Source organism: Bradyrhizobium sp. ORS 111 (assembly GCF_045571485.1).
In the GTDB taxonomy this organism is placed as follows: Bacteria; Pseudomonadota; Alphaproteobacteria; order Rhizobiales; family Xanthobacteraceae; genus Bradyrhizobium.
Genome location: NZ_CP120701.1, coordinates 2,693,619 through 2,921,184 on the forward strand (window position 1 = coordinate 2,693,619; position 227,566 = coordinate 2,921,184).

The window sequence follows — 227,566 nt, forward strand, 5'->3', positions numbered from 1 at the left end:
CGTAACGTCTCGTGAATATTGGTCAACCGCGTAACGACCGCAAGCAGACGTTCGGGATCCTCGAAGAACTCAATCGGCCCGTGGGCGTGGACCGCGACGTAATTCCAGGTCGGCACCACACATTCAGCTTCTTGTTTGGTGACATACCAGGAGGGCGTCACATAGGCCTCCGCCCCCATGAAGATCGCCAGAGCTTCACCGATCGAGGCCGCACGCCACTGCGGATTGGCCTTCGCCAGGTGCCCGTACAGTGCTCCGTGTTCGCCTTCGGTCTCGTCTAGGAAGAGCGGGAGGGGTGTCGCAAGTGGTCCGTCTGACGTAGCCGTGATCAAATTGGCGAGACGGCCGGAGCGGATCGTCTCTCGAATGTTATCGAGATCGTCATCTCTAAAGGCCGGTGGTATGTACATGAAAGCTCTCCGGTTTGTGGTTCTGAGATAAACCCAGGTCGGCACGCTGGAAACTGCCAGTTCCGGTCGGCCCGGCAGAGGCTCGCCGGTGGATCCAGCGGCCTTGCTCATGACCTGGCCAGCCGATGATCAGGCAGAGAACGTCGCGCCCGTTGGAAAGGGATGTGGCTAAGTAAGGCGGTTGTAATGGCCCAGAGGCCGCCGGTCCGCGAACTTAAGATGGTAAAAAGTCCACGGCTGCGCGTCGGATCTTGAAGGGATCGGCTGTGGGCTCAATCACTTTGGTCGTGCCGTGGGCCGAGTGTTCGTTCCGACCGCGAGTTCGATTCTAGATCAAGCCCGAATGTGGCAGGGACGCATGGGCCGGCGATCCGAACGGCGGCATTCGCACACGGCAGCCGTGACGGCGTGCGAGTTCGCTAACGGCGCAATCATCCGAGATGATCGCCGAAGATTGCAGCGCGGGTAGTAGCTCGTCTGACGGAGCGCTTCGCTGGCCGGAATACAACGCCTTGCGACACGGCCGTGGCCTCTGCATCATGCGGCAATTCACGCAACCGTGTTGAGCCAGCTTAGACGATGTCTTGGGTGCGTTAACGTAGGGAATCGAACAATGACGCCGGTCGATAAGCTCGATAAGCCGCCTCACAGAGCAGCAGGCGCGCGGCAAATCGACGATATATGAGTTCAGCCTCTTCGGGTATGCGCGGAGGTAGCTCGGTCTTGTTCGTTGCTCGGAACGTCTGGCTTCGTTTGAACTCTGCTGGCTGCACGGCAGCTTGCCCATCGGCCGAGCCAAGCTCCCAAATCGGAATCTTTCGTGAGCGACTTACCAAGAGCGGAGAATACAGCAGTGCTGATAGCTTGCTGCTGGCCGCGCAGGTGATCCTCGAGGAGTTTCTGTCGGGTAACGTAGCCGGCGTTCACGCCTGGAATCGAATGGTTCATAAGAAGCTTCGCATCGAATTCGGACACTCCAGCAGCCGATGCAACAGTGCGGAACGTTTGGCGAAGATCATTGCCCCATTTCGAGAGTGTACCCCGATCCTCCTTTGTTTCAGCTAGATGCCCTGACGCGCTGTCGCCGGGAAATACCCATTTCTGCGACTGCAACGGATAAATTTGTCTGCCGAATCGGATTGTCCGAATGAGACACAGGATCATTTCGCGGGAGAGCGGGATGTCAAAAGCTCGCTTCCTGCCACCCTTCGGTTTTTCGATATGCAAAGTCCGGCGGTGAAAATCGATGTGGCTTGGCTTTACTTGCTGCAACGCGGTGGTCCGGGAACCAGACAGCAGCGTGAGCAGATGAAATTCACGACGGACTGGATTCTCAAGAGCGGCCAACTCCCTGAACCATTCGGTCAGGTCGCTGATGCCCATGCCAGTATCGCGACGTTTTTCCTCATTCCAGTCGATAGCGTCTGCTGGATTGTCGCGCGGCAGTGATCTGTTGGTCTTACGAGCGTGATTGTAAATTGCGCGCAGCGTTCGCATGCTGCCATTCGCAATATAGGGACCGTTCTGCTTCGTGAGGTCGTCGTGCTTGTTCGCAACACGAGCAGGATCCATCGCAAGTTCGCTCAATGGAGTATCAAGCCACTCCGCAAAGAGACGTTCTACATGGTCGCGATAACCACTTATGGTCTTCTCACTACGCCCCTTTCGGATCAGATGGGCCACCAGATATCGCTGCCATGCTTGCCTGAGTGTAACAGTCGCGCCGACCGTATTTCCGACCGGGACGGAGCCACTGTGCCCCACTTCCTTTGTCGCCTTCGGGTGCTGTCCCTTGCTGATCTGGGCCAGATATTCCTTCGCCATCGCGCGCGCGGTTCGGGTCGTCAACTCGCGCGTATCACCGATAGAGACTCTGATGGAAGATGACCGCTTTCCTCCTTGCCGGAGGTCGCCTTGGACAGTGAAGGTCCTTTTCCTCCGCCCCACGACGACGAAGAAGCCCTTCAACTCGGTGTCGCGGGCTAGGTACCATCCGTCCTTCGGGGTAGGTAACTGAGCGATGGTCTTGTCGCTCAGGAGAATGCGAGTGTTGTTCATTGGAGGGAGCGGTCAACTAAAACGGTTTTTCAAACGGTTTTGGCAAACCGGGGTGTTTGGGGGTTCGGGTTCGACGAACTGCGAAGCTATGCGAGAAATGCCCATAAACAAAGGACTTCTCGAGCATCGTCGTAGCGCGTCGTGGATTCAGAAATTGCAGCGAAGCGCTGATTTTGAACTCTTAATCAGCGGGTCCCAGGTTCGAGCCCTGGTGCGCCCACCACTCTCAAGTGATGGCCCGTCAAGGGCCTGTTTTATTTTCCGCTAGAATCGGAAGATAACGTGCTCGGTTCGCCGCGCGAGCGGCGGCGTCGGGTCGCGCCGTCAGGTGCGCGCTTGTCTCAACAGCGGCTCGCGGGCGTATTCCTTCGAGCGTAGCAGCGCGTCGACGAAGATCGGCTCCCAGGAGCGGATGTGGCTCCTTAGCAGCGTCGTCAATGCCGCAGCCTCGCCCGCAAGCGCCAGATCGATCAGCCGATAGTGCTCGGGGACCGATGCCTGCTGCCGCTCGAGGCCGGCGCGCGAGCTGATGCCGTAGAGCCGCATCTTGTCGCGCAGGCCCATCACCATCTCGGTCAGCAGGTCGTTGCCGGCGGCCGCGATGAATTCGCGATGATAGTTGCGGTCGGCTTCCAGATAGAGCTGGATGTCGTCGGTTTCGACGGCCTTGGCGATCTGATCGGCCCATTCGCGCACCGCTGGAAGATCCTGCGGCGGATGGGCGGCGAGCAGCGCGGCTGCGTGCAGCTCGAGCACCTCGCGCATGTCGAACAGGTTGCGCAACTCGGTCAGTGTCGGCTCCACCACCTTGAAGCCGCGGTTGCGCATCGGTTCGACCAGCCCGCCGCGGCTGAGCTCCAGCAGCGCTTCCCGCACCGGCGTCGAGGAGACGCCGAGGCTCGCTGCCAGGCTGGGCACCGAATACATCGTGCCGGGCGCGCTTTGCCCGGAAATGATCTCGGCGCGCACGCGCTGCAGCACCTGCTCTCGCAAATTCTGGTCCATGGATGGTTGCGGCCGCCTCGCGTTCGGGAGCTTCGATTCGCCCTTGATTATTACTTAGTCTTGACCGGGCGAGTAGTGTGTGACGTAAATGTGTAACGCATTACAAAGATGCGTTACATCTACCTGGATAGCGAGACCAACGTGAAACAACGGCTACCCGGCTATTGCACGCTTTGTCGCTCGCGCTGTGGCGCAGTCAGCGTCGTCGAAGGCGGGCGCCTCGTCGGCGTGGAGGTATTAAATAACCATCCAACGGGCGGGGCCCTTTGCGCCAAGGGGCGCGCGGCGCCGGAAATCGTGGCGAGCCCGCGCCGCCTGACCGTGCCGCTCAAACGGACGAACCCGCGTGATGCCGCCGACCCGGGATGGGTCGAGGTGTCCTGGGACGAGGCGCTCACCGAGATCGCCGGGCGGCTCGGTGCGATCCGCACCGAGAGCGGCGCCGAAGCGGTTGCCTTTGGCGTCACCACGCCGAGCGGCACGCCGATGGTGGACAGCTTCGAATGGGTCGAGCGCTTCATCCGCGGCTTCGGCAGCCCAAATCTCATCTACGCGGTCGAGATCTGCGGGTGGCACAAGGATTATGCCCACGCCCTGACCTTCGGTCGAGGCATCGGCTTCCCCGACTACGACAATGCGGATGCGATCGTGTTGTGGGGCCACAATCCGGCCCGCACCTGGCTTGCCCAGGCGACGCGGGTCGCCGACGCGCGGCGGCGCGGCGCGAAGGTGGTGGTCGTCGATCCCAAACCGAACGGGTCGGGCCAGCAGGCGGACCTCTGGCTGCGCATCCGTCCTGGTGCCGATGCTGTATTGGCGCTGGGCGCGATTCATCACCTCATCGCGACCAGCGCGTACGACGTAGATTTCGTCAATGCATGGACCAACGGGCCGCTACTGGTCGATTGTGCGACGGGGCGCTTTCTTCGCGCCGACACGCTGCGGCTGGAGGGCGCGCCGGATAGCTTCGTTCGCCTCGACGCAACAGGCTCACCTGTGCCTTGCGATACGCGCTATGCACCGGAGACCGGCGGCCAACTGCGCGGAGCATTGTCTATCCGCGCGCGCGACGGCCGCCTGATCGCAGCGAAGACTGCGTTCGAGTTGCTGGCGGAGAGAGTCGCCGACTACACGCCTGAGCGTGTCGCCGCGCTAACCTGGCTTCCTATCGGTGACGTCGAAGCCTTCAACGCTCTGTTCGCTGGTCGGCGACAACTGGCCTACCACTCCTGGACTGGCGTCGGCCAGCACACCAACGCGACCGCGATCGAGCGCGCGATCGCGACGCTCTATGCGCTGACGGGCGCCTGTGATCGGCCCGGCGGCAATCGCTGGCCGGTCCCGCTGCCGACCCGCGCCCTCAACGATTACAACATCCTGCCGCCGGAGCAGCAGGCCAAGGCGCTCGGCCTTGCCGAACTGCCGCTCGGCCCGCCCGCGAAGGGATGGATCACGGCGCGCGACTTCAGCAGGGCCGTGCTCGATGGCGAGCCTTACCGGGTGCGCGCGCTGGTCGCTTTCGGCACCAACTTCGTGGTCTCGCAGGGGCATTCGGAGCGAAACCGCGCGGCGCTCCAGGCGCTCGAATTCCAGGTTCATATCGACATGTTCATGAACCCGACCGCGGAAAGCGCCGACTTCGTTCTGCCGGCAAGTACGCCGTGGGAGCGCGACGCGCTCAAGATCGGATTTGAGATCACGCAAGAGGCGGTCGAAACCGTGCAGTTTCGTTCACGCGTAGTCGAGCCGGTCGGCGACGTGAAGGCGGACTACGAGATAGCCGCGGCGCTGGCGGTGAAGCTCGGAATGGGTGAGCTATTCTTCGGCGGTGATATCAAGGCCGGCTGGAACTACCAGTTGGCGCCGCTCGACATCGGCGTCGACGACTTGCGCCGCCATCCGGAGGGACGGCGCTTCCCGCAGAGCTTCCGCGACGAGAAATACGCCGTGACACGGGACGATGGGACCGTGACAGGCTTTGCGACGCCGACGCGCCGCGTCGAGCTCTATTCGGAGCTAATGCTTCGGCACGGCTATGGTCCCTTGCCGGATCATGTCGAACCCGCCGAAAGCCCATTCGCGGCAGCGACGGACGAGCGCTTTCCGCTTGTGCTCACGACGGCCAAGAGCGGATGGTTCGTGCACACGTCATATCGCCACGTCGCTTCGCTGCGGCGAAAGTCGCCCGATCCCGCCGTCGAGATCAGTCCGCGGCTCGCTGCAGCGCGCGGGCTTGTGGAGGGCGACTGGGCGGTGGTGGCGACGCGCGGCGGCGACGTGCTTTTGAAGGTGTGCCTCAATGCCGCGCTCGACGAGCGCGTCGTCGTGGCGGAATTCGGCTGGTGGGAGGACTGTCCGCCGCTCGGCCGCGATCGCTCCGTGGCCGTCGGCAGCCGCACGCCCAACATCAATGCCGTGCTGCACGACGATGTGCGCGATCCCGTCAGCGGCTCCGTTCCGCTGCGCGCGACGGTCTGCGACATCAGGCGCGACGCCGTGGCAAGCCGCGGCGTGTGGAGCGGCCAGCGACGGTTTGTGGTCGCCGGGCGCCGCATTGAAGCCGACAATGTCGTGGCGTTTGACCTGTTGCCGCAGGACGGCGATCCGTTGCCGGACTTCCTGCCAGGCCAGCATGTCATAACTTCGCTGCCCGGCTTTCCGGAGAAGCGCGCCTATTCCTTGACCGGACCGGGTGGCACGCTGGGCGTCCTCTCGATCGCAGTGAAAGGGCGCTTCCTTGACGAAGCACGCAGCCGCGACGCGCCGCTCTTCATGCCGGATCGCCTGCATGGTCTTGCCGTCGGAGACGAGGTCGTGCTGGAGCCGCCGGGTGGCATCTTCACGCCGCCACTGAGGGGGCCACGGCCGTTGATCTTCCTCGCCGCCGGCATCGGCATCACGCCGTTCATGAGCCATCTCGAGACGTTGCAACGCGTTGCGCCGCCCGACCGCGTTCCCGAGATCCTGCTGCTCCACGGCTGCCGCAGCAGCCGCGAGCATCCCTTTGCACAGCGGCTCGCGGAGCTGGAAGCCGCCACGCCCGAGCTGAAGCGGGTGACGTTCTATTCCGCGCCGCTTGCACTTGATCGGGTTGGTCGCGATTCGTTGCACGAGGGGCGGCTTGATCTTGAGCTGGTCAAGCCATGGTCGGCGCGGCGTCCGCTTGTCTACATCTGCGGCTCGCCGCAGTTCGTTGCGGCTCAGGTCGAGGCAGTGGCGGCGCTCGGCGTGCCGCGCTTCGACATCTTTGCTGAAAGCTTTGTGTCGCCGCCAACGGTCTCGAGTGACCTCGTTCCGCGCACCATTCGGCTCGCTCAGAGCGAGCGGAGTTTTTCCTGGGGGCCGGAGCAGGGGACGCTGCTCGACGCGGCGAATGCGGCTGGCGTCTCGCTGCCGAGCGGCTGCCGTGTCGGTCAATGCGAGAGCTGTGCGGTGCAGGTCGTCGATGGGCAGTTCACGCATCTCACGCCCGTCGATGGAAGCGAGGGACAATGCCTCGCCTGCCAGGCCGTGCCCCTGACCGATCTCACGCTCGCACTTTGAATACCAACGCAGACCTGAAGGCTGTCGCCGCGTCACCAGAAGGGGGATTAGATTGATGACGAACGCAACGCATGACCAGACCATAGCCTTACCAAAACCTGTTGCTGATAACATCATGGCCCGCTTCTCGCAGGCTCTGGTGGCCTTCGCGGAGCGCTGGTTTCCGGATGCTTATGTTTTCGTATTGATCGCGGTGATTGCGGTTGCGGTCGGCGCGATCCTGCATAGCGGTTCGCCGCTCGCGGTCAGTCGTGCCTTCGGCGACGGGTTCTGGAATCTGATTCCGTTCACCATGCAGATGGCGCTGGTCGCGATCGGCGGCTATGTGGTGGCGATGTCGCCGCCGGTGGCCGCGCTCCTTGCGCGGCTCGCCAGTGTGCCGAAGACCGGCCGCGGCGCGGTGGTCTTCGTCGGCATGCTCAGTATCTTCCTGTCGCTGTTGAACTGGGGCCTGAGCCTGATCTTCTCCGGTCTGCTGGTGCGCCAGATCGCGCGGCGCTCGGACATCCGGCTCGACTATCGCGCGGCCGGAGCCGCCGGCTATCTCGGGCTTGGTTGCGGCTTCACGCTCGGCATCACGTCGTCGGCCGCGCAGCTTCAGGCCAACGCCGGCAGCATTCCTGCCTCGCTTCTGCCGATCACCGGCGTGATCGGTTTCTCGGAAACCATCCTGACTTGGCAGAATATGGTCACCGTCGCGGCGGTGACAGTGATATCGGCGGTGATCTGCTATTTCACGACGCCGGCATCTGAACAGGCCAAGACGGCGGAGGATCTCGGCGTTGCTCTCGGCGACGATCGCATCGAGGCGAAGAAGCCGGCCCGCCCCGGCGACTGGCTGGAGTTCAGCCCGATCCTGACCATCCTGATTGCCGTCCTCGCGTGCGGATGGCTCTGGCAGACGTTCGAATCCGGAAATCCGCTGATCACCCTGTCGGGGCTGAACACCTACAACTTCGTCTTCCTCATTCTCGGCATCGTGCTGCACTGGCGGCCGCGCAGCCTGATCGAATCTTTCTCCAAGGCGATGCCGAGCGTTTCGGGCGTGCTGCTGCAGTTTCCCTTCTATGCCGGCATCGCGCAGATCCTGACCAAGGTGCCGAACAGCCACGGCACGACCTTGTCCGACACGATCGCGCACTGGTTCGTCGGCGCCTCCAGCAATTCCACCGTGTTTTCGTTCCTGGTCGGAATCTACTCGGCGCTGCTCGGCTTCTTCGTGCCGTCGGCCGGTGGCAAATGGATCATCGAGGCGCCCTACATCATGAAGGCAGCCAACGACATCGGCGCGCATCTCGGCTGGACGGTGATGGTCTACAACATCGCCGAGACGTTGCCGAACTTCATCAACCCGTTCTGGATGCTGCCGCTGCTCGGCATTCTCGGGCTGAAGTCGAAGGATCTGATCGGCTATACGTCGGTGCAGTTCTTCATCCACTTCCCGATCGTGATGCTGCTGGCCGCCATTCTGATGGCGACCTTCAGCTATCACCCGCCGATTCTGCCCTGAGCCGGCCTGGCCGGACGCTGGGCGTCCCGACGGCGGGTCGGCGAAAGACCCGCAGATAATACCTCGCCATGAAAATACGACGCGGTGGCCGCTGCGGCCACTGCGCGCCATGGAATGGACGCATATCTCCAGCTCAGATGCATCGGCCTTGGCGCGCCAGGCTGCCGAGGCGTGAATGCCGAAAACCGGAGAATGAGCGTTATGATTGACACGACGGGCGCATCACAGGGCAATGGGAATCATCCCGAGCCCATCCGTCACGACTGGACCCGCGCCGAGGCCGAAGTCCTCTACGGCCTGCCGTTCTCCGACCTGATGTTTCGCGCGCAAACGGTCCATCGCGCCTATTTCGATCCGAACCATGTCGAGACCGCGAGCCTGCTCAGCATCAAGACCGGCGGCTGCCCGGAGGATTGCGGCTATTGCTCGCAGAGCGCTCACTACGACACCGGCCTGAAGGCGACACGCCTGATGGACAAGGCGGACGTGATCGCGACCGCGAAGCGTGCCAAGGATGCCGGTGCGGAGCGCTTCTGCATGGCTGCGGCGTGGCGCAATCCGAAGGATCGCGATCTCGATCAGGTCTGCGAGATGGTCAGCGCCGTCAAGGGCCTCGGCATGGAGACCTGCGTCACGCTGGGCATGCTGACGCCTGCCCAGGCGAGCCGGCTCCACGACGCCGGGCTCGATTTCTACAATCACAACGTCGATACATCCCCGGAGCACTACGACCGGATCATCACCACGCGGACGCTACAGGATCGGATCGATACGCTCAGCCATGTGCGCGAGGCCGGCATCAAGGTGTGCTGCGGCGGCATCATTGGCATGGGCGAACAGGTCGCCGACCGCCTCGGCATGCTCGTGCTGCTCGCCGATCTGCCCACCCATCCCGAGAGCGTTCCGATCAATCTCTGGAACGAGGTCAAGGGCGTGCCGGTCAATGCGACCGCGGAGCGGCCGGATCCAATCGCGGTCGCACGCCTCGTCGCGGTCGCCCGCATCTTGATGCCGCAGAGCGTGGTGCGGCTTTCCGCCGGACGACAATACATGACCGACGAATTGCAGGCGCTCTGTTTCCTTGCCGGTGCGAATTCGATCTTCATTGGTGACGTGCTGCTGACCACGCGCAATCCGCAGCGTGACCGCGATGCCGAGCTGCTCGATCGGCTCGGCATCAACTCTAAGCTCGAGCGGACGGGGCCGCGCGAACAAGCATGCGAAGCCGAGATTGTCGCTCGAGCTGGATGACTTCGTATCGGCGCGGGGACGGGCTCGCACTTCGCTTCGCCCAGCTTACGGGGAGAAGCCGGAGCGCATCGCGAGATGCGTTCCCTCGCGAATCTGATTGTGTCTGCGGTGGGCAACCCCTCAGCCCAACCTTCCCCCGCAAGGGATAGGGCAAATTGCATTTGGGAGAAAAGGGCCCTGCGGCCATCCTTCGAGACGCCCGCCTTTGGCGGGCTCCTTAAGGATGAGGTCTCGCTCTGCGGCACAATAGTAGACCCTCATGGTGAGGAGCGCCGCTTGCGGCGCGTCTCGAACCACGAGGCCGAGGACGTGCGCAGCCGCCCAAGGCGGCATATGCGATAGCCCTGCCGTAAGGACGGGGAGAGGAAGCGCGTCCCGTCGCGTGGTCAGGATGCAGCGGCGAGCGGCGGCGAAGCGATCTCCGCCGCCACTTGCGCCGGCGCGGTCGCGAGCTGGAAGCGGATCCCATGCAGACTGTAGGTCAGCGGGATGCCGCGGAAGTCGTCGTGGAACGCCCTGATGCGGCGAGCCAGCTCGGCGGCGTTGATAGTGGCGGGCAGGTCGCACATCTCCCGGTACATCCGCCGCGTGCTCTTGACCCCGCACCAGGTGACCGGCAACGCGTTCGGCGGCGAGGGATCGCAGGCGAAGTCGCGCGACATCCGCCAGAACAGATGGGCGAGCCGCACATAGGCCATCTGCTCCAGCCCGCGCACGCCGATCTTGTCGGGAATGATGAAGAACTCGACGCCAACGATCGGACCGCAATCCACGCGCTCGGCCATCACATGGGCCGTGACGCCGAACATGCGCGCTTGGTCGTAGAGGGCAAAATGCGCCGGTGCCCAGCCGGGATATTGCGGCGGGCCGGGATGGAAGTTGTAGGCGCCATGGCCGAGTGCCGCCAGGGTCGTGCGCGGCACGATCACGCCGGTGGTGAACGCCAGCAGACGGGCGTCCCGCAGCACCTCGGGCTCGATCGCGGCGAGATCGTCGGCGGTGACCGCGCATCGGAATGACAGGGCCGGATTGTGGGCCTTCAACAGTTCGCGGAGCGCGAATTGCTGGTTGGCGACGCCGGTCAGAAGGATGATGGTCTTCATGGTGCTGTGGCCTTTCCCGCTATCATTTGCTGCCGGCATCAGCCGCGATGTCCGGCCATGACCACGACGCTTCCGGCATTCCGGGATTGTCCCACCGTCCGGAACAGGTCGGTAGGGAGCGTCTGCCACGGCGCAATCTCGATGATCCGGTTGTTCGCGCTCCGGGCTGCCGACTTGGCCGTGCGGACATCGTCCTGCCAGGAGCACAGCGAGAGTTCGAGCCGGCCGAACCCGCCGCAATCGGCGGCAAACGCTTCAGTCACGGCCTCGATGCTGGCCGCCACCTCGCGCGCATCGCTGGTTGCGATATCGCGCATGATCACCGTGATCACGTCGCTCGCCATCGTCTCTGACTTCACCACGATCATCGAGTCGCGACCGCCGCTGCGGCTGGCGCGCCGTGCGGTTCGCATCGCCATGCCGAATTCGGCGTCAGGCCCGAGATCGGAGCTGTCGACAGGCAGATTGTGAACGACCGCGGTGTGCCGAGGCGTGCCAAGGTCTTCGGCCGGCGCATGATACGAGCGTGGCAGCCACACCGTATCGAGCGGCACCTGCGACGAGGTCAGGCTCCAGGCCTGATCGAGCAGGTAACCTTCCCAGACTTGCGGATAGGCGCTGGCGATGTGATGCCAGGTCTGCAGCAGCGCCTCGGCTGCGGGGGAGCGGCCGAGAAAGAGGGTGCGAGCCGACATTTCCCACCGGTTCCACCTGTGAAGCGCGATATCGCAATCGAGACACGAAGGTAGCCGCGGCGGCTCGCTGAGCGTTGCGTCGGCCTCGATGAAGAGCAGCGGCTCGCGGTGCTCGTGCCACATCCGCAGCATGAAGGCAGTCCTTTCGGATGCGCGTATGTGCTCGCCGTCGACCGTTTCGATCGGTGCGATGTCAGAGGCGATCTCGAACTCGGCCAGCTTGTCGCGGAGCCGACGTGCCTGGTCGTGTCCACATGCGCGGGGATAGCAGGACACCACGCGCAGCGGCGTACTGGTCCGGGAGCCGCCGTCGGGCACGATCGCGCGCCAGTTGAGACCGCCCCACCACATCTCGTGCGGGCCATCGAGGCTCGGCCCGATCGTCCCGAAGTCGGTCAGCTTGGACTTAAGGAAGTCGAACGCTGGATTTTCGCCGAAGGGGATTACAACCGCAGAATTGGCGCGAAGCGACCGATAGAGCATTTCGGCGGCGGGCCCGCTCGGCGGTTCGACGACGATGACGACGTGGCTATCCGGGGCCGGAACCGAGCCGCTTTGATGGATAGTGGTGCCGCCGAGGCGTTGCGCCAGCCATGCGAGCCGCCGGCGCTGGGCGGCACCGAGGCGGATGCCGTTCGACGACAACAACTGGTCGAGATTGTCCGGCAAGCTTTCCGCTTGCGTCATGTCAGCCGATGTCATGCTCACGCCCACCCCTCGTTAACTGTTACGTGCGGGGCGGCGAGATCAGGCGGACAAATCAATGACTGTTCGTCGCGGGCGCACGCCAGGAGAGCGTGGCCGCCGGGACTCCGTCGATGTTGCCGTCGTCGACTGCAAGAATGCGGTCGTGACTCAGCGATGTCAGGGCCACGGTGTAGATCGCGATATCGTCCTCGAAGGCATCGACCGGGATCAGCAGCATGCCTTCGTCGTTGATGGCGCGGAAGTTACGGCCGGTTCTCTCTATGCCTGCGTAGACGAGCCGCCCTTCGTGGATCGGCTTCACATCCGAAGCTTCGGCCGCCATTGCGATGGTCTCGCCGTGTTGGACGACGATGCCATGGAGCATGCCTTGGCGCGCGAGTGTCGCCAGCGGGAGGGCGATCGTCGCGACGGCCATGCGGCGCGACAGCGGGATACGCAGCCGAAGCTCGCCGAGCCCGCTGTGATAGACGTCGATGGCCTCCAGAGAGGCCTGACCGTCACCGCCAAACAGGCCGACCCGCAGCGTGCCGCATCGCGCCTCGCCGAATACGTTCGGCGGCAGGCGGTTGGCGCCGAACAGCGCGTAAAGGTAGCCGTACGATGGCGACAGCGCCGCGAAACTGCCGGCGAGCCACATCGGCGGAGCCGGCGCCGTGCAGGCCGTGCCGATACCGCGCGCGACGACGCAGTTGTTGACGAAGTTGGCGTCGAGCAACGGCGCCAATGCCTGGGTGCCGAGATTGACGTCGTGCATGACGCCGCCGAGCAGCAGGAGCTCGTCATCGTCCGGCAACAGCAGCAGTCGTCCGAGGATGGCGGCGGTCCAGCGTGCGGTCGTTGCCGCATCGTCATAGGGTCGCAATGCGTAACGCGGTGCGAGCTCGCGGGCACGCGAGGCGTAGCTCAGCGCTCCGGCCTGGATCTCGGCGCCGAGAGCCAGTTGCGTGGCCGGGCGCTGGTCGCCCTCGCGCAGGACCGCGCCATCCCGATAATCTCGCGCCGATCCTTCGGCAGAACAGCAAAGCTGTTCCAGCAATGCGACGTTGCGGATCAGCATGCGCTTGATATGCGGTGTGACGATGCGATCGGAGATCAATCCTTGCGCGGTGTCGTCGTCCGCGATGTCGTCAAAGGCATCGTCCAATGTCAGCAGATAGGCACCGTGCAGGCGGATGCGAATGCCTTCGCGGTCGAAGATGCGCCGCAGCGACTTCTGAACGCTCGCGGAATAGCCGAGGTCGGCGAGGATCAGGTCGGTGCAGCGATCGAAATCCGGGATCGTCGCGCGCAGATAGGCGAGCAGACGCGCGCGGACGCCGGCGGCGATGTCGGTGATTTCGCTCGTGTCCATCAGACCGGGCAGGGCGTCGGCGAGATCACGGCCGCTTGCGATGCCATCCGGATATTGCGCGAAGAATGCCGTCACCGCCGGCGGTTGCACCTTGACGATATCCGCGAATGTCGCTGTATCGATCTTGACCACCCGGCTCAGCAGCTCGATGAGAGGTTCGAGAGTATCGGCCGATCCGACCAGGCTGACGCGGCGATTGACCTCGAGATAAGCGCCGCTGCCGCCGTGGCCGCCTTGCCAGACGCGATGTGGCAGAAATCCGTCGCGGCCGAGAAAGCCGACTGCGACCCGCGCGCCTTGCTCGGCCAGAGCCGTGCGTCGCGCGTCGATGAACGCGTCGAATGCCGCCATCACCGGCCCCAGCACGGTCACGCCGAGATGAAAGCCGGGGGAGCGTTGTGCGCTTTGCGCTGTGACCGCGCGCCGCAGCGTGCGGGCGCCGTGATCGAGCCGCGATGGCTGCGCAGGGCACAGCAATTCGAACATCGATGTCTCGCGCTGCAGCTTCGAGGCCAACGCCGCGCTCGCCTGCGGATAGTAGCGCGGGCGGATGCCGTGACGGCGCGCGCCCTTGATGTCGGCCTTCTCGTTATCGCCGATGTGGAACGAATTCGCTGCGTCGACGCCCTGCTCGGCGAGATAGGTCGCAAACAGCGTCTCGCTCTTGCTGCTGTGATGATCGCAGGATGCGTAGAGGAAGTCCCAGGTCAACCCCGGGCTGCAGATGCGGAGTAGCTCCGCGAGTTGATCGGAATTCCAGTAGGTGTCGGAAATGAAGCCGACGCGAAAACCGCTGCGCCTCATGTCCAGATATTGCTGGATCATTTCCGGATTGGCGCGACAGAGTTCGAGCTCGGCCTGAAATTCGATCTCGGCGAGATCCTGCAATGCGTCGCGGTTGAGGCCGAACAGCTTGAACGGAAAGTACTTGTAGATATTTGCGATGTGGACTTCCGCAGAGCCGCGGCGCTCCGCCGCGAGCTTGCGCGCACGCGCTTCGGCCTGGATTCGATGCTGAACGAAACTGACGGACATATCCGGAAATTTTTCAGCAATGCACGAAAGCTGAAAAACCCTTTCAAATACGCCATCCGGTGTCGTGCACGCGCGTAAAAGAAATGTATCGAAAACATCGAACGAACATGCAGAAACATTTCGCGCGCGACGCGTCGCGTCGAGCGTCACGATCGTCATGCGCAAAACCCCCGCCAGTCCTCATGCGTTGAACGCATCGTTGCGACAAATCAGGCGCGTCGATTCAAAAAAAGTTGCCGCGAGATTCCAGAACGCGCGCTTCACGACTGACAGATTCAAAAAAATCGATAACGTCGAGTTGGTGATTCGGAAAAAATTGCCTAGTCGCTTTCATCGAATGCAAGCGAGCGACCACGCGATGATCGATGATCCGCATGCTGCGCGCATGCCTGTGTTCGAGTGGCGTTAGTTCGTGTGACCACAGCGTTTTCCGGCGCGATCATCTGTGCTGCGGAAATCGAGGCGATGCTGAACGACTGCTTCCAACCATGCCGAAGTCTTCCGCGCGCGCCGGCGAGGCGGCACCTTTTGCCGGGCGGTCGGCAAAAAGCGCCAGCTAAGCATTTGAAAAATAACGAAAAAAGTTCGCCTGAATTGCTCAGCCTCTGCGTTCAACGCTCAGAAGCCGCCTGGGATGTGTACCATCGGCGTGGGTTGGAGAGTGGGGGATGAGCTACGCGCTTGATATGAGGGCATCGACCGACGTCGAGACGGCGAGTGCTGCGGTCGCGCCGAACGAGGCGACGCCTCCATGGAGCGACGTTCCCGCGGTCGCCGATGCTGTCCCGCTCGATACCGTCGAGATCCACGACGAAGACAAGGAGTTGCTCGACCGTCTCGCCGCCGGCGACGAGGTTGCGTTTCGTCTGCTCGTCGAGCGTCACGTCGACCGCGCTTATGCCATTGCGCTGCGTATCGTCGGCAACGCCGCCGATGCCGAGGATGTTGTGCAGGACACCATGCTCAAGGTGTGGACGCATCGCGGCCGCTGGCAGCACGGCCGCGCCAAGTTCTCGACCTGGCTCTATCGCGTGGTCAGCAACCGCTGCATCGATCTGCGCCGCAAGCCGCGCACCGAGAATGTCGACGCGGTGCCCGAGGTCGCAGACACGCAGCTCGACGCCTCCAGCGTCATCGAGCGCAACGAGATCGGCAATCTCCTGGAGGTCGCGATGCAGCGGTTGCCCGAGCAGCAGCGTGTCGCGGTGATCCTTTCCTATCATGAGAACATGAGCAACGGCGAGATCGCCGAGGTCATGGACACCACCGTGGCCGCGGTGGAGTCGCTGTTGAAGCGCGGGCGGCAACAGTTGCGAGAGATGCTGCGACGACACGAGCGCGACCTGCGCAAGGCGTTTACCGACTGCTAACCATAAAGCCTGGCTTCTGAAGATTTCGCGCCTGACCACCCGCGGCCGCTCCGTTTGATCGGTCGGACGGGGGCTGGATCCGCGTCACCTCTCTTTCACGATGCGGCATCCATGCCCATCAGCACAGGAGCTCTATATGCCCGCAATTTCGACCAATACGGCGGCCAACGCCGCGGTGCGCTACCTGAACATCAACTCGCAGCAGGAAACCAGCGCGCTCTCGAAGCTGTCGAGCGGTTCGCGCATCACCTCGGCGTCCGACGACGCCGCCGGCCTCGCGATCTCGACCCGCATCTCGTCCGACATAACCACGCTGCAGCAGGCCGCGACCAACGCGTCGCAGGCCACCTCGATCCTGCAGACCGCCGATGGCGGCGCGTCCAACATCTCCGACATCCTCGCCCGCATGAAGTCGCTGGCCTCGGAGTCCGCCTCGGGCACCGTGACCGACTCCAGCCGCGCCTACATCAACTCGGAATTCTCGCAGCTCAAGGGCGAAATCGACTCGATTTCCTCGGGCACGCGTTACAGCAGCCAGAGCTTGCTGGACGGTTCGAGCGTGTTCTCCTCGGGCGTCTCGGTGCTGGTCGGGTCGACGTCCGCCGATACCATCACGATCACCCTGTCGACCCTGACCGCGTCCTCGCTGGGCCTGACTTCGCTCGACGTCAGCTCGCTGTCCGACGCCACCAGCGCGCTGTCGGCGCTCGATACCGCGATCGACACCGTGTCGTCCGCCCGCGCCGAGATCGGCGCCCAGGAATCACGCTTCAACTTCAGTGCCGACTCGATCTCGACTCAGACCCAGAATCTGCAGTCGGCCAATTCGGCGATCAGGGATGTCGACATCGCCGCCGAGCAGGCGACGCTGTCTTCGGCTGAGGTGAAGACCCAGGCCGCGGTGTCGGCGGAAACGGCGGCAAACCAGATGCCGCAGTACCTGCTGAAGCTGCTCGGCTAATAGCCAACCTGGGACGGGCCGGCCGAGCGCCGGCCCGTTTCCCATTGCGACAGACGTGTTGAGATGACGGTAAGCAGCGCGACGACGGGCACGTCTTCTGCCAGCACGAGTTCAGCGAACTCGGCGAGCAATGTCACGACCACGGGCACGACCAATTCGACCAGCATCGACTGGAGCGCCCTGATCCAGGCCGAGGTCGACGTCAAGCTGGCACAGGCGACCTCGATCACGACCAAAATCACGGCGAACCAGGCCAAGATTTCCGCTTACCAGACCCTGCAGACCGAGCTTTCGACGCTGGCGTCGGGGCTGACATCGCTCTCTACGTCGATCGTCAATTCGCTCGCAACCAATGCTTTCGCGACGCGCGCGGCCACCATCTCCTCGACCGGCGATGTCAGCGCCTCCTCGGCGCTGTCGATGAGCGTCAACAATGGCGCGGCGACCGGCGACCACACGCTCCAGATCACCCAGCTTGCAACCGCGCAGAAGGTGATCGGCGCCGCGCAGTCGAGCGCCACGACCGCGCTCGGCTATGCCGGAACGTTCTCGCTCGGGCTGGCCGGCGGCAGCAGCGCCGCCATCACGGTCGACAGCAGCATGTCCATGCAGGACGTTGTCGACGCCATCAACGCGCAAAGCTCGACCACCAATGTGCAGGCCTCGATCGTTCAGGTGTCGAGCGGCTCCTATGAGATGGTGCTGACCGGAACCCAAGATGCGGCCGACATCAGCTATTCATCGACATCGGGTGACGACGTTCTCAACAAGCTTGGCGTCACCGATTCGACCGGCGCATTCACCGATGTGCTGCAGAAGGCCCAATCGGCGGAGTTCGCTCTCGACGGCATTTCGCTGACGCGCAACAGCAACGATATTTCCGACGTCTTGTCCGGAGTCACCTTCGACCTGTTGCAGCCGACGCCGAGCGGCACGACGCTGAACATCAGCATCGGCGCCGACACCACCCAGATCACGTCTGCGCTGCAGACGTTCGTGACCGATTACAACGCGTTTCGCGATCAGGTCATCGCGCAGTCCGCCACCAACTCGGACGGCACCGCATCGTCGAGCGCGGTGCTGTTTGGCGACAGCACGATGCGCGATATCATGACGGAGCTCCAGCAGGTGCTGAGCGGTTCGGTCGGCGGCATGACCATGTCCGACCTCGGCCTGTCCTTCAACTCGAACAACGAGCTGCAGCTCGACGCCGGAACCCTGTCCACCGTGCTGTCGACGAATCTGAGCGGTGTGACGCAACTCCTGTCGGCGCAAACCACCACGTCGTCGAGCCAGCTCAACGTCGTCAACACCGGGACGTCGCCGCAGTCATTCACGCTCGACCTTGCGGTTGATTCCAGCGGCAATTTGACGTCGGCGTCGGTCAATGGTGACAGCTCGCAATTCTCGGTGATGGGCGACAGCATCATCGGCAATGCGGGAACGATCTATGCCGGCATGGCCTTCACCTACACCGGCTCGACGGCGCAATCGATCACCGTCACCTCGACGTCGGGCCTGGCGGCACAGATTTATCAGATTGCCAACACCAACGCGATCACCACCGGCTCGCTGCAGACGATGATCTCCAATCTGCAATCGCAGGACACCGACATGCAGCAGCAGGTCAGCACCATCCAGAGCAACGCCGCGACCTACCAGGCGCAGTTGCAAACCCAATATGCGAACTACCAGGCGGCGATCGAGAGTGCGAACAACACGCTCGGCTACCTGCAAGCACTCCTGAACGCGGGATCCAAGAACTGATGACCCAAAATGCCACGGCCCATCGCGCCAACAATGCCTATCGATCCGCCGCGGTGGCGGTGCCGCCGCTGAAGGCGGTGGTGATGCTGTGTGATGGCGCGATCACGCTGCTGCAGAAGGCGCAGGAGGCGCACGAGGCCAAGCGGTTCGAGGAAGGTCATGACTACCTGACCCGGGCCACCGCGATCCTGCGCGGGCTGAGCCACAATCTCGACTTCACCCGCGGCGGTGCCCTGGCTGACCGGCTGTACCGGACCTACAACACCCTGATCATGGCGTGCCTGCGCACTTACGGCCGGCCGCACGCCAAGGAAAGCTTCCGGCGCATCATCGCCAGCCTGACGGAACTCCGCGACGCCTGGAAATATGTCGACGCGACCGCCGGGGCCGCTAAGGCCAACATGACCGAATCAGCCCTCCGGGGCTGAACCGTCCGCCGGATTGCGAATCAGCCGGCGTGGCCCGGGCCCGAGGCTCGGAATGGCCGATAGCCGTTCCGGCAGGGAAGCGACAGTCCGGTGGACACCATGTTCGGCGTGGTGTCATGACGGCGGAAATTGATTTCCGGCGTCTCGCGAATGCTTTATGACGGCCTTGGCGACGAGGTTGGATCTGCGCGCGCGATGGATGTTGCGACATTCGAAGACCTGATCGACCGGCTGGGGGACGACCTGTCCCGTTGGCCCGACGATCAACGGCTGGCTGCCGTGCAGCTTCTGGCGTCTTCGGCGGAGGCGCGGGCGCTCTACGAGGAGGCGGGCACGGTCCGCCGGGCATTGCAGGCGCGCCCGGTCCGGGCGCCTGCCGGTCTTGTCGATCGCATCGTGCTTGCGGCAGAGAAATTGCCGAGAGAGCCGGACGCCCCCGTGGACGAGCCGAAGGACGCCGAAGCTTCCGGCGAATCCGCGCCGGCCGGAAAGGTCCTGCCTGTGCTGCTCCTGGCACTCTGCCTGTTGCCTGCACTGGCTGCGTTGCTGGATCAGCCGGACCTGCCGATCAGCCTGTCGCTCTGATCACCTCGGGCTTCGCCCCGTCTGATCCGCTTCACTCCGCGCGCGCATGACACGCTGCCACGAGAGTCCGTTGCGCGACGTACACGGCAAATTCTGCCGGTTAATCAAGTGATTCCATACGCATGAATCCGCGCCTGAATTCGGCGCGTCATCCGTTTCATCTGCGAACGACCTTCTCGACCACGATGTTCACACGCGTTCCGTCGCTTAACCCGCGGCGAAGAGAGCCTTGTCATGACCGTATCCTCGGCCACATCAGCCGCGACCTCGTCCGCCGCGTCGACGTCAGCGTCGAGCGCGTCGATGGGGATGAGCTCGACTGATTTCCTCAATCTGCTGGTCAGCGAGCTGCAGAACCAGGATCCGCTCAACGCGACGAGCACGACCGACTTCATCAATCAGCTCACGTCCTACGCCAACTTTACCGAGCAGCAGTCGATCAACAGCAGCATGACGTCGCTTGCGAGCTCGTTCTCGAGCCTCGTGACGCTCAACTCGGTCAACTATATCGGCCACACCGTTGAAGCGAAGACGAATACAGCGGAGCTGACCAACGGTTCGGCGACGTTCGGCTACTCGCTCTCGTCGGCGGCGTCCAACGTGTCGATCGCGATCCAGGACTCGTCGGGCAATACGGTGTGGACCGGCAGTCGCACCGGAAACGCCGGTTCGAACACCTTCACCTGGAATGGCCAGACCACGAACGGCACCCAACTCAGCAATGGCGGCCAGTACACGATCCAGGTGACTGCGACCGACTCCGCCGGCAATTCGCTGCTCAACTACACGACGATGACCGGAACGGTGACCGGGATCGATGCCTCCGGCTCGACGCCGTCGCTGCTCGTGAACGGCGTTCCCGTCAGCGCTGCCAACATCATCGGCGTCTCGTCCTGATCGTATCGGAGTTTTATCATGAGCCTCACTGGCGCGCTTTCCTCGGCAATCTCGGCGCTCAATTCGCAGAGCCAGTCGCTGGCGATGATCTCCGACAATATCTCCAATGCCGATACCACGGGTTACAAGACCACCTCGGCGATGTTCGAGGATCTGGTGACGGCGTCGAGCAGCGCCACCTCGTACACGTCGGGCGGCGTCACGGTGTCCGGCCGCGCTAACATCACCCAGCAGGGATTGCTGTCCGCAACCACCAACGCCACCGACGTCGCGATCCAGGGGGCCGGCTTCTTCGTGACGACCGATGCGATATCGGGCGGCACGACCCATTATACCCGCAACGGTGCGTTCACCACCGACAATGCGGGCTATCTCGTCAACAGCGGCAACTACCTCGAGGGTTGGCGCACCGACGCGGACGGTAATATCGTCGGCAACGCCTCGGCCGCCAGCCTGACGCCGATCAACACGCAGGTGGCTTCCACCAGCGGCAGCGCGACCACCAAGACGACGATTGCGGCCAACCTGCCGTCCGATGCGGCAGTGAATGCCACCTTCACCAGCTCGATGACTGTCTACGATTCGCTCGGGACCGCGAACTCTATCCAGATCACGTGGGAGAAGACGGCTGCCAACACCTGGACCGCAAGCTTCGGCAATCCGACGCTCGCTTCCGATTCGAGCACAACGACCGGCACCACGAGCGGTTCGGCGACGATCAAGTTCAACAGCGACGGCTCGCTCGCCTCGACGTCGCCGAGCCCACCGGCGATCTTCGTAACCGGCTGGACTGACGGGGCCACCAACAGCACGATCGCGCTCAATCTCGGCACCGTCGGCAAGACCGACGGATTGACCCAGTACGCGTCGGGCCAGACCACGCCGGCGGTCAACCTGACGGGCATCAACTCGGACGGCCTTGCCTACGGCAAGTTGAGCAGCATTTCGGTCGGCAAGAACGGTGTGGTCAACGCCACGTACTCCAATGGCCAGACCATCGCGATCTACAAGATCGCGGTGGCGACGTTCAGCGATCCGAACGGGCTGACCGCGGGCAGCAACGGAATGTACTCGTCGACGGTGGAGTCCGGCAACGCGACGCTGCAGACCTCGGGAACCAACGGTGCCGGAACGGTCTATGGCAGCGAGCTCGAGTCGAGCACCACCGACACCAGCGGCCAGTTCTCCAGCATGATCTCGGCGCAGCAGGCCTATTCGGCGGCGTCGCAGGTGATCACCACCGTCGACAAGATGTTCGACACGCTGATTTCGGCGGTGTCGCGATGATAGTCCCCACAACGAGTGAGAGCAGGCGCCTGCTGCTCAGGCTTCGGCGGCTTCAGGCGCGAGCTGGTTCGGTGCAGCCGAACGATCGGACACAGCTCTGCGCGCTGCTCGACGACATCGGTACAGTGCGGGACCAATTGATGCGCGAATGCGCGCGGCTCGACGACGAAATCATCCGGGCGATGTTCCGGGCAACGGCCATCACCGCATACGGACGCGGCGCGCACTCTATCCGCGCCCTGCGTCGCGGACATTAGCAGGAACGGGAGTGACATCATGACACCGGCAGGCAACATCAAGCTCGATCCCGCTGATGGCGACGGGCGCGCAAAGGCGTTGATCGCGCTGATCGACGGTCTGATCGCCATCGTGAACGAGGAGAACGTCGAGCTCGCCAAGGGCCTGCCGGCGTCGCGATTGAAGCAGGTTGGCGAGAAGAACCGGCTGGCCAACCTGTTCGAGCAAAGCGTGGCGGAAGCTGTCGGCAAGACGGCAAACCTCAATGTCCAGGACCGCGTGCTGCGCGAGCAGCTCATGGAGCGGATCTTGCGGCTGCGCGTAGCCATGGACGAGAACGTCTTGCGGCTGCGCGCGGCGATCGACGCCAGCAACCGCCGGATCGAGGCGATTATGCAGGCGATCCGCGAGCAGATCGCCAACGTGTCGCCGTATGGCGCCAGCGGCCGGCGCGTTACCTCGGCGATTTCGTACGGTACCAACGTCCGCGCCTGATCGGGCCTGCGCCAGGGGGAGTTCGCCGTGTCGTCGCTCAACATCGCGCAAAGCATTGCGTTCAGCGGGCTCTCGGCCACGCAGGTGCAGATCAGCGTGGCGTCGGCAAACATCTCCAATGCCGATACCAAGGGCTATACCGACAAGGCCGCCAACCAGGTCAGCACTGTCACCGCAGGCGTCGGCACCGGTGTCATCGTCACTGGAATCAGCAGCACCGTCGACAAGCTGCTCCTGAAATCGCTGGTCGGGGCGACGTCCGATCTCGGCGCCGCCAATGCCACCAACAATTATCTGACCGAGGTCGAGCAGCTCTATGGCAGCACCTCGAGCGCCAGCAGCTCTTCGACCGGCACATCGCTTGCCAATACGCTGGCGGCGTTCCAGACGGCTCTGTCGTCCCTGGCGAGCACGCCGAACAGTGCGTCGCTGCAATCAAATGCGATCGGTGCGCTCAATGCCCTTACAACGCAATTGCAGAATACCTCGAGCGGGATCCAGAAGCTGCGCGCCAACGCCGATCAGGATATCGCTTCGTCGGTCAGCGACATCAATTCCGACCTGCAGCAGATTTCCGACCTGAACGCGCAGATCAAGCAGGAGGCCGCCGCCGGACAGTCGACCGCGGACCTCGAGGACCAGCGCAACATCGCGCTGCAGGACCTCGCATCGATGACGAACGTAAGTTACTTCACGGCGTCGAACGGCGACCTGCAGGTCTACACCGGCTCGGGGCAGGCATTGGTGGACAGTACCGCACATCCGTTGAGCTATACGCCGGCGGCTAATGTCACGGCGACCACCACCTACAGTGCGGGCCCCTCCAGCGGCTTCAGCGGCATCACGGTGAACGGGGTCGACATCACCTCGCAGATCACCTCGGGTAAAATCAGCGCCCTGGTCACGCTGCGCGATCAGACCCTGCCGGACGCACAGTCGCAGCTCGACGAGCTCGCGCAGCAGCTCACCGCAAGCGTCAACGCGGTGTCGAACCAGGGGACGTCGGTGCCACCGCCGACCAACCTGACGAGCACGGCCACCGTCAGCAGCTCGACGCCGTTTGCGGCAACCGGCACGGTACGCATAGCGGTCGCGGACAAGAGTGGCAACTTGGTATCGTATCAGGACCTCGACCTGTCGTCCTATGCGACGGTGGGCGATCTCGTCACCGCGATCAACGGCATTTCGGGCCTGTCGGCGTCGATCAATGCCGATGGGAAACTGACAATCTCGGCGAGCGGGTCGGCGAACGGCGTCGCGATCAACGAGATGACGAGCTCAGTCGGCAGCTCCAGCGAAGGCTTCTCGGATTATTTTGGTCTCAATGATCTGCTGACCGGAACCGGCGCATCCGACATCGCGGTGCGCAGCGACATCCTCAGCGGCGCCGCTGGGCTGCCGACGGCGACGCTCGATTCATCCTCTACGCTGACCGCCGGCAACCAGGTGCTGTCGCCGGGTTCGGCGACCGTGATCAACGCGTTGCAGAGTACGTTGACGGGGGCGACCAGCTTCGCCATGGCCGGCGGGCTCGGGGCCACGACCGGCTCGTTCACCGACTACGCAGCCTCGATCGTGGCCAACGTCGCCAGCAAGGCAACCCAGGCGTCGGCGGCCTATACCGCGAAGCAGACCGCACAGTCGACCTATGCCAGCTCGCTGTCCTCGCAGTCCGGCGTCAATATCGACGAGGAGACCGCCAATTTGAGCACGCTGCAGAACAAGTACGCGGCTGCTTCCGAGTTGATCCAGGTGATCAACAGCATGTTCTCGTCACTGATGACTGCGTTGCAGACGGCAAGCTGAGAGTGAGGCTGCGCTCATGGTGATGCGTGTTGCTACTTTCGCACTGTCGGACCAGATGATCGCGAGCGCGCTGCGGATGCAGGCGGTGATGGCCAATGAGCAGATGCAGGAATCCTCGGGGCAGAAATCTCAGGATTTCGCCGGCTATGGGGCCGATGCGGAGCGCGTGATCAACCTGCAGGTCTCGGTGACGCGTTCGCAGTCCTACATCGACGCCGCCAACGTCGCCGATAGCAAGGTGCAGGTGATGTATTCGGCGGTCGGAACGATGACCAACATCATCACCCAGCTTCGCACGCAGCTCAGCGCCGCCACCACCGGCAGCAGCACGGCGACAACCTCGGCGATCAACTCGGCCCAGCAGGCGCTGTCGCAGATGGGCGGGCTGCTCAACACGCAGTATGACGGGCAGTACATCTTCAGCGGCGCCCGCACCGACACGGCGCCGGTTGATTTGACCGGTTTTTCGAGCGGGACAGGATCGCTGACGACGTCCGATACCAGCTACTACCATGGTGACAGCGAGATCGCGTCGGTCCGGGTCGCGGACAACCAGACCGTCTCCTACGGCGTCACCGCCGACAATCCGGCGTTCGAGCAGGTGATGCGGGTGCTGAAATTCGTCGGCAACAGCACATCGCTGTCATCGAGCGATATCTCGCAGGCACTGAACCTCGCGGGCAGCGCGCTCGATGCGGTGTCCACCGTGCAGGCGAAGCTCTCGACCGCGGCATCGCAAATCGAAACGGCGAGCGCGAGCCAGAGCGACTACCAGAATTTCGCCCAAACCCTGGGCGGCGACCTCACCAATGTCGACGTCGCGGCCGTCACTGCGCAACTGTCGACCTACCAGACGCAATTGACCGCGTCCTACTCGGCGATCGCCAAGATCCAGAGCCTCAGCCTGGCGAACTACTTGAAGTAGCCGGCCTCGACGCGTGGTCCGGTCCTACCGGTTCAGGATCTTCAGCCAGACGTCGCCGAGGATGATCGGCTCGCGCGGGGCGAGGTAGGTGAGGCCGGCCGCCTGACCCAGCTCGGCGATCTTGCCACCGGCCTGCAACTCCGAGAGTACCTTGTTCACCGTGTCCAGCAGCGTCCTGTCGCTGTCGAGCGCGACGTAACCGCGATTGGCGCCGATCGGATAGTAGTATCCGGACGCAGTGATCTTGGTGTCAGGATGGCTTGCGCGGTAGGCATCGAACCGACGCATGTCGAGCAGCGTCGCATCGAACTCGCCGCTTTCGATCGAGCCGAGCAGATCGCTGCGGCCCGGAACAAGGTGAGTGATATCGTCGATCAGCTTGCCCTTGTCGAAGGTCATGAGGACGGCATCGCCCAGCGTTCCGCTCTCGATTCCGATCCGGAGGCCGGCGAGATCACCGATGCCGGCGATCTTGCGGTCCCTGGCCTTGGGGCCGAGCACGACTGTCATCGGCGAATAGATGTAGGGCTGGCTCGGCACCAGCACGCCGATCGGAATCCGCCGGCGATGGTCGTCCCGGGTGGCGCCGTCGAAGTCCGGCAGCTTGGCGGTCTTGACGCCGGGCACCACGAGCGAGTCCTTGGTCAGGGCGTAGCCGCCGACCAGCGAGCACCGGCCGTCCGACAGCAGCGCGTTGGCCTCGAGCGAGGGGCTGGAATCCTCGTCGAGCTTGCTTTCGAACCACTGGATCTTGAGTGGCCGCTCAAGCCGTTCGGCGATCGCTCGCGCGAGCGCCACATCGAAGCCCTGGTCGGGCTTGCCGCGATGATGCGCGGAGAGAGGCGGAAGATCCTCGTCGAGGCACACCTTGAGCGGTTCGTCGGCGGCTCGCACCGCGGTCGTCATCGCCAATGCAAGGAGGAGGGCAGTCACTGAGCCGGCGAGGAAGGCCCTCATGGACTCCTCCGGCTCGACACGAAGGCCCAGACGTCGGCGATTTCCTGGTCGGTCAGAATGTCCGCCCAGGGCGGCATCCTGCCGTTCTTTCCCTGCTTCACGGTGGTCACGAAGCGCGTCTTGTCGTCAGGGAATGCGCGCAGGTCCGGCGTGATGGTTCCGGAGTTGACCATGTTGGGGCCATGGCAATGCGAGCAGTTCTTCGCGTAGGTCACCTTGCCCTGGTCGACCTGACCCTGAAGGTCAATTGCACTGGGTTGCTGGGCGGCAGCCGCAATCTGCACGATCGAGGCCGTCGCGACGGCGGCGAGGATCGCCGCCGTCAACAGAGTTGCTCTTTCAGTCACGTCCGCTCCGCGCTCAGTGCTTGACCGCGAAGACCCAGAGCGAGCCACCGGGCGGCACCTTGGCAAGCCGCTCGTCGCCAGAGAACAGCGAGTAGACACCGCCATAGCCTGACGTGACGGCGACGTATTGCACGCCGTCCTGCTGCCAGGTCACCGGTTGACCCTCGATGCCCGAGCCGGTCTGGAACTGCCACAGCTTCTTGCCGTTCTCGGCATCGAAGGCCTCGAACTCGCCGGTCAACGCGCCGGTGAAGACAACGCCGCCTGCGGTCGACAGTACGCCGGAGAAGCGCGGAATGTCGCTCGGTGCTTCCCACTTCGCCTTGCCGGTCAAGGGATCGATCGCCTTGAGATGGCCGCGCGGGCCGTCACCCCACTCCCAGGGATCAGTCAGGTCCATGCCGAGATACCACTCGCCCTGCTTGAAGGTGACGGGTTCGGCCTTGTACCTGCCGCCGAATGCGAGCGTGTTCGCATAGGCGAGGCCGGTCTGCGGGTTGTACGACATCGGCTCCCAGTTCTTGCCGCCGAGGATCGACGGATAGACGGTGACCTTCTTGCCGTCGCGCGCGTCCTTGGCGACGTCGGTCTCGATCGGGCGGCCGGTTTTCATGTCGATACCGGTGGCCCAGTTGACCTTCACATAAGGATTGGCCGCGAGCAGCTTTCCATTGGTGCGGTCGAGCACATAGAAGAAGCCGTTGCGGTTGGCGTCCATCAGCACCTTGGTCGGCTTGCCCTCGACATTCATGTCGGCAAGCACCATTTCGGCCACCGAGTCGTAGTCGAACGGGTTGTTCGGCGAGAACTGGTAGTGCCACTTGATCTTGCCGGTCTTCGGATCGAGCGCGAGCACCGAGCAGGTGTAGAGGTTGTCGCCGGGGCGCACGGCCGCATTGAACGGCCCGGGATTGCCGATGCCCCAATACACCGTGTTCAACTCCGGATCGTAGGAGCCGGTGATCCAGGTCGAGCCGCCGCCGAGCTTCCAGGTGTCGCCCTTCCAGGTATCGCCGCCGGGCTCGTCAGGGGTCGGGATCGAGTAGGTGCGCCAGAGTCGCTTGCCGGTCGCCGGATCCCAGCCGTCGATGAAGCCGCGGGTGCCGAATTCGGCGCCCGAGATGCCGGTGATGACCACGCCGTCGGCGACCAGCGGGGCCACCGTCATCGAGTAACCTTCCTTGATGTCGGCGGCCTTCTGACGCCACAGCTCCTTGCCGGTCTTGGCATCGAGCGCGATCACATTGGCGTCGAGCGTGGTGCGGAACACCTTGCCGTCGTACAGCGCGGCGCCGCGGTTGATGATGCCGCAACAAACGATGCGTGGCGTCTCTGCGGGATATTCGACCTTGCTCTTCCAGATCTGCTTGCCGGTCTTGGCCTCGACCGCGATCGTCGCGTTGTGCGTGGTGAGGTAGATGACGCCCTGATAGACCAGCGGTTGCGATTCCTCGCTGCGGTCGTCGTTGAGACTGTAATTCCAGACCGGGACCAGATTCTTGATGGTCTCCTTATTGATCTGATTCAGCGTCGAGAAGCGCTGAAGATTGTAGCCCATGCCGTAATTGAGAACATTTGAAGTATCAGTCGCACCCTTAACCAACTGCTCGGTGGTTTGGGCGCTTGCACCGTACGATGCAAAGACTACGAGGCTTGCGGCCAGCGCAATGCGTTTCATCCGTTCCTCCCAATGGACTTTATCTTGCACGCCTATTCCTGACGTTGCAGTTGCAACCATCCGCTGGAAAGCAAAACGCGTCAATACGGAAACGCGCGCCAAGCCGTGCTGTCGGAGCAGCGAAGCTTCGAGCGTTCGTTTTTTCCACAAATGCCTCGACGGCTTACCGCGCCGTGGAATACTCGGCACCAGCGGTGCGCGACCGCTCGCAGCCGTCCTGGAATGGATCAACTCGATGGTGTGTGCCGGCAGGCGGTCGGACGTGGCTTGGTGCCACACTTGTCGGGCGGCACGTTGCAATTGTCGATGCGCTGCTCGTCCGTCCATTTGCGGCCGAGCCGCTCCTTGCCGGTCAACGTACCCTGCAGGGTCGTCTGTCCCACTGGAGCAGGCTGCCCGTTCTGGGCGGACGCGGATGCGACCAGACAGAGTGCGAAGAAGCAGCCCAAGGCGTTCCGATCAATGCAGCACATGATTGGCCTCGTTCGCTTATATGGTGCGTTGCAATCGAGAAGCATCGCGAGATGATCACAGGGGCTGTTTCTTTCCACCCGAAACCCGACAGCGGCCCGCGGTCTGTACAAGCTGTGCGAAGCTTCGCTGAAATCCGCTATGGTCAGCCTCGACGAGTAGGCTATGTTCCGCGTCGCTGTCCGAGCGAAACGAGACGAATGATGATATCGCGTCGATCCGTTGCTCTGGCGTTGCTCGCAGCCGTTCTGTCCGGCCCCGCACTGGCGGCGTCCCGCCGTGCCAGCGCGCTCAAGATGCTCGACCCGGACAATGATGGCACCGTCGATCTTGCCGAGGCCAAGAGGGCTGCCGCCGGCCTGTTTGCAAGGCTCGATCATGATCACGACGGCACGCTCGACGCGCGCGAACTGAAGGGGCGGCTGACCGCGAAGGAACTGGCTGCGGTAGATCCCGATCACGACGCCGCGCTCGCGCTCGACGAATATCTCGCGGTCGTCGAACAGCGCTTCAACGCGGCCGACCCGGACAAGGACTGGATGTTGGACGCGAAGGAGTTGAATTCGCGCGCCGGGCGTGCGTTGCTGCGCCTGCTCAAATAACGGTGCGGGCGCCCGTTTCTGCTGACCATGCGGGGGCTCGTTGCAGGTGGTCCGGCTCCGGCTGCAGCCATGACAAAAAAAATTGCGATTTCGCTCCTGGACAAGACACGATCGAAATGGCCAGGGGACAGGGATCGCCTCCGCGCCTGGCCGAAGCCGGAAAAGGCCTGACGGAACAGTGTCGGCCGTTGCCCTGGACCGCTTGCGCCCGGGCGGATCCGGCTGCGCCATCGGTCAAGGCACATGTCCAGCAGCGAAGTCAGCCGTTATCGCGTCGGCTTGCGCCTGGCTGGAGGCGGCCCTAGCTTTCGCCCCCGGCGCGAGTCTCGCGCCAGCTTACTTGGGAGCACGCGAATGACCTGGAAAACTCCGAAGATCGTCGAAGTGCCGGTGGGCATGGAAATCAACATGTACGCCTGCGCAGCGCGCAAGTGAGTCGAGACGATCTGCCCGGCTCGTGCAGCTTGCTGCATCGAGCCGCGGCAGGCGTCCGCGCTTCGGCAGCGAATGCGCTGCCGTTCTAAACCATCGATCGGCACGGAGAGCGGCTTGCGAGCCGATGTGCGCCCGTAGCCAGATTTGCTTACCGCCATACGCCTGAGCTAGGGTGGAGCCTCCTTGCAGGGGCGCGGGTTTTTAAGTCGATCCGATGGCTTTCGGACTGAACCAGGTTTGGTGGACAGAGACCTTATGTGCTGCGACCGCGATCGTCGCCGCGCTGTTGCCGCTTGCCGTGCAAGCCGAAGGCATCGATACCGAGCACATCTTCGGCTTCATGATCGGATCGGATGTCGGCACCGTCGGCGAGCGCGAATTCCAAAGCGTGACTACGGGTCGCTTCGCCAAGGATAGTGGGACTTATCGCGCGATGAGCCAGCAGCTCGAAGCCGAGTTCGTTCCGATGCAGGATTTCCGCGTCGAGGTCGGAACGACGTTCATGGCCCATGACATCGCCGGCGTACCGGGTCTCGATGATCGCCGCCAACTATCCTGGCAGGGCCTGTCAGTCGATCTCCGTTACCGCTTTCTTGATCGCGAGACCGCGCCGTTCGGCATGACGCTGGCGATGGAGACACATGCCGATCGCGTTGACGAGACGACTGCGGCGGTGGTTCGCAGCTATGGCACGGAATTCACTGCGGCGTTCGACCGCGAGGTGATCCCGAATGTTGCCGTGGCTGCTCTCAATCTGAGCTATGAGCCGGAATGGACCCGCGTGCCCGCGACGGGCTCGGCCGAACAGGACTCTACCATCGGCGCGGCATTGGGGCTGATGGTGCAGGTGCGGCCCGGCATCCTGCTCGGGGGCGAGGCGCGCTACCTCAGGAAATATGACGGGATCGGCCTCGATGCGTTCGCGGGACAGGCGCTCTTCATCGGCCCCACCGCGTATTTTCAGCTCTCGGAGAGCTCCCGCCTGACCGCCGCCTGGGGCATCCAGGCCTGGGGGCAACGCCCAGGAAGCAACGCCACGCTGGACCTCGTCAACTTCGAGCGCCACCAGGCACGCCTGGTGTTCGGCGTCAATTTCTAGAGCATGATCCGGAAAAGTCTGAAGCGGTTCTCCGAAAGGATCGTGTCAAACAAATAACCCTCGCTTTAGGGGCCGGTTCCTGCGTTCTTTCACGGGGCTGTGAAACCGCGGATTGCGTGATTGCGGACTTCGCCGCATTATCTGGCGATGGGCACGTTTTGAGGAGTGCACATGAACCTGATCGACTTGATCGTCACGGTATGTGCCGTGATGTCGCCCACCACCTGCGAGGAGAAGCACCTGGTGTTTGACTGGCAGGGATCGCTGCAGCAATGCGCGATGGCTGCGCCGCCCTATATCGCGCAATGGATCGGCGAGCACCCGAAATGGACGGCGGTGAAATGGCGGTGCGAATACCCGCATGCCAACGACCACGCTGACGCGGGCAGCGATACGCCGGCGGGTTAGAGCATTTCTCGGGTCTGATTGAATCAGAACCGAAGCTCTAGATTCTTGTTTTGACGCGTTCACGCGAACCGGTATCCACTTCGCTCGAAAACGCTCTAGGCGCTTACTTGTTGCAGTCCTTCAGGTCCTTGTCGGAGACCGAGAACACCGCGTCGGCCTTGATCTCGATGTCGCGGACAAAGCACTGCCTGGAGCCGGCGTAGTTGACCTTGGCATCATAGCGGCCGGGCTCGACGCCGATGATGCGCAGGCGCTCGTCGTGGTCGACCTCCTTGTCCTTGTCGTTCAGTGTCTGGTTGGGACCCCACTCGTTCTTGCCGGCCGGCGACAGCTCAAAGCCCGAAATCGTCGCGCTGGTCAGATTCCACAGGCGGATGCCTTTGCCCTTGATTTGCGCGAGCGCCAGGCCCGGCCCGGCGAGCAGCGAGACAGCAACCACGATCAACGCACGCGACATCGAGAAGCCTCCCTGGAGTTTCCTGAAGGATGAACGCGCCTCACATATTTGCAAGGTCCAACTGCAAGAGCCGCGTCTTGATTTCGGTGATCTCCTGCTCGCTTCGCGTCGCCCGCGGTGTGGCAATCGTTTCGACGTGGAGGATCCGGGCCGGCCGTGCCGACAGGAAGAACAGCCGGTCGCCGAGGCGGACCGCATCATCGAGATCGTGGGTAACCAGCAGCGTCATCATCTTTCGGCTGGCGACCAGCGTTGCGATCTGGTCCCGCAGCCGTCCGGCAAGTGCGCTGTCGAGCGAAGCCAGCGGCTCGTCGAGGATGAGGAAATCCGGCTCTATGGCAATGGCTCGCGCCAGCGCGACGCGCCGGGCGAGGCCGAGCGACAATTCGCCCGGGAAATGGCCGCGGTGCGCGCTCAATTCCAGCAGTGCGAACAGCGTCGCCAGCCTGCTGCCGTCGACATGCGGCGCGGCGAGCCGCACGTTCTCCTCGACCGAACGCCACGGCAACAGCCGCGGCTCCTGAAACACCATGCCGAGCCGAACGCCCGCTGAGCGCGCGACCTTGCCCTGGTAGTTGCGGTCGAGGCCGGCGAGAATCCTGAGCAGGGTGCTCTTGCCGCAGCCCGAGGGACCGAACACCACGCCGACTTCGCCGGCGTTCAGCGTGAAGGTGATGTTGCCGAGCACGTCGTGGCGCTTGCCGGCCGCGTTCTCGAAGCTCTTGCCCGTGATATTGACGTCAAGCTGCACGGAGCCGCCACCGCGATAGCCTGGTTTCAAACGGCTGTACCAGCAGGGTTTCGATGACCAGCACGACCGCCGCAAAGCTCAGCGAATAGGCGAGCAGCAGCGGGATGTCGAAGAGCTGGAAGGCGACGCCGATCTCGAAGCCAACACCGTTCGGCCGTCCGAGCAGCTCGGCGACCAGTACGATCTTCCAGACCAGCGAGAGTCCGGATCGCGCAGCAGCCGCGACGTAGGGCGCAAGCTGCGGCAGGATCACGTGCCGGTACAGCCGACCGCGCGGAACCGCAAACGCCGTCGCCATCTCGTCCAGTGCCGGGTCGAGCGCGCGGGCGCCCTCGCGCAGGGTGACGACGGCGGTCGGGAGCTTGTTGATGGCGATCGCCGCGATCGCCGCAACCTCGGTGAGCCCGGCCCAGATATAGGCGAGCACGATGACGACGAGCGCCGGCAGGTTGAGCAGCAGGATCAGCCAGGGATCACCGAGCCGGTTGACCAGTTGGACCCGGCCCATCGCGTAGCCGATCGCCGAGCCGATCGCCATCGCCAGCGTGAAGGCTAGCGCGACGCGCGCCAGTGTCGCGCCGAGATTGAGGAACAGCGCCCCGGACCGCGCCTCGGCGGTCATCGCCGTCAGCACCACGGGCGGCGCCGGCAATTTCGCCTCGCCGATCAAGAGCGAGGCAATCCACCAGGTCGCAATGAACAACACGAATGACAGGAGACGCAGCACCTCAGTCTCCGGGATTGGCTTGATAGAAGGTGCCGGGGTCGAGCTCGGCTGCGGTCCCGACCAGCTCGCGACCGCCGATCTGCGCCAGCACGCGGTACAACACGCGCGCATCGGCCTCCTCCTCGGCGACCGTTCGGCGCGGAATGCCTTCGCGATAGCGGTCGCGGTAGGCATGCAGGGTGGCGGCATCGGGCGCGCCGGTCAGCGGCGCGATCACATCCCATTCGGCATCCGATGTGGCAAGCATTTCCTTTGCCGCGCTTGTCATGGCGATGAAGCGGGCGACCATGTCACGGTGGGCGCTGGCCCAGGCTTCGTCGAAGACGTAGCCGATCATCGCAATCCGTCCCTTGGTGCCGAGCTTCTTGAGCACGTCTTCCATGCCGGCAAGCCGGCGAAAGCCCTTGGCTTCAAGCGCAGCGCAGAAATTCCAGTAGTTGAGGACAGCATCCATCTCGCCGCCGAGCGCCTTGGCCGCGAGCAGCGGCGGGGCGCCGTAGACGATGGTCGATTGCGACTTCAGGTCGATGCCGTCCTGCTTCAACGACGCCTGCAGCAGCAGCCAGTTCTTGTCAATCGCGCCGCCGGCGACGGCGAGCTTGCGACCCCTGAGGTCGGCGAGCGTCTTGATCGGGGAGGGGGCCGGGACCATCACGGCGCCGAGCGCGCTCGAATAGGGGTAGAATTGCAGCTTGGCGCCGAGCGAGCGCTCGCGCGATACCCAGGGCCAGTCGGACACCATCACATCGGCCGTGCCAGCACGCAGTGCGATCTTGCCGGCTTCGGGACTTGCGAGCTCGACGATGTCGATCGACAGATTGGCCTTCTTGTCGAGACCGTGGGAGCGGATGACCGCCAGTTCCCAGGCCAGTGTCCCGGTCTTCTGCGCTGCAATGCGGATGGTCTCCGCGCCACAGGAGGTGCCGACCTGCATGACGGCCAGAACGGCCGCGGCCAGCAGCATGCGAACAGAACCCTTCATCGTCTCGTGAGCCACTTCCCCGAATGTTTTCTTTTCTGTCGTCGACTCATAGCATAGCCTGCGGCCGGAGAAGAGGAAGCAGGACCATGGCACGAGCTGGCATGCTAGGACCGATTGTCGCCGTCTCGGCCGTGCTCGCCGCGACCGGCATGGGCGCGCGGGCCGACGAGATCAACGACTATCCGACCTCGGCGCGTGCCGAATACGTGTTCGGCTGCATGAAGGCCAATGGCGAGACCCGGCAGACGCTTGACCAGTGCTCCTGCTCGGTCGACGTCGTTGCCTCGCTCATCCCCTATGAGCGCTACGTCACCGCCGAGACGGTATTGAGCATGTCGCAGGTGCGCGGCAATCTGGGAACGCAGTTCCGCTCGTCCGAACAGGCGACGAACGCGCTCAACGACCTCCGGCGTGCGCAGGCGGAAGCCGAAGTCAGGTGCTTCTAACAGCCCGTCATGGTGCGAAGAGCGCGCGAACCGCGAAGCCCGATGTGCGCCCTGCGTTCTTCGAGGCGGCCCCGTTGCGGCACCCCTCAGGAGGAGGGAAACCAGTAGAATCTCGCGGCTGTAACGTCAGGTCCCGGAAGCGTCGGCATTCCATTCATGCTGGAAAATATGCCCGTCGGTGTCCTTGGCCTCGGCGCGGAAGTGCTTTGCGCCGTTCGAGACATAGGTGAAGCGGATATTGGGATCCTCGGAAATCGAGATTCCCCCCTCCATCGCGAGCACCGGGCTGTCATCCTGCCAGAGGTGTAGCTCGTTGATGAAGAAGGCCGGGATGTAGAGGTGCGTGACCTGGTCCATCTGAAGGCCGGAATTGTTGGGATGGCCGATCATGATCTGGGCATCGCGGATGTTGCTCGCGGGCCCCTGTTCCGGCCATGCGAACTGCCGGTAGCGCATCTGGCCCAACCGGTTCTTCGCTTCTTCGGCGTCCTTGACCGCCGGCGCCGAGCAGCCGCCGGATGCCTTCACATAGGTCTTGGCCACATAAAGCTTGCCGTCGCTGAGTTCGGCGACAACGTGCACGTCGGTGTAATTGTTGACCCGGACCCGGGTCGAGATCTCGGTGACGTTAGCGTCCGCACCGAGGGTGAATTTGGCCGCCATCGGCGCGGGGTTCTGGTCGATCACGAGCGTGATCGTCTTGACGCGACGGCTGTCACCGGGCGACAGCTTGGTGCGCAGCGTCACCGGCACGATCGCGGCGTCCTCCGCCCGCGCCGGCATCTCGATGCCGATGACGTCGCTGCCGTCACTCATCGGACGGTTGTTGAAGATGTCCTGGACGAGCCCGGGCCAGGGATCATAGGCATCCGTGCTGGCCGCGGGCGCGGCAGGCGCAGCCAGCGCGATCGATACGATGCCGGCGAAGCGGAGCTGACGGATGCGATGTCGGAGCATGGTCGCTGATCCAATGTGGCAGCGTCACTATAGGGCACGGGTCAAGCTATTCCCATTCCATTTCTGAGAATGCTGCAGTTGCGTTGCGTGCGTTGTAGTCGTCGAAGAGCTCCCAGCGAGTCCGTTCGGACGCCGCGGCATGTTCGGCGGCCGCCGTGATCGGCTTGCCGCTCGCGATCAGCGCGCGAATGTCGGCGGCCAGCACGCCGAGATAACGCCGCTCATCCGCGAGCGCCGCAGGCCATTCGCTCACGGCCCCGTGACCGGGAACCACGCGCTGCGCAGGGATGGCCGTAAGCTCGTCGAGTTCACCCAGCCAGCCCTTCAGGCTGCCATCGACCACGGGAATATGAGTCAGGAACACCAGATCACCGGCGAACAGGGTTCTGGTCCGCTCATCGAGCACCGTCAGATCGTTGTCGCTGTGGGCGGTGGGCCATGCCTTGAGGGTGAGGGTCCGGCCGCCGAGGTCGAGCTTGAGCGTATCCTCGACCAGCACAGTCGGCGGAATGATGCGGACCTCGTCGATCAGTGCGTCGCCCATCGTTCGGCGAAAGCCGTCGAGATAGAATCGCCCGCGCACGGCCAGCGCGCGCGGCAGGTTCTTGTGGCCGACGAAGCTCGTCCCCTCGTTGACGAAGGCGGCGTTGCCGAAGCTGTGGTCAGGATGGGCATGGGTGTTGATCACATAGCGGATCGGCTTGTCGGTATGACTGCGGACCGCGGCCAGCAACCGGCGGCCCTCGCGGACGCTGCCGCCAGTGTCGATGACGGCGACGGCGCTGCCACCGACGATAAACCCGACATTGGCGATGGCGCCTTCGTTCTCACGCGTCATCAGTGCTATGACCCCGGTGTGCACGAATATTCCGGGGGCGACTTCGCTTACAGGCAATTCCGGCTCCTGCGCCCGCGCTATTGTCGAGGCAGCGAGCGTCAGGACCAGCGCCATCACTGAAATGCCATGAACCATGATTCCGCCTTGGTTTCACCGAGACGCAAGATCGAACGCTTGAGCGCCCGGTTTGCATTGCAGCAAGCAACGCCACGCGGTCGCGATGATTATTCCTGTTGCACGCCATGGTGCGGCGGGCAATCTATGGATGGCGGCGACCCATCCGATCGAGAGGAGACCACGTGATGAGAAATGTCGGATGTCGTCCCGCATTGTTCGCGCTTGCCGGCGTTATCGCCTGCTTCATCGGGCGCGGCATGGCGCTGGCCCAGGTCAACGATCAGGGCGAACTCTCCATCGAACTCGTCGATCCCAAGGTTCTGCGCATTTGTGCCGATCCGCGCAACCTGCCGTTCTCGAACGACAAGGGTGAGGGATTCGAGAACAAGATCGGCGAACTGTTTGCCGCGAAGCTGCAGAAGAAGCTCGACTACATGTACTTCCCGCAGGCGACGGGCTTCGTGCGGGTAACGCTCGGGTCGCATCGCTGTGACGTGATCATGGGATTCCCTCAGGGTGACGACCTCGCGCAGGGGACCAATCCCTATTACCGCACGGCTTACGCCCTGGTCACCAAGCCCGGCGGCGGACTCGAAGACGTCGCAACGCTGGAAGATGAGCGGCTGAAGAGCAAGCATATTGGCATCATTGCGGGTACGCCGCCGGCGACAAATATGGCAATCGCCGGGCTGATGGGGAATGCGAAACCCTATCCGCTGATGATCGACACGCGCTTCGATTCCTCGGCGGAGGCGATGATCACCGACCTGACCAAGGGCGAGATCGACGCCGGCATCCTATGGGGACCGATGGCGGGATTCTACGCCAAGAAGTCGAATCCGCCGCTGCATGTCACACCGCTGGTCAAGGAGACCACGGGACCGAAGCTTGTCTATCGCATTGGGATGGGTGTGCGGGCGGCCGATCAGAACTGGAAACGGCAGCTCAATCGTCTGATCCAGGAGAACCAGCCGGCGATCAACAAGATACTGCTCGATTATGGCGTTCCGCTGCTCGACGAGCACGATCAACCGATTGGTCCGGAGACCGCCAACAAGTCGCCATGATCAGGCTGTCCGCAGCCGCACTCGCCGCGCTTCTGGCAATTGCCATACCTGGCAATGCGCAGGATCGTCCCGCGGAACCTGCGGATTATCGCACCGAGGACTACCGCGCTCCGGTGCCCACGACGCTGGCAGGCGCGCGCGTGCTCAGCACGGAGGAAGCCGAGGCCATTTGGCGCGAGAAGTCGGGCAGCTTCATCGACGTGCTGCCGCGCGCGCCGAGGCCGGCAAATCTGCCTGCTGGCACTGTGTGGCGTGACAAGCCGCGCCACGATATTCCCGGCAGCATCTGGCTGCCCGATACCGGCTACGGCGGGCTCGCCCCATCGACGGAGGATTATCTGAAGCGCGGGCTGGTCCATGCCTCCGGCGGCAACACCGCGACGTTGCTCGTGATCTACTGCCAGGAGAATTGCTGGATGTCCTGGAATGCCGCCAAGCGCGCGCTGTCCTACGGCTATCGCAACGTCGCGTGGTATCCGGATGGAACCGACGGTTGGGGGCGTGCCCTGCTGCCGCTCGCACCCGCCGAGCCCGAACCGCGGGCCGGCGAGGAGAAATGACGGCCGCGGCCTTTGCGCGTCCGTGGGCCGCTACGGCTTCTTCTTCTCGAGCTTGTCGATCGTCTTGGTGCCGTTGCTCTCGGTGGTCGAGTAACTGACCTTGTCGCCGGCGTGGAAGGCTTCGAGCGACTGGCCCTTTGGTACCTTGTATTCCGGAGCGCCGCTGGCCGCCCCGACCGTGCCGGACTCCGTCTGCTGGATGGCAATCGTTCCAGCCAATCGGTCAATCTTGGTGATTATTCCCGACATGGATTGCTGGGCCAAAGCCGCTGACGTGACCAGACTTGCAGCCGCAAGGCTGGTCAGGGCGATCTTAGCTGCTCTCATCGGTGTCTCCCAAGCTCAGACATAGTTGGAGACAACGAGGAAGCGGACCGGTTGGTTCCGCACTTTATCCTGGGCCTTTGTGTGGCGTTTTTGTCTCGGACATTTGCCGGGGAGACCCGAGGTGCCTTGCCGCAAGCGTCAGTCCAGCTCCTGCTGGATCGCGCGGCTGAGCGCAAAAAGGCGCTGATCGATCGTGGTCGGCACCTCGCAGACATATTTCACCACGTGGCGGCGATCCTCGAAGATCCGCGTCTCCCAGGTCAGTTGGTTGCCGAGCTCATCGACCTTGGCCTGATCCGGCGGCGTCGCGTCCTGCAGCGCCTGCAGCGCAAGCGTATCGGTGCGGATCTTCTCCGCCGCCTGGCGCTGTTTGCGCATGACGCGCTCCAATCCGTTCATGATGGACGCGCGCTGCGCGTTGAGCGTATCGAACAGGCCGGCAAACAGCAGCTTTCCGGCGTTGGTCTTGTCGGCCGCAGCGGCCGATAGAAAACTGGCGATCTCCTTCTCCGCCTCGTCGAGCGGGACACGGCGCGCCGAAAGCTTTGCTACCAGCGCGCTGACCTTCGGATCGTCCTTCCACTTACTTTCCGCGTCATCGAGCGACGGCCCTGCCCAGACAGCGGCGACCGAGATTTCAGGCACCTTGGCCTGGGCGCATGGCCAGTCCGGATAGCGCGGGTCGGCGGCCAACGCCGCATGGTTCGACAGCGTGATGGCGAGCAGCGCGCCGCCCGCAATTGCCCACGTCTCGACTGGCCATCTCATGCCTCGCCTCCGCCAGGACCGCGGCGCACGAGGCCACGCGATGGATCGTAGGCGACGATCGCGCCGATCATGAAGACCACGGTGCAGCCTCCAACCACTGCAAGCGAGACCCAGTTCATCTTGCTGTACAATGCGAACCGTATCAGCTCCACCGCATGCGTGAAGGGATTGCATTGGCAGACATAGTACAGCAACGGGCTACCCTCCTGCACGCGCCAGAGCGGGTAGAGGGCCGATGAGGCAAAGAACATCGGGAAGATCACAAAGTTCATCACGCCGGCGAAATTCTCGAGCTGCTTGATGACGGACGAGATCAGCATGCCCAGCGCACCGAGCATCAGGCCGGACAGCACCAGTGCCGGTAGCACCGTGAGATAACCGATCGTCGGCGGCGCGATATCCCAGAACCAAGCGATCAGCAGGAATGCATAGACCTGCAGCAAGGAGACGGCGGTGCCGGCCAGCAGCTTGCAGAACAGCAAGTAGCCACGTGGCAACGGGCTCACGAGCAGCGTCCGCATGTTGCCCATCTCGCGGTCATAGACCATCGACAGCGAGGATTGCATGCCATTGAAGAGTTGGATCATCGCCATCAGGCCGGGCGCGATATAGACCTCGTAGAGGATGTAGGTCTCGTAGGGTGGGATGATCGAGATGCCGAGCACCTGGCGGAAGCCGGCGGCGAAGATGAACAGCCACACCAGCGGCCGGACCAGCGCCGAGACGAAGCGCTCGCGCTGATGCAGGAAGCGCAGCGCCTCGCGCCAGACGATGCCGTTGAGGCAGACGATGTATTCCGATAGCGCGAAGCCGCTTCGCGCCGATGTAACCGTCGTGCTGCTCATGCTGGCGGCCTCCCGGTGAGCGTCTGCGTACCGGTCAGGCGCATGAACGCGGTGTTGACGTCCTGAGCCCCGGCATCCGCGATGACACGCGATACCTGGCCGTGTGCCAGCATCTTGCCCTGATGCAGCACGACGAGATCGTCACTCGGCATGATTTCGTCGAACAGGTGCGTCGCCCACAGCACGCCAATGCCCTGCTCGGTGACGAGTTGACGGACGTGATCGAGAATATCGGCACGCGCTTTGACGTCGAGCCCGACGGTTGCTTCGTCAAGCAGCAGCAGGCGCGGTCGGTGCAGCAGTGCGCGGGCGATCTCGAGCCGCCGCATCTGGCCGCCGGAGAGGTTGCGCACCTTGCTGCCGGCTCGATCGGCAAGGCCAATGCGGTCCAGCACCTCCGCGCTGCGCAGGCGCGCCTCGCGCCGCGAGATGCCGTGGAGGGCTGCATGATAGAGCAGATTCTGCGTCAGCGAGAGATCGAGGTCGAGCGTGCGCGGCTGGAACACCACGCCCAAAAGCCGCAGCGCTTCCCCCGGCGTCCGGCTGATGTCATGGCCGAAGATGCTGATCCGGCCGGTCTGGATGCCGAACAGCCGGGTCACCAGCGAGAACAGCGTGCTTTTCCCCGCACCGTTGAGGCCGAGCAGTGCTGTGAAGCTGGCGGGCGCGACCGTGAAATTGACGTCGATCAGGGCGCGGCGCGGGCCATAGCTGTGGCTGATATTGTCGATCGACAGCGCAGGCTGAACGGCAGCGCCTGCCTCCGGTGCAGAGGCTGGCGAAGGCTGATTAGCGATGTGCGCGTCGGTTGCTGTCATGGCTTTCCGATCGTGACGCCCCAGGGCAATTCCCCGACCTGGATGGTCTTGATCACCTTTTGCGCGGCGACATCGATCACCGAGACGTCGTTGGAGACACCGTTGGTGACCATCAGGTACTTTTCGTCCGGGGTGAAGTCCATGTGCCAGACCCGCTGCCCGACCAGGAGATATTTGAGCACCTTGTGCGCGGTGGCGTCGACCACCGCGACGCGATTGGCCGGGCCGAGCGCAACAAACGCGGTCTTGCCGTCCTTGGTCATGCCGATGCCGACGGGCTGGATCGCCTCGCTGCGCAGGCCTGGAATGGCGAAGGTGATCTTGCCGGTCACCTCGTGCTTGGCGGGATCGATGATCGAGACCGTGCCGCCGATCTCGGAGGAGACCCACAGTTCCGAGCCGTCCTGCTTGAAGACGGCGAAGCGCGGTCGCGAGTCGACCAGCACATTGGCCACGACCTGGCGCGTCGTCGTATCGATGAAATGCGCCATGCTGGTGGTTTCGGAGGTGTTGATCAGGATCTTGCCGTCGGGGCTGACAGCCATGCCTTCCGGTTCGACGCCGACCTGGATGTCGCCAAGCCGGGTCCGTTTCTCGAGATCGATCACCGTGACCGTGTTATCGTTCTCGTTGGCGACGTACATGATCTTGCCGGCGGCGTCCTGGGTGAACAATTCAGGATCGGGACCGGAGGGCAGGGTGTCGACGATCTGCTGGGTCTTGGTATCGATCACCTGGATCGTGTCGTCGTCTCCCACCGCGACCCAGACGAACTTGCCGTCGTGCGAGAATTCGATGCCGCGCGGCCGCTGGCCGACCTTGATCGTGTTGGTGACGGTCCAGTTGTCGGTGTCGATCACCGTGACGGTGTTGCCCTTCTCGTTGGAGACGTAGGCGACGTATGCGGACGCCGGCGCGGTGGCGGCGAGCCAGGCGAACATCCCGGTGAACAGATAGCGGCGCCACATGCGTTCGATCTCCCTCACTGCAGCTTGCACTTCGTCTCGGGCCGGTCAACACCGAGCGTGTCGAGTTCGGAGACCTGATGCAGGAAACCCTCCTGGGGCGACACCGAGACGACCATGCGCCCATCGGCCAGCAGGATCGGCTGACGGAGCTGCAGATTCCAGTCGCGCAAGGTCAGTCGCGTGCCCTTGAAGGCGGCGACCGAGAAGTTCGGCCCCTTCAAGAAGGCGACGACCTTTGTGCGGTCGCCGGAATTGGTGCGGGCCGTTGCCTCCCCGATCATGCGGGCCGCGGTCCAGGCTTGCATGTCGAGCGCAGTCATGTGCCGCATGTTCAGCTTCATGAAGCGGTTTTGAATCTGGACGGCGCCCCATTGGTCATGTGCGGCGTCCCAACTGGTCGGCACCAGGCCAGCCGAGCCGGCTACAGGCCGCGGGTCCCAGGTCCTATACGGCAGATAGTTCGCGAACACCTGGCTCTCGTCTGCTGCGACGAGAACGTCATAGGCCGGTGCCTGCTGCGTGAACACCGGCATCTGACGCTGAATCAGCGTCACGCCGCTGTCGGTGCGGCGTGCCCCGCCGGTGTCCTCGAAAGTCCGCTCCTGAACGATCTTGGCGCCGAAGCGCGTCGCGGCGCGGCGCAGCGCGTCGGCGTAAAGCTTGTCCGGATCGTGCGAGCCGACCACCAGCAGCCAGCGCTTCCACTGCTTCCACACCAGATACTGACCAAGGGCATCGGCGAGCATCGAGCGGGTCGGCGCGACATGGACGATGTTGGTGCGGCAATCCTGCTCGCGCAGCCGATCGTCGATTGCGCCGGCGTTCAGGAGCAGGGTGCCCCGATCGTGTAATGCGTCAGCGGCCTTGAGCAGCGCGTCAGCAGGCAGATCGGTGATGATATAGTCGTTGCGGCCGGCGAGATCGGTCGCGACCTTGGCGACGTCGTCGCCGGGTTTGATCCTGACGTCCTCGAGCGTGAAGTGCTGGTTGAGGAATTTGCCCGTCGTGTTGTTATCCTCGATCGCAAGGTGTGCGCCGGCGATACCGTCATTCTCGGCGGGCTGTTCGGCAAGCGACAGCGTTGTCTTCACGCCGGCATGGCCGAGATAGCCGATATGGATCTCGACCGAATCCGCCGCCAGCGCCTGGCTCGTCGCCAGCCCGAGCGCGATCGCGGCGATCAGCCATCGGAACATGATTCCTCCCGTCACGTCTTCTCGTTGTCGGAGCATGAACACCGGATGCACTCTTCCGGATCATGCCTTGGCTTGCAAGATGACCGAATTGCCCGGGCTTGCAACCCCGCCTTTGGGTGCTTGGAGGTTACAAATTTCGCTGGTTCACAATCATGGGATCGACGTTCATTGGCATCGTTGCAGCGCTGGTGATGCCGGCGGCGGCGGGCGCCGAATCGCCGAATTGCGGTACGTCGCGGTTGCGATTGAGCATCCGGGAAAGCGCGGGCCCGCTTTCCCTCGCGACAAACGCACAGCGTTTGCGCGCTAATCGTGCTCAAATCACGGGACGAGGGATCACGCCTTCAGGCGCGCCGCATGCCAGCGCAGGTGATCGGCCATGAACGTTGAGATGAAGTAGTAGCTGTGGTCGTAACCCGGCTGGCGCCGCAGGGTGAGGGGAATGTTGGCCTTCTCGCACGCAGCCTTCAGCAGTTCGGGCCGAAGCTGCTCGGTGAGGAACTGGTCGGCATCGCCGTAATCGACGAGCAGGTCGGGGAAGCGGGCGCCGTCCTCGATCAGCGCGACGGCGTCGTTCTTCCGCCACGCCGCCTTGTTGCTGCCGAGATAGCCACCGAGCGCCTTGTTGCCCCATGGCACCTGTGATGGCGCCACGATCGGCGCGAAGGCGCTCGCCGCGCGGTAGCGCTCGGGATGGCGCAGCGCTACCGTCAATGCGCCGTGGCCACCCATCGAGTGGCCGAGGATCGATTGCCGTGTCGTATCGACAGGGAATTGCTCGGCGATCAGCTTCGGCAACTCCTCGGTGACATAGCTCCACATGCGATAATTGCGGGCAAACGGCGCCTCCGTCGCATCGACATAGAAGCCCGCTCCAAGGCCGAAATCGTATGAGTTGGCGGGATCGCCGGGCACGCCTTCGCCACGCGGGCTGGTATCCGGCGCGACGAAGATCAGGCCGAGCTCGGCGCAGGCCTGCCGGAATTCACCCTTTTCCGTGACATTGGCGTGGGTACAAGTCAGTCCCGATAGATAGGTGACCACGGGCAGTTTCGCGCCGGCCGGATGGGCCGGGACGAACACCGAGAACGTCATGTCGGTCTTGGTCTCGCGGCTCGGATGCCGGTACACGCCCTGGCTGCCGCCATGGGATTTGTTCTGGGAAACCATCTGCATTGTCGTGTTCCTTGACGGTGGAGCGTAACGTCAGGCGACGCCACTTTCGATCGCCAATCGCACCAGCTCCGCCGAGGTGCGCACGCCGAGCTTCTGGCGCATGATCGAAGACGTGTTGGCGACCGTCTTGTAAGAGGAATGAACCAGCCAGGCGATCTCCGACAGGCTCTTGCCCGAGGAGAGCAGGCGCAGGATCTCCATCTCGCGCGAGGTCAACCTGGACAGCGGATTTTGCGCGAAGGCCGGCCGCGCGAAGGCGACGCGGCGTGCGATCGCGGGTGGCAGGTAGACGCCGCCTTTGCCGACCTCGCGCACCGCCTCCAAAAGGTCGTTGGGATCGCCGGTTTTGGAGACGTAGCCCTTGGCGCCGATATCGATGGCGCGGGCGGCAAACACCGGATCATCGTTCATGCTGAACATGATGATGCGTGCTCCCGCCTCGCGCGCCAGGATGCGGCGCGCCAGTTCGAAACCAGAGACCGTCGGCAGATTGATGTCGATTACGCAGATGTCGGGCTTTTCGGCAACGAAGGCCCGCTCGCCGCTCTCGGCGTCCGGCGCTTCCAGCAGCACGACATCGGGATCGTCGGCGAATACGGTGCGGCAGCCTGACGCGACGATGGGATGGTCATCAACGATCAGAATGCGCATGGCGTTGTCCCGTCGACCCGCTTCGATCCGTTCATCATCGCATCAACCCGCACGACGTGCCGGCGAACGCCGGTTCCAATCCGGTTGTACACCTCGTGCGAGATTGCAGTAGGGTGGGATTAGATAGCCGGGCAAGTTTGGCTGTCAACGATCCTCTGGGAGGAGGACTTCGCGGTCAGGGGCAACGCAATGTGGCGAAAACTATCCTTGCGCGCACGGATCAACCTACTGCTGGCGCTGATCCTGTTGATCGGACTGGGCGTCAACATTGCGCGGCTTGTGCTGGAAGCAGGACCTCGGGTGCAGGCCGAGGACCAGAGCACGATCCGGCTGGCACGCGAGTTCGTCGGGACGATTGTCGCAGGTCTCAAGGAGGTGCCGGATCCCGACGCGCGGCTCGACCAGATCGTCCAGGATCTGAGCCGGCTGCGCCATGTCAGCATCACGCGGCAGGATGAGACGACGACCAAAGCATCCAAGCCAGCCGAGCAGGCCAGCGATCCGCGCGCGCCGCCCGCATGGTTCGTGGCGCTGGTGCACCCCGAGCAAACCTCGGTGCGGGTGCCTATTTCGATCCGCGGCGAGGCGCAATCGCTGCTGATCACCTCGCACCCCGACGACGAGATGGCCGAGATCTCGGACGGCATTGTCACCCAGGTCGAGGTCGGCTCTGCGATCGCGGTCGCGCTCTTTCTGGTGACCATGCTGGTGGTCGGCCGCGCGCTTGCGCCGCTCGAGGGGTTGTCGAAAGCCATGACGAGCATCGAGGCGGGATCTTACGATGTGCGGGTCGAGCCGGGCGGATCGCCTGAACTGGCCGCGATCTGCTCCAAACTGAACCATCTGGCGGCAACCTTGGGCGAGGCCATCGAGGGCAAGCGGCGGCTCGCCGAGCGCGCGGTGTCGTTGCAGGACTCCGAGCGCAAGGAGATCGCACGCGAGCTGCACGATGAGTTCGGGCCCTATCTGTTTGCGCTGCGCGCGCATGCCGGCGCCCTGATGCGCCTGTCCGAGGTCGACAAGCCTGACCCAGTGGCGCTGGGTAAGCATGGCAATGCCATTCTCGAACAGGTCAATGCGCTCCAGCAGTTCACGCGTCGCATCCTCGAACGGTTGCGGCCCGCCGGTCTCGCCGAACTCGGGCTTCGCGATGCGCTCGGAGCGTTGGTGCGGCTGTGGAGCGAGACGCATCCCGAGGTGGAGATCGAGAGCAGCGTTTCGAACGCGCTCGGCGATACCGGCGAGATGGCCAACCTAACGATCTATCGCATCGTGCAGGAAGCGCTCACCAATGTGTTCCGGCACGCCGGCGCGACTGCAATCAGCATCACCGTCGAACCGGCGGAGCGGCAGACCGGCGTGCGCGGCAGCAGGGTATGCGCGCTGGTGAGGGTGAGCGACAACGGCCGCGGTCTCCGACCGGACTACAGGCTGGGGCGAGGTCTGACCGGCATGCGCGAACGGATCCTCGCGCTAGGCGGGACGCTCAACGTCAACTCCGGCGATGACGGCGTGACGGTCGAGGCGCTCGTCCCCAAAGGTGTGGTGGCCTAATCGCTGTACCAGCTTGAGAAGCTATCGCTCGCCTTTATTCGGGAATTATTCCCGGATCTTTCGGGAACAGATTTCGGTGGCGTGGCGCGCAATCTGCTCACTAGTATCGTCATGCGAACCGGCGGGGATAAGCAAGGCCGGCCCTTGGTGGGTGGGAGTATGGGCGGCGTGCGAGTTGTGGTGGTCGCATCAATCGCGACAAGCGTGATCGTCGGCAAGGACGTTGCCTTTGCCCAAGGCGGATCCGAGCACGTTCAAACGCTGCCGCCGGTCGAGGTCACGGCGCCGAGCGATGGTGCAAAACGCGGACGCTCGCGGGAGGCGGCACGCATCGTTCGTCCCCGGCCAAGAGTTGTGATACCGACCGCGCCGGCCTCCACAGCGTCGTCCGCTTCCGAGATCGACGCCGATAAGGTTTCTGCCGGCATCAACGTCGTCGACAGCAAGCAGATCGAACGGACCGGCTCGCCCAATGTGACAGACGCGCTGTTGCACAATGTGCCGTCTGTCAACATCAACGAAGTCTCCGGCAATCCATTCCAGCCGAACCTGGAGTTTCGCGGCTTCGTCGCCTCACCGGTGTCGGGCACGCCGCAAGGACTCGCAGTCTACCAGAACGGGGTTCGCATCAACGAGGCCTTCGGCGACACCGTCAACTGGGATCTGATCCCTACAGCAGCGATCAGATCGGCTACCATCGTCACCAACAATCCGGCCTTCGGCCTGAATGCGCTCGGCGGCGCGGTCGATCTCCAGATGAAGGACGGCTTCAGCTATCACGGCACCGAGGTCAACGTGATGGGCGGCTCGTTCGGCCGCATCCAGGGCTCCGCGCAGTGGGGCAAGCAGATCGACAACCACTATGCCGTCTACGGTGCGCTCGAAGGCGCACATGACGATGGCTTCCGCAACTTCTCGCAATCCGACGTCCGGCGCTTCTACGGTGACATCGCCTACAGGAACGATGTCAACGAGTTCCATCTCAACATGGGCGTTGCCGACAACAAGTTCGGCGCCACCGCGACCGTCCCCAACGAATTGCTGCGGCAATATTGGGGTGCCACCTACACGACGCCACAAATCACGACGAATCGCGTCGGCTACCTGAACCTGACCGGCAAGGTCGAAGCTACCCCGACCTGGACAATCGAGGGCGCCGCGCATCTGCGCTTCTTCGGGCAGAAGACCGTGGACGGAAATCCGACCCGGGTGCAGCCCTGCGACGATCCGACGCTGCTGTGTTTCGGCGACGGTGCAACGCCGGCCAACGACGTGAACGGCCTCCAGCTCGGCAATCCGTTCCCGTCCAGCGCTTTCCTTGGCGAGATCGACCGAACCTCGACGCGGTCGACCACTGCCGGCTTGTCGTTGCAGGCGACCAACGACGACAAGCTGCTCGGGCACGATAACCGCTTCACCATCGGCGCCAGCTACGACACCAGCGTCACCTGGTTCAACGCCAGCGCAGAGCTGGCCACCATCGGCACGAACTATGTCCTGTCAGGCAGCGGCATCTATCTCGGACCATCCGGCGATCCCTCGGTGGGAGAGATCGGCCCGGTGTCGCTGCGAACCACGAACCAGTACACCGGCATCTACGCACTCGATACCTTCGACGTCACCAGCCGGTTTTCGATCACCGGAGGCGGCCGGTTCAACTCGGCCCACATCTCGCTCGAGGACCAGCTCGGCACGGCGCTGAACGGCACCCACGAATATGACCGCTTCAATCCGATCATCGGCGGCACCTTCAAGATCACGCCGGAACTGACGGCCTATGCCGGCTATTCCGAGGCCAATCGCGCCCCGACGCCGCTGGAGCTGGGCTGCGCCGACCCGGCCCATCCCTGCACCATCGCGGCCTTCTTGGTGTCGGACCCGGACCTCAAGCAAGTGGTGTCGCACACCGTCGAAGCGGGGTTGCGCGGGACCAAGGATCTCAACATCGGCACGCTGAGCTGGAAGTTCGGAGGCTTCCGCGCCAAGAACACCGACGACATCCTTGCCATTCCGAGCCCGCTGCTGCCGGGCCACGGTTATTACCAGAATGTCGGCTCGACGCGCCGGCAGGGCATCGAGGCCGAGGTCAAGCTGAATTCGTCGGCGTTCCAGGTCTATGCAAGCTATGCCTTCATCGATGCGCGTTTCCTGGACGCGCTGCAAGTCGGCTCCAACAGCCCGTTTGCGGATGCCGACGGCAACGTCCAGATCTTGCCGGGTAACCAGATTCCCGCCGTACCCCGCCATCGCGTCAAGGCCGGCTTCGATTACGCGGTGACCGACAAATTCAAGGTCGGTGGCGACGCGCTCTGGGTCAGCAGCCAGTACTTCGTCGGCGACGAATCCAACCAGGCACCGAAGCTGCCGTCCTATGCCGTCTTCAACGCGCACGCTTCGTATCAGATCAACAAGACGTTTCAGATCTACGGCCGCATCGACAACATTTTCGACAAGCGCTACGCGACCTACGGCACGTTCTTTGAAACGGATACGCTGCCGAACTTCGCCAATGGCGGCGCACCATTCACCGATCCGCGTTCGCTCAGCCCGGCCCGGCCACGCGCCTTCTATGCGGGACTGAAGGTGACGTTCTAGGATTGTCGCGGCCAGCAGGCGACGACCGCCCATCCCAGCGCAGGCGCGCTCGCGATCCAGAGCAGGATGATCGCGATCATTCCGGCCCGGCTCGTTGGGCGTTGCAGGGCGCTGCTTGCGCTGGCCCGGCACTCGGCCAAGACTTCAGGTGGAATGAGCGAGATCGCGAGCCAGATGCCGAGCGGCAGCAGGATCAGGTCATCGAGATAGCCAATGACCGGAATGAAGTCCGGAATCAGGTCGATGGGCGAGAGCGCATAGGCCGCGATCGCGACGGCGAGCGCCTTGGCGTACCAGGGCACGCGAGGGTCACGTGATGCAAGGTAGAGGGCGTAGCTGTCCCGCTTGAGGTTGCGCGCCCAGGCTTTGAGGCTGGAAAGCATGACAAAGGCCCGTCGGCGTGCCCGCACGCCGACGGGAGGACTTACTCCAGCACCACGTCCGCCGGCATGCCGCCGTGCTGACCCTTGTGGACGGACGAGGGCGCAATGCCGAAATACTTCCGGAACACGCGGCTGAAGTGTGAGGAGCTCGAGAAGCCCCATGAGAACGCGACGTCGGTGATAGTCTTGCCGTTCTGCGATTCCAGCTCCTGCCGGCAATGTTGCAACCGGGCCTTCCAGATGTAGTCGCTGACGGTCATGCCGCGGTCGCTGAACAGCATGTGCAGATAGCGCTTGGAGCAGCCGAGCGCCGCGGAAATGCGGTCGATGCACAGATCGGGATCGCGCAGATGCTCGCGGATGAAACCCTGCGCCCGGACATAGGTCGCCTCGGCGCTGCCGCGGTCGAACATCGCACCGGTCTCGCGCAGTGGCAGCAGCAACAGGTCGATCAGCGAATCGGCGACGCCGACCGCGTTGAGCGGAGACAGCTTCGACGCTTCGCCGAAAGCGGCGTGTACGAAGTCATAGGCGATTCGACCCGTGCCGTTGCGCGCCGACAGCTTGCAGGGCGCCATCTTGGAAAGCTGGAAGCCGCGCTCCTTCAGGAGGTCCTTCGGCACGATGACGACCTCATGCCGCGTCAGTGACGGGCTGATGATGGTGTGGGGGCAGGACACGTCGTAGGCGAAGCAATCGCCGGGCATGATGTCGAAGTGCCGGCCTTCCTGCTCGAAATGCGACACGCCATAGGTCTGGAAGAGGATCTTGATGTAGGGGTGCTCGCTCAACTTGATGCGCGAGACCGTGTGCGCGATCCGGTGCTGGCTTGCCTCGATTTGGCACAGCTTCAAGCGCGACACCGTCGTGTAGTTGATCCTTCCTTCGAGTGATGCCCCCTCCAGGGCATCGACCTCGAACTGACCGCACAGGTCAGTCAACGCGTCTGACCAACGCTCGATTTGCCGCTTGGGCGTCAAACCGGTCGTATTGAGCGAATGGATTGTGTCGGACATTTTTCCAGCCACCGATTTGATCCCCAAGCGTGACTGCTTATCGCGCAAAGCCTGGTCCGAGATACCGCGCCATTTTACCTCATGTCCCGAGAGTGCAGAGAATGGCGGCGGGATTCTTCCCGGTCAATGTCGGGCAATCCTCCGACTAAGTTCTTGCGTCGTCAAGCGCAACCTTGGAGGGCACCGAGGTCGGTCAAGGCCGCCGCTCGCCGTGATGCTCTGCAGCATAGATGCAGGCTCCCCAAGCGAATTCAGACCGGCGCGGCAAATTTTTTGCGAAGGTTCACTTTCGAGCAAACGGGTGTTCTCTCTTGGGCAAGTCGTGAAGAACCGATCGAGGTACGGCTAGGGAACCAAAATGGAAGAAGTGGGCCGTTTCAACGGAAACCCTGAACTCTTGAAACTGGGAGGAATCCACGATGCGCAAGGTGCTTTACGCGACCGGTGTTGGGGCCATGGCGATGATCGCTGCCGGCGCTGCCAACGCCAACGAAGAGCTCAGCAAGATGGCAAAGAACCCCAAAGACTGGGTAATGCCAGCCGGGGACTACGCCAACACACGCTATTCGAAGCTGAATCAAATCAACGCGCAAAACGTCGGAAAATTGCAGGTCGCCTGGACGTTTTCGACCGGCGTGCTGCGTGGCCACGAAGGCGGCCCGCTCATCATCGGCAACACGATGTATGTGCACACGCCATTCCCGAACAAGGTCTATGCTCTTGACCTATCTCAGGACAACAAGATCGTCTGGAGCTACGAGCCCAAGCAGGATCCCAATGTCATCCCGGTGATGTGCTGCGACACGGTGAACCGCGGCCTCGCCTATGCGGACGGCAAGATCTTCCTGCATCAGGCGGACGATACGCTGGTCGCGCTCGACTCCAAGACCGGCAAGGTGGCTTGGTCGGTGCATAACGGCGACCCCAAGAAGGGGCAGACCGGCACGTCGGCGCCTCTGGTCGTCAAGGACAAGGTGCTGGTCGGCACGTCCGGCGGCGAGTTCGGCGTTCAGTGCAGCATGACGGCCTACGATGTGAAGGACGGCAAGCAGGTCTGGAAAGCCTACTCGGAAGGGCCGGATGACCAGATCCTGTTCAACGACAAGACCACGTCGCTCGGCAAGCCGGTCGGCAAGGATTCCAGCCTCAAGACCTGGCAGGGCGATCAGTGGAAGATCGGAGGCGGCTGCACGTGGGGCTGGATCGCCTACGACCCCGAGCTCGACATGGTCTATTACGGCTCGGGCAATCCCTCGACCTGGAATCCGAAGCAGCGTCCGGGCGACAACAAGTGGTCGATGACCATCTTCGCGCGCAATCCGGATACCGGTATGGCCAAGTGGGTCTACCAGATGACGCCGCACGACGAGTGGGACTATGACGGCGTCAACGAGATGATCCTCACCGACGAGCAGATCGGCGGCAAGGATCGCAAGCTGCTGACCCATTTCGATCGTAACGGCCTTGCTTACACACTCGATCGCACCGACGGCGAACTGCTGGTCGCCGAGAAGTATGATCCGAAGGTGAACTGGACCTCCGGCGTCGACATGGACAAGAACTCGCCGACCTACGGCCGGCCGAAGGTTCTTGACTCCGCGTCGACCGAGAAAGGCGGCGAGGATCACAACACCAAGGGCATCTGCCCGGCCGCGCTCGGCACCAAGGACGAGCAGCCGGCGGCCTATTCGCCCGAGACGCAACTGTTCTACGTGCCGACCAACCACGTCTGCATGGACTATGAGCCGTTCAAGGTGAGCTACACCGCAGGTCAGCCCTATGTCGGCGCGACGCTGTCGATGTATCCGCCTCCCGGCGAGTCCAACATGGGCAACTTCATCGCTTGGGACGGCAAGACCGGCAAGATCGTCTGGTCGAACAAGGAGCAGTTCTCGGTCTGGTCGGGTGCACTCGCGACCGCCGGTGGCGTGGTGTTCTACGGCACGCTGGAAGGCTACCTGAAGGCGGTCGATGCCAAGACCGGCAAGGAGCTCTACAAGTTCAAGACTCCGTCCGGCATCATCGGCAACGTCACGACTTATGAGCATGGTGGCAAGCAGTACATTGCCGTGCTCTCGGGTGTCGGCGGTTGGGCAGGCATCGGTCTCGCGGCTGGTCTGACCGATCCGACAGCCGGCCTCGGTGCCGTCGGCGGTTACGCAGCGCTGAGCAACTACACCGCGCTCGGTGGAACGCTCACAGTGTTCTCGCTGCCGCAGCAGTGAGCTGACCCAGCCTCGTTCCGGCGCATGGGGTGGTCTCCATGCGCCGGTCCGTCTTCAAATCGCACGCGAGGACAGGCTTTTGCGCAAGATCTGGTTTGTGAGTGCTGCGATCTTTGTCGTGGCAATGGGAGGAGTTGCTTCCGCCGAAGACGCTGGTGATCCGACCGCCGTCAAGTCTGAGGATGGAAAGTATTTGGACAAGGATGGAAACCCGACCTTCAAAGTGGCGCCCGATGGCACCGTGGACTGGTACACCTACTCCGGATTCCGCCGCTATCATTCGGAGTGCCATGTGTGCCACGGTCCCGACGGCATGGGATCGACTTATGCGCCTGCGCTGGCGAATTCGCTGAAGACGATGAGTTACGCCGACTTCCTCGGCACGGTCGCGAGCGGACGCAAGAACGTCAACACGGCGCAGGAGAACGTGATGCCGGCGTTCGGCGATAACCCGAACGTTGCCTGCTACATGGACGACCTCTATGTGTACCTGCGCGCCCGCGCCAACAACGCGGTCCCGCGCGGCCGGCCAGCCAAGCATGAGGACAAGTCGGACGCCTATACAAAGGCGGAAGACGCCTGCATGGGCAACAGCGAGAAGAAGTGAGCGTGGCCGGCGCGAATGACAAACCCTAAGAGTGTTTTGGAGAGACCAAGATGAAAACGCGCGCCGCAGTCGCATTCCAGGCAAAGAAGCCGCTCGAGATTGTCGAGCTTGATCTGGAAGGACCCAAGGCCGGCGAGGTCCTCGTCGAGATCAAGGCGACGGGCATCTGTCACACCGACGCCTATACGCTGGATGGATTCGACAGCGAAGGCATCTTTCCCTCGATCCTCGGCCACGAGGGTGCCGGCATCGTTCGCGAGGTCGGCCCGGGGGTGACATCGGTCAAGGCAGGCGATCATGTGATCCCGCTCTACACGCCCGAATGCCGTCAGTGCAAAAGCTGCCTGAGCCAGAAGACCAACCTCTGCACGGCGATCCGCGCGACCCAGGGCAAGGGCGTGATGCCCGACGGGACCTCGCGCTTCAGCTACAAGGGGCAGACCATCTACCACTACATGGGCTGCTCGACCTTCTCGAACTTCACCGTGCTGCCTGAAATCGCGGTGGCGAAGATCCGCGAGGACGCACCGTTCGACAAGAGCTGCTACATCGGCTGCGGCGTCACCACCGGCGTCGGTGCGGTCGTCAACACTGCCAAGGTGACCCCCGGCTCCAACGTCGTGGTGTTCGGTCTCGGCGGCATCGGCCTCAACGTGATCCAGGGCGCCAAGATGGTCGGTGCCGACAAGATCATCGGCGTCGACATCAACGACTCAAAGGATGCCTGGGGCCGTCAGTTCGGCATGACGCATTTCGTCAATCCCACCAAGGTGAGCGGTGACATCGTGCAGCATCTGGTGACGCTGACCGATGGCGGCGCCGACTACACCTTCGACTGTACCGGCAACACCAATGTGATGCGCCAGGCGCTGGAAGCCTGTCATCGCGGGTGGGGCGTCTCGGTCGTGATCGGCGTGGCGGAAGCGGGCAAGGAGATCGCAACCCGGCCGTTCCAGCTCGTCACCGGCCGCGTCTGGAAGGGTACCGCCTTCGGCGGCGCCCGCGGACGCACCGACGTGCCGAAGGTCGTCGACTGGTACATGAACGGAAAGATTCAGATCGATCCGATGATCACCCACGTGCTGAAGCTCGAGGAGATCAACAAGGGGTTCGACCTGATGCACGAGGGAAAATCGATCCGCTCGGTCGTCGTGTTCTGAAATCAAAACACCAAGCACTAGGAGGATAGACCAATGACTGTTCATATCCACCCATCGGTCGACAACGGCGTCAAGCAAGGCTCGGGCAACTTCGCCGGCGGGACACTTGTCTGCAAATGCACGGACAAGCCGGTCAAAATCGGGATCAAGGGCGATGTCGCCCACAATCACGCGTGCGGCTGCACCAAGTGCTGGAAGCCCGACGGCGCGATCTTCTCGGTAGTCGCGGTGGTCCCGCGCGAGAACGTCACCGTGCTGGAGAACGGCGACAAGCTGAAGATCGTCGACACCGCGGCGGTGATCCAGCGCTACGCCTGCACGGGCTGCGGCACCCACATGTACGGCCGGATCGAGAACAAGGGCCATCCGTTCTACGGCCTCGATTTCATCCATCCCGAGCTATTCCAGGAATCCGGCTCGGCCGCGCCAGGATTTGCTGCGTTCGTGTCCTCGGTGATCGAGTCGGGCGTCAAGCCGACTGAGATGGCCGGCATCAGGTCGCGGCTCAAGGAACTCGGGCTCGAGCCCTATGACTGCTTGTCGCCGCCCTTGATGGACGCGATTGCCACCCACGTGGCGAAGGCCAAGGCGGCCTGAGCGGCCCATCTGACAACATCCCGTGCCGGCGGCTAGCGCTGTCGGCACCGGACGATCGGCGAACGCGCGCCAGGTGACGTGAACGCCGCTCCGCGCCCGGAAAAGCGCGCCAAGGCAAGAACTTGAGCTTCGGTCCTGGTTCAATTTCTGGCCCGAGGCTCCAGTACCCCCGTGACCTGTGAACCTTGCATGCCCTGCGGGCGACCACAGGGCATGCATTTGTTCATACGGCTGTCCCTTTGCCTCGCCCCGATCCTGGTCCTGGCGCACGCCAATGCCGCGTCGCCGGAAGACCGGTACATCGCTGCCCGTGATGCCGCGGTCGTCAAGTTCGCCAGACAGATGGACGCCGGCCAGACCGGCGACGCCATCGATAAGGCCGAAGCAGCGGCGCGGAACGACCTCAAGGCCCAGCTCACTGCGATCGTGTCCGAGCCCGCTCGCCCGGGCTTTGCGCCGGCGCAGCTCAATCTCGACACTCTGTACAAGGGTGACGAGGGCTTCGGGATGCTGGACGGGCTGCGCTTCGATGCCGAGACCGGTAAGGGCGGCGCGAAAGTCGGACAGGCCGCCGATGGAAGCTATGTCGAGCCGAAAGCCCACATCGTCATCACCACGGAATCCCTGTTCGTCCGCTGGCTGCACGCGCACAAGACCTGGTGGGACAAGGGCACCAAGAATGTGCCACAGCAGATTGATGCGGCGTTGAAATTTGAAGGCCTCTACACCCAGGCGATTTCAACGGATGCGGCGGTGATCGATTTCACCGAGCTGCCGATCAAAAATCCGCCGGCCGCGACGTCGACCTACGCGTTCCTGGCCGGCCGTACCCAGGACGAGACCCCCGATCTGGCCGACGAAGTCTTCGTCGCCGCGCAGGCCAATGGCAAGGTCTATATCGCCTACAGCGCCATCGAACCGTCCGTGCGAATTTCCGCCTGCACCGCGATACGCGCCGGCTACATCAAGAGGGCCGAGGAGGCGGAGGAGAAATTCCGCCAGAAGCGGATCGACAAGAAGACCTACGACAAGCTCGGCAAGCTACGCGAGCAGGGCGACGAGGCCTTCAGGCACTGCTTCACCGAGCGCGCGCCGCAGCAACCCGCCTTTGCCGAGGCGACCAGGCAGGCGCAGGTGCTGCTGGAAACGGCTCTCAGCCACTAGCGTCGTACAGTGGTTTGATCGGCTGGCGGCCTGACCCTATCTTCCCCAGACGTTCTGTTGCAGGGGAGACGTCATGACTAGCGCCATCAGCCCGTTCCGCATTGCCGTCAGTGACGATGCTCTGGAGGATCTCCGCACCCGGCTGCGCCGGACACGTTGGCCCGAGGCTGAGCTGGTCGACGACTGGAGCCAGGGTGCGCCGCTCAAATGGATCAAGGACGTCTGCCGCTATTGGGCCGACGACTATGATTGGCGCCTGCGCGAGGCGCGGCTCAATCGTTTCAGCCAGTTCACGACCGGGATCGATGGGCTCGACATCCACTTCATCCATGTCCGCTCGCCACATCCGGATGCCCGGCCGTTGCTCATCACTCATGGCTGGCCGGGATCGGTGGTCGAATTCCACAAGGTGATCGAGCCGCTGACTGATCCGATGGCGCATGGCGGCAACGCCGCCGACGCTTTCCATGTGGTGTGCCCGTCGCTGCCGGGCTTCGGCTTCTCCGCCAAGCCGACGACGACGGGGTGGGGCGTCGATCGGATCGCCAAAGCGTGGGCGGTCCTGATGGAGCGGCTCGGCTATGCCAGCTATTTCGCGCAGGGCGGCGATTGGGGCTCGGCGGTCACGACCGCGATCGGCGGGCAGGATGCGGCGCATTGCGCGGGCATTCACATCACCCTGGCGATGTCGACCCGCCCCAACGTCGAGGGACAACCGACGCCGGAAGAGACCCGCGCGCTCAACGGCATCAAATATTATGCCGACTGGGACTCCGGATATTCCAAGCAGCAATCCACCCGGCCGCAGACTCTTGGCTATGCGCTGACGGATTCACCCAGCGGGCAGGCGGCTTGGATACTGGAAAAAATCTGGGCCTGGACCGATTGCGACGGGCATCCCGAAAACATCCTCAGCCGCGACGAATTGCTCGACAATGTCATGCTGTACTGGGTCACCGCGACCGCGGCATCGTCGGCGCGACTTTACTGGGAGAGCTTTGGCGCGAACAAGCGAACCCTGCACAAGGTGACGGTGCCGACCGGCGTCGCCGTCTTCCCCAAAGAGATCGTCACTCCGGTGCGCAAATGGATGGAAGCGAGCTACATAAATATCCAGCACTGGAAGGAGATGCCGAAAGGCGGGCACTTCTCCGCGTTCGAGCAGCCTGAGCTGTTCGTCCGTGAAACCCGCGAGTTCTTCGGGATGTTGCGCTGATACCGAACGACGGATCGCCGGCTCGGCGATGATGCGCCGATATCGCGCCGGAGCACGAAGGACGCGCGCGGCACCAAATCGGGATGAGTTTGGGTTGAATCGACCCGCAGCGACTTCTGTACATCTCTCCCCGACGGGGAGAGGTGACCTCCGCCGCTATTTTCAGGTCACCCTAATGCCATCATGCGCTAGGTGGGAGTCATGCGGGCAAGGTCGTGGATTCCGAGCGCCTGCTCGAGCGCCGCCACCTGCGCGACGTAGCGCTCGAAGCCGTCCTCACCGAACTTGCGCCGCTCGTCGCGCTCGAAATCCTCCGCCATGGCGTCGAATTCATGGGGCGAAACGATGCTCCGCAGCCTGGGGAAGAGCTCGGTATCTTCACGCGCCTCATGCGGACGATACATCGCAATGAAGCTCTGCAGGCTCGTGATCAGTCGGCTGCGGTTTTCTTCTGGCGCCTGACTTGCCGGCGCCAGCGCGAGAATCGTGTCGGTGAGACGACGGCCGGCCTGATGCTGCTGATAAAGCACATTGACCAGCTCGACCATTTGCCCGGCTTTGCGAAACCGGGGAAAGAGCTGCTGCTCCTCGTTGCGCTCGTGATAGTCTTCGATGAATTCGTGCACGATTGTTGCCGCGCGAGACAGCATGCCAACGTCGAAATCCTCGCTCCGGGCAAGCTTCTGCAAACCTGCTTCATAGACGAGTAACACGCGGTTGAGCACGCCATGCTCTCGCATCAGATCTTCCGGTGGCGTCACGTCGGCGGGCTTATCGGCTTCCGCCGCATGCGCGCCGGCGGCGCCTGCGATCAACAATCCCGATGCCGCATGAACGAACGTTCGTCGGTCGAAGGCGGGCTTCATCGCTGAACTCCCTGCTGAAGGCGGAGGCCGTACCGCGCCTTCATCGGCGCGAGCCGTGGCGGGTTCAATCCAACCGGCCTGTCGCGGCGTAGTTCCTTGATCTGCGCTTCCGGCAAGGAACGGACCCTTTGGGAACGGGTTGTAGCCGCGATCAGCAACAGGGAGCCATGCCCGTGCGTCAGGCGTTGTTTGCGCTCACGCGTCTCCTCGCCCTGTCAGCGGTGACAACCTCATGCGGCGCCGGCTTCTGCTTTGCGGCGGGCGATCCCGCGAAGGGCGCCGCGATTTTCGAGCGTGAATGCGCGCTCTGTCACACGATCGGCAAGGGTGAACCCAATCGCTTTGGACCCAATCTGTTCGGAATCATCGAGCGCAAGGCCGCCGCGGCGCCGGGATACGACTATTCGCCGGAATTCATCACCATGGCGATCTGGACCTGGAGCCCGGACGCCATCGCATCATTCATCGCGGCGCCCGGCCTGACGATTCCCGGTAACAGGATGTCCGTGTTCCCGGGCGTTCCGGATGCGGAGATTGACGATCTCATCGCCTACTTGGCGGCCCAGAAATAGAGGCGCCCATGAGACCGCCGATCAGGTTGCTCGGAGCCCTCGCCATCATTCAATTGTTCGTGTGCCAGGCACCGGCGCAAGTGGCTGCTCCGGTCGACATCGGCGCCCACGATATTGGCGGCGTCGTCAACAGCGCGAATGGACCGGAAGGCGGCGTCTGGGTGATCGCCGAGACCAGCGATCTCGGCACTCGCTTCGCGAAGATCGTTGTTACCGATAACGCGGGGCGCTTCGTCATTCCCGATCTGCCGGAGGCGCATTATCAGGTCTGGGTCCGCGGCTATGGTCTGGTCGATTCGCCTAAAGTTGCCGGCGAGAGAGGGCGGCATCTCAACCTCGATGCCGTGATCGCACCGGATCGCGCCGCGGCGGCGCAGTACTATCCCGCGATCTACTGGTTCTCGTTGCTTCGGCCACCCGGCACCGACAAATTTCCCGGCACCGGTCCGAACGGCAACGGCATTCCAACCGAATTCAAGACCCGCGATCAATGGCTCGACGTGATCAAGACCAATGGCTGCGGCAATTGTCACCAGATCGGAAATTATGCCACGCGTACGATGCCGCCGGCGTTCGACCATTTCCAATCCGGCCTCGCGGCATGGGCGCGCCGCCTCCAGTCGGGACCCGGCGGCACCACCATGGTGCATACCATGGGCCGATTGCTGGCGCCTGATGGCGGGCACCTCGCTGCGCTTGCGGATTGGACCGACCGCATTAAGGCTGGCGAGCTTCCGAAAACCGCGCCACCGCGGCCCGCCGGCGTCGAACGCAATCTCGTCATCACTGTGCGCGACTGGCTCGACCCGAAACATTATCTCCATGACCTCCTGGCGACTGACAAGCGCCAGCCGACCGTGAACGCCAATGGACCGCTTTATGGCGCGACCGAGCTTTCCAGCAACACGATGCCGGTGCTCGATCCCTTGGCCAACCTCAAGCGTGTCATCCCCATGCCGATCCGCGAGCCGGAACGCACGCCGAGTTCGGCACTTGCGAATCCGGTGTTCGCGTCTTCGCCCTATTTCGGGCGCGAGCAGGTGTGGGACAGCCAGGTCAACGCCCATTCACCGGCGATGGATCGGGAAGGGCGCGTTTATTTCACCGCGCAGGTGCGGCCGCCGACCGAGGTCCCCAGCTATTGCGGCAAGGACTCGCCGCTCCGCTCCGCACAGCTCTATCCGTTGACGACAAGGCCCGAGGGGTTCAACCAGAACTCGCGGCAGGTGACGGTTTATGATCCCCGCAACGGGAAGTTCACGTTCATCGATACCTGCTTCGGCACCCAGCATCTGAACTTCGCCGAGGACGACGGCAACACGCTCTGGTTCAGCAACAACACGCAGGGCAAGAACGCCGTGGTCGGCTGGGTGAACACGAACAAATTCTGGGCGTCCGGCGATGCCGCCGCGTCACAAGGCTGGAGCGCGCTCGTGGTTGACACCAACGGCAACGGCCGGCGCGACGAGGGTTACAACGAGCCCGGTCAGCCCATTGATGCCACCAAGGATACCCGCATCCCGCTCGGGCTCTACGGCATTTCCGTGAGCCCGCTCGATGGCTCCGTCTGGGGCTCCAGCCTGCCGCATCCCGGCTATATCGTCCGCGTCGATCCCGGCGCGAATCCACCCGAGACGGCGCTCGCCGAGGTCTATAAGGTACCGCTGCCCGGCTACGGCATTCGCGGCATGGATGTCGATCGCAACGGCGTCGTGTGGGTGCCGCTCGACAGCGGTCATATCGGCAGCTTCGATCGGCGCAAATGCAAAGGGCCCCTCAATGGTCCCAGCGCTGCGAGCGGCGACAAATGTCCTGAGGGCTGGAGCTTCTATCCGTTGCCGGGCCCGCCGCTGCAGGGCGACACGGGCGCAGCGGAAAACCCGTACTACTTGTGGGTCGATCAGCACGACATCCTGGGACTCGGCGCCAACACGCCGATCGCCACCGGCAACCAGTCCGATTCCCTGCACGCGCTGGCAAACGGCCACATCGTCGAATTGCGCGTACCCTATCCGATGGGGTTCTTCGCCAAGCAGATCGACGGGCGGATCGACGATCCTGCCGCGGGCTGGAAAGGCCGCGCGCTCTGGGTGACCTCCGGCAACCGCGCGCCCTTTCATATCGAGGGGATCGATGCGCCTCATCCGGGAGCGCCGGGGGCGACCGAGGCGACACGGTCGAGCCCGCTTGTGGTGCAATTCCAGCTCCGTTCGGACCCGCTGGCTCGCTAGTGCCGGATGCCGGATTTGCCGACGTCCTCACGCTCGCAGGTTCACGAGCCGCAAGCCCATCGACGGGTCTTGAGCGACACGCTAACAATGCAGCGTAAGTCGTCCCCCGGCACCGGCCGCGAAACCAGCGAGAATACCGCCAGCATGACGTTCCCCTCCAACCGCCACAAGCGGCTGTTCAGAATCATCTCTGCGCGTTGGCAACGGCGGGCCATCTTCTTGCTGGGAGGCGTTGCGGTGGGGGCGGCGGCCGTCGTGCTCGCACAACTCGCCGATGCGGCGCAGCTTGCCTTCTCCACGCTGGTGTCGCGCTTTCGCTATGCCTCGCTCGTGCTGACGCCCGCCGGATTTGCGCTGTCGGTATTTCTCACCAACCGCCTGTTTCGAAACGCCCAGGGCAGCGGAATTCCGCAGGCCATCGCCGCGCGCCATCTCACGGATCAGTCCGCGCGCGAAAGTCTCGTCTCACTGCGGATTGCGGTCGGCAAGATCATCCTGACCCTGCTGGGCCTGCTGTGCGGCGCGTCGGTGGGGCGCGAGGGCCCTACGGTTCAGATCGGCGCCTCGATCATGTTCGCGATCGGCCGCTTCTCGCCGCGGCGGCAGCCTGGCTTGATTCTCGCGGGTGCCGCGGCCGGCGTGGCGGCCGCCTTCAATACTCCGCTGGCCGGCATCGTCTTCGGCATCGAGGAAATGAGCCGCGCCTTCGAGACCAGGACCAGCAGCCTGATTATCGCGGCGGTGATCGCCGCCGGTCTCACCTCGCTCGCGCTGATGGGCAACTACACCTATTTCGGCACCAGCGCGATGGGCCTGCGCAACGGCATAGACTGGCTGGCGATCCCCGTCTGCGGCGTGGTTGGAGGTCTCGCCGGTGGTCTGTTCAGCCGCATCCTGATCATGATGGCGCAAGGGTTCTCCAATCCGGTGGGGAGGGCGATCAAGCGCTACCCGGTCGGCTTTGCCGCGATCTGCGGACTGGCGGCTGCGATCTGCGGTCTCGCATCCGACGGCGCAGTCTACGGGACCGGATATCAGCAGGTCAAAGCCGCCCTTGAGAGCGGAGCGCAGTTGTCGTCGAGCTTCAGCGTATTGAAGTTCCTGGCGACCACGTTTTCGTCGATCAGCGGCATGCCGGGCGGCATCTTCTCTCCCTCGCTCGCGGTGGGCGCAGGGATCGGCTCCAATGTCGCGTCGCTGTTTCAGGGCGCGCCGCTGGCCGCCATCATGCTGCTCGGCATGGTTTCATATTTCGCGGGCGTGGTTCAGGCCCCGATCACGGCGTTCGTGATCGTGACTGAAATGACCGACAATCACGCCATGGTCGTGCCGTTGATGGCCGCTGCACTGATCGCTCACGCCAGTTCGCGCCTGGTCTGCAAGGAAGGCGTCTACCACGCGCTTGCCAAGGGTTTTATCGACCGGGCCTCGCCGGCGCCGAAGATGCCCCCGGCTTGAATGTCCGCTCCGCCGGGTCGATAAGCGTGCGTAAACTGTGTGGCGGTCTACGCGTGTGGACCGCAGCGGCCATGCGCATTGACACGTGCGACAAATCAACCCGACGGGCAAAATTTCGCTTCGCGTTTGACCCAACTCAGACGTCTGATGCCTCCGTCTCACCCGATCGAGGGGCGCTTCGCGATCGTCGCACCCGGCTTTCCCTGCGCCCTCTGCTTTCAGAGCGGCGAAACGAACAGCAAGGCTCGGACGGATCGTGATGCGAGAACGTCGCCTCACGTCCTCTCCGTCGTCATGCCCCGCGCATGCGGGGCATCCAGTACGCCGCGGCCTCTCGGCTCACGCTCAGGCGCCTCTGGAATACTGGATCGTCCGCATTCGCGGACGATGACACCGTGGGCAACTGATACGTGAAGACGAACCGCTCGAACTCAGTTCCGGAGCGACGACTCCGCGAGCTCGAGCTTGCACAGCAAAGCGGGGAAGGGCGGCAAATTCCGAATCCGGCATTGGCGCGCGGCGGGATCGATGCCAGTATGTGGGAAAAGAGCCGAGGCGCCTGAAAATGAGCGATCGCAAGATCCGTATCGCCGTTCTGCAATTCTCTCACGAAACCGTCTCCTTCCTGCCGAACGAGACCACGCGCGACGATTTCATCTATCCGGGCTCGCCTGCCAAGGGCGAGGCGCTGCTGCGCTCCGATCCGACGAACTACATGGGCGGCTTCGTGAAGGCGGCCGGTGAATTTTCCGAGGTCGAACTGGTCGGCATCGAGTCCCCGTTGTGGCCGAAGACAGGCACCGGATCGGGCTGGATCACCCAGGATGCCTATTCGACCTTTGTCGGCAGCATGATCGCCGGGTTGAAGGAAGAGGGACCGTTCGATGGCGTCTATCTGAGTTTGCATGGCGCGATGGCGGTGCGCGACGTTCCGCGGCCGGAGGCTGACCTGGCGCGGCAGGTGCGGGAGGTGGTCGGGCGCGGCGCCTGCATCGCGGCGACCTTCGACCTTCATGGCAACGAGGATGAGGCCTTCCTCGCGCAGGCGGACATGGCGTTCGCCGTCAAATACTTTCCGCACTACGACGGCTATCTGCAGGGCGAGCGCGCCGCACGCGCGCTGGTGCGGGCAATCCGTGGCGACTACAAACCGGCACACAAGACGATCAAGATTCCCGTGATCTCGCCGACCGTACTGCAGTGGACCGGAGCGCGGCCGTGGATGGACCTCGTGCAGCGGGCGCTGGTATGGGAAGCTCGCGAGGTCGATGTCTACGTCAACATCTTCTTCGGCTTTCCGTTCGCAGATGTGCCCGACGTCGGCATGACAGTCCAGGTATTGACCAACGACAAGCCCAAACTTGCCGAGCAGATTGCACGCGATCTCGCGGCCACGATCTGGCGGCTGCGCGAGGCCTTGCTGCAATCGACCAAGCTGCACAGCATCGCCGACGGTGTCGGGCTGGCGAAGCAGGCTATCGCCGATCGCAAGACGCCGGTGGTGCTGGCCGACCACAGCGACCGTTCGGGATCGGCGACCTGGTTGCTGCGCGAGATCATCGCGCAGGACCTCGGCAACACGCTGATCGCCACCATTGCGGATGCCAAGGCGACCGCGCGCCTGAAGACTGGTGGCGCCAAAGCCGGCGATGCCTTCGACATGGAGATCGGCGGACTCGCGGACGAGTCGGCGGGAGAGCCGGTCCGCATTCAGGGCACGGTCCTGATCGCGGTCGAAGGCCATGGCCAGTTCTGGGTCTGCGTGCGCTTTGGCCGCGACAACGTGCTAATCCTCTCCACCTATTTGGTGCAGATCATGGAGCCGTTCTCGCTGAAGGCGCTGGGCCTCGACATTGCCGCGTTCGACGTGTTCGCGATCAAGTCGCGGGTGCACTTCCGGCGTGGCTTCGACGACAACGGTTTTGCGAAGACGATACTGCTGGTCGAGCCCGAGCAGCCGTTCCTCGGCACGACGCGTCTCGACAAGTTGCCTTACCGTAACGTCGACCTCACGCAGTTCTATCCCTACGGCAACCCGAGCTTTTCCGTGTGACGGCGAGGAGCGATATCACGACTGATGTCCGCTATCGCCTGATCGGACCGACCGTGTCGGCTTATGCGATCAAGCTGCGCACGCTGATGCGCTGCGGGCGGATCCCGAGGTTCGCCGCGCTCGACGGCAGCGATCGCGCCGCCTTGAAGGGCGTGCTCGAACGCACCGGCTGCTGGGCGATCCTGAACGGAGGGTGATGGTCAAGCCTTGGGGACATCCTCGCGTGCTTTAGCCGAGCTATTTGCGGTGCCGGCTTCCGAGCGCGATCGCGATCGTCTCCGGATGTTTGATCCGTTCGATCAGCATGTCGATGCGGTCGCCGCCCCAGAACAGCTCGCCGTTGAATAACATGGTCGGAACGCCGAACACGCCAAGCGCTTCGGCCTCGTCGATGATGCGGTCGTGCTCGGCGCGGGCGGGCCCGTGGACATAAGCCTCGAAGTCGCCGGCCGAGCCGCCGATCGTGGAGATCACGCCGGCAATCTCGGCGAGGTCGTCGATCTCCAGCTCATGATTCCAGAACCGCTGGAATACTGTGTCATGGTAAGGGCGAAATAGTCCCAGGCGCTGCGCGAACAGCATTCCGGCGCTGGAATAGAATGCGTCGTAGATCCGGCGCGGACCCTTCATGACGAGACCTTGCGCGTTGGCGAAACGCCGCGCGTCCATGTAGGAGTAGCGCACCTTGCGCCAGAAATGCGGCGTGCGCTCTTCGACAGTGCCCATGAATTCAGGGATGCGCAGGGTGTAGGGCAGCCATTCCAGTTCGACGCCGTATTTCTCCTCCAGCTCGAACAGTCGCTTGTTGGCGACGTAGGCATACGGGCTCTTGTAGTCGGTGTAGATGCGCACCCGCGGCTTTTCCATCATCGATCCTCGCTTGCTCCGGACGATTGTTCCCGATCGCGAGCCGTGACGCAATGCGAGGCACAGGAGAGCGCAAACGAACGGGCCCCGGTGCATTCAAGCATCGCGGGGCCCTGCCACTTCGTTTTAGCGAAGGATATCTGGTACACACCAGTAGTGCTTCGGGACCGAAAGCGCTTGGCCTTTGCGCTCTTGTCCTGCGGATATGGTCAGATTGTCGGCGGCGCGACGTGGCTAGCAGCTGCTGATCGCTTCAACGTGCGCCGAGACCTTGCCGCTGAGCAAGGTCGCTGGCTTTCGCCGGTGGCGTCATGCTCCTCTCCAAGGGTGGTCCGACGGACATCTGTCCGCTTCTACTGCGTGCCGGCAGACCATATGATCCGCCGTCATTTCCTGCGATGGTGGGGAGCAATCGCTCCCGGCACCTCACCAGGTGCATCGCAAATGCTGCGGCAGTTATCGCAGCCTGTCAAGTTAAGGCGAGAGCGATTCAGGTCAGACGTCCTGTCAGGCTTTGGTCTGACGGTACCGGGTAAAATCCGGATCGTGGGTCATTTTCCAGTAGTCGACAAAACGCCACGGCATCGCCGAGAACACCCGTCCCTGGCTGTTGCGGTAGTAGGTCGTCATGCCCGGATGTGTCCAGATCAACTGCTCATGTTCGGCATCGACCTTGCGCACATATTGATCGTGTGCGTCAGGATGCACGTCGATCGCTGCGATGTCGTTCTCGATCATCTCGACCAGACAGGCGGAGATATAGCGGCTCTGGCATTCGGACTGGAAGATCACGCTGCCGCCATGCGCCGGTCCCGAATTGGGGCCGAGCATCAGGAAGAGATTGGGGAAACTAGGCACCGTGAGGCCGAGATAGGCAGTCGGATTGTCGTCGCGCCAGACCTGCTTGAGGTTCTTGCCGCCGCGTCCGGTGATGTTCAGGCGCGCCGCCATCTCGGAGACCTTGAAGCCGGTCGAGATCACGATGACATCGTGCCGCCGCAGCTTGCCATCGGCCGTGACGATGCCTTCAGGTACGAAGCGGTCGATCATGTCGGTAACGAGCTCGACATTCGGCTTGGTCAGCGTCTTGAACCAGTTGTTGTCGAGCAGGATGCGCTTGCCGTAGGGCGGATAGGTCGGCACGCATTTCTCGATCAGGTCGGGACGATCCTTCAACTCCGACAGAATAAATTCGGTCAGTTCCTGGCGATGCCGATCATTGCCCTTGTTGACGGCGCGGTCCGGATACAGCCAGGCCGGATCCTTGCGCAGGAACGGCAGCAGGCCGTCGCCATAGCGCCAGAACATGTTGAAGCGGTACCACTGCACATAGAACGGCAGATGCGCGAGCAGCCACTGCGCGCCGTCGGTGATCGGATCGGAATAGCCCTTCACCGGGCGGGCCCATTGCGCGGTGCGCTGATAGACGGTGACCGAGGCGACACGATCGGCAATCGATGGCACGAGCTGCATCGCCGTCGCGCCGGTGCCGATCACAGCGACATGCTTGCCGTCGAGCTCGATGTCGTCGGACCACAACGACGAATGGACCTTAAGGCCCCTAAAGTCCTCATCCCCGTTGAACCGCGCCGGCGAGGGATCGTTGAGCTGGCCGATCGCGCTGACCAGCGCGGTCGACTCGAAAGTCTCTTCGCCACTCTGGGTCTTCAGGGTCGAGATCCAGCGCCGCTTACCCTCATCCCAGCGCGAAGCCACCAGTTCGGTGTTGAGGCGGACGTTCCGGCGGATGTCGTATTCGCGCACGACCTTGAGCAGATAGTCCAGCAGCTCCTGGCGCTGCGCAAAATACCGCGTCCACGGATTGCGCGCGCCGAACGAAAAGGAATAGGAATGGTTCGGCGTATCGACGCCACAGCCGGGATAGCGGTTGACGTACCAGGTGCCGCCGATCTCGTCTTCCTTCTCGACGATCGTGTAGGGGATGCCGAGCCGTCCGAGTGCAACACCGAGCGCGATCGCGCAGACGCCGGCGCCGACGATCAGCGCATGCTGCCGCGCCAACGTCTCGCCGGTGGGGCGCTCGCGCCAGCGTGCGTCGCGGGGAATGAAGCCCATTTCTTCGCGCATCAGCGGCGCATATTCCGGCGCGACATTTTCGCCGAGCGTTGCCCGCATCATCTTCAGCATCAGTTCATCGCCGGGATCGGTGATGACGGGCTTGGGCGTCCCGTTCGTGAACAGATTCAAGACTGCCGCCCGGACCTCGTCCTGGATCTCCCTCGGCACGCCGGCATCGGGATCGGGGATCAGGCGGACGTCGCGCTTCGGCTTGTAGGGAGGCTCCAGCCATTTCTCGTCGCCGGTCATGTGCACCAGCACCATCAGCAGCACGCGGATGTCGCCTTCCGCGACGGCGGAGGACAGATTGAGGGTCTTGTACGGAAGCTCGACGTTCATGCGTTGCTGTCCCTAGCTGGTCGGCGCTTCCGGCAGGCCGCCATAGGCCGCCCATGTGGTGCCCGCGATGTAGCCGGCGTCGACCGGCAGGTTGATGCCGGTGACGCCGCTGCTCAGCGGCGACAGCAGCCAGGCGATTGCCTGTGCGACCTCCATCGGCTCGACCAGCCGGTCCATCGCAGTCGGACGCGCGAGCAGGTCTTTGTTCAGGGCGCCCGATGCGATGCCGGCCTCGAGCGCCGCCGTGCGGGTGAAGCCGGGCGACACCGCGTTGACGCGGACGCCGACGCGGCCCCATTCGGCGGCGAGCGTCTGCGTGATCTGAATGACGCCGGCCTTGGCCGCGGTATAGGCGTGGATCGGACCCGACGTCATGCCGGCCACCGAGGCGACATTGACGATCGCGCCGTGTCGCCGCTTCGCCATCCCGACGCCGACGCTGCGCGCGACCAGGAACGTGCCGCGCAGGTCGATATTCACCTCGCGGTCCCATTGCTCCATCCGCACCCGCTCGATCGAATGCATCTTGCCGAACACGCCGGCCGCGTTGACAAGGCCGGTGATCGGACCATGCGTCTTCTCGATATCGGCGACGCCGGCCACCACGGCGCTTTCACTCGCGACGTCGAATGGCGCCGGCCAAAGGATGGCCGCGGTTCCGGCCAGCGGCTCGGGTGCAATATCGACGACGACGACGTGGTGTCCTTGATCTGCAAGCAACGTCGCGGTGGCGGCACCGATGCCGCGGCTGCCGCCGGTGACGAGGATTGTGCCGTCAGCGCTCATGCTTTTTGTCCTTGACGCTGGAAGCGAACAGGCCGCGCGTCACCAGCTTCCGGTACGCCGAGATGACGTAGTCGGGCACCGCGGTGACGCCCTGTTCGGAATAGGAGTAACGACGGCTGAGATAGCCGCGCGCACCCATCAACACCTGAACGATGGCCTCGAATTCCTCGTCGCTGAACGTGTTGGTTGCTCCCGCGGCCCGTGCACGCTGGAGAATCCGCACATAGGCGCTCGAAATGTTATCGAAGTGCTTCTGGTAGCCGATGGGCGCAAAGAACTCGGCCTCGTTGAGGATGCGCAGGAACTCCGGCACCTCGCGGATGAAGTCGAAGAACGCGCTGAAGCGCTCGATCTCCTGACGCGCGGCGTCGGCTGTCCCGGTCCGGGCGCGGATGAAGCGCACCATGTCGAGGCCGATCTTCGGCAGCAACTGGTCGAGCAGCTCCTGGCGGTTCTCGAAGTGATTATAGAAGGTGCCCTGCGCAACACCCGCCGCTTCCGTGATGCGGGCGACGGAGGCTTCGGCATAGCCGTATTTGCCGACGATCTTGGTCGCGGCGTCGAAGATCTTCTGCTTGGTCCAGGCGTTGCGCTCGACCCGGTTGAGCTTGGTCACCTTGGCGGATGTAGCTTGCGTCATGCGATCGCCTCGAGTTCGGCACGAAGAACGCGCTTGAGCACCTTGCCGGATGGATTGCGCGGCAGGCTGTCGCGAATGATCAACTGTTTCGGCACCTTGAAGCCGGCGAGCCGGGCGCGGCAGTGGTCGGTAAGGGCGGGCAGATCGAGTCTCGCGTCATCGGCGAGCACCACGACGGCGACCGGCTTTTTGCCCCAGCGCTTGTCGGGGAGGCCGATCACGGCGACCTCTGGCATTTCGTAGATGACGCGCTCGACCTCGGAGGATGCGACGTTCTCACCGCCCGAGATGATCAAGTCCTTCTTGCGGTCGGTGAGAAAGAGGAAGCCGTCTTGGTCGAGATAGCCGATATCACCGGTTTTGAACCAATCGCCGAAGAACGCCGATGCCGTCTTCTCCGGATCCTTCCAGTAGCCTTGGGTGACCTTCGGACCGCGCAGGCAGATCTCGCCGTTCTGACCTGCGGGCAATCGCTTGCCGGCGTCGTCGCGGATCTCGATCTCGACGTGGGCGGTGGCGCGGCCGGTCGAGCCGATCTTCTCGATCTCGCGGCCGGGCTCCATGAACGTGTCGCCGCCGCAGCTCTCGGTGAGGCCGTAAGCGTCGATATAGCGCGCATTCCTGAAATATTCGGAGAAGGCGCGGATCCGCACTTCCGGCGTCTTCTCGCCGCCGCCGATCGCCCATCTCAGGCTGGATACATCATAGCGCTCACGGTTCGGGCAGGTGAGCAGGGCCGTGGTCATGACGGGCGCGAGCCAGGCGGCATTCAGCTTCTCTCGCTCGATCGCGGCGAGCGCGGGCTCCGGTTCGAAGGTGCGGTGAATGCACAGCATGCCGCCGTGCCAGAGCACGGCGATGCCGGGCAGGTCGAGCGCGCCGACGTGATAGAGCGGGCCGACGACGAGCAGTCGCGTATCCGCGTTGAGCCCGAGCACCAGCGTCTGGTCGGCCGATTTCCAGTAGATGTTCTCGTAAGTGAGCATCACCCCCTTGGGACGATCGGTCGTGCCCGAGGTGTACATCAGCCGCATCAGGTCGCGCGGCTGGCACGCATGCATCGGCGCCGCTGCGATGTCGGGCGCAAGGCTGCTGATGCTGGATTGCGTGACTTCATCGAGCAGCACCACGGGCGCGCCGCCCGCTGCGGCCTCCGCAAGCTCCTCGTCTGCGATCAAGAGACGTGCGCCGGAATTGCCGACGATGTAGCCGACCTCGTCGGCCGACAGGCGATAGTTGATCGGCAGGAACACCGCGCCGATGTGGCTCACCGCAAACACCAGTTCGAGAAAGGCGGCGCTGTTCTTCATCAGGACGGCGACGACGTCGCCGGGACCGATGCCGCGTGCGGCGAGCCAGCCGCCGGCCTGCCTGATCCGCTGGTCGAAGCTCGCATAGGCGATGTCTTCGCCGCGATATTTCAGCGCACAGCGATCCGGCGTCCGCTTGGCATGAAAGGCGATGAAGCTGGAAAGATTGATCATTCGCCGCTCGACAAGGCCGATTTCCGGCCGGTTTCTTCCCTAGATGAATTATGACTCGTAATTCATCTTTGGCTTGACGTCACCCCCCTTGCTCTGAAAACATCGTAGACACGGAGGCGAAACGATCTCCGGCAGGGATTTGGGAACGCACACCCGACAGGGAGGGGAAAATGAAGAGAACCCGTAAGCCGGGCGTCAGCCGGCGCGCGACTCTCGCGCTGATGGGTGCCGGTGCGGCGACCTTGGCTGCGCCATGGGTGGCGCGCGCACAGGCCAAGACGATCAAGATCGGCATGCCGACCATCCTGTCGGGCCGGGTTGCGCAGCTTGGGACCTCCTCCCGCAACGCCGTGCTGCTCGAGGTCGAGAAGGTCAATGCAGCGGGCGGTCTTGCTGGCCGGCCGATCGAGATGGTGATCCGCGATTCCAAGGGACAACCGCAGGAAGCGGCGCGCATCGCCCGCGAGCTCGTCAACACCGACGGCTGCGAGATGTTGCTCGACGGCGAGGCGTCATCGGGATCGTTCGCGGTTCACGAGGTGGCGCGCGATCTCGGCGTGCTCTGCATCCACACCTGCTCGGAAGCCTCGTCGCTGACGGCCGATCCCAAGCAGCACATCCCGAATGCATTCCGTTGTGTCCGCCAAGGCATTCACGACTCGATCGTCGGCGCCAGCTATGCGGCTGGCATCGCAAAGGCCAAGGGCCTGAAGAAGTGGGCAACCTGCTCGCCCGATTATGCCTATGGCCGCGACACCACCGGCGAGTTCGTGCTCTATCTGAAGAAGTTCGCTCCCGACGTCGAGATCATCAGCGAATCCTGGCCGAAGCTGTTCCAGCCCGACTACACCGATGTGATCACGAAGATCCTGCAAGCCAAGCCGCAGGCGCTCTATTCCTGCCTATGGGGCGGCGATCTCACCTCCTACATCGACCAGGCCAACATCTACGCCATGTTCACCCAGATGGAGGTGTTCGCGGTCAATATGGCCGACTACACCGCGCTCACCGTGGTGAAGAACCTGCCCAAGGGCATTCACTCCGGCGACCGCTACATCAAGACGTTCCCTGCGACGCCGGAGAATGCAGCCTGGGGCGATGCCTACAAGGCGAAGTACAAGGAGTATCCGACCAACTGGTCCTGGCAGAACGCCACGGCGGTCATGTTCCTCAACGAGGCCGTCAAGAAGGCGGGTTCGACCGACGGCAAGAAGGTCGCGGAAGCGCTGACCGGATTGACCATCAAGTGCCCGTTCGGCGCCGACGGCACCGTCACCATGCGCGCGGACGACCACACGCTGGTCGGCTACGCGATCGGGTGGGGCACCACGATCCCGCAGGAGCCCTACGTGCCCGATGTGAAAGCCGGCGACTGGAAGACGATCTTCGAACTCGAAGCCGAATGGAAGAAGAGCAAGGGTTACACCTGATCCGCATGCCAGGCGGGGGCAGCGATCTGCTGTCTCCGCGGGCCATCTGATGCTTGTCGCGCGCCGGCGTTGCGGCCCGCCGTAATGGATGACTTTCCGTGGACCTCGACGCGCTCGCCAGTTGTTTCGCCAGTCCCGCCTGCCTGGTGACCCAAACCACCAGTGGCCTGATCATCGGTATGCTGCTGTTTCTGGTTGCCGTCGGGCTGACCCTGATCTTCGGCGTGCTCAAGGTGGTCAATTTCAGCCACGGCGCATTCTATATGTTCGGCGCCTATTTCGCGATGACCGCCTATCAGCTCACCGGCAGCTTTGCGCTGGCGATGCTGTGCGGCGCCGGGGGCGCGGCGATCCTTGGCCTGATCTTCGAGCGCGCCTTCATGAGCCGGGTCTATGGCGCCGACGTCCTGATGCAGCTCCTGGTTTGCTACGCCTTCGTGCTGATCTTCGATGACGTCGTCCGCATGATCTGGGGGCCGGAATTCAAGTCGATGGGGATGCCGGCGGCATTCCAGGTCGCGCCACTGTTCATCGCAGGCGGCGTGGTGCCGCCCTATTATCTGCTGCTGATCGGCGTGGCGTTGGCCGCTGCCGTGATCCTCGGGCTCGGGCTGGCACGGACCAGGATCGGCAAGGTGATCCGCGCAGCCGCGCATAATCCGGGCATGGTGTCCGCGCTCGGCATCAACACCGGGCTGATCTACGGCGGCGTGTTCGCGCTTGGCGGCATGCTGGCGGGGCTGGCCGGCGCGCTTGCGGCGCCAGTGCGCTCGCTGACGCCGGGCATGGGTTTCTCGGTGCTGATCGAGTCGTTCATCGTCACCGTGATCGGCGGCATGGGCTCGATCCTCGGCGCGCTGATCGGCGCGCTCCTGATCGGCCTGATCCGCTCGTTCGGATCGCTCGGCTTTCCGCTGTTCACCGAGGGGCTGATGTATCTGTTCATGGTGATCGTGCTGGTGTCGCGCCCGACCGGCCTGTTCGGCAAGGAGGCGGCATGAGCGAATTGCAGGCCGGCGAGGGCGCACAGGTGCTCAAGGCGCCCCGTATCGATGCCAGGCCGCAGCGCTTTCGCGATCTCTTGATCGTGTTTGCGGCCTTCGTCGTGCTGACGCTGCTGCCGACGATCTTCGGCAGCAAGCAACTGCTCGACTTCGTGATCCGCTGCGCGGCCTATGGACTGTTTGCGACCTCGCTCAATCTTCTGGTCGGCTACACGGGGATGATCTCGTTCGGTCACGGCATGTTCTTCGGCCTCGGCGCTTATGGCTTCGGCCTGATGATGCAGAAGACGGGCGTATCGATTCCGGTGGCCTTTGTCGCAACCCTGGCGATCACCTTCATTGTGGCCGCGGTGATCGGCGCCATCTGTGTGCGGTTGAAGGAAATCTACTTCGCCTTCGTCACGCTGGCGTTCCAGATGCTGATCCACTCCACCATCCTGTCGTGGCAGTCCCTGACCGGTGGCGACCAGGGTCTGCGCGGCGGCATTCCGCGGCCGCCATTTTTAGGCATCGACCTGTCGCACCCACTGCATCTTTACATCGCGAGCTGCGCGCTGCTGGTGATCGGTCTGCTGCTGATGCGGCAGATCGCGCAGTCGCCGTTCGGCTACACGCTCCGCATGATCCGCGACAACCCGACGCGGGCGAGCTTCATCGGCATCAATGTCTGGCGGGCGAAGCTCACGATCTTCGTGCTTGCGGCGCTGTTCGCATCGGTCGGCGGCATGATCATGGCGCTGTTCGTCTCCGGCGCCTATCCCGAGTTCGCCTACTGGACGATCTCGGGCGAGGGCATCTTCATCAACATGCTCGGCGGCGTGACCACGTTCCTTGGACCGATGGTGGGGACGGTGCTGCTGCTGATCCTCAACGACACCGTGACCCGCCTGACCGAATATCACGGCATCGTACTCGGCATCGTGATCCTCTTCTTCGCCATCGGACTGCGGAAGGGGCTGATGGACTTCGTCGTGGAATGGTTCGCACAACGTCGCGAGGGAGCAAACGGCTAGCCATGCTGGAGATCCGGTCCCTCTCGAAATCCTTCGGCGGCGTCAAGGCAACAGACAACGTCTCGCTAGACTTTGCCGACGGGTCGCTCACTGCCGTGATCGGTCCCAACGGAGCCGGCAAAAGCACGTTCTTCAACCTGATTACCGGCGCCTTGCGGCCGGACGCTGGCCAGATCCTGCTCAACGGTGTCGATATGGCGGGCAAGACGCCGCCCGAGATCGTGCGTCACGGCGTCGGCCGCGCCTTCCAGGTTGCGAGCATCTTCCCGTCGCTGACAGTGGAGGAGACGATGCTATCAGCGGTCTGCGCCGACCAGCGCCGGGCCGGCGTGATGCATCGTCGTTTTCCGCTGGCCGAAACGCGGGACCGCGCCGAGCACGCCATGGAGCTGCTCGGCCTTGCCAACAAGCGCAACAGGACCGCGGCCACGTTGTCGCACGGCGACCAGAAGCTGCTCGATATCGCGCTCGCGTTGGTGCTCGAGCCGAAGGTGCTGCTGCTGGACGAGCCGACCGCGGGGATGGGCACCGAAGAGCGATGGCGCATGATCGACAAGGTGCGCGAGCTTTGGGAGACGCAGAAGATCACGGTCGTGTTCATCGAACACGACATGGATATCGTGTTCAAGATCGCGCCTGAAATCGTCGTGCTGTGCTATGGCCGGATCCTGGCGACCGGCACGCCTGACGCGATCCGCAGGAACGATGCAGTCATCGAAGCCTATCTCGGCAGTGAAGACCATGCAGGAGCTGTCGCATGAGTGCGCAGCCGGTGGTGCAAGTCGAGGACCTCGACGTCTACTACGGCACCAGCCAGATTCTGTTCGGCGTCGGCCTGTCGGTGCGGCGAGGCGAGACCATGGCGCTGCTGGGGCGCAACGGTGCCGGCAAGTCGACCACGATGAAGGCCATCATGGGCTTGGCACCTGCGCGCCGCGGCACGGTGACCCTGCGCGGCAACGTGGTGTCCGGGATGAGGCCGCATCGCATCGCGCGCGCCGGGCTCGGCTTCGTGCCGGAAGACCGGCAGATCTTCCCGGAGCACACGGTCGAGGACAACCTCGTCATCGGCGCGAAGAAGGGGCCGAACGGCGAGGACGAATGGTCGATCCGCCGGGTCTATGATGTGTTTCCGCTGCTGGAGCCGTTGCGCCACCGGATCGCCGGCCGGCTGTCCGGCGGCGAGCAGCAAATGCTGGCGATCGCCCGCACGCTGATGGGCAATCCGGCGCTCTTGTTGCTGGACGAGCCTAGCGAGGGGCTGGCGCCGATCATCGTGCAGCGAATCGGCGATCTGTTGCGGCAGCTCCGCGGCACTGGTGCCACGGTATTGATCGCCGAGCAGAACATGCATTTTTGCCTTGGCCTTGCGAGCCACGCGACGGTTATCGACAAGGGCCAGATCGTCTACACATCCTCCATCGAAGAGCTCAGGGCCAACGACAACATTCGGCAGCGCTATCTGGCGCTGTAAGGCCCTGCGCAAGCCGAGGGAGGACAGATGGCGGGCGAACGTAAGCTGACGCCGACGCACGAGGCGCCCTATCGGGGGGTGAAGGTGCTCGATTTCGGGCAGGGCATTGCGTCGCCCTACTGCGCGATGCTGCTCGGGGTGTATGGCGCCGATGTCATCAAGGTCGAGCCGCCCGAGGGCGACTGGTCGCGCTATCTTGGGACGACGTACGGCAATCATACCACGCTGTCGGCGGTCTATAACCGCGGCAAGCGCAGCCTGTGCCTCGACATGAAACACAAGGACGGAATTGCGATCGCGCGGCGCCTGGCGCGCGAGGCCGACGTTCTGATCGAGGGATTCCGGCCCGGCGTCGCCGAACGGCTCGGGCTTGGCTATGAGAACCTGTCGAAGGACAATGCCGGCCTGGTCTATCTGTCGGTGAGCGGCTTCGGGCAGAGCGGGCCCTACGCGAAGCGGCCCGGTTCGGATTCGGTCGCGCAGGCGTTCTCCGGGCTGGTCTCGGTCAACATCGGAACCGATGGCGTGCCGCATCGGGTCGGCACCACGATCTCCGACGTCGTCACCGGCGTCTATGCTTTCCAGGCCATCGCGACGACGCTGTTCGCGCGCGCGACCGTCGGCACCGGGCGCTGGATCGACGTCAATCTCTGCCAATCGACGGCGGCGCTGCTTGGACACAAGGTGGCGGAGTTCATCCTCGAGGGCGGCGCACCTCGCGCGCTCAATGTGCCGGCCGGCACCTACCAGACTCAGGACGGCTGGATGATGGTGACGCTGGTGAACGAGCCGCAATACAAGCGCCTGTGCGGTGCGATCGGCCGCGAGGATCTCGCGACCGATCCGCGTTTCGCCGATTTCGCCCGGCGGGCCGATTCCGCCGACGCGCTGATCCCTCAGTTGCGCGAGGTGTTCCTGGCCCAGCCGACGGACGCTTGGCTGACGCGGCTGCATACCGCCGATATCATCGCCGAGCGGATCCTCGATCCCGGCGAATGGCTGCGCAATGCCCATGTCGAGGCGACCAAGGCATCCGTCTGCCAGGATACGCCGGGCGTCGGCCCGGTCTACTCGCCGCGGACACCAGGGATCGCGAGCCTGTCCGAGGACCTGCTGTGTCCGGCGCCGGATGTCGGACAGGACAGCCGCGCTGTCCTCGCCGAGGCCGGCTTTGCGCCGGCCGAGATTGACGGGCTGGTCGAGTCCGGCGCGGTACGGCAGGCGAAGCGATAACGAAGGCAATCATTCATGAGCACAGATCTCGTAAGTTACTCGGTCAAGGACCACATCGCCGAAATCATGCTGGACCGCGGGCCGGTCAATGCACTCAGCCTGCCCTTGATCGATGCGCTGCTGGCCGCGCTGGCCAAGGCGCGCGACGATGAGGCGGTTCGCGCCGTCATCATCGGCAGCGCTCACAAGGTGTTCTGCGCAGGCCTCGATCTCGACATCGTCAGAGGCAAGCCCCCGGTCGAGACCAAGAAGTTTCTTGAGCGGCTCTATTTCGCGCTGAACGATACGCAGTACCGCATGGGCAAGCCGACGATTGCGGCGGTCGACGGCGCTGTGCGCGCCGGCGGCATGACGATCGCGATCTCCTGCGACATGATCATCGCCGGCGATGCCTCGACCTTCGGCTATCCCGAGATCGATGTCGGCCTGATCCCCGCGATCCACTTCGTGCAGTTGCCGCGCCTGGTGGGGAAGCACCAGGCCTTCGCGCCCTTGTTCCTTGGCGAGCCCTTTGATGCGGCCACTGCCTATCGCATGGGCCTGCTCAGCGAAGTCGTGCCGAAAGGTACCGCGCTCGATCGCGCCCGTGAGATTGCGCGCAAGCTCGCGACCAAATCGCCGATCGTGATGAAGATCGGGCGCGACACCTTCATGCGCGCAGTCGATGCTGATTTCCGCCGCTCGGTCGAGAACACGGCGGAAAGCTTCGTCGTGGTCGCGTCGACCGAGGATTGCCAGGAAGGACTGAATGCGTTCGTCGAAAAACGGACGCCCAACTACAAGGGACGCTAAATGGCCGGATTGTATTTTGAAGAGTTCGAGGTCGGGCAGGAGTTCCATCACGAGTTCAGCCGGACCGTGACCGAGATGGACAACACCATGTTCAGCTTGCTGACCATGAACCCGCAGCCGTTGCACCTCGATGCACATTTCGCCGAGAAGACCGAATTTGGGCAGCGGCTGTTCAACAGCCTCTACACGCTCGGCATCATGATCGGCATGAGCGTCTACGACACGACGCTGGGAACCACGGTCGGCAATCTCGGCATGACCGACGTCAAATTTCCCAAGCCCGTCTTCCACGGCGACACGCTGAAGTCGCACACCAAGATCATCGGCAAGCGCGCCAGCAAGTCGCGGCCGACCCAGGGCATCGTCGAATTCGAGCACACCATGACCAATCAGCGTGGCGAGGTGGTGGCAAGCTGCCGCCGCACCGGGCTGATGCATTGCAAACCGAAGGCCTGAGCGATGCGATCGTTCCTGTTCGTTCCCGGCGACAGCACCCGGAAATATGAGAGCGCCAAGAAGACAGCGGCCGACGCGCTGATTCTCGACCTCGAGGATTCCATCGCACCTGACCAGAAGGTCGCGGCGCGCGGCATCACCCGAAAGATGCTGGACGAGCGCAATCCGGGCCAGAAGCTCTACATCCGCGTCAACGCGCTCGACACCGACATGACGCTCGGCGATCTCGCTGCCGTGATGCCGGGCAGGCCTGACGGCATCGTGTTGCCGAAATGCGCCGGCGCCGCCGACGTCAACAAGCTCGCGCTCTATCTCGATGCGTTCGAGGCGGCCTCGGGCATCGAGCAAGGAACGACGCGGATCGTGACGGTCGCGACCGAGACGGCGCGGGCCGTGCTCAAGATCCTCGACTTCGAGAACATGAGCCCGCGGCTATGGGGCATGATGTGGGGTGCGGAAGACCTCGCGGCTTCACTCGGCGCGTCGCGCAACCGCACCGACGGCCGCTATCACTCGCCCTTCATCCTGGCGCGCGACCTCTGCCTGATCGGGGCAGCGGCAGCCGGGGTGGTCGCCATCGACACGATCGCGACCGACATCAACGATCTCGACGCGCTGAAGGCCGAGGCGATCGCCGCGCGGCAGGACGGCTTCCTGGCCAAGGCGGTGATCCATCCCAAGCATGTCGACATCGTCAACGCGGCCTTCATGCCGACGGACGAGGAGGTCGAATGGTCGAAACGGGTGATCGCCGCGTTTGCCGGCAATCCGTCCGGTGTCGTCAAGATGGACGGCAAGATGCTAGACAAGCCGCATCTTCGTGCCGCCGAGAAAATCCTGGCGTCGCGCGGACAATAGTCAGGAAGTTGGCTCGATCAACGCGCCGCTCTCGATGAGAGCGGCGATCTCCGGCTCCGCGAGCCCTGCCTCGCGCAGGATTTCCCGGCCGTGCTCGCCGAGCCCCGGCGGATGGCTCCGGATCGACGGCGGCGTCTTGCTCCAGCTCGCGGCGGGGCCGGCGACCCGCAGGGTCCCCTCCGTCGGGTGCTCGATGGTCTGGATCAGCCCGACTGCCGCCAGATGCGGATCGTCGATCAGGCTGTCGAGGTCGTGCAGCGGCGCATGCGGAATATCCGCCTCTTCGAAGAAGCGCAGCCATTCGGCCGTCGTGCGGGTCTTCATCATCTGCGAGAACCAGTCGTAGACAAAGTCGTAGTTGCGGGTTCGCGCCAAGATGCTGTTGAGCCTGGGATCGCGATCGGCCTCATCGGCAAGCCCGATCTTGGCGAAGAACGCGTTCCACCGCTTGTCGGAATAGACCAGCGCGCAGATATAGCCGTCGCTGGTCTGATAGGGGCGGCGGTCGGGGGACAGCAGCCGGGAATAGCCCGGAGGCCCGACCGGCGGCTCGAAGCTGCGGCCGGCCATGTGATCCCCGAGCACGAATTGCGCCATGCTCTCGAACATCGGGATTTCGATGGCCTGGCCTTCGCCGGTCCGCTCACGGTGAAACAGCGCCGCGAGGATCGCGTGCACGGCGTTCAGGCCGACGATGCGATCGGCCATGGTCGCCGGCGAGTAGCGCGGCTCGCCGGTGATCCTGCCGGTGAGTGCGGGCAGGGCCGTCAAGCCCTGGATCAGGTCGTCATAGGCAGGCCGTCCAGCATAGGGGCCGGTCTCGCCGAAGCCATGCAAACTGGCATAAACAAGCCGCGGATTGACCGCGAGCAGATCGTCGGCCGCGAGCTTCAGCCGTGCCATCGCCGCGGGGCGGACATTGTGCACAAACACGTCGGCCGCCGCGGCAAGACGCAGCAGGGTTGCACGACCGCCGGCGGTCTTGAGGTCGAGCACGATCGAGCGCTTGTTGCGGTTGCCCTGCAGGTACATCGCGCCCATCCGCGGATGGCGCATCGGGGCTGCATGGCGCATGACGTCGCCATCGGGGCTCTCGACCTTGATCACGTCGGCACCGTAGTCGCCGAGGATCATGGTCGCGTAGGGACCCATCATCACGCTGGTGAGGTCGATGATCCTGACGCCGGCGAGCGGGCCCGCCGGTGCCGATTGCATCTCTTTGGTCGGCGTCCCGCTCAATGGGTTGCGGCCAGGGCTTCGGTGAAGGCCTTGAAGACATCGGTGCCCGGCTTGCCGCGCTTGTCGACGTCCTTTACCCAATCCTGCGCGACCGACTTGAAGGCGGTATCGAACACCTTCTTGTCGTCGGCGCTGAAGTTGATGACCTTCATGCCTTGCGACTTGATCTTGTCGGCCGCGGCCTTCTCGCCATCCTCGAACCGCTTGCAGGCTTCGCGCGTGGTCTGCTCGCCGGCCTCGACCAACGCCTTGCGCACGTTCTCCGGCAGCGACTTGAACTTCGTCTCGCCCATCGAATAGGTGAAGATCGCGGTGCCGAAGTTCAGTCCCTCGGTGCCCGACTTGAGGATCTTGCCGAAATCGTAGGACGCGGAGCTCTGGTAGGAAAAAATCAGTCCGTCGAGCGTACCGCGCGTCAGCGATTCATAGATCTCGGGCGCCGCCATCCGCACCGGCACGCCGCCGATCGAGCGCATCATCAGATCCATCGCGCCGCCGGTGGTGCGGATCTTCAGACCTTCGAGGTCCTTTGCGGTCTTCACATCGCGGCCGGTCGCAAGCTGGACCTGGTAGGCCGGCAGCGCGAGCGTCACCAGCGGGCGGAGCTGGTTGGGGACAAATTCCTTGGTCTCCAGGATGCCGCCGTTGTGCGAGATCTTGTAGAAGGCAAGCGAGCCCTGGCATTCGTTGTCGAAGATGCCGGGAAGCTCAGCGACCGCGGTCAGCGGAAATTTGTCGGACGAATAGGACGGCACGATGTAGGAGACGTCGGCGACGCCGAGCGCGGTGAGCTGGGCCATGTCCTTGGCCTTGCCGAGCTGCTCCGCGGGGAAGTGCTGGAATGTGACCTGGCCGTTGGTGAGCTTGGTGACGAGCTCGGAAAACGGCTTGCCGACGAGCTCGTGGATGACATGGCCGGACGGCAGGCTGTCGGCGAGGCGCAGCGTGATCTTCTCCTGGGCTCGGCCGGATCCGGCTGTGACCGCGAGCAATGCCGCGGCGAGCGCGAGCGACATCCTTGGATGGGCGGACATTACGTTTCTCTCCCTCGTTGCTTTTGTCAGTAGCCCATTTTCATCGGAAGCCAGAGGATGATCATCGGCCAGATCACGAGGATCGCGATCGCAATCAGATGGGCTACGAAATGCGGAAATACGCCGTGGAAGACCTCGGCCACTGGGCGTCCGGAATAGCGGGCCACCACGAAGCAATTGAGGCCCACCGGAGGAGTGATCATGCCGACCTCGGCGGTCACGATCTTGATGACACCGAACCACAGGGGATCGTAGCCAAGCGACTTGATCAGCGGCAGCACAATCGGAACGGTCAGCACCAGGATCGCGATCTGGTCCATGAACGAGCCGAGCACGATGTAGCCGCACAGAATGATGGTCAGGATCAACCACGGGGGCACGGGCAGGCCGCCCACCCAACTGACCAGATTTTGCGTCACCTGCGTCAGCGTGAAGAAGTAACCGAAGATCGAGGCACCGAACAGGATCATGGCGATCATGCATGTGCCGTGAGCCGAACGGAGCAGTGCGCTGCGGAGTGTCTTGCGGTTGATCCTGCCTTTCCAGCAGGCGAGCGCGAATGCGCCGAGTGCGCCGAGCGCAGATGCTTCGGTCGGCGTGGCGACGCCGGTATAGATGACGCCGGTAACCATCCCGAACAACAGCAGCATGGGTCCCACGACGCGCAGCATCCGAAGCTTTTCCGAGAGTGACACGGAAGGAGCCGACGGAGCACGTGCAGGATCTTGCCAGGCCAGGAACCAGACGGTGGCCATGATCGTGAAGGTGACGAGAATCCCGGGGATGACGCCACCAATCAAGAGCGCACCGATATTCACCTCGGCGAGCAGGCCGTAGATCACCAGCGCCACCGATGGCGGGATCAGCATGGCGAGCGTGCCGGAAATCGCCACGACGCCCGCTGCCATCCTCGGCTCATAGCCCTGCTTCAACATAGCTGGCAAGCTGGTGGAGGAAAGCGTGGCGGCGGATGCGGTGCTTGTGCCGCAGATCGCGCCGAACCCGGCGCCGGCCAGTGCCGTCGCCATGCCGAGACCGCCCGGAATTCGTCCGACCCACGCCGCGGTCGCCTTGAACAGGTCGTCGGCGATGCCGCTGACGAGCACGAATTCCGCCATCAGCAGGAACATCGGGATAGTGATCAGCTCGTACGAGGTGACCGCCGAGAGCGGAGCGGTCTGCAGAATTCCCGTCAGGATCGGCATGCCGCCGATCATGTACAGGCCGAGCACGCCGGATCCTGCCATCGCGAAGCCGACCGGAGTGCCGATCGCAAGCAGAACGAACAGCACCAGCATCACCAGGATCGGCGTCATTCGAACGTCTCTCCGGCGGTATGCGAGGCGGGCAGTGCGATCACGCTGCGCCCGGTCGTGAGCGAGACAACGTGAGCGACGAGATGCAGTGCGAGGCGGATCGTAATCAGTCCTGCTCCGAATGGCACCAGTCCGATCGATGGCCACATCGGCCAGGGTATCGCGCCGGCCATCACGTCGGCGGACTTGAAGCTATCGACGGCGCGCAGGAAGCCGAGGTAGGCGATCAGCGAGAATATGGCGATGCCGACGATGCAAGTCACGATCTCGGAGACGCGGATCATCGCCGGCGAGAATTTCTGCTGCAGGATGTCCACACTGACATGCGCATGGTTGGCGTAGGCCTCCGACAGCACCAGGAAAAAGATCCCGGCCATCAGATAGAGCGAGATCAGGTCATAGGCCCATGAGAATGGCTTGTTGAAGACGTAACGCATGATGACATCGCCGAACACGATCATCATGATCGCGAACATGAATGTGGCAGCAATGGTCGAGGCGATCTTCTCGATGGCACCGAGCGCCCGTAACAATCCGTCAATCAAAATTTCGTCCCCGTGGCTCTGGGTTTCATTTTGCCGGAGTGGCCGCAACTGCGGCGTCGAATTCCTTTACTGCGTCGCTGCCGTGCTTGCCGCGTGCGTCGAGCCCATCGGCCCAAGCCTTGGCCACGCCCTTGGTCAGGTCCTTGAGCTTTGCGACGACGTCAGGCCGCAGGGTGTCGAACTGGACGCCCGCCACTGCCATCGACTTCATGGTCTCGCTGTCTTGCTTCTGCACTTCCCTGCAGGCCGAAGGCAGGATCTCCTCGGCGGCATCGATCATCGCCTTCTGAATCTCCGGCGACAGCTTCTTCCAGGCGTTCTCGCTGATCGAATAGGCCACCACGAAGCTCGCGAAGCCAAAGCCATCGGTGGAATGCTTCACGAGCTTGTCGGCGCCATAGGCGACGACGCTCTCAAGTGGAAACAAGAGACCATCCATCGTGCCGCGTGACAGCGACTCGTAGGCGTCGGGCGCTGCCATGCGCACCGGCACCGCGCCGATCGCGCGCAAGGTGAGGTCCTGCGCGCCACCGGTCGATCGCAGCTTCAATCCATTGATATCGGCGACGTCCTTCACCGGCTGCTTCACGGTCAGGATACGATAGGGTGGCAGACTGACCGCGAGCAGCAGGCGTATGCCATTTGCGGTATAATCCTGCTGTGCGATCACGCCGCTCCGCGCGGTCTTCCAATAGGCAAGCGTGCCCTGGCACGAATGCTCGAATGCACCGGGGAGCATCGCAACTTCCGAGACCGGCATCTTGTCGGAGACATAGGTGGGGGCGACATAGCCGATGTCGGCGACGCCGGTTTGCGTCAGCTTGAGCATGTCCGCGGCCTTGCCGAGCTGCTGGGCAGGATAGTGCTCAAACGTGACGGCGTTGTTCGTGCGCTTCTGGACCTCGGCCATCCAGGGCTCGAGCACAAGGCGGACGAGATAGTGCCCCTTCGGAAACGAGTCGGCCACGCGCAGCTTGATCGGCTCTGCCGCCGCCGCAAGATTGACCGATGCGATGAGGAAGCCGTAACCGGCCAGCGCCCGCCGAAGCCTGCCCATATTTCCTGCCCCTGAGGATCCTTGTTGTTTTGAGCAGGTGCGCACAAACGAAATTGCACGTCAAGCAGGGCTCGGCTGAGCACGTCTAGTCGGACAACCGGAAGGAGCGCGGGCGGCCATGCGTCGCGGGTCCCGTCGCCACGATTTGGCGTGGATCCGCGATCGGCTGCAAGTGCTTCAAGCCGTCGCAGGGCGGCGACCTCGGCCGGATGTCGGTACTCGATGCCGGCCACGATCCGCACGCCGGCGGGGCTGGACGAGCTCGAGCGTCGAGGTCTCGAGCGTGGTCCAGTCACGATGTGGGCTGCCGGCGGCGTGACGCGGCCATCATCAAGCACGTCTGAGCGCGAGATCAGCAATCAGGACGGTGCGCCGACCGCCGATTTGTAGTCCTGATGCTTCGACCAGGAGACGTAGTAGGCCACCCCCGTCATGGCCGCGATGCCGGCGACGCTGACGAGGACCTGCATTGCCAACGCGTTCGGGCCGGTAATCAAGATGAAGTGCGCGGCAAAAGAGAGGAACACACCCGAACAGAACACAGCCAGCCATTCCTCGCCGCACTTGATAATGGGCTGCAGGATGACCGACCGAAGGTGTATCCACCCGCGCGGCACCAACAGGGTGAACAGGAACGCAAGCGCCAGGAAGTGGAGGATACGGTACGGCTCAACGCTTTCCTTGTCGTCCGGCAGGAAGACATCGGCGAACGAGACGGGGATCAGCTCGGCGAGTATCGGGATATTGCCGCTGGCGACGATGGTCAGCGCGAACAGCAGATACAGCAGCGCAGCGGCACGCAACGCAGGCACGGCCTGCATTGCGCGGATGACGCGCGCGTAGCGCTTGCTTATGAGGCCGAACCAACCTCCCATCACGAACAAGAACTGCCAGCAGAATGGATTGAAGTACCAGCGACCGTCCGGGTACGCCGCCAAATTCCAGTCAAGCGTATGCGCCGCTACATAGAGTGCGGCAGACGCGGCGAGCGTCAAGTTTGGCAACCAAAGCAACCCGACGATGATGATGGGCAGGGACGCCATCAAGGCGATGACGAGCTGCAGGACATCGAGATTGAGCGGCTTGGCCTGCAAGAACAGACCGTAGATCAGAGTCCGGATCGGGTGATCGATGAATCCGGTGATGTTGAATTCACTGATGATCTCGGGCGCTGCCGTCCGGCTGGCGGCATAACTGATCAATTCGACGTAGAATACGAACAAAACGATGTAGGCAGCATAAAGCTGCCACACGCGCTTGAAGATGCGGGTTGCGGCCACCAGGAACCCGCGTTCCCGGGCCATCCCCGCATAGATCAGGGTCGCAGCGTAGCCGCCCACGAAGACGAACAGGTCGGTCGCGCCGCTAAAGCCAAAGTTGCGCAGGGTCAGCATGCCGACCGCGTTATGAGGGATGTGGTCCAGGAACAGAAACCAGTTGGCGATGCCGAGCAGCAGCGCGATCCTAAGATCGCCATTGCGTGCCGCGATCTCGGCGTTTGTTGTCGGATTCATTGAAAGCAGACGTCTACCGGCCCGAGAATCGAATCGCTACCCTAGCGGGAAGCTCCGCACAGTCCGAATAGACTTTGCGTGAACCATATCTAATCTGCATTCGGTTCCGGCCAAGTAGCCGAACCCGAAGAAAATCACATTCTCGAAATTGTCACTTGAATGATACGCCGTCAGACCGGCTCGTGCTTGTGCAGGTCGCGAGCATGATCGAAGGTATTGGCCTGCAAGTCTGCCTCGGTCAAGCCGACCTCGGGCAGGGCGGCCTCGGCGAGGATATCGTCCGTGACGTCTTCAACCGAGGATGCCGCGATTTCATGGATGAAGCTGATGTTCGCGTATTCACCCGAGGCGACCCGCGCGACGACCTCGCGACGTGTCATCTCGGGATCGACGATGGCCTCTCGTCCGCGGCGGCCATAGTCGATCATCACGACGAAATACTGCATGTTCGAAGTTCGATGCCTTGACTGTCATCGGACATTATTTCCGATGATCCGAACGAAGTCAAGAAAAATTACGATAATCGGAAATTGGTGCGGCGGCGAGGCCGCCTGATATCGGCCTCGCATGAATCAGGCTGGCGGGGTTGGCGAACTCAGTCCTATTTCTCGGAGGAGCGTCCGCCGGATGACCGGCCGGCTTTGCGGCCCTTGGATGCCGTCTTGCCCCGCATCCTCGCGATCTGGCCGCGCGGCAGCGTGACGCAGATCTCGCCGATCCATTCGAGCTTCACCCCGTTGATCGGCTTGGCATTGAAGCTGGTCAGATTGACAACGCCGGACGAGTTGCCGCGTTCGACCGTCTTGAGATAGCGCTCACCGGTCTTCAGCCGGACCGCGGCCTCTTCTCCGTAGAAGCTCGACAGCGGATAACGCTGCTCGCGATAGACCACGATGACGTCGCCGTTCTCGTATTTCGGCAGCATGGAATCGCCCGACACCTCAAAGGCGATGGTCTCCTCCGCGAGCGGGAACGGAAGTTCGACCTCGCCGAGACCTTCGGGCGGCACCTGCTCGTAGTCCGGCTCGATCGAGGCCCCGGCGCCGATCCGGCCCATGATCGGCACCGAGTTCAACTCGAGATACTCGACGATCAGAGGGATCTCCGCCGCCTTGATCAGCCGTATTCCCGAGAGAATTTCGGATACGGCGCCAGCCCGCACGCCCATCGCGCGGGCAAGGCCGCCCTTTGACTTCCCCGTCCTCTCCAGTCCCCGTTCGATCAGTTTCACGTCCAGCATGGCTCATCCTTTCCGAATCCCTGCATCCTCATACAGTTACGATAATCAGAATTCAAGCTTGACTTTTTCTTCCGAATATCGGAAATTAATGGCGGCGCCGCCGAATGACAGAAATGGGAATTTGGAATGGAAATCACGAACTGGCTGCCGGAGCATTCGGCGGCGCTGCGGGACCTTCGTGCCCGCGGCATGTCCTATTCGGAGATCGCAGACACAATCAATAAAAGGTTTCATACGGCCTATACGCGATATGCGGCCCTCAGCCGGGGCCAGCGCATGGGGTTGGGAGGCCTTGAGCGACCCGAACCGTCGCTCTCACATCGGCGTGACCGGCCCGAGTCGACCGTACCGGTGCGGCCGCGTATCGAAGTTGCGCACGAGATTCGCCGGGAGCCGAAGGCCGACGCGTTTCACTGGCCGAAATCCTTCTCGGGAGAAGTGCAGACGCCGCAACTTCGTTGCGTCGAGATCACGCCGCGCCATCTTTCGCTGGTCGAACTCGAGCGCGGGGACTGCCGATATCCCTATGGGGGAGACCGCGACGATGAGCCGATCACGTTTTGCGGCCATCCCCGTCGCCAGGGCTCAAGCTACTGCACGCCGCATTTCCACCTGAGCCGGGATCCCGAGGCGTCGGCCGCGCCGGTGTTAAGCACCGCCTGGCTCCGCGTCGTCGGGGTGACCTGAGGCAATTCACCTTCTGACCACGGGACGTCGATCCGCGATCACGATCGCGGGCAGTTCACCCCTGACCGCAGGATTCCGATCCGCGATCACGCTCGCGCGGAGGTGTCCGCGCGCCCTTCATCGGACGATATGGAGATCATCAATGCCCCGAGCCAGACGCCGGAAACCGTATGATCCGGCGAGCGCGCATGACCGCCATTCTCACGACCTGCCCTACAATGCCGAGGTGGCGACGGTTGAAGTCGACGATCCGTTCGCGCTCCAACACGGCGATAAGATTGTCGCGTTGCGCTCGGTCCGCAACGACCCGATCGGCCGGCTGCATGCGCACCGCCAGATCGACGATTCGCAGTATCGGGGAGGCCGCGCCTTCCAGGGCGATTGGGAGAAGGCTGAGCGCGGGCCGCATGCGGTCGATACAACACGCGAGTATGTCGACGGCGGTGAGCGGCGCGAGCCGATCACGGAGGGCCAACGTCAGGCGGTCCTGCGGCTGCAGCGTGCCGAGCATGAGCTCGGGGCCGACGGTTCGATGCTGGTCCACGAAGTCCTGATCCTCGGCATGACGATGGAGCAGGTGGGACAAAAGCGCGGGCTGCGCACTCAGCGTTGGCAGGACTATTTCGCGCGACGTCTCAAGGAATGCCTCGACCGCCTGGCATTGATCTATGGCTTTGCGACGCCGAGTCGGGAGCCCGCGAAGCATACTTGAAGACGTGGCGGCAAGCTCGGGCACTCTTTGCTGCTCCTTTCTTCGGCGCGGCAAAAAGTTCTCCAGCAAAGATCATAACCGGAGCGGCCACCCTGTGACGGAACCAGCGTAAGATTCATCACATTCGAGCGCGGCAACGTGCCGTACCTCACACTTCCCATGCGTTGATACATCCGGCTCCATTGTGTCGAAGGCGGTCGACAGCGGATCGGACTCTCATGTAACGTTCCCAATCACAGCAGGATAGGTCTGGCGGGAAGGTTGACGTGATCAAATCACCCAAGGAGAACTGACTGATGAAGCATACTGGAAATTGCTTTTGCGGCGCTGTCGAGCTGCAGGTCACCGGCGAGCCGGAAGCGATGGGCTACTGCCACTGTCGCTCGTGCCGTTCCTGGTCCGGCGGTCCGGTGAATGCGTTCAGCCTTTGGAAGCCTCAGGCGGTTGAGGTCACGAAAGGAGCTGATCAGATCGCGACGTTCGAGAAGACCCCGATGAGCCAGCGCAAGTATTGCAGCAAATGCGGTGGTCACTTGATGACCAACCATCCGACGCTTGGGCTTGTCGACGTTTTCAGCGCTACGATCCCGACACTCAAGTTCACCCCCGGCGTTCATGTCAATTATGCCGAGGCGGTGCTGCCGATGCGCGACGGTCTGCCGAAGTTGAAGGATTTTCCGGCCGAGTTCGGCGGCTCCGGCGAGATGGTTGCCGAGTAATTTGACGGCCATCTGATGAACAGAACGGCGTGGCGCCGACCGGCGCCACGCCGTGATGTATGGGTTTGCCGCTGTCCAGCACCTTTGAAGCCGACACCGGACCGGTTTCTCTTGAAATCCGGCGCGAGCATGCCGTCCTCGTCCGCGTGCGACCTTGTGGCCGGCGATAGCCATGTCGGGTGAATGTCCCGCCCTGCAAAATCCGGGTTTGGTCTTGCCGCCCCGCTTCCGCTAAAAGGCGGTCACGCCGCCGTCGGTGGCGGCTATCGAATTTCGTCTGACAAAATAACGAGGAAACCCCCGACCATGACCGCCAGACCAGAATTGCCAGAGCGCATGCCGCGCGGAGAAGGCGTCCCGACGGCGCTAGACGGTCTGCTGGTCGTCGACTTCACCCGCGTCGTGGCCGGGCCCGCCTGTACCCAGACGCTCGCCGACTTCGGAGCCGAAGTCATCAAGATCGAAAATCCGGACGGCGGCGACGACACGCGCGCCTACGAGCACGCTGAAATCGGCGGCGAGAGCGCTGCATTTCTCAGCCTCAATCGTAACAAGCGCGGCATCGCCCTCGATTTCAACAACCCGGCCGCGCTGGAGGTGGTGCGCGAGTTGATCGCCAAGGCCGACGTCGTGGTGGAGAATTTCTCCGGCGGCGTGATGAAGAAGTTCGGTCTCGACTATGCTTCGGTGGCGCCGACCAATCCGCGCCTGATCTACTGCTCTATCTCGGCGTATGGTCGCAAGGGCGATTTCGCACTGCGCCCCGGCTTCGACCCGATTACGCAGGCCGAAAGCGGGTTCATGTCGCTCAACGGCTTTCCGGATGGCGAACCGGTTCGCACCGGCCCGCCGATCGTCGACATGGCTACGGGCATGTCGGCCTGCAATGCTATTTTGCTCGCCCTGATCGCGCGCGATCGGCTGGGCCGTGGTCAGCAGGTCGAGGTCGCCCTGATCGACACCGCGGTGGCGATGACAGGCTTCTACGGCATGGCCTATCTGATCAATGGCAACAATCCCGGCCGTTTCGGAAACTCTCCGAACGGTTCGCCGACGGTCGGCGTCTACCAGGCGTCCGATGGCCCGCTCTACATGGCTTGCGCCAATGACCGGCTGTATCGCCGGCTCGTCACTGAGGTGCTTGAGCGCCCGGATCTCATCACCGATCCGGAATTTGCTCACCGCAAGGCCCGGACCGCCAACAGAGAGAAGCTGCGCGCCATCATAGCCAGCGTGTTCGCAAGTGACACGCTGGAGAACTGGATGGAGAAGATGAAGAAGGCCAATATTCCGGTCGGCTATCTGCGAACGGTCGAGGAGGGGTTCAATGCGCCCGAGGTGCGCGATCGCCATCGCCTCAGCAAGATTCCTCACCCGACTGCCGGCTCAGTTCCAAACATCGAATCTAACGTCGGCATGAGCCTGACGCCGGCGGTCGCCCCCGTTGCCGCCCCGTTGCTTGGTCAGCATACCAGAGACGTCCTGCGCAAAACGCTTGGCTACGACGACCGGCGCATCGCGGCGTTGACCGAGGCGGGGGCCTTCGGCAAGGCAGGCAACACCGGTTAGCGCCCGCCGTGCACGGAAAAGCAGGTGCATGGCCGCCATTCGTATGGCGACCTAGTCACGGACGAGCGGGGGGGGGGGGCGCTCGCCCCAAAGCTCAAGCCGATATCATTTCATGTCGCGAGCCGGCCGGCGCACGCCGATAGCAAGGCGCCGACATCGGGCCGGTTCGCTCCTCAGTTCGGCTTGCTGCGCAGGTTGTTCCTTGGCATACTTTCAACTTCTTCGAGCTCCGCCCGATCAATTTCAAGGCGAGCCATCCGGAGTATCAAAGTTGCCGTCGTCAGGCCGAGACGCTCGGCCTCCTGCGCTGCGGTTTCGACCTTCTGGGCCAAGCCTTCACGTTTACCTGGGTATGCCATTCGTGATCCTCACTTACGGTGCGAGATGAAAAATCCCACTTATGTTGCAGAGCTGCAGAAGAAGCTCGGAGCTCCATCGAGCGAAACAGTAGAAAGTCTGCGACTGTTGAAGGCCTTCCTTCGACTTGCGCCCGACCAGCGTTGCGAGATCATCGAGCTGGTCGAGCGGTTGGCGGATGAACCGCCGGGTGATCCCTCATTGTCTTGAGGGTCTCTTTTTCCCCTGCATGTCAGTTGCTGATCGGCTTGGCCGGCGGCTGCGTCGCGATCACGTAGACCGCACCACCTTCGAGCGCCTCGGATTGATGGCGGGTCCCGGCCGGCAAGAAGATCGTGTCCCCGGCGGTTACGACGCGCTCGCCGCCGTCCCAGGTGAAGTTCAGTCGCCCCCGAACGATCATCAGGATTTCATCGACCGGATGGGTATGGAAGTGGTGCACCTTGCCGGCCGCGTCGTGTTGCAGTTCCACCGAGCCCTGCGCAGGAAGCAGGTTCAATATCTCGGGATCGATGGAAAATTCGGTCTTCGCGCCTGCGATGATCTGGGTCATGCCGCCTGCTCCTTGTCCGCGATGGGTCGAGTCTTGTTCTGCGCGAGCTTGGCAAACGGGCAGCCAGAGCTCGCGTTGTTGTCGTCGTGCAGGAAATACTGCAGATATTCGCGTCCGTCGGTTGCGCCGTAGCGACCGAGCAGCGGCGAGGGGCTCGCGCTGTCGTATGGAATGAGACGTTTGCGCACCTCGCCGAATGCAGCGTTGGCTGCCTTTTCGGTCCCAAGGATCTTTTCGAACACCCAGCGCGGCTGGAAGGTGAGCATGAACGCGCTGGATCGGCGGCTCTGCCGCATCACATGCGCAGGCGTGGTGCACACCACGAAGATCGGCTCGCCGGCGAACGAGAACTCCCACATCGGGTGGTCGATCTGTTCCGGGATGTCGGTCGGCCACGGACTTTTGTCCAGGCGTGCGAGCTGGTCGAGCGTCATCCACATCTTGCGGTAATACGCGTCGAGCGTCTGCACCGGCCGAGGCCGCGTGAATACGATCAACGAGGTATTCGGGCCGAACGAGCGGGCCTCAGAAACATATTGCGCGAGTTGCTCGCCGAGGACGGCGACGTCGTATGGATCGAGGAAGAGGTAGCGCAATTGATCCTGGCGATGTCCTGCTACCCCGAAAACGCAAGGGAACGGCCTCGCCTCGCTGCTCATCTGCGCTTCGAATTCCGAGAACATCACGCTTTGCCAGCTACTCACTGGAAAGTTTGCGGATACTTCGCCTTTTCTTAAAAACAAGCGCTCCATAACACCCCCTTCACTCACAACGAGACTAACGAGTTATCAGCTTGCTCCTCATCAGTAGCGGCCCGGCAACGCCCGGCAGCGACATGAGAAGCAGAATGGCAATCAAGGCCCCGTAGCCGGCATCACCGATCGCCGTTGCCTTGTGCACAGCGTCGGTTCCGGACACGTGGCTCGCGGCGAGCATGGCGAAGCCGATCACCGGCTGCGACGTGCCGGCAAAGATCCCGGCAGCGGTGGTGTTCACGGAAGCGCCGACGCCGATGAGATCGGCGGTGTAAAGTTTCTTGACGCATTTCAGCACGAGCGGGACGGTACCGCCGGCGACGAGGCCCAGTGCCGTGAAGATGACGGTGACATAGACGAAGCCGACTGTGCGGGCGATCGGCGGCAAGAGCATCGCGATCAGCAGCATGCGCAACAGGCAAATGCGGATCAGCGCGCGGTCGAGCGTCGCCGCGGCGCGATCGGCGGCGTGGCCCAGGAAGATCGAACCAACGGCATTGCCGATCATGAAGGCGAGCAGCGGCGTTCCGGCGGTCGTCGGGGAGATGTTGAAGAAATGCGCCACCATCGGGATGCCCCAGACGCCGGAGAGCGTCGTCACCACCGCGAAGTGCGAAGCAAACGTCATTGCGCAACCCCAGTTGGCAATGTGTGACAACGATTGCCGCGCAGCCCTGACAACGCCCTTCAGCGTCTTGTTGCTGTGCGAGACCGGATCAGGCTTGAGCGCAAGCTTGGCAAAAGCAAGGTTGGCAAGGCCGATGCAGGCAATGAACAGGAAGCAGGCGCGCCAGCCGAAGCCCGAAACCGCCGCCGCGAGCGGCGTGGTCGCGATCACGCCCCCGACATAGCCGGAAACCTGCGAAATCCCGGACATCACGCCGAACCGCTCGTCGGAAAAGCTTTGCGCGACGAGCTTCAGGAGTGCAGTGAAGACCAGCGCATCGCCGCAGGCGACGATCAGGCGCGCGGCAAAGACGTCCAGCAGGTTCGGCGCCAGAGCGAACGCGGCACTGCCGAGCGACGACGCAACCATGCTGGTCAGCACGACGCGCTTGACGCCGTACCGGTCGACCAGAAGGCCTGCCGGAATTTGCATCAATGTGTAGCCCCAGAAGTAGCTGGAGGCCAGCATCGCAACACCGGCGGCGTCGGTGTTGAAATCGTGCATGAAACTCAGGCTGATCGATTGCGGCGAGACGCGCTGCAGGAAGGCGATGGCATAGGCGATCGCCACCGCCGCCCAGGCCAGGTAGGCGCGGTCAGTCAGGCGCGACGTCGGGGCGTATACGGCTTGCTGATCGAGTACCGACATCAGATCCTCGCGTAACCGACTGAAAAAACGGCATCCGCCGAATTCGGAATCTTCCGCGACATCGCCGCGTCGACGAGCGATGCAATGCCGCGATAGGCTTGGCGATGATGCTTGATATGGTCGTAGGCGCCGCGCATGATCATGTCGGGCAGCTCAAGAAGTTTGCCCGGATAGATTGACGCGCACATCTCGACACAGGCCGCCTGCAATGCAGGATCGTGCGCGTTGTCGAGCAGCGATGGCGTCACTTTCTCGCAAATCTTGGCGTTGGCCGCCCAAACGATGGGATTACGGGTGCGCCAGCCGTAGAGCACGTTGCCGTTGGCCCTTTCGGCGGCACCCGAACATTTCAGAACTTCAGCGGTGAAGAAGCCGTACAGACCGCGGCCCTGGTGAGCCGGAAGCACTTCGGTGCCGCTGCGGTAGATCCCGGGCCCGGCCGATAGTTGCAAAATGCGATAGACCGAAAAGGCAACGAGGCCAGAGCCGTCGTAGACCAGAATGAGACTGTACTTCCGGTCGAACGGAGAGGAGGTTGCGGTCCAGTGCGGCTCGCTGGCCTGCCAATTGACGGCGATGATGCCGTTCATCGCGTCCATGAGCGACTGACGGTCGCAGGCTTCGATCCGGGAGGCGTCGGGTAGGCTGTAGATCGCGTAATCCGGCCACGGCGATTTGATCGCCCGGTATCGGCTGCCCAGATTTCGCGACATGGCAGAACTCCCGTATTCCATCGCGAGCTATACAGGGACGCCTCAAATGGCTTAAAGGACAATATGCCCTCGAAAACTGCCAAACCGTCCCGGCCCGAACCCGCCGAGACGACACTTTCGCGACGGATCGCGATCGTCGCTTTTCCGGGTGTGACCTTGCTCGACATCTCGGGACCCGCGCAGGTGTTCGCGGAATTGGAGGCGATCGAACTGCCCGGGCCGGGCTATTCGCTGTCATATCTTTCGGCATCCGGTGGACTGGTGCCGACAGACGTTGGCATGATGATCGACACCGCGCCGGTCGACACACTCGGACCTGGCGAGGTCGATACGCTGGTGATCCCCGGTGGACCGGGCATTTGGCGGATCCGCAACGACGCCAAGCTAATGAACTGGATCGTGCAGGCGCTTCCGAAGGCGCGTCGCGTCGCATCCGTGTGTCTTGGAGCGTTCGCGTTGGCCTGGACCGGCATCCTGGACGGCAAGCGTGCTGCAACGCACTGGCGCTATTGTCCGCGGTTGCAGGACAGTTTTCCGAAAATCCGGGTCGAGCCAAATGCAATCTTCGTCAAGGATGGCCGGGTCTGGTCGTCGGCCGGTGTCAGCGCTGGCATCGACTTGGCGCTCGCCATGATCGAGGAGGATTTCGGCCACACCACCGCGCTGGACGTCGCACGCAGGCTGGTTGTTTTCCTGAAGCGGCCGGGTGGCCAGAGCCAGTTCTCGACTGTCCTTGCGGCGCAGGCATCGGATGTCGAGGGCCGCTTCAGCGCGCTGCATGCATGGATCATCGAGAACATCACCAGCGACCTTAGGGTTGAGACACTCGCTGAAAGGGCCGGGATGACGCCGCGTACCTTCGCCCGGACCTATGTCAGCCGGACCGGCATGACGCCTGCGAGCGGCGTCGAGGCGCTCCGCGTCGAGACAGCGCGCCTGCTGCTCGAGAGCCGCGAGATCGGCGGCGTGGTTGAAGTGGCCAAGCGCGCAGGATTCGGCGACGACGAGCGAATGCGTCGGGCCTTCCTGCGGCACCTCGGCGTATCTCCGACCGAGTATCGCAACCGCTTTTCGGGCGGCTAGCCTGGCTCAAGAGGCCGCGTTCGGGCGTGGGCCCATTGATGCCGAAGCGGATCCATCTCACAGGCGAATAGCTGACCTTCGCTGGCGGAATTCACCGTTCAAGGTGGTAGCTTTTCCGATTTGTCTACGGCTAATGTGCCGGCCAAATTGGGAGAAGAAACACAATGAATGACGGGACCTCCATTCGACCGGCGCGCAATGTCGAGCTCGGCGCCAGTGGCGAGGAATATCAGAATCTGCACGAATTCGTACGGAAGGCCCGTGCCAAACTGAATCAGAATGCCTGGGACTATATCGTCGGCGCCTCGGAAACCGAGACCACGATGCGCCGCAACAGAATGGCGTTGGATGAGATCGCGTTCAGGCCGCGCGTGTTGCGCAGCGTCGTCAACGTTGATCCCTCTACCGAAGTATTCGGGCGCAAGCTGCGGCTCCCGGTCATGATTGCCCCGGTCGGCGCGCTTGAGATATTCGATCCCGATGCTGGCTCGGCCGTCGCCCGTGGTGCAGGGACGTTCGGTGCGGCGCATATGCTGAGCTCGGTGTCAGAACCGGGGCTGGAGAATACCGCCAAGGCTGCACCGGATGCGCTGCGTATCTATCAGCTCTATGTGCGCGGCGACGATGCCTTCGTCGAGGACGTCGTCAGCCGCACTATAGCCAACGGCTATGCCGCGTTCTGTCTCACTGTCGATACCGCGCACTACAGTCGGCGCGAGCGTGACATTGCCAAGCGTTACGTGCGTGAAAGCCGTATTCGCGCGACCGGCGGCGACTTCCAGAAAGGTCTGGAATGGCGGACGGTGAAGTTGATCAAGGATAAGTTCAAGATTCCGCTCATCCTCAAGGGGATTGCGACCGCAGAGGATGCCAAGATCGCGCTCGATCACGGGGTCGATTGGATCTACGTGTCGAACCATGGCGGGAGGCAGCTCGACCACGGCCGCGGCTCGATGCATGTGCTGCCCGAGATCGTCCAGGCGGTCGCGGGCCGTGCGAAGATCATGGTCGACGGCTCGTTCTACCGGGGCACCGATATCGTGAAGGCGATTATCGCGGGAGCCGATCTCGTCGGCATTGGCCGTCTACAGTGCTGGGCTCTCGCCGCCGCGGGCGAGGCCGGCATTGTGCGGATGCTTGAACTGCTGGAGGACGAGGTGGTCCGCTGCCTCGGGCTGCTCGGCGTCACCAGCTTTGCGCAACTGGATAAGTCCTATCTGCATCCGGCCATGCCGACCAATCTGCCGAGTGTGTTCAGCGCCTTCCCGCTTCTGGATATCGAACCCTACCGCTATTGAGCCGTCGGCTAAGGGTGACCCGGCGAGCGCAGTCGAGGCTCTCGAACCTCGACCGCGCGCCCGGTCGGATCATTCTGTGATGTTCATGAAGACGCCGCGGCAAAGACAAAGTCTGATCGAAATGCCGCACTAGTCGGGGCGAATGGCAGATAGTCCATTTGCTGAGTTTTCACTTGAGAGAGCTATCGGCTTGCGCTGGACCTTGCGGGACATACAGGCCGGCCGGCTCGGGCTGTCGCCGGTGAGTGAGGAGGATCTGCGTGTCCTCACTGAACTTGGTCTGGTCGAATTGCACGACGATAGGCCGGCGTTGACGCCAGCGGGAATCGAGATACTGAACGGTTAGACCGGAGCTGCGACAATCCGCCGGGGCGATACGGAACTTTCCGCCGAATTGCAGCGCAGACGCGGACAGATCAATGAAACAAGGACCGCGTCACGCGGCGGCGCCGATTGTGCGCCGCATTCCATGCACGGCATCTCAACGCTGATCTTGCTGGTGGTCGGGTATTGGGCGGAACAGGCCAGGCGTCCATGGAAGCCGCAAACGCTATTTCTGTTGAGGCTTGGCCCGCCGCGGTGACCTCCTTGGAACCATGGCGGTCGATGCTTCGGAGTTCCGGAATAAGGAATTCCTCCTTGTCAGGCCAAAATGGCCCGTTGGCGGCAGGTGATCCAGCGCTGGCGGGATCACAATTTATGCTAACGTCTGCGGACGCTGATTTCAGGGGGCGATCATGATCGAGCCAAAGCTTGAAGTTCCTGCCGAGCTTCGCGACCTTGCGGAGAAGACTATCGACCAGGCCGAGAGGGCCTTCGGCCTGTTCTTTGACGCGGCTAGCAAATCCATGGCGGCGATGCCGGGTACCGGAACGGAAATCTCCAAACAAGCGCTGTCGTTCACCGAGCAGAACATGAAAGCGGCATTTGAGCACGCGCGAAAGCTAGTGCACGCGACCGACCTCCAGGAGGCAATGCGGATCCAGTCGGAATTCTTGCGCAGTCAGTTCACCAATGCCGGCGAACATATGCGGCAGATCACGGGCAACGTGATGTCTGCCACCAAGGACGCAACAAAAGGCAAGCCTTAGAACGAAGCTTCTTGCGCGCTCAGCGCCGGCGCGCGATTGCGACGCCGAGGAGGAAAGCGACGAACAGACTGGCAAGCGGCGCTTCGCGCGTGACTGCGGTCACGGTGGCGAGGGCTCCGCCAGAGCGGCGCGAGTCCGCAATAACGCCGCTGAGCCGATCGATGGCGGCCCGAAGTCCATCTGAGACCTCGCCGATCGTGCGCGAAACATCGGTTGCCGTATCGATCGCGCGCTCGGCGAGATTGGGCTGCAGCGGGGATTCCGGTGTTTCGAAATTCATGCGATGTGAAATGCCGCAGCCTCGGATTGGTTCCGCAGATTGGTTCGCTTTCAATGTGGGGAACCGGAAACTTCCGGGCATGTCATGGTTTGTTGCAGAGGGGATAATCGCTGCGCAGACCAACGGATATCATGACGGATGTTCGCACGATCAAAGAGAGGAAACGGCACGGCGGCGCGCCACTCGTGGTCGCAGCGGTGGTCGCCATTCTCGGCGTGTTGGGCATGCTGATCGTTGACCACGGTCCATGGAGCGAGCCGAAAGTGCAGCCGGCCGCGACGGCCAACCACACGACGACCGGTGAGGCGGCACGTTCAGCCGGCGCAAAGGTGACGCCGACCGAACCCAGGGCGCCGATCGAACCCGTACCGCCTGGCCCGGAGCCGGTCCAACCAGCGAACCCAAACCCACCGCAATAGAGTTCGCTACACAGTTGACCGGTGCAAACTGGGGGAGCCCTCGAAGGGCGTCGCGTGAGACGTCACCCAGAACGCACGGTGAGCCTCAAAGACAGGATTGACGCGGTCGGGCAAATCACACCGGCACGAGGTCATCATTCGGATTGGGACCGTTAGCGTACGCTGACGAGCATACCCCACGCCGCGGCAAGGCCGGCTCCCACCAGAACCAGAAACGGACTATCACAGAACACGCCGCCGTATTGGCACATGGTGGTGCCGAGCGAGCCGATCTGATGGTGATCCGCGGCATAGAACAGGCCCGACAGCACCGCGAGCACTACAGCGACGAAATACATCGACACCTCCTTACAATGCGAGATCGGCAGGGACCAACCGGCCAACGCCAGCGCGTACGGTCTCGATGGTGAGCCGAACAATGTGTCGCCCGTCGGCTTGACACGTCGGGCAACTCACCGGCACAATCCCATCATCGCGACAAGCATAGGGCGCTCGGCGCAAGGCCCAGGTTGCGATTTCCTCATTCTTACGAATTTTCGACGGAGGCGGTTTCTTGCCGAAGAAGCCGACGCGTCGCATTTTACCAATTTCGTTCAACTCGAAAAAAGAGTTTGACACGTCGGGCAGCCCGGCTGTGCAGGCTTGCTAATGACGATGATGCAGGTTGATCCGACCATCACGTTCACGGGGGCGAAGATCACGCCGGCACCAAAACCGCCTCCTGTGCCAAAGCAAAAGCCCTCAATCACCTCTCCCGCCAAAGGCTCCTTAGGAGCCTTTTTTGTTGGTCTCTTTAAATCCGCCCTCGGAAGGAAATAGTCATGATTTGGTTTCTCCTCCTGGTGCTGCCTGGCGCTCCGTGTGCGTACTTCATCTTCCTGCGTCCCACTCTGCATGCGATCCCCGCGCTGAAGTCCTTCTAAGACGAGGCCGACACATTCTGGGGCAAGGTCTGGGCGCTGATGGGACGATCCGCGATGGTCGTTTGGGGACTTTTTCTCGCCGGCATTGGCACTCTCTTCCAATGGCTCGAGCCGATCGCATCTGCCTTGGGTGATCCAGATTTCAAAGCTCAGATTATGGAAGCCCTGAAGGGCAATCCTCAGTACCTCGCCTATGCGATGATGGGGATCTCGGCGATTACGATCATTGCGCGGCTGCGATCGGTTGGCCGGAGGTGATCGATGTGGATGGCTATCCTGTCCTTCCTCGGTGGCCCAGTCATCAAGGGGCTGATTGACGCATACCAGGCCAAGCTGAAGGCCGGAAACGTCGAAAGTAAGATCGCGGCTGATCTTGCCGCCAGCGAGATCGCTGCACAGACGGCTGAGACGCAAGCTGGCACTCAACTCAAGACCGCTGAGATCGGTCACCCGCGGGAGCCGGAGAAACTGGCGTTCTACGTTACCCTCGTCTTCTACGCGAAGTGCGTCATCTGGGACAAGGTTCTCGGGCTTGGCACGACGCCGTCGCTCGCTGGAGATGTGAGCGCATGGGCCGGCATGATCATGGCCTTCTATTTCGGAAAACGAACTTTTGAGAGCGTTGCGCGAATTCTCCGACGGTGACCGTGATGCACGAAGCGGACGTTAAAGCGATTGTGATGGAAGCGTTAATGGAGCAAGAGCGCGTTCGTCGAAGCGACATCGATGCCGTTGTAGTCAAGACCATTGCAACGATTCTGACCTCGTTCGGTATCGAGGAGGGTGACCGCAAGGAATTGCGCGCCGATTTCCAACACTTGCGGCGTTGGCGCAAGAGCGTCGAGCAGGCCCAAAACCATTCGTTATGCTTCCAATAGCAGGCCCCAGCGATCGGAATCCAAGCGGCCACCTGGAACATCAGCCTGATCGTGCGATTGACGACCGTGATAGGCCGCCTCGTGGCCTTAGTTGGCGGCTATCCGCGAAACCGCGCTACGCGATCGTTATGAAGCGGAGAGGCGTCTTGATCTCCGGTAATCGCCCGATAAACTGTCTCACAGGTTTGGCCTCATCCCGAACGCCGGGGATCGAACGAGGGAAACTTTAATGGCTGAGGTTGATCGCGGGCGTGACGCGACTGTGCCGAAGGGGACTAGTTCGGATCGTTACTCGGTCATGGTCGAACGAGCCAAAGCGCTTGTTCCCGCATTACGCGAGCGGGCTCAGCGGACCGAAGAGCTGAGGCGACTGCCGCCGGAGACGATGCGGAATCTTCACGATAGCGAGCTCTTTCGCATCCTGCAGCCGAGCCGCGTCGGCGGAAGCGAACTCGATTATGTCGCTCTGGTCGATTGCGCCGATGCCTTGGGGCAGGGCGACGCGTCGGTTGCGTGGAACTTTGCCAATCTCGCAAGCCATCACTGGATGCTGGGGATGTTCGCGCCGGAGGCGCAGAGCGCGGTATGGGGAAAGGATCCCGATGCACTGATCGCGTCGTCGTTCGTGTTTCCAGCCGGTCGCGCCAGGAAAGTCGACGGTGGATACGTATTGGACGGTCATTGGCCATTCTCGTCGGGAGTGGAGGCGTGCGAATGGAATATGCTTGCCAGCGTTGTTGAGTCCGACGACGAGGCGGACGGGATCGAGTACCGGCTCTTCCTGTTGAACAGGCAAGATTACCAGATCGACGACACGTGGAATGCGACGGGCTTGCGTGGAACCGGATCCAACGACGTCCGAGTGACGGATGCGCTTATCCCAGAGCACTTGACCGTGGCAGTGAGGGACTTGGCAGGCGGATCGACGCCGGGCAGTGCGGTCAATCCGAATGCGCTCTACGCGCTCCCGGTATTTTCGTTGTTTCCATACGTGCTGTCGGGAGTCGGATTGGGGAACGCTCAGGCGTGCCTGGATGATTATGTTGAGATCGCGCGACATCGTGCTTCGACGTACAACCGGGCCAAGATCGGAGACTTGCAGAGTACACAGATCAAGATCGCAGAGGCGTCGGCAAAAATCGATGCAGCGCGCCTGATCATGCGAACGAGCTGCATTCACGTTCTCGCAAGTGTCCGGCAGGGAGACATTCCGGATATCGCTGAAAAGACGAAACTGCGCCGTGACGGTGCTTTCTCGGTCAATCTCTGTACCGATGCCGTCTCCCTTCTGTTTACGGCGAGTGGCGCCCGCAGCTTGTTCACGTCGGGAGCCTTGCAGCGCCAGTTTCGCGATGCTCACGCGGTTAATTCGCACCTCGCATTCAGCTTCGATACGGCAGGGACCAACTACGGGCGGGTTGCACTTGGGTTGCCGTCCGAGAATCTGACGCTGTGAGGGTGCAGGATGTCTGATCGACCCAAGCATCCGGCGGATCCATCCAATGAGCTCGCCAGCGACAATTCGGTGATCGACCCTCGCGATTTCCGTAACGCGCTCGGCACGTTCGCAACCGGTGTAACGATTGTGACCGCGATGTCGGCCGACGGAAGGCCATATGGGATCACGTGCAATTCGTTCGCGTCGGTGTCGCTCAATCCACCGCTGGTCCTGTGGAGCCTAGGTGTGTTTTCTCAAGGGCTCGCCGTTTTCCAGAACGCCAGCCATTTTACGGTCAATGTCCTGGGTGCATCGCAACAGGTGCTCGCTGTGCGATTTGCCAGATCGTCGGGTGACAAGTTCGCCGGCGTGAGCTGGACGCCAGGTCTTGGCAACGCGCCCATACTAGCCGAGGTCGTTGCCAATTTTCAGTGCCGCTCTGTTAATCGCTATTACGGTGGAGACCACGTGATTTTCCTCGGAGCAGTGGAAGCATATGCTTACGATCAGGGCGCGCCTCTCTTGTTCGCGCGTGGCGCTTTTGGTCGGTTCCTCGCTGACGTCGGCGACAAGAAATCATGAGGAAAGCTGAGCTCAAACCAAGACGCGTGAAGCAAAGGCGATTGTCAGCCGATGATCGTCGTAGTCAGTTTGTAGCCAAGGCTGCCGAGCTCTTTGCCGAAGAGGGATTTGCTGTTGGCACCCGCGCGCTGGCACGCAAGCTCGGGGTAACCCAGCCATTGCTTTACCGCTACTTTCCGAGCAAGGACGATCTGATCAAGGAGGTCTATCAGCAAGTCTATCTTGGTCCGCTCGAGACCGGCTGGGAAAAGTCGCTATCGGATCGTTCGCGTCCACTGCGACTGCGCCTGCAGGAGTTCTACCAAGCTTACACGGATACAATTTTCACCCGCAAATGGCTCCGGATTTATCTGTATTCAGGGTTGAAAGGCCTCGATATCAACCGCTGGTATGTTGGCATGGTCAAGGACAAGATCCTGACCCGCATCATACGAGAATGTCGACACGACGCTGGACTGACGGTGCAAGGCAGGCCCAGTGCTACCGAACTGGAGCTGGCTTGGGTATTTCACGGCGGCATCTTCTATTACGGTGTTCGAAAATACATCTACGAAGCGCCCGTGCTTGAAGACAAGGCACAGATGATCAGTGATGCGCTGGATATCTTTCTTGCAGGATTCGAAAGACTGGCGGAAAGCTCGACTGACCGCCGGCAGGGGCCGATCAAGGTCGCGGTTTAAGCCGTGCTATTTCGTCATCTCTGCGCGATACCAATCGCCAATCTCGCTCGCTGTCATCAACACGACGCCATCATGACTGATCACGTAGTCGAGCAATGCTTCGAGATATTTGATTCGATGCGGTACTCCCGTGATGTAGGGATGCACTGAGATGGCCATAATCCGCGCGTTCTCGGCGCCTTCAAGGTAGAGCCGATCAAACTGGTCGGTGCAGCGCGTCAAGAATTGTTCGGACGGAAGATGTTGCAGGGCGTGAATGACGATGTCGTTGGTTTCAACGGAATAAGGAATCGTGGTCACGGCACCGTGCGGCGTGGCGATCTCCTGCGGAAGATCGTCAATTACCCAGTCGGCGACATATTCGATCCCGTTGAGGCGCAAGAGATCGAGTGTTTCCTCGGTTTCGGTCAGACCCGGGCTTTCCCACGATCTGGGGGCCCTCCCGGTAAACGCAGCGATGGCGTCAACCGATCGCTTGATCGCATCTGCCTGATTCTCGAGCTTGTGCATCGGTCCCTGGACGAATCCATGTCCCATGAACTCGAACCCCGCTTCGAGCGCGGCTGACGCCACGCGCGGATAGGTCTTGCAGACATTGGCGTTCAGGGCCAGCGTTACCGGTATCTTTCGGTCTGTGAGCGCCTTGAACTGCCGCCAAAAGCCGGCGCGCATGCCGTATTCGTGCCACGACCAGTTCGGCACGTCGGGCAGCAAGGGCTGACCCATCGGCGGCGTGAGCACAGTGCGTGGCATCGCATTCTCGATCCGCCACTCTTCAACATTGAGGATGACCCATACCGCCAGCTTCTTGCCGGCTGGCAAGGAGAGTTTTGGTCTATCGACCTGAGCTTGATACGGAATGCGATCAGTAAAAGCCACGTCGGAACTCCTTGATCAACTCGACGATCCGGCAGTGCCGGCATTGATCCGCGGCAGGACCTTCTCGGCCATCAGGATCATCGATTGGCGACCGAGTTCGCGGTCCTTCCAGTCCTTGCCGGCATAAAGCAGGGTCCCGAAGGTGCCAACTTGGTCTTGGAATGCAAGGAGTTGATCGGCCACACTTTCGGGCGTGCCGTGAATGATGAGCCGATCGCAGATCGACTCCAGCGTAACCTCCGAGTCGGGCTGGTCCCGTCGCGTCTTGAACAACTCGAGGCGACCGCCGCGCTTTAGCTTCGTGAACAGCTGATGATAGTAGTACACATAAGGGCCGCTGGGATCGGTGGCGTAAGCTTTCGCTGTCGCAGTGTCCCTCGCAACGAACACGCTTTTGGCGACCCGCCAATTGGCGGCGTCCACTACTCGGTTCACCCGCTGGCAGCCTTCGACATATTTGGGCCAATGGCTCCTCACCCAGGCCGGCATCAGAAAGTTTGCCGAGATCGGATCCCAGCCGCGCGCTGCCGCCTCGGTGACCCCCTTTGAGAACGGAGCGACGGCGGTCACGACGATCGGAGGGTGAGGGGCCTGCAGAGGGCGCGCTATGAATCCCTGACCGATGTCCTCGATGAGGGTCCTCCTGACCGAAATACTCCAGTGCTTGCCATGCAGGTCATAGGGTGGCTTGCCAGTCCAGATATCGAGAACCTGATTGATCGCCTCGAGAAACATCGCATTTCGATCTGCATCGAGATTGCCGAACGCCTCTGCATCGGAGAGCAGACCGCCCGGGCTAATTCCGAGAATGAAGCGGCCATCGAGCATGTGGTCAAGCATCGCGACGGACGCGGCGACCGCCGCTGGGTGAATATTGGGCATGTTGATCGTGCCGGTTCCAAGCTTGATCTGCCGGGTGGCGGCCGCGATCCAGGCGATGAAGGCGATGCTCGAGGTGATGTTCTCGGCCTTGTCGGTAACGTGCTCGCCGACATAGGCTTCGCAAAACCCGAGCTCATCCGCGAGCAAGAAGGCTTCGCGATCCTCCCGGAGCGACTGCCGCCAATCCTTTTCGAGCGGATGAATCGGCATCGTAAAGAACCCGAGCTTCATGATCTGCTGCTCCTTGCGGGCCGGCCCTCGGTCGATCAGGAACCTGCGTCCTCGGCAAAACGAAGACAAGCCCCAGCCGGACAAATAATCGCCCGATAAACAAGCTTGACCTTTAAATGAGGCGGCTCTCTAATCCAGAAAAGCGAGAAGTAGGCCGGGGAGGCTACACCCAACATGAAAGCCGCGGCTTTCGCCTATGCCCGCGCGACCAGCGTGGTCAACGCGTTGGAGTTGTTGGCCGCGCATGGCGATAGGGCGAAGGTGTTGTCCGGTGGCCAAAGCCTGATGCCGGCGATGAACCTGCGGCTCGTATCTCCGGATATTCTGGTTGATATCGGCGGCCTTCACGAGTTGCACGGCATTACAGTGAAGGGAGACGTACTCGTCATCGGTGCGCTCACCCGACACGTTGATCTGCTCAGGTCTCCGGAAGTTGCAGCGCACGCGCCGTTGCTGCGGGATGCCGTGGCCCATGTCGCTCACCCGGCAATTCGCAATCGCGGAACGATTGGGGGAAGCCTCGCGCATGCCGATCCGGCGTCGGAACTGCCGGCCTGCACGCTTGCACTGGACGCGACCATTGTCGTTCGCGGCCCCGGGGGCGAGCGCCGGATCGCTGCAACCGATTTTTTCAGGGGCATTTACGAAACGGCGCTATCAGCCGAAGAATTGCTGGTCGCGGTCGAATTCCCGGTCGCGGCCCAAGGCTCGACGTTCTTCTTTCAGGAGTTTGCCCGGCGGCATGGAGACTACGCCATTGCGGGTCTCGCCGCTCGTGCCATCGTCAAAGACCGCGCCTTTGCAGATCTGAAGCTCGGATTCTTCGCAGTCGGTGATCGACCTCTGCTCGCTGCGGCCGCTCGCAGGCTGACCGATGTATCCATCACTACTGCCACGCTTGCCGAGGCGTTGGCGGCGCTGGCAGGTGAACTCAATCCCCAGGGGGATCAGCAGGCGTCGCCGGTCATGCGTCGACATCTGGCAGGGGTCTTGCTTCGACGTAGCGTAGCGACGCTGCTCGCGCGTCCCGAACTGGATGTGGGAGTAGCCAGGTGACTGAACTGGTCCCGGTTTCGCTCCTCGTCAATGGCGAACCAGTTGACGCCGTCGTGCCGGCACGACTCAACCTAGCCGATTTCCTCCGCGAGGATCTGAAACTGACCGGTACTCACGTCGGCTGCGAACATGGAGTGTGCGGCGCCTGCACGGTGCGCCTCGACAGCGAGATTGTTCGCTCGTGTTTGATGCTGGCTGTGCAAGCGCAGGGCGCATCTGTTGAGACAATCGAGGGGCTTTCCGATAGTGGAGAGATTGCCGATCTTCAGGCGGCGTTCCGCGAGCGCAATGCACTGCAGTGCGGCTATTGCACACCAGGGATGCTGATCACGGCGCAAGATTTGCTAAGGCAATCATCCACACCAGACCGCCAGGCGATCCGTGAGCATCTGTCCGGCAACTATTGTCGCTGTACGGGCTATCAGGCAATCGTCGACGCCGTGGAAGCGACAGCGAGGGCGCGCGGGGAGCGATCGACATGACCGCAACCCGCATGGAAGCTGACACGCTTTCGGTCCTTGATCGCCCCAACTCCTATATCGGCAAGACGGTGCCGCGGCCGAATCTCGACAGGCTGCTGCAAGGACGTGGTCAATATGTCAGCGATCTCGAACTGCCGCGTATGGGCCACGTAGCTTTTCTGCGGTCGCCATACGCCCACGCCAGGATCGTGGCGATCGATGCCAGCGCGGCGAATCGCATGCCGGGCGTGATTGCTATCGTTACAGGCCGCGAGTTGGCCTCTGTTATCACGCCCTGGGTCGGGGTGCTTTCGCATTTGAAGGGACTGAAGTCAGCGCCGCAGCACGCGATTGCGGTTGATCGGGTCTGCTGGCAAGGCGAAGCGGTCGCAGCGATCGTGGCGACCAGCCGTGCGGTCGCCGAGGATGCCATGGAGAAGGTGGCGGTCGATTACGCAGAGCTCGAGGCTGTCACCGATATGCGAACGGCGCTCGATCCATCGACATCGGTCATTCACCCATCGCTCGGCGACAATCTCGCATTTGAGCGGACACACAATGCGGGAGACGTCGATCGGGCGTTCTCCGAATCCGATGCGGTTGTCGAAGCTGAGTTCGTCTTTGGTCGTCACACCGGCGTGACTCTGGAGCCGCGGGCGGTCGTTGCTGATTGGAATACGGCTGAGGCGCGACTTACGATCTACCAAGGCACGCAGGCGCCCCACATGGTGCAGAACATCGCGGCGCTGCATCTGGGATTGAGGGACGCGCAAGTTCGCGTGGTCTGCAAGGATGTCGGCGGCTCCTTCGGCATCAAGGTCCACATCTACGCCGATGAAATGGCGACCTACGCGCTGTCCAAGCTTCTGCGGCGTCCTGTCAAGTTCGTTGCCGACCGCGTTGAAAGCTTCAATACCGACATTCACGCCCGGGATCACCGCTGCAAGGGTCGGGTCGGCGTCAGGCAGGACGGTACGATCACCGCGCTCGAGATCGACGACCTGACCGGGATCGGCCCCTATTCGATGTATCCACGGACCAGCGCGATCGAAGCCAATCAGGTGATCAACCTGGTTGGAGGACCGTATGTCACCCAGAACTATCGGGCACGGGCCCGTGTCGTCTTCCAGAACAAGAACGTCATGTGCCAGTATCGGGCAGTCGGACATCCGATCGCATGCTCCGTGACCGAAGGCCTAGTCGATCTTGCTGCTGCGAAGATCGGCATGGACCCGGTCGAAATCCGTCGCCGCAACCTGATCGCTGATAACGCTTATCCATGCGCGTCGCCGACGGGTATGAAGTTCGAGCGGTTGTCGCATCATGCATCGTTGGCGAAGTTGCTTCAGATGATGAGCTACGACGCTCTACGCACCGAGCAGGCGACCCTGCGGAGGCGTAACATTCATCGAGGAATCGGCATCGCAAGCTTCATCGAGGTGACCAACCCGAGCGCTGCCTTTTACGGTGTTGGTGGTGCAAAGATCTCCTCTCAGGACGGCGTTGCGCTTCGGTTGGACGCGCAAGGCTCAGTGATCTGCCAAACGAGCATCACGGAACAGGGACAAGGATCCGAATCGCTTACTGCCCAGATCGTAGGCAGTGTGCTCGGCATTTCAATGGAACGAATTCGTGTGATGCTCGGCGATACCGACAACACTCCATATGGTGGCGGCACGTGGGCCTCTCGCGGGGCTGGGATCGGCGGCGAGGCCGCTTTACAGGCAGCCAAGGTCTTGCGCAGGAATATTCTTGATGTCGCAGCGGCCATACTGCAATCGACTCCGGCCGAGCTCGATGTCGTCGGCGACCACATCGTGGATGCGAGCGGTGTTCGGCGGATCGAGCTGAACGAGCTCGCGAGGATCGTCTATTTTCGGCCAGATACGCTCCCGCCGGGGATCCAGCCGGAATTGATGGCGACCCGCCACTTTGTCCCGCGCCAATACCCGTTTGCATTTACCAATGGTGTCCAGGCCTCGTGGCTTGAGGTTGACACCGAGACTGGGTTCGTCAAGCTGCTCAAGCATTGGGTGGTCGAGGACTGCGGTACGATCATCAACCCGCAGCTGGTTGATGAGCAAATCCGAGGTGGAGTGGTACAAGGACTCGGGGCAGCACTGTTCGAGAAGTGCGTCTATGACGAGCGTGGCCAGCTCACTAATGCCAATATGGCTGACTACTTGGTCCCTATGTCCGGCGATATGCCCGATATCGAGGTCGGCCATGTGGTGTCGCCGACGCTGGAATCCGAGTTGGGAGCCAAAGGAGCGGGCGAGGCCGGCACCGCTGGCGCGGCAGCGGCCGTCGCCAATGCAGTAAATGATGCCCTCCGGCCCTTCGGCACTACAATTACCGAGATTCCGCTGACGCCCCAGGTTATTCTGACGGCGCTGGGACGAATCTGAAGCGGAGATGGAAGTAGGCGTAGATAAGCCAAATAAACAATTCTTGGGGAGGAATAGTCATGACGAAGAAAGTCACCAAGGCTGGTACGATTTCGCGCCGCCGGCTGCTGACGGCCGTGAGCGCTGGAGCCGTTCTCGCCACCTCGCCCTTTCGTATCAATCCGCTTCAGGCGCAGGAGGCACCGATCAAGATTGGCTTCCCTGTTCCTTTGACCGGACCCTATGGCGCCGAAGCGCAGGACCAAGTGCGAGCGGGACAGCTCGCTGTGGCCCAGTTCAATGACGCCGGCGGTCTCAATGGCCGCAAGGCGGAGCTCGTCGTCCGCGACGACAAGCTGAACCCCGGTGAGGCCGCGACGCGGACATTGGAGTTGGTCGAGAAGGAGAAAGTCAATTTCGTCGTGGGCAGTCTCTCCGCGGCCGTTCAGCTTGGGATCAATAACGTTACCAAGGAACGCGGCATCATCTTCAATTCGATCAGCCAGTCGGATGCCATCAACGAAGCTAGTGACTTCAGCAAGTACACGTTTCACGAAGCCCTGAACCCGCACATGACATCGGGGGCGGTTGGCCGCTACGCGTTCTCCAAATTTGGCAAGAAGGTTGCCTTCCTGACCGCGGACTATGCCTATGGTCACGAGATGGTTCGCGGCTTCCTCGAAGTTGGCAAGGAGTTCAACATCGAGAATCTCGGTGACGTTCGTCATCCTCTGGGAACGGCGGACTTTTCGACCCTGCTGCCACGTCTGCAGGCGCTAAAGCCCGATATTCTGTGCATCAGCAATTTCGGTCGGGATCAGCAGATCGTGCTTAAGCAGGCAACAGACTTTGGCGTCAAGAAGTCGATCCAGATCATTGCCCCGCTTCTCTCGCATGCCAGTCGCGTCGCTGCAGGCGCCCAGGCGTTTGAAGGCGTTATTGGCGGTTGTTCGTTCTACTGGGGCATCGAAGACAAATTTGCTTCGACCAAGGCATTCAATGACGCATTCCGCAAGATGTACGATGGCAAGCTGCCGACCGACTACGGTGCGCTTGGCTATGGGGGCGTTCGGACGGTTCTCGAGGCTGTCAAGAACGCAGGAACGGTTGAGACTGACAAGGTGATCGCGGCATTGGAGGCTCAGAAGTACGATTATTACAAGGGACCTCAGTACTACCGTAAGTGCGATCACCAGTCGGTGCAGTCGGTGCTCGTTATCAAATCGAAGTCAAAGGACATGAAGAACGAATCCGATGTGTTCGAGGTCCTTTCGACCGAAGAGCCCAGCGAGAAGAACCTGCGTACCTGCGAGGCGCTCGGCCACAAGAGCTGAGCTGGTGAGATGTGCACGCCGTCGCTGACGCGCGTCGCTTCTGAGGTGATGAATGGCAGGCCTGAGCTTTGATCTCATTGCGCTGCAATTGTTCGCCGGGCTGGCGCTCGGCGCGATTTACGTGCTGTTTGCGATCGGACTGTCGTTAATCTTCGGGATGCTCACCGTCGTCAACTTCGCCCATGGGGCGTTCTACATGGTGGGTGCCTATGTCGGACTCTATTTGATCTCGCTCGGTGGCAATTTCTGGCTCTGCCTGGTGGCCGTACCACTTCTGATCGGCCTGTTCGGCTTGGCGGTCGAGCGTGTGCTGATCCGGCCGCTCTACGGACGTGGAATCGACTACCCACTGCTGCTGACGTTCGGGCTCAGCTATGTGATGGTCGAATGTGTGCGGATTGCTTTTGGCAAGACCGGCTATCCCTTCGATACGCCCGAAGTTCTTCAGGGTGCCGTCGATATCGGCGTTGGGTACTTCCCGCTGTATCGCCTCTTCGTGATTGGCGCGACTGCCACCGTCTTGCTGGCACTCTGGCTATTTCTCGAGAAAACCAGCTTCGGGCTCATCATCCGTGCGGGGGCGCGTGATCCGCAGATCGTCCGTGTCCTTGGCGTCGACGTATCACGGGTATGGCTGATTGTCTTTGGGATCGGAACGGCGATTGCTGGCTTCGCAGGCTTGTTGGCAGCCCCGCTTCAAGGCGTCATCCCCGAGATGGGCGGTACCGTTCTGGCCGAGGCCTTTGTGGTGACGGTGGTGGGTGGCATGGGATCGATCGGCGGCGCGGTGCTGGCAGGTCTGCTGGTCGGTGTGGTTGTTAGCATGACCTCGCTGATTGCACCTGAAATGGCCAAGGTGTCGATCTTCGCCTTGATGGCGATCGTGCTGATCGTGCGGCCCCAAGGCTTCTTTGGTCGTGCCGGATTGCTGAGTTGAGCGAAGTATGACCGGAGCCACCGAATCCATAAAGCAATCTCGGGCCACGGCGGTCGGCTGGTACGAGTTCGCTACGCGGCATCGCGCTGGCATGGCAGCCGCAGCGATCCTGATTTTCCCGCTCGTGATGCCGTTCACGGCTTTGGCGGTGAATATTCTGATCTACGGGCTATACGCCCTCGGTTTCAACCTCGTGTTCGGATATTTGGGGCTCTTGTCGTTCGGACATGCCGCGCTGTTCGGGACCGGAGCATATCTTTGCGGCATTGCCATCGTGCACTTCGCTTGGCCCTGGTACGCGGCCATCGTCGCCGGCGTGTTTGGCGGCCTTCTGACCGCGCTATTGATTGGCGTGCTCGCAATCCGAACTCGCGGGATCTACTTCGCCATGGTGACAATGGCATTGTCACAATGTGTCTACTACCTGTTCTATCAGGCTGTTGATTGGACCGGCGGCGAGAACGGCCTGCGCGGGATCAACGTCCGCACGATCGATCTGTTCGGCTTGCGGATCGACTTCATCAACCCGATGGTCCGCTACTACGTGATTGCGGCCTTTGTGATCGGTGCTTTTTTCGTCATGTCACGTATTCTCGCATCGCCGTTTGGGGCTGTCATTGAAGCGGTACGCGAGAATGAGATGCGCGCGCGTGCGTCGGGCTATGATGTCACATTGACCCGATTGCTCACCTTCGTTCTGTCGGGCGGCTTCTGCGGCCTCGCGGGTGCGCTGCAGGCGCTTCATCTTTCGATCGTCCCCATCGAAATCTTGCACTACGAGACCTCTGGTCTCGTAGTGATGATTGCCTTGTTGGGTGGCATGGGAACATTCTTCGGGCCAATGATCGGCGCGGCCGTTTTCCTTGTCCTGGAGAACCTGGTCTCGGTGTGGACGGTTCACTGGCAACTGATCGTCGGGGCCATTTTCATTGCGTGCGTGCTGTTCTTCCCGGCAGGCATCTGGGGCACGCTAATTGCGCGGGGTCGGCGATGATTGCCGCTGCAACGCCGGCGAGAGAGGTCATTCTGCGCACCACGGGTGTCGGCAAGACGTTCGGGAAATTTGTCGCGTTGAACAATATCTCGGCCGAGTTCTCCAAGGGAGCGATCACGTCGATCATCGGCCCGAACGGCGCAGGGAAGAGCACTTATTTCAATCTGCTGTGCGGTGGGTTCCCACCCACCCGAGGCAGCATTGAGTTCGAGGGGAGGGATGTCACCGGTCTGCCGCAGCATCGCTTCGCCCATATGGGGATCGCAAAGTCGTTCCAGATCACCAGCGTGTTTCCGCAACTCTCGACGCGCGAAAATATCCGGGTTGGCCTGCAGGCTCTGGTGTCGAGATACGATATCTGGCGCCCGCGCACGCGGCTGAGCGAACTGGTCGAGCGAGCGGACGAGTTGCTCGCCCTGGTTGGGCTGTGGGAGTCCCGCGAGCGCGCAGCCAAGACGCTTGCACACGGCGAGCAGCGTGCGCTGGAGATCGGCATGGCGCTAGCCAGTCAGCCTCGCTTGCTGTTGCTGGATGAGCCGACGGCAGGGATGAGCCCGGAAGAAACCCGGACCATGATGGATTTGATCGTGAAGCTTGCAAGCGAGCGGACGGTGATCCTTGTCGAGCACAAGATGAAGCTGGTGCTCGGGATCAGCGATCGTATTCTGGTGCTGCATCATGGAGAGCTCCTCGCCGAGGGAACGCCGCAAGACGTTCGGCAGAACGAGGCAGTGAAGCGCGTTTATCTCGGCCACCGGGAACATTGACGGTATGTTGCGGATCAGCAAACTCAATGCCTGGTATGGAGCCAGTCATGCCCTCCAGGACATCAGTCTGAACGTTGCCAAAGGCGAAATCGTCTGCCTGATTGGCCGCAATGGAGCCGGCAAGACCACCACCTTAAAGTCGATTATCGGCCTGATGGATCGAACGCGTGGCTCGGTAATTTTCAAGGGGCGGGAGTTGCTGGGTCAGCCCGCACATATACGGTTCGCTTTGGGGCTCGCCTACGTTCCTGAAGAGCGGCGGATCGTGCAGGGACTGTCGGTACGGGAGAACTTGCGGCTTGGTCTGGTCGCGTCGCCCGAGAAGAAGCGGGAAGCCGAGTTGATCGACGAGATCGCGAGGGTGTTCCCACGGCTGGGCGAGCGCTTGGACCAGGAGGCAGTCACCATGTCCGGTGGTGAGCAGCAAATGCTGGCGATCGCGCGCGCGATGATCGCAAAGCCTGATCTGATCATGCTCGATGAGCCCTCCGAGGGCATCATGCCGGTGCTGGTCGATGAGATGTTTGCACTCTTCCGCAACATGAAAAGGCAGGGAACGACGGTCCTGCTGGTCGAACAGAATGTCGAACTTGCGCTTGATCTCGCCGATCGGGCCTATGTCCTGGATCATGGGGCTGTGGTGCACCACGCATCCGCACAGGAGCTGCTGGCCGATAACGAAATAAAGGAGCGGTATTGCTCAGTGTAGCGCGTAAGGTCTTGTTCAACCGAGGATGCAACTGTCCGGACTTCGGCCAATTCGGTGGGCCCATACCCCTTTCTTTTGACGACGGATTTGCCCTGAGACCTCCGGGGCTATGATTGAGCCGAGGTGGCAGGCCGCCGGATAGGGGGCTGATCGCTGCGCGACATCCTCTCGTGCATGTCGCGAAGATCGTGAACAGCTTGATTCAAGCTCAGCTCCGCATGCCGGATCGCGGCGACAAACTTTGCCGTCAGGTCGGAATCGAGCTTGGCACGGGTCAGTCCGTCGCGGCTCCGCTTCCGGTCTAGCGCACGTTGGATGGTTATGCCACGCGCCATCTCCGTGTCGCAATTCAGTAGGTCGGCGATCTCCTGATAGGTCATCCAAATCTGCGGCATTTCTCACGCTCCCTCTTTATGGGAAGACTGGCCGAAGTTGATAAATAGCCGGTTGCCTGCGTCGGACACTTGCCGGGACGGTGGTCAACGGCTCTGTTCTTGGTTAAGCGAATTGCCGGCCGGGATGGTGGTGGGTGCGATTTTTCGGTCGGGTCTTGCAATCGCAGGGTGCAGAGAAGTTAACTACGACGATTGCGTGCAGAAGTATTTTTACCGAGTGAGAGTGTAGCCAATACACAGGCTCGCGCGACCCGCACTTTGTGCCATCTGCCACAATTACGAGTATTCCATCCAATCAACTATTCGAAATTGTGACTTGTAGGCATTTCAGCCCGACTGGCACAGCGTGGACCTCTTGTTGCTGCGGGCCTCCGGGGGGGCTATAGTTGCTGTCGCTTTCATTGATCGATGGCTCTTGTCGGAATCCGCTCTGGTGGCGGACCGATCGTACGCAACACAATCGTTCTGGATGACAATGACCGGTGCGCCGCCCATAGAAAGAACTGCCGGCGTGCCGTTTTCGAGCAGCAAGCTGTCGGTGCTGCGCAAGCATCCTTATTTTGCGGATCTCGAGCCCGATGCTTTCGACCAGCTTTGCCGATACGCCAAGCACATTACGCTGAAGCGCGGCACGACAATCTTTTCCAAGGGCGATCCAGGCACGAGTCTGATTGCCGTGATCTCGGGCACGGTGAAGATCAGCATCTCGTCACCTGACGGTCGCAATGCCATTCTGAACCTGATTGAGGCAGGAGAGATATTCGGGGAGATCGCGCTGCTCGACGGATTGTCGCGAACCGCTGATGCCACTGCTAACACCAATTGCGAGCTGTTTGTCATCGATCGGCGGGAGTTCATTCCGTTCGTCCGGAGTCAGCCATCGCTTGCGATGAAGTTCATCGAATTGCTCTGCGCGAGATTGCGTTGGACCAGCGATCAGGTCGAGCAGATCATCCTGCAGAACCTGCCCGGCCGCCTCGCCAGCGCACTGCTGCGCCTGAGCGACAAGCACAAACGTGAGCCGCAGGGGCGGACCATCTCGATTACCCAGCAGGAGATCAGCGAGATGGTCGGTATGACGCGTGAGAGCATCAACAAGCAACTTCGTGCGTGGGCGACGCGCGGCTGGGTCAGGCTCGAACATGGAGCTATTGTGGTGCTAAAGCCGGACGCGCTGCAGGAACTGGTGGACGCCGGGGCGAACGACGGGGAATAGTCGCTTCGTCCGTTCAGTCGCTGTCGACCCCGATCCAGCACGGCCCCGTCTCGTCGCCCGCACGTGTGGCGGCGCCTCCCTACACGGCGATACCGAGTAGTCGGGAAACGGTGCGGCCGAGGATGTTGGCTTTGTCGTCATCGCTCAGCGATGAACAGGCAAAGATGTGATCGACCGGAGCGAGTTGCCATGGATAGGGATAGTCGCTCCCCAGCACGATCTGGCTGGCGCCAACCTGAGCTGCGAGGTGCCGGATGGCCTCAGGCGTGAAGATCAAGGAATCGAAATAGATCTGCTTGAGATACTCGGCAGGCGCCTTCTTGAGCTTGATGTCGGGATTGCATCCCTTTGGCCCAACCAGGCAGGCATGGTCCGAGCGATCGGCGTAGGAGGGCAGATAGCCCCCGCCATGCGCAGCGATAACTTTGAGTCCCGGGAAGCGGTCGAACGTGCCCTCGAAAATCAGGTGAGAAAGCGCGATCGTGGTCTCAAGCGGGTTGGCAATGGTGTTACCAAGCCAGCCATTGCCGGAGAGCCGCTTGTTGAGTTCAGGGATGCCCTGCGGGTGGATGAAGAGTGGAACGCCGAGCTCTTCCGCCTTGGCCCACACCGGATGAAACTTGGGGTCGGAGAATTCGACGCCATCGACAACGCCGCCGATCGCAGCGCCCTTCAGGCGCAGTTTTTTCACGGCGGTCTCGAGCTCCTGAACGGCGAGATCCGGCGCCTGCAGCGTCAACGATGCGAACGCCGCAAACCGATCCGGCTTTGAAGCGCACAGTTCGGCGAGTTTCTCGTTCTGGATCTTGACGATCTGTCCAGCAAGGTCGCGGTCCCGGTCGTACCAGAACGGATTGATCGACAGTACCTCCATGTCGACCGCCTGCGCGTCCATCGCGGCCAGGCGTTTGTCGATTTCAATGAAGGCTTCGGCCGCGCCATTGACCGGAGGCAATTGCACTTTGGCGGCATCCGCGCCGAGCAGGGCGCCAGCTTCGCGAAAGTGACAATGCGAGTGAATGTCGATGGTCTTGACGCGCTTGCCGTTGACTGTGACGGGCAACTGTTGGCGCGACTGTTGTGCATTTGCGTGATGAACTGCCCCGCAGCCGCAGAACACGACGCTGGCCGCCGCTGTTGCTCCGGCCTTCAGGAAATCCCGCCTTGTGGTCATGGCGATTACCTCCCTGTTCTTGTTGAGAGGCAGCGTAAGGATGCCGGGAGACGGCCGCAAGCCACACGCTGTGCGTGTCGCGCAATCTTGATCCGAGGGTCGACGCGAAAGGCGGGGCGATCAGGATACGCAGCCCTCTCTAAACTTCCGCCGTGGTCACGTCGACGAGCCTTGTTAGTCGAAGAACTCCGGATTGCTGTGCGGGGTGTCCGCAATGTCGACCAGAAGGCGCTCGATATGACTCACCATCGCAGCTCCCGCGGCGTCGGGATCGCGAGCCTCAATCGCGGCCATGATGGTCTCGTGCTCGGTGACGACCTCTGCCATTCGCCCGCGTTGCGGAAGGGTAAGGCGCCGGAAGCGATCGACGTGAATCTTGACCTGCAGGATGAGCTTCCAGATGCCGTTGTATCCGGCGATGTCCGCGATGTTGGCGTGAAAGGCCTCATCGGCCTGATGGAAGGCCTCGCGATCTACCGCCGCCATCGCCTCGCGCTGGCGTTCCAGGATAGAGTGCAGGCCGAGGATCTGGCTCGAACTGGCTCGCTCGGTCGCAACCCGCACTGTGGTTTCCTCGAGCGACCGGCGGATGATGATCGCCTCGGGCAGCGCAGCCAACGGGATGCGAGACACGAAGATGCCCGATTGTGGAAAGATCTCGAGTAGGCCCTCGTCTGACAATCGCAGGATAGCTTCACGCACCGGCGTCCGGCTGACGCCGTAGGAAAGGGCGATCTCGGCTTCCAGGATTGGATCACCTGGGCGACGTTGCAAGGAGACCAACTCGGCGCGCAGCTCAGCATAGATGCGGGCCGCCGCGGTTTCGGTGCGGGGCCGACCGGCGCGCCTGCGCGCGTCCGGCAATCCGACGTGAAATTTCTTCGGGCTCCGCACCGACGCTTGCTTTCAAAATTGATATATTAGTATATCCAGCGCTGCGCCCAAGTGCAAACGGAGAAAGGGCGTACTGGTCGCCCTGAAAGGAGTGTCACATGATCGACTATCGCAAGCTCTTCGATCTCACCGGCAAGACCGCCGTTGTGCTAGGCGCGGCTTCAGGGATCGGCAAGTCGTCGGCCGAAGCGCTGGCGTCGCTTGGCGCACTGGTGCTGTGCGCTGACCGGACCCGGGACGGTGCGGAGACGACCGCGGCAGCCATCCGCGCGCAAGGCGGAGTGGCGACGGCGGCTGGTTGCGATGCCGCTGACCGTACGGATGTGGAGGCGTTGGCCACGAAGTCGCTGACGGAATTTCCCCGCATTGACATTGCCGTCACGACGCCAGGGCTCAATATCCGCAAGACCATCCTCGACTACACCGAGGAGGATCTTGACCGGGTCATCAACCTCAACATCAAAGGCACCGTCTGGTTCTTCCAGGCGTTCGGTCGCATCATGGTCAAGCAGCAAGGAGGCAGCCTGATCGCCTGCTCGTCGGTGCGCGCCGTGACAATCGAGCCCGGCCTTGCCGTTTACGGATCGACCAAGGCGGCGATCGGGCTGCTGGTGAAGGGCTTTGCGTCCGAAGTCGGACGTTCAGGAGTCCGTGTCAATGCGATCGCGCCGAGTATCGCGGAGACTGCGCTGACCGGGCCATTCAAGCAGCGTCCCGATATCTATGACCTCTATGCCGGACACACCGTTTTCAATCGCTGGAGCAGCGCCGACGAGGTCGCAACCGCCGTCGCCTATTTGGCCTCGGATGCTGCAAGCTATGTCAGCGGCAGCACGCTGTTCGTTGATGGCGGCTGGACCGCGGTCGATGGACCGCCGACGGGACTGACCCAACTGGCGCGCTAAAGCGGGATGAGTTTGGCTTGAATCGACTCGCGGCGGCCTCGGTTGACCTCTCCAAAGGAGAGGTGACCTTCGCCGCTGTTTCAGATTAGGTTGATCCCATCGTGCGCTGGGCTGCCGCATGCGCTAGTGTCCCGAATCTGAAGTTCAGCGGACTCCAAATCGACTCGAAGATAGCAGACTGTCCTCATGGTTTGAGGAGGATGGTTATGGGTCGACGCTTTGCTCCGCTGGAATTGACTGAGGTTGAATGCGCTGAGTTGACGTCGCTGGCCTCACGCCGAAGCACGGCGCAGGGCTTGGCGCAGCGAGCCCGGATCATCCTGGCCAGTGCCGACGGCGAGCAGAGCAAGATCGTGGCGGCTCGCCTGGGTATTGATCCCGATACGGTCGGCAAGTGGCGCCGGCGCTTCGCCGAGCATCGGCTTGAAGGTCTTCGGGATGGGCCGCGATCAGGGACGCCGCGCACGATCGAAGATGCCCGGATCGAGGCGGTGATCGTCCGCACCCTTGAGACGAAGCCGCCCAACGCCACCCACTGGAGCTCGCGCAGCATGGCGCGGGCCAGTGGACTGTCAGTCTCGACGGTCCAGCGGATATGGCGCGCCTTCGGCTTACAGCCGCATCGGTTGGAGACCTTCAAGCTTTCAACCGATCCCGACTTCGTCGCCAAGGTTCGCGACGTCGTCGGTCTCTACGTGGCCCCGCCCGAGCGGGCCATCGTGCTGTGTGTCGACGAGAAGTCACAGATCCAGGCACTGGATCGCAGCCAACCCACGTTCCCGATGCGACCTGGTCAGGCGGAACGCCGCAGTCACGATTACAAGCGCCATGGCACGACATCGCTATTTGCCGCCCTCGACATCGCAACCGGCCGGGTCATCGGCAAGTGTTACGGGCGCCATCGCGCCACAGAGTTCCGCAAGTTTCTCGATGAGATCGAGGCCGCCGTTCCAGACGATCTGGACGTTCATCTCGTCATGGACAATTACGCAACCCACAAGACGCCGCTGATCCGCAACTGGCTGGCCAAGAGGCCGCGCTGGCACGTCCATCTGACGCCCACCAGTTCATCCTGGCTCAATCAGGTCGAACGTTTCTTTGCCCTCATCACCGAGCGCAAAATCAGGCGCGGCATCTATCGCAGTGTGGCGGCGCTACGTGCCGAGATCACCGCCTTCATTGAACATCACAACGCCGACCCAAGACCATTCCGATGGACCAGATCAGCCGACGACATTCTCAGCTCCATCGAACGCTTCTGCGCTTACAATGCGCCAGCCAAAGCCTAAAATGCCATGAACTTCCGGTTCAGGACACTAGATCCGTGACGAAGCCTGCGCGATTGCGGAGGTCCCGGGCACCGGGCGACGCCAGTAACGCGATCAGCCGTTGCGCTTGCCGCGTTGCGGACGCGTGTGTGGCCTGCGCGGCCGTATACATCGTCGCGAGCCCACACCCTGGCGGCAGTGCGCCCGACAGCACCACGCCTTCGGTGCTGATGATCTCGGTGGACTGCGTGCAGCCGAGGGGATGGCGGGCATCTGAGGCAGCCAGTTGCCGCATCGCGGTCGCGCCGTTTGCAAAGACTCTCAACCGGCCGGCGACCTCGCCCGCAATCCGGAGGTCGGCGAGAACCTTCGCGACGTGAATTCCGGCGGTTGATGTCTTGGTGTCGGGCACGAAGATTGCGTCCGCAGCGAGGAGGGCATCGCGTAGATCGGCAGCATCCTTGACGCTTGACGGCGGATCGCCGGCACGAACAGCGAGCGCCGTCTCGACCTCCCCGATGTCGGTGATCGAACCGCGCAAAACCAGACCTTCGCCAGCGAGTCGGTCAACGAGCGCGGCAGTAAGGATAATGACGTCGGTCGGCACGCCTGCGCGCAGCCTGTCGGCCATAACACCGACGGCGCCGAACTCGCCGACAATGTCGAAGCCGGTTTCCGCCTTGAATGTCGGCGCGAGACTGCCGACCAAGCCCTGCGCCGCGCCACCGCTCAGGATTTTCAGAGTCTTCATCCGTCGGACTCCATGGCCGGGATCGTACCGTTAAGTGACCGTGCAGCGGCGCGTATTGTCATGAGCCCCTGTTCGGACGGACGCGCATTTACTCTGCCTTGTTGAAGCGCCTGGCGACGTTGGCCCATTTCACGATATCGTCGCGCAAGAATTTATCGAACTGTTCCGGCGTCATCGCCATCGGCAACTCGCCTTGAGCTGCCCAGAGCTTCTGGAGCTCCGGCTGCTTGATCGCAGCGTTCACGGCCGTGTTCAGCTTGTCGATGACGGGCCTGGGCGTGCCCGCCGGTGCCATCAAGCCGAGCCAGATCGTCGCTTCATAGCCGGGCAGGCCGGCCTCGATCGCTGTGGGGACGGCGGGCAGCACCGCCGAGCGCGCCGTGCCGGTCGTTGCGAGGGCGTGGACCTGGTTTGCGGTGATGTTGGGCGCCATCGCCGGAACTGCGTCGATCATCATCTGGACCTGACCACCAATGACACCGCTGCGGGCTTCACCACTGTTGCGGTAGGGGACATGTACGATGTCGATCCCGGCCATCGTTTTGAACAACTCGCCCGCCATGTGATAGGGCGTGCCCTGGCCAGACGATGCATAGTTCAGCTTGCCGGGCCGCGATTTTGCAAGCGCGATAAACTCTCGCAACGTCTTTGCTGGCACGGCCGGGTGGATCACGATCACGAGATCGGAATAGCTCAGCGGTGCGATCGGCACCATGTCGCGCATCAGCTCATACTTGCGCTGAGGCACCAGCGATTCATTCGCGGTCTGGGTATTCGACATCATGAGAAGCGTGTATCCGTCGGCGGCAGCCTTCGCGACTTCGAGCGTGCCGATCACGCCACCGGCGCCGGTTCGGTTCTCGACCACGAACGGTTGGCCGAGGCTTTCCTGCAAAATGCTGCCGATCTGCCGCGCGGTGACGTCTGCCGGTCCTCCGGGGCCAAACGGCACGATGATCCTGACCGGGCGGGCTGGATAGTCATCGGCTTGTGCATGCGAAGCGGGGACCGGCGCGGCCAGCAAAGCCGCGACAAGCGCAAGGGCAATCCGCAAATCAGTCATTGATCCGCTCCCCCCGACTTTAGTCTTGTTTCTTGATTGGAAGTCTAGCTGCAACCTGAAGGGGTTGTCGACGAGAGACTCCGTGTCCCCGGTCGGAATATCTGACGGGAAATTCTGTATCCAACTTCGCCATCAAGCGCGGGGAATCCAATGAGGAAACGTCTCGGGCCATCGCGCCGCGATGTGCTGATCGGCTCCGGTGCGGTGTTCGCCGGTGCCGCCTTTTCAACGCGGGTCGCAGCCGCCGCACCTCCGGCCGAGCCTGTCACGCCAGCGCTGATCGCGGCGGCGACGAAGGAGGGGCAGGTCAACTATTACACCTCGACCGATCTGCCGGTTGCCGAGAAATTGGCAAGGGCGTTCGAGGCGAAGTATCCGGGGATCGCCGTGCGCGTCGAGCGGACGGGCGCGGAGCGCGTGTTCCAGCGCATCGGCCAGGAATACTCCAGCAACATTCATGCGGTGGACGTCGCGAACTCTTCCGACGCTGCTCATTTCATTGTCTGGAAACGGAACGGCATTCTGGCGCCTTATGTCCCCGAGGAGGTCGCGAAGTTCTATCCGGAGGAGCACCGCGACGTGGACGGTCAATTCGCAAGCTTCCGCGTCTGGCTTTCGATCATCGCGTACAACACCAACCTGGTGAAAGCCGAGGAGGCGCCCAGGAGCTTTGCCGATCTGCTCGATCCCAAATGGAAGGGCAAGATCGTCAAGGCGCATCCCGGCTACAGCGGCACGATCATGACCGCGACCTATCAGATGCAGCGCGATCTCGGCTGGAGTTATTTCGAGAAGCTCGCCAAGCAAAATATCATGCAGGTGCAGTCCTCGACGGATCCGCCCAAGAAGCTCGATCTCGGCGAGCGCGCCGTGATGGCCGACGGTAACGAATACAACATCTTCCAGATGAAGGAGGCTGGCCGGCCGGTCGAACCGGTCTACGCCACAGAGGGGTCTCCGATCATTGTTGGCCCGAACGGAATCTTCAAGGACTGTCCGCACCCGAATGCTGCGAAGCTGTTTCAGGCGTTCGCGCTGGGGCGCGAGGCGCAACAGCTCAATATCGATATTGGCGGTCTGCGCTCCGTCCATGCGCAGACCCAGGAAAAGGCTGGACGGAAGCCGCTGAAGGAGATCAAGACGATGAAAGACGATCCGGCCGCGGTGGAGCGGGAAGGAGAGTCGATCAAATCGCGCTACACGCGCATCTTCCGCGTTTGACCGCCGTGACTAACGGAGCGCGTCGATGGCCTGCCTGTTTGAGCGTTCAGCGCATGGCCTATGCTCGATTTTCGCACAAATCGGGTCGATAAAGCCCCTCGGCGGATCGGTCGTTTGATGTTACCTATTCGTCATGAACCAGCACGCCAAGGTCGACATCCGCCATTCCACCTGTCCGCACGACTGCCCTTCGGCATGCGCGCTCGACGTTGAAGTCCTCGAGGGCCGCTCGATCGGCCGGATCCGAGGCTCCAAACAACAGACCTATACCGCCGGTGTGGTCTGCGCCAAGGTGGCGCGCTATGCGGAGCGGATTCACCACCCCGAACGGCTGATGTATCCGCTGCGCCGGACCGGTCCAAAGGGCTCCGGCCAGTTTGCGCGGATATCTTGGGATGAGGCTCTGGACGAAATCGCGGCGCGCTTCGATGCTGCGGAACGGGAATTCGGTGCCGAGTCCGTCTGGCCGTATTATTACGCCGGCACGATGGGGCTCGTCATGCGTGACGGCCTTAACCGCCTCTCGCATGTGAAAAAGTACTCGCGCTTCTACGCCACCATCTGTTCGACCATCGCCCGCATCGGATTTACGGCCGGGACCGGCAAGATCGCGGGCGTCGACCCGCGTGAGATGGGTGTTTCCGATCTCGTCGTGATCTGGGGCACCAATCCGGTGAACACGCAGGTCAACGTGATGACGCATGCATCGCGTGCCCGAAAGGAGCGCGGCGCAAAGATCGCGGCGGTCGACGTCTACAACAACGAGACGATGAAGCAGGCCGACATCAAGATCCTGCTCCGGCCGGGGACCGACGGCGCCTTCGCATGCGCCGTGATGCATGTTCTGTTCCGCGAAGGTTTTGCCGATCGCGATTATCTCGCGCGCTACACCGATTGCCCGGACGAACTGGAAGCGCATCTGAAGACGCGTACCCCGGAATGGGCTTCGGCGATCTCGGGCGTTCCAGTAGAGGAGATCGAGGTGTTTGCGCGTATGGTCGGGCAGACCAAGCGGTCGTTCTTCCGTCTCGGCTATGGCTTCACGCGCAGCCGCAATGGCGCCGCCCAGATGCACGCCGCGCTCTGCATTCCGGCGGTCACCGGCGCCTGGCAGTACGAAGGCGGCGGCGCATTCTTCAACAATGCTGGGATCTGGGGCTTCGACGAGTCCATCATCGAGGGGCATGACGCGATCGACCCTGCGACGCGAGTGCTGGACCAGTCCAAGATCGGCCGTATCCTGACCGGCGATGCCGAGGCTTTGAAGGGTGGTGGCCCTGTCAAGGCGATGCTGATCCAGAACACCAATCCGATGACGGTCGCGCCGGAGCAGGCGCTGGTGCGGCAAGGATTTGCTCGCGAGGACCTGTTCGTCGCGGTGCATGAGCAGTTCATGACCGAGACCGCACAGATGGCCGATATCGTGCTGCCGGCGACGATGTTCATGGAGCACGACGATCTCTACTATGGCGGCGGCCACCAGCATATTTCGGTCGGCCCGAAGCTGATCGACCCGCCCGGCGAATGCCGCTCCAATCATGAGGTGATGCAGGCACTCGGCCGCCGCCTGAACGCCGTGCATCCCGGCTTCGAGATGACCGCGCGCGAGCTGATTGACGCGACGCTGAAGAAGAGCGGTCATGGTGATATCGAGACGCTCGAGGCCGAGCTTTGGCGCGATCTGCAGCCCGATTTCCGTACCTCGCACTATCTCGACGGCTTCGCCCACGCCGACAGCAAGTTCCACTTCAAGGTCGACTGGGGCCGGGTCCCGGTCGGGAGCGGCGGGCTGATGGGAGCCTGGGAGCGGATGCCCTCGCTGCCCGACCACTGGACCATCATCGAGGAGGCGGACGAGCAGCATCCGTTCCGGCTTGCGACATCGCCGTCGCGCAGCTTCCTCAACACCACCTTCAACGAGACGCCGTCCTCGCAAGCCCGCGAGGGCGCCCCGACCGTGATGATCCATCCCGATGACGCCGCGGGGCTTTCGATCGCAGACGGCGATGCAGTGACGCTCGGCAACACGCGCGGCGAGACCACGCTGACCGCAAGATTGTTCGATGGTGTTCGTCGCGGCGTTCTGATCGCCGAGTCGATTCACCCGAACAAGGCCCATATCGGCGGTCGCGGCATCAATATGCTGACCGGGGCCGAGGCCGTCGCGCCTGTCGGCGGAGCCGCGTTCCACGACAACAAGGTCTGGGTGCGGAAGGCGTCGACGCTGGCGTAAATCCTGCTTGCAGTTGATGCCAATCCTGCCGCAAATGTGAGCTGAAAACAGCGCACATGGCAGGAAACATGACCGACAACAGCGTCATTCTGGAAAAGCGCGGGCAGGCGTTCTGGATTGCCATCAACCGGCCCGACAAGCGAAATGCTCTCAATGCTGACGTGATTGCAGGCGTTGCCAAGGGCTATCGCGACGCGCATGAGGAAAAGGACGTGCGCGTCATCGTGCTGACCGGCGCGGGCGACAAGGCGTTCTGCGCCGGTGCCGACCTGCAGAACAGCGGCGCAGCGTTCGCGATGGACTATTCGCGCCCTAATGTCGACTACGCCGATCTGCTGCGGCTGTCGCAGAATTCGACCAAGCCCGCCATCGCGCGGGTCGGCGGCGCCTGCATGGCGGGCGGCATGGGCCTGTTGTGCATGACCGACATGGCGGTCGCGGCCGATCACGCGATCTTTGGCCTGCCCGAAGTGAAGGTCGGCGTATTTCCGATGCAGGTGATGAGTCTGCTGCAGTCGATTGCGCCGCCACGCCTCGTCAATGAATGGGCGCTGACCGGCGAGCCCTTTGATGCGAGAGCTGCGCAGGCCGCCGGCCTGCTGAACTACGTCGTGCCGGCCGCCGAACTCGACGCCAAGATCGATTGGCTGATCGGACGCATCGTCGACAAGTCGCCGACCGCAATCCGGCGCGGCAAATACGCCATGCGCGCGATTGCCTCGATGTCGTTTGACGAGAGTATCGCCTATACCGAAAGCCAGATCGCTCTGCTGGCGATGACCGAGGACGCCAAGGAGGGACTCAAGGCATTTTCGGAGAAGCGCAAGCCGTCCTGGCCGGGCCGGTAAGCGTCGTCGCCATCTCCGAAGGCCGGTGTGGCGATGGCGTGCGCCTGCATGATGCGGTTCGGCGATCGGCCCCTGCGGTCAAAGGAAATCCCGGAGTCGGGACAGCTCGATGATGTGTTCAGGTGACAATATCTCGGGAATCAGCGGGGCTTGAGCCGTTGTGCGGATCTCATAGAGGTGGCGAGATTTCTCCGGCTTGGCCATGAATTCCTGAATGCATTCGTCGAGCGTCCCGTTCGAGACCATGTACGGCACGCGATCCTCGCGGCGCGAATTGCCGAGCGAAGGCCATTTGTAGAGACGCGCCGCGGCGCCGAAATCCAATTGGGAAACGTCGTCAGACATCGGACATCGCAAAAGACGATTATTGCGCGGGGCGCCGGATCGCCGACAGATCGGTCGCGCATGTCGGCTGACATGCCGCCGGCCGCAGCCATGTGGAGACGTGCAACGTCAATAGTCCAATCAGGACGACGACGGTGACAACGAGCCTGGGCAAGAGGTCGTCGTTCAAATTCGGGCTCCAAAAAACATTCGAGAACGCAATGAATAAAATCGGCCTAGATCCAATACTCTGCATCGTCTGAAGGGCCGAGTGGCACCAGAACTGGGCCATTCGACCGGCGCAATCGATAGATGCGGTCACGATCATGGCCGCATCTTGTTGCCAAAGTCTATAAAGGCTTCTTTTTTGCGCTGCAGCAAATGCGCGCGGCTATCCCGCATTCGCCTTCAGTCCGGCGGCCTCGATGCCGGCTATCGCGCAAGCTTCGTCGTTATCCGACGTGTCGCCGCTGATGCCGACCGCGCCGAGCAGCGTGCCGCCGTCGAGGATCAGGACGCCGCCGGGCACCGGCACCATGCGGCCCTGCGCGAGTGTGTTCACGGCGTCGATGAAATAGGCCTGCTCCTGTGCGCGCTGGAACAGTGCCCGCGATCCCATTCCCATCGCCAGTGCGCCGTACGCCTTGCCATGAGCGATCTCGGCCCGCATCAGGCTGGTGCCATCCTGTGCTGCCGCCAGCTTCACGGCGCCGCGGGCGTCCAGAATCGTGACGACGAGCGGCTTGAGCTTCTTCTCGACCGCTTTGGCCAAGGCGGCATCGAGGATCTTGCGGGCAATGTCGAGGGTGAGCTCAGCCATGGGCCTCTTCCCTTGTCGGCGATAACTTTTCGGAGTTGGACTTCGCACAATTGAGGCTCTTCGCCAATACGCTGGCGACGTGAAGCGGGGTGCGTCCGCTGCCGTCTTTGATCTGGTGCCGGCACGAAGTTCCATCCGCCACAATCAGTGTACCTTGATCCGCGCTGCGCACGGCCGGCAGCAGCGACAGTTCGGCCATCTCGATCGAAGCGTGGTAGGTCTCGGCGCCATAGCCGAAAGCGCCGGCCATCCCGCAGCAACTGGACTCGATGGTTTCGACACGAAGGTCAGGCACCAGGCGGAGCACCTTCTCGACAGGTTTGAACGCGCCAAACGATTTCTGATGGCAATGGCCGTGGACGACGGCCCTTTCGCCGACAGGCCCGAGCGGCAGCCTAAGGCGCCCGGCCTCCGCTTCGCGCACCAAGAATTCCTCGAACAGCATCGCGCTGTCGCTGATCTTTTTCGCGGTGTCGTCAGACCGCAGCGACAGCAACTCGTCTCGCAGCGTCAGCAGGCAACTCGGCTCCAGCCCGATGATCGGCACGCCGCGGGCTGCGAACGGTGCGTAGGTTGCAACCAGCCGGTCCAGTTCCGAACGGGCCTGATCGACCAGACCTGCAGAGAGGAACGTCCGCCCGCAGCAGAGCGGCCGCGCGCCATTAGATGGTTTCGGCAGATGCACGCGATAGCCGCCGGCGACCAGCACCTCGAGTGCGGCATCGAGGTTCTCGCGCTCGTAAGCGCGGTTGAAGGTGTCGGCGAACAGGACCACCTCACGGCCGCCTACCGGGCCGAATGCCTCGGCGTCGGGCCGGAACGTGTCACGGCGAAACTCAGGTAGGCTGCGCTGAGCACTGATGCCGGCAAATCGCTCGAACAGCGTGCGCAACAGCGCGCTGTGGTTTCGCCAGTTCGCCAGCAAGGCGAAGCGCGATGCGATGTCGACGTAGCGCGGCAGATAGCCGACCAGCCGATCGCGCAGCGACAGGCCGTGCGTGCTTGCGCGAGCCGCCAGCACCTCGATCTTCATCTTGGCCATATCGACGCCGGTCGGGCATTCGTGCCGGCAGGCCTTGCAGGAGACGCAGAGCTTCAACGTCTCCATCATCGCGTCGGAGGCCAGCGCGTCTGGGCCGAGTTGACCGGAGATCGCGAGCCGCAGCGTGTTGGCGCGGCCGCGGGTGACATCCGCCTCGTTGCGGGTGGCGCGATAGGACGGGCACATCACGCCGCCCTCGAGCTTGCGGCAGGCGCCGTTGTTGTTGCACATCTCGACCGCGCCCTGGAAGCCGCCGCCGGCACCGGGATAGGCCGACCAGTCGAGCACGGTCTGCAATTCGCCGACGCGATAATCCGGCGCAAAGCGAAACAGCGAACGGTCGTCCATCCGGGGCGGATCGACGATCTTGCCGGGGTTGAGCGTGTTGCCGGGATCAAAGCGCTGCTTGACCGCGCGGAAATCGGCAACGATGCGCGCGCCGAACATCGCCTCGTGAAACTCGGAGCGCACCAGGCCGTCGCCGTGCTCACCGGAATGCGAGCCCTTGTACTCGCGCACCATCTCGAAGGCTTCCTCGGCAATGGCGCGCATGGCCTTGACGTCCTTGTCGAGCTTGAGATTGAGCACCGGGCGCACATGCAGGCAGCCTTCGGAGGCATGCGCATACATCGTGCCGCGGGTGCCGTGCTTGGCAAAGATGGCGTTGAGCCGCTGGGTGTAGTCGGCGAGATGCGGCAGCGGCACCGCGCAATCCTCGACAAAGGAGACCGGCTTGCCTTCCTGCTTCATCGACATCATGACGTTGAGGCCGGCGGCCCGGAAATCGGCGATGCCCGACTGCAGCGCGGGCTCGACGATCTCGACCACGCCGCCCCATTTGCGTTGCGGCTTGTCCCAGCCGAAGCCGAGATCGGCCATCAGCTCACCGAGCTGCTTGAGCCGGGCGAGATTGTCGGCCTGGTCCTCTTCGGCGAACTCGACCACCAGGATCGCGTCCGGATCGCCGCGCACCGCCGCCGAAATGATCGGCTGAAACATCACGATCTCGCGGCCGAGTGCGATCATAGTGCGGTCGACCAGCTCGACCGCGATCGGCCGTAGCTTGACCAGATGCTGGGCCGCATCCATCGCCTCGTAGAAGCTGCCGAAATGGCAGACGCCGAGCGCCTTGTTGCGGATCACCGGCCACAGCTTGAGTTCGACCTGCGTTGTAAAGGCCAGCGTGCCCTCGGAGCCGACCAGGAGATGCGCTATGTTGTTCGGCGCGTTGCGCGGCACTAGCGAGTCGAGATTATAGCCGCCGACGCGGCGTTGCACCTTGGGGAATTTGTCCGCGATCTCGGCCGCCTCGCGCTCGCCGAGGTCGAGCATGTCGCGGAACAGCTTCAAGCCGCCATCGGGCGCGTTCACCTTGGCAAGATCGCGCGGCACTTCGCCGAAATGCAGCAGCGTGCCGTCGGCCAGTGCCGCGTCCATCGACAGCGTATTGTCGCGCATGGTGCCGTAGCGCAGCGAACGTCCGCCGCAGGAATTGTTGCCGGCCATGCCGCCGATGGTTGCGCGCGAGGCGGTGGAGACGTCGACCGGAAACCACAGCGCGTGCTTCTTGAGCTGGCGGTTGAGATCGTCCAGCACGATGCCGGGCTCGACCACGCAGGAGCGGTTCTCGACGTCGAGCGAGATGATTCGATTCAGGTGCTTGGACAGGTCGACCACGATGCCGTCGTTGACAGTCTGGCCGCATTGCGAGGTGCCGCCGCCGCGGGGGGTGACGATGCGCCCGTCATCGCGCGCAATCGCGAGCGCCCGCAGCGCCTCGTCGATGGTGCGGGGGACCACCACGCCCGCCGGCATGATCTGGTAGAACGAGGCGTCGGTCGCGTAGCGGCCGCGGTTGAAGGCGTCGAAAAAGACGTCGCCGGTCAGGTTCGATCGCAGGCGCTGCTCGAGCGGTGAGGCGTTCTTCATCCGAGATCCGATATGATCCACAGCGCGCAGGGCGCTTACCGCGAATTATGCATTATCGCGGCTTTTGAGTTACATTATGAATTCATAACGGGCAAGACTAGCCGCGCTGGGTTGCCGTCTCGGCCCTGGCATCCTGGCCTTCGGCCAGATGCTCCATCGCGGCGCTTCGCTTGTTGCGCAGGTGTTGAAACAGGATATCGCTGAGCTCGCTGGCCGCGCGTCGGCGCAGCGCCTCGATAATCGCCTCGTGCTCGCGCATCGCTTCCGCCCAACGTTGCCGCTGCCTCGCGAAATTGGCCGCGTAGCGAATGCGGCGGATCCGGCCCGCGAAGTTGGCGTACGTCGTTTTCAGGGTCTCGTTGCGCGCGGCCGCGACGATGCTCTCGTGGATGCGCTGATTGATCTGGAAATAGCCGTGCATGTCGCGGTGCAGATAATGCCCGTACATCTCATAGTGCAGCCGCTCGATCGCGCTGATTTCTTCGTCCGTAATCACTTCGCAGGCCAGTCGCCCGGCAAGGCTCTCAAGTCCGGCCATGACATCGAACAGTTCCTCGATGTCGCGCTGGCCGAGTTGACGCACCCGTGCGCCGCGGTTGGGCAGCAGCTCGATCAGACCTTCGGCGGCCAGGACCTTGAGCGCCTCGCGCAGTGGCGTCCTGGAAATTCCCAGCATCTCGCAGAGCTGTCGTTCTGGAACGCGCGCGCCCTCGGGAATGTTGCCTTCCACCACATAGTCGCGCAGCCGCAGCAGGATCTCGCCGTGAAGCGAGGCCTCGTGGCGGTCGCCGCCGTTGCCGGCGGCTGGCTGGGTGATCGGAACTCCGGCTTCGGGAATCGCGGATTTCATATTCTGAACAATAATTTGCCGGCGTGGTCTCGTCGATGGCCTCAATCGAATACCAAAAGTCGATTGAAAAGACAAAAAATGAATGCAAAATGTCTTGTCGATGAGCCGGGCGACGGCGATTGGGAGGTTCTTCATGCATCAAGGGCGCCATTTTCTGCAGATCCCTGGGCCGAGCCCGGTCCCGGATCGCATCCTTCGCGCGATGGATATGCCGGTCATCGACCACCGGAGCGCCGAGTTCGCCGAGCTTGGCCGCACCGTGCTCGAGGGCAGCCGCAAGATTTTCCAGACGGTGGGCCCGGTGGTGATCTTCCCGTCGTCGGGCACCGGCGCGTGGGAGGCGGCGATCGTCAACACGCTGTCACCGGGCGACAAGGTCCTGATGGTCGAGACCGGCCACTTCGCCACGCTGTGGCGCCAGATGGCCGGCCGTTTCGGCATCGAGGTCGATTTCCTGCCCGGCGATTGGCGGCGGGGCGCCGACCCTGCCGAGATCGAGGCCAGGCTCGCCTCCGACACGGCGCACGCCATCAAGGCGGTGATGGTCGTGCACAACGAGACCTCCACCGGCGCAACCAGCCGCATCGCGGACATCCGCGCCGCCATCGACCGCACCAGCCATCCGGCGCTGTTGATGGTCGATACCATCTCCTCGTTGGGCTCGGTCGATTACCGGCATGACGAGTGGAAGGTCGATGTCAGCGTTAGTTGCTCGCAAAAGGGCTTCATGCTGCCGCCGGGCCTCGGCTTCAACGCGATCTCGGACAAGGCGCTTGCCGCGTCCCGGACCAACAGGATGCCGCGCTCCTATTTCGATTGGGAAGAGATGCTGAAGCCGAACGCCAAGGGCTTCTTCCCCTATACGCCGGCGACGAACCTGCTCTATGGGCTGCGCGAGGCGATTGCGATGCTGCTGCAGGAGGGGCTCGACAACGTGTTCTCGCGGCATCGGCGGCTGGCTGCCGCCACGCGTGCGGCCGTCAATCAATGGGGCCTCGAAGTCCTCTGCCAGGAGCCTTCCGAATTTTCGCCGGTGCTGACCGCGGTGTTGATGCCGCCCGGCCACGACGCCGATCAGTTTCGCAAGGTCGTGCTCGACAATTTCAACATGTCGCTCGGTGCCGGCCTGTCAAAGGTCGCCGGCAAGGTGTTCCGCATCGGCCATCTCGGCGAGTGTAACGAACTGACCCTGCTCGCCGCACTCACCGGCGTCGAGATGGGGCTGTCGGTTGCCGGCGTCCCGCACCGCTCGGGCGGCGTCGAGGCCGCGATGAGGCTGCTCGAGCAGCGCGACCAGCGCAATGCGTCGCCGCATCTGAAGGTGGTCGGCACCTAACCACCACCTGCGACATCCCGCACGCCGGCGAACTCAGAAAAATCGCGGATCTGGAGGGGAGGATATGAGGCTTCGTTTCAAGGCCACGCATGTCGTGCTGGCCATGCTGTGCGTGATGTACTTCATCACCTATGTCGACCGCGTCAACATCGGCACCGCGGCCGGCGACATCCAGAAGGAGCTCGGTCTGTCCAACACCGAGCTCGGCCTGGTGTTCTCGGCCTTCGCTTATCCCTATCTGCTGTTCCAGGTGATCGGCGGCTGGGTTGGCGATCGATTCGGCCCGCGCCAGACCTTGTTCTGGTGCGGCATGATCTGGGCCGCGGCCACCATCATGACCGGCTTTGTCCACGGCCTCTTTGCTCTCTTCGTCGCGCGCTTCGCGCTGGGGTTCGGCGAGGGAGCAACCTTTCCCACCGCGACGAGAGCCATGCAATACTGGACGCCGGCTAGCCGGCGCGGCTTCGCGCAAGGCCTGACGCATTCGTTCGCCCGGCTCGGCAACGCGGTGACGCCGCCGGTCGTAGCCATGCTGATCCTCTGGCTGACATGGCGCGGCGCATTCGTGGTGCTCGGTGTTGTCAGCCTGCTGTGGGGCATCGCGTGGGTCTGGTACTTCCGCAACGAGCCGAAGGAGCATCGCTCGATCACCGACGCCGAGCTCGCGGCGCTGCCGGCGCGCCCGCAAGGCGAGAGGCCAAAGGTGCCGTGGGGCCCGCTGTTGCAGCGGATGTGGCCGGTGACATTGACCTATTTCTGCTACGGCTGGTGCCTGTGGCTCTACCTCAACTGGCTGCCGCTGTTCTTCAAGAACAACTACAGCCTCGATCTGAAGCACTCGGCGCTGTTCGCGTCCGGCGTCTTCCTGGCCGGCGTCGTCGGCGACAGCATCGGCGGCGTGATCTCCGATCGCATCCTCGAGCGCTCCGGCAATGTGCGCCTGGCGCGGCTCAGCGTGACGATCACCGGTTTTGCCGGCGCGCTGCTGTCGCTGCTGCCGATCCTGTTCGTTCACGACATCACCGTCGTCGCGCTTTGCCTGTCGGCCGGCTTCTTCTGTGCGGAGCTGGTGATCGGCCCGATGTGGTCGATCCCGATGGACATCGCGGCGAAATATTCCGGCACCGCTGCGGGTATCATGAACACCGGTTCGGCGCTCGCGGCCATCGTCTCGCCGCTGGTTGCCGGCTTCGTCATCGATGCCACCGGAAACTGGTACTTGCCGTTCCTGATGTCGATCGGGCTCCTGCTGCTCGGCGGCTTCACGGCCTTCCTGATGCATCCCGAACGGCCGTTCGAGGAGGCCGGGGAACTGGTCTCGCCGGGAAAGGTGGTGGCCGCCGAATGAGCGGCCGCATGTCTCGCCAGGGCGCCGCTGGATATGCATGACTGACCTTCGCCGGGCAGAGGACAAACCCGGCGAATAGTGATATGCGAGCGGCTCACCAAGACCTAGGCAAGACCGGGAAGGACGCCGATGACCGTGCACACTGGAAGGCATTTTCTGCAGATTCCGGGACCGACCAATGTGCCGGATCGGGTGCTGCGCGCCATGGATATGCCGACCATGGATCACCGCGGTCCGGAGTTCGCCGAGATCGGCTTCGCCGTGCTTTCGGCGATGCAGCGGGTGTTCCGCACCAAGCAGCCGGTGATCATCTATCCGTCGTCCGGCACGGGCGCCTGGGAAGCCGCGATCGTCAACACGCTGCAACCGGGCGACAAGGTCTTGATGTGCGAGACTGGGCAATTCGCCGTGCTGTGGCGCGGCATTGCCGACAAGTTCAAACTCGACGTCGATTTCATTCCGGGCGATTGGCGCCATGGCGCCGATCTCGAACAGATCGAGGCCAGGCTCTCCGCTGACAAGGCGCACAAGATCAAGGCCGTCTGCGTGGTCCATAACGAGACCTCGACCGCCTGCGTCACCTATCCGCGCGACGTGCGCAAGATCATGGACGCCCTCAAGCACCCGGCGCTGTTGATGGTCGACACCATCTCCGGCCTCGGTTCGCTCGAATATGAGCACGACGCCTGGGGCATCGACGTCTCCATCGCCGGCTCCCAGAAGGGTCTGATGCTGCCGCCGGGGCTCGGCTTCAACGTCGTGTCGGAAAAGGCGCTGGCGGTCGCCAAGGCCAATCCGGGGATGCGTTCCTATTGGGATTGGCAGGAGGTCATCAACATCAACAAGGCCGGCACCTGGCCTTACACGCCCGCAACCAACCTGCTGTTCGGTCTGCGCGAGGCGGTGAACATGCTGGAGGAGGAGGGCCTTGAGAACGTGTTCGCCCGCCACAAGCGCCACAGCGAGGCGACGCGCGCGGCGATCAAGGTCTGGGGCCTGGAGACGCAGTGCCAGGAGCAGGGCGCACACTCGCCGGCCCTGACCGCGGTGCGCGTGCCCGATGGCCACGACGCCGACCATTTCCGCAAGGTCGTGCTGGAGAATTTCGACATGTCGCTCGGCACCGGCCTTAACAAGGTCAAGGGCAAGGTGTTCCGGATCGGGCATATCGGTCATTTCAACGACCTGATGCTGATGGGCACGCTGGCGGGCGTCGAGATGGGCCTCGATCTCGCCAAGGTGCCGCATCGCGCCGGCGGCGTGCTGGCGGCGATGGAGGTCCTGAAGGGACGCGAGGCAGCGCCAACGTCCAAGGCCGTTGCCTGAAATTGAAACCGCAAAGAGCAGAAAGAGCGAGACATGAACGCGCCCGCAACTCCGTCCGAAGACCTGATCTATTCCGTCGAGGATGGGATCGCGCGTATCACGTTCAATCGGCCGCAGGCCCGCAATGCGCTGACCTTTGCGATGTACGAGCAGATGGCCGCGATCTGCGAGAACATCAACCAGGACCATTCAATCAAGGCGCTGATCATGACCGGTGCCGGCGATAAGGCGTTCGCCTCAGGCACCGACATCTCGCAGTTCCGCGCCTTCAAGACGGCGCAGGATGCGTTGGATTACGAGGCCCGGATCGACCGCGTGCTGGGGACGCTCGAGCAGTGCCGCGTGCCCGTCATCGCGGCGATCGCCGGTGCATGCACCGGCGGCGGCGCCGGCATTGCCGCGTGCTGCGACATCCGCATCGGCACCGAGGCGACGCGGATCGGCTTTCCGATCGCGCGCACGCTCGGCAACTGCCTCTCGATGTCCAACATCTCGCGGCTGGTCTCGCTGATCGGTCCGGCGCGGACCAAGGACTTGATCTTCAAGGCACGTCTGGTCGAAGCGCCCGAAGCGTTGGCGCTTGGGCTGCTCAACGAAGTCGTGCCCGACGTAGCGACGTTGCAGCGCCGCGCCGAGGAGACCGCCAAGCTCGTCGCCAGCCACGCGCCGATCACGCTCGAGGTGACCAAGGAGGCGGTGCGCCGCATCCGCCGCACGCTGTCGCGCGACGAGGGCGAAGACCTGATCCTGCGGGCCTATATGAGCGAGGATTTCCGCGAGGGCATGGACGCCTTCCTCAACAAGCGCGCGCCGAACTGGAAGGGCAAGTAGCGCTGGAGCATGATCCGGAAAAGTGTGAGCGGTTTCCCGTCGCGATAAACGGCGTTTGCGCGGAGGTCATGCTCAAATAGGGAGCTCAAGCGCGATGACGATTCGACTTAACCTCACCGCGACTGCGTCATAGACGTTATGTCTCCCATCCTGAGGCGTGAATCTGTGTAGCCGTCATTGCGAGGAGCGAAGCGACGAAGCAATCCATTCTTCCGCGGACGCCGCGCGATGGATTGCTTCGCTTCGCTCGCAATGACGGGGATTGCACTGGCCATTAAATGGCTCCGCGAGACTGCATACAGCTTCGCCATGAGGGTTACGACGATTGTGGCGCAGTCGAATTAGAGGCGCGCCACTCACACCACCGTCATCTCGCGCCTGAGTTGGGGCGCGAAGATGGACTTGGGTATCAGCGCGTGGACGCCGCGCACGATGTCCACCACCTGGGTCACGCGGAAGCTCACCGCGACGCTGCACAGCGCGTAAGCGTCGAGTTCGCTGATCTTCGCCCGGGCCGCCAGAAACTTGATGGCGTTGCGTGCTGCGAGAGCCATCGCGGCGTTCAGGTCCTTGTCGAGGCCGATGATAATCCAGTGTGCATCTGTCTCGGCGACCGGCCAGGTCTGGTTCTTCTGCTTGTGGAGAATGACCTGGATGCGCAACTCCTTCATGCGGGTCTCAAGGGCCGTCAGCGAGATCTCGCCGTCGCCCTGCACCGCGTGGCTGTCGCCCGTATAGATCAGCGCGCCGGGCTTCCATACCGGGATGTAAAGCGTCGAGCCCTCGGACAAATCGCTGAGATCGAGATTCCCCGCGTGCGGCCCAGGCGGCACCGAACTGGTGACGCCGGGACTTAGGGGTGGGAAAAATCCATCGGGCGGCGCAACGCCCAAGGTGCCCTGGAACGGTTTCAACGGAATGGTGATGTTGGGGAGGAACGCGGCCTTCATGCCGCGCAGGTCGAGATCGACATACTTCACCTGGCCCTGAGCATAGTCCTGCGGCAGCAGGCCGGTTCCCAGCGCGCCGGGGTTGTTGAAGACGGCACCCCATTGGTAGGGGCGGATCCGTTCGTAGCGGATCTCCAACACGTCGCCCGGCTCAGCCTTGTTGACTGCAATCGGTCCGATGATCGAATGCGGCCCTTTACCCGGATTATCGATGCGCAGCTTCGCCAGCGTGTCGATCGTTACGCCCGGCTGCATTTCATTGAGGAAATGCGACCAAGTATCCGGAAAGCTGATGAAGTCGCCGGAATCGATGGTGAGAATAGGTGCCAGATTGGCGTCGAACACGCCGAGCCGCACCGTCTCCTTCGTCGAGGGGACCACGTGCACGCGCCCTCCACCATGGGATTGGCGCTTTGGAATTGCGCCGGACTCCTGCGCCCGCGCCAGCCTTGCGAACCACGGCTCGACCGCGGCGAGCGCGCCCATGAAGCTGCTTGCTTGCAGGAACTTGCGGCGCCAATGGCCGCGCGCCGACAAATAGCCGTCGAGCGTCTCCTGTTCGACCTCGTCCATATGGAGAAGGGCGTCGCGGGCACGATCATTGAGCGCGGCATCCTTGATGTCCTCGCGGATGATGCCCGTGCCCTTCTCGTCGCCGCAGCCGAAGAGATTGGCGCAGACGTGATGACCAGCGTGGTGGCGGACGTGTTCACGTCCGTTGCCGTGGGTCTCGGACATGACGACCCCCAAAGAAAGCGTTCGCGCGGTATGCCGCAATGGACCGCTAGCCGCGCTCACTCGCGATCAAACAATCCGCCTTGGACGCGCAACCTTGCCCGACGGCCAGATTGCGGAATTGTCGCGGACCTCTGACAAAGCTCGCTTCGCTTTGTCGTACGTACGAGCAGGACTTCATTACCACGTTGCTCGCTCGCCGTCGACATTGAGGTTCCGTTCTGGATCAAAAGCGTCCGACGACGATCGAGCGGGCGATGCTCGCTTTGCTTCAGCCAATCCATGGGGGCCAGCCGCAGCCTGCACCGCCAACGGTCAGATGGCTGCCACGCTTGCCCTCTTCAAAGTCACGGTTAGGGGTATTTATTTGAAGACGCATCACGGCCTGCGCTTGCTGTTGGCCGTGATGAAGTCGGCGATCTTCTCGACGGCCTGCGTCTCGATGCCGTAGTAGCCGTGCGCCGCATAGGCCTCGCATGGGACGGACTTCGGTGGATCGCCACCGGTGACCAGAGCGACCTCTACCTTGGCGGCCTGCGTGAGGCGCTTTGCGAGCGCCGGCGCGTCAACCGCCGGCGTAAGCTCGCAGGCATCTTCGCTGTGCGAGACAATGAGCGTGGGCACTCTGATCTCGGACAGCGCCATGCTGATCACGCCGTCTGGGTAATCCCTGGCGATATCAGGGAAAAGTCGTGCGAAGGCGGAGCCTGGCACAATACGAGTCACGGTGGACGTCAGCACCAGGCCATCGATCGAGCCGGCCGCAATGCCGTCGCGGCTGGCGCCGATGGCCCCACGAGCCGCCGACCAACTGCCTGCGCTGGTGCCGACCAGCCACACCGGGACATTGGCCTCGCGCTTCAGGTAGTCGGCGACTGTCCCTATGTCGATCGCATGGTCTTTGCTGACGCGGAAAGACGGGCTCATCCCCTTCGGCTGGTCGGAAGGAACATCGATGACTGCCACCACGAAGCCGTGCTCGGCGAATTTTTCGCGGCTACGCACGAGGAAATTTCCGGATACGAAATCGTAGGCTCCGACCGGCGGAGGCGGCGCTCTGTTCAGCCTGAGAACACCGTTCCCGCCGGCAAACAGGATCACAGATGCGATCGCGTGGTCGGGTTTGATCAGGATGAAGGGTTGCTGGACGCCGCGCGGAGTCGGGATGGTTACGATCGAGGCGCTTTCTCCGAAGGCCGCCGTCCAGGTCGTAAGTGACAATATTCCGAGCAGGACAATCAAACGAAGCACGGGATTCATGGTGCGCATCGGTGATCCCTCGTCGTTTTTGGTCGGGCTTCTGAGAGATAAACGTAGCGTAACAGAAATATCCGCTCCGGATCAAAGGCAGCCGAAGATGGCCCGGGCTAGGCCCCACCGGGCCTGCCGACACCGAATGCGCTGGCCACGCCCGAGTTTAGCCGTCGTACTATTCGAAGTTGCGTGCTGTTATTCGGCCTTGCGCGCAATAACGAGTGCCCTTGGCACTGGGTTGCCCGACGCCGCAAGCCCCTTGCGCAAAAATATTTCGGTTTTCAAGAAGCGCGGCTCAAGGGAGGGCGAAACGAGAAGCAAAGCTCGGACAAAATATGTCGCGAGAGCGCGGATTTTTGCCCAAGTGGCAACCACAACCGTCGTTGCGAGCGAAGCGAGGCAATCTATGGTCCCGCATATTCGGAAGCGTGGATTGCTTCGTCGCTTCGCTCCTCGCAATGGCGGTGTTGAGACATCGCGTGAGAACTATCCCGTCGTCGTCCCGGCGGAGGCCGGGACCCATTACCACAAATGCTCGTTGCCGCGCGACACTGGGGCAGAGCGCGCTCATCACCAGATGCGGAGGCTGGGTCCTGGCTTTCCGCCAGGACGACAATCGGAAAAGGCGTGTCCGCCTCATTCCAAAGTCATGCTGGATGCGGCAGTTCGCGGCTTGAACTCACATCCATTATCCGCACAATGACCGCAACCCGCCATCCTTGCAGGTTTTTGCTCAGCCGAACAAACAATAGGGAAGAAACACGTGGGACAGATTGTGAAAGCCACGGCTGCCATCGCCGCGATGCTGCTCAGCGCGCCGGCCTTCGCCTGGGAGCCGACCAAGCCGGTCGAGATCGTGGTCGCGGCTGGTGCGGGCGGGGCATCCGACCAGATGGCGCGCATGATGCAGGCGGCGATCCAGAAGAACAATCTGATGAAGCAGCCGATGGTGGTCTCGCTGAAGGGCGGCGCGTCGGGTGCCGAAGCGCTGATGTATATGAAGTCCAGCGAGGGCGATCCCAATAAGGTGCTGATCGCCTATTCGCTGATCTACATGCTGCCATTGTCGGCCAAGATACCCTTCAACTGGCGAGATTTGACCCCGGTGTCGGTGATCGCGCTTGACCAGTTCGTGTTGTGGGACAATGCGTCCGGTCCCAAGACGGTCAAGGACTTCATCGCGGCCGCGAAGGCGGCGAGCGCGCCGTTCAAGATGGGCGGCACCGGCTCCAAGCGCGAAGACCACGTGCTGACGGTGTTCGTGGAGCAGAAGACCGGCGCAAAATTCTCCTACCTGCCGTATAAGTCCGGCGGCGAGGCCGCCACGCAACTGGTCGGCGGCCACACCGAATCCAACGTCAATAATCCCAGCGAGAATCTCGAGGTCTGGCGCGCCGGGCAGGTTCGCGCGCTCTGCGTGTTCGACAAGGAGCGTATCTCCTACAAGACCAAGGTTACCGACACGCAGTCGTGGAACGATATCCCGACCTGCAAGGAGGAGGGGCTCGACGTGCAGTACCTGATGCTGCGCGCGATGTTCCTGCCGGGCAAGGTCACGCAGGAGCAGCAGGCGTTCTATGTCGACCTGTTCCAGAAGGTGACGCAGACGCCCGAATACAAGGATTACATGGAAAAGCAGGCGCTGAAGCCGATCTTCCTCACCGGCAAGGATATGGTGCAATTCCTGGAGGATGACGACAAGCAGAACGCCACGCTGATGCACGAAGCCGGGTTCGTCGCGAAGTAGCGAGCCCAGGAATCACGGGCCGATTGTCTTGCCTTCGAAATTGACTTGCAAGGATCGGACCAGCGGTGATTACTGCGCCGCAGTCAAGTCGAACGTCCGGCGTCCCCCATTGGGCTGGGTCAACCCTCCGTCGCCGAACTGTGAGGAGCGATCATGGCCAAAGCCGTTCTCGGGATCATCGGCGGATCCGGCATCTACGACCTGCCCGGCCTGGACAACGTCCGCGAGGAGGCAATCCAGAGCCCCTGGGGCGAGCCGTCGGCGCCGCTGCGACGCGGCGAGATGGCGGGGCTGCCGATCGTGTTCCTGCCGCGGCACGGGCCGGGGCATGCTCTATCGCCCTCCGACATCAATTACCGCGCCAACATCGACGTCCTGAAGCGGGCGGGGGTCACCGACCTGGTCGCGCTGTCGGCGTGCGGGTCGTTCAGAGAGGATCTGCCGCCCGGCACATTCGTTCTGGTCGATCAGTTCGTCGACCGCACCTACAAACGCGAGAGCTCGTTCTTCGGCAAGGGTTGCGTCGCGCATGTGTCGATGGCGCATCCGGTGTCGCCGCTCCTCGCGGGGCGTCTTGCGACTGCGGCCGAAGCCGAGGGCATCGCATTTGCGCGCGGCGGCACCTATCTCTGCATGGAGGGACCGCAGTTCTCTTCGCTTGCGGAAAGCCTGACCTACAAGGCGCAGGGTTATTCGGTGATCGGCATGACCAACATGCCGGAAGCCAAGCTCGCCCGCGAGGCCGAAATCTGCTACGCCAGCGTGGCGATGGTGACCGATTTCGATTGCTGGCATCCGGGCCATGATGCCGTGACGGTACAGGACATCATCCGCGTGCTGAATTCGAACGCGGAGAAGGCCAAGGGTCTGGTCGCGCGCCTGGCGCGGGAGTTTCCGCACGAGCACGAGCCGTGTCCGATCGGCTCGGATCGCGCGCTGGACACCGCGCTGATCACGGCGCCCCCGGCGCGCGATCCCGTGCTGCTCGCCAAGCTCGATGCCGTTGCCGGACGGGTGTTGCGGTCGTGAAGACGTCTTCCAGGGGACGCGCGACGCGAAGGGCGTAGGGCATGAAGGTGGACGGACAGCATTTTCGCAGCATCTGGCTCGAACCAGACGGCTGGTCGGTCGGCGCGATCGACCAGCGGCGGCTGCCGCATGAGTTCATCGTCGCCAGGATCACGACGGCAGAAGAGGCCGGCGAGGCGATCCGCTCGATGCTGGTCCGCGGCGCGCCGCTGATCGGCGCCACCGCGGCCTATGGCGTCGCGCTGGCGATGCGCGCCGATGCGTCCGATGCGGCACTCGATCGGGCGGGCAAGATGCTGGCCGCAACTCGGCCGACCGCTATCAATCTGAAATGGGCGATCGACGAGATGCAGCGTGCGCTCGCGCCGCTGCCCGCTTCGGCGCGGACGGACGCGGCCTATGCCCGTGCCCGCGCGATCGCCGACGAGGACGTGGCGATCAACCGTGATATCGGCCGCCACGGGCTCGGCCTGATCGAGGCGATCGCTGCGACCAAGAAGCCAGGTGAGCCGGTCAACGTGCTGACGCATTGCAATGCCGGCTGGCTTGCAACCGTGGATTGGGGGACGGCGACCTCGCCGATCTACCAGGCGCATGACCGCGGCATCCCGGTTCATGTCTGGGTCGATGAGACGCGACCGCGCAATCAGGGCGCCTCGCTCACCGCCTGGGAGCTCGGTCATCACGGCGTGCCGCATACCGTGATCCCTGACAACACCGGCGGCCATTTGATGCAGCACCGGATGGTCGATCTCGCGATCGTCGGAACTGACCGCGTCGCCGCCAATGGCGACGTCTGCAACAAGATCGGGACCTATCTGAAGGCGCTCGCCGCGCACGACAACGGCGTGCCGTTCTATGTTGCGCTGCCGTCGCCGACCATCGACTTTCGTATCGACGACGGTCTCAGGCAGATTCCGATCGAGCAGCGCGCGGCGAGCGAGGTCACGCATCTGACCGGGCGTACCGCGGACGGGCGGATCGAGACCGTGCGCGTGGTGCCGGACGGCTCGCCGGCGGCCAATTTCGGCTTCGACGTGACCCCTGCGCGGTTGGTGACGGGATTGGTCACCGAGCGCGGGGTGCTCAGGGCGGATCGTGCTGCACTTGCGAGCGCGTTTCCCGAACGCTCCGGCGTTAGCTGAAGGCCGCATTGACCGTGACTGTATCAGCACGCTATCCGAATCGTTGCCTTCGCAACCCAGACCGTCTCATCTATGTCCCATACCGAACTTGATATCGTCGTCGACGATCCGACCGCGCCCGAGGACGACTCGCCCGCGGTGGTCAGCAGCGGTGCCGTTGACGTCATCACGTCGCTGCTGTTGCTCGCACTCGCCGCGATACTGGGGTGGGACAACTGGCGCACCGGCGCGTCGTGGGATTCGACCGGACCGCAACCCGGCTATTTTCCGTTCTACCTCTCGGTCATCCTCGGTGCCGCCAGCCTCTACGGCCTCGGCGCGGCGTTCGTGTCGCGCCGTGAGGCGGCCGAGACCTTCGTCACCCGCGCCCAGCTTCGCCGGGTGATGGCGGTGTTCGTGCCGACGTTCCTGTTCTGCCTCGCCACGCAGTATCTCGGGCTCTATGTCGCGAGCTTTCTGCTGATCGCGGGCTTCATGCGCCTGGTCGGCAAGATCGCGCTGTGGAAGTCGCTGCTGACCGCGTTCGTCTTCACCGCCGTGATGTTCGTGACCTTCGACATCGTGTTTGACGTCATCATGCCGAAGGGGCCGCTCGAAGCGGCCCTCGGCCGCTAGCAAGCCGACGGGGTTTCGCGACATGGAAGCCTTCGGTCTCCTGCTGCACGGCTTTGCCGTCCTGCTGACGTGGAAGACGCTGCTCTTGATGATGGTCGGGCTGGTGCTCGGCATTTTCGTCGGCGTACTGCCTGGGCTTGGCGGCCCCAACGGCGTCGCGATCCTGCTGCCCCTGACCTTCACGATGGACCCGACGTCGGCCATCGTGATGCTGTCCTGCATCTATTGGGGGGCGCTGTTCGGTGGCGCCATCACCTCGATCCTGTTCAACATCCCGGGCGAAGCCTGGTCGGTCGCGACCACGTTCGACGGCTATCCGATGGCGCAGCAGGGCAGGGCGGCGGAGGCGCTTACCGCGGCGTTCACCTCGTCCTTTGTTGGATCGCTGGTCGCCGTGCTGCTGATCACCTTCCTGGCGCCGATGATCTCGTCATTCGCGCTGCGGTTCGGCCCCCCGGAATTCTTCGCCGTCTATCTCTTGACGTTCTGCTCCTTCGTTGGTCTCGGCCGCGAGGCCAAGCACAAGACGGTGATCTCGATGTCGCTCGGGCTTCTGCTCGCCGGCGTCGGCATGGACACGGTGTCGGGGCAGTTACGCATGACGTTCGGCTCTGCCGAACTGCTGCGCGGCATCAACTTCCTGGTCGCGGTGATCGGCCTGTTCGGCATCAGCGAGATCCTGCTCACGATGGAGGAGCGCCTGGCGCTGCGCGGGCACGCCGCCGGCATCAGCCTGCGCGTCGTGCTCTCGGTGTGGAAGGACCTACCGAAATACTGGGTGACGCTGGTGCGCTCGTCCTTCATTGGCTGCTGGCTCGGCATCACGCCGGGCGGCGCGATCGCGGCCTCGTTCATGGGCTACAATCTCGCCAAGCGCTTCTCGAAGGATCCGGAGAGCTTCGGCAAGGGCCGCATCGAGGGTGTGTTCGCACCTGAAACCGCGGCCCACGCCTCCGGGACCTCCGCGCTGCTGCCGATGCTGGCACTCGGTATTCCCGGCTCCGGCACTGCGGCGATCCTGCTCGGCGGCCTGATGGTGTGGGGGCTCAACCCCGGACCGCTGCTGTTCGTCGAGCACAAGGATTTCGTCTGGGGCCTGATCGCCTCGATGTATCTTGGCAACGTCGTCGGCCTCGTGCTGGTGCTGACCACAGTGCCGATCTTCGCATCGATCCTGCGCGTGCCGTTCGCAGCGGTCGCGCCGATGATCGTGGTGTCCTGTGCGATCGGCGCCTATGCGATCCAGAACGCGATGTTCGACATCTGGCTGATGCTGGGCTTCGGCGTGGTTGGCTATGTCTTCAAGAAGATCGGCATCCCGCTGGCGCCGTTCACCCTGGCCTTGGTGCTCGGCAATCGCGCCGAGGACGCGTTCCGCCTGTCGATGATCGGATCGGGCGGCGACATGAAGGTGTTCTGGTCGAACGGCCTCGTCGGCACGATCACGACGCTCGCGATCGTGCTGCTGTTCTGGCCGGTGATCGACAGGGCCTTTGCCGGCGTCACACGTCTGATGCGGCCGGCAAGGGCCCGAGGTTAGACGACCTTGCGCTGCCGGAGTTCGGCGATCTCGTCCTTGCCGAAGCCGAACTCGGCCAGCAGTTCCTCGGTCTGCTCGCCGAACTCCGGCGGCCGCGCCGCCATCTTGCTCGGCGTCCGCGACAGGGTCACCGGTTGCCCGACGAGCTGAAGGGCCCGGTTCTCCTCGTTGGGCACGGCCTGCGCGATGCCGAGATGCTTGACCTGGGCGTCCTCGAACATCTGGTCGATCGAATAGATCGGCCCGCAGGGCACTCCGGCCTCGTTGAGCTCGCGGACCCAGGTCTCGGTCGATTTCTTCTCGGTCAGCGTGTTGATCTTCGCGTTCAGCGCATCGCGGTTCTTGGACCGCGCCGGCGCAGTGGCGTAGTCGGGGTCGGTGATCAGCTCGGGTGCCCCGATCGCCTGGGCGCAGCGCTCCCAAATCCGCCCCCCCGTGGTCGCGATGTTGATGTAGCCATCGGAGGTCTTGAACACGCCGGTCGGGATCGAGGTCGGATGGTTGTTACCGGCCTGCTCGGCCACCTCCTTCTCCATCAGCCAGCGCGCAGCCTGAAAATCCAGCATGAAGATCTGGGCTTGCAGCAGCGAGGTCTGGACCCATTGGCCTTGGCCGGACACGTCGCGCTCCAGCAGCGCGGTCAGGATGCCGATCGCGCAGAACAGCCCTGCGGTCAGGTCTGCCACGGGGATGCCGACCCGCATCGGGCCACCGCCGGGCGCGCCCGTGACCGACATCAGCCCGCCCATGCCCTGTGCGATCTGATCGAAGCCGGGGCGCTTGTGATAGGGGCCGTCCTGGCCGAACCCGGAGATGCTGCCATAGACGATGCGAGGGTTGATCTTGCGGATGCTCTCATAGTCCACGCCGAGCTTGAACTTGACGTCCGGACGGAAGTTCTCGACCACGACGTCGGCCTGCTCGGCCAGCCGCTTGAACACCTCGAGACCCTTCGGATCCTTCAGGTTGAGGGTCATCGCGCGCTTGTTGCGGTGTAGGTTCTGGAAGTCGGATCCGCCGCGCGGGCCGCCCGGCTGCTCGCCGCCGCCATCCTCCAGCAGGGCATCGATCTTGATGACATTGGCGCCCCAATCGGCGAGCTGACGGACGCAGGTCGGCCCCGACCGGACGCGGGTCAGATCCAGGACAGTGAAGCGGGAGAGGGCTTGGGACGCGCGAGGAAAGGGCATTGAGAACACCTCTTGTTTGGCAGGCCGTTCCAGAGTCCGGCCTCTGTGGCTTAGCCAATTTGGCGGGGCATTCCAACCGCCGCCCAATGGGGAAGGACGAGTGGCCGCTCGGAACGGCTATTCCGGTCGAGAGCACGCCCCGTCCCAGCACGATACCCGCAAATCTACGGAGCGCCGCGGGGCAATGGCCGCCGTTCTGCCATAATCTTTCCGGAAGCCGTAGTCGTTCTTTCGGCGTGCACCAATTAATGGTTTGCCAATGACGCTTGCGCAAGATTGCAGCAATCGACCGCGATCCGGCTGTGCTATCCTGCGGCCCTCGTCAATTCATTCATCCCAGATAATTCATTTCCAGGTACAGACAGTGTGATGCGAAAAGGTCATTTGTTGTCCGAGGATCTCGGAGTTTTCGGCTTTGATGATTGGGATGGTGCGGCGCTGACACCGGCATTGCCGGCGTCCAGTGCGATAGCGGGTGGGCCGGCCCTTCTGGATGATCCCGGCGATCAATATCCGCTGGCGGCGAATGCCGCGGCCGCTGCCACGAACGCCGGCTCCGCCAAGCCGGTGGCGACGATCGCCCAACTCGCCGACTATCTCGTCAATGGATTCTGGGCTTACAACAACACGGTAGCCCATCATTGGGCGTCGAATACAGTCACCTTCAACATCAGCGCGCTGAACGCCGCCGAGCAGGCGCTCGCTCTGTCTGCGCTCGAGGCCTGGCACGAGGTCGCCAACGTGACCTTCGTTCAGACCAGCGCCAGCGCCAATATCACCTTCGTCGACACGGGCTCGATGGCGGCCGTGACCAACGCCGTGTGGAACAGTTCGGGCATCATGAGCTCGGCGATCGTCGATATCAGCTCCGACTGGATCACGACCGACGGCGGTGCTTATGACGGCAAGACCGGAATCGACAGCTACGGATACCAGACCTACATCCACGAAATCGGTCACGCACTCGGCCTCGGCCACCAGGGCCCCTACAACGGCAGCGCGAGCTACTCGACCGACGCGATCTACGCCGACGACACCTGGCAATATTCGATCATGTCGTACTTCGCGGAAGATAACTATTCCGGAAGTTCTTATCGCTACGTCGTCACGCCGCAGATGGCCGATATCTATGCCTTGGACTCGATCTACGGCGCGGCAACCGCGACGCGGACCGGCAACACTGTCTACGGCTTCAACAGCAATGCGGGCGCGATCTTCAATTTCGCCAACTACAGCCAGCCACCCGCTTTCACGATCTATGACAGCGGCGGCAGCAATACGCTCGACTGCTCCGGATATTCGCTCGCGCAGACCATCGACCTGCATCCAGGCGCCTTCTCCTCGATCGGCGGCCTGGTCCACAACATCGGGATCGCAACCAACACGATCATCCAGACCGCGATTGCCGGCAGCGGCAACGACTCACTGATCGCAAACGACTATGGCTGCACGCTGGTGGGCGGTGCGGGCAACGACACTTTGATCGGCGGCGCCGGCGCCGACCGGCTGGTCGCCGGCTCCGGCGCCGACACCATGACAGGCGCTGCGGGCGCCGACACGTTCGTGTTTGCAGCCGGGGACGTAACCGCAGCGAGCGGGACGCATGATCTGATCACGGACTTTGTCTCGGGCGTGGACCACATCGATCTCAGTGGTCTCGGTACGTTCAGCTTCATCGGCGCATCGGCCTTCGACCATACCGCCAACGAGCTCGATTACGGCTACAACAGTGCGCTCGGCGTGACTATGCTCCAAGGCGACATCAATGGTGACGGAACGCCCGATTTCGCCATCGATTTGACGGGGAACGTTGCACTTAGCGTCAGTGACCTCTTGGGCGCTACCGCCGTGCCCCTCACTATCGAGTCGTTTGGTTCGACTACCCTGAGCAAGGTCGCCGGCAATTACTTTCTGTACGCGAGTGGTACGTCTTCTGGCCCATCGATCAAGTATCTCGGCGCAAATATTGTCTCGGGACAATTTGGCGGCTGGTCGCCGATCGGCGGCGAGGCGACCTCAACCGGATACGATGTTGCCTGGAAGCTTGCTGGAGCCGACGCGTACACGGTTTGGGCGACCGATGCCAATGGCAACGACACCGTCCAGCTGGTCAGCGCTGTTTCCGGCAGCAGCGCTGCGCTGGAGTCCCTCGAGACAACATTTCATCAAGATCTCAATGGCGACGGCGTGATTGGTATCTTTTCGAGGACGATCGAGTCACTCGGATCGACGAGCCTTGTGCAGTTAGCGAATGTCTACGACCTCAATCCCGTCGGCGGCGGCACCGGTCCGACGCTGAAATACCAGGGAGTGACGATCACGGCGGGTGAATTTCCTGGCTGGTCGCCGATCGGCGCCGAGGCGACCTCAACAGGATACGATGTTGCCTGGAAGCTTGCTGGAGCTGACGCGTACACGGTTTGGGCGACCGATGCCAATGGCAACGACACCGTACAACTGGTCAGCGCTGTTTCCGGCAGCAGCGCTGCGCTGGAGTCCCTCGAGACAACATTTCATCAAGATCTCAATGGCGACGGCGTGATTGGTATCTTTTCGAGGACGATCGAGTCACTCGGATCGACGAGCCTTGTGCAGTTGGCGAATGTCTACGACCTCAATCCCGTCGGCGGCGGCACCGGTCCGACGCTGAAATACCAGGGAATGACGATCACGGCGGGTGAATTTCCTGGCTGGTCACCGATCGGCGCCGAGGCGACCTCAAGCGGATATGATGTTGCCTGGAAGCTTGCCGGGGCTGACGCGTACACCGTCTGGGCCACCGACACCAACGGCAACGACACCGTCCAACTGGTCAGCTCCGTCCCCGGCAACAGCACCGCACTGCAAGCCCTTGAGACCACATTCCACCAGGACCTCAACGGCGACGGTGTGATCGGCATTCCCTCGACAACGATCGAATCGTTCGGATCGACCAGTCTCGTTCAGTACGGGAATGTCTACGACCTCAATCCTGTTGGCGGCGGCACCGGCCCGACGCTGAAGTACCAGGGAGCTGCGATCACGGTTGGCGCGTTTCCTGGCTGGTCACCGATCGGCGCCGAGGCGACCTCAAGCGGATATGACGTTGCCTGGAAGCTTGCCGGGGCTGACGCATACACCGTCTGGGCCACCGACACCAACGGCAACGACACCGTCCAACTGGTCAGCTCCGTCCCCGGCAGCAGCACCGCGCTGGAATCCCTGGAGACCACCTTTCACCAAGATCTCAACGGCGACGGCACGATTGGGATTCCTGTTAGTCAATCTGGCCTCGATTCGATACGATCGTTCGCGTCCACTATCTCGGCGGATGGAAACGTCGGTGGTCACCAGAATTCGTTCTTGTTTCGCGCCGTCCCTGGCGCAACGGAGGTCACGACGACGATCAACGCCGATCTGCCGGAACTCAGCAATTCAATCTCGAAAGCGAGCCCGCCAGGGGTGCTTTCCGAGATTGCAGATGTTCACTTGCCGGTGGACCATGGGGCGAATGTTCCCTTTGACCCGGGCCACATGACCGTAGCGGAGCTCAAGATGGCCGATCTGCATTGGAATGCTACTCTGATCCACTGACATAAGCGCCGACTTGCGACGGCTGAGGTTGACCGAGGCGCTCAAACGGATCAAAAGTTCCCAAGGTCGACTCGAGGGCATGGGCGAGCCACGGATGTTGCGCTAAGCATGTTCCCATCATGACACACGCTCGATCGAAAAATCACCGGATCGTCATTTTTGGCATTGGCGAAATCGCTGAACTAGCGGACTTCTACTTTACCCATGATTCCGAATACGAAGTCGCGGGCTTCACCGTCGACAGTGCGTTTCTCAAGCAAACGGAATTTCGCGGACGTCCAGTGGTCGCATTCGAGCAAGTCAGCGACGAATTCCCTCCTGAGGAGTTCGGATTGTTCGTTGCCGTGAGCTACGCGCGGATCAATGCGATCCGCGCGGAGAAGGTAGCCGCGGCGCGCGCAAGAGGGTATCGGCTCGCATCGTATTTGAGCACCCGGGCTACGATATTCCCCGGCTTTCAACTCCGAGAAAACTGCTTCATTCTGGAAAACAACACGATTCAGCCCTTCGCGACGGTCGGCGCTAACGTCACGCTGTGGAGCGGCAATCACATCGGTCACCATTCCAAGGTCGAAGATGACGTATTTGTGGCTTCGCAGGTTGTGGTGTCGGGCGGGGTGACCGTCGGGCAGGGAAGCTTCGTCGGCGTGAACGTCACGATCCGCGACCACGTTACGATCGGAAAGAGATGTGTTCTCGGTGCCGGCGCCCTTGTGCTGGAAGATCAGCCTGACCTTTCCGTAGTGGCGCCTCGCGGATCCGAGCGGTCCGCAGTACCTAGCACCCGCCTTCGGAGCTTGTGAGCCCGGTATGCCCTGGAAGCGTCTAGGCCTTGTGTTTGCACCGGATGGCCGGCATGCCTTTGCGCGGAGCCACGCTGCGCTGCCTGCGCCTGTGCATCTCGACGGCGACATCTTCCGCGTGTTCTACAGTTCGCGAGATGCAGAGAAACGATCACATGTTGGATGGATCGACATCGAGCTCACGGAAGTGCCGCGTGTCCGGCAGGTGGCGTCGGAGCCGGTGCTATCGCCGGGCGAGGATGGCACCTTCGATGACAGTGGGGTCGGAGTGGGCTGCATCGCGGAATCCGATGACGGCTTCGCGCTGTACTACATGGGATGGAATTTGGGTGTGCGTTCGCCCTGGCGCAATGCCATTGGTTTGGCGCGATCGCCAACATTGAAAGCGCCGTTCGAGCGATTTTCGCCAGGGCCTATCCTCGATCGTTCACCCGAAGATCCCTATACGATGTCGTACCCTTGTGTGCTGCGGCTCGGCCCGGGTGATTGGCGCATGTGGTATGGCTCGAACCTCCGGCCGGCCCTCGGCAATACTGATATGCAGCATACGATAAAGACGGCGCGATCGAGCGACGGCATTCGCTGGACACGAGACGGTGCCGCCGTCCTACACTTCGCGTCGGATGGTGAGTACGCGTTGGCTCGGCCGAGCGTGGTGAAGTGCGGTGACAGGCTGCTCATGTGCTTTGCCTGTCGCGGGGAGCGCTATCGCATTGGAGCAGCGTCGAGTAGCGATGGTACGAGTTGGACGCGGCTCGACGGGACGTTCGGCCTTGGCCCGTCATCAAGCGGTTGGGACAGCGAGATGACCTGCTATCCGGCTCTGTTTTGGCATCGTGGTCGATTGTGGCTCGCTTATAATGGTAACAGCTACGGTGCAACCGGCTTGGGCCTTGCCGTCTGGGAGGGCGAATTCCCGTTCTGACTACGGTCGCGCTCCGACGACAGTCGCGCCTTCTCAGTTGCTCGCTAGCAGCGATCGCTACGTCGCGCTCCCTTGGTGACGAACTAGGATCGTGAATTCGTACAAGCCGTAATCCTGCAGCAAGGCAATGGACCGACCGTACCGCTGCAGACAATGGGCAAGCATCCGCGCCGGATCGGCGTAGTAGAGATTTGACCGGCGGCGATCGGGATCGCTCGACAGGCTCAGGATATTAAAGCCGAATCCGCGCGTGCCGGCGCGGGCGAGAACATCCAAGGTCTGGTGGATGTAGCCCATCCAAACTTCGCTCGCGATCTCTCCCTTAACGTTAAAGATGCCGCTGGCAATCGCATAGTCGGCAGTCTCATTCGGTTCGGCTCCGATGCGCCATCGACGATCATCGCCTTCCCCATGAAGTTCCTGTGCCTTAGCGATCATGTTGGAGGCGATGTCGTACCCAATGAAGCGGCCTCGATAACCCGCACTTCTCAAAAAAGGCAGGAAATCGCCGAAGCCGCAACCGAGATCGATGACTGAACCATCAGGAATCGGCTCGATCAAACGCAGGAACTGGCGATGGCGAATCCGATGTGATTCGATCCCATTCCAGTCGACCCCCTGGGACGTTGGGCCATGCGCTTCAAGACGGGCGGAATAATACTCCGCAACGTCGTGCAGGATGCTGGACAAAACCGGATCGGTCATTGCGAGGTGTCCGCATTGGCAGGCGAGGTGCAACTCGCGAGTTTCGGCGCCGCTGCGGTATCCACATCACGGGTACGATGGATCCGACGGACCACCGTATAAGGTCGCCGCTTGGTCTCAGCTAGGATGCTCGCCATGTAGATCCCGAGGATTCCGAGCATCAACGTGATAAGGCCTCCGAAGAACCAGATCGAAATGATTTGCGAGGCAAAGCCGCTGACGCCGATGCCCACCGTAACATAACGCAGGAGGAAGAAGCCGATCATTCCGATCGAAGCCAAAAAAATCAGCAGTCCGGTGTAAAAAACCAGATAGAGCAGCCGCGTCGACGACGTCGTTAGGTGTTTTACGGCGAGGTCAACACGCATCCACAATGAATAAGTTGATGGCGAACTGGAGAGCTTCTCGACCACTATCTCATTCTGGCGAAATCCCGTTTGCTGCCAGAGATCCGAAATGACGAACTCGCGGTCGCGGTGCCGAATGAGGGCCTTGACATATTCCGACGTCATGAGCCTGGCTGTCACCAGATTTCGTGGGAGCGGCCGATCGCCGAGCGCGTTCACCAGGGCGAAGAATATCGCGCCCCCGATGCGTTCGATCAGGCCACCGCGCCTGGATCGTTGAATGCCATAGACCACGTCGCTGTCGCCTTGCGCGAAGCGCTGATGGAATAGTGCGAGATCCTCAGGCTGTTCCTCGAGGTCGCTATCGATCAGAAACACCAGATCGCCGCCCGCATGAGCGAGGCCGGTCATCATCGCTTTGTAGTGTCCGAAGTTGCGCGCAAGGTCGACTACGACCACGCGCGGATCGCGCCGGTGCAGCGCCAGGGCAAGATCAAGGCTGTTGTCAGGCGATCCATCGTTCACAATCACCATTTCGACTTCGGTAAAGAGTGCTTCTGCTGCCGTCATTGCTCGGCGGTAGAATTGCTCGATGGTCGCGGCCGACCGATACAGTGTTGTCACAATTGAGAGTTTCACGGACGGCTCTCTAGGCGGACATTGTCCATAGCGTAAGGTAGCGCGACGTTTGATTTCTCCGTACCATCTCGCAAGCTATCTCCAGTTGTTCTATCTTGCAGCGACAGCCGGTGAGCGCGCCCGCAAAATTCGTGTACCTGTGGGAAAATCCGAAACATTTCTTTGCTATCGAGTGAGCGCACGATCGTTCGTAGCACATAAGACTGCACCCCCGCACGCGCAGTGCTCGGCGCTTCAGAGTGATGTCCAGGTCCTCGAAATTGCTGCGGCCCCCGTCTTTGTCATTGTGGTTAGTACAAAAACACCTGTGAAAACAAATGGTTAATCGACATGCCCCGTCGGGCTCGGCTCTACGTGTATTATTCCTCATTTCCGTATTCGCCTTGGCTCCAGCCGTGCACCGGCAACGCGTACTTGAGTTTCCCGTGTGGGCGACGATGCCAATCCTTGTAGTTGCACTGCCCCGTGCAACGAGCTTTGCCGGTGCAACTTCCAACACCGCAGCCCGAGGGAAATCAATTGTCTGTATCCCGGGGCGCTATGGTGCACTCGCCATCCCATAGGCAATTACGGTTGGGGGCTCAATTTTTTGCTAATCGAAGAATCGGAGTGATTAGCCCACTTGCGTGCGACTGAAAAAGCGTGGTGACTCCGCGCCGGTGTTGAACAGGAGATCGAGCATGGTGACTGCATGCTCGAACGGGCCGTGAAGTTGCGGATATTCCGGATAACCTTCATAGTTCATCCATTCGCTGGCAATTCCCGCCGACGCGAACATTTCCTCGTCGAAGTAGGCGCGCGCCGAAGGGCCGCTCAGGTAGCAGTCTGCACCCGCCGAACGGGCGATACCCAACAGACGTTCGGTCTTGGTACCACATGACGGATATGTTGCATCCCGTGTGATACGGGTGGCGAGCCCCAGTACCCTCGCAATGCCCCGAAGGAAAATCTCATTGACATCGGTCAGCAACGGCTCCTTGTCGGCGAGTTCGTACCAAGTCCTGACTAGAGGTGCGAACTCCCCGAAAAATGGAGCGGACCGGTACGCCAGTTCCAGCGCGCGCCAGTGCTTTTCCGCCCAAGGCTTCTCGATATGGACCTCGTCTATTGCCTGATTGAACCGGCCTTTGGTCACCACTGGAATGGTGAGCCACTCGACGCCGTGGGCGGTTTTGATTCGGTTGCGATTGTGCCAATGTCGCTTCACGTATTGCATGCGATCGAAGATCACGTACTCGTCGCATCTGCCGACCAGGTCAAAGAAACCCTTCCAGGGAATGTAACAGGACTGAATGATGCAAATTCGCACGTGTCGCGTACCGGACAAATCGAGGTGGCCAAGTGGCTTCTAGCAGGCGGTGTTCTCGATGTTTATAGTGATCCGATGGTGAAAGCATCAAATATCCCGGTCCTTCTTCCAGTCCGTCGCGCGCGCTCGGCATGACCGCTCCAATTCTTCCCCGGCGGCGATGTCTTGCCTGCGCGTCCGAAGAGCCTCTGCCGGCGAGTGAGCCTGTCTGGCCGCTCGGCTGGCGGTGTCGAGCCTGTGGCCATCTGGTCGCCGAGCAGGACGGGATTCCAACATTCGCGCCGGAGCTGGCGGACACGATCAGTGGCATGGATCCGAAGAATTTCGAGATGCTCTCGAAAGTCGAGGCCGAGCATTTCTGGTTTGTCGCGCGCAACGAGCTCATTATTGGCCTCATGGACAAGTTCTTTCCCGGGGCGCGACGTTTTCTTGAGATTGGCTGCGGCAATGGAGCCGTGCTGCGCGCCGTCGCGCGATCGCGCAATTGGGAGCGGCTTGTCGGCTCCGAACTACATCCGACAGGGCTTGCTTTCGCGAAAAGGCGACTGCCGGCTCAGGTCGAACTCGTCCAGATGGATGCGCGCAACATTCCGGCTGAGAGCGCTTTTGATCTCACCGGCGCATTCGATGTGGTCGAGCACATCGCAGACGACGAAGCTGTGCTGCGCGGATTGCGTCGCGCGACACAAAGCGGAGGAGGGGCGATTATCACGGTGCCACAGCATCCTTGGCTCTGGAGCCGCGCTGATGACGTTGCCTATCACCAACGACGGTACCGGCGAGGGGAGCTCGAAGCAAAACTCCGTCGCAGCGGATTTGAGATCGTTTTCTCTACCTCCTACACGGCGCTGCTGCTGCCGGTGATGGTTGTGAGCCGCCTCAGCGCGAAGCACAAGCCCGGGAACGAGGAGGTAGTGCGCGAGTTCAACCTGAATCCCTGGGTGAACAGCATCTTCACCGCAATTTTGCGCGCAGAGGTTCGTGCGACGCTGTCCGGATTGACCTGGCCCGCCGGTGGCAGCCGGGTTGTCGTGGCCCGCGCGGCCTGATCGTTTGCTGCGGCGCGTGTCAGATCGTTCGGGAGGGTCTAGCACTTGCCGTGGCGGTGATCGCCAGCATCGGCGAGCCTAGGATACCCTAGGCACTACGTGTGTCCAGGATGGCTCAAGCGGTCCAATTTTCGATCTTCGTGCTGCCGTCGGGCGGCATCCCCCAAACCGAAAGCCTACGTGACCTGTACGTGTTCCCGGTCGACCCGAACCAGATGGCTCCGATATTCCTAATGTTGGCGATCTGGCACCGCTGGCGCGGACAAATCAGGAACCGGCATTGCAGCCTCACGGCCGATCTGAGGGGAGTGATCACGCCTTGAGGATCCCACCCAGCAGATCGCAAACCCGTTGTTGCTGGCTTTCGGTCAGCCCGACCCACATCGGCAGTCTGATCAACCGTTCGGACAACGACGTCGTCAGCGGCAGGTCGCCGTGGGCGCGTCCGAAGCGTCGTCCGGCCGGGGACGAATGCAGCGGCACATAGTGAAATACGGAGTTGACGCCGTTGTCCTTGAGCTTCCGGAGGACCATCTGGCGGTCGACGCCGGGCGCCAGGAGCACGTGGTACAGATGGCCATTGTGCCGGCAGTCTGCCGGCACGATCGGTCGGCGCAGCAATGCCTGCCGCTCCAGCTCTTCCAGGCCGGCATGATAGCGCTGCCATAGCGCGAGCCGTTCGCGGGTTATGCGTTCGGCTTCTTCGAGCTGCGCCCACAGGAATGCCGCGTTGATCTCGCTCGGCAGGTACGACGAGCCGACATCCTGCCAGGTGTATTTGTCGACTTCGCCGCGGTAGAAGCGGGCGCGATCGGTGCCCTTCTCGCGCATGATCTCGGCGCGCTGGACCAGCGCCGGATCGTTGACCAGCAGCGCGCCGCCTTCGCCCGCGATGACATTCTTGGTCTCGTGGAAGCTGAAGCTGCCGAGATCGCCGATCGCTCCCAGCGCGCGGCCCTTGTAGGAGGCCGCGACGCCTTGCGCCGCGTCCTCAACGACGGCGAGCCCGTGCCGTCTTGCGATCGCCATGATCGTGTCCATCTCGCAGCCGACGCCGGCATAATGCACCACCGCGATCGCGCGCGTGCGCGGCGTGATCGCGGCCTCGATCAGGCGCTCATCCAGATTGAGCGTATCCTCGCGGATGTCGACGAAGACGGGTACGCCGCCCCGCAGCACGAACGCATTCGCCGTCGAGACAAAGGTGAAGGACGGCATGATGATTTCGTCGCCGTCAGCGATGTCGAGCAGCAGCGCCGTCATGTCGAGCGCGGACGAGCATGAATGGGTCAGGAGTGCCTTGGCGCAGCCGGTCTGCTGCTCGATCCATCGATGGCAGCGCGTCGTGAAGCTGCCGTCACCGGACAGGTGCAGGGCACGCTGCACCTCGGCGATATTGTCGAGCTCCTTCCCGGTCATGTAAGGCCGGTTGAACGGAATAGGGTCAATGGCCACGGTGCTGCTTTCAGGCCTTGCGATGTCAGTGAAATTCGGCGCGGAGAACGCCAGATAGGCGGTTTCGGCGGGCAGAATCAACGGCCAATTCGCGCGCAGCGTCGGCTGGGGCCGCCGTCCGCCAACCCTCGACAATTGCCGCGCCGGCTGCTAGCCCGGTCCTGGTGCCGAAGGGGTTTTGCCTTGATGGACGAGGCACTTGAGGCGCATCGAAGCGATGGTCCGAAAGCTGGCATGGCGTTGAAAAAAGGTCCGTCGGATCTGCTCGGGAACTCGGCATGGAATGGGATCGCCTTCGCGGTCGCGGTGCTGCTCAACCTGGCGATCCTGCCGTTCGTGATCTTTCGTCTCGGCCTCGCCGCGTTCGGTGTCGCGGGGCTGGTGACGGCCTGCGTCGCGCCGGCCCTGATGTTCAGCAATGCGCTCGGTTTGTCGACGGCGCGCGAACTCGCGCAGAGGTTGGCGCCAGCCGATCGCGACGAGGCGCAGCGCTTCTTCGCGACCGCGCTTACGCTCGCCATCGTCGCGGGCGGCCTGATCGCGCTGTTGCTCGGCCTGGTCGGAGCACCCCTCGCGCGACTGGGATTTCATTTGGGCGGGCCGGCAGCCGACGACCTTGGGCTTGCTTTCGCATTGGCCGGCGCCGGCTGGCTGTTCCAATGCCTGTTCGCGGTCTTCCTCTCCCTGTTCACAGCGCGCCAGGACTATCGGCGGATCGCGTCGATCAGCATCGCGGGCACCCTGGTGACGACGATGTCGATGCTGCTGCTGATCCCGCTGGTGCCGCGTTCTTCGACGTTCCTCGGTTGCCAGGCGCTGGGCTTCGCGACGAATTTTCTGATGGCGGTGAGCTGGTCGCGACGCACGATCGGAGGGTGGCTGGCGCGACCTGCACTCGATCGCGGCGCGCTCCGCGCGCTTGTCAGGCTTGGCGGTTGGCAACTCGCGGCACAAGCCGGCGCGCTGTTTGCCGGGCAAGCGGATCGCTATCTGCTCGGAGCGCTGCTGCAGCCGCAGTTCGTCGGATTTTACAGTGTGGCGCAGCGACTGGAGGAGGCGGTCTATATCGGTGTGCTGAAGATCGGCGAGATCCTGTTTCCGTTCTTCAGCACGCTGCAGAGGGAGGCCGAGGACCGCAAGGTCGACCTGCTGCTGCGCTCGTCCTGGATCCTCAACGTGCTCGCCGCAAGCGCGCTTGGTGGCCTCATCCCGGTCGCGGGGGCGCTGCTGCATCGATGGACCGGCGCCGAGGTGGCCGCCGAAGCTCAACTGGTGCTGGTGGTGCTCTCAATCAGCGGGATACTGGGGTCGAGCGCCAATGTGTTTGCGTTCTATCTGCTGTCGCAGGGGCGATCCGGCTCCAACGCGCTGATCTCGTTGCTGACTGGAATCTTCACGCTGGCGACCAGCGCGATCGCGTTGCCGCACTTCGGCTGGCAGGCGGCGGGTTGGAGCACCTGTGTCGGCATGATCGCGCAGATGGTCACCACGGTCCTCCTGTTGCGGCGGACTTTCAGGCTTGCCGACATATGGTCGCGCGTCGTCCATTTCGTCTTGGTACCGCTCGGCGTCGGGATCGTGACGGCGCTGGCGCTGCGCGCCGAGCTCGGCCACGCATCATTCGACCACGCGCCGTCGTGGTGGTATGTGGTGTCGCTGTATGCGATATCAGCGGCGATGATCTTTGTCGCTGCCGTCGCAGCATCGCAACTTGGCCCCTATCGCGCGGTCTGCTGGCGGGATCTTCGCGCCATCGTGGCACGCTTCCTGCCCATCAAGGCCATCTAGACATGTGCGGTATCGCAGGCATCCTCAATCTGCGCGGCGCTCCCGTGGAGCCGGCCGAGCTCTCGCGCCTGAGAGGGCTGATCGCGCATCGCGGTCCGTTCGGGGAGGGGGCCTGGTTCAACGCCAAGCGTAATCTGGCGTTCGGTCATCGGCGGCTCGCGGTTATCGATCCCAGCGAGGGCGGCCATCAACCGATGGTGTCCGGCGACCGCCGTCACGTCATCGTCTACAACGGCGAGATCTACAATTTCCTGGAATTGCGTCGCGAGCTCGAGGCGACGGGCGCGGTCTTCCGCAGCCAGTCCGATACCGAGGTGATCCTTGCCGCCTGGCAGGCCTGGGGCGAGGACATGCTGCCGCGCTTCAACGGCGAGTGGGCGCTTGCCATCTATGACACGACCACGGACGAATTGTTCCTGGCGCGCGACCACTTCGGCATCAAGCCGCTGCTCTATGCGCTGACGTCCGAGCGTTTCGTGTTCGCGTCCGAACAGCGGGCGCTGGCGCGCAGCGGCCTGGTCGAGGTAACGATCGATTTGGACGTGGCGCGGCGGTTGCTGCTCGATCCGTTCGGGATCGAAGGCAGCGAGCGGACCTTGTTTCGCCAATTGCGCCGCCTGCAGGGCGGCCACTGCATGTGGCTTCGGCAAGGGCGCATCGAGCTGCGCCGCTGGTGGCGGACCGTCGATCATCTGCCCGAGATACCGACCAGCGAAGCTGATCGGGTGGTGCGCTTTCGCGAGCTGTTTCAGGATTCCGTGGCCTTGCGGATGCGCAGCGACGTTCCGATTGGAACCTGCCTGTCCGGCGGCTTCGATTCGTCGGCGGTGATCTGCGCCATGGCGTCGCACGAGAAGGCGGGGATGGGGCCGCGTGACAGCACGGCCTGGCGCCATGCCTTCGTCGCGACATTTCCGGGCGCGATCAACGACGAGCGCCCGATGGCCGAGGAGGCGGCCGCCTGGGCCGAGGTCAAGCCCACCTTCCTCGAAATTGGACGGGGGGATGCGCTCACCGATCTCGACCGGATCCTCGACGACAATGACGACGTCTATATCAGCCTGCCGAGCGCCGCATGGCTGATCTATCGCGAGCTGCGCCGCCAGAACGTCACCGTATCGCTCGACGGTCATGGAGCGGATGAATTGATGGGCGCCTACCTGCAGGAGGGCCAATCCGCGGCATTCCGAATTCGGAACGCAGCGGCAGCGCTCACCTCGCGACTGCCCTTGGCGCAGCGCGGCGTCGATATCCTTCGGGCGCAGATGATCAAGCGGCAGGGGCACTATTTCCTGCGCGGCGGCCTGTCGAACATCCCCGCGCCACTTCCGCTGGTCGGTGAAGATGATGAGCTGCCGCGCGAATGGGGCGCCCTGAACCGGCGGCTCTATCGCATGTTCCACGCGACCACGCTGCCCACCATCCTGCGCAATTTCGACCGGCTCTCGATGGCTCACGGGATCGAGGTGCGCATGCCGTTCATGGACTGGCGGTTGGTGAGCTATACGATGGCGTTGCCGGAAACCAGCAAGTCGTCCGACGGCTACACCAAGGTGGTGGCACGGCAGGCGATGGCGAACCGGATGCCGGAGAGCATCCGTACCGCACGCCGCAAGGTCGGTTTCAACTCGCCGATGCCGGAATGGCTGAATGGGCCATTGGCCGGCTGGACCAAGGATTTGCTCGGTCGCGACGTTCCAGCGTTTGCCGCAATCGTCGACGAAGCGCCGCTTCGCCAGACGGTCGACCGCTTGACCGAAGCACAAAGCTGGGACTGGGAGACGGTCGGCCGGATCTGGCCGTATCTAAACATGAAATGGATGTTGGTCAGGTATGCGTAACCCATGCGCTTGTTTCAGAATAGCGGCCTTTATCCATCCTATCTGCCGCGCCTCAACCAGCTCGCGCAGCATGCGTCGCACTTCGAGGCGCGGCGTGAAGTGTTTCTGCACGATCGCTTCGGCGCGCCGCACATCCTCAAACCGGTGCTGGATGGTGCACCCGACGCCTTCTTCACCAATGGCGACGATGAGGTGCTGCAGCGCCAGTGGGCGCGCGCGCAAGGGATGCCGGGGACGCCGGCGCTTGAAGCGATCCTGCTTGCGCAGATCGAGCACCACGCAACGGAGGTGTTCTACAATCTCGATCCGGTGCGCTACCCGAGCGCGTTCGTCGCCAAGCTGCCCGGCTGCGTCAAGACCACGCTCTGCTGGCGCGCGGCGCCGTCGGGCAACGCTGATCTCGCGGCTTATGGCGCGGTGCTCGGCAACTTCCCCTCCATCCTGGAGTCGTGGCGAGCTAAGGGCTGCCGGGCCGAGCTGTTCTTCCCCGCGATCGACCCGGTGATGGAGCAATATGGCGATGGCGAGCGGCCGATCGACGTGGCGTTCGTCGGCGGATACTCGCGGCATCACAGCGCGCGGGGCCGAACCCTCGAGCAGGTGGCGAGCCTGGCGGCCAAGCACGACATCGTCTTCTGTCTCGACGCGTCGCGGTTGACGCGGCTTGCCGAGAGCGCGATCGGCCGATTGTTGCCGCTGGGGAAGCACAGGCGCCCCGATGCCATCGCCGCCATCGCGAGGCCCCCGGTGTTCGGGCGCGATCTCTACGCGCTGTTCGGCTCGGCGAAGATCGTGCTCAATGGTGCGATCGACATGGCGGGGAGCGATCGCGGCAACATGCGCTGCTTCGAGGCGATGGGCTGCGGCGCGCTGCTGCTGTCGGATGCCGGCAGGTATCCGGACGGGATGGACCCCGAGCGGACGATCGCAGTCTACGAGACAGGCGATGACTGCCTCACTCGGATCGAGAATTGCCTGCGCGACTGGGATGAAATGAAGCTGAGAGCCGAGCGGGGGCGGCGAGTGGTCGGAGATTTGTATGGCAAAGAGCGCCAGTGGGCTCTATTTGGAAAGCTCTTGGAGCGCCTCTAGGAGCAGGCATGCACGTTGACGGTCTGGTTTTCAGGATCAAGGAGATCGCTGACGCGGTTGCGCTGCCTGTCTATGCGCTGCGAGGGCGTCAGCCCTGGTCGCTCGGCTACTATACGCGCAAGAAGTCAAGCATTCAGACCGCGATCGACACCGCCGCGGTTCAACCGGGGCGACCGCTGCCTGACGCGTTCGGCATCGGAATCGATGAAAGGGTCGTCGAATATCCATGGCTGTTCGAGCGGCTGTGCCGCGACGGCGTCGCGCTGGGGCGAATGCTCGATGCGGGCTCGACGCTGAATCATGAGTATATCCTTGGCCGAGATCCACTGCGCAAGGCGGACCTGACCATCATGACGTTGGCGCCGGAAAAGCGGTGCTATTGGTATCAGGGCTACTCCTATGTCTTCGGGGATTTTCGCAACACGAGGTTCGAAGATGGTGCCTTCGACACCATCATCAGCATATCGACCCTGGAGCATGTCGGGCTCGACAACACGATGCTCTACACCGACGATCCCACGAAGTCAGAAGCCAACAGGCATGGCTTTGTTGATGCGATGCGCGAGTTCCGGCGTATCACTGCTCCCGGCGGACGTTGCCTGATCACCGTGCCATATGGGCGGTATGAGAATTTCGACTGGTTTCAGGTCTTCGACAGGGACATGATCCGAACCTTGATCGATGCATTTGCGCCGTCGTCCTTTGAGCTGGAATTCTTCGGCTATGGGAAGGCGGGATGGCGGCGAGCAACAGAGGCCGACGTTGCCGATGCCACTGCATTTGACCCGCACAGCGGACGCGGCCGCCGCGACGACAGGGCCGGCTGTGCGCGCGCCATTGCCTGCATCGAGTTGATCAGATGAATCTCGATTACTGGCTGCAGCGGGTGGTGGGGCGCGCGACCTGTCGCCTGGGGGCGCGCGCACGGCTGATGCCGACAGCGCGGATTCGCAATATTCGCGGTGACAGCGACTGCATCGTCATTGGTGCGAGCAGCATTATTCGCGGAGAGCTCTTGACGTTCGCCCATGGCGGACGAATCGAAATCGGCTCGTGGTGTTATGTCGGGGAGAATTCGCGGATCTGGTCCGCTGGATCGGTGCGGATCGGCGACAGGGTGCTGATCGCGCATGATGTGAATGTCTTCGACAATCTGACCCATCCGGTGGACCATGTGGCGCGTCACCGGCAGATTCAGGAAATGTTTACCAAGGGCCATCCGCGTCAATTGGATCTGGATGAGCGTCCTGTCACGATCGGCGACGATGCCTGGATCGGAGCTGGCGCATTCCTGATGCGAGGCGTTCGGATCGGCGCCCGTGCAATTGTGGCTGCTGGCTCGGTTGTCACGGCGGATGTCGCCGAGGACACGGTTGTCGCCGGAAACCCCGCGCGTCTGGTAAAGTCGATCCTTGAAGGTTAGGTTGGCTGGACCAACGGCATGATCATCTGGGTCACAGGCGCAAACGGATTCATTGGCCGCCATCTCGTCCAGGAACTGGCGGGGGCCGGCCATGCGGTCCATGGCGTCGGTCATGGCGCAATCGATGAAGCGGAAGCGCGTCGTCTCGGCCTGCGGACCTGGATCAACGGCGAGATCGATGCGGCCAATCTGAATGCGCTCTCGGTGGCGCACGGGTTGCCCGCGCAGGTCTTTCATCTCGCCGGCGGATCGTCCGTCGGCCTGTCGATCGAGCGGCCCTTCGAGGACTTTTCCCGCACTGTTGCGAGTACTGCGCGGCTGCTGGAATGGCTGCGCGGATCGGCACCGGAGTGCGCGTTGATCGCGGCATCGAGCGCGGCCGTCTACGGGGCCGACCACGCCGGTCCGATCCCTGAAGACGCCGTCCTGGCACCGATGTCGCCCTACGGCCAGCACAAAATGATGATGGAACAGTTGTGCCAGAGCTACACGCGATCGTTCGGCCTGCATTGCAGCATCGTGCGGCTGTTCTCGGTCTATGGCCCGGACCTGCGCAAGCAGCTACTCTGGGACATCTGCTCGCGGCTGAAGGCGCAACCGGACGTGCTGACTCTCGGTGGAACCGGCGGCGAGATCCGCGACTGGACCGATGTTCGCGATGTTGCCAGGTTGCTGGCCAGCTTCGCGGCGCCGTCGACGCAGGCTTCATCCCGCATCATCAACGGTGGTTCGGGACGGGGGACGAGCGTCGCCGACATCGCGACCGGCCTCATCCAACAGTGGGGTACTGACACCGTTGTGCGATATTCCGGCGTCAGCCGGCCCGGCGATCCCGTCAGCCTGCTGGCCGACGATGCGAGCCTGCGCCGCGTCGGCTTCGATTGGCGGATTCCGCTCGACCGCGGTCTCGCCGACTACGTGGCGTGGTTCAAGGGGCAGGATTTATGACATCGCAAGCCCCGATGCGCATCGCGTTCAACTACATCTCACGCACCCTTTGGGCCGGCGGATACAACTACCAGAGCAACTTGTTCGCGGCGCTGGCCCGATTCCGGCCCGGCGAGTTCGCGCCCGTGGTGTTTGCTGGCAGCGGCGGCGATGCGAAAGAGCTTGCCGAACTCGCGGCGATTCCCGGCGTTGAGCTCGTGCGATCGGACGCGTTCGAAGGCCAGCCCGAATTGACCAGGGCACTTATCCTCGGCCTGGCGCGCGACGCCAACGCGGCATTTCAAGCCGCGCGGATTGATGTCGTGGTCGAGTCGGCACGCTTCTTCGGTTGGCGCCTGCCGATCCCGGCGATTGCCTGGATCCCAGATCTGCAACATCGCTCGCTGCCGCATCTGTTTCCGCGGGCCGCGCGCTGGCGCCGCGAGTTCGGCTTCCGCATGCAGATCGGAGGACGCCGCACTATCATGCTCAGCAGCGAAAGCGCGCTGCACGACTTCAGGGCTTACTATCCGCGTGTCAAGAACAAGGTCTGTGTGGTCCGCTTCGCGACCCAGCCCCAGCTTACAGCGTTGAACACGGATCCGGCGGGAGTTATCGCCGGCTATGGTCTGCCCCAGTCCTATTTCTATCTGCCCAATCAGTTCTATCGCCACAAGAACCACCAACTGGTGGTCGATGCGCTGACGATCTTGAAGCAGCGCGGGGCGGACGTGGTGGTCTGCGCATCCGGCAGCACGCAAGATCGGCGCGAGCCGGGTTACTACGATCAGGTTAATGCCGAAGTCCGCAAACGCGGTCTCGAGACGCATTTCCGTCATGTCGGTATCATTCCATTTCCCCACGTCTACGCGTTGCTGCGGGCTGCAACCGCGATGGTCAACCCGTCGCGCTTCGAGGGCTGGAGCTCGACCGTGGAGGAGGCGAAATCGTTCGGTGTGCCGATGATCCTGTCCGATATCGACGTGCACCGCGAGCAGACCGCGGGCGCCGCTCGCTATTTCGGCGTCGACGATCCGGTCGCGCTGGCCGATCATCTCTTCGATGCGTCACAACAGGCGAACGGACTAGTCGTCCGCAATGTCGTTCCGCAACAGGACGACAATGTCAGCGCATTCGCGGCGAGCTTTGCCGCCACCATCCGGCAGGCTGTGCGCCGCTAAAAACGCGATGAGATTGGTTGAATCGTCATTGCCCTTTAGCTCTTTACTTGAGCACGTCCTATTCGGCAAACCGCTTCACGCGGGATCATGCTCTGGTAGGTCGCATCCGGTTTGGACGCTGCGCGTAGCGGCGGTAAATACCGGAGCAGGAACAAGAGCAGCCTGGCGGGAGATGAACACCGTGGTGAAGGGCACGTCGAGGATCGACCGGTCCGGCACGGCGCCCGAGACGAGGGCAAAACGCGGCAGCAGAATGATGGTGCGATATGCCGTATTCCTGACGTTCCCGGAAGAGGCGAAATTTCGGCCGGATCCCGATCAGATGGCGAGGCATAGTAAACCGGTGCTACCGCAAAAGTAACGACGTGCTCTTCTGCCGTCGGCGGGCCATTTGCCTGTCTTCGCGCTATGCGTTGGGGGCAGCAGCGCTGCACCCGAGACAGTGATCGCGCTCGGCAACCTTGTGAGTTTAGCCTTTGCCATTCGATGAGTCTCACTAGCTTCCGGCACTATGAGAGCCGTAGAAAAGGCACAGTGGCCGTTGTAAGATTCCAAGTCTATGAAGGAGCTATCGCAAAGGCGTCGATCTAGGTAGGTCCTTTTGAATCAGCTTGGGTAACTGCCATTTTATTTGCGTGCCACGTACCTGAGGCTTTAGCTTGGTACAGATCACGAGAGGAAGTTTAATCAACAAGCCGATACAGAGTCCGATGTTTTCTATCTCACGAAGAACGGTAGCGACGTCAGCGATTGGGTGTGCGGTCTATGCTGGCGCTGCGATATGGTCCATATGGTCGTATGAAGATCCGGCCCCGGAGGGGCGGATCGTCTTTGCCGTCTATCCGCCGTTCGCGAACGTTGCCGGGGCGGAGTATCAGACTAATCCGATAACTGGCCCTCTGTTCAAAGCTCTCAAGGAATTAGACGACGAGGCTGATACGAATGACACGGCCCATCGTTCGATTCTCTTGCTCTATGAAGACGACAAGTTGCTCGGGCCGCCCCACAGTTTGCACGGCGATATCGCTACTCTTGGTGAGGGCAGGTACTCGCATTGGAAAGGTGTTGGAATCCGCTTTTCCGCGAGCGATAATAGTGACCCCAATGTCAACGGCCGACGGTACTGGGCGGTGATACCTACTTCGTGATCAAAGCGGTCAATAGGGCGAGGTTGTCAACACCGCTTTTCAGGACGTCGATAACTTACCTGTATAGGCGCAATTTCTGACATCAGGCCAACTATCGTCATCGTAGCGATAGACCTTGTGATTGAATTCATGGCGAGGCGTGACCACCATATCTGTTTCTTGGCTCAACCAAGGTAAGCGCGGCGCCAGAGTTCAAAGATAGTGAGCCCAAAAAGCCGCTCACTATTGTTGCGGCGCTTGCCATGCCCCTCAAGAAGCAGGGCGATGGCCCGCTTGTCGAATGTGCATCCAGAATCAAGCAGAACGTCCGAGACGAACTTCCTCCAGGGGCCGGCCTTGAGCCAAGTCGGCAATGGAATCGAGAAACCTTGCTTTCGGTTGGCATCAAATTGGGGAGGAAGAACTCTTGCGCATAGGCGCTTGAGCAAGATCTTTCGTTCCATCTGGTTGGCCTTCAAGCGAGGGGGAACCTTTCCAAAGGCAAATTCAAGGATACGAAAATCCAGAAACGGGGCCCGGACTTCTAGCGAAGCAAGCATGCTAGCGCGATCGACCTTAACTAGGATATCGTCCGGCAAGTAATTCTGGAAATCGGTGCGTGTCACTCGTTGCAGCAGGTTCGTCGTGGGCGGGATCCTGTCCGCGAGGACTTGTTCGGCAACAGGGTCCCAGCGTTCCCCCATCAGGGCGCATCGCTCTTTCGAAGTAAACAACCCGGTCACAAATGGGAGTTTCGTTTCAAAATCAGTACTCAAGGCTCCGAGCCAGTTGCGCCCACGGAATCCGGTGGGAAGCAACGCCGATCCGGCAGCCGCAACCGATCGACGGATGCCGAGCGGGATGTTTCGGATTCTCGATTGCAGTATCTGTAAACGCTGGTGATGCCGATAGCCGCCGAACAATTCGTCCGCGCCATCGCCGCCGAGCGCAACGGTGCAATGCTGCCGGATCAGCTGGCTGACGAGAAACGTCGGAATCATTGAAGAGTCGCAGAGCGGCTCATCATACTGGCGGGCAAGCACGCCAAGAATCTCAGGCGTGGTATCGCCGGCCTGCAACTCTGTGTGATCCGTTCCGAAATGCCGCGCAACGAGCTTAGCGTAGTTGCCCTCGTCGTATCCTTCATGTCCCCTCAGGCCAACCGTAAAGGTCTTTATGCGAGGAAAAGCGCGCGCAGCCATCGCGGTGACGAGACTGGAGTCCACGCCACCGCTAAGCAATACACCCACCGGAACGTCGGCGACGAGCTGCTGTTTCACGGAACTGAGGAGCAGGGTCTCGAGTTCGTCAACGAGCTGCTGGTCGTCGATAGTGTCCGCGGAAGTGGCGTCAGGAAGTCGCCAGTATTGCCAGACGTTGGTCGTTCCATTCGAAATTTCATAGGACAGCGCGTGCGCGGGGGGGAGCTTGCTTACCCCTGAGAGGATGGACTTCTCACCCGGAACGAAACCCATCATCAGAAAGCAATCGAGCGCCTTGCTGTCTAACCTACGCTCAAGGCTGGGATCACAGAACAACCCCTTCAGCTCGGAGGCGAACCGCAGCATCCCATCAGAGGTCGTATAAAACAGCGGCTTCTCTCCGGCGCGGTCCCGCGCCAGCAGGAGCTTGCCCGCCAGACGATCGTAGAGCGCAAATGCGAACATCCCGTTCAGATGCGCCAGGCAATCGGCGCCCCATTCTCTGTAGGCGGCTAGCAGAACCTCGGTGTCTGACGCGCTCGCAAACGAATGGCCTTTGGCTGTCAGGACGTCGCGTAGCTCTCTGTAATTATAGATTTCACCGTTGAAAGTGATACTAAGGCCACCGTCCTCGCGGTGCATGGGTTGATGGCCGCCTGGCGAAAGATCAATGATGGCCAGCCGGCGTTGCGCTAACCCGACACGTCCGTCGGCCGACCACCAGAATCCGCTATCATCCGGTCCCCGATGGGCCATCGCAGTGCAGCCGGCTTCCAGCCACGCATGATCTTCGAGGGGACGCGAACTTGCAACTCCAATAATGCCACACATTAGATACCCCTGCCCAATACGTCTTGATATAACGTATTGTATGCTTTGGTCATAGTTTCGCTCGTCCAGTTTGCAACTCGATCCGATGCGCGTTCAGCCCTTCGTGCCACTGCGTCGGCATCGTTCAAAAGCGCGACGATCGCATCTGCCAGACCCTGCGGGTCATCGACCGGTACGAACGAAGCGGTCGACCCGTCGGCAATCTCACGATGCCCGGGGATGTCGCTCAAGATAACAGGGCAGCGCCCAACCATGGCTTCAAGGACAGCATTCGGGTTGCCCTCGTATCGGCTCATACTAATCAGTCCGCTTGCGGCTCTCAGCGATTGCCACCAGTCTGGCTGATAGGGCAGAAGCTTGATTGTTTCATTCAGGCCGGCGGATTTGATCTCGCTTTTGATGATATCTTGCTCGCTACCCTCGCCCGCAATCCAAACCTCGACCTTGCCGGGATCGGGTAGCTTCGCTATCGCCTTGACAACGATGTCTATGGCCTTGTCGCGTTGAAACCGCCCCATGACCAAAAAGAGCGGCCTCGACGGTCGTTCATAGGAGTTGCAGGCAGCTCGACGAATGCCATCAATATCCAGTGCGTTGCGAATCGTGACCAGCTTTGCCTTGCGAGAGCCGTTTTCCTGCCAGTACCGCTCTCCAATGTTTGAGTTGGCGACTACCGCTGCCGCGAAACGTCCGAGCAGCAGTCTCGCACGCGCTACCACGGGAATCGTCGCGTAGAACACTCCCGCCGTCCTCTCGGTCGCAATCCAGGGCGTCCGAGCCTGCAGGGCGGCTATACCACCCATGATATCCATCTGCGGCAGCCAGGTTTGCACGATATCGGGCTTGGTCCTCTTGATGACACGTCGAATAGCAAGCAGCAGGGCCGGATGAGCGAGACGAAAATCTCCGAGCTGGTGAATCTTCGCGCCGCTGGCGGCAACCGATTCGGCATGAACACCGGTCCGACGGAGCGCGACATGAACATCATGTCCCTGCCGCGCTTGCTCGCTCGCCAGCACACTGAGCTGCCGCTCTGCGCCGCCGCCCTCAAGAGTAGGGATGATATGGAGGATGGTAAAAATTTGACTGCCGCCGTTGTTGGTTACGCCATGGAACTGCGGAAGTCCGGCATCGCCGGACGGCCGCATCAGACGCTCAATAGCCTCGATCGCGCAACCCGAGTCCCTTCCATGCGTAGGCCATCAAAGGCGCCAGACCTGCACGCCTGCAGGTCTTGCTTCTCGGCTGAGTGCCGACTTGACGTCCATGACGAGACCCTTTCCAGCGGAGAGCCGGTCCATGACAATGCGCCAACCGACTTCCACATAGGCCGCATGGCTCACGGCCAGAATCACGGCTTGTGCCGGCGGTATGTCGTCGATGGAGGTCAGCTTGAACCCGTACTCCTTCTCGAATTCGGAGGGATCAGCAAGCGGATCGGTGACATACACTTCGGCGCCAAAACTCCGGAGCTCGGTGACGATATCCGGGACCTTCGAATTCCGAATATCGGGTACGTCCTCCTTGAACGTAACACCGAGGACCGCAACCACCTTGCCTCGTCCGTCGGCAAGTAGGTTCTTGATGCATTCCTTGGCGATCCATGCGCCCATGGAGTCGTTCACTCTGCGCCCCGCCAGAATGACTTGGGGATGATATCCCGCTTTCTCCGAACGATGCGTGAGATAGTAGGGATCGACCCCAATACAGTGCCCGCCGACTAGCCCAGGCGTGAACTTCAGAAAATTCCATTTAGTTGCTGCTGCCGCAAGCACGTCAGACGTGTCAATGTCCAGCAAACGAAAAATCAAGGCCAGCTCGTTGATCAGCGCAATGTTGAGGTCCCGTTGCGTATTCTCAATGACCTTGGCAGCTTCAGCGACCTTGATCGAGGGGGCCTTGTGCACTCCGGCCTGCACAACCGAGCCGTACACCTCGGCGATAACTTCAAGCGTTTCCTTGTTTTGCCCGGACACTACTTTGGTGATCATTTCGAAGCGATGCTTGCGGTCGCCAGGATTGATCCGCTCCGGACTATAGCCAACGAAGAAGTCGCTTCCGTTGACGAGGCCGGATTCCTGCTCGAGGATTGGAACGCACTCTTCCTCGGTCGCCCCGGGATAGACGGTCGATTCATAAACGACAATGTCGCCCTTTTTGAGAGCTTTTCCGACGGTCCGCGTAGCTGAGAACACCATCGACATGTCGGGACGCTTCGTCTCGTCGATCGGTGTGGGAACTGTCACGATAAAGAAATCAGCGGCCGTAAGATCTTTCGGCTCTGAACTGACCGCCATCGACACGCTGCGCAATTCGGCTTCGCTGACTTCGCGTGTACGGTCGAAGTGTCGCTGCAACTCCTGAACTCGCTTGGTATCGATGTCGTAGCCGATCGCGAGACGTCCAGCTTTGCAGAATGCCAGCGCGACAGGGAGTCCAACATAGCCCAACCCTACGACGCCGACTGCTCGGTCCGCAACCCTCAAAGCGAAATCTCCAAATAGCATCTACCTTGTTGCAACTTGCTTAATCCGGCGACTATTCAAAGTCAATTTCGGATTGCATTTGAATGGGTTGCCAAGTAGTGGCCGCGCCGCTGCATGCGGTCAAGATTGTCTTTCCTCCGTCGTCTATTTACAAGCGTAGGCCGGTTCAACTAGAGCCTTCTCCGTTCATGCGCGATGATGCAAGGACAGAGGCTGACTTTGTTGCGTTGGCGAACCCTGGCCGTCCGGCAATTGCCGCGTCGCTGTGCGAGGAAGATCTAACATGCGTATCTTGCTGACCGGCAACGCCGGATTTATCGGATTTCACGTTGCCAAGATGCTTTTCGCACGCGGCGACAGTGTCGTGGGGGTCGATGTCGTCAACGACTATTATTCCCCCGAACTGAAGATGGCGCGCCTTCGTTTGCTTGAGGAAACCGCGAAGAAATTCGGGGTAGATTATCGGTTCCGGAGGATCGATTTGGCGAACGGCGCGGAACTCAAGACGTGCTTCGCCGAGGAGAGGCCGTTTGATCGAGTCATTCATCTCGCGGCGCAGGCAGGGGTTCGTTACAGTCTTGAAAATCCAGACGCCTATGTTCAAAGCAATATCGTAGGCTTTACGAACATTCTGGAAAACTGCCGCCATCATGGCGTCGGCCATCTGACTTACGCGAGCACCAGCAGCGTCTATGGCGCCAACACGAAAATGCCGTTCAGCGAACATGACGGCGTGAACCATCCGCTTCAGTTTTACGCGGCGACTAAGCGAGCCAACGAATTGATGGCGCACAGCTACAGCCATCTGTTCAGGCTTCCGACCAGTGGTCTTCGCTTCTTCACGGTTTACGGTCCCTGGGGGCGGCCGGATATGGCGCTCTTCCTATTCACTCGAAATATTTTGGCCGGCTTGCCGATACAATTGTTCAACAATGGTGAGCATGTGCGAGATTTCACCTACATTGACGACATCGCCGAGGGCATCGTACGTGTCAGTGACAACGTCGCTGCTCCTGATCCGGATTGGAACAGCGATGCACCAGACGCGGCCACCAGCAATGCTCCATTCCGCATACTGAATATCGGAAACAGCACGCCAGTGCGCTTGCTGGACTATGTTGAGGCGATCGAGGCGGCGGTCGGAAAGAAATCGATCCGCAAACTGCTGCCGTTGCAGCCTGGCGACGTCCCCAATACGCTTGCCGACGTGACAGGCCTGACAAAAGCCGTTGGATTCTTGCCGCGAACGCCTGTTCGCGTCGGGGTCGACCATTTCGTTCGCTGGTATCGGAGCTACTTTGGAGAATAGGGTGGTCGTTAAGTCCGCATTGCTGGCGACGGTCCCCGTCGTTTCTACCGAAGCTTCGACGAGGCGCCCGTGCTGAGACAGCTCTTGCGGCATTCACTTTGGAATGCCGTGGCGACCTTCAGTCATCAGGGATCGACCTTTGTCGGCAATTTCGTCGTGATCAGACTCCTCGATCATGCGTCCTACGGCAAGTTTTCACTGATCAACCTCACCGCATTGTATGCTGCGAATATTTTGCAGTTTGGGATCGGGTCGACCGTCTCCCGGTTTGTTGCTCGACACCTCGAAGACAAGACGAGGATGCCGGCGATCGTCTGGTACTGTGGTGCATTCAGCCTGCTAAGCGGTCTGCTGGGGCTGGCTGTCATCGCGTCAACTGCAGGATTTGTCGCAAGAGAAGTCTTTATCGAATCGTCATTGGCAGCGCCGCTCGCCATAGCGGCAGTATCGGTGCCCGGCTTGGTTGGGACGATTTATCTGAATGGATTGTTGCAGGGCCTGCATGGCTTCCGGGCCTTGGCGGTGTCCTCAGCGGTATCGGGTTTGTTGTTCGTTGGTTGCATTGCGTTGGGTGCATGGTTCGGCTCGCTGCAGGGGGCTGTGCTGGGATTTGTTTGCGGCAGCGTGATGCGGAGTTTTATCCTTGGCATGGCGGCCCTGATAGCACTTGGTCCGCGCTGGCGGTCCTCCTGGACCGATGTGCGTGGCGAATGGCAGCGGGGAGAGATCACGAAATTTCAATTCCCGGCAGGTCTCAGCACGTTCACGACGCTGCCGACGCTTTGGCTGGTGCCGACGATTCTGGCCCGGGAGACGCAGAACTTCTCGGACGTTGGTTCGTACTCGCTGATCCTCATGCTCAAGACCATGGTGGTGCTGCCGGCCTGGATCGTGGCGCTTGCGCTGCAGCCGTCACTGGAGAGAGCCTGGTCGCTGAACGAGACACAGAACGCGAGGCGTATTTTCCACACGGCACTGCTCGTTGGTTCGATGGCTACTGCTGTGCTGGCGGCTCTCGTCGCGATCTTTCCGACCCGGGTGCTGTCACTCTTCGGCGTGAGCTTCGTTTCCGGCGATGTCGACCTTCAATTGATGATGCTTGGCGCGGTTGCCGAGGGTGTGGCGATCACGCTCTATATGCGCATACAAATGGCCGGCCAGATGTGGCGTGCTATTTTCTTGACGCTGCTGCCGCGGGACGTTTCGACGCTCATGGCCGTTGCGTTGATGGCGTCAACGTACGGTTTGAGAGGTGCGATCGTCGCTCATGTGATTGGCGCGGCCGTCAATCTGGTGGGGTCTCAATGGCTGAGCGCGAGCGTAGACCGGTTGTACGTGAAATCTCAGATGCTGGTCGCTTCGCGCGACTAGACGCGAAGCATTGTGCTATGTCGCCCGCAATCCCGGCTCGTTGGAGCCCGCGCGGCAACGGTGACTGGGCCATGGATTCCCGCGACGATTTTGCGAGCTGGATGCCGCAGGCTTGATGCTCATTGCTCGAAACGTTGGCAACCGAGCACGGCAGGTCGATTGCTCGAATCGATGCCAAAGCCGGATGTAGTTGCCGCGTCGATCGTTGCTCAAGGACTGCAGCGCGGCTTATCGTAATCTCCCCGAACTTGATCCGAATTACGCGCCCGCTATCTTTTGCATTCGGCAGAGCTTGCCAGGCGCTGTTTAGGTTGCAGCTAGGGGTAATCTCAGCTAATAGCGGTCGCCGTTGAGCAGGGGGCGAGCTTCGGGACCGACAAGTTGGGTTAGGGAAGCATTGGGCCGTGAGTAAGCGCAGACGCCGGCGCCGCCGCCTTGGAGAGGTTTCGTTGAGCAAGAAACCTGGCGGATCGGGCTCTGCGCTATTGCTCGGCGCACTAGCTGGTCAATTCAGAGATCCAGCGCGACCTTTTTCGATCTTCGGAGCGTTCGATGCATCTCCTTTATGTTTCACACGGGTACAAGCCAGCTTATCGATTTGGCGGCCCAATCATGTCGGTCTCAGCGATGGCCGAGGGAATGGTCGAACGCGGGCACCGAGTCACGGTTTTCACCACCAATAGCAATTTAGACGAGCAGCTAAATGTGCCCGTCAATTGTCCAGTCGAAGTTGATGGCGTCACAGTCTGGTACTTTAGACAGGTCGATCTCCAGGCGAAGTATTTTTGGTGGTCCCGATATCTGTCTCAGTCGATGGGCTATCTCTATACGCCCGCTCTGAAGCGTGTGATGCGGGAGATGCTCCCATCGATTGATATCGTGCACACTCAGATGCCCTTCATTTACCCATCGATGGCCGCGGGACGCCTCGCTGCAGCCGAGGGCAAGCCATTCTTCTATAATCAGCGTGGCGTGTTTCATCCCCAGCGTCTCAGATATCGCAGCCTCAAGAAGAAGCTCTACATCGACCTCATTGAGAAGCCGCTCATGCGACGTGCGACCGGCCTGATTGCGCTGACGCCCGAGGAGATCGAAACCTATCATCAGATGGGGATACAGACTCCCAGTCACCTGGTTCCCAACGGCATCGACGTTCGCCGGTTTCGCCGCGAGGCGCGGCCCAATGCACTTACCAGCCTCGGGATTGCCGATGTCACAAAGGTGGTGCTTTTCCTGGGGCGGCTGCACCCGCAGAAGGGGGTCGATGTCTTGCTCGATGCATTTGCCACTCTGGCTCGGGCAGTGCCAGAGGCGGTGCTCGTCCTGGCCGGACCGGATGAGCACAATCTTTCAGTTCAGCTCTTGGCGCAGGCGGAATCCAAAGGGCTTGGCGGGCGCATAGTGTTCCCCGGGATGGTAGTCGGTGAAGAGAAACTGGAGTTGTTGGCTCGGGCTGATGTCTTTGTGCTGCCTTCCACCGGAGAGGGGTTCTCTATGGCGATCCTGGAAGCTCTCGCAAGTGGAACGCCGGTCGTTATCTCGCCGGAATGCAATTTCCCGAAGGTTGCGGACGTCGGGGCGGGCAAGGTGGTGGACCGAGACCCGACGAAGCTTTCGGACGCAATCAGATCCTATTTGGTAGACAGAGAACTTGCCCGTGCCGCAGGGCAGGCTGCGTATGAATTCGCGAGGGACGAACTGGGCTGGTCATCGATCGTGGCAAGACTCGAGCAGGTCTATCTAGCAGCTTTGGGTAAGCGGCCGGCAAGACCGGCTCCGCCGCGGTAGGTTGATTGAGACGGCCGTAATGGCGTAGTAGACTTGAATTGCTTAGAATTTCTCGAATATCGGACTTTCGGTTGGGACGGCAGGGGCATTGCCGGCGATGACGGGTGATTGTACCGAGTCGGTCTTAAATCGAGGGAACCGCCAGGGGGCACCGATGAAAACAAAGCAGATTGTCAAGGGTATGCTCACGTTTGCTCTCCCGCGATGGACGTATAGTAGGCACACCGGCGGTACCACTTCGGCCCGGTATTGTTACGCCGTCTTCTTGCGCCATCTCATTCGCATCCATGCGAGCACCGGCGTAGTTCCGCTTGGCAACGTGGCGGAACTTGGCCCGGGCGATTCGCTCGGCATCGGACTGGCAGCCTTGATTGCCGGTGCTCAACGCTACTATGCGTTCGACGTCGCGCCATTCTCCAATGCCACGCGCAATCTTGCAGTGTTCGACGAGTTGGTGAAATTGTTCCGCGAGCGTGCAGATGTGCCCACTGTTTCCGAGATTCCGGAGGTCAAGCCGGCGATCCCGAATGAAGCGTTCCCGTCTCATATCCTCACCGATCAGTGGATGAAATCCGTACTCGATGACGGTCGGATCGGCGAGCTGAGGCAGGTGGTCTCAAAGGAGTCATCAGAGGGTGCGAGGATCTCCTATGTGGCGCCCTGGTTTGACAGCTCGACAGTTCGGGAGAGCACGTTGGATTGGATATTCTCGCAGGCGGTCATGGAACACGTAGATGACCTCTCACTCACATACAGCATCTGCTCCCGCTGGCTGAAGCCGGGGGGCGTGATGTCCCATCAGATCGATTTTCGATCCCATGGAACTGCTCCCACGTGGGACGGGCATCGCGCTTATGGAGACCTCGCCTGGCGAATGGTCAGGGGGGCTCGGCCGTACCTGATCAATCGTCAACCGCTGTCTGCCCATCAGACCATTCCGGAAGCTCATAAGCTGGACCTCGTCGAGCAGGTCCTGATTAAGCGGGAGCCGGTGCTGCCTGCTGCAAAGCTTGCTCCGTCGTTTCGTTCCTGGTCGGAGGAAGACCTACAGACTGCCGGCGCATTTGTGTTGCATAGGAAGCGCGCGGCCTAGCTGCGCTGGTACCCTTGGACATTGAGCGTGACGATGGATGAATTTTGGACCGCAATTCCACGTCATGGACATTGGCGCCAGTCGCTCGTTGATCTGCGATGGGGCACGCTATTAACAACGTGTAAACGTAAAGGGTGGCCGCCCGCCTGGCGCAATAGTCGACACCGGCGGCCAAAGGCAGAGGATAAAATGGAAAGACGGATTGGCCCCCAGCTGTACGGCGGGTTGCTCGACTCGTGGTTGCGGTCGTATTAGCTAAAGCGGAACGAGAAAGTATCAATGCCTGATCTTTCCTACGGCACCCTTGTCGCCAGTGTCGGTATCGCCGCGGTCTATTACTTCTTCGCGCGTCGTCGGTTCGATTTCTTGACTGTATCGTTGATCGGCGCGGCATTTTATTTCTCACCGCTGTTGCTTCGCACGGTTGAAGTAACACTTGTCACAGACCCCACGATTCCTGCCCCAGTCAATTGGATCGCCGCCGGCTACTTGTTAGCCCTTGTCGCTGCCGGGCTTATTGCTGCCGGATTGCCCGCCCCGCAACGGAGCAAGTTGCTGCTGCCCTCAGCAGCTGCGCCGTGCCTTGCGCTTGCAGTGGTCGGCTTGATCGGTGCCATCGCCACCACACGCGGAGCCATCGTCAATGCTGACAAGATCGTGGTGCTGAAGCAGGTCGGGTATTCCTATGTGCTGTTCGAGATCGCTGCGAGCCTTGCTTGCATCGCGAGCGTGGTAGAGCGACGCTGGACCATATTGGCTGGTGCTTGCGCGATGTTGGCAATTGATCTGTTGCTTGGTTTCCGCAACTACGCAGTGCTGACCGCGATCAGCACGGCTTTCGTGCTGCTGGCGAGCCAGCCGGCGATGCGGTTGATTGTCAAGGGCCCAACCTTCGGCATCGCCTGCGTTCTCCTTGTCGCTGCAATGCTCGCTCTCCATACCGCTCGCTTTGCCATCTTCGACGCAATCGCGGTCGAGCGGAATGCCCCCAGAGTGACCCGTGCAGCCGAAATGCGCGGTGACACCTTGCAGTTCATGCGGGCCGCTTCAATGGCGGGGACCCCCACGTCTGCCGCTTCGGCGGCAGAAGCCCCCACGTCGCTCCCGAGATGGTTCCTGGTTCCGCTACAGCTTTTCGAACACAGCGAACCATTCACCATTCAGGCCACCCTGGTCGAGACTGTTCATCGGGCCTATAGCTGCAGTCCCGGCAACATCCTCAAATCCCTGACGCTAATCCCCGGTGCAGGGCACCTGCTGCCGTCCTACCCCATGACATTCTACGATGAGTTCCAGCCGGCGCTGTTTCCGACTGTAGACTACGGGCTCGGCGGAAACATATGGGCCGAAATGCTGTGCCGGTTCGGATATGCCGGTGTCGTTGCATTCGGCCTCGCAATGCTAATTTGCCTTGTCGGAATGCAGAGGCTCTTCTTAGCAGCGCCACCAACGTTATCTGCGCCGATAGCGTTCTCGGGCGTAATCATTGCGTTTTACATCTACCGCAACGATTTGCACTACACCCTGGTTATGATCCGCCAAACGCTCGGCGTTTTCGCCATTGCGCTCGTAATCGCATGGCTCCATACGATTTGGCAATCGAAGCCTATATTGGCGACCAGGAATCCAGAATGATGTTGCAGCCAACCTGAGTTACAGACAATGAAGCTTACAGAGCGTGCAGCACATTTTGAGTTTGGTGAGAACTGGCGAGATTACGCCACGACGATCGATGAAACCCGCATCGACTATGCCATCAACGGAATGCGGAAGCTCTTTCCAAGTGGCTTGGCAGGCAAGAATTTTCTCGACATCGGCTGCGGCTCCGGCTTGCATTCTCTTGCGGCTCTGTCCCTCGGTGCCAAGTCGATCCTTGCGACCGATATCGACGAAAATTCTGTCAGGACGACGCGAGACGTCCTGGCCAGAAGCCCTGGGGATAATTGGGACGCGAAGATCGTATCCGTGTTCGACATGACTCCGGAGCAACTTGGTACTTTCGATGTCGTCTATTCGTGGGGCGTTTTGCACCACACGGGAGATATGTGGCGAGCGATCGAAATGGCTGCGAAACTGGTTAAACCTGCCGGTCAATTTGCATTGGCAATTTATGCTAAGACCAGGATGGATGCAGCATGGAAGGTCGAAAAGCGCATCTACTCCGGGGGCTCGAAGGCGACACAGTGGGCAATTCGCCATGCTTACCTGGCTGCACTGTTCTCGACGTATATCCTGCGAGGGCGTAACCCGCTTTCCCTTTACTCACAGGCAATGGGAAGAGGTATGAATTTTTCGCACGACATACACGATTGGTTGGGTGGATTTCCCTATGAGACAGCCAGCGCCGAAGAGCTCACTCGTCGGGTCTGCGCGCTGGGCTTCTCAGAAGAGATAGCTCTTCCTATTTCCGTACCGCTTGGCGGCCTTTTCGGTTCTGGTTGCCATGAGTTCGTTTTCCGCCGCAATTCGCCATTGGAAGCAGTCTAGACCTCCGGCGGTAGCCGCCTCATTATTGCGTTTTCCGTTCCCGATGGTATCCGAGTCGAGCTATTGCCTCGTTCTGCACGCGAACCGGCGTCCGCTTCGCTCGAGGGGGCCGCGGTCGGCGGGGGATAGAGGAGACTCGTATCCGAGGGGCTTGCACTCGTTACGCCTTGGTCTCCAGCAGTAAAGATCGTGGCGTCACGTACCAGAGCAAGAAGAGCAGCAGAGCGCCGTGCGTCACCAGCGTGGTCGTGAGTGGAACGTTGAGAAAAAGCTGGGGAAACGTCGCGCTTGACAACAGCACGAAACGAGCTGGCAATCCCGAGGACGCTCGATTACCGAGGGCAATGATGAGTCCGCTCACCCAGGCTAACAGCGGGGCAAATGTCGCGCCAACGGACGCAACGCCTTCTGTGGCAAAGAGGGATGCGTTGAAATTCCCGAGCCCATACATCTCCTGCATCACGATCCCAAGCTGCTCCTTGTAGGGGCAGCTTATCGTTTTCAAGACCCTCACTTGGCAGAAATACGTCAGGGGATGCGACGAAAAAAACTCATGATAGACGTCCATCGCAAGTGACGGTATGGCGACCATCCTGAAGTTCACGATGTCGAACAACGTGCCAAAAAGCGTCAGGGAGAGCAGACCTGCGGCAATTGGCGCGAGGAGCGAAATCAATACGGAGGTTCGTGCATCGCAAGCGCGGGAGATGGCCGCCACGAACAGCAGCCAGAATGGGGCGAAGAAATCCAGCTTGGTCAGCGTGATCGGATAGAACGCCAAAAGCAGTACCAGGCTGAAGCAGGCTTTCCAATAATGGGATCGCAGCGCGAAGGCTGCGAATGCATAAGGCAATAACACACTCAAGACGATACTTGTCGCGTAGCGAAGGATGGTCGGAGAGTCGTTCTTTCCCCGAAATTCGTAGATGCGATCCAGCGCGATGATTGTATAATTGTACTTCGCGCCAACCAGCAGGATGACGAGTGCTCCGCACAGGACGAGGTTCAGGAACACCTCGAACTGCCTGGAGGTGAGCTCATGTCGGCCGCTCGCCGGTTGCGGCGTCATTGTTGCGGGTATCAGGAACGCAATGGCTGAGCCGAACGCGGAAATCACGGCCAGGGAATGATTATAGTGCAGCAGTGAAAACGCGCTCAGCCAAACATAGCCGAGCATCATTGTGTAGAGATAGAAGCCAACGAAATATCCGAAGCTGAATTTCCGCCGGACAAAAATGCTCGATATGACCCCGAACGCTGCAATGAGGAGCATCGCTCCAGGGATCTGGCCAATATTGTAGGGGACATAGACCGCGAATGGGTTCTGGGGATAGGAGTTGCGATAAGCGACGAACAACAGAGAGAGACAGCAGACGGCGATATGAAGGAAGAGCAGCAGTGATAATGATACTGCCTCACGTGAGCTTCTTCTGGCGAAGGAGATCGTATCGTGCGGAGCTCCGCTGGCCAGGGATTGCGCATTGTCTGTCATGGGCCGTTGCGCTCTACCGTGATCAACATTGCAACCTGTGGTTCCTGCGGTCCGAGAGGCAGGAGTGGTAGACTATGGGTTCGGGTCCACCCGCTTTAGGGTCATTTGCCAGTACCTTGCAAGGAGAACCTCGCAGCGGCGTCACATTGTGACAAGCGCGACCGATGCGAATGGCGAACTCGCCGGGAGAATCAGCAAGCTAATAGTATATGCCGCGAGTAAGGACGCGCAGCACATCGTTGCTAGACGCGGACTGTTGCCGCATTTCCGACAATTAAACGCGATCGTTGTTGCAGTGAGAGTTCCCCTACCGGCCGCCGACACGCTGATGGTCTTCGGAGAGGGCCGTGCTAGCGACGGATTCTTCTCAAAACATCTTGCCGCAATCGCCGATATTTGCCACCAGTTTGGCGGCGCGTTTGAAGTTGGTTCGACGGGCTCTTGGAATTCGCGATGCTGACCACCGCAAGATTGCCATGAAAGTCCTTGTAACAGGGAGCTCGGGATTTATTGGCCGAGCTCTGATCCAGAAACTGCGCGCTGAACGTTGCACCGCTGTCGGGCTCGATAGGGTGGCGGCCCCCACGACCGATTACGTGTGCGATATTCTGGATGCGGACGGTCTTAGAGCAGCTGTGCAGAGCTGCGCTCCCGACGCGATCGTGCATCTTGCCGCACGGATCGACCTCGACGAAAAGGTGAACATTTCAGGCTATGCCGCCAATATAGATGGCGTCGAAAACCTCGTCGAAGCTGTCCGGTTGACACCGTCGGTCCGCCGGGCGATCTGGACATCGTCCCAGTTGGTGTGTCGGGTCGGCTATGTGCCGAAGAGCGATACTGACTATGCGGCGGACACAATGTACGGCAGGAGCAAGGTCCGGACCGAGACGATCGTCCGTGCTGCCGACGGCGCCGGACGCGAATGGTGTCTGGCGCGCCCGACGACCGTTTGGGGACCCGGTATGAGCGCGCACTATCAGCGGTTTCTTCGGATGATTGAGCGCGGCTACTATTTTCACGTTGGGCACAGCCCGCTCTGGAAATCGTACAGCTATATCGATAATATTGCCTTCCAGTACTGGCGCCTGCTTCTGGCGCCGACTGAGCAGGTGCAGCGTCGGACGCTCTACCTGGCCGATTATGCACCGATTGATCTCATTGCGTGGTGCGACGAGTTCCAGCGAGCTTTTGCCGCCCGTTCAATACCGCATATGCCAGTCGGAATCGGGCGCTTGCTTGCGTTATGCGGCGACGTCGTGAACATTGTTGGGATAAAGAAGTTTCCGTTCAATTCGTTTCGATTGAACAACGTCCTCACCCAGTATCAATTTGACATGCGGCCGACGGCAGCGATCTGCGGGCCACTGCCATATAGCACCGAGCAGGGCGTTGCAGCGACTGTGGCGTGGATGCGTGAGCTCTCTCAAGGTCACTAAGCTCCGCCACGAACCTGCATGAGAAGCGCTGTTGAAAACGCTAAATAGCCGGAAGCGGTGATCCGATCAATCAGGATGCCGCAAACGTCCGGGCTTACGCCTCGATCTCAATCGTGGCGGAGGTCGCCTCGACGATTTATTTTGAATAGAACGTAGTCATTGTTGCCGTATACCATGGTCCATCCAGGGGGAGGGGACCGCTTCGCGGATATCACGGCAAACACCTGCTGGTAGCGTCGCCTGGTCGGAACATTGTCAGGGTTTGCTCCCTTCAGGACCGATTCATTTGTGGCCAGCGCGGCGCGCAATTTGGCTCGATCAACCCGGAGCTCAAGACTCGTATAGTAGCTCGAAAGATAGATCTGGCGTTGACCTGAATAAGCATAAGTATTCCACCCGCCCAGAATATAGATCGTTTCATCGACCTGGTCGGTGAAGATCAGTGCATCCGTCGGGGTCAATCGACGAACCGCAGACCAGATGTCCTTCAATTGAGGGGTCAGTGGTGGCCCCGCGGAATCCCAGCCGGAACTGGCGACAAACACCCCGCGGCCGATTCCAATAAAGCCGACGCCGGCGAAGGCCGTTGTGAACAATGCGAGCCAAACGACCTGTCGAAAACTGACGAGCGGCTTCGGTGCTTCAACCTGAAGCGCCGTCAGCGTGGCGACCAGTGTCGCGCCACCAAGGCAGAACACCCACACCAGGGCGCTCGACCCGCCGGCGGGATCCGAGAGCAGCACGGCTGGCAGGGCAAGCAAAATGGCAAGCAAAGTTGTCAAGCGCGCAGGCGCGGAAGTCGCGCCATTGGTTGTGGCGATGAGGCCCAATACGATAGTTCCGCACACAAAGTTGGCATGAGAAAGGAAGAAGAACAGAAGACAGGTCAGGAAGCCGAGAGACAGGGCCAACGCAATTGGGGCTTCTGCGACCAGCCAAGAGGCTAAAATAAGCAACAGGATGGCGATGTCGCGCGACTGGTTCCACCATTGGTCGTGCTGGAGACTTTCGGGTCCTATCGGACTCGCTTTGAGGAAGAACGGAAGAAAGCGTTGGAGCATGATCGCGCAGTAGAGTGTGAACATTGCAGCAATGGCTGCGGTCGCCCATCGCACGAGGCGAGGAGCAGACTTCCAATTGCTCCATAGTCCAGCGGCCCCAAGCGGCACCAGTAGCGCTGCGGTGACAACCTTCGATAGTACCGAGCCAACGAGTGCGGCGCCCATTGCCCCCGAGATCCATACAGTGGGTCTTGCATGTCGCTGTGCCATCCAGAATACCGAAATCGCGAGGGCGGGCGAGAAGACAAGCGGAACAGTCTCGACGACCCAGTATGGATATCGAGCTGCCGCGAGAACTGCCAAAACCAGCAGTGAAAGGCGGAAGCCCCCAATCGCAGCGGGATGCCTGTCGACGAGATACAGATGAATCATACAGGCCAAGAGCACGACATAGCAGGCGCCGCCACCTCCCAACAGGAAGAGAAACGGGTCAAATCCCGGAATGTTCGCGAACACAGCACCTATCGCGGGAAACAGGACATTGAAGTAACCGAGCGACGAGCTGCCTTCATATCCAAGATTGAGTAACGGATATGCCTGATGTGCCAGCGACCAAATCATGCCGGCGTACCATGCGAGATCCCCCGACGGAGAGCCGGGTAGTGTATTCGTCGGGCCGTGCCAGAGAATGGCTAGCCAGGTTCCAAAAGCAATCGCGAAAGGCAGGATACCCAGCGCGGCTTTGGCTGCCGCGCGGAGTTCTCCCTTGGGAGGGCGCCAACTGAAAAGCGGTGTGATGCACACGATGTACAGCACGCAAGAGACCGCGAGGCCTCCAGGAACGAGGAGCGAAATGGCTGCCAACGCAGCGAGAATCGCAAGCGAGACCGGATACGCAGGTATGAGTATGCGCGACAGGCTCGCGTTGCGTCTGGTTTGCAGAAGGCAGATAGGGCCCGCTCCGGCCATCCACGTCGAGATCGGGATGATACAACCCAGCACGGCATACATCGCTGACTGGACGATCAGCGCGGCGTCCGAAGCGGAATCTCCGCTCGCGATGAAGTATCGCCCACCCCATGCGAAAACAATCGTCGTTAGTAGGGCAAGCGCGAGCAGCGCAGCAATGCCCAGGAGCCTCGTTCCTCTTGCGCGCAAATGCTCAACCGCCTGCTTCCGATAGATCAGAAGGAAAAGGAGGTCTGCGAGCAACGATATGCTCCACAAGCCGACCTGCAACGAGGTTCGCACTGCCGTCGACGATTCGATCGAATACAGGCGCCCGTTGGATCGGGGATCGCTGTTGTCGGAGGTCGACCAGATCAGGATGTCGTTCCAGTGCGAATACCGCCCGCCGCCATCTTCTCTTACCTTGGCGTGCAATGAATGCGCCGGTCCCAGCGCATGACCGTCCTCAAGCACAATAAGTGTAGATTCCCGGGGCGATTCGTTCGTATCGGCTCGCACCGTGTAGGGAAAACGGATGATCTGGACCGGGCTGGAATATGCCGAGCCGGTCTCCGGCGCGATCATCGCCTTATCGATAACTCCGTGGGCCTTCGGAGTAAAAATGACGAAGACCAAGACCAGCACTTGCAAGGTCAGAAGGATGCTGGCCCACAACTGCCATCGCGCCTCTGGCAGTCGTATTCTCACCCGAGGTCCGAACCCGATCAATGGAGAACCTCGCAAGATAGAATTTCGCATCAAGGTCGAGATTTGAGACGAGGATCACAGTTGGCCGGGACTTTCGAATATCAAGTTTGGGGTGAGCACTCAAGTTATACGCGGACTCTGTGAGAGCCGTCGAAGCAGCATGCAATGGATTTGACCGAATGCCATTTGCGCTGCCGGCCAGCGCAAATGGCCGGCTTGAATAACGCCCGAATAAGGGTGGATTAACGTCCCTTTCCTGGAAGACCATCCACATGTTCTTCGCGTCGCGCGGCCGGCGATCCGGTGCACTGCGCTCAAACGTTGCCGCACTTGCTGGTTCAATTGCGAGCATTTTATAAGAATATAAACCTATCGTCATCCGCCACGCATATGCCTTGCCTTGTTCCGAGTTTTCCGAGTAATGGACGTGCGGCTGACAAAGCCGCTTGTTCCCTCGGTTTTCGACCGATGGAGATAAGACAAGACTGGGTCCCTGCATGATCAGATTTGGCCTGCTTGGTTGCGGGCGTATTGCCAAGCGTCATTCCGACCTCCTGGGTGGCAATCACATCGAGGGGGCGAATCTGGTTGCGGTTTGCGACCCCGTTCGTGCGCGGGCCGATGCGATCGCCGGCAAGTTCGGGGTGGCGGCGCATTACGACATGGATGAGTTCCTGGCGCGCAGGGACATCGACGCGGTTGCGGTGTTGACGCCGAGTGGGCTGCATCCTGCGCATGTGATCGCCTGCGCCAGGGCCGGCAAGCATGTCGTGGTCGAGAAGCCGATGGCGCTGCGGCTGCAGGACGCCGACGACATGATCCGGGCCTGCGATGAGGCCGGGGTCAAGATGTTCATCGTCAAGCAGAACCGTTTCAACGTGCCCGTCGTCAAGGCGCGCGAGGCGCTCGATGCCGGCCGCTTCGGCAAGCTCATCCTGGGGACCGTGCGCGTGCGCTGGTGCCGCGATCAGGCCTATTACGACCAGGACGATTGGCGCGGCACCTGGGCTTATGACGGCGGCGTGCTGACCAACCAGGCCAGCCACCATGTCGACATGCTGGAGTGGTTCTTCGGCGATGTCGTCAGTGTCCATGCGCGCGCAAGCACTGCGCTTGCCAGGATCGAAACCGAGGATACGGCCGTCGCAACGCTGAAGTTTCGTAACGGCGCACTCGGGATCATCGAAGCGACCACGGCAGCGCGTCCGACCGATCTCGAGGGGTCGCTGTCGATCCTCGGCGAGCGGGGAACGGTCGAGATTTCCGGTTTTGCGGTGAACCAGATCCGGCACTGGCGCTTCGTCGACGAACTGCCGTCGGACAAGGACGTGGTGGAAAAGTTCTCGGTCAACCCACCCAATGTCTACGGCTTCGGCCATCAGGCGTATTACCACCATGTGGTCGATTGTCTGGTCAATCAGCGCTCCGCGCTGGTTGATGGGCTCGAGGGCCGCAAGAGCCTTGAGCTGATCTCTGCGCTCTACGAGTCGATCGAGACCGGTGCAGAAGTCGCGCTACGCTTCACGCCGCGGCTGAGCCGGCTCGGGGTCGTATCGTGAACCGGCCGGAGGTGCATCAGGCAGGCGTTCGTGACGTGGCATTCGGCGCGCGCGTCAAGATCGTCGAGCCCTGCAATCTCTATGGCTGCAAGATTGGAGACGATTGCTTCGTAGGTCCCTTCACCGAAATCCAGAAGGGGGTCGTGATCGGGGCGCGAAGCCGCGTGCAATCGCATGCCTTCGTCTGCGAACTGGTGACGATCGGGGAGGACTGCTTCGTCGGGCACGGGGTGATGTTCGTCAACGACACATTCTCTACCGGCGGCCCTGCGCGCGGCCGCAGGGAATTGTGGCGTGAGACCGTGATCGGCAACCGAGTCTCGATCGGCTCCAACGCGACGATCATGCCGGTCAGGATCGCCGACGATGTCGTGATCGGCGCAGGCTCAGTGGTGACCAAGGACATCACAACACCCGGCACCTATGCCGGCAATCCGGCGCGCCGCCTGCTGACGAGCCAATAGGGGACGAGCGATGCCGGTGCCGTTTGCCGACTTGCAGCTACAGTACCAGACCATCAGGGGCGAGATCGATGGCGCAATCGCCAACGTGATCCGCGATAACGCGTTCATTCGCGGCAGCTATGTCGATGCGTTCGAGCGGGAGTTCGCCGCGGCCGCGGAGGTCGCGCATTGCGTGTCCTGCGCCAACGGCACCGACGCGCTCTATCTCGCCATGAAGGCATTGAAGGTGAAGCCGGGCGATGAGGTGATCACCACGGCGCACTCCTGGATCTCGACCTCGGCGATGATCACCCATTCCGGCGCCACCCCCGTCTTCTGCGATACCGACGGAGCGACGTTTACGATCGATCCGGCGGCGGTCGAGGCCGCAATCACGCCGCGCACGGTCGGCATCATCCCGGTGCATCTGTACGGCCAGCCTGCGGATATGGATGCGATCATGGCGATCGCACGCAAGCGCAGGCTCTGGGTGATCGAGGATTGCGCGCAGGCGCACCTTGCCCGCTACAAGGGCCGGATGATCGGAACGTTCGGCGAAGCCGCGACCTATTCGTTCTATCCGGGTAAGAATCTGGGCGCGATGGGCGATGCCGGCGCGGTCGTCACCAACGATGCCGCGCTCGCCGAACACATGACCATGCTAGCCCGCCATGGCGGGCTCGTGAAGCACCAGCACCAGATCGAGGGCGTCAACAGCCGGCTCGACGGTATGCAGGCCGCGATCCTGTCGGCCAAGCTGCCGCATCTCGTCGCTTGGACCGAGGCGCGGCAGGGTGCCGCGAAGGTCTATGACGCCGGCCTCAACCAGATCGAGGATATTGGGGTGCCCCAGGTCGCCGCGGGACGTAGCCACGTCTACCATCTCTACACGATCAGGCATCCACGCCGTGATGCGCTGGCGGCGCACCTGAACGCCAACGGCGTGCAGACTGCGATCAACTACCCTATGGCGCTGCCGCTCCTGCCGGCCTATGCCCGATTGGGCCATCGTCCGGAGCAGTTCCCGAACGCGTATCGCGACCAGGGGCAGATCCTGTCGCTGCCGATGTTCGCCGAGATCACGCGGCAGCAGCAGGACGAGGTGATCGACTTGGTCTACGGATTTTAGATCTGATGGAGCTTGCACATCGGGCAAGAGTATAGGACGGCCGCTGGAAAATGCCGTGCCTATTGGGCACCGTTGGGTTCGTGCTTGGGCAATACCGCCCAATAGGTTCGACCGTTCGAACCTGGGTTGCTGTTGTCGCTGGTTGAGAACGTCAATCCATTTCGCCAGTACGCATAGCGCCCGGCTCCCTTTTTCGCAATATCTTCGAACGAACTATGGCTCGGTCCCAGCGGAACAGTATTCTCGTACACGACAATCGGAGACTTCTGGGGGTCGGCTGCCTCGTCGTCGGCCCATTTCGACAGCTGGTCTAGCTTCTTTTGGTGACTAATATTCGCGTGATTGTATGTCTCGAATGGTCCGACCAACTGAACTACGATCTCGCCATCGGGAATGACATTGACATGGCTCCGGGTGACCCAAATGGCGAGCGGGAAGTAGAGAAGGAATAGCGCAGCGGTCGCAACACCAAGCTTGGCCATCGACGATTGTCTGATCAACAGATTCGAATCTCCGTCACTGGGGCACCCTACCTTCAAGCCGCGATGCAAGACTCCTAGCATGGGCAAGCGTACTTCGGCAGCCCTTGTCTACGCTCCCTTTTACAATCGCGCGATGTCAAATTATGTCCATAATTGCGGCTGCTCGACGTGCCTGTCCTACCCGTGCGCATGATACAGTTTGGGCAACGGCAAGGATGTTGCGCCATGTCGCATTGTGCGATTCAACGAAGTCGGAAGCTCCTCGCGAATGCGCTATGATCCAATGAACGACATGACTGATCAGGCGAGAAGACCGGCTGTCTTCTTCGATCGAGATGGAGTCCTCAATGAGGACATCGGTTACCTCTTTGAAAAGGACAAGTTTTCTTGGGTCGATGGCGCTCGCGAAGCGGTCAGGGCGGTTAATGACCTGGGCTATTTCGCATTCGTTGTTACCAACCAGTCAGGTGTTGCAAGAGGCCTCTACGACGAGGCCCAGATCCACGAGCTCCACAACTGGATGGCGGACGAGCTTGCCCAGATCGGCGCGCACATCGATGCCTTTGAGTACTGTCCCTTCCATCCGGAGGGGATCGTGGAACGGTATCGTCGGGGGTGTCATCGACGCAAACCGTCGCCGGGTATGATCAACGACCTCCTAGAGCGCTTTCCGGTCGACGTCAAACGGAGCTTTCTCGTTGGAGATCAACCTACTGACCTTAAGGCCGCAAGCGCTGCTGGTTTGAAGGGCTATCTATTTTCTGGACCCAACCTGGAACTGTTTCTGAAACCTCTGCTGCAAATCGCCTGAGATCGGTCAACGTGGGAGACCGCCAAGACACTTGAGGACGGTGACGCGATCACCTACACAGCCTTTAATCATAGCTAATCAAATCACAGTCGAAAGAAAGCACTTCAACGCGATGCCGTCCGTGCCCAGGCAGAACAAGCCAGCTCGTCGGGAGACCTTCAGACGGGTGATCTTAGCCACTCAGATCTATCCGCCGGACTCTACTACGACTGCGACCTATCTCGGCAAGATCGCCAATGCCTTCTCGGTAGACGCTGAGGTTGTCGTTCTGTCCGCAACGAAGCGGTCTGGGTCCCCAACAGCGGGCGCGCGAGCGAATCCGTTCGTGATCGAGTTGAAGAGCTTCCAATCTGGAAAACATGCCCTCATTGGGCGTGTAGCGTCGATCCTCGGTCTCGCTGTATCCATGTTTTATTCCGTACTGAAGGCGGCGCGCCAGGACGACCTCGTATTTTGCGTGACAAACCCCTTTACGCTGCCTTACGCAGTTGTGTTCGCCGCTAAATTGCGAGGGGCGGCAACCGCTCTTCTTATCTATGACCTGTACCCCGAAGCACTGGAAGCGGCCGGGTTCATTGGCTCATCATCTCTGCTCAACAAGTTTTTGCGCCTACTGAACGGCTTTATGTTCAGAGCGCTTGATGGCATCGTGGTCGTTGGACGCGATGTTCCGCCCTTGCTCACCAAGTACCGGGGCGTTAACGCGGAGAAGATTCACTTCATCCCGAACTGGACGTTTTTGCCTGTTGGGCATCGAGAGTTGGTTCCATCAAATCAGTTCAGGCCGCGTTATGGCGCACATCTCGTGGTCGGATTGTCGGGCAACCTCGGATTTACGCACGATCCGCGCACGGTTTTCGAAGCTGCCAAGCTTCTGCGTAACGAGCCGGGCATCCACTTCCTCTTGTCCGGCTGGGGCGTAGGTTGGGGTCACCTCAGGGATCTTCAAGCCGCGGAATGTCTGCCCAACGTCACGTTGCTTGAGCCTGTACCCGGAGAGCATCTGACCGAGTTTCTGTCCGCTGCGGATGTCTGGATCATTCCCTATCGCCGCAACATGGCCGGCGTATCGATTCCCAGCCGTCTTTACAATCTTCTGGCGGTCGGACGCGCCGTCATCGTGGGTGCCGAAGACCACTCTGAAGCCGGAATAGAAATTCGCAACGAAAAGATAGGCTGGGTGGTGCCCCCCGAAGACCCTGCGCGCCTCGCCGAGGCGATCCGCGCCGCGGCAATGAATTTGAGCGATGTCACACAAATGGGACAATTGGCAGCCATTGCCGCTCGAAAGTACACCGAAGAGACCGCTTTAACGAACTATCGTGAGTTGGTCGACAAGATCGGAGCAGCACGCTAGCTGGCCGATCATGCCGTTCGGGCGTGCCGCTCATCGGCGTCTGATATAAGCCTTATCGCTCATCCGCGATCACCTTGCCATCATTGGGCAGCGATCCGGCGCCAACCAGCTCGACGGCCCCGCCGAGCTTCGTCACTGCACGCAGCGTTGCCACAAGCTCAACGTGCAGGGCTTCCGCCGGTGATGCGCATTCGGCTTTCAGTGTCATCGCGTCGGTCTCGCCGGCGCGCGTGACGACAAGGCGAAGCCGGCCGAGTTCGGGATGCCGTTTGCTGATCTCGGCGATCTGCTCTGGGCGGACGAACATGCCCTTGACCTTGGTGGTCTGGTCGGCGCGGCCCATCCAGCCCTTGATGCGCATATTGGTGCGCCCGCACGGGCTCTTGCCCGGCAGGACCGCGGTGAGGTCTCCGAGGGCGAGGCGGATCCAGGGATGATGCGGATCGAGCGAGGTCACCACGATCTCTCCGACGTCGCCGGGCGTCACCGGGTCGCCGGTGCCCGGCTTGACGATCTCCAGGATCAGATCTTCATTGACCGTCATGCCCTCGCGCGCAGGGGTCTCGAACGCGATCATGCCGAGATCGGCGGTGCCGAAGGCCTGATAGGCATCGATGCCGCGCGACTTCATCTCCTCTTGCAGCGACTTCGGAAACGCGGCGCCGGAGACCAGTGCGCGCTTGATCGAGGACAGGTCGCGACCGGCCGTTGCGGCGGCGTCGAGCAGGATCTTCAGAAAGTCCGGCGTACCGCTATAGCCGATCGGCCGATAGGCCTCGATCAACTCGAATTGTTGCTCTGTGTTGCCCGGACCGGCCGGGATCACCGCGCAGCCGAGCGCACGCGCCGAGGCGTCGAAGATGAAGCCGCCGGGGGTGAGGTGATAGCTGAAGGTGTTCAGTACCACGTCGCCGGGTCGAAAGCCTGCCGCGAACAGCGCCCGCGCGCCGCGCCAGGGGTCGGCCTGGCGGCCTTCCGGCTCGAAGATTGGCCCTGGCGACGTGAACAGGCGTGCGAACGAGCCAGGCTTGTCGGCCACAAGGCCGCCAAAGGGCGGGGCTGCCTTGTGCAGGGCGGGAAGTTCCGACTTGCGCAGCACCGGCAGCCCGGCCAGCGCGTCCCGGCTGGTGATCGACGCGGGATCAATGCCCATCAAGAGGTTGGCATAAGCCGGCGCAGCCATTGCCCTGTGCAGCACCTCGGGCAATCGGACGAACAGCGCAGCCTCGCGCTCGGCCGGATCGCGCGCTTCCAGTGCGTCGTAGTGGTCGGTCATGACGGGTCCTTAGGGGCTCACCCGGTTGCATGCCACATTGCGCGTGCTATAGGCGGCGAGCACCGGTGTCGGATCGTTGCGGGGAACACAATGGCTGAAGGACTGAGCGTCGTGGCGTATGGGCCGGCCGACGTTGTTGCAAGATTGAAGCGCCGGATGATCGACCACGCGCTGCCGTTGTGGTCGACCGTCGGCTGGGACAATACAGCCGGCGGCTTCATCGACCGACTGCTTCCAGACGGTAGCGCGGATGCTGCCGCGCCGCGCCGGGTATTCGTGCAGGCACGGCAGATCTATTGCTACGCTAAGGCCGCACAGATGGGATGGTACCCGGACGGCCGCGCGATCGCGCTGAAGGGGGTGGAATATCTGCTGGCCAAGGCCAAGGCGCCGGACGGCCGGCCAGGCTATGTCCACCGGCTGACGCCCGTGGGGGACGTGCTTGATCCGCTGCGCGACTCCTACGACCACGCCTTCGTGTTGTTTGCGCTCGCGACCGTCTACGGCCTCGATCGCGACGCCCAGATCCGCGCCGAGATCGACGCTCTGCTGTCGTTCCTCGATGCGGAGCTGCGCTCGCCGCATGGCGGAGTGCTGGAAGGCTTGCCGCCTTCGATGCCGCGCCGTCAGAATCCGCAGATGCACCTGTTTGAGGCGATGATCGCGTGCTTCGACGCCACTCAAGACTTGTCTTTCCAGAATCGTGCCGGCGAGTTCTTCGCGCTGTTCCTGGCCAATCTCTACGACAAGCAGATGCGTGTGCTCGGGGAGTATTTCGAGGAGGACTGGTCGAAGATCCTGCCTATCAGCGTCGAACCTGGACATCAGGCGGAGTGGGTCTGGCTGTTGAAGGGATTCGAACGCATCACGGGTTGCCCGACTGGACGTCCGCGCGGCGAACTGCTCGCATCGGCCCTGCGCTATCGCGATGAGGCCACCGGCTGCCTGATCGACGAGGGCGACACCGAGGGCAACATCCGCCGTCACACGCGACGGCTGTGGCCGCAGACCGAAATCGCGAAGGCGTGGATCGCGCAAGCGGAAGCGGGCGAGGCCGGTGCCGCGGACGAAGCCCGCGCGGCGCTGGTGCGGCTGGAGCGGCACTATCTCAGCCACCCGGTGGCGGGCGGCTGGTACGACCAATTCGACCGCGAAGGGACGTCGCTGGTCGCCACGATCCCTGCATCGTCGTTCTATCATGTTCTCTGCGCGGTCGCTGAAGCCGAGCAGGTGCTCGGCTAGAGCCGCGTTCCTGATCTGACGCGTTTTCTTCACGCGAACCGGTCCTCACTTCGCTCGAAAACGCTCAGAGCCAGCGCTTGCGCCGCTTGAAGCTCTTCAGGTTCTTGAAGCTCTTGCGCTGATCGCCGGCGCCGCCGAGGTAGAATTCCTTGACGTCCTCGTTGTCGCGCAGGTCGTCGGCGGAGCCGTCGAGCACGACCTTGCCTTGCTCCATGATGTAGCCGTGGCTCGCGACCGAAAGCGCGGCGCGTGCGTTCTGCTCGACGAGGAGGATCGTGACACCGAGATCGCGGTTGATCTCCTTGACGATCGCGAACACTTCCTTGACGAGCAGCGGCGACAATCCCATCGAGGGCTCGTCCATCAGGATCATCTTCGGGCGCGCCATCAGCGCGCGGCCGATTGCAAGCATCTGTTGTTCGCCGCCGGAGAGATAGCCGGCGAGCCCGGTGCGCTCCTTCAGGCGCGGGAAATACTTGAACACCATGTCGATGTCGTCGGCGACCTCGTTGTCGCGGCGGGTGAAGGCGCCGAGCCGCAAATTCTCCAGCGAGGTCATGTCGGCGACGATGCGGCGGCCCTCCATCACCTGGAAGATGCCGCGGCGGACGATCTTGTCCGGATCGATACCATTGATACGCTGACCCTCGAACAGGATCTCGCCGCGGGTCACCTCACCATCCTCCGTCTTCAGCAGGCCGGAGATAGCCTTCAAGGTGGTCGACTTGCCGGCGCCGTTGGCGCCAAGCAGCGCCACGATCGCGCCCTTTGGCACCTCCAGGCTCAGTCCGCGCAGCACCAGGATGACGTCGTCATAGACGACCTCGATATTGTTGACGCTGAGCAGTGGCGGCGGCGGAACGGCCGTCGGCGCGGGGCGGGTGGCTGTTGCTACTTCAGTCATGTTTCGATCACCTTCGGCTGGGTTACCCGCGAAGGCCGGTAACCCAGCATTCCAGAGACGTCAGCGATCAACCGCGATGCCGCGGCGTATTGGATCCCCCGCTTTCGCGGGGGATGACGATTTATGTTGAAGCTGCGCCAGTGGCTGCCTCACGGCCTCACCACCCGAACCATTCCGGCTTGCGCGGCAGCTCGACGGTCTTCACTTTCTCGAGCTTGATCGTGCCCTTGGCCATCAGGTCGTTGATATCGCCATCGGTCGCGCCCGAGACCCTCGAGCGATAGAGGTCGACCTTCATTGTCGGGCGGTGATCCTTTTCGGTCCAGGTCGAGGGATTGCAGACGCCGTCCATGCCGGCCGGCACCCAGTCCTTCTTCTGGTAGAAGCCCTTGGCAACGTTCTCGCCGGTCGTGCCGCCGTTCTTGGCGGCCCAGTCGAGCGCTTCCTTCAGATAAAGCGCGCTGCAGACCGCGGCGATGTAGTGCACCGGACGATAAACCTTGCCTGACGGGTCGGACATCTTGGAGATTTCCATCACCGTCTTCATGCCGGGCGCGTTGCCGCCCCAGCTCACCGCCGTGCGGAGCGGGAAGATCACGCCGTCGGCTGCATCGCCGGCGGTCTTCGCGGCGTTCTCGTCCATACCCCAGACGTTGCCGAGGAACTGGACGTCGACGCCGGCGGCCTTGCAGGCCTTCAGCACCGAGATGTTCGAGGCCGCCGTGTTGCCGAGATAGGCATAGTTTGCACCGGAGCTCTTCAGGCTGAGACACTGCGCCGAGTAGTCGCCGGGCGAGAGCGCGAACACCAGCGGCGGCAGCACCTCGAAGCCGAGCTCGGTCGCAAGCGCTTCACCAGCCGCCTTGGGCGCGTTCGGATACGGATGGTTGGCGCCCATGTGGACGAATTTCGGCTTGCCGGGCTTGCCTTTGGCCTTCCAGTCCTCCGCGGCCCAGGTCAGCATCGCGCGCATCGAATCCGAATAGCTCGGGCCATAGAAAAAGGTGTACGGCGCGGGCTTGGCTTTGCCGCTGGTGCCTTCCGGGTCGGTCAGCGCTGCGGCATAAGAGCCGGAGATGTCGGGGATCTTGTCCTGCGCAAGAAAGCCGGTGAGGGCTTCGGTGTCCGCGGTGCCCCAGCCCATGATCGCCGCGACCTTGTTGTCGGGCGCCGACCATTTCTTGTAGAGCGCGATGGCGCGCGGCACCTGGTAGCCGTAGTCGTTGCTGTCGACATTGAGCTGCTTGCCGCCGACGCCGCCGTTCTTGTTGACCCAGGCGAGGGTGTCGGCGACGCCCTGGCCATAGGGTGTGCCGACGTCAGATGTGCCACCCGAGAGGTCCTGCAGATGGCCGATCGCGATCTGGGCCTGCGCGGTAGCGGCTGCGCTGCCGATCAGCAGCGCAAGAGAGACCGAGCTCAAAAGGGATCTAATCGTCATTTTGGGTTTCCTCCTGTTATTCATTGAACCGATCTTGCGAGCAATGTCCGCTCCCTGACTCAGTGCGAGAACGGGTAGAGTTTCCAGTAGGTCTTGATCTGCCGCCAGCGATGCGCGAGGCCATCCGGCTCGAACATCAGGAAGCCGATGATGATCAGGCCGATCGCGATCTCGCGCAGGAACGTGATGTTGTTGTTGAGCTGCAGCGCCTTGTCGATGGCGCCCCCCTTCAGCCATGCGCTCAGCCATTCCATCGATTCCGGCAGCAGAACTACGAAGGCCGTCCCCATCAGCGTGCCCATGACCGATCCAGTGCCGCCGATGATCACCATGGCGAGGAACAGCACCGAGCGTTCGATGCCGAAGCCCTCCTGCGACACGACGAGCTGGTAATGCGCGTAGAGCGCGCCGGCGATGCCGGCAAAGAACGCGGCAAGCCCGAACGACAGCGTGCGGTACTTGGTCAGGTTGATGCCCATGATCTCGGCGGAGAGATAATGGTCGCGGATCGCGACCAGCGCGCGGCCGTCGCGCGTCCGCATCAGATTGGTGACGAGGAGATAGCTGACCACGACATAAGCGAGCACGACGTAGAAATACTGCCGGTCGCCGCGCAGCGTGTAGCCGAAGATCGAGAACGGGTTGGCGCTCGCCGGCACCGAGCCGCCCGAAAACCATTCGGCGCGCGAAAAGAAGTCGAGCAGGATGTACTGCGCGGCGAGCGTGGCGATGACGAGGTAGAGTCCCTTCAGCCGCGCCGCCGGCACGCCGAAGATCAGGCCGACCAACGCCGTGATCAGCCCGGCAAGCGGAATGGCGAAGAACACCGGGATCGGGGCGTTGTTGGAAATGTAGGCCGAGGTGAAGGCGCCGAACAGGAAGAATGCGGCGTGGCCGATCGAGATCTGGCCGGTGAAGCCGACCAAAACGTTGAGACCGAGCGCTGCGATCGCGAAGATGCCGATCTGGATCGCGATGCTCAGCCAGTAGTTGCTCAGCAGCATCGGCGCGAGGCAGGCGATCACGATGCCGGCGATCGCAAAGTTGCGGCTGGTCGCGGTCGGGAAGATAGTGGTGTCGGCCGCGTAAGTGGTGCGGAAATCGCCCGACGGGATCAGGGTGCTTGTTGCCATTGATCAAACCCGCTCAATATCCCTGGTGCCGAACAGGCCGTAAGGTTTGATCATCAGGATGATGATCAGGACGTAGAACGGCGCGATCTCGTAAAGATTGCCCCAGTGCAGAAATTCGCTGTCGACATATTGGGCGATGTTTTCCAGGAGTCCGATGATGATGCCGCCGAGCACGGCACCGCCAACCGAATCGAGGCCGCCCAGGATCGCGGCCGGAAACACCTTGATGCCGTAAGCGGAGAGACCGGACGACACGCCGTTGACCACGGCGACCACGACGCCGGCGACCGCCGAAACCGTGGCCGAGATTGCCCACGCCATCGCGAACACGCTTTTGACGGAAATACCGAGCGACTGCGCGACCTGCTGGTTGAATGCGGTGGCACGCATCGCCAAGCCATATTTGGACGCGCGGAAGAACCAGGCCATGCCGACCATCATGGCGAGCGAGACCACGAGGCTCATGACATAGACGGTCTGGATCTGTAGTCCGAGCAGGTTGACCGACTGGCTCTCGAACACCCGCGGGAACGGCTGCGGGTTGACGCCGAAGATCCACTTCAGCGCGGCCTGGAACACGGTCGACAGGCCGATCGTCACCATGATGACCGAGATGATCGGCTCGCCGATCATCGGACGCAGGATCACGACCTGAATCGCGATGCCGAAGACGAACATGAAGGCGAGCGTGACCGGCATGCCGATCCAGAACGGGAGCTGGTACCTGGTCAGCAGTGCCCAACATACCCAGGCGCCGACCAGCAGCAGTTCGCCCTGCGCGAAATTCACGACCTGGGTCGCCTTGTAGATCAGCACGAACGACATCGCGACAACGCCATAAAGCGTGCCGACCACGAGGCCATTGACGATGAGCTGGATCAGGAACTGGGTGTTCATGAGATGCGGTCGCTCCGATCGGAGGTGCCGGCGCCCTCTCTCCTTGTGGGAGAGGGTGCCTTCGCGAAGCGAAGCCGGGTGAGGGGTTCTCTCCACATCGGGATCGTGGAGAGGGTACCCCTCACCCACGCGAGTTCTTGTCGACCAGGGGAACGGCCCTTTCCCACAAGGGGAGAGGGCACATTCACGCGCATCACGCTCTGTTCTCGCAACGCAGTCATTCCGCGGCCTCCGCTATCGTCGCGCGGCCGAGGTCCACGACCTGCAGCGTCGTGCGGACGCGTTGTGTCGTGCCGTCCTGGAAGCGGATCACAGTGTCGACGGGGATATCGTCCTTGCCGCTATAGATCGCTTCGATGATGTCGGCGTATTTCTCGTTGATGACGCCGCGGCGGACCTTTCTGGTTCGGGTCAGCTCGCCGTCATCGGCGTCGAGCTCCTTGTAGAGCAGCAGAAAGCGCGAGATACGCTGCGCGGGCGGCAGCGTCGCGTTGACGGTCTCGACCTCCTTCCGCAGCAGCGCATAGACCTCCGGGCGCGAGGACAGGTCGGTATAGGTCGTGAACGAGATTCGGTTTTTCTCCGCCCATTTCGAGATGATCGAGTAGCGGATGCAGATCATCGCGGCGAGCGCGTCGCGGCCGGCGCCAAGCACAACAGCTTCGGCGACGTAGGGCGAGAACTTCAGCTTGTTTTCGATATATTGCGGCGAGAAGCGTTCGCCGCGCGCGGTCTCGGCGAGATCCTTGATGCGGTCGATCACGACGAGCTGCCGGTTGTCATTGTAGTAGCCGGCATCGCCGGAATACATCCAGCCGTCCTTGATGTCGGCCGTCGACGCCTCGGGGTTCTTGTAGTAGCCGAGGAACATGTTGGGATGACGCACCACGATCTCGCCGACGCCGTTGACGTCGGGACTGTCGATCCGGATTTCGACGTCGTCGGCCATCGGAATGCCGGTGGTGTCTGGGTCGACCTTGCCTTCGGGGTGCAGCGTATAGGCGCCGAGCAGCTCGGTCTGGCCGTAGAGCGTGCGCAGCGGCACGCCCATGGCCTGGAAGAATTTGAAGGTTTCCGGCCCCAGCGCCGCGCCCCCCGTGGCTGCCGAGCGCAGCCGCGTAAAGCCGAGCCGGTCGCGCAGCGCGCGGAACAGCAGCTTGTCGGCGAACATCGAGCGCTTGCCGTCAGCGAGTGCCGCGAGGCCGGTCCTCATGCCGATATCGTAGAGCTTCTGCTTGAGCGGGGAGGCATCCATCACGCCGGCGCGGACATCGGCGGCGATCGATTCCCAGACGCGCGGCGCGAACAGCACGAAAGTCGGCGCGATCTCGCGGAAATCGTTCATCATGGTATCGGGCTCTTCGACGAAGTTGACCTTCATCCGGCAGAGCAGTCCTTTGCCGAGCGCGTAGACCTGCTCCATGATCCAGGGCAGCGGCAGCACCGACACGTATTCGTCGTCCGGCCCCTTGGGGTCGAAGGCGAGATAGGTCGCGCAATGCCGCAGCACGCGACCGGCGGCGAGCATCGCAAGCTTCGGGTTGGCGGTCGTGCCCGAGGTCGTGCAGAGGATCGCGACGTCCTCGCCGTTGGTTGCGTCGACCAGGCCGTCATAGAGGCCAGGCTCGCGCGCGGCGCGGTCGCGTCCCATCGCCGCGAGCTCGCTCGCCTCCATCAGGCGCGGGTCGTCGTATTTCCGCATGCCGCGCGGGTCGGAGTAGACGATGTGCTTGAGATTGGGCACCCGGTCGGCGAGGCCGAGCAGCTTGTCGACCTGCTCTTCGTCCTCGGCGAACACGAGCCTGGCTTCGCCGTAGCTCAGGAGATAGGCGGCTTCCTCGTCCAGCACGTCGCGATAGAGACCGAGGCTCATCGCGCCGATTGCGTGGCTAGCGATCTCGGCGGCAACCCAATCCGGCCTGTTGTCGCCGATGATGCCGATCACGTCGCCGCGGCCGAGGCCGAGCTCGACCATGCCGAGCGCGAAGTCACGGGTGCGGATCTGGTAGTCGTTCCAGGTAAATTCGCGCCATAGCCCGAAATCCTTCTCGCGCAGCGCGATCTCGCTGCCGTGCTCCTTGGCGTTCACTCGCAGCATCTTCGGGAAGGTGTCGGCCTGCGCGGCGCGTCGGGCGTAGTCCATCATGCCGCGCTCTCCCGCACCGCCGGCTTGTCGTCGGGATCGACCAGCACCTCGTCCTCTTCGCCGAGATAGGCGCGCTTGACATGGGGATCGGCGAGCACGGTCGCCGGGTCGCCTTCGGCGATCTTGCGGCCGAAATCCAGCACCATGACGCGGTGGGAGATGTCCATCACGACGCCCATGTCGTGCTCGATCATCATCACCGTCATGCCGAACTCTTCGTTGAGGTCGACGATGTAGCGCGCCATGTCTTCCTTTTCTTCGAAGTTCATGCCGGCCATCGGCTCGTCGAGCAGAATCAGCTGCGGCTCCAGCGCCATCGCGCGGGCGAGCTCGACGCGCTTGCGCAGGCCATAGGGCAGGGTGCCGGCGGTCGCCTTCCGCACCGATTGCAGGTCGAGGAAGTCGATGATCTCCTCGACCTTGCGGCGGTGCTCCAGCTCCTCGCGGCGCGCGCCGGTGAGCCAGTACAGCGATCCCGTGATGAAGTTGTTCTTCAGGAGGTGGTGGCGGCCGACCATGATGTTGTCGAGCACGCTCATGTGGTGGAACAGTGCGAGATTCTGGAAGGTGCGGCCGATGCCGAGCCGCGGCCGCGCGTTCGGGGTGAGGCCGGTGATGTCCTGGCCGCGATAGAACAGGTGTCCTTCGGTGGGCTTGTAGCGGCCGGAGATGCAGTTGACGATCGAGGTCTTGCCGGCGCCGTTCGGGCCGATGATGGAAAACAGCTCGCCCTCGTTGACGCCGAAGCTCACATCGGTCAGCGCGCGGACGCCGCCAAAGCGCAAAGAGACCTCGCGCACCTCCAGACTGTAAGCCACCCTGTTCCCTCCAGATATGGCGCTTGGCGCGCTCTTTATCTATCGTTCGACATCCAATTCGATCTTACATGGGCCGCCGTGGGCAGGCCATCCGGCTCATGATGCCGGTGCCTGAGAGCTTGGCTCGTTCGCATCACCTGCGTCATCTGCGGTAACGCCGCACCCACTTGTCCCAGCCCGCTACCCGCCAACAGCGATCCGCGTGAGGGAGCGCGCGGCGTTACGCGAGGTGGTTCTCAATACGAGAAAGCGATAGGTTGGATTGTCATGTGCCCGACAATTCAGCAGGAAATTTTCGCTGGCTTTCCAAGCTCCCGGTTCCTAACGGAAATGGTGTTGTTGCGGTGCAATATGGTTGGGCGTGGGACGCTGTCGCTCGAATGATTGCTGTTGATTACTTGAGGCGTATCGCGGCCTGGTCGCGCGAACTGACCGAGCAGGAAATCGAGATCGCCCGCGCCGGCATCGCCGAGAAGTCCTATCGCGCCAACGAATTCATCTTCATGCGCGGCGACAATTTCCAGTACTGGACGGGCATCGTCAGCGGGTTGGCCCGCATGGGCATCGTCTCCCGCCGCGGCAAGGCGGCGAGTTTCGCGGGCCTCACCACCGGCGCGTGGTTCGGCGAGGGCACTGTGCTCAAGAACGAGGCGCGGCGCTACGACGTGGTGGCGCTGCGCGACACGCGGCTCGCAATGATGGACCGCCGCACCTTCGTCTGGCTGTTCGAGAACAGTGTCGGCTTCAACCGATTCCTGGTCGGACAGCTCAATGAGCGGCTCGGCCAGTTCATCGCGCTCCTGGAATACGGCCGCACGCTGGATGCGACCGAGCGGCTGGCCCGGTCAATTGCCTCGCTCTTCAATCCGATTCTCTATCCCGACCTGACGCTGCACCTGGAGATCACCCAGGAGGAGATCGGCGCATTGTCGGGAATCTCCCGGCAGAACGCCAACCAGTGCCTGAAGCGGCTGGAACGGGAAGGGCTACTCCGGCTTGAATATGGCGGGGTGACCATCATCGACCTTGAGCGGCTGCGCCACTACGGCGAGTGATCCCGACCAGGGTACAAGGGCCATTTTACGGTTCCGAATCCCCGACTCGGGGCCGTCTGGGCATTAGACTTGGGCCGGGTCGGATGCTACAGACCGACCCGATTTGGATCGCGCGATTTTCGCGCCTCTGGAGAAAATATGGCAGCTCAGGATTCGAAGCGGCGCGTAGCGCTGATCACCGGTGTCACCGGACAGGATGGTGCGTACCTTGCCGAATACCTGCTCGGTCTCGGCTACACCGTTCATGGGATCAAGCGCCGGTCGTCCTCGTTCAACACCGCGCGTGTCGATCACCTCTACCAGGACCCGCATGCCGGCAACGTGCCGTTCCTGATGCACTATGGTGACATGACCGATTCCACCAATCTGATCCGGCTGATGCAGCAGATCCGGCCGACCGAGGTCTACAACTTGGCTGCGCAGAGCCACGTTGCAGTCAGCTTCGAGAGCGCGGAATATACCGCCAACGCCGACGCCATCGGCGTGCTGCGCCTCCTGGAGGCGATCCGGATTCTCGGCATGGAAAAGGAGACGCGGTTCTATCAGGCCTCGACCTCGGAGCTCTACGGCCTAGTGCAAGAGGTGCCGCAGAAGGAAACCACGCCATTCTACCCGCGCTCGCCCTACGGCGTGGCGAAGCTCTACGGCTACTGGATCACGGTGAACTACCGTGAGGCCTACGGCATGTTCGCTAGCAACGGCATCCTGTTCAACCACGAGAGCCCGATCCGCGGCGAGACCTTTGTGACGCGCAAGATCACGCGTGGCGTCGCTCGCATCGAGGTCGGCCTTGAGAGCACGATCTATCTCGGCAACCTCGAGGCCAAGCGCGACTGGGGCCATGCGCGTGACTATGTTGAGGGCATGCACATGATCCTGCAAGCGGATCATCCCGATGACTTCGTGCTGGCGACCGGCGAGACTCGCTCGGTGCGCGAATTCGTCGAGCTGGCGTTCGCCGAGGTCGGCCGCGCGATCGAATGGCGCGGCAAGGGCGTCGACGAAACCGGCGTCGACAAGGCGTCGGGCAGGACCGTGGTTCGCGTCGACCCGACCTATTTCCGTCCGGCCGAGGTCGATCTCTTGATCGGCGACTCGAGCAAGGCGCGCGCCAAGCTTGGATGGAAGCCGAGGACGTCCTTCGCGCAGTTGGTGAAGGAAATGGTTGCCGGCGATCTCGCAGAAGCCAGACAGGACGCCGCCAATGGCAAGCACTCCGTATGAACTGAAGGGCAAGACTGTCTTCGTCGCCGGCCATCGCGGCATGGTCGGCTCGGCGCTGATGCGCCGGCTCGCCCGCGAGGGCACGACCCTTTTGACGGCGTCGCGCAGCGAAGTTGACCTCCGCCACCAGGCCGCCGTGGACGCTTGGTTTGCCGCGAAACGTCCCCAGGCCGTGTTCCTTGCCGCGGCCAAGGTTGGCGGCATTGTCGCCAACAACACGCTGCGGGCCGAGTTCCTCTACGACAATCTGGCGATCTCGGCCAATGTGATCCAGGCTGCCCACGCCAATGGCTGCGAGAAGCTGATGTTCTTCGGCTCGTCCTGCATCTATCCGCGGCTGGCGCCGCAGCCGCTGCGCGAGGATTCGATGCTGACCGGCCCGCTGGAGCAGACCAACGAGCCCTATGCCATTGCCAAGATCGCCGGCATCAAGATGGCGGAGACCTATCGCAGCCAATACGGCTCCGATTTCATCAGCGTGATGCCGACCAACCTCTACGGTCCCGGCGACAATTATCACCCGGAGTACAGCCACGTCGTCGCGGCGCTGATCCGCCGCTTCCATGAGGCTAAACTGTCGGGGGCGACCAACGTCGTGGTGTGGGGTACCGGCACGCCTCGGCGCGAATTCCTCTATGTCGACGATCTCGCTGACGCCTGCATCCACCTGATGAAGGCCTATTCCTCTCCTGAACTGGTCAATATCGGCACCGGCGAGGATATCAGCATCGCTGAATTCGCCCGCGTGGTCGGGGCTGCCGTCGGCTATCGCGGCGAGATCAGCTTCGACACGTCGCGTCCGGACGGCACGCCGCGCAAGCTGCTCGATGTCAGCCGCCTGGCCAAGCTCGGCTGGCGCGCCACCACCTCGCTCGAGGACGGCATCAGGCTCGCGTATCAGGCCTATCTGAGCGAGACCAAGCAGGCGGCGGAGTAGCGCGCGACTGTCACCCCCGGTCATTGCGAGCGTAAGCGAAGCAATCCACCTCTCCGCGCCGGGAACGGATGGATTTCTTCGTCGCTCGCGCTCCTCGCAATGACGACTTGGCTACTGCCGTGCCGCCATCCGCGGCGGGTTCTTCGACAGGGCGGTCGCCATAGCCGAGATCAGCGGCTTCATGAAGAACGCGTCGTTCGCCGGATAAATGTCGGTGCGCAGGCCATGGGCCTTCAACTCGTCGGACACAATGGGGCCGACGGAGGCGATCGGCGTGTGGTTCAGCCCATCACGCAACTGAGCCTCGCAATTGTGTGCCTGCGCCACGTCGATCAAGCGGCGGACTTGCCCCGAACTCGTCAGTGCGATGGCGTCGATGCGGCCGCGCGCCATCTCATCGATCGCGGCGACGATGTTCGCGTCGGCGGCGCGCGCGTCGTAGACGTAGGGCAGGACGGTATCGACGTCGGCGCCCTGCGCCTTGATCGCGCCAATCAACACGCTGTGATCCTTGTCCGGGTAGAGCTGCAGGCCCACGCGATGGCCGTTCAGGTCGAGCTTCGACAGCATCTCGGCAACGCCTTCCGATGTCGGCTTCTCCGTCGTCATCTGGGGCTCCAGCCCGATCTCGCGCAGGGCGCGGCCGGGTTTGGGGCCGCGGGCAAACTTGCGCGCCTTGCAGATGCTGCCGACGAATTCCGCCTCGACCCCGGTCCGGCGCACGAGCTTCATCAGGCGGCGCAGGCCTTCGCCGGTCATCAGCACGAGATCGTCCAGCGGCCGCTCGATCGCACGGCGGATCCAGGTCTCGATCGGCGCCGGGTCGGGCGCATCATGGATGGTGAACATCGGGCATTGCAGCACATCCGCGCCCTGCTCAGCGAGCAAGCGGGAAAACTGTGCCTCCTCGCGGGTTTCGAGGATCAGGATGCGGTAGCCGTTCAGCCGGTCAGCCATGATGGTGCTCTAACAAACATTGCCGTCTTTTGTTCGATTTGAACCCTGCTACGGGATTGGCGCAAGGGTGCGGGCGGTGATAGACGAAGGCCAAAATCGTCGCTCCGCGCTCTTGCTCAAGTTCTGGTCAATTGGCATGCCCGACCATCAATTCGTTTTGACCCTGTCCTGTCCGGATCGCCCGGGAATCGTCTCGGCGGTGTCCACCTTCCTGGCTCACAACGGGCAGAATATCCTGGATGCCCAGCAGTTCGACGATACAGAGACGGGCAAGTTCTTCATGCGCGTGGTCTTCACCGCGGCGGACCTCGCGGTCGAGTTGCCGGCGCTGCAGACCGGCTTTGCCGCGATCGCCGAACGCTTCAGCATGGAATGGCAGATGCGCGACCGCGCCAGCCGCCGCCGGGTGATGCTGCTCGTCTCCAAGTCCGATCACTGTCTGGTCGATATCCTTTACCGCTGGCGTACCGGCGAGCTCGAGATGATCCCGACCGCGATCGTCTCCAACCATCCCCGCGAGACCTATGGCTCGCTCGATTTCGGCGACATCCCGTTCCATTGCCTGCCGGTAACAAGGGAAACCAAGCGCCAGCAGGAAGACGCGGTGTGGAAGCTGGCGCAGGATACCCAGACCGACCTCGTGGTCTTGGCGCGCTACATGCAGATCCTGTCGGACGAGATGTCGGCGCGGCTGTCAGGCCGCTGCATCAACATCCATCATTCGTTCCTGCCGGGCTTCAAGGGCGCCAAGCCCTACCATCAGGCGCATGAGCGCGGCGTCAAGCTGATCGGTGCCACCGCGCATTACGTCACCAGCGATCTCGACGAGGGGCCGATCATCGACCAGGACGTCGAGCGGATCAGTCACCGTGACACGCCCGAGGATCTCGTCCGCAAAGGCCGCGACATCGAGCGTCGCGTGCTGGCGCGGGCGATCCGCTATCACCTGGCCGACCGCGTCATCCTCAACGGCCGTAAGACCGTGGTATTTGTCGACTAATGAGCCGCACCCTGTGACGTCGGGACTGGCGTCGATGCCGCCTTCGGATCGTCGCCGTGCTCGGCCGCCGGCATCAGGCGCTTGCGCTCGCGCTCCTTCATGAACTCATCGTATTTGGCGGTCCCGGGGCGGGGCGGGGCGTCGGCGGGCAAGCCGCCGGCCCAAGCCGGAAGATAATCGCCGACGCCGGCTGCCATTTTCTCGTTGATCGAGCTGCACCCGCTGAGCGCGGAGGCCATCAGCGCGAGGGCGGTCATGATGAAGACAGGGCGGATGCAGTTCGGCATGTGGGAAGGGTACGACCCTAATTTTTGAGGATACTGAACTAGAGGCGCGACGCTTCGTCCGCAATTGTGCTTCTTTGTTGACAGCTTCATTTGCTTCGCACGATCGTCTAAATCGCAAGGCCTGCGAATCCTAGATCGCGGGTCGCTTTGGGCGTTATGTTATGGTAATTTAATACCTTAAACCTAAATCAGCCGATGCCGGCTGCAGTGGACGGCACTCGCCCATCGTCCGATTGACAATAGGGCGGCGGAAGACGCCATGTCGCGTTGCGGCTTTGGCCGCGATGCTGGCGAAACAAGAACCGGGGACTCGGTTCATCGCACAAGGAGGGGGAGAGAACGCTCATGATCAATTTCAATCGTCGCAGGATGTTGCTGTGGGCGGCCACGGCGGCCACCCTCCCGGGGCTGTGCGCCGCCGCGCCGGCGCACGCCGAGGACACCGTGAAGATCGGCCTGATCGTGCCGATGACCGGCGGTCAGGCTTCGACGGGCAAGCAGATCGACAATGCCATCAAGCTCTATATGCAGCAGAACGGCGACACCGTTGCCGGCAAGAAGGTCGAAATCATCCTGAAGGATGACGCCGCGATGCCTGATAACACCAAGCGTCTGGCGCAGGAGCTGATCGTCAACGACAAGGTCAGCATCATTGCCGGCTTCGGCGTGACGCCCGCCGCGCTTGCCGCGGCGCCGCTGGCGACGCAGGGGAAGATCCCGGAAGTCGTCATGGCCGCCGGCACCTCCATCATCACCGAGCGCTCGCCCTACATCGTGCGCACCAGCTTCACGCTGGCGCAGTCCTCCACCATCATCGGTGACTGGGCGGCCAAGAACGGCATCAAGAAGGTCGCGACGCTGACCTCCGACTACGCGCCGGGCAATGACGCGTTGACCTTCTTCAAGCAGCACTTCACCGCCGGCGGCGGCGAGATCGTCGAGGAGGTCAAGGTGCCCTTGGCCAATCCCGACTTCGCGCCGTTCCTGCAGCGCATGAAGGACTCCAAGCCCGACGCGATGTTCGTGTTCGTTCCGGCGGGGCAAGGTGGCAACTTCATGAAGCAGTACGCCGAGCGCGGTCTCGACAAAAGCGGCATCAGGGTGATCGGCCCCGGCGACGTCATGGATGACGACCTGCTCAACAACATGGGCGATGCCGCCCTCGGCGTGGTGACCGCGCATATCTATTCGGCGGCGCATCCCTCGCAGAAGAACAAGGATTTCGTCGCCGCCTACAAGAAGGCGTTCGGCAACCGTCCGGGCTTCATGGCGGTGGGCGGCTATGACGGCATCCACCTGATCTACGAAGCGCTGAAGAAGACGGGTGGTGACAGCAACGGCGACAAACTGGTCGCGGCGATGAAGGGCATGAAGTGGGAGAGCCCGCGCGGCCCGATCTCGATCGATCCGGAAACCCGCGACATCGTGCAGAACGTCTACATCCGTAAGGTCGAGAAGGTCGACGGCGAACTCTACAACGTCGAGTTCGCCACCTTCGAAGCCGTCAAGGATTCCGGCAAGACTAAGAAGTGATGCGCGCAAGCGCGTCGTCCGGAACTCGCCGAGCGCGAACCTCGGATACGCGATTGCGCATCGGGGACCTCGAAATTCTTGAAGATTCCGGGTTCAGGGCAAGCGCGCTGCCCCGGAATGACGAATTAGCATCAGGCTGCGTCCGGCTCTCCATGGCCTCTGTCCTCACCAACCTGTTCGACGGCGTCGCCTACGGCATGCTGCTGTTCGTGCTCGCCTGCGGCCTTGCAGTGACCCTCGGGCTGATGAACTTCGTCAATCTCGCGCATGGCGCCTTTGCCATGGCCGGTGGCTACGTCTGCGCCGTGCTGGTGAATAATTCCGGCTGGCCGTTCTTTGCCGCGCTGCCGCTCGCTTTCGCCGCCAGCGCCGCGATCGGCGCCCTGATGGAGCGCGCGCTGTATCGTCATCTCTACACGCGCAGCCATCTCGACCAGGTGCTATTCTCGATCGGCCTGGTGTTCATGTCGGTCGCTGCGGTCGACTACGTCATGGGTTCGGCGCGGGTCTTCATCAAGCTGCCGTCGGCGCTGGAAGGGCAGATCGATCTGTTCGGCGTCGGCATCGGCCGCTACCGGCTGATGATCGTCGTGATCTGCGGTCTGCTGACGCTCGCGCTGCAACTGATCTTGTCCAAGACGCGGTTCGGAAGCCGTCTGCGCGCGGCGGTCGATGATCCGCGCGCCGCGATCGGGCTCGGCATCAACGTGCCGCAGGTGTTCTCTTTCACTTTCGCCTTCGGCTGCGGGCTGGCCGGCCTCGGCGGCGCGCTGAGCGCCGAGATCCTCGGGCTTGATCCGTACTTTCCGCTGAAGTTCATGATCTATTTCCTGATCGTCGTGACGGTCGGCGGCTCATCCTCGATCACCGGGCCGTTCCTAGCCTCGCTGCTGCTCGGCATCGCCGATGTCGCGGGCAAGTATTACGTGCCGAAGATGGGTCCGTTCGTGATTTACACTGTCATGATCGTGATCCTGATCTGGCGCCCGAACGGCCTGTTCGGCCGCACCGCGGCGCGATGAACTCGCCATGACCGCGCTGACGGACGTTTCCTCTCAGGCCGTTGCCGGCGCGCGCTGGCGGATCGGCGAGCTCGTGTTCTGGCTTCTGGCGCTGGCCTGCGCCTTCCTGTTCCCGTCGCGCTATCTGATCATGACTGACATTGTGCGATTCGGGCTGTTCGCGCTGTCGCTCGACCTCATCCTCGGTTATGCCGGCATCGTTTCGCTGGGCCACGCGGCGTTTTTCGGTGTAGGTGCCTATTCGGCCGGGCTGCTGGCGTTGCATGGCATCATCAACGAGCCCGTCATAGCCCTCGTGGTCGCCGGTCTCGTCGCGGCCGTGCTGGGTTTCTCGACCAGCTTTCTTGTCATCCGCGGCGTCGATCTGACTCGGCTGATGGTGACGCTTGGGATCGCGCTGTTGCTGGAGGCACTCGCCGAGCGGTTTTCCGATATCACCGGCGGCACCGACGGCTTGCAGGGCATCGAGATGCAGCCGATCCTCGGGCTGTTCGCCTTCGACATGTTCGGCAAGACCGGGTTCTTCTATTCGTTGATCGTGCTGTTCGTCTTGTTTCTGCTCGCCCGGCGCATCGTGCATTCGCCGTTCGGCCTGTCGCTACGCGCGATCAGGAACAACCCGCTGCGCGCGGCGGCGATCGGCGTGCCGGTCAACCGCCGCTTGGTCGCGATCTATACGCTCGCCGCGTTCTATGCGGGCATCGCCGGCGCGCTGTTCACCCAGACCACCGCGCTTGCCTCGCTCGACGTGTTCGCGTTCGAACGCTCGGCCGACCTGATGCTGGTGCTTGTGATCGGCGGTACCGGCTATCTCTATGGTGGCCTGATCGGCGCCGTTGTGTTCAAGATGTTGCAGGAGTTGTTTCAGAGCATTACCCCGCAGTACTGGCTGTTCTGGATCGGCCTCGTGCTGGTCGTGATCGTGCTGGTCGGCCGCGCGCGCATCCACCGCTGGGTGCTGTTCGTGCCGAATCTGATCGTCCGCCGGTTCGCCGGGCGCAAGGCCGTCGTCGCGGTTCCCGAGAGTGACGCGTCATGACCATCGCGCTCGAAACCCGCGGCCTCGAAAAATCGTTCGGTGGGCTCCGTGTCACCCGTGATCTGTCGCTGAAAGTGATGCGGGGCGCTCGCCACGCGCTGATCGGGCCTAATGGCGCCGGCAAGACCACCGTCATCAATCAGCTCACCGGCGTGCTGAGGCCGAACAGCGGACGTATCCTGCTCGAAGGGAGCGACATCACGGGCCTCTCCGTGCACAAGCGCGTGCTGCGCGGGCTGTCGCGCACCTTCCAGATCAATCAGCTCTATGCCGACCTCACTCCGCTCGAAACCATTGGCCTCGCTGTCTCGGAGCGGATGGGCCGCGGTGGCGACTGGTGGCGGCGGATGGGCACGCGCAATGATGTCAATACGGAGATTGCCGAGATCCTCGCGCGCTTCCATTTGCTCGACGTGATGAGCGAACTCACCTCGACGCTGCCTTATGGCAAGCAGCGCCTGCTGGAGATCGCGGTGGCGATCGCAGCCAGGCCGCGGGTCCTGCTGCTCGACGAGCCGGCGGCCGGAGTGCCCGAAAGCGAGCGGCACGACATCCTCGCGGCAGTCGCGGCGCTGCCACGCGACGTCACCGTGCTGCTGATCGAGCACGATATGGACCTGGTGTTCTCCTTTGCTGACCGCATCTCGGTGCTGGTCAATGGCGGGCTGTTGACCGAAGGCGCGCCCGACGAGGTCGCGCGCGATCCGCAGGTGAGGGCGGTTTACCTCGGCGAGGCCCCCGATGCCTGATCTTCTTTCCGTACAGGACCTGCGCGCCGGATATGGCGAGGCGGTGGTGCTGCCCGGGATGTCGTTCAGCCTCGCGGAAGGCCAGGTGCTGGCGCTGCTTGGCCGCAACGGCACGGGCAAGACCACGCTGATCAATTCGATCGTCGGCATCGTCAGGCGCTTCGGCGGCAGCGTGTCGCTGGCAGGCCATGACATCACGGCGATGCGGCCTGACCAGCGCGCTCGTGCCGGCATCGGCTGGGTGCCGCAGGAGCGCAACATCTTCCGCTCGCTGACCGTGGAAGAGAACATGACCGCGGTGGCGCAGCCCGGACCATGGACCGTCGAACGGGTGTATGAGATGTTTCCGCGGCTGAAAGAACGCCGCGGCAATTTCGGCAACCAGCTCTCCGGCGGCGAGCAGCAGATGCTGGCGATCGGTCGCGCGCTGACGCTGAATCCGAAGGTGCTGCTGCTCGACGAGCCGACCGAGGGCCTCGCGCCGATCATCGTTGAGGAATTGTTAAAGGCGATCGGAACCATCACGCGCTCGGGGGGCATTTGTTCGATTATCGTCGAGCAGAATGCGCAAAAGATTCTGGGGCTCGCCGACCGCGTTGTGATATTGGAACGCGGCACGATCGTGCATGATGCCGCGAGCAGCGCGCTGAAAGCCGATCCCTCTGTCCTTGAGCGCCATCTCGGCGTCTCCGGGGCCAAAGCACATTAGAAACGTCCGGGAGTTGACCATGCAGCGAACCAAGCCTCCGTTCCGCGCCGACGAGGTCGGCAGTCTGTTGCGTCCGCCGAAGATCAAGGAGGCCCGCGCCAGGCTGGAAAAGGGCGAGATCTCGGCCGACGATCTGCGCAAGATCGAGGACATGGAGATCGAGAAGGTCGTGCACAAGCAGGCCTCGATCGGATTGAAGCTCGCGACCGATGGCGAGTTTCGCCGCTCCTGGTGGCACTTCGATTTCCTCAGCCACCTGACCGGCTGCGAGCTGTTCCATCCCGACATGGGCATTCAGTTCGCGGGCGTGCAGACCCGGCACGACGCCATCAGGGTGATCGGCAAGCTCGACTTCTCCGATCGCCACCCGATGCTCGATCACTTCAGGTTCCTGAAGAAATACGCCGACCAGGCACATGTCACGCCTAAGATGACGATCCCGTCGCCGGCGGTGCTGCACTTCCGTGGTGGCCGCAAGCTGATCTCGAGGGAGGTCTATCCGGACCTTGAGGAATTCTACGAGGATCTCGGCAAGACCTATCGCAAGGCGGTGAGGGCGTTCTATGATGCCGGCTGTCGCTACCTGCAATTCGACGACACAGTGTGGGCCTATCTGTGCTCGCAGGAGGAATTGCAGAAGTCGCGCGATCGCGGCGACAATCCCGACGGCCTACAGGAGATCTATGCCCGCATCATCAACTACGCGATCGCCGAGCGCCCTTCGGACATGGTGATCACCACCCATGTCTGCCGCGGCAATTTCCGCTCGACCTGGATTTCGTCCGGCGGCTACGAGCCGGTCGCCGAGACCCTGCTCGCCGGCACCAACTACGACGGCTATTTCCTCGAATATGATTCCGACCGCGCCGGCGGCTTCGAGCCGCTGCGCTTCCTTCCCAAGGGCAACAAGGTGGTAGTGGTCGGCGTCATCACCTCGAAGTTCGGCGAGCTCGAGAAGAAGGACGACATCAAGCGGCGGCTGGAAGAGGCGGCGAAGTTCGCTCCGCTCGAGCAGCTCGCGGTGTCGCCGCAGTGCGGCTTTGCCTCGACCGAGGAAGGCAACATCCTCTCCGAGGAAGAGCAGTGGGCCAAGTTGCGTCTCGCCGTCGAGGTCGCGAGCGAGGTGTGGGGGAAGTAAGACCGCCTCGGTTGTCGTCATTGCGACGAGCCAACGGGTCCGGCCTTCGGCCGGCCCGATGACAGGCTCCACGACGAAGCAATCCACTCTTTCCCTCCGCGGAGGCATGGATTGCTTCGCGGACCTGTCATCGGGCGCGCATTCGCGCGACCCGTTGGCTCGTAATGACGTGGCGAGAGTGAGCATCATCTTCCCGCCAGATCAATCTCGCCGAGGAGCGAGGAGCTCGACTACCGTAGCTGCCTGCCCGTGATCGCGGCGACGATCTCGGCATGGACCCCCGCCGGCACCTGCCCGGAACGAGCTGTCGGCGCCTGACCTCGGGCGAGGCGGGCGCAGCAGGGCCTGATCTACCCTCGATACCCTGACTGGACCCGGCGCTGCCGCCGCGCGGTTCACACATGTTTGCTGATCGGCGCGCAGATAGGGGTTCAAATGGTGGGCAACACGTGCTACGAGGCAATCACCCTTTAGCTCTGCCCACCAGTGTCCCAACTGCCCGTCCACATCCCCGGCTCCATGAAGAACGACGAAATCCTCGGCCAGATCACGGACTTCTGCCGTCGTTCCGACATGGCGGAGACGACGTTCGGCCGCCGGGCCGTCAACGACGGCAAGCTGGTGCACCGGTTGCGTGAGGGTAAGCGCATCACGATCGATACCCTCGACCGCATCAACGCTTTCATTGCCACCTCCACGCCGGGCGGCGTCGTGCCGCCGCGCGGCCTGGTGGTGCCCCTGGAGAAGCGCGATCCGCGGGGCAATTTCCGCTTCTTCGAGAATCGCCAGCGATATCTGCTGTTTGTCCATACTTGCAGCGAGAAGCGGGTGATTGCTGACCGGGTCGCGCTGGAATTGTCCGCGATCCATCCACGGCCGCCGGCGCTGCGGGTGTTCGACGCGGGGATGGGCGACGGCACGGTGCTGGCGCGGGTGCTGCGGGCGATGCACGGCCGCTTCCCCCACATGCCGTTCTACGTTGCCGGCAAGGAGCTCAGTCTCGAGGACGTCCGTCTCACCCTGGACAAGGTGCCGGATCGCCTGTTCGAGCATCCGGCGAGCGTCTTCGTCTTCACCAACATGTACTACGCGGAGGCGCCCTGGCTGACACCGCGGTCGAATACGGCGGCCGCGAGCATGATCTGGCATGAGGTCCCCCTGCGCGGGGCCTCCTCGGGCGAATTCGAGGCCCAGATCGCTGAACTCGGCCCGTTTCTCGAGCAAAACTGGCGGGCCATGGTGAGCCCGCGGACCGCTATGCCGATCTACGAGCGGCCGGTGGCGCTGGTGCTGTACCGGGACGACCACCGGTTCCTGCTCGACTCGATCATTCCCCGAGCCGGCCGGACCGAGGCCAATTTCGACCTTGTGATCGCCTCCCAGCCCTACCGGGCCAAATCCTCTGTGAATTTCCGCGCCAAGCGGATCATCGCGCCGCTGGCCCGGGCGCTGCGCGGCGGCGGGCGGCTGATAGGAATTCACTCCCATGGCGGCGATCCCGGGCTTGAAATTATTCAGGCCGTATGGCCCGGAGAAAATCCTTTCGCCGTCAGTCGTCATGAGATATTGCGCGCGGTGAAATATGAGCTTGGGTCGGCCGGGCGTGAGCTGAACTTCAACGCTTACGCGGATAACCGTTCGATCTTTCGATATGATATGGAAGCGCTGCCCAACGAGGTGACGGGCTCGATCGGAACCTCGACGGCCTTTGCAGCGTGGAATGCGGCAGTGTATGTCGCGCAGATCGAAGATGACCGGTTGACCGAAACGACCGAAAACGGACGAGCTCTCGAGGCCACGCGCGAAGTTCTCCGTAAACACAACGGGCTGTGGTTTTACGACGAATCCTACGTCATCTCGCGACGACGAGACTGACATTCCGGGGACATATTCACCAACGAACGTCGGCGTCCGACGAAACAAGGGGTTTGCTTGATGCGCGCGTCTTATCTGTTCACCAGCGAGTCGGTCTCGGAAGGTCATCCGGACAAGGTTTGCGATCGCATTTCGGACGAGATCGTGGACCTGTTCTATCGCGAGGGGCCCAAGGCGGGCATCGACCCCTGGCAGATCCGCGCGGCATGCGAGACGCTCGCGACCACCAACAAGGTGGTGATCGCCGGCGAGACCCGCGGCCCTAGCTCGGTCACCAACGACCAGATCGAGAGCGTCGTCCGCGACGCAATCAAGGACATCGGCTACGAGCAGGAAGGCTTCCACTGGCAGAACTGCGACATCGAGATCCTGTTGCATCCGCAGTCGGCCGACATCGCGCAGGGCGTCGACGGCAAGCAGCCTTCCAACCAGGAAGAGGGCGCCGGCGACCAGGGCATCATGTTCGGCTACGCCACCAACGAGACCCCGGACCTGATGCCGGCGCCAATCTTCTACGCCCACAAGATCCTGCGCCTGATCTCCGAAGCGCGCCACTCTGGCAAGGAGAAGGTGCTGGGCCCGGACTCCAAGAGCCAGGTCACCGTCCAGTATGAGAACGGCAAGCCGGTCGGCGTGCGCGAGATCGTGGTCTCGCACCAGCATCTGGTCGAGGACCTCACCTCCAACCAGATCCGCGACATCGTCGAGCCCTACGTCCGCGAGGCGCTGCCGAAGGAGTGGATCAACGGCAAGACGATCTGGCACATCAACCCGACTGGCAAGTTCTTCATCGGCGGTCCGGACGGCGATTCCGGCCTGACCGGACGCAAGATCATCGTCGACACCTACGGTGGCGCGGCCCCGCACGGCGGCGGCGCATTCTCCGGCAAGGACCCGACCAAGGTCGACCGTTCGGCGGCCTATGCCGCACGCTATGTCGCCAAGAACATCGTCGCGGCCGGTCTCGCCGACCGCTGCACGCTGCAGCTCGCCTATGCGATCGGCGTTGCGCGTCCGCTGTCGATCTACATCGATACCCACGGCACCGGTAAGGTGCCGGAGGACCAGCTCGAGAAAGCGGCGGCGCAGGCGATGGATCTGACGCCGCGCGGCATCCGCACCCATCTCGACCTCAACCGCCCGATCTACGCCCGCACCTCGGCCTACGGCCATTTCGGCCGCACGCCGGACAATGAAGGCGGCTTCTCCTGGGAGAAGGCCGATCTCGTCGAGCAGCTCAAGCGCGCGCTCTGACGCTCTTACCTCTCCCCGCATGCGGGGAGAGGTCGCCGCGAAGCGGCGGGCGAGGGGACTCTCCGCGGACTCAGTCGGTGGATGGAGCCCCTCACCCCGACCCTCTCCCCGTAAGAACGGGAGAGGGGGAATGCCCCGCCGCACGGCGTTCGGCTCGCTTTGCTACTGATACGCTGGACTCACCGACTAGGAAAACAACATGAACGCCCCCACGAAGCCCGGCTTCACCGACTACATCGTCAAGGATATTTCGCTCGCCGATTTCGGCCGCAAGGAGATCTCACTCGCCGAGACCGAGATGCCCGGCCTGATCGCGACCCGCGAGGAGTACGGCCCCAAGCAGCCGCTCAAGGGCGCGCGAATTGCGGGCTCTCTGCATATGACGATCCAGACCGCGGTCCTGATCGAGACGCTAGCCGCGCTCGGCGCCGACATCCGCTGGGTCTCCTGCAACATCTATTCGACTCAGGATCACGCCGCGGCCGCGATCGCGGCTGCCGGCATACCGGTGTTCGCCGTGAAGGGCGAGACGTTGACAGAATACTGGGACTACACCGCCAAGCTGTTCGACTGGCACGGCGGCGGCACGCCCAACATGATCCTCGATGACGGCGGCGACGCCACCATGCTGGTGCACGCCGGCTATCGCGCCGAGCAGGGCGACACCGCCTTCCTCGACAAGCCGACTTCCGAGGAAGAGGAGATCTTCTACGCGCTGATCAAGCGTCTCCTGAAGGAGAAGCCGAAGGGCTGGTTTGCCGAGATCGCGAAGAACATCAAGGGCGTCTCGGAAGAGACCACGACCGGTGTGCACCGCCTATACGAGATGGCCAACAAGGGCACGCTCTTGTTCCCGGCGATCAACGTCAATGACAGCGTCACCAAGTCGAAGTTCGACAATCTCTATGGTTGCCGCGAGTCGCTGGTCGACGGCATCCGCCGCGGCACTGACGTGATGCTGTCGGGCAAGGTCGCGATGGTCGCGGGCTTCGGCGACGTCGGCAAAGGCTCGGCCGCCTCGCTGCGCCAGGCCGGCTGCCGCGTCATGGTTTCCGAGGTCGATCCGATCTGCGCGCTGCAGGCGGCGATGGAAGGCTATGAAGTCGTCACCATGGAAGACGCGGCTCCTCGTGCCGACATCTTCGTCACCGCCACCGGCAACAAGGACATCATCACCATCGAGCACATGCGTGCGATGAAGGATCGCGCCATCGTCTGCAACATCGGTCACTTCGACAACGAGATCCAGATCGCGTCTTTGCGCAATCTGAAGTGGACCAACATCAAGCCGCAGGTCGACGAGATCGAATTCCCCGACAAGCACCGCATCATCCTCTTGTCGGAGGGACGTCTGGTGAACCTCGGCAACGCGATGGGCCATCCGTCCTTCGTGATGTCGGCCTCGTTCACCAACCAGACGCTGGCGCAGATCGAGCTGTTCGCCAACAACAAGGGCGGCAAGTACGAGAAGAAGGTCTACGTGCTGCCGAAGACGCTGGACGAGAAGGTCGCCCGCCTGCACCTCGCCAAGATCGGCGTCAAGCTGACCGAACTGCGCAAGGACCAGGCCGACTACATCGGCGTCAAGCCGGAAGGCCCGTACAAGTCGGATCATTATCGTTACTGATCCACGGTCGTCACCATCGATCACGTGAAAAGCCCCGGCATCGTCCGGGGCTTTTTGCCGCGCGGGAATGCGATGCCGTGCGCGATGCACGTGTATGATTAGCCTGTCAAACAGCCAGGGCCTCAGTGTCATCACCCGCGCATGCGGGTGATCCAGTATTCCAGAGGCCTTCGTTCAATTTGAGAGGCCGCGGCGTACTGGATGCCCGCCTGCGCGGGCATGACGACTGAGATGGATATGGCTTCACGTTCTCGCGACACCGTGCGCCTCATGCGCACCCGTCAGTTGCGCAATCGGCGTTCATCGCATCTCGACCCTACACTCGTGATGATCGCGCAGCGCCGCTCAGGCGGGGTGAGACGGGTTATTCATACACTGAGTTGGAGTTCGGAAAGCCGAACCATTTCTGCGTGAGGTGCTTGCGCCGTTGGGCAACTCAGTGATCGCGGCCGTCACTCCGACGCCTGCACCGTGCCGTGGCCCAACTGCCTCGAAATATCGCTCGCACAGTTCCGCAGCGCGGCTGCGATCGTGCTGTCCCAATTGACGTCGAACGTGCCCTCCGGCCCCATCGCCGTGATGACGAGTGCGACGTGGCCGGCATGATCGAACACCGGAGCTGCGAAGGCGTTGACGCCGGGTAACGGATCGCCAATGGCGCGCGCCAGCCCGTGGCTGCGGACCTCGGCCAGCATCTCCGTGGTCCTCGCGCTTGTTGGCGCGCGCTTCGGATTGTAGCCGACACCGAGGCGATCAAGACCGCTTTCGAGCGCCGTCCTGACCGCATTCGGCGGCATGAAGGCGGCGAATGCCCGGCCGGTCGCGGTCTCGAGCAGGGCCACCACCGATCCGACGCGCATTGCGATGTGCACGGGATGGCTCGGCTCCTCGAGCCGCACCACAGTCGGCCCGTGGGTGCCCCAGACAGACAGCGACACGGCATGATTGATGCTGTCGGCGAGGGTGGCGATCCGCGGCGTCGCGATGCGTACGGCCGAAAGCCGGCGCAGACTGATCAGGCCGAGCTCGAGTGCGAGCGCGCCGATCTCATAGCGGCCCGTGGTCTCGTCCTGCTCGATCAGTCCGATGCGGGAGAAGCTCACCAGATAGGGATGCGCCTTGGCCGGCGGCATGCCGGCTTCGCGCGCAAGATCGCGCAGCATCATCGGTTCGCCGCTGCGGGCGAGCGCGCGAAGCAACTCTCCACCGACCTCGATCGACTGTATGCCGCGGCTTTCTTTCGTCATGGCCCTGCAAGCTCTCCACAACGTCCTTATACGGCCAGAAATCCTCCGTCGACGGGCATGGTCACGCCGTTCACATACGACGCGAGTTCGGAGGCGAGAAACACCACCGGGCCGACCAGCTCCTCCGGCTCCCCGACACGGCCGAGCGGCGTGCGGCCCAGAAATCCTGCAAGCCGGGCGGGGTCGCTGCGAGTCGCTTCAGTCATGGCGGTCGCGATCACGCCGGGTGCGATGGCGTTGACGCGGATGCCGTCGGCCGCGAGTTCGCGCGCCAGCGCCTGCGTCAACAGCTTCACGCCGCCCTTGGACGGCGCGTAACCCAGCGTGTCGGCAACCCCGACGAAGGAGGCGATCGAACCGAGATTGATGATCGCGCCGCGGGTCTCGCGCAGCGCCGGCAGGAAGGCGTGGGTCACGTTGAAGGTGCCGGTGAGGTTGACGTCGAGCACCCGTCGCCAGTTGTCGTGCGCCTTGGGCGAATCGATCCCTTCGCGGATGATGATGCCGGCGTTGTTGACCAGCGCCGCGATCGGCCCGATCTCGCGGCCGACCCTCTGCGCCAGCGCATGACAGACCGCGGCATCCGACACGTCGAGGTGAAAGGCCCAGGCGGCGCGGTCAGACCCGCGGATGTCGGACGCGGTTTGTTCGGCGCCGGCGAGATCGATGTCGGTCACCACCACGTCGGCGCCGTGGGCCGCAAGCCCGCGCGCGATGGCGCGTCCGTTGCCGTGGGCTGCACCGGTGACCAGCGCGCGCTTGCCGGCCAGCAATTGGGCGACTGCATTCATGCTGCGCTTCTTTCCGTCGCGGCCGACGCAAGGTGACGTCCGGCGATGTAGCCGAAGGTCAGCGCCGGGCCGAGGGTGATGCCGGCGCCCGGATAATTGCCGCCCATGATGCTCGCCATGTCGTTGCCGGCGGCATAGAGCCCGGGGATGACACGTCCCTCGGCATCGAGCGCGCGCGCCTGAGCGTCGGTGACGATTCCGGCATAGGTGCCGAGATCGCCGATCACCATCTTGATCGCATAGAACGGTCCGCGTTCGAGCGGCGCCACGCAGGGGTTCGGCCCGTGCAGCGCATCGCCCTGATAGCGGTTATAGGCGCGCGAGCCCTTGCCGAAGGCGGGATCGCGCCCTTCCGCAGCGAGCTTGTTGAATTCGGCAACGGTTGCCTCCAATCCGCGGGCGTCGATGCCGGCCTGTGCGGCAAGCTCGGCCAGCGTATTGCCGCGCTTCAGATACCCCGTCCTGAGATGATGGCCGAGCGGCATCGGGCGCGGTGGCACGCAGCCGAGGCCGTATTTGCGCAAGGTCTGGTGATCGCAGACGAGGTACGCCGCGATCTCTTCGCCGGGCTTGGCCGCCTTCATCATCTCTTGCACGAAGTCATGGTAGGAGTTGCCCTCATTGGCGAAGCGCTTGCCGTCGCGCATCACCGCGATTACGCCGGGCTTGGCGCGGTCGATGAAGTGCGGCATCACGCCCTTCGAGCCATCCTTGCGCGTGGTGACCGAGACCGGCACCCAGGCCGCCGCGTTGGGCAGCGAATCCTCGACCCGGCCGCCGACGGATTCCGCGAGCCGCAAGCCGTCGCCGGTGTTGCCGGTCGGGCCCGGCGAGTAATGCTCCTTGCCGGTCGGCGCATGCGGAAACATCTTCTGCCGCCGCGCGACGTCGTGCGGAAAGCCGCCGCAGGCGAGCACCACGCCGCGCCTCGCATTGATCCGGATCGTGCGGCCCTGGCTTTCGACCACCGCGCCGCGCACCGCGCCGTTCTCGACGATCAATTGGCGCACCGGCGAATTGAGCCAGAGTGGGACGTTGAGGTCGAAGGCGGATTTGGCCAGCCGGCCGGCGAGCGCATTGCCATTTGTGAGGGTCATGCCGCGGCCATGGCGCACCACGTCGCCGGCATGCTTCGAGAGGCGCCTGGCGACATAGGCCGCCGAGGCCAGCGAGCGGGTTGCGCGCATGAAGTGGATGATCTCCTTGCCGGAGCCGAGCATCATGCCGAACACGGTGAGCTCGGGCAGGGGGCTGCCGAGATCCTTGATGTGGTTGCCGAGCTCACGCCCGTCGAACGGGCGCGCGACCATCGAGCGGCCACCCTGAGCGCCGCCCGGCGCTTCGGCATGATAGTCTGGGAAGGTCAGCGGCATGTCGAACCGCACCGCCGTCTTGGTGGTGAAGAAATCGACCGCCTTCGGCCCTTCGGTCAGGAACGCGTCGACGCGCGCGGCATCGAAGCTGTTGCCGGCTTCATGCCTGAGATAGGTCCTGGCCTGGTCGGGGCTCTCCTCGATGCCCCAGGCTTTCGCCAGGGACGTGCCGGGGATCCAGAGCCAGCCGCCGGAACGCGCAGTGGTGCCGCCGAAGCGCGGCTCCTTCTCGACGACGAGCACCTTCAGCCCGTGATGGGCTGCGGTGACCGCGGCCGACAGGCCGCTGCAACCGGAGCCGACCACAAGCGCGTCGCATTCGTAGGTCTCTTGCACGTTGTCTGCCATACGACCGATCCTATTTCTTCAACAGCGGGCACTTCGACTCGGACACCGGACGGAACGCATCCTCGCCTTTCACCGTCTTGACGATATCGAGATAGTCCCACGGCTCCTTGGATTCCGACGGCGACTTCACCTTGGCGAGATACATGTCGCGGATCACGCGGCCATCCTCGCGCAGCTTGCCGCCGTGCACGAACGTGTCCTCGATCGGCAGTTCGCGCATCTTGGCCATCACCTTCTGCGGATCGTCGGTGCCGGCGGCCTTGATCGCCTTGAGATAATGCAGCACCGAGCCGTAGACGCCGGTCTGGATCATGGTCGGCATCACCTTGGTGCGTTCGTAGAATTTCCTCGACCAGGCCCGTGTCTTGTCGTCCATGTTCCAGTAAGACGCCGTGGTCATGTAGGTACCTTGCGCCGCTTTCAAGCCGATCGCGTGGATATCGGTGTCGAACATCAGGAGACCGACCAGCTTCTGACCGCCCTGCACGAGACCGAATTCGCCGGCCTGCTTGATCGCGTTGTCGGTGTCCTGGCCGGCATTGGCGAAGGCGACCACGTCGGCCTTCGAGCTTTGCGCTTGCAGCGCGAAAGAAGAGAAGTCGGCGGTGTTGGTCGGATGCCGAACGCTGCCGAGCACCTTGCCGCCCATCTCATTGATGAAGCGCGTGGCGTCCTTCTCGAGCTGCTGGCCGAAGGCGTAGTCCGCCGTGATGAAGTACCAGGACTTGCCGCCTTGCTGGATCACCGCGGAAGCTGTCACCTTCGACAGCGCGTAGGTGTCGTAGGTGAAGTGTACGGTGTTGGGACTGCACAGCTCGTCCGTCAGCGAGCTCGCGCCGGGACCGGACAGCAGCGCGATCTTGTTGCGCTCGCGGACCATGTTGTGGACGGCGATCGCGATGCCGGAGTTCGGGATATCGACCACCGCGTCGACCTTGCCGTTATCGAACCAGCCGCGCACGATCTGCACGCCGACATCGGTCTTCATCTGATGGTCCGCGCTGATGATCTCGATCGGCTTGCCGAGCACCGTTGGGCCGAATTCCTCCACCGCCATCTTGGCCGCCTCGACCGAGCCGGGGCCGGAGTTATCGCGTCCCCAGCTCGACAGGTCGGTCAGCACCCCAATGCGCACGACGTCGTCGGAGACCTGGGCCTGAGCGGCCGATGTCAGGGCCGCAAGAATGGCGGCTGCCACAATGTATCTCATGGTTCCTCCCTTTTAGCTTCGCCGTTCGACGGCGTGTTATCTTGATTAGTAATTGTCTAACTTATTTGTCAATGATGAACTCTTCGCAGGGTTCGCGCTGTAGATCGATCGCTTCGTCTCCGCAATTTGAAGTCGAAAGTCCGCAGGTGTGATCGACGCGCTGCTTCACTTTTGGTGAGCGAACGCTTACAAGAGCGCCGGGATGGCAACTCGGCAGGGCTTCCGGGACCGGGGTCGGACCTGCCGTCGAACCAACCCGCTATGAAACAAGGGGATTTCGCGAACGCGATGCGCTTTGAGCTTCTGCTTGTCCTGGGCCACCGTCCAGCCGGACCGGCTGTTGCGGGACAGGGCGAGGGGAACGGACCGCGTCGGGGGCCGCGATCACAGACGGATCATGTTGAGACAGCTCTTTGCGCCGCAGCTCGTTCTTCTCTACGTGCTGGCGGCTTCCACGCTCTATGTGCACTTCCGCGGCAAGCAACGGCTGCGGTTCGCGCGCCAGCTCGGCGATCACTCGACCTATCTCGCGCCTTACAACGTGCTGATGTATGCGGGCTCCGCGGTGCCCAACACGCCGGTGATTCCGGTGGAGCAGTTTCCCGAGCTGAAGAAGCTCTCTGACAATTGGGAAACGATTCGCGACGAGGCGACGCGCCTGTTCGACGAGGGCTTCATCCGCGCCGCAGCGAAGAACAACGACTGGGGCTTCTATTCCTTCTTCAAGAGCGGCTGGAAGCGCTTTTACCTGAAATGGTATGACGACTTCCTGCCGTCGGCGCGCACGCTGTGCCCGAAGACGGTCGAGCTGTTGAATTCGATCCCGAACGTGCACGGCGCGATGTTCGCGATGCTGCCGCCGGGCGGCAAGCTGGGTGCGCACCGCGATCCCTTCGCCGGCTCGCTGCGCTATCACCTCGGCCTAGTGACGCCCAACTCGAACCAGTGCCGCATTCTGGTCGACGGCGTCGAATGCGTCTGGCGCGACGGCGAGGCCTTCATGTTCGACGAGACCTTCATCCACAGCGCCGAGAACAAGACCGACGTCAACCGCATCATCCTGTTCTGTGACGTCGAGCGCCCGATGAAGTTCGGCTTCATGACCGCGATGAACCGCTGGGTCAGCCACAACATCGTCAAGGCGTCGGCCACGCAGAACGTCGACGGCGAGCACGTCGGTGCGTTGAACAAGGTGTTCGGCAAGCTCTATGAGCTCCACCTCGCCAGCCGCAAGGTCAAGGACTGGAATCGGAGCGTGTACTACACGCTGAAGTATTCGGTGACCGCGCTGATTCTCGGCCTGATCGTTGTGTCGGCACTGCGGTGATCGCGATGCCGCTGCCACGCTGAAAGCAAAGGCCCCGGAGCGTGCTCCGGGGCCTTGTCTTCTGGGAGTGTAGCTTCGTGACCAGGCGCGGCCGTTTCGGTGATATCGCCAGTCCGCAAATGCGAGATCGCAACCGCCGAAGTGCGAGCTGTGACGCTAACGGTCAAAATCAGTCGCGCTCGAAAATCCTGGCGCCGGGGTAGACACGCCGGGCGTACGCGACGACCCACTCCCGGTCCTGAGTCTCCAGGAACGGAGTTCGGATCTTGCACGACCCGACGATGAGGTGCCAAAGGCCATTCAGCTTCTGAATGTTGACGATCATTTGAGGATTCCTCAACGAACCGGTGCTGCAGGCGACACCTAGTTCTCGTGACAGTCTTCCCAATCACTGCGAGTGTAAAAATCTCTCTCCGCCGCTCAACTGTACGAGCGTAGGCACAGGGCATGACAAGGAATCACAGAGATCATACCAAGGTATGTTGATGTCTGTCCGGAGGTGGCGCAGAAGCGCGCGTTGGACAACCGCTCGTGGCGCCCTGGCTAACACTCGGTCGGCCCACTCCATTGCTCTATGAGCTCGATCTCGCGAGCCGCAAGGTCAGGGAATGGAATCGCACGGTCTCAGCGAATGAGGCGACTTCTGTTGGCGAGCGTGCCGTTGCGTGCGAGCGGCGGCGCCACCCGAACCACAATGTTGGCGGGGCGGCCATCGCGTTCGAGCGTGAGCCTAACATCCTGGCCGATCCGGGCGAGGCCCACCAGATTGCGGAGCTGCGCCGCGGTGCGGATCGGGTGGCCATCGGCCATGGTGACGACGTCGCCTTTGTGCAGGCCGGCTCGCTCCGCGGGCGAATCCGTCGCGACCTCGGCGATCACGGCGCCTTCGCTGCGGCCCCTGTTGCTGGATGGACGCAGGTCCTGCAGCGCGATGCCGATGCGGCCGCGTTCGACGTGCCCGGTGGCGATGATCTGCTCCATCACCCGCCGCGCCATGTTGACGGGAATCGCAAAGCCGATCCCGACATTGCCGCCCGCGGGCGAGATGATCGCCGAGTTGATGCCGACCAGCTCGCCGCGCAGACTGACCAGCGCGCCGCCGGAATTGCCTGGATTGATCGCGGCATCGGTCTGGATGAAGTCCTCGTAACCTTGCTTGGCAAGGCCGGTGCGTCCGAGCGCGCTGACGAGTCCCGAGGTAACTGTCTGGCCGAGGCCGAAGGGGTTGCCGATTGCGAGCACGAAGTCGCCGACCTCGAGCGCGTCGCTGTCGCCGAGCGGAAGCGCCTTGAGGTCACCGGGGTTTTCAATCTGCAGCACGGCGACATCGGTCGGCGGATCGCGGCCGATCACCTTCGCGGCGAACTGCCGGCTGTCCTTGGTCGTGATCTGAACGACCGATGCGCCTTCGACGACATGATTGTTGGTCAGGACATAGCCGCGCTGGGCATTGACGATCACGCCGGAGCCGGCGGCGTTGACCTCGTGCTCGATCTGCTTCGGAACGTCGAAGAATTCGCGGAAGACGGGATCGCGGTAGAGTGGGTTGTCCTCGCGGACCCGGCCATGCACGGAGATGTTGACGACCGCCGGCGTGATCCGGCGCACCAGCGGCGCCAAGGTCGGGATCGAGCCCCCCGTTCGCAAATCCGGCACCTGCGCCGCGGCCGGATGCATCGCCGACAGCGCCAGCACCACGAGACCAAGCGAAAGCCAATATGCACGAACCATCTTCGTCATCCGCCGTTCCGCCTAGGTTCGAATTTGGAAAACTTTGTGGCCATGCGCGGTGCCGTCACGCAAATGTGGAGGGGCCACGGCCGGCGCGGGACCGACGCGCCCGATCCGGGCGTCGGCGCCGGCTTCATCACGCTGTCATCAACCACTGCGTGGCGCGCGTTCCGGCCTCCCGGCCGAGTAAGAACCTGGCGAGCAGCGCGCCTTCGCGCTCCGATCGTGTGCGTCGAAGTGCTACAGTTCAGCCCGGCATTCCGCACTGAGGGACCTTGTCATGCCCGAGTCGACTGGAGATTTCGCCACCACCGCGCTGAGCGGCTACGAATTGCTGGCCGATCCGCAGCTCAACAAGGGCACGGCGTTCTCCGAGGCCGAGCGCGAGGCATTCGACCTGCACGGGCTGCTGCCGCCCAATGTCGCGACGCTGGATGAGCAGGTCTCGCGCCGCCTCCAGGCCCTGCGCGGCTACGAGACCGATCTCGAACGCTATGCCTTCCTGCGTGAGTTGCAGGACACCAACGAGACCCTGTTCTACGCGCTCTTGGTCGCCAATCTGGAGGAGCTGCTGCCGATCGTCTACACGCCGACCGTCGGCGAAGGCTGCCAGCACTTCAGCCGCTTGTTTCGCAAGCCGCGCGGGCTGTTCCTCAGTATTCCGCACAAGAATCGGATCGATCGCATTCTGGCGCAGCCGCGCTTCGACAAGGTCGAGGCGATCGTCGTCACCGACGGCGAGCGCATCCTCGGCCTCGGCGATCAGGGCGCCGGCGGCATGGGGATTCCGATCGGTAAGCTTGCGCTCTATACCGGCTGCGGCGGCCTGCATCCGGCGACGACGCTGCCAATCCTGCTCGATGTCGGCACCGACAATCCCGATTGCCTGGCCGATCCGCTCTATATCGGCTGGCGCAACGAGCGCATCCGCGGACAGGAGTATGACGACTTCATCGAGGCCTTCGTCGCAGCCGTGGTGAAGCGTTGGCCAAATGTCCTGCTGCAGTGGGAAGACTTCGCCAAGAACAACGCGACCCGCATGCTCGAGCGCTATCGCGATCGGCTCTGCACCTTCAACGACGACGTTCAGGGCACGGCGGCAGTGGCGACCGGCACCTTGCTGGCGGCGATCAACGTCACCGGCGTACCGCTGACCGAGCAGCGCGTGGCCGTGCTCGGCGCAGGCTCGGCCGGCTGCGGCATCGCCGGCCTGATCCGCGCCGCGATGCGCGATGCCGGCCTGTCGGAGAGTGAGGCCGCGACGCGCTTCTTCATGGTCGATCGTGATGGGCTGCTGCTGGAAGGCACGAGCGGGCTCGCCTCGTTCCAGCTTCCCTTTGTGCAGAAGAAGCAGGCCATCGCGGGTTGGACCGCCACGCATCCCGACAAGATCGGGCTGCTTGACGTGGTGCGCAACGCGCGGCCGACCGTGCTGATCGGCGTGTCCGGCCAGGCCGGTGCGTTCTCCGAGCCGATTGTGCGCGCGATGGCCGAAATCAATCAGCGGCCGGTGATCTTCCCGCTTTCGAATCCGACCTCACGCGCCGAAGCGACGCCGGCCGATATCGAGGCCTGGACGGAGGGGCGAGCGCTGATCGGCGTCGGCAGCCCGTTCCCGCCGATCACGCGCGACGGCGCTCGCTTCAAGGTCGATCAGACCAACAACTCTTACATCTTTCCGGGCGTCGGCCTGGGCGCGCTGGCGGTCGGCGCCCGCCGCGTCAGCGACGGCATGTTCATGGCCGCGGCCAAGGCGCTGGCGAGCTCCTCGCCGGCTCGTGACAACCCGAAGCACAATCTGCTGCCTCCGGTCAGCGCGCTGCGCGACGTTGCGGTGACGGTCGCCCTGGCAGTGGCGATCCAGGCGCACAAGGAAGGGCTGGCCAAGGATGTTCCGATCGATGAGATCGAGCAGCGCATCCATGCCAAGGTCTGGACGCCCGGTTACGCCCAGTATCGCCGAAGCGATCGCCCCTAAGCGGAACGCGCACCAGCGACGCGTGACCTGCCGCTCCATAGGAGAGGGATGGCGTCCCGCGACATCGAGTGAGCGGAGCGCCGTACACCGGCTCGCTGCGCAGGGCTATCGCATATGCCGCCTTGGGTGGCAGCGCACGTACTCGGCCTCGTGGTTCGAGACGCGCCGCAGCGGCGCTCCTCACCATGAGGGTCTACTATTGTGCCGCAAAACAAGACTTCATCCTGAGGAGCCCGCCAAAGGCGGGCGTCTCGAAGGATGGGCCACAGGCCGTTTTTTCCAAATGCGATTGCCCTAGCTCGCTGCGGGCAGTCACTCCCTCATCGCATGTGTGTCGTACCAGCCGGGCGGCGGGAATTGCGTCGCCGGATTCAGGTACTGCTTGGAGCCCTTGAGGCGAAACATCTTCTCCTGGAGCTTGCCGACCATGTTGAACATGCTTTTCGCGCCGCCGCCGAACAGGCCAAGGTCTCCATTGATGGCATATCCACGAAAGATGCCCTTGTAGAGCTCGATGGCTTCGAGTGCACTGACCCACGTTCCAGGCAGCTCACTTCCAAAAAGGCCGCTGCTTCCACTCTTGAACTGCCAATCGATAAACTGTCCTTCCTTCGGAATGGTTGGACATCTCTGCATGGAGACGAGGGACTGGTCGATAATCCGATATTTCCGGTATCCCAGCCTTTCGAAGGTCTCGAACTCTTCGATAAGCTTCTTCCAGCTTGTCTTGTCGGACTCGATGGACACGAATCTGGGCAGCTCGGAAAGGCCCTCGAGAGACGCCAGGGCGTCGAGGTCGTTGCCTTCGATATCGATCTTGCAGTACCTCGGGACGCCGTGCTGCTTCAGAATATCAGCGAGTTTAGCGGCCTGTATCTTGAACGTTCGGCCCACGCCTGCGCCAAAGCCCTTGTTTCTCTCGGACCACTCCGGATTGGTTGTTCCCCATTCCGAAACACGATCGTCGACGTAAAAGTTGACGTTCCCAGGTGAGTTCGAAACCGCAACATTGACCACCGAGAGGGCGCCCGACGCGACGTACTCCGAAAAGCGCTTGCTGATGGAATCGCAGAATTCCGGCATCGCCTCTATGGCGACGACGCGAAATCCCTTTCTCAAGTAGAATTCGGTATCCTCGCCCTTGTGGGCGCCCACGTCGTAAATAAGAGTCTCGTCCATGGCTGGTCCTTTGCGCGCCCCACGGCCAAGGGTAGTTGGGAAAGTGACAATTGAGGGGCTGTTGCGCGGCTTGCACAACTGTCGGATTGGGACGCTGCCTGATCTGCCGTTTTCCCGGCGACTAAAGTTCTAGTCTCCAGTTCCAGCCCGGCTGGAACC

General features: G+C 62.2%; 209 protein-coding genes (1 of these 209 running past the window's edge). 121 read left to right on the forward strand and 88 right to left on the reverse strand.

All coding sequences use genetic code 11. From position 1 onward, the window contains the following. The 3 genes from P6U30_RS12235 to P6U30_RS12245 all read right to left on the reverse strand — a co-directional run. On the reverse strand, nt 1-410 hold the 5' portion of the coding sequence (locus P6U30_RS12235; protein WP_407169269.1) for an FMN-binding negative transcriptional regulator. 220 nt of this gene lie to the left of the window's left edge; only the first 410 of its 630 coding nucleotides appear in the window; the start codon lies at nt 408-410; the stop codon falls past the left edge of the window. A gap of 687 nt (nt 411-1,097) precedes the next feature. After that, nucleotides 1,098-2,468, reverse strand: a complete 1,371-nt coding sequence (locus P6U30_RS12240; RefSeq protein WP_407169270.1) for a tyrosine-type recombinase/integrase — start codon at nt 2,466-2,468, stop codon at nt 1,098-1,100. A gap of 324 nt (nt 2,469-2,792) precedes the next feature. Next, the gene (locus tag P6U30_RS12245) at nt 2,793-3,473 is read right to left on the reverse strand and encodes a GntR family transcriptional regulator (protein ID WP_407169271.1); all 681 of its coding nucleotides are present in this window, start codon (nt 3,471-3,473) and stop codon (nt 2,793-2,795) included. A gap of 108 nt (nt 3,474-3,581) precedes the next feature. Between P6U30_RS12245 and P6U30_RS12250 the strand changes: the two genes are divergently transcribed. The 3 genes from P6U30_RS12250 to bioB all read left to right on the forward strand — a co-directional run bounded on the left by P6U30_RS12250 (nt 3,582) and on the right by bioB (nt 9,777). Next, nucleotides 3,582-7,016: a molybdopterin-dependent oxidoreductase gene (locus P6U30_RS12250; protein WP_407169272.1), complete on the forward strand. Its 3,435-nt coding sequence runs from the start codon at nt 3,582-3,584 to the stop codon at nt 7,014-7,016. A 55-nt stretch (nt 7,017-7,071) separates the two neighbouring features. After that, nucleotides 7,072-8,526, forward strand: coding sequence for a short-chain fatty acid transporter (locus P6U30_RS12255; RefSeq protein WP_407169273.1), 1,455 nt, complete (start codon nt 7,072-7,074; stop codon nt 8,524-8,526). 201 nt (nt 8,527-8,727) lie between these two features. Further along, nucleotides 8,728-9,777, forward strand: a complete 1,050-nt coding sequence (gene bioB / locus P6U30_RS12260) for a biotin synthase BioB (RefSeq protein ID WP_407169274.1) — start codon at nt 8,728-8,730, stop codon at nt 9,775-9,777. A gap of 386 nt (nt 9,778-10,163) precedes the next feature. Here the strand turns inward: bioB and P6U30_RS12265 are convergent, their stop codons facing one another. From P6U30_RS12265 to P6U30_RS12275, 3 genes are read right to left on the reverse strand one after another with little or no spacing between them, the layout of a single operon-like run. Continuing rightward, on the reverse strand, nt 10,164-10,880 hold the full coding sequence (locus tag P6U30_RS12265) for a formyltransferase family protein (RefSeq protein WP_407169275.1): 717 nt from the start codon (nt 10,878-10,880) through the stop codon (nt 10,164-10,166). A 38-nt stretch (nt 10,881-10,918) separates the two neighbouring features. After that, nucleotides 10,919-12,277, reverse strand: coding sequence for a hypothetical protein (locus P6U30_RS12270; protein WP_407170437.1), 1,359 nt, complete (start codon nt 12,275-12,277; stop codon nt 10,919-10,921). A 58-nt stretch (nt 12,278-12,335) separates the two neighbouring features. Next, nucleotides 12,336-14,669, reverse strand: a complete 2,334-nt coding sequence (locus P6U30_RS12275; RefSeq protein ID WP_407169276.1) for a hypothetical protein — start codon at nt 14,667-14,669, stop codon at nt 12,336-12,338. A 157-nt stretch (nt 14,670-14,826) separates the two neighbouring features. Between P6U30_RS12275 and P6U30_RS12280 the strand changes: the two genes are divergently transcribed. The 12 genes from P6U30_RS12280 to P6U30_RS12335 all read left to right on the forward strand — a co-directional run bounded on the left by P6U30_RS12280 (nt 14,827) and on the right by P6U30_RS12335 (nt 25,427). Then, nucleotides 14,827-15,078 carry a hypothetical protein gene (locus P6U30_RS12280; protein ID WP_407169277.1) on the forward strand — a complete coding sequence of 84 codons (252 nt, stop codon included), beginning with the start codon at nt 14,827-14,829 and terminating at the stop codon, nt 15,076-15,078. 259 nt (nt 15,079-15,337) lie between these two features. After that, complete coding sequence (locus P6U30_RS12285; RefSeq protein ID WP_407169278.1) at nt 15,338-16,039, forward strand: RNA polymerase sigma factor; 702 nt, start codon at nt 15,338-15,340, stop codon at nt 16,037-16,039. Between the two features lie 136 nt (nt 16,040-16,175). Continuing rightward, nucleotides 16,176-17,000 (forward strand): flagellin, encoded by an 825-nt coding sequence (locus P6U30_RS12290; RefSeq protein ID WP_407151292.1) that lies wholly within the window; start codon nt 16,176-16,178, stop codon nt 16,998-17,000. Nucleotides 17,001-17,063: 63 nt separating this feature from the next. Further along, on the forward strand, nt 17,064-18,767 hold the full coding sequence (fliD, locus tag P6U30_RS12295) for a flagellar filament capping protein FliD (protein ID WP_407169279.1): 1,704 nt from the start codon (nt 17,064-17,066) through the stop codon (nt 18,765-18,767). Further along, complete coding sequence (gene fliS, locus P6U30_RS12300; protein ID WP_407169280.1) at nt 18,767-19,195, forward strand: flagellar export chaperone FliS; 429 nt, start codon at nt 18,767-18,769, stop codon at nt 19,193-19,195. Before fliD ends, fliS begins: the two co-directional genes overlap by 1 nt. Before the next feature lie 150 nt (nt 19,196-19,345). After that, nucleotides 19,346-19,780 (forward strand): hypothetical protein, encoded by a 435-nt coding sequence (locus P6U30_RS12305; RefSeq protein WP_407169281.1) that lies wholly within the window; start codon nt 19,346-19,348, stop codon nt 19,778-19,780. A 234-nt stretch (nt 19,781-20,014) separates the two neighbouring features. Beyond that, the gene (locus tag P6U30_RS12310) at nt 20,015-20,677 is read left to right on the forward strand and encodes a flagellar hook assembly protein FlgD (RefSeq protein WP_407169282.1); all 663 of its coding nucleotides are present in this window, start codon (nt 20,015-20,017) and stop codon (nt 20,675-20,677) included. 18 nt (nt 20,678-20,695) lie between these two features. Further along, nucleotides 20,696-21,964 (forward strand): flagellar hook protein FlgE, encoded by a 1,269-nt coding sequence (gene flgE, locus P6U30_RS12315; RefSeq protein ID WP_407169283.1) that lies wholly within the window; start codon nt 20,696-20,698, stop codon nt 21,962-21,964. 71 nt (nt 21,965-22,035) lie between these two features. Then, nucleotides 22,036-22,221, forward strand: coding sequence for a hypothetical protein (locus tag P6U30_RS12320; protein ID WP_407169284.1), 186 nt, complete (start codon nt 22,036-22,038; stop codon nt 22,219-22,221). A 19-nt stretch (nt 22,222-22,240) separates the two neighbouring features. Further along, a complete protein-coding gene (locus P6U30_RS12325; protein WP_407169285.1) occupies nt 22,241-22,696 on the forward strand; it encodes a flagellar protein FlgN in 456 nt (151 codons plus the stop codon). Nucleotides 22,697-22,723: 27 nt separating this feature from the next. Further along, on the forward strand, nt 22,724-24,502 hold the full coding sequence (gene flgK, locus P6U30_RS12330) for a flagellar hook-associated protein FlgK (RefSeq protein ID WP_407169286.1): 1,779 nt from the start codon (nt 22,724-22,726) through the stop codon (nt 24,500-24,502). A gap of 16 nt (nt 24,503-24,518) precedes the next feature. Then, nucleotides 24,519-25,427 (forward strand): flagellin, encoded by a 909-nt coding sequence (locus P6U30_RS12335; protein ID WP_407169287.1) that lies wholly within the window; start codon nt 24,519-24,521, stop codon nt 25,425-25,427. A gap of 24 nt (nt 25,428-25,451) precedes the next feature. On the opposite strand, the gene P6U30_RS12340 is transcribed toward P6U30_RS12335, so the two are convergent. From P6U30_RS12340 to P6U30_RS12355, 4 genes are all read right to left on the reverse strand, one after another. Continuing rightward, nucleotides 25,452-26,384, reverse strand: a complete 933-nt coding sequence (locus P6U30_RS12340) for a substrate-binding periplasmic protein (protein WP_407169288.1) — start codon at nt 26,382-26,384, stop codon at nt 25,452-25,454. Further along, a complete protein-coding gene (locus P6U30_RS12345; protein WP_407169289.1) occupies nt 26,381-26,731 on the reverse strand; it encodes a c-type cytochrome in 351 nt (116 codons plus the stop codon). Before P6U30_RS12345 ends, P6U30_RS12340 begins: the two co-directional genes overlap by 4 nt. 13 nt (nt 26,732-26,744) lie before the next feature. After that, the gene (locus P6U30_RS12350; RefSeq protein ID WP_407169290.1) at nt 26,745-28,409 is read right to left on the reverse strand and encodes a methanol/ethanol family PQQ-dependent dehydrogenase; all 1,665 of its coding nucleotides are present in this window, start codon (nt 28,407-28,409) and stop codon (nt 26,745-26,747) included. Nucleotides 28,410-28,636: 227 nt separating this feature from the next. Beyond that, on the reverse strand, nt 28,637-28,792 hold the full coding sequence (locus P6U30_RS12355; protein ID WP_407169291.1) for a hypothetical protein: 156 nt from the start codon (nt 28,790-28,792) through the stop codon (nt 28,637-28,639). Between the two features lie 291 nt (nt 28,793-29,083). On the opposite strand from P6U30_RS12355, the gene P6U30_RS12360 reads away from it, so the two are divergent. The 4 genes from P6U30_RS12360 to P6U30_RS12375 all read left to right on the forward strand — a co-directional run bounded on the left by P6U30_RS12360 (nt 29,084) and on the right by P6U30_RS12375 (nt 31,424). After that, nucleotides 29,084-29,482: a calcium-binding protein gene (locus P6U30_RS12360; RefSeq protein ID WP_407170438.1), complete on the forward strand. Its 399-nt coding sequence runs from the start codon at nt 29,084-29,086 to the stop codon at nt 29,480-29,482. 354 nt (nt 29,483-29,836) lie between these two features. Then, the gene (gene pqqA, locus P6U30_RS12365; protein WP_035721241.1) at nt 29,837-29,917 is read left to right on the forward strand and encodes a pyrroloquinoline quinone precursor peptide PqqA; all 81 of its coding nucleotides are present in this window, start codon (nt 29,837-29,839) and stop codon (nt 29,915-29,917) included. Nucleotides 29,918-30,131: 214 nt separating this feature from the next. Further along, complete coding sequence (locus tag P6U30_RS12370) at nt 30,132-31,016, forward strand: hypothetical protein (RefSeq protein WP_407169292.1); 885 nt, start codon at nt 30,132-30,134, stop codon at nt 31,014-31,016. Between the two features lie 171 nt (nt 31,017-31,187). Next, complete coding sequence (locus P6U30_RS12375) at nt 31,188-31,424, forward strand: hypothetical protein (RefSeq protein WP_407169293.1); 237 nt, start codon at nt 31,188-31,190, stop codon at nt 31,422-31,424. A gap of 103 nt (nt 31,425-31,527) precedes the next feature. Here the strand turns inward: P6U30_RS12375 and P6U30_RS12380 are convergent, their stop codons facing one another. The 4 genes from P6U30_RS12380 to P6U30_RS12395 are packed head-to-tail and all read right to left on the reverse strand — an operon-like array spanning nt 31,528 to nt 34,323. After that, nucleotides 31,528-31,881, reverse strand: a complete 354-nt coding sequence (locus tag P6U30_RS12380; protein ID WP_407169294.1) for a hypothetical protein — start codon at nt 31,879-31,881, stop codon at nt 31,528-31,530. A 40-nt stretch (nt 31,882-31,921) separates the two neighbouring features. Continuing rightward, nucleotides 31,922-32,632: an ABC transporter ATP-binding protein gene (locus P6U30_RS12385; protein WP_407169295.1), complete on the reverse strand. Its 711-nt coding sequence runs from the start codon at nt 32,630-32,632 to the stop codon at nt 31,922-31,924. Then, nucleotides 32,622-33,359 carry an ABC transporter permease gene (locus tag P6U30_RS12390; RefSeq protein ID WP_407169296.1) on the reverse strand — a complete coding sequence of 246 codons (738 nt, stop codon included), beginning with the start codon at nt 33,357-33,359 and terminating at the stop codon, nt 32,622-32,624. The genes P6U30_RS12385 and P6U30_RS12390 overlap by 11 nt, the downstream gene beginning before the upstream one ends. A 1-nt stretch (nt 33,360) precedes the next feature. After that, nucleotides 33,361-34,323 (reverse strand): ABC transporter substrate-binding protein, encoded by a 963-nt coding sequence (locus P6U30_RS12395; RefSeq protein WP_407170439.1) that lies wholly within the window; start codon nt 34,321-34,323, stop codon nt 33,361-33,363. A 104-nt stretch (nt 34,324-34,427) separates the two neighbouring features. Here P6U30_RS12395 and P6U30_RS12400 point away from each other — a divergent pair, with 104 nt between their 5' ends. Then, nucleotides 34,428-34,787 carry a hypothetical protein gene (locus tag P6U30_RS12400; protein WP_407169297.1) on the forward strand — a complete coding sequence of 120 codons (360 nt, stop codon included), beginning with the start codon at nt 34,428-34,430 and terminating at the stop codon, nt 34,785-34,787. 126 nt (nt 34,788-34,913) lie between these two features. Here P6U30_RS12400 and P6U30_RS12405 read toward each other — a convergent pair whose 3' ends face one another. Together P6U30_RS12405 and P6U30_RS12410 are read right to left on the reverse strand one after the other, a co-directional pair. Next, a complete protein-coding gene (locus tag P6U30_RS12405; RefSeq protein WP_407169298.1) occupies nt 34,914-35,744 on the reverse strand; it encodes a quinoprotein dehydrogenase-associated SoxYZ-like carrier in 831 nt (276 codons plus the stop codon). Between the two features lie 46 nt (nt 35,745-35,790). Then, the gene (locus tag P6U30_RS12410; RefSeq protein ID WP_407169299.1) at nt 35,791-36,717 is read right to left on the reverse strand and encodes a quinoprotein relay system zinc metallohydrolase 2; all 927 of its coding nucleotides are present in this window, start codon (nt 36,715-36,717) and stop codon (nt 35,791-35,793) included. 167 nt (nt 36,718-36,884) lie between these two features. On the opposite strand from P6U30_RS12410, the gene P6U30_RS12415 reads away from it, so the two are divergent. Then, entirely contained in the window at nt 36,885-37,766 is an 882-nt protein-coding gene (locus tag P6U30_RS12415) for a substrate-binding domain-containing protein (RefSeq protein ID WP_407169300.1), read from the forward strand. Further along, nucleotides 37,763-38,326 carry a PQQ-dependent catabolism-associated CXXCW motif protein gene (locus P6U30_RS12420; protein WP_407169301.1) on the forward strand — a complete coding sequence of 188 codons (564 nt, stop codon included), beginning with the start codon at nt 37,763-37,765 and terminating at the stop codon, nt 38,324-38,326. The genes P6U30_RS12415 and P6U30_RS12420 overlap by 4 nt, the downstream gene beginning before the upstream one ends. 30 nt (nt 38,327-38,356) lie before the next feature. On the opposite strand, the gene P6U30_RS12425 is transcribed toward P6U30_RS12420, so the two are convergent. From P6U30_RS12425 to P6U30_RS12465, 9 genes are all read right to left on the reverse strand, one after another. Further along, entirely contained in the window at nt 38,357-38,653 is a 297-nt protein-coding gene (locus P6U30_RS12425; RefSeq protein ID WP_407151316.1) for a copper-binding protein, read from the reverse strand. 138 nt (nt 38,654-38,791) lie between these two features. Beyond that, entirely contained in the window at nt 38,792-39,421 is a 630-nt protein-coding gene (locus P6U30_RS12430; protein ID WP_407169302.1) for a hypothetical protein, read from the reverse strand. Further along, nucleotides 39,418-40,266: an ABC transporter permease gene (locus P6U30_RS12435; RefSeq protein WP_407169303.1), complete on the reverse strand. Its 849-nt coding sequence runs from the start codon at nt 40,264-40,266 to the stop codon at nt 39,418-39,420. The genes P6U30_RS12430 and P6U30_RS12435 overlap by 4 nt, the downstream gene beginning before the upstream one ends. Next, nucleotides 40,263-41,084, reverse strand: a complete 822-nt coding sequence (locus P6U30_RS12440; protein WP_407169304.1) for an ABC transporter ATP-binding protein — start codon at nt 41,082-41,084, stop codon at nt 40,263-40,265. The genes P6U30_RS12435 and P6U30_RS12440 overlap by 4 nt, the downstream gene beginning before the upstream one ends. Beyond that, a complete protein-coding gene (locus P6U30_RS12445) occupies nt 41,081-42,052 on the reverse strand; it encodes a YVTN family beta-propeller repeat protein (RefSeq protein WP_407169305.1) in 972 nt (323 codons plus the stop codon). The genes P6U30_RS12440 and P6U30_RS12445 overlap by 4 nt, the downstream gene beginning before the upstream one ends. Nucleotides 42,053-42,066: 14 nt before the next feature. Then, on the reverse strand, nt 42,067-43,248 hold the full coding sequence (locus P6U30_RS12450) for an ABC transporter substrate-binding protein (RefSeq protein ID WP_407169306.1): 1,182 nt from the start codon (nt 43,246-43,248) through the stop codon (nt 42,067-42,069). Between the two features lie 127 nt (nt 43,249-43,375). Beyond that, nucleotides 43,376-43,501 (reverse strand): hypothetical protein, encoded by a 126-nt coding sequence (locus P6U30_RS12455; protein ID WP_407169307.1) that lies wholly within the window; start codon nt 43,499-43,501, stop codon nt 43,376-43,378. Between the two features lie 83 nt (nt 43,502-43,584). Further along, complete coding sequence (fghA, locus tag P6U30_RS12460) at nt 43,585-44,424, reverse strand: S-formylglutathione hydrolase (RefSeq protein WP_407169308.1); 840 nt, start codon at nt 44,422-44,424, stop codon at nt 43,585-43,587. Between the two features lie 30 nt (nt 44,425-44,454). Then, nucleotides 44,455-45,075 carry a response regulator gene (locus tag P6U30_RS12465; protein WP_407169309.1) on the reverse strand — a complete coding sequence of 207 codons (621 nt, stop codon included), beginning with the start codon at nt 45,073-45,075 and terminating at the stop codon, nt 44,455-44,457. A 189-nt stretch (nt 45,076-45,264) separates the two neighbouring features. Between P6U30_RS12465 and P6U30_RS12470 the strand changes: the two genes are divergently transcribed. Both P6U30_RS12470 and P6U30_RS12475 read left to right on the forward strand, forming a co-directional pair. Further along, a complete protein-coding gene (locus P6U30_RS12470; RefSeq protein ID WP_407169310.1) occupies nt 45,265-46,629 on the forward strand; it encodes a histidine kinase in 1,365 nt (454 codons plus the stop codon). Nucleotides 46,630-46,788: 159 nt separating this feature from the next. Beyond that, the gene (locus tag P6U30_RS12475) at nt 46,789-49,224 is read left to right on the forward strand and encodes a TonB-dependent receptor (protein WP_407169311.1); all 2,436 of its coding nucleotides are present in this window, start codon (nt 46,789-46,791) and stop codon (nt 49,222-49,224) included. Here P6U30_RS12475 and P6U30_RS12480 read toward each other — a convergent pair. After that, nucleotides 49,221-49,607, reverse strand: a complete 387-nt coding sequence (locus tag P6U30_RS12480) for a YkvA family protein (protein ID WP_407169312.1) — start codon at nt 49,605-49,607, stop codon at nt 49,221-49,223. The two genes, P6U30_RS12475 and P6U30_RS12480, sit on opposite strands and share 4 nt — an antisense overlap. 41 nt (nt 49,608-49,648) lie before the next feature. Next, the gene (locus P6U30_RS12485; protein WP_407151327.1) at nt 49,649-50,623 is read right to left on the reverse strand and encodes a helix-turn-helix domain-containing protein; all 975 of its coding nucleotides are present in this window, start codon (nt 50,621-50,623) and stop codon (nt 49,649-49,651) included. A 419-nt stretch (nt 50,624-51,042) separates the two neighbouring features. Here P6U30_RS12485 and xoxF5 point away from each other — a divergent pair, with 419 nt between their 5' ends. The 6 genes from xoxF5 (at nt 51,043) to P6U30_RS12515 (ending at nt 57,592) form a co-directional block, all read left to right on the forward strand. Beyond that, the gene (gene xoxF5, locus P6U30_RS12490; protein ID WP_407169313.1) at nt 51,043-52,848 is read left to right on the forward strand and encodes a lanthanide-dependent methanol dehydrogenase XoxF5; all 1,806 of its coding nucleotides are present in this window, start codon (nt 51,043-51,045) and stop codon (nt 52,846-52,848) included. 124 nt (nt 52,849-52,972) lie between these two features. Next, nucleotides 52,973-53,455, forward strand: coding sequence for a c-type cytochrome, methanol metabolism-related (locus tag P6U30_RS12495; protein WP_407152498.1), 483 nt, complete (start codon nt 52,973-52,975; stop codon nt 53,453-53,455). A gap of 50 nt (nt 53,456-53,505) precedes the next feature. Then, nucleotides 53,506-54,615, forward strand: coding sequence for an S-(hydroxymethyl)glutathione dehydrogenase/class III alcohol dehydrogenase (locus P6U30_RS12500; RefSeq protein WP_407169314.1), 1,110 nt, complete (start codon nt 53,506-53,508; stop codon nt 54,613-54,615). Nucleotides 54,616-54,648: 33 nt separating this feature from the next. After that, the gene (gene gfa, locus P6U30_RS12505) at nt 54,649-55,212 is read left to right on the forward strand and encodes an S-(hydroxymethyl)glutathione synthase (RefSeq protein ID WP_407169315.1); all 564 of its coding nucleotides are present in this window, start codon (nt 54,649-54,651) and stop codon (nt 55,210-55,212) included. Between the two features lie 213 nt (nt 55,213-55,425). Then, nucleotides 55,426-56,376 carry a hypothetical protein gene (locus tag P6U30_RS12510; RefSeq protein WP_407169316.1) on the forward strand — a complete coding sequence of 317 codons (951 nt, stop codon included), beginning with the start codon at nt 55,426-55,428 and terminating at the stop codon, nt 56,374-56,376. A 73-nt stretch (nt 56,377-56,449) separates the two neighbouring features. Next, nucleotides 56,450-57,592 carry an epoxide hydrolase family protein gene (locus P6U30_RS12515; RefSeq protein WP_407169317.1) on the forward strand — a complete coding sequence of 381 codons (1,143 nt, stop codon included), beginning with the start codon at nt 56,450-56,452 and terminating at the stop codon, nt 57,590-57,592. A 188-nt stretch (nt 57,593-57,780) separates the two neighbouring features. Here P6U30_RS12515 and P6U30_RS12520 read toward each other — a convergent pair whose 3' ends face one another. Then, nucleotides 57,781-58,458: a hemerythrin domain-containing protein gene (locus P6U30_RS12520; protein ID WP_407169318.1), complete on the reverse strand. Its 678-nt coding sequence runs from the start codon at nt 58,456-58,458 to the stop codon at nt 57,781-57,783. A gap of 173 nt (nt 58,459-58,631) precedes the next feature. Here P6U30_RS12520 and P6U30_RS12525 point away from each other — a divergent pair, with 173 nt between their 5' ends. The 5 genes from P6U30_RS12525 to P6U30_RS12545 all read left to right on the forward strand — a co-directional run bounded on the left by P6U30_RS12525 (nt 58,632) and on the right by P6U30_RS12545 (nt 64,969). After that, entirely contained in the window at nt 58,632-59,030 is a 399-nt protein-coding gene (locus P6U30_RS12525; RefSeq protein ID WP_407169319.1) for a c-type cytochrome, read from the forward strand. Nucleotides 59,031-59,038: 8 nt separating this feature from the next. Beyond that, nucleotides 59,039-61,261: a carboxypeptidase regulatory-like domain-containing protein gene (locus P6U30_RS12530; protein ID WP_407169320.1), complete on the forward strand. Its 2,223-nt coding sequence runs from the start codon at nt 59,039-59,041 to the stop codon at nt 61,259-61,261. A gap of 144 nt (nt 61,262-61,405) precedes the next feature. Beyond that, nucleotides 61,406-62,719, forward strand: a complete 1,314-nt coding sequence (locus tag P6U30_RS12535; protein WP_407170440.1) for a chloride channel protein — start codon at nt 61,406-61,408, stop codon at nt 62,717-62,719. A 565-nt stretch (nt 62,720-63,284) separates the two neighbouring features. Further along, nucleotides 63,285-64,772, forward strand: a complete 1,488-nt coding sequence (locus P6U30_RS12540; protein ID WP_407169321.1) for a M81 family metallopeptidase — start codon at nt 63,285-63,287, stop codon at nt 64,770-64,772. Continuing rightward, nucleotides 64,769-64,969, forward strand: coding sequence for a hypothetical protein (locus P6U30_RS12545; protein WP_407169322.1), 201 nt, complete (start codon nt 64,769-64,771; stop codon nt 64,967-64,969). The genes P6U30_RS12540 and P6U30_RS12545 overlap by 4 nt, the downstream gene beginning before the upstream one ends. 40 nt (nt 64,970-65,009) lie before the next feature. On the opposite strand, the gene P6U30_RS12550 is transcribed toward P6U30_RS12545, so the two are convergent. The 5 genes from P6U30_RS12550 to P6U30_RS12570 all read right to left on the reverse strand — a co-directional run bounded on the left by P6U30_RS12550 (nt 65,010) and on the right by P6U30_RS12570 (nt 70,967). Next, the gene (locus P6U30_RS12550; RefSeq protein WP_407169323.1) at nt 65,010-65,639 is read right to left on the reverse strand and encodes a 2-hydroxychromene-2-carboxylate isomerase; all 630 of its coding nucleotides are present in this window, start codon (nt 65,637-65,639) and stop codon (nt 65,010-65,012) included. Nucleotides 65,640-66,146: 507 nt separating this feature from the next. Beyond that, nucleotides 66,147-68,057 (reverse strand): NAD(P)-binding domain-containing protein, encoded by a 1,911-nt coding sequence (locus tag P6U30_RS12555; RefSeq protein WP_407169324.1) that lies wholly within the window; start codon nt 68,055-68,057, stop codon nt 66,147-66,149. Between the two features lie 12 nt (nt 68,058-68,069). Further along, complete coding sequence (locus tag P6U30_RS12560) at nt 68,070-68,843, reverse strand: SDR family NAD(P)-dependent oxidoreductase (RefSeq protein WP_407169325.1); 774 nt, start codon at nt 68,841-68,843, stop codon at nt 68,070-68,072. Then, entirely contained in the window at nt 68,833-69,483 is a 651-nt protein-coding gene (locus tag P6U30_RS12565) for a TetR/AcrR family transcriptional regulator (RefSeq protein ID WP_407169326.1), read from the reverse strand. Before P6U30_RS12565 ends, P6U30_RS12560 begins: the two co-directional genes overlap by 11 nt. After that, the gene (locus tag P6U30_RS12570) at nt 69,480-70,967 is read right to left on the reverse strand and encodes an AMP-binding protein (RefSeq protein ID WP_407169327.1); all 1,488 of its coding nucleotides are present in this window, start codon (nt 70,965-70,967) and stop codon (nt 69,480-69,482) included. Before P6U30_RS12570 ends, P6U30_RS12565 begins: the two co-directional genes overlap by 4 nt. Nucleotides 70,968-71,137: 170 nt before the next feature. On the opposite strand from P6U30_RS12570, the gene P6U30_RS12575 reads away from it, so the two are divergent. The 9 genes from P6U30_RS12575 (at nt 71,138) to P6U30_RS12615 (ending at nt 79,227) form a co-directional block, all read left to right on the forward strand. Next, nucleotides 71,138-72,397 (forward strand): ABC transporter substrate-binding protein, encoded by a 1,260-nt coding sequence (locus tag P6U30_RS12575; protein WP_407169328.1) that lies wholly within the window; start codon nt 71,138-71,140, stop codon nt 72,395-72,397. Nucleotides 72,398-72,495: 98 nt separating this feature from the next. Further along, nucleotides 72,496-73,398: a branched-chain amino acid ABC transporter permease gene (locus P6U30_RS12580; RefSeq protein WP_407169329.1), complete on the forward strand. Its 903-nt coding sequence runs from the start codon at nt 72,496-72,498 to the stop codon at nt 73,396-73,398. Continuing rightward, nucleotides 73,395-74,414, forward strand: a complete 1,020-nt coding sequence (locus P6U30_RS12585) for a branched-chain amino acid ABC transporter permease (RefSeq protein WP_407169330.1) — start codon at nt 73,395-73,397, stop codon at nt 74,412-74,414. Before P6U30_RS12580 ends, P6U30_RS12585 begins: the two co-directional genes overlap by 4 nt. A gap of 2 nt (nt 74,415-74,416) precedes the next feature. Next, on the forward strand, nt 74,417-75,175 hold the full coding sequence (locus P6U30_RS12590) for an ABC transporter ATP-binding protein (RefSeq protein WP_407169331.1): 759 nt from the start codon (nt 74,417-74,419) through the stop codon (nt 75,173-75,175). Next, nucleotides 75,172-75,888, forward strand: a complete 717-nt coding sequence (locus P6U30_RS12595) for an ABC transporter ATP-binding protein (RefSeq protein WP_407169332.1) — start codon at nt 75,172-75,174, stop codon at nt 75,886-75,888. The genes P6U30_RS12590 and P6U30_RS12595 overlap by 4 nt, the downstream gene beginning before the upstream one ends. Nucleotides 75,889-75,915: 27 nt before the next feature. Continuing rightward, the gene (locus P6U30_RS12600) at nt 75,916-77,121 is read left to right on the forward strand and encodes a CaiB/BaiF CoA transferase family protein (protein WP_407169333.1); all 1,206 of its coding nucleotides are present in this window, start codon (nt 75,916-75,918) and stop codon (nt 77,119-77,121) included. A gap of 15 nt (nt 77,122-77,136) precedes the next feature. Further along, entirely contained in the window at nt 77,137-77,913 is a 777-nt protein-coding gene (locus P6U30_RS12605; protein ID WP_407169334.1) for an enoyl-CoA hydratase/isomerase family protein, read from the forward strand. Continuing rightward, nucleotides 77,914-78,369, forward strand: coding sequence for a MaoC family dehydratase (locus P6U30_RS12610; protein ID WP_407169335.1), 456 nt, complete (start codon nt 77,914-77,916; stop codon nt 78,367-78,369). Between the two features lie 3 nt (nt 78,370-78,372). Beyond that, a complete protein-coding gene (locus tag P6U30_RS12615) occupies nt 78,373-79,227 on the forward strand; it encodes an HpcH/HpaI aldolase/citrate lyase family protein (protein ID WP_407169336.1) in 855 nt (284 codons plus the stop codon). Here the strand turns inward: P6U30_RS12615 and P6U30_RS12620 are convergent, their stop codons facing one another. The 8 genes from P6U30_RS12620 to P6U30_RS12655 all read right to left on the reverse strand — a co-directional run bounded on the left by P6U30_RS12620 (nt 79,228) and on the right by P6U30_RS12655 (nt 87,172). After that, entirely contained in the window at nt 79,228-80,442 is a 1,215-nt protein-coding gene (locus P6U30_RS12620) for a CaiB/BaiF CoA transferase family protein (RefSeq protein ID WP_407169337.1), read from the reverse strand. It lies immediately after the preceding gene. A 20-nt stretch (nt 80,443-80,462) separates the two neighbouring features. Beyond that, nucleotides 80,463-81,500, reverse strand: coding sequence for a TRAP transporter substrate-binding protein DctP (gene dctP, locus P6U30_RS12625; RefSeq protein WP_407169338.1), 1,038 nt, complete (start codon nt 81,498-81,500; stop codon nt 80,463-80,465). A gap of 26 nt (nt 81,501-81,526) precedes the next feature. Next, nucleotides 81,527-82,816, reverse strand: coding sequence for a TRAP transporter large permease (locus tag P6U30_RS12630; RefSeq protein ID WP_407169339.1), 1,290 nt, complete (start codon nt 82,814-82,816; stop codon nt 81,527-81,529). Continuing rightward, nucleotides 82,813-83,361 carry a TRAP transporter small permease gene (locus P6U30_RS12635; RefSeq protein WP_407169340.1) on the reverse strand — a complete coding sequence of 183 codons (549 nt, stop codon included), beginning with the start codon at nt 83,359-83,361 and terminating at the stop codon, nt 82,813-82,815. The genes P6U30_RS12630 and P6U30_RS12635 overlap by 4 nt, the downstream gene beginning before the upstream one ends. A gap of 25 nt (nt 83,362-83,386) precedes the next feature. Further along, nucleotides 83,387-84,418: a TRAP transporter substrate-binding protein DctP gene (dctP, locus tag P6U30_RS12640; RefSeq protein ID WP_407169341.1), complete on the reverse strand. Its 1,032-nt coding sequence runs from the start codon at nt 84,416-84,418 to the stop codon at nt 83,387-83,389. 359 nt (nt 84,419-84,777) lie between these two features. Next, entirely contained in the window at nt 84,778-85,932 is a 1,155-nt protein-coding gene (locus P6U30_RS12645; protein ID WP_407169342.1) for an OpgC domain-containing protein, read from the reverse strand. Between the two features lie 170 nt (nt 85,933-86,102). After that, nucleotides 86,103-86,378 (reverse strand): hypothetical protein, encoded by a 276-nt coding sequence (locus tag P6U30_RS12650; RefSeq protein WP_407169343.1) that lies wholly within the window; start codon nt 86,376-86,378, stop codon nt 86,103-86,105. A gap of 155 nt (nt 86,379-86,533) precedes the next feature. Next, nucleotides 86,534-87,172, reverse strand: coding sequence for a S24 family peptidase (locus tag P6U30_RS12655; protein ID WP_407169344.1), 639 nt, complete (start codon nt 87,170-87,172; stop codon nt 86,534-86,536). A gap of 126 nt (nt 87,173-87,298) precedes the next feature. Between P6U30_RS12655 and P6U30_RS12660 the strand changes: the two genes are divergently transcribed. The 4 genes from P6U30_RS12660 to P6U30_RS12675 all read left to right on the forward strand — a co-directional run bounded on the left by P6U30_RS12660 (nt 87,299) and on the right by P6U30_RS12675 (nt 90,859). Further along, the gene (locus tag P6U30_RS12660; protein WP_407169345.1) at nt 87,299-87,859 is read left to right on the forward strand and encodes a GcrA family cell cycle regulator; all 561 of its coding nucleotides are present in this window, start codon (nt 87,299-87,301) and stop codon (nt 87,857-87,859) included. Nucleotides 87,860-88,001: 142 nt separating this feature from the next. After that, a complete protein-coding gene (locus P6U30_RS12665; RefSeq protein WP_407169346.1) occupies nt 88,002-88,571 on the forward strand; it encodes a hypothetical protein in 570 nt (189 codons plus the stop codon). 296 nt (nt 88,572-88,867) lie between these two features. After that, the gene (locus tag P6U30_RS12670) at nt 88,868-89,290 is read left to right on the forward strand and encodes a GFA family protein (RefSeq protein ID WP_407169347.1); all 423 of its coding nucleotides are present in this window, start codon (nt 88,868-88,870) and stop codon (nt 89,288-89,290) included. A 306-nt stretch (nt 89,291-89,596) separates the two neighbouring features. Further along, entirely contained in the window at nt 89,597-90,859 is a 1,263-nt protein-coding gene (locus P6U30_RS12675) for a CaiB/BaiF CoA transferase family protein (RefSeq protein WP_407170441.1), read from the forward strand. 173 nt (nt 90,860-91,032) lie between these two features. Here P6U30_RS12675 and P6U30_RS12680 read toward each other — a convergent pair whose 3' ends face one another. Further along, a complete protein-coding gene (locus P6U30_RS12680; RefSeq protein ID WP_066512043.1) occupies nt 91,033-91,218 on the reverse strand; it encodes a hypothetical protein in 186 nt (61 codons plus the stop codon). Nucleotides 91,219-91,243: 25 nt separating this feature from the next. On the opposite strand from P6U30_RS12680, the gene P6U30_RS12685 reads away from it, so the two are divergent. Then, nucleotides 91,244-91,426, forward strand: a complete 183-nt coding sequence (locus P6U30_RS12685) for a hypothetical protein (RefSeq protein WP_407169348.1) — start codon at nt 91,244-91,246, stop codon at nt 91,424-91,426. 22 nt (nt 91,427-91,448) lie between these two features. Here the strand turns inward: P6U30_RS12685 and P6U30_RS12690 are convergent, their stop codons facing one another. The 4 genes from P6U30_RS12690 to P6U30_RS12705 all read right to left on the reverse strand — a co-directional run bounded on the left by P6U30_RS12690 (nt 91,449) and on the right by P6U30_RS12705 (nt 94,573). Beyond that, on the reverse strand, nt 91,449-91,769 hold the full coding sequence (locus P6U30_RS12690) for a cupin domain-containing protein (RefSeq protein WP_407169349.1): 321 nt from the start codon (nt 91,767-91,769) through the stop codon (nt 91,449-91,451). Continuing rightward, nucleotides 91,766-92,452 carry a YqcI/YcgG family protein gene (locus tag P6U30_RS12695; RefSeq protein ID WP_407170442.1) on the reverse strand — a complete coding sequence of 229 codons (687 nt, stop codon included), beginning with the start codon at nt 92,450-92,452 and terminating at the stop codon, nt 91,766-91,768. The genes P6U30_RS12690 and P6U30_RS12695 overlap by 4 nt, the downstream gene beginning before the upstream one ends. A gap of 94 nt (nt 92,453-92,546) precedes the next feature. After that, nucleotides 92,547-93,839 (reverse strand): MFS transporter, encoded by a 1,293-nt coding sequence (locus P6U30_RS12700; RefSeq protein WP_407169350.1) that lies wholly within the window; start codon nt 93,837-93,839, stop codon nt 92,547-92,549. Then, complete coding sequence (locus P6U30_RS12705) at nt 93,839-94,573, reverse strand: hypothetical protein (RefSeq protein ID WP_407169351.1); 735 nt, start codon at nt 94,571-94,573, stop codon at nt 93,839-93,841. Before P6U30_RS12705 ends, P6U30_RS12700 begins: the two co-directional genes overlap by 1 nt. 42 nt (nt 94,574-94,615) lie before the next feature. Here P6U30_RS12705 and P6U30_RS12710 point away from each other — a divergent pair, with 42 nt between their 5' ends. The 3 genes from P6U30_RS12710 to P6U30_RS12720 all read left to right on the forward strand — a co-directional run bounded on the left by P6U30_RS12710 (nt 94,616) and on the right by P6U30_RS12720 (nt 98,024). Continuing rightward, complete coding sequence (locus tag P6U30_RS12710; protein ID WP_407169352.1) at nt 94,616-95,635, forward strand: GlxA family transcriptional regulator; 1,020 nt, start codon at nt 94,616-94,618, stop codon at nt 95,633-95,635. Nucleotides 95,636-95,799: 164 nt separating this feature from the next. Further along, nucleotides 95,800-96,933, forward strand: coding sequence for an alpha-hydroxy acid oxidase (locus P6U30_RS12715; RefSeq protein WP_407169353.1), 1,134 nt, complete (start codon nt 95,800-95,802; stop codon nt 96,931-96,933). A gap of 737 nt (nt 96,934-97,670) precedes the next feature. After that, nucleotides 97,671-98,024, forward strand: coding sequence for a phasin (locus P6U30_RS12720; RefSeq protein ID WP_407169354.1), 354 nt, complete (start codon nt 97,671-97,673; stop codon nt 98,022-98,024). A gap of 19 nt (nt 98,025-98,043) precedes the next feature. Here the strand turns inward: P6U30_RS12720 and P6U30_RS12725 are convergent, their stop codons facing one another. After that, nucleotides 98,044-98,304: a hypothetical protein gene (locus P6U30_RS12725; protein WP_407151372.1), complete on the reverse strand. Its 261-nt coding sequence runs from the start codon at nt 98,302-98,304 to the stop codon at nt 98,044-98,046. A gap of 131 nt (nt 98,305-98,435) precedes the next feature. Between P6U30_RS12725 and P6U30_RS12730 the strand changes: the two genes are divergently transcribed. Then, entirely contained in the window at nt 98,436-98,723 is a 288-nt protein-coding gene (locus tag P6U30_RS12730) for a hypothetical protein (protein ID WP_407169355.1), read from the forward strand. Between the two features lie 152 nt (nt 98,724-98,875). Here P6U30_RS12730 and P6U30_RS12735 read toward each other — a convergent pair whose 3' ends face one another. Further along, nucleotides 98,876-99,061: a hypothetical protein gene (locus tag P6U30_RS12735; protein WP_407169356.1), complete on the reverse strand. Its 186-nt coding sequence runs from the start codon at nt 99,059-99,061 to the stop codon at nt 98,876-98,878. Nucleotides 99,062-99,700: 639 nt separating this feature from the next. Between P6U30_RS12735 and P6U30_RS12740 the strand changes: the two genes are divergently transcribed. The 6 genes from P6U30_RS12740 to P6U30_RS12765 all read left to right on the forward strand — a co-directional run bounded on the left by P6U30_RS12740 (nt 99,701) and on the right by P6U30_RS12765 (nt 103,224). After that, nucleotides 99,701-99,904 (forward strand): hypothetical protein, encoded by a 204-nt coding sequence (locus P6U30_RS12740; protein ID WP_407169357.1) that lies wholly within the window; start codon nt 99,701-99,703, stop codon nt 99,902-99,904. A 3-nt stretch (nt 99,905-99,907) separates the two neighbouring features. Next, on the forward strand, nt 99,908-100,291 hold the full coding sequence (locus P6U30_RS12745; RefSeq protein ID WP_407169358.1) for a hypothetical protein: 384 nt from the start codon (nt 99,908-99,910) through the stop codon (nt 100,289-100,291). A 5-nt stretch (nt 100,292-100,296) separates the two neighbouring features. After that, nucleotides 100,297-100,524: a hypothetical protein gene (locus P6U30_RS12750; protein WP_407169359.1), complete on the forward strand. Its 228-nt coding sequence runs from the start codon at nt 100,297-100,299 to the stop codon at nt 100,522-100,524. A gap of 229 nt (nt 100,525-100,753) precedes the next feature. After that, nucleotides 100,754-101,980, forward strand: a complete 1,227-nt coding sequence (locus P6U30_RS12755) for an acyl-CoA dehydrogenase family protein (protein WP_407169360.1) — start codon at nt 100,754-100,756, stop codon at nt 101,978-101,980. Between the two features lie 9 nt (nt 101,981-101,989). Then, a complete protein-coding gene (locus tag P6U30_RS12760; protein WP_407169361.1) occupies nt 101,990-102,544 on the forward strand; it encodes a flavin reductase family protein in 555 nt (184 codons plus the stop codon). Then, a complete protein-coding gene (locus P6U30_RS12765) occupies nt 102,541-103,224 on the forward strand; it encodes a TetR/AcrR family transcriptional regulator (RefSeq protein WP_407169362.1) in 684 nt (227 codons plus the stop codon). The genes P6U30_RS12760 and P6U30_RS12765 overlap by 4 nt, the downstream gene beginning before the upstream one ends. A 6-nt stretch (nt 103,225-103,230) precedes the next feature. Here P6U30_RS12765 and P6U30_RS12770 read toward each other — a convergent pair whose 3' ends face one another. Then, a complete protein-coding gene (locus tag P6U30_RS12770; protein ID WP_407169363.1) occupies nt 103,231-104,103 on the reverse strand; it encodes a polysaccharide deacetylase family protein in 873 nt (290 codons plus the stop codon). A 15-nt stretch (nt 104,104-104,118) separates the two neighbouring features. Continuing rightward, nucleotides 104,119-105,216: an LLM class flavin-dependent oxidoreductase gene (locus P6U30_RS12775; protein ID WP_407169364.1), complete on the reverse strand. Its 1,098-nt coding sequence runs from the start codon at nt 105,214-105,216 to the stop codon at nt 104,119-104,121. 174 nt (nt 105,217-105,390) lie between these two features. Between P6U30_RS12775 and P6U30_RS12780 the strand changes: the two genes are divergently transcribed. The 8 genes from P6U30_RS12780 to P6U30_RS12815 are packed head-to-tail and all read left to right on the forward strand — an operon-like array spanning nt 105,391 to nt 113,861. Next, nucleotides 105,391-106,272, forward strand: coding sequence for an FAD binding domain-containing protein (locus P6U30_RS12780; RefSeq protein ID WP_407169365.1), 882 nt, complete (start codon nt 105,391-105,393; stop codon nt 106,270-106,272). After that, nucleotides 106,269-106,754, forward strand: coding sequence for a (2Fe-2S)-binding protein (locus P6U30_RS12785; protein ID WP_407169366.1), 486 nt, complete (start codon nt 106,269-106,271; stop codon nt 106,752-106,754). Before P6U30_RS12780 ends, P6U30_RS12785 begins: the two co-directional genes overlap by 4 nt. Next, on the forward strand, nt 106,751-109,141 hold the full coding sequence (locus P6U30_RS12790) for a xanthine dehydrogenase family protein molybdopterin-binding subunit (protein ID WP_407169367.1): 2,391 nt from the start codon (nt 106,751-106,753) through the stop codon (nt 109,139-109,141). The genes P6U30_RS12785 and P6U30_RS12790 overlap by 4 nt, the downstream gene beginning before the upstream one ends. Nucleotides 109,142-109,200: 59 nt before the next feature. Then, complete coding sequence (locus P6U30_RS12795; RefSeq protein WP_407169368.1) at nt 109,201-110,454, forward strand: ABC transporter substrate-binding protein; 1,254 nt, start codon at nt 109,201-109,203, stop codon at nt 110,452-110,454. A gap of 52 nt (nt 110,455-110,506) precedes the next feature. Continuing rightward, complete coding sequence (locus P6U30_RS12800; protein WP_407169369.1) at nt 110,507-111,391, forward strand: branched-chain amino acid ABC transporter permease; 885 nt, start codon at nt 110,507-110,509, stop codon at nt 111,389-111,391. Between the two features lie 7 nt (nt 111,392-111,398). Beyond that, nucleotides 111,399-112,385 (forward strand): branched-chain amino acid ABC transporter permease, encoded by a 987-nt coding sequence (locus P6U30_RS12805; protein ID WP_407169370.1) that lies wholly within the window; start codon nt 111,399-111,401, stop codon nt 112,383-112,385. After that, a complete protein-coding gene (locus tag P6U30_RS12810; protein WP_407169371.1) occupies nt 112,382-113,152 on the forward strand; it encodes an ABC transporter ATP-binding protein in 771 nt (256 codons plus the stop codon). Before P6U30_RS12805 ends, P6U30_RS12810 begins: the two co-directional genes overlap by 4 nt. A gap of 4 nt (nt 113,153-113,156) precedes the next feature. Beyond that, nucleotides 113,157-113,861 carry an ABC transporter ATP-binding protein gene (locus P6U30_RS12815; RefSeq protein WP_407169372.1) on the forward strand — a complete coding sequence of 235 codons (705 nt, stop codon included), beginning with the start codon at nt 113,157-113,159 and terminating at the stop codon, nt 113,859-113,861. A 107-nt stretch (nt 113,862-113,968) separates the two neighbouring features. Here the strand turns inward: P6U30_RS12815 and P6U30_RS12820 are convergent, their stop codons facing one another. Continuing rightward, a complete protein-coding gene (locus tag P6U30_RS12820; protein WP_407169373.1) occupies nt 113,969-114,256 on the reverse strand; it encodes a hypothetical protein in 288 nt (95 codons plus the stop codon). 475 nt (nt 114,257-114,731) lie between these two features. Here P6U30_RS12820 and P6U30_RS12825 point away from each other — a divergent pair, with 475 nt between their 5' ends. Further along, nucleotides 114,732-115,472: a Crp/Fnr family transcriptional regulator gene (locus tag P6U30_RS12825; protein WP_407169374.1), complete on the forward strand. Its 741-nt coding sequence runs from the start codon at nt 114,732-114,734 to the stop codon at nt 115,470-115,472. Nucleotides 115,473-115,551: 79 nt separating this feature from the next. On the opposite strand, the gene P6U30_RS12830 is transcribed toward P6U30_RS12825, so the two are convergent. Both P6U30_RS12830 and P6U30_RS12835 read right to left on the reverse strand, forming a co-directional pair. After that, on the reverse strand, nt 115,552-116,646 hold the full coding sequence (locus P6U30_RS12830; RefSeq protein WP_407169375.1) for an amidohydrolase family protein: 1,095 nt from the start codon (nt 116,644-116,646) through the stop codon (nt 115,552-115,554). 174 nt (nt 116,647-116,820) lie between these two features. Beyond that, a complete protein-coding gene (locus tag P6U30_RS12835) occupies nt 116,821-117,540 on the reverse strand; it encodes a GntR family transcriptional regulator (protein ID WP_407169376.1) in 720 nt (239 codons plus the stop codon). A 98-nt stretch (nt 117,541-117,638) separates the two neighbouring features. On the opposite strand from P6U30_RS12835, the gene P6U30_RS12840 reads away from it, so the two are divergent. After that, nucleotides 117,639-118,445, forward strand: a complete 807-nt coding sequence (locus tag P6U30_RS12840; protein ID WP_407169377.1) for an SDR family NAD(P)-dependent oxidoreductase — start codon at nt 117,639-117,641, stop codon at nt 118,443-118,445. Between the two features lie 200 nt (nt 118,446-118,645). Next, entirely contained in the window at nt 118,646-119,734 is a 1,089-nt protein-coding gene (locus P6U30_RS12845; protein ID WP_280980713.1) for an IS630 family transposase, read from the forward strand. Nucleotides 119,735-119,753: 19 nt separating this feature from the next. Here the strand turns inward: P6U30_RS12845 and P6U30_RS12850 are convergent, their stop codons facing one another. Further along, entirely contained in the window at nt 119,754-120,464 is a 711-nt protein-coding gene (locus tag P6U30_RS12850; protein WP_407169378.1) for a molybdate ABC transporter substrate-binding protein, read from the reverse strand. An 88-nt stretch (nt 120,465-120,552) separates the two neighbouring features. Further along, nucleotides 120,553-121,527, reverse strand: a complete 975-nt coding sequence (locus P6U30_RS12855; protein ID WP_407169379.1) for a tripartite tricarboxylate transporter substrate binding protein — start codon at nt 121,525-121,527, stop codon at nt 120,553-120,555. Between the two features lie 150 nt (nt 121,528-121,677). On the opposite strand from P6U30_RS12855, the gene P6U30_RS12860 reads away from it, so the two are divergent. The 3 genes from P6U30_RS12860 to P6U30_RS12870 all read left to right on the forward strand — a co-directional run bounded on the left by P6U30_RS12860 (nt 121,678) and on the right by P6U30_RS12870 (nt 125,829). Beyond that, the gene (locus tag P6U30_RS12860; protein WP_407169380.1) at nt 121,678-122,748 is read left to right on the forward strand and encodes an ABC transporter substrate-binding protein; all 1,071 of its coding nucleotides are present in this window, start codon (nt 121,678-121,680) and stop codon (nt 122,746-122,748) included. A 133-nt stretch (nt 122,749-122,881) separates the two neighbouring features. After that, nucleotides 122,882-124,981: a molybdopterin oxidoreductase family protein gene (locus P6U30_RS12865; RefSeq protein ID WP_407169381.1), complete on the forward strand. Its 2,100-nt coding sequence runs from the start codon at nt 122,882-122,884 to the stop codon at nt 124,979-124,981. A 68-nt stretch (nt 124,982-125,049) separates the two neighbouring features. After that, a complete protein-coding gene (locus tag P6U30_RS12870; RefSeq protein WP_407169382.1) occupies nt 125,050-125,829 on the forward strand; it encodes an enoyl-CoA hydratase/isomerase family protein in 780 nt (259 codons plus the stop codon). A 78-nt stretch (nt 125,830-125,907) separates the two neighbouring features. On the opposite strand, the gene P6U30_RS12875 is transcribed toward P6U30_RS12870, so the two are convergent. From P6U30_RS12875 to P6U30_RS12890, 4 genes are all read right to left on the reverse strand, one after another. Continuing rightward, a complete protein-coding gene (locus P6U30_RS12875) occupies nt 125,908-126,153 on the reverse strand; it encodes a hypothetical protein (protein WP_407169383.1) in 246 nt (81 codons plus the stop codon). A gap of 391 nt (nt 126,154-126,544) precedes the next feature. After that, a complete protein-coding gene (locus tag P6U30_RS12880) occupies nt 126,545-126,973 on the reverse strand; it encodes a GlcG/HbpS family heme-binding protein (protein WP_407169384.1) in 429 nt (142 codons plus the stop codon). Beyond that, nucleotides 126,966-129,944 carry an FAD-binding and (Fe-S)-binding domain-containing protein gene (locus P6U30_RS12885; protein WP_407169385.1) on the reverse strand — a complete coding sequence of 993 codons (2,979 nt, stop codon included), beginning with the start codon at nt 129,942-129,944 and terminating at the stop codon, nt 126,966-126,968. Before P6U30_RS12885 ends, P6U30_RS12880 begins: the two co-directional genes overlap by 8 nt. A gap of 97 nt (nt 129,945-130,041) precedes the next feature. Beyond that, a complete protein-coding gene (locus P6U30_RS12890; RefSeq protein WP_407170443.1) occupies nt 130,042-130,794 on the reverse strand; it encodes a GntR family transcriptional regulator in 753 nt (250 codons plus the stop codon). 133 nt (nt 130,795-130,927) lie between these two features. On the opposite strand from P6U30_RS12890, the gene P6U30_RS12895 reads away from it, so the two are divergent. The 4 genes from P6U30_RS12895 (at nt 130,928) to P6U30_RS12910 (ending at nt 135,635) form a co-directional block, all read left to right on the forward strand. After that, a complete protein-coding gene (locus P6U30_RS12895) occupies nt 130,928-132,130 on the forward strand; it encodes a pyridoxal-phosphate-dependent aminotransferase family protein (RefSeq protein WP_407169386.1) in 1,203 nt (400 codons plus the stop codon). A 64-nt stretch (nt 132,131-132,194) separates the two neighbouring features. Continuing rightward, nucleotides 132,195-133,478: an MFS transporter gene (locus tag P6U30_RS12900; RefSeq protein ID WP_407169387.1), complete on the forward strand. Its 1,284-nt coding sequence runs from the start codon at nt 132,195-132,197 to the stop codon at nt 133,476-133,478. A 129-nt stretch (nt 133,479-133,607) separates the two neighbouring features. Next, nucleotides 133,608-134,804 carry a pyridoxal-phosphate-dependent aminotransferase family protein gene (locus P6U30_RS12905; RefSeq protein ID WP_407169388.1) on the forward strand — a complete coding sequence of 399 codons (1,197 nt, stop codon included), beginning with the start codon at nt 133,608-133,610 and terminating at the stop codon, nt 134,802-134,804. 33 nt (nt 134,805-134,837) lie between these two features. Then, entirely contained in the window at nt 134,838-135,635 is a 798-nt protein-coding gene (locus P6U30_RS12910; protein WP_407169389.1) for an enoyl-CoA hydratase/isomerase family protein, read from the forward strand. Between the two features lie 356 nt (nt 135,636-135,991). Here P6U30_RS12910 and P6U30_RS12915 read toward each other — a convergent pair whose 3' ends face one another. After that, nucleotides 135,992-137,323, reverse strand: coding sequence for an acetamidase/formamidase family protein (locus tag P6U30_RS12915; RefSeq protein ID WP_407169390.1), 1,332 nt, complete (start codon nt 137,321-137,323; stop codon nt 135,992-135,994). A 375-nt stretch (nt 137,324-137,698) separates the two neighbouring features. After that, nucleotides 137,699-138,589, reverse strand: coding sequence for an alpha/beta hydrolase (locus tag P6U30_RS12920; RefSeq protein WP_407169391.1), 891 nt, complete (start codon nt 138,587-138,589; stop codon nt 137,699-137,701). A gap of 787 nt (nt 138,590-139,376) precedes the next feature. Here P6U30_RS12920 and P6U30_RS12925 point away from each other — a divergent pair. From P6U30_RS12925 to P6U30_RS12945, 5 genes are all read left to right on the forward strand, one after another. Then, nucleotides 139,377-140,321 (forward strand): Bug family tripartite tricarboxylate transporter substrate binding protein, encoded by a 945-nt coding sequence (locus P6U30_RS12925; protein ID WP_407170444.1) that lies wholly within the window; start codon nt 139,377-139,379, stop codon nt 140,319-140,321. 153 nt (nt 140,322-140,474) lie between these two features. Next, on the forward strand, nt 140,475-141,350 hold the full coding sequence (locus P6U30_RS12930) for an S-methyl-5'-thioadenosine phosphorylase (RefSeq protein ID WP_407169392.1): 876 nt from the start codon (nt 140,475-140,477) through the stop codon (nt 141,348-141,350). Between the two features lie 41 nt (nt 141,351-141,391). Beyond that, nucleotides 141,392-142,495, forward strand: a complete 1,104-nt coding sequence (gene mtnA / locus P6U30_RS12935; protein WP_407169393.1) for an S-methyl-5-thioribose-1-phosphate isomerase — start codon at nt 141,392-141,394, stop codon at nt 142,493-142,495. A 72-nt stretch (nt 142,496-142,567) separates the two neighbouring features. Continuing rightward, nucleotides 142,568-143,110, forward strand: coding sequence for a tripartite tricarboxylate transporter TctB family protein (locus P6U30_RS12940; protein ID WP_407169394.1), 543 nt, complete (start codon nt 142,568-142,570; stop codon nt 143,108-143,110). A gap of 22 nt (nt 143,111-143,132) precedes the next feature. Continuing rightward, on the forward strand, nt 143,133-144,650 hold the full coding sequence (locus P6U30_RS12945; RefSeq protein ID WP_407169395.1) for a tripartite tricarboxylate transporter permease: 1,518 nt from the start codon (nt 143,133-143,135) through the stop codon (nt 144,648-144,650). On the opposite strand, the gene P6U30_RS12950 is transcribed toward P6U30_RS12945, so the two are convergent. Next, entirely contained in the window at nt 144,647-145,840 is a 1,194-nt protein-coding gene (locus P6U30_RS12950; RefSeq protein WP_407169396.1) for a CaiB/BaiF CoA transferase family protein, read from the reverse strand. The genes P6U30_RS12945 and P6U30_RS12950 overlap by 4 nt on opposite strands. Before the next feature lie 276 nt (nt 145,841-146,116). Here P6U30_RS12950 and P6U30_RS12955 point away from each other — a divergent pair, with 276 nt between their 5' ends. The 3 genes from P6U30_RS12955 (at nt 146,117) to P6U30_RS12965 (ending at nt 151,141) form a co-directional block, all read left to right on the forward strand. Further along, nucleotides 146,117-149,413 (forward strand): M10 family metallopeptidase C-terminal domain-containing protein, encoded by a 3,297-nt coding sequence (locus P6U30_RS12955; RefSeq protein WP_407169397.1) that lies wholly within the window; start codon nt 146,117-146,119, stop codon nt 149,411-149,413. 119 nt (nt 149,414-149,532) lie between these two features. Beyond that, a complete protein-coding gene (locus P6U30_RS12960) occupies nt 149,533-150,216 on the forward strand; it encodes an acetyltransferase (RefSeq protein WP_407169398.1) in 684 nt (227 codons plus the stop codon). Nucleotides 150,217-150,223: 7 nt separating this feature from the next. Beyond that, nucleotides 150,224-151,141, forward strand: a complete 918-nt coding sequence (locus tag P6U30_RS12965; RefSeq protein WP_407169399.1) for a hypothetical protein — start codon at nt 150,224-150,226, stop codon at nt 151,139-151,141. 57 nt (nt 151,142-151,198) lie between these two features. Here P6U30_RS12965 and P6U30_RS12970 read toward each other — a convergent pair whose 3' ends face one another. The 3 genes from P6U30_RS12970 to P6U30_RS12980 all read right to left on the reverse strand — a co-directional run bounded on the left by P6U30_RS12970 (nt 151,199) and on the right by P6U30_RS12980 (nt 154,063). Next, the gene (locus tag P6U30_RS12970) at nt 151,199-151,846 is read right to left on the reverse strand and encodes a class I SAM-dependent methyltransferase (protein ID WP_407169400.1); all 648 of its coding nucleotides are present in this window, start codon (nt 151,844-151,846) and stop codon (nt 151,199-151,201) included. Then, a complete protein-coding gene (locus P6U30_RS12975) occupies nt 151,843-152,832 on the reverse strand; it encodes a glycosyltransferase family 2 protein (protein WP_407169401.1) in 990 nt (329 codons plus the stop codon). Before P6U30_RS12975 ends, P6U30_RS12970 begins: the two co-directional genes overlap by 4 nt. A gap of 613 nt (nt 152,833-153,445) precedes the next feature. Beyond that, nucleotides 153,446-154,063 carry a WbqC family protein gene (locus P6U30_RS12980; protein WP_407169402.1) on the reverse strand — a complete coding sequence of 206 codons (618 nt, stop codon included), beginning with the start codon at nt 154,061-154,063 and terminating at the stop codon, nt 153,446-153,448. Nucleotides 154,064-154,449: 386 nt separating this feature from the next. On the opposite strand from P6U30_RS12980, the gene P6U30_RS12985 reads away from it, so the two are divergent. Then, the gene (locus tag P6U30_RS12985; RefSeq protein ID WP_407169403.1) at nt 154,450-155,190 is read left to right on the forward strand and encodes a class I SAM-dependent methyltransferase; all 741 of its coding nucleotides are present in this window, start codon (nt 154,450-154,452) and stop codon (nt 155,188-155,190) included. Between the two features lie 312 nt (nt 155,191-155,502). Here P6U30_RS12985 and rffA read toward each other — a convergent pair whose 3' ends face one another. Further along, complete coding sequence (gene rffA, locus P6U30_RS12990) at nt 155,503-156,609, reverse strand: dTDP-4-amino-4,6-dideoxygalactose transaminase (RefSeq protein ID WP_407170445.1); 1,107 nt, start codon at nt 156,607-156,609, stop codon at nt 155,503-155,505. A 270-nt stretch (nt 156,610-156,879) separates the two neighbouring features. Here rffA and P6U30_RS12995 point away from each other — a divergent pair, with 270 nt between their 5' ends. Genes P6U30_RS12995 through P6U30_RS13025 form a run of 7 tightly spaced genes read left to right on the forward strand, consistent with a single transcriptional unit; the run spans nt 156,880 to nt 164,897 of the window. Next, nucleotides 156,880-158,433 carry a lipopolysaccharide biosynthesis protein gene (locus P6U30_RS12995; RefSeq protein ID WP_407169404.1) on the forward strand — a complete coding sequence of 518 codons (1,554 nt, stop codon included), beginning with the start codon at nt 156,880-156,882 and terminating at the stop codon, nt 158,431-158,433. Between the two features lie 2 nt (nt 158,434-158,435). Next, nucleotides 158,436-160,274, forward strand: coding sequence for an asparagine synthase (glutamine-hydrolyzing) (gene asnB / locus P6U30_RS13000; RefSeq protein WP_407169405.1), 1,839 nt, complete (start codon nt 158,436-158,438; stop codon nt 160,272-160,274). 3 nt (nt 160,275-160,277) lie between these two features. Then, on the forward strand, nt 160,278-161,366 hold the full coding sequence (locus P6U30_RS13005) for a glycosyltransferase (protein WP_407169406.1): 1,089 nt from the start codon (nt 160,278-160,280) through the stop codon (nt 161,364-161,366). Then, a complete protein-coding gene (locus P6U30_RS13010; protein WP_407169407.1) occupies nt 161,330-162,229 on the forward strand; it encodes a methyltransferase domain-containing protein in 900 nt (299 codons plus the stop codon). Before P6U30_RS13005 ends, P6U30_RS13010 begins: the two co-directional genes overlap by 37 nt. Then, nucleotides 162,226-162,789: an acyltransferase gene (locus P6U30_RS13015; protein WP_407169408.1), complete on the forward strand. Its 564-nt coding sequence runs from the start codon at nt 162,226-162,228 to the stop codon at nt 162,787-162,789. Before P6U30_RS13010 ends, P6U30_RS13015 begins: the two co-directional genes overlap by 4 nt. A gap of 18 nt (nt 162,790-162,807) precedes the next feature. Continuing rightward, nucleotides 162,808-163,737 (forward strand): NAD-dependent epimerase/dehydratase family protein, encoded by a 930-nt coding sequence (locus P6U30_RS13020; RefSeq protein WP_407169409.1) that lies wholly within the window; start codon nt 162,808-162,810, stop codon nt 163,735-163,737. Continuing rightward, nucleotides 163,734-164,897 carry a glycosyltransferase family 4 protein gene (locus P6U30_RS13025; protein ID WP_407169410.1) on the forward strand — a complete coding sequence of 388 codons (1,164 nt, stop codon included), beginning with the start codon at nt 163,734-163,736 and terminating at the stop codon, nt 164,895-164,897. Before P6U30_RS13020 ends, P6U30_RS13025 begins: the two co-directional genes overlap by 4 nt. Nucleotides 164,898-166,209: 1,312 nt before the next feature. Here P6U30_RS13025 and asnB (P6U30_RS13030) read toward each other — a convergent pair. Genes asnB (P6U30_RS13030) through P6U30_RS13040 form a run of 3 tightly spaced genes read right to left on the reverse strand, consistent with a single transcriptional unit; the run spans nt 166,210 to nt 170,543 of the window. Beyond that, on the reverse strand, nt 166,210-168,057 hold the full coding sequence (gene asnB / locus P6U30_RS13030; RefSeq protein WP_407169411.1) for an asparagine synthase (glutamine-hydrolyzing): 1,848 nt from the start codon (nt 168,055-168,057) through the stop codon (nt 166,210-166,212). Continuing rightward, nucleotides 168,057-169,205 carry a glycosyltransferase gene (locus P6U30_RS13035; protein ID WP_407169412.1) on the reverse strand — a complete coding sequence of 383 codons (1,149 nt, stop codon included), beginning with the start codon at nt 169,203-169,205 and terminating at the stop codon, nt 168,057-168,059. Before P6U30_RS13035 ends, asnB (P6U30_RS13030) begins: the two co-directional genes overlap by 1 nt. A 54-nt stretch (nt 169,206-169,259) precedes the next feature. Then, entirely contained in the window at nt 169,260-170,543 is a 1,284-nt protein-coding gene (locus P6U30_RS13040; protein WP_407169413.1) for a nucleotide sugar dehydrogenase, read from the reverse strand. A gap of 283 nt (nt 170,544-170,826) precedes the next feature. On the opposite strand from P6U30_RS13040, the gene P6U30_RS13045 reads away from it, so the two are divergent. The 6 genes from P6U30_RS13045 to P6U30_RS13070 all read left to right on the forward strand — a co-directional run bounded on the left by P6U30_RS13045 (nt 170,827) and on the right by P6U30_RS13070 (nt 178,591). Beyond that, nucleotides 170,827-171,852: an NAD-dependent epimerase gene (locus P6U30_RS13045; protein ID WP_407169414.1), complete on the forward strand. Its 1,026-nt coding sequence runs from the start codon at nt 170,827-170,829 to the stop codon at nt 171,850-171,852. 69 nt (nt 171,853-171,921) lie between these two features. Then, nucleotides 171,922-173,223, forward strand: coding sequence for an oligosaccharide flippase family protein (locus P6U30_RS13050; RefSeq protein WP_407169415.1), 1,302 nt, complete (start codon nt 171,922-171,924; stop codon nt 173,221-173,223). A gap of 552 nt (nt 173,224-173,775) precedes the next feature. Beyond that, entirely contained in the window at nt 173,776-175,011 is a 1,236-nt protein-coding gene (locus P6U30_RS13055; protein WP_407169416.1) for a glycosyltransferase, read from the forward strand. Between the two features lie 265 nt (nt 175,012-175,276). Beyond that, a complete protein-coding gene (locus P6U30_RS13060) occupies nt 175,277-176,104 on the forward strand; it encodes a methyltransferase domain-containing protein (protein WP_407169417.1) in 828 nt (275 codons plus the stop codon). A 279-nt stretch (nt 176,105-176,383) separates the two neighbouring features. Next, nucleotides 176,384-177,739 (forward strand): hypothetical protein, encoded by a 1,356-nt coding sequence (locus tag P6U30_RS13065; protein ID WP_407169418.1) that lies wholly within the window; start codon nt 176,384-176,386, stop codon nt 177,737-177,739. 27 nt (nt 177,740-177,766) lie between these two features. Then, complete coding sequence (locus P6U30_RS13070; RefSeq protein ID WP_407169419.1) at nt 177,767-178,591, forward strand: class I SAM-dependent methyltransferase; 825 nt, start codon at nt 177,767-177,769, stop codon at nt 178,589-178,591. A 160-nt stretch (nt 178,592-178,751) separates the two neighbouring features. On the opposite strand, the gene P6U30_RS13075 is transcribed toward P6U30_RS13070, so the two are convergent. Further along, nucleotides 178,752-180,083 (reverse strand): hypothetical protein, encoded by a 1,332-nt coding sequence (locus P6U30_RS13075; protein WP_407169420.1) that lies wholly within the window; start codon nt 180,081-180,083, stop codon nt 178,752-178,754. 347 nt (nt 180,084-180,430) lie between these two features. Between P6U30_RS13075 and P6U30_RS13080 the strand changes: the two genes are divergently transcribed. Continuing rightward, nucleotides 180,431-181,522 carry an NAD-dependent epimerase/dehydratase family protein gene (locus P6U30_RS13080; protein ID WP_407169421.1) on the forward strand — a complete coding sequence of 364 codons (1,092 nt, stop codon included), beginning with the start codon at nt 180,431-180,433 and terminating at the stop codon, nt 181,520-181,522. A gap of 107 nt (nt 181,523-181,629) precedes the next feature. Here the strand turns inward: P6U30_RS13080 and P6U30_RS13085 are convergent, their stop codons facing one another. Then, nucleotides 181,630-184,146 (reverse strand): hypothetical protein, encoded by a 2,517-nt coding sequence (locus P6U30_RS13085; RefSeq protein ID WP_407169422.1) that lies wholly within the window; start codon nt 184,144-184,146, stop codon nt 181,630-181,632. 530 nt (nt 184,147-184,676) lie between these two features. Here P6U30_RS13085 and P6U30_RS13090 point away from each other — a divergent pair. The 3 genes from P6U30_RS13090 to P6U30_RS13100 are packed head-to-tail and all read left to right on the forward strand — an operon-like array spanning nt 184,677 to nt 187,310. Continuing rightward, the gene (locus P6U30_RS13090; RefSeq protein WP_407169423.1) at nt 184,677-185,738 is read left to right on the forward strand and encodes a Gfo/Idh/MocA family protein; all 1,062 of its coding nucleotides are present in this window, start codon (nt 184,677-184,679) and stop codon (nt 185,736-185,738) included. Further along, nucleotides 185,735-186,202, forward strand: a complete 468-nt coding sequence (locus P6U30_RS13095; RefSeq protein ID WP_407169424.1) for an acyltransferase — start codon at nt 185,735-185,737, stop codon at nt 186,200-186,202. Before P6U30_RS13090 ends, P6U30_RS13095 begins: the two co-directional genes overlap by 4 nt. Nucleotides 186,203-186,212: 10 nt before the next feature. Then, the gene (locus P6U30_RS13100) at nt 186,213-187,310 is read left to right on the forward strand and encodes a DegT/DnrJ/EryC1/StrS family aminotransferase (RefSeq protein ID WP_407169425.1); all 1,098 of its coding nucleotides are present in this window, start codon (nt 186,213-186,215) and stop codon (nt 187,308-187,310) included. A gap of 59 nt (nt 187,311-187,369) precedes the next feature. Here the strand turns inward: P6U30_RS13100 and P6U30_RS13105 are convergent, their stop codons facing one another. Next, on the reverse strand, nt 187,370-187,792 hold the full coding sequence (locus P6U30_RS13105) for a hypothetical protein (protein WP_407169426.1): 423 nt from the start codon (nt 187,790-187,792) through the stop codon (nt 187,370-187,372). A gap of 268 nt (nt 187,793-188,060) precedes the next feature. On the opposite strand from P6U30_RS13105, the gene P6U30_RS13110 reads away from it, so the two are divergent. Together P6U30_RS13110 and P6U30_RS13115 are read left to right on the forward strand one after the other, a co-directional pair. After that, entirely contained in the window at nt 188,061-188,603 is a 543-nt protein-coding gene (locus P6U30_RS13110) for an HAD family hydrolase (protein ID WP_407169427.1), read from the forward strand. Between the two features lie 325 nt (nt 188,604-188,928). After that, the gene (locus P6U30_RS13115; protein WP_407169428.1) at nt 188,929-189,960 is read left to right on the forward strand and encodes a glycosyltransferase family 4 protein; all 1,032 of its coding nucleotides are present in this window, start codon (nt 188,929-188,931) and stop codon (nt 189,958-189,960) included. Nucleotides 189,961-190,012: 52 nt separating this feature from the next. Here P6U30_RS13115 and P6U30_RS13120 read toward each other — a convergent pair whose 3' ends face one another. Next, nucleotides 190,013-191,236: a phenylacetate--CoA ligase family protein gene (locus tag P6U30_RS13120; RefSeq protein WP_407169429.1), complete on the reverse strand. Its 1,224-nt coding sequence runs from the start codon at nt 191,234-191,236 to the stop codon at nt 190,013-190,015. Nucleotides 191,237-191,326: 90 nt separating this feature from the next. Between P6U30_RS13120 and P6U30_RS13125 the strand changes: the two genes are divergently transcribed. Further along, complete coding sequence (locus P6U30_RS13125; RefSeq protein WP_407169430.1) at nt 191,327-192,478, forward strand: AGE family epimerase/isomerase; 1,152 nt, start codon at nt 191,327-191,329, stop codon at nt 192,476-192,478. Nucleotides 192,479-192,542: 64 nt separating this feature from the next. On the opposite strand, the gene P6U30_RS13130 is transcribed toward P6U30_RS13125, so the two are convergent. The 6 genes from P6U30_RS13130 to P6U30_RS13155 all read right to left on the reverse strand — a co-directional run bounded on the left by P6U30_RS13130 (nt 192,543) and on the right by P6U30_RS13155 (nt 199,817). Continuing rightward, complete coding sequence (locus tag P6U30_RS13130) at nt 192,543-193,382, reverse strand: ABC transporter ATP-binding protein (protein ID WP_407169431.1); 840 nt, start codon at nt 193,380-193,382, stop codon at nt 192,543-192,545. Between the two features lie 157 nt (nt 193,383-193,539). Beyond that, complete coding sequence (locus P6U30_RS13135) at nt 193,540-194,823, reverse strand: ABC transporter substrate-binding protein (protein WP_407169432.1); 1,284 nt, start codon at nt 194,821-194,823, stop codon at nt 193,540-193,542. 59 nt (nt 194,824-194,882) lie between these two features. Next, nucleotides 194,883-195,956, reverse strand: coding sequence for a branched-chain amino acid ABC transporter permease (locus P6U30_RS13140; RefSeq protein ID WP_407169433.1), 1,074 nt, complete (start codon nt 195,954-195,956; stop codon nt 194,883-194,885). 3 nt (nt 195,957-195,959) lie between these two features. Continuing rightward, a complete protein-coding gene (locus P6U30_RS13145) occupies nt 195,960-196,853 on the reverse strand; it encodes a branched-chain amino acid ABC transporter permease (protein WP_407169434.1) in 894 nt (297 codons plus the stop codon). 217 nt (nt 196,854-197,070) lie between these two features. Continuing rightward, nucleotides 197,071-198,999 (reverse strand): long-chain fatty acid--CoA ligase, encoded by a 1,929-nt coding sequence (locus P6U30_RS13150; RefSeq protein ID WP_407169435.1) that lies wholly within the window; start codon nt 198,997-198,999, stop codon nt 197,071-197,073. Continuing rightward, a complete protein-coding gene (locus tag P6U30_RS13155) occupies nt 198,996-199,817 on the reverse strand; it encodes an ABC transporter ATP-binding protein (protein ID WP_407169436.1) in 822 nt (273 codons plus the stop codon). The genes P6U30_RS13150 and P6U30_RS13155 overlap by 4 nt, the downstream gene beginning before the upstream one ends. Before the next feature lie 380 nt (nt 199,818-200,197). Here P6U30_RS13155 and P6U30_RS13160 point away from each other — a divergent pair, with 380 nt between their 5' ends. The 3 genes from P6U30_RS13160 to P6U30_RS13170 all read left to right on the forward strand — a co-directional run bounded on the left by P6U30_RS13160 (nt 200,198) and on the right by P6U30_RS13170 (nt 203,033). Then, nucleotides 200,198-200,872: a Crp/Fnr family transcriptional regulator gene (locus P6U30_RS13160; protein ID WP_407169437.1), complete on the forward strand. Its 675-nt coding sequence runs from the start codon at nt 200,198-200,200 to the stop codon at nt 200,870-200,872. 138 nt (nt 200,873-201,010) lie between these two features. Continuing rightward, entirely contained in the window at nt 201,011-202,096 is a 1,086-nt protein-coding gene (gmd, locus tag P6U30_RS13165) for a GDP-mannose 4,6-dehydratase (protein WP_407169438.1), read from the forward strand. Next, the gene (locus P6U30_RS13170) at nt 202,077-203,033 is read left to right on the forward strand and encodes a GDP-L-fucose synthase family protein (protein ID WP_407169439.1); all 957 of its coding nucleotides are present in this window, start codon (nt 202,077-202,079) and stop codon (nt 203,031-203,033) included. The genes gmd and P6U30_RS13170 overlap by 20 nt, the downstream gene beginning before the upstream one ends. A 111-nt stretch (nt 203,034-203,144) precedes the next feature. On the opposite strand, the gene P6U30_RS13175 is transcribed toward P6U30_RS13170, so the two are convergent. After that, the gene (locus P6U30_RS13175; protein WP_407169440.1) at nt 203,145-203,990 is read right to left on the reverse strand and encodes a uroporphyrinogen-III synthase; all 846 of its coding nucleotides are present in this window, start codon (nt 203,988-203,990) and stop codon (nt 203,145-203,147) included. A 136-nt stretch (nt 203,991-204,126) separates the two neighbouring features. On the opposite strand from P6U30_RS13175, the gene purU reads away from it, so the two are divergent. Next, a complete protein-coding gene (purU, locus tag P6U30_RS13180; RefSeq protein WP_407169441.1) occupies nt 204,127-204,990 on the forward strand; it encodes a formyltetrahydrofolate deformylase in 864 nt (287 codons plus the stop codon). On the opposite strand, the gene P6U30_RS13185 is transcribed toward purU, so the two are convergent. Beyond that, entirely contained in the window at nt 204,987-205,247 is a 261-nt protein-coding gene (locus tag P6U30_RS13185; protein ID WP_407169442.1) for a hypothetical protein, read from the reverse strand. The two genes, purU and P6U30_RS13185, sit on opposite strands and share 4 nt — an antisense overlap. A gap of 399 nt (nt 205,248-205,646) precedes the next feature. Between P6U30_RS13185 and P6U30_RS13190 the strand changes: the two genes are divergently transcribed. The 9 genes from P6U30_RS13190 to ahcY all read left to right on the forward strand — a co-directional run bounded on the left by P6U30_RS13190 (nt 205,647) and on the right by ahcY (nt 216,223). Then, the gene (locus P6U30_RS13190) at nt 205,647-206,810 is read left to right on the forward strand and encodes an ABC transporter substrate-binding protein (protein ID WP_407170446.1); all 1,164 of its coding nucleotides are present in this window, start codon (nt 205,647-205,649) and stop codon (nt 206,808-206,810) included. Between the two features lie 152 nt (nt 206,811-206,962). Beyond that, nucleotides 206,963-207,832 (forward strand): branched-chain amino acid ABC transporter permease, encoded by an 870-nt coding sequence (locus tag P6U30_RS13195; protein WP_407169443.1) that lies wholly within the window; start codon nt 206,963-206,965, stop codon nt 207,830-207,832. Nucleotides 207,833-207,839: 7 nt separating this feature from the next. After that, nucleotides 207,840-208,871 carry a branched-chain amino acid ABC transporter permease gene (locus P6U30_RS13200; RefSeq protein ID WP_407169444.1) on the forward strand — a complete coding sequence of 344 codons (1,032 nt, stop codon included), beginning with the start codon at nt 207,840-207,842 and terminating at the stop codon, nt 208,869-208,871. Continuing rightward, on the forward strand, nt 208,868-209,620 hold the full coding sequence (locus P6U30_RS13205; protein WP_407169445.1) for an ABC transporter ATP-binding protein: 753 nt from the start codon (nt 208,868-208,870) through the stop codon (nt 209,618-209,620). The genes P6U30_RS13200 and P6U30_RS13205 overlap by 4 nt, the downstream gene beginning before the upstream one ends. Next, nucleotides 209,613-210,329, forward strand: coding sequence for an ABC transporter ATP-binding protein (locus tag P6U30_RS13210; RefSeq protein ID WP_407169446.1), 717 nt, complete (start codon nt 209,613-209,615; stop codon nt 210,327-210,329). The genes P6U30_RS13205 and P6U30_RS13210 overlap by 8 nt, the downstream gene beginning before the upstream one ends. A gap of 19 nt (nt 210,330-210,348) precedes the next feature. Next, nucleotides 210,349-211,467 carry a cobalamin-independent methionine synthase II family protein gene (locus tag P6U30_RS13215; RefSeq protein ID WP_407169447.1) on the forward strand — a complete coding sequence of 373 codons (1,119 nt, stop codon included), beginning with the start codon at nt 210,349-210,351 and terminating at the stop codon, nt 211,465-211,467. 519 nt (nt 211,468-211,986) lie between these two features. Next, the gene (locus tag P6U30_RS13220; RefSeq protein ID WP_407169448.1) at nt 211,987-213,342 is read left to right on the forward strand and encodes a hypothetical protein; all 1,356 of its coding nucleotides are present in this window, start codon (nt 211,987-211,989) and stop codon (nt 213,340-213,342) included. Between the two features lie 60 nt (nt 213,343-213,402). After that, on the forward strand, nt 213,403-214,596 hold the full coding sequence (gene metK, locus P6U30_RS13225; RefSeq protein WP_407151476.1) for a methionine adenosyltransferase: 1,194 nt from the start codon (nt 213,403-213,405) through the stop codon (nt 214,594-214,596). Between the two features lie 199 nt (nt 214,597-214,795). Next, nucleotides 214,796-216,223, forward strand: a complete 1,428-nt coding sequence (gene ahcY, locus P6U30_RS13230; RefSeq protein ID WP_407151477.1) for an adenosylhomocysteinase — start codon at nt 214,796-214,798, stop codon at nt 216,221-216,223. Nucleotides 216,224-216,675: 452 nt separating this feature from the next. Here ahcY and P6U30_RS13235 read toward each other — a convergent pair whose 3' ends face one another. The 4 genes from P6U30_RS13235 to P6U30_RS13250 are packed head-to-tail and all read right to left on the reverse strand — an operon-like array spanning nt 216,676 to nt 221,192. Further along, nucleotides 216,676-217,470 carry an IclR family transcriptional regulator gene (locus P6U30_RS13235; RefSeq protein WP_407169449.1) on the reverse strand — a complete coding sequence of 265 codons (795 nt, stop codon included), beginning with the start codon at nt 217,468-217,470 and terminating at the stop codon, nt 216,676-216,678. Between the two features lie 26 nt (nt 217,471-217,496). After that, nucleotides 217,497-218,261 (reverse strand): SDR family NAD(P)-dependent oxidoreductase, encoded by a 765-nt coding sequence (locus tag P6U30_RS13240; protein WP_407169450.1) that lies wholly within the window; start codon nt 218,259-218,261, stop codon nt 217,497-217,499. Continuing rightward, complete coding sequence (locus P6U30_RS13245; protein WP_407169451.1) at nt 218,258-219,982, reverse strand: FAD-dependent oxidoreductase; 1,725 nt, start codon at nt 219,980-219,982, stop codon at nt 218,258-218,260. Before P6U30_RS13245 ends, P6U30_RS13240 begins: the two co-directional genes overlap by 4 nt. A 10-nt stretch (nt 219,983-219,992) precedes the next feature. Further along, the gene (locus P6U30_RS13250; RefSeq protein WP_407169452.1) at nt 219,993-221,192 is read right to left on the reverse strand and encodes an ABC transporter substrate-binding protein; all 1,200 of its coding nucleotides are present in this window, start codon (nt 221,190-221,192) and stop codon (nt 219,993-219,995) included. A 397-nt stretch (nt 221,193-221,589) separates the two neighbouring features. Here P6U30_RS13250 and P6U30_RS13255 point away from each other — a divergent pair, with 397 nt between their 5' ends. Beyond that, nucleotides 221,590-222,519, forward strand: a complete 930-nt coding sequence (locus P6U30_RS13255; RefSeq protein ID WP_407169453.1) for an aspartyl/asparaginyl beta-hydroxylase domain-containing protein — start codon at nt 221,590-221,592, stop codon at nt 222,517-222,519. A 169-nt stretch (nt 222,520-222,688) separates the two neighbouring features. Here P6U30_RS13255 and P6U30_RS13260 read toward each other — a convergent pair whose 3' ends face one another. Next, nucleotides 222,689-222,844 (reverse strand): hypothetical protein, encoded by a 156-nt coding sequence (locus P6U30_RS13260; protein ID WP_407151484.1) that lies wholly within the window; start codon nt 222,842-222,844, stop codon nt 222,689-222,691. 299 nt (nt 222,845-223,143) lie between these two features. Then, nucleotides 223,144-224,250, reverse strand: coding sequence for a trypsin-like peptidase domain-containing protein (locus tag P6U30_RS13265; RefSeq protein ID WP_407169454.1), 1,107 nt, complete (start codon nt 224,248-224,250; stop codon nt 223,144-223,146). Between the two features lie 280 nt (nt 224,251-224,530). On the opposite strand from P6U30_RS13265, the gene P6U30_RS13270 reads away from it, so the two are divergent. Further along, nucleotides 224,531-226,228 (forward strand): NAD-dependent malic enzyme, encoded by a 1,698-nt coding sequence (locus tag P6U30_RS13270; protein WP_407169455.1) that lies wholly within the window; start codon nt 224,531-224,533, stop codon nt 226,226-226,228. 312 nt (nt 226,229-226,540) lie between these two features. On the opposite strand, the gene P6U30_RS13275 is transcribed toward P6U30_RS13270, so the two are convergent. Next, on the reverse strand, nt 226,541-227,407 hold the full coding sequence (locus tag P6U30_RS13275; protein ID WP_407169456.1) for an FkbM family methyltransferase: 867 nt from the start codon (nt 227,405-227,407) through the stop codon (nt 226,541-226,543). Nucleotides 227,408-227,566: the final 159 nt, after the last annotated feature.

What these genes read in the sequence shown, in the direction of transcription:
- P6U30_RS12240 (WP_407169270.1), bottom strand. Translation starts at nt 2,468, where the DNA reads ATGAACAACACTCGCATTCTCCTGAGCGACAAGACCATCGCTCAGTTA.
- P6U30_RS12245 (WP_407169271.1), bottom strand. Translation starts at nt 3,473, where the DNA reads ATGGACCAGAATTTGCGAGAGCAGGTGCTGCAGCGCGTGCGCGCCGAG.
- P6U30_RS12250 (WP_407169272.1), top strand. Translation starts at nt 3,582, where the DNA reads ATGCGTTACATCTACCTGGATAGCGAGACCAACGTGAAACAACGGCTA.
- P6U30_RS12255 (WP_407169273.1), top strand. Translation starts at nt 7,072, where the DNA reads ATGACGAACGCAACGCATGACCAGACCATAGCCTTACCAAAACCTGTT.
- bioB (WP_407169274.1), top strand. Translation starts at nt 8,728, where the DNA reads ATGATTGACACGACGGGCGCATCACAGGGCAATGGGAATCATCCCGAG.
- P6U30_RS12265 (WP_407169275.1), bottom strand. Translation starts at nt 10,880, where the DNA reads ATGAAGACCATCATCCTTCTGACCGGCGTCGCCAACCAGCAATTCGCG.
- P6U30_RS12270 (WP_407170437.1), bottom strand. Translation starts at nt 12,277, where the DNA reads ATGACATCGGCTGACATGACGCAAGCGGAAAGCTTGCCGGACAATCTC.
- P6U30_RS12275 (WP_407169276.1), bottom strand. Translation starts at nt 14,669, where the DNA reads ATGTCCGTCAGTTTCGTTCAGCATCGAATCCAGGCCGAAGCGCGTGCG.
- P6U30_RS12280 (WP_407169277.1), top strand. Translation starts at nt 14,827, where the DNA reads ATGCGCAAAACCCCCGCCAGTCCTCATGCGTTGAACGCATCGTTGCGA.
- P6U30_RS12285 (WP_407169278.1), top strand. Translation starts at nt 15,338, where the DNA reads ATGAGCTACGCGCTTGATATGAGGGCATCGACCGACGTCGAGACGGCG.
- P6U30_RS12290 (WP_407151292.1), top strand. Translation starts at nt 16,176, where the DNA reads ATGCCCGCAATTTCGACCAATACGGCGGCCAACGCCGCGGTGCGCTAC.
- fliD (WP_407169279.1), top strand. Translation starts at nt 17,064, where the DNA reads ATGACGGTAAGCAGCGCGACGACGGGCACGTCTTCTGCCAGCACGAGT.
- fliS (WP_407169280.1), top strand. Translation starts at nt 18,767, where the DNA reads ATGACCCAAAATGCCACGGCCCATCGCGCCAACAATGCCTATCGATCC.
- P6U30_RS12305 (WP_407169281.1), top strand. Translation starts at nt 19,346, where the DNA reads ATGCTTTATGACGGCCTTGGCGACGAGGTTGGATCTGCGCGCGCGATG.
- P6U30_RS12310 (WP_407169282.1), top strand. Translation starts at nt 20,015, where the DNA reads ATGACCGTATCCTCGGCCACATCAGCCGCGACCTCGTCCGCCGCGTCG.
- flgE (WP_407169283.1), top strand. Translation starts at nt 20,696, where the DNA reads ATGAGCCTCACTGGCGCGCTTTCCTCGGCAATCTCGGCGCTCAATTCG.
- P6U30_RS12325 (WP_407169285.1), top strand. Translation starts at nt 22,241, where the DNA reads ATGACACCGGCAGGCAACATCAAGCTCGATCCCGCTGATGGCGACGGG.
- P6U30_RS12335 (WP_407169287.1), top strand. Translation starts at nt 24,519, where the DNA reads ATGGTGATGCGTGTTGCTACTTTCGCACTGTCGGACCAGATGATCGCG.
- P6U30_RS12340 (WP_407169288.1), bottom strand. Translation starts at nt 26,384, where the DNA reads ATGAGGGCCTTCCTCGCCGGCTCAGTGACTGCCCTCCTCCTTGCATTG.
- P6U30_RS12350 (WP_407169290.1), bottom strand. Translation starts at nt 28,409, where the DNA reads ATGAAACGCATTGCGCTGGCCGCAAGCCTCGTAGTCTTTGCATCGTAC.
- P6U30_RS12360 (WP_407170438.1), top strand. Translation starts at nt 29,084, where the DNA reads ATGATATCGCGTCGATCCGTTGCTCTGGCGTTGCTCGCAGCCGTTCTG.
- pqqA (WP_035721241.1), top strand. Translation starts at nt 29,837, where the DNA reads ATGACCTGGAAAACTCCGAAGATCGTCGAAGTGCCGGTGGGCATGGAA.
- P6U30_RS12370 (WP_407169292.1), top strand. Translation starts at nt 30,132, where the DNA reads ATGGCTTTCGGACTGAACCAGGTTTGGTGGACAGAGACCTTATGTGCT.
- P6U30_RS12375 (WP_407169293.1), top strand. Translation starts at nt 31,188, where the DNA reads ATGAACCTGATCGACTTGATCGTCACGGTATGTGCCGTGATGTCGCCC.
- P6U30_RS12380 (WP_407169294.1), bottom strand. Translation starts at nt 31,881, where the DNA reads ATGTCGCGTGCGTTGATCGTGGTTGCTGTCTCGCTGCTCGCCGGGCCG.
- P6U30_RS12395 (WP_407170439.1), bottom strand. Translation starts at nt 34,323, where the DNA reads ATGCTGCTGGCCGCGGCCGTTCTGGCCGTCATGCAGGTCGGCACCTCC.
- P6U30_RS12400 (WP_407169297.1), top strand. Translation starts at nt 34,428, where the DNA reads ATGGCACGAGCTGGCATGCTAGGACCGATTGTCGCCGTCTCGGCCGTG.
- P6U30_RS12405 (WP_407169298.1), bottom strand. Translation starts at nt 35,744, where the DNA reads ATGCTCCGACATCGCATCCGTCAGCTCCGCTTCGCCGGCATCGTATCG.
- P6U30_RS12410 (WP_407169299.1), bottom strand. Translation starts at nt 36,717, where the DNA reads ATGGTTCATGGCATTTCAGTGATGGCGCTGGTCCTGACGCTCGCTGCC.
- P6U30_RS12415 (WP_407169300.1), top strand. Translation starts at nt 36,885, where the DNA reads ATGAGAAATGTCGGATGTCGTCCCGCATTGTTCGCGCTTGCCGGCGTT.
- P6U30_RS12420 (WP_407169301.1), top strand. Translation starts at nt 37,763, where the DNA reads ATGATCAGGCTGTCCGCAGCCGCACTCGCCGCGCTTCTGGCAATTGCC.
- P6U30_RS12425 (WP_407151316.1), bottom strand. Translation starts at nt 38,653, where the DNA reads ATGAGAGCAGCTAAGATCGCCCTGACCAGCCTTGCGGCTGCAAGTCTG.
- P6U30_RS12430 (WP_407169302.1), bottom strand. Translation starts at nt 39,421, where the DNA reads ATGAGATGGCCAGTCGAGACGTGGGCAATTGCGGGCGGCGCGCTGCTC.
- P6U30_RS12435 (WP_407169303.1), bottom strand. Translation starts at nt 40,266, where the DNA reads ATGAGCAGCACGACGGTTACATCGGCGCGAAGCGGCTTCGCGCTATCG.
- P6U30_RS12440 (WP_407169304.1), bottom strand. Translation starts at nt 41,084, where the DNA reads ATGACAGCAACCGACGCGCACATCGCTAATCAGCCTTCGCCAGCCTCT.
- P6U30_RS12445 (WP_407169305.1), bottom strand. Translation starts at nt 42,052, where the DNA reads ATGTGGCGCCGCTATCTGTTCACCGGGATGTTCGCCTGGCTCGCCGCC.
- P6U30_RS12450 (WP_407169306.1), bottom strand. Translation starts at nt 43,248, where the DNA reads ATGTTCCGATGGCTGATCGCCGCGATCGCGCTCGGGCTGGCGACGAGC.
- P6U30_RS12455 (WP_407169307.1), bottom strand. Translation starts at nt 43,501, where the DNA reads ATGCTCAATCGCAACCGCGACGTACCGCAATTCGGCGATTCGGCGCCC.
- fghA (WP_407169308.1), bottom strand. Translation starts at nt 44,424, where the DNA reads ATGCAGATGGTTTCCCAGAACAAATCCCATGGCGGCAGCCAGGGCGTG.
- P6U30_RS12465 (WP_407169309.1), bottom strand. Translation starts at nt 45,075, where the DNA reads ATGCGCATTCTGATCGTTGATGACCATCCCATCGTCGCGTCAGGCTGC.
- P6U30_RS12470 (WP_407169310.1), top strand. Translation starts at nt 45,265, where the DNA reads ATGTGGCGAAAACTATCCTTGCGCGCACGGATCAACCTACTGCTGGCG.
- P6U30_RS12475 (WP_407169311.1), top strand. Translation starts at nt 46,789, where the DNA reads ATGGGCGGCGTGCGAGTTGTGGTGGTCGCATCAATCGCGACAAGCGTG.
- P6U30_RS12480 (WP_407169312.1), bottom strand. Translation starts at nt 49,607, where the DNA reads ATGCTTTCCAGCCTCAAAGCCTGGGCGCGCAACCTCAAGCGGGACAGC.
- P6U30_RS12485 (WP_407151327.1), bottom strand. Translation starts at nt 50,623, where the DNA reads ATGTCCGACACAATCCATTCGCTCAATACGACCGGTTTGACGCCCAAG.
- xoxF5 (WP_407169313.1), top strand. Translation starts at nt 51,043, where the DNA reads ATGCGCAAGGTGCTTTACGCGACCGGTGTTGGGGCCATGGCGATGATC.
- P6U30_RS12495 (WP_407152498.1), top strand. Translation starts at nt 52,973, where the DNA reads ATGGGAGGAGTTGCTTCCGCCGAAGACGCTGGTGATCCGACCGCCGTC.
- P6U30_RS12500 (WP_407169314.1), top strand. Translation starts at nt 53,506, where the DNA reads ATGAAAACGCGCGCCGCAGTCGCATTCCAGGCAAAGAAGCCGCTCGAG.
- gfa (WP_407169315.1), top strand. Translation starts at nt 54,649, where the DNA reads ATGACTGTTCATATCCACCCATCGGTCGACAACGGCGTCAAGCAAGGC.
- P6U30_RS12510 (WP_407169316.1), top strand. Translation starts at nt 55,426, where the DNA reads ATGCATTTGTTCATACGGCTGTCCCTTTGCCTCGCCCCGATCCTGGTC.
- P6U30_RS12515 (WP_407169317.1), top strand. Translation starts at nt 56,450, where the DNA reads ATGACTAGCGCCATCAGCCCGTTCCGCATTGCCGTCAGTGACGATGCT.
- P6U30_RS12520 (WP_407169318.1), bottom strand. Translation starts at nt 58,458, where the DNA reads ATGAAGCCCGCCTTCGACCGACGAACGTTCGTTCATGCGGCATCGGGA.
- P6U30_RS12530 (WP_407169320.1), top strand. Translation starts at nt 59,039, where the DNA reads ATGAGACCGCCGATCAGGTTGCTCGGAGCCCTCGCCATCATTCAATTG.
- P6U30_RS12535 (WP_407170440.1), top strand. Translation starts at nt 61,406, where the DNA reads ATGACGTTCCCCTCCAACCGCCACAAGCGGCTGTTCAGAATCATCTCT.
- P6U30_RS12540 (WP_407169321.1), top strand. Translation starts at nt 63,285, where the DNA reads ATGAGCGATCGCAAGATCCGTATCGCCGTTCTGCAATTCTCTCACGAA.
- P6U30_RS12550 (WP_407169323.1), bottom strand. Translation starts at nt 65,639, where the DNA reads ATGGAAAAGCCGCGGGTGCGCATCTACACCGACTACAAGAGCCCGTAT.
- P6U30_RS12555 (WP_407169324.1), bottom strand. Translation starts at nt 68,057, where the DNA reads ATGAACGTCGAGCTTCCGTACAAGACCCTCAATCTGTCCTCCGCCGTC.
- P6U30_RS12560 (WP_407169325.1), bottom strand. Translation starts at nt 68,843, where the DNA reads ATGAGCGCTGACGGCACAATCCTCGTCACCGGCGGCAGCCGCGGCATC.
- P6U30_RS12565 (WP_407169326.1), bottom strand. Translation starts at nt 69,483, where the DNA reads ATGACGCAAGCTACATCCGCCAAGGTGACCAAGCTCAACCGGGTCGAG.
- P6U30_RS12570 (WP_407169327.1), bottom strand. Translation starts at nt 70,967, where the DNA reads ATGATCAATCTTTCCAGCTTCATCGCCTTTCATGCCAAGCGGACGCCG.
- P6U30_RS12575 (WP_407169328.1), top strand. Translation starts at nt 71,138, where the DNA reads ATGAAGAGAACCCGTAAGCCGGGCGTCAGCCGGCGCGCGACTCTCGCG.
- P6U30_RS12585 (WP_407169330.1), top strand. Translation starts at nt 73,395, where the DNA reads ATGAGCGAATTGCAGGCCGGCGAGGGCGCACAGGTGCTCAAGGCGCCC.
- P6U30_RS12590 (WP_407169331.1), top strand. Translation starts at nt 74,417, where the DNA reads ATGCTGGAGATCCGGTCCCTCTCGAAATCCTTCGGCGGCGTCAAGGCA.
- P6U30_RS12595 (WP_407169332.1), top strand. Translation starts at nt 75,172, where the DNA reads ATGAGTGCGCAGCCGGTGGTGCAAGTCGAGGACCTCGACGTCTACTAC.
- P6U30_RS12600 (WP_407169333.1), top strand. Translation starts at nt 75,916, where the DNA reads ATGGCGGGCGAACGTAAGCTGACGCCGACGCACGAGGCGCCCTATCGG.
- P6U30_RS12605 (WP_407169334.1), top strand. Translation starts at nt 77,137, where the DNA reads ATGAGCACAGATCTCGTAAGTTACTCGGTCAAGGACCACATCGCCGAA.
- P6U30_RS12610 (WP_407169335.1), top strand. Translation starts at nt 77,914, where the DNA reads ATGGCCGGATTGTATTTTGAAGAGTTCGAGGTCGGGCAGGAGTTCCAT.
- P6U30_RS12615 (WP_407169336.1), top strand. Translation starts at nt 78,373, where the DNA reads ATGCGATCGTTCCTGTTCGTTCCCGGCGACAGCACCCGGAAATATGAG.
- P6U30_RS12620 (WP_407169337.1), bottom strand. Translation starts at nt 80,442, where the DNA reads ATGCAATCGGCACCGGCGGGCCCGCTCGCCGGCGTCAGGATCATCGAC.
- dctP (WP_407169338.1), bottom strand. Translation starts at nt 81,500, where the DNA reads ATGTCCGCCCATCCAAGGATGTCGCTCGCGCTCGCCGCGGCATTGCTC.
- P6U30_RS12630 (WP_407169339.1), bottom strand. Translation starts at nt 82,816, where the DNA reads ATGACGCCGATCCTGGTGATGCTGGTGCTGTTCGTTCTGCTTGCGATC.
- dctP (WP_407169341.1), bottom strand. Translation starts at nt 84,418, where the DNA reads ATGGGCAGGCTTCGGCGGGCGCTGGCCGGTTACGGCTTCCTCATCGCA.
- P6U30_RS12645 (WP_407169342.1), bottom strand. Translation starts at nt 85,932, where the DNA reads ATGAATCCGACAACAAACGCCGAGATCGCGGCACGCAATGGCGATCTT.
- P6U30_RS12650 (WP_407169343.1), bottom strand. Translation starts at nt 86,378, where the DNA reads ATGCAGTATTTCGTCGTGATGATCGACTATGGCCGCCGCGGACGAGAG.
- P6U30_RS12655 (WP_407169344.1), bottom strand. Translation starts at nt 87,172, where the DNA reads ATGCTGGACGTGAAACTGATCGAACGGGGACTGGAGAGGACGGGGAAG.
- P6U30_RS12660 (WP_407169345.1), top strand. Translation starts at nt 87,299, where the DNA reads ATGGAAATCACGAACTGGCTGCCGGAGCATTCGGCGGCGCTGCGGGAC.
- P6U30_RS12665 (WP_407169346.1), top strand. Translation starts at nt 88,002, where the DNA reads ATGCCCCGAGCCAGACGCCGGAAACCGTATGATCCGGCGAGCGCGCAT.
- P6U30_RS12670 (WP_407169347.1), top strand. Translation starts at nt 88,868, where the DNA reads ATGAAGCATACTGGAAATTGCTTTTGCGGCGCTGTCGAGCTGCAGGTC.
- P6U30_RS12675 (WP_407170441.1), top strand. Translation starts at nt 89,597, where the DNA reads ATGACCGCCAGACCAGAATTGCCAGAGCGCATGCCGCGCGGAGAAGGC.
- P6U30_RS12680 (WP_066512043.1), bottom strand. Translation starts at nt 91,218, where the DNA reads ATGGCATACCCAGGTAAACGTGAAGGCTTGGCCCAGAAGGTCGAAACC.
- P6U30_RS12685 (WP_407169348.1), top strand. Translation starts at nt 91,244, where the DNA reads ATGAAAAATCCCACTTATGTTGCAGAGCTGCAGAAGAAGCTCGGAGCT.
- P6U30_RS12690 (WP_407169349.1), bottom strand. Translation starts at nt 91,769, where the DNA reads ATGACCCAGATCATCGCAGGCGCGAAGACCGAATTTTCCATCGATCCC.
- P6U30_RS12695 (WP_407170442.1), bottom strand. Translation starts at nt 92,452, where the DNA reads ATGTTCTCGGAATTCGAAGCGCAGATGAGCAGCGAGGCGAGGCCGTTC.
- P6U30_RS12700 (WP_407169350.1), bottom strand. Translation starts at nt 93,839, where the DNA reads ATGTCGGTACTCGATCAGCAAGCCGTATACGCCCCGACGTCGCGCCTG.
- P6U30_RS12705 (WP_407169351.1), bottom strand. Translation starts at nt 94,573, where the DNA reads ATGGAATACGGGAGTTCTGCCATGTCGCGAAATCTGGGCAGCCGATAC.
- P6U30_RS12710 (WP_407169352.1), top strand. Translation starts at nt 94,616, where the DNA reads ATGCCCTCGAAAACTGCCAAACCGTCCCGGCCCGAACCCGCCGAGACG.
- P6U30_RS12715 (WP_407169353.1), top strand. Translation starts at nt 95,800, where the DNA reads ATGAATGACGGGACCTCCATTCGACCGGCGCGCAATGTCGAGCTCGGC.
- P6U30_RS12720 (WP_407169354.1), top strand. Translation starts at nt 97,671, where the DNA reads ATGATCGAGCCAAAGCTTGAAGTTCCTGCCGAGCTTCGCGACCTTGCG.
- P6U30_RS12725 (WP_407151372.1), bottom strand. Translation starts at nt 98,304, where the DNA reads ATGAATTTCGAAACACCGGAATCCCCGCTGCAGCCCAATCTCGCCGAG.
- P6U30_RS12730 (WP_407169355.1), top strand. Translation starts at nt 98,436, where the DNA reads ATGACGGATGTTCGCACGATCAAAGAGAGGAAACGGCACGGCGGCGCG.
- P6U30_RS12735 (WP_407169356.1), bottom strand. Translation starts at nt 99,061, where the DNA reads ATGTATTTCGTCGCTGTAGTGCTCGCGGTGCTGTCGGGCCTGTTCTAT.
- P6U30_RS12740 (WP_407169357.1), top strand. Translation starts at nt 99,701, where the DNA reads ATGGTCGTTTGGGGACTTTTTCTCGCCGGCATTGGCACTCTCTTCCAA.
- P6U30_RS12745 (WP_407169358.1), top strand. Translation starts at nt 99,908, where the DNA reads ATGTGGATGGCTATCCTGTCCTTCCTCGGTGGCCCAGTCATCAAGGGG.
- P6U30_RS12750 (WP_407169359.1), top strand. Translation starts at nt 100,297, where the DNA reads ATGCACGAAGCGGACGTTAAAGCGATTGTGATGGAAGCGTTAATGGAG.
- P6U30_RS12755 (WP_407169360.1), top strand. Translation starts at nt 100,754, where the DNA reads ATGGCTGAGGTTGATCGCGGGCGTGACGCGACTGTGCCGAAGGGGACT.
- P6U30_RS12760 (WP_407169361.1), top strand. Translation starts at nt 101,990, where the DNA reads ATGTCTGATCGACCCAAGCATCCGGCGGATCCATCCAATGAGCTCGCC.
- P6U30_RS12765 (WP_407169362.1), top strand. Translation starts at nt 102,541, where the DNA reads ATGAGGAAAGCTGAGCTCAAACCAAGACGCGTGAAGCAAAGGCGATTG.
- P6U30_RS12775 (WP_407169364.1), bottom strand. Translation starts at nt 105,216, where the DNA reads ATGAAGCTCGGGTTCTTTACGATGCCGATTCATCCGCTCGAAAAGGAT.
- P6U30_RS12780 (WP_407169365.1), top strand. Translation starts at nt 105,391, where the DNA reads ATGAAAGCCGCGGCTTTCGCCTATGCCCGCGCGACCAGCGTGGTCAAC.
- P6U30_RS12790 (WP_407169367.1), top strand. Translation starts at nt 106,751, where the DNA reads ATGACCGCAACCCGCATGGAAGCTGACACGCTTTCGGTCCTTGATCGC.
- P6U30_RS12795 (WP_407169368.1), top strand. Translation starts at nt 109,201, where the DNA reads ATGACGAAGAAAGTCACCAAGGCTGGTACGATTTCGCGCCGCCGGCTG.
- P6U30_RS12800 (WP_407169369.1), top strand. Translation starts at nt 110,507, where the DNA reads ATGGCAGGCCTGAGCTTTGATCTCATTGCGCTGCAATTGTTCGCCGGG.
- P6U30_RS12805 (WP_407169370.1), top strand. Translation starts at nt 111,399, where the DNA reads ATGACCGGAGCCACCGAATCCATAAAGCAATCTCGGGCCACGGCGGTC.
- P6U30_RS12810 (WP_407169371.1), top strand. Translation starts at nt 112,382, where the DNA reads ATGATTGCCGCTGCAACGCCGGCGAGAGAGGTCATTCTGCGCACCACG.
- P6U30_RS12815 (WP_407169372.1), top strand. Translation starts at nt 113,157, where the DNA reads ATGTTGCGGATCAGCAAACTCAATGCCTGGTATGGAGCCAGTCATGCC.
- P6U30_RS12820 (WP_407169373.1), bottom strand. Translation starts at nt 114,256, where the DNA reads ATGCCGCAGATTTGGATGACCTATCAGGAGATCGCCGACCTACTGAAT.
- P6U30_RS12825 (WP_407169374.1), top strand. Translation starts at nt 114,732, where the DNA reads ATGACCGGTGCGCCGCCCATAGAAAGAACTGCCGGCGTGCCGTTTTCG.
- P6U30_RS12830 (WP_407169375.1), bottom strand. Translation starts at nt 116,646, where the DNA reads ATGACCACAAGGCGGGATTTCCTGAAGGCCGGAGCAACAGCGGCGGCC.
- P6U30_RS12840 (WP_407169377.1), top strand. Translation starts at nt 117,639, where the DNA reads ATGATCGACTATCGCAAGCTCTTCGATCTCACCGGCAAGACCGCCGTT.
- P6U30_RS12845 (WP_280980713.1), top strand. Translation starts at nt 118,646, where the DNA reads ATGGTTATGGGTCGACGCTTTGCTCCGCTGGAATTGACTGAGGTTGAA.
- P6U30_RS12850 (WP_407169378.1), bottom strand. Translation starts at nt 120,464, where the DNA reads ATGAAGACTCTGAAAATCCTGAGCGGTGGCGCGGCGCAGGGCTTGGTC.
- P6U30_RS12855 (WP_407169379.1), bottom strand. Translation starts at nt 121,527, where the DNA reads ATGACTGATTTGCGGATTGCCCTTGCGCTTGTCGCGGCTTTGCTGGCC.
- P6U30_RS12860 (WP_407169380.1), top strand. Translation starts at nt 121,678, where the DNA reads ATGAGGAAACGTCTCGGGCCATCGCGCCGCGATGTGCTGATCGGCTCC.
- P6U30_RS12865 (WP_407169381.1), top strand. Translation starts at nt 122,882, where the DNA reads ATGAACCAGCACGCCAAGGTCGACATCCGCCATTCCACCTGTCCGCAC.
- P6U30_RS12870 (WP_407169382.1), top strand. Translation starts at nt 125,050, where the DNA reads ATGACCGACAACAGCGTCATTCTGGAAAAGCGCGGGCAGGCGTTCTGG.
- P6U30_RS12880 (WP_407169384.1), bottom strand. Translation starts at nt 126,973, where the DNA reads ATGGCTGAGCTCACCCTCGACATTGCCCGCAAGATCCTCGATGCCGCC.
- P6U30_RS12885 (WP_407169385.1), bottom strand. Translation starts at nt 129,944, where the DNA reads ATGAAGAACGCCTCACCGCTCGAGCAGCGCCTGCGATCGAACCTGACC.
- P6U30_RS12890 (WP_407170443.1), bottom strand. Translation starts at nt 130,794, where the DNA reads ATGAAATCCGCGATTCCCGAAGCCGGAGTTCCGATCACCCAGCCAGCC.
- P6U30_RS12895 (WP_407169386.1), top strand. Translation starts at nt 130,928, where the DNA reads ATGCATCAAGGGCGCCATTTTCTGCAGATCCCTGGGCCGAGCCCGGTC.
- P6U30_RS12900 (WP_407169387.1), top strand. Translation starts at nt 132,195, where the DNA reads ATGAGGCTTCGTTTCAAGGCCACGCATGTCGTGCTGGCCATGCTGTGC.
- P6U30_RS12905 (WP_407169388.1), top strand. Translation starts at nt 133,608, where the DNA reads ATGACCGTGCACACTGGAAGGCATTTTCTGCAGATTCCGGGACCGACC.
- P6U30_RS12910 (WP_407169389.1), top strand. Translation starts at nt 134,838, where the DNA reads ATGAACGCGCCCGCAACTCCGTCCGAAGACCTGATCTATTCCGTCGAG.
- P6U30_RS12915 (WP_407169390.1), bottom strand. Translation starts at nt 137,323, where the DNA reads ATGTCCGAGACCCACGGCAACGGACGTGAACACGTCCGCCACCACGCT.
- P6U30_RS12920 (WP_407169391.1), bottom strand. Translation starts at nt 138,589, where the DNA reads ATGCGCACCATGAATCCCGTGCTTCGTTTGATTGTCCTGCTCGGAATA.
- P6U30_RS12925 (WP_407170444.1), top strand. Translation starts at nt 139,377, where the DNA reads ATGCTGCTCAGCGCGCCGGCCTTCGCCTGGGAGCCGACCAAGCCGGTC.
- P6U30_RS12930 (WP_407169392.1), top strand. Translation starts at nt 140,475, where the DNA reads ATGGCCAAAGCCGTTCTCGGGATCATCGGCGGATCCGGCATCTACGAC.
- mtnA (WP_407169393.1), top strand. Translation starts at nt 141,392, where the DNA reads ATGAAGGTGGACGGACAGCATTTTCGCAGCATCTGGCTCGAACCAGAC.
- P6U30_RS12940 (WP_407169394.1), top strand. Translation starts at nt 142,568, where the DNA reads ATGTCCCATACCGAACTTGATATCGTCGTCGACGATCCGACCGCGCCC.
- P6U30_RS12945 (WP_407169395.1), top strand. Translation starts at nt 143,133, where the DNA reads ATGGAAGCCTTCGGTCTCCTGCTGCACGGCTTTGCCGTCCTGCTGACG.
- P6U30_RS12950 (WP_407169396.1), bottom strand. Translation starts at nt 145,840, where the DNA reads ATGCCCTTTCCTCGCGCGTCCCAAGCCCTCTCCCGCTTCACTGTCCTG.
- P6U30_RS12960 (WP_407169398.1), top strand. Translation starts at nt 149,533, where the DNA reads ATGACACACGCTCGATCGAAAAATCACCGGATCGTCATTTTTGGCATT.
- P6U30_RS12965 (WP_407169399.1), top strand. Translation starts at nt 150,224, where the DNA reads ATGCCCTGGAAGCGTCTAGGCCTTGTGTTTGCACCGGATGGCCGGCAT.
- P6U30_RS12970 (WP_407169400.1), bottom strand. Translation starts at nt 151,846, where the DNA reads ATGACCGATCCGGTTTTGTCCAGCATCCTGCACGACGTTGCGGAGTAT.
- P6U30_RS12985 (WP_407169403.1), top strand. Translation starts at nt 154,450, where the DNA reads ATGGATCCGAAGAATTTCGAGATGCTCTCGAAAGTCGAGGCCGAGCAT.
- rffA (WP_407170445.1), bottom strand. Translation starts at nt 156,609, where the DNA reads ATGACCGGGAAGGAGCTCGACAATATCGCCGAGGTGCAGCGTGCCCTG.
- P6U30_RS12995 (WP_407169404.1), top strand. Translation starts at nt 156,880, where the DNA reads ATGGCGTTGAAAAAAGGTCCGTCGGATCTGCTCGGGAACTCGGCATGG.
- asnB (WP_407169405.1), top strand. Translation starts at nt 158,436, where the DNA reads ATGTGCGGTATCGCAGGCATCCTCAATCTGCGCGGCGCTCCCGTGGAG.
- P6U30_RS13005 (WP_407169406.1), top strand. Translation starts at nt 160,278, where the DNA reads ATGCGCTTGTTTCAGAATAGCGGCCTTTATCCATCCTATCTGCCGCGC.
- P6U30_RS13015 (WP_407169408.1), top strand. Translation starts at nt 162,226, where the DNA reads ATGAATCTCGATTACTGGCTGCAGCGGGTGGTGGGGCGCGCGACCTGT.
- P6U30_RS13020 (WP_407169409.1), top strand. Translation starts at nt 162,808, where the DNA reads ATGATCATCTGGGTCACAGGCGCAAACGGATTCATTGGCCGCCATCTC.
- P6U30_RS13025 (WP_407169410.1), top strand. Translation starts at nt 163,734, where the DNA reads ATGACATCGCAAGCCCCGATGCGCATCGCGTTCAACTACATCTCACGC.
- asnB (WP_407169411.1), bottom strand. Translation starts at nt 168,057, where the DNA reads ATGTGTGGCATTATTGGAGTTGCAAGTTCGCGTCCCCTCGAAGATCAT.
- P6U30_RS13035 (WP_407169412.1), bottom strand. Translation starts at nt 169,205, where the DNA reads ATGCGGCCGTCCGGCGATGCCGGACTTCCGCAGTTCCATGGCGTAACC.
- P6U30_RS13045 (WP_407169414.1), top strand. Translation starts at nt 170,827, where the DNA reads ATGCGTATCTTGCTGACCGGCAACGCCGGATTTATCGGATTTCACGTT.
- P6U30_RS13055 (WP_407169416.1), top strand. Translation starts at nt 173,776, where the DNA reads ATGCATCTCCTTTATGTTTCACACGGGTACAAGCCAGCTTATCGATTT.
- P6U30_RS13065 (WP_407169418.1), top strand. Translation starts at nt 176,384, where the DNA reads ATGCCTGATCTTTCCTACGGCACCCTTGTCGCCAGTGTCGGTATCGCC.
- P6U30_RS13070 (WP_407169419.1), top strand. Translation starts at nt 177,767, where the DNA reads ATGAAGCTTACAGAGCGTGCAGCACATTTTGAGTTTGGTGAGAACTGG.
- P6U30_RS13075 (WP_407169420.1), bottom strand. Translation starts at nt 180,083, where the DNA reads ATGACAGACAATGCGCAATCCCTGGCCAGCGGAGCTCCGCACGATACG.
- P6U30_RS13090 (WP_407169423.1), top strand. Translation starts at nt 184,677, where the DNA reads ATGATCAGATTTGGCCTGCTTGGTTGCGGGCGTATTGCCAAGCGTCAT.
- P6U30_RS13100 (WP_407169425.1), top strand. Translation starts at nt 186,213, where the DNA reads ATGCCGGTGCCGTTTGCCGACTTGCAGCTACAGTACCAGACCATCAGG.
- P6U30_RS13105 (WP_407169426.1), bottom strand. Translation starts at nt 187,792, where the DNA reads ATGGCCAAGCTTGGTGTTGCGACCGCTGCGCTATTCCTTCTCTACTTC.
- P6U30_RS13110 (WP_407169427.1), top strand. Translation starts at nt 188,061, where the DNA reads ATGCGCTATGATCCAATGAACGACATGACTGATCAGGCGAGAAGACCG.
- P6U30_RS13120 (WP_407169429.1), bottom strand. Translation starts at nt 191,236, where the DNA reads ATGACCGACCACTACGACGCACTGGAAGCGCGCGATCCGGCCGAGCGC.
- P6U30_RS13125 (WP_407169430.1), top strand. Translation starts at nt 191,327, where the DNA reads ATGGCTGAAGGACTGAGCGTCGTGGCGTATGGGCCGGCCGACGTTGTT.
- P6U30_RS13130 (WP_407169431.1), bottom strand. Translation starts at nt 193,382, where the DNA reads ATGACTGAAGTAGCAACAGCCACCCGCCCCGCGCCGACGGCCGTTCCG.
- P6U30_RS13135 (WP_407169432.1), bottom strand. Translation starts at nt 194,823, where the DNA reads ATGACGATTAGATCCCTTTTGAGCTCGGTCTCTCTTGCGCTGCTGATC.
- P6U30_RS13140 (WP_407169433.1), bottom strand. Translation starts at nt 195,956, where the DNA reads ATGGCAACAAGCACCCTGATCCCGTCGGGCGATTTCCGCACCACTTAC.
- P6U30_RS13145 (WP_407169434.1), bottom strand. Translation starts at nt 196,853, where the DNA reads ATGAACACCCAGTTCCTGATCCAGCTCATCGTCAATGGCCTCGTGGTC.
- P6U30_RS13150 (WP_407169435.1), bottom strand. Translation starts at nt 198,999, where the DNA reads ATGATGGACTACGCCCGACGCGCCGCGCAGGCCGACACCTTCCCGAAG.
- P6U30_RS13160 (WP_407169437.1), top strand. Translation starts at nt 200,198, where the DNA reads ATGATTGCTGTTGATTACTTGAGGCGTATCGCGGCCTGGTCGCGCGAA.
- gmd (WP_407169438.1), top strand. Translation starts at nt 201,011, where the DNA reads ATGGCAGCTCAGGATTCGAAGCGGCGCGTAGCGCTGATCACCGGTGTC.
- P6U30_RS13170 (WP_407169439.1), top strand. Translation starts at nt 202,077, where the DNA reads ATGGCAAGCACTCCGTATGAACTGAAGGGCAAGACTGTCTTCGTCGCC.
- P6U30_RS13175 (WP_407169440.1), bottom strand. Translation starts at nt 203,990, where the DNA reads ATGGCTGACCGGCTGAACGGCTACCGCATCCTGATCCTCGAAACCCGC.
- purU (WP_407169441.1), top strand. Translation starts at nt 204,127, where the DNA reads ATGCCCGACCATCAATTCGTTTTGACCCTGTCCTGTCCGGATCGCCCG.
- P6U30_RS13185 (WP_407169442.1), bottom strand. Translation starts at nt 205,247, where the DNA reads ATGACCGCCCTCGCGCTGATGGCCTCCGCGCTCAGCGGGTGCAGCTCG.
- P6U30_RS13190 (WP_407170446.1), top strand. Translation starts at nt 205,647, where the DNA reads ATGTTGCTGTGGGCGGCCACGGCGGCCACCCTCCCGGGGCTGTGCGCC.
- P6U30_RS13195 (WP_407169443.1), top strand. Translation starts at nt 206,963, where the DNA reads ATGGCCTCTGTCCTCACCAACCTGTTCGACGGCGTCGCCTACGGCATG.
- P6U30_RS13200 (WP_407169444.1), top strand. Translation starts at nt 207,840, where the DNA reads ATGACCGCGCTGACGGACGTTTCCTCTCAGGCCGTTGCCGGCGCGCGC.
- P6U30_RS13205 (WP_407169445.1), top strand. Translation starts at nt 208,868, where the DNA reads ATGACCATCGCGCTCGAAACCCGCGGCCTCGAAAAATCGTTCGGTGGG.
- P6U30_RS13210 (WP_407169446.1), top strand. Translation starts at nt 209,613, where the DNA reads ATGCCTGATCTTCTTTCCGTACAGGACCTGCGCGCCGGATATGGCGAG.
- P6U30_RS13215 (WP_407169447.1), top strand. Translation starts at nt 210,349, where the DNA reads ATGCAGCGAACCAAGCCTCCGTTCCGCGCCGACGAGGTCGGCAGTCTG.
- P6U30_RS13220 (WP_407169448.1), top strand. Translation starts at nt 211,987, where the DNA reads ATGAAGAACGACGAAATCCTCGGCCAGATCACGGACTTCTGCCGTCGT.
- metK (WP_407151476.1), top strand. Translation starts at nt 213,403, where the DNA reads ATGCGCGCGTCTTATCTGTTCACCAGCGAGTCGGTCTCGGAAGGTCAT.
- ahcY (WP_407151477.1), top strand. Translation starts at nt 214,796, where the DNA reads ATGAACGCCCCCACGAAGCCCGGCTTCACCGACTACATCGTCAAGGAT.
- P6U30_RS13235 (WP_407169449.1), bottom strand. Translation starts at nt 217,470, where the DNA reads ATGACGAAAGAAAGCCGCGGCATACAGTCGATCGAGGTCGGTGGAGAG.
- P6U30_RS13240 (WP_407169450.1), bottom strand. Translation starts at nt 218,261, where the DNA reads ATGAATGCAGTCGCCCAATTGCTGGCCGGCAAGCGCGCGCTGGTCACC.
- P6U30_RS13245 (WP_407169451.1), bottom strand. Translation starts at nt 219,982, where the DNA reads ATGGCAGACAACGTGCAAGAGACCTACGAATGCGACGCGCTTGTGGTC.
- P6U30_RS13250 (WP_407169452.1), bottom strand. Translation starts at nt 221,192, where the DNA reads ATGAGATACATTGTGGCAGCCGCCATTCTTGCGGCCCTGACATCGGCC.
- P6U30_RS13255 (WP_407169453.1), top strand. Translation starts at nt 221,590, where the DNA reads ATGTTGAGACAGCTCTTTGCGCCGCAGCTCGTTCTTCTCTACGTGCTG.
- P6U30_RS13260 (WP_407151484.1), bottom strand. Translation starts at nt 222,844, where the DNA reads ATGATCGTCAACATTCAGAAGCTGAATGGCCTTTGGCACCTCATCGTC.
- P6U30_RS13265 (WP_407169454.1), bottom strand. Translation starts at nt 224,250, where the DNA reads ATGGTTCGTGCATATTGGCTTTCGCTTGGTCTCGTGGTGCTGGCGCTG.
- P6U30_RS13270 (WP_407169455.1), top strand. Translation starts at nt 224,531, where the DNA reads ATGCCCGAGTCGACTGGAGATTTCGCCACCACCGCGCTGAGCGGCTAC.
- P6U30_RS13275 (WP_407169456.1), bottom strand. Translation starts at nt 227,407, where the DNA reads ATGGACGAGACTCTTATTTACGACGTGGGCGCCCACAAGGGCGAGGAT.